This is a genomic window from Pseudoalteromonas sp. 2CM37A, from assembly GCF_023161885.1.
Lineage (GTDB): Bacteria > Pseudomonadota > Gammaproteobacteria > Enterobacterales > Alteromonadaceae > Pseudoalteromonas > Pseudoalteromonas atlantica.
Genome location: NZ_JALNTJ010000001.1, coordinates 505,450 through 736,135, shown reverse-complemented (window position 1 = coordinate 736,135; position 230,686 = coordinate 505,450). Strand labels below are relative to the sequence as shown.

Below are 230,686 nucleotides of genomic sequence, written 5' to 3'. Positions count from 1 at the left end.
GCCTCGCGACCTGAGCTTGAGCAAGCGTGTTTAGATAAATTGGCCGAATTTTGTCATGTATCGGTTGAAAATAACTTAACCTTAGTGGCGCTTATAGGGTCTGAAATACAGCTACGCCAGCACGAAATGAACTTAATGAACGTATTAAAAGAGTTTAATATTCGATTAATTTGTCATGGTGCAAGTAAGCACAACTTATGCTTTTTAGTAGAGCAAAGCGAATCAGATACCGTGGTACAAGCAATACACAGCCGCTTATTAGAAAGCGCTGCTTAAGCTTTTAAAGCCAAGTTATTAAGTATCCAAGTTATTAAGTATAAAGCACCGCCAGTCGGTGCTTTTTTTATGCGCCACGCTTATATCAAACTCCTCATTGGCAACCGTTATGGTGTTACTCGATGCTGTAAGGTTTAACAAAGAAAATTCATCAAATACATTTGGGTTAAGCAACTGCGCTATTGGGCGGCTAGTTGCTTTAGCGAGTGCCTCTTTTAAGGTCCAAATTCTAAAAAAGCGGTTGGCTTGCTCTTTTATAGCCAAAGGCGCGGTAATTAAGGCAATTTCAGCCTTATGATAAAAATGCTTAGCGAGCTTTTCGAATGGGCGTTTTAAGTTTATTTTTTCAATATCAAAGCCAAACTCCGCCTTAGTAACATTAAGTGCTACACCAACTAAGCCATGCGAGTGCGAAATACAGGTATTAATAACGGTGTGGTTTATATGGAGCTGTAGTTTTGAGCATTCTTCATTAAAGTGGGTGCTCATTTTATTAAGCGGTATGTGTGCGTATTGGGGCTGAGTATGCTTTGCAAGTTGCTTTAGTAATATACGCGATGCTACATATTCTTGCTTTGCTTGCATGCGTTTACGACGATTTATAACGCTTAGCTCAAATGGGCTTAGGTATTGGGTTAAATCAAGGTGTTCTACATTAAGTGTGTTGGCATTAAACACTAAAATAGTATTGTTGCTAGGGGGTAAATCGCTATAAAAAGAGGGAGCAATACTTAGGGTGTTTTTAAAAAAGTGGTTAGTCATACGCGCTTAAAATAAGTGAGTGCTGTAATTATGAGCGGTTAACAGCGCTTATTTATGCCAAAAGCAATTTTATTACTCAGTTGGCATTAAATATGGTTTAATTCACAATAATCAAAGAATAACAGAATTTGTAGATGTATGGCACAAGTGCGTGATGGATTTCAAAGCCGTTTTGGTTTTGTTTTAGCCGCTGCAGGCGCAGCAGTGGGTTTAGGTAATATTTGGGGTTTTCCTACGCAGGCGGCCAACCATGGTGGCGGTGCATTTTTATTGGTTTACTTTGTAGTTATATTTTTACTTGCGCTACCTGCGCTTTATACCGAACTTTATTTAGGCCACCAAGCGCAAGCAAACCCAGTAAAAGCATTGGGTAATGCGTGGCAAAATACCAACAAAAAAGTAGGGGCTGCCGCAGGATATATTGGCCTTGCGGGCGCTGTGGTTATGCTTAGCTTTTATTCTATTGTAGCTGGGTGGATGCTCTCTTACGCGATAGAGCCTATTACTACATTTTTTGGTTTTACCGCCGCAAGCGAATTTTTACACAGCGACTCTATGGTGCGTAATTTTATATTTACGCCGCTTATGCTTATTTTAACCGCCAGTATTATTTTAAAAGGGGTTAAATCAGGGATTGAAACCTGGTCACGTCGTTTAATGCCATTGTTATTGGTGCTACTAATAGGCTTAATTTTTTATATAGCCAGTTTAGAAGGCGCCAGCGAAGGGTTTGCTGCTTATTTAATTCCTAATTTTAGCCAAGTGCTTGACCCAAATTTAATTATTGCTGCAATGGGGCAGGCGTTTTTTTCGCTCTCATTAGGGGTTGGCTGCATGATGATTTATGGCTCGTACCTGCAGCCAGATGCAAATCTGCCAAAACTAACTGCAAGCGTTGCACTACTTGATACCAGTGTGGCATTTTTAGCAGGTTTACTGATAGTGCCTGCAATTTATGTAGCGCAGCATAACGGAGTAGAGGTGTTTAGCGGCGGAAAACTTATAGGTGAAGGGCAGCTTATATTTGCTATTTTGCCTGAGCTTTTTAGTACCATGGGCGAAATTGGCTTACTAATTGGGTTACTGTTTTTTGTACTTATGTCGATTGCATCGGTTACATCGACTATTTCTACCACAGAAATACCGGTAGCGTTTTTAGTAGAAAACCACCGCGTAGATCGTACTAAAGCAACGTGGGCCGTTAGCCTAGTGGTGTTAATATGCGCTAGTGCAATAATATTAAACTTTGAGTGGTTATTTGGTTTAGTCATCATGCTATTTACTCAGTACCAACTTCCACTTATGGGGCTATTTTATTTCATAACCGCAGGTTGGATGTGGAAACGCGGTAATAAGCTTCATAAAGCCAGCACGGGCACGCATTACTGGTTTGCTCAATACATTCGTTTTGTGTGCCCAGTATTAATGACTCTTGTTTTTGCAAACGTTGCGTTTGGCTAAAGTATTTTAAGCTTTACCCGTTATGTAAATAGCAAAACGGATAAAGCTAAATTAATGGGCCGCGGCTTTATAAAACCTCATTGGTTAAAGGTCTTTGTTCATTAATTTCTATTGCGTTTTGTATGGTGGTATTGGCAATTTCGCTAAGGGCTTCTTGAGTAAAAAAGCCTTGGTGGCCAGTTATTAATACGTTTTTAAAACTAACTAAGCGCGAGAATATATCGTCTTGGTTTATCTCGTCGCTATGGTTTTTAAAAAATAGCTCCGACTCCTGCTCGTACACATCAAGCCCTAAATACCCTAGCTTTTTAGTTTTAAGCGCATTTATACACGCTTTGCTATTAAGTAGCGCACCGCGCGAAGTGTTAATTAGCATTACCCCAGGTTTCATTTTATTAAATGCATCGTCATTTATTAAATGGTGTGTTTGCTCATTCAGTGGGCAGTGCAGTGAAATTATATCGCTTTGAGTAAGCAGCGAATCTAAATCGGTGATGGTGTAATTGCCAGGTGTTGCATAAGGGTCGCACACTAAAACATGCGCGCCAAAGCCATTTAAAATATTACAAAGGGCAAGGCCAATTTTACCACAGCCTATAATGCCAACTGTTTTGTCGTGTAAGTTAAAGCCTAATAAACCGTTTAAATCAAAGTTGTCTTCGCGTACGCGGTTATAGGCTTTATGTGTTTTACGGCTAAGGGTAAGCATAAGTGCAACACAGTGCTCAGCTACGGCTTCTGGGCTGTAGGCGGGTACTCGTAATACCTTAATGTTGTGTGCTTTGGCAGCCACTAAATCAACATTATTAAACCCTGCGCAGCGAAGTAAAATAGTATTAATTCCATGCTCAGCAAGGTGCTCAATAACGAGGGCGTTAACCGTGTCGTTTACAAATACACACACAGCATCAAACCCTTCAGCAAGCAGGGCTGTTTGCTCATTCAGTGCTTGCTCAAAGTAACAAATCTCTATTTGAGGGTGTTTGTTAATACTGCGCTTAAAAAAAGGCTGCTCGTATTTTTGCGTACTAAAAAAAGCAATGTTCATGTTATTTACTCCAAAGCCTAGCTGTTATAGCAATCCGTATAATCAAGTGATCTATTTTGAGGATGTAAAAACGCGTTGATAGCAAGGCAAAAAATTCGCTATTTAGTTGTTCTCGGCAATTGCTCCTGCATTGCTCTACCTTCTGCATCCATGCAGTCGTAAATGAGAGTTTTTTAACACAGATAGCGACACGTTTAGCCCCTAAAAATGATTAAGTATTATTGCCGATTGGTATTGTACATAACCTTAAACTAGTTTAATAAAGCATGCTTGAGTAACCACCCGTTTATTGATTTAGAATAATTAAGCGCCTTTTAATGCATTAAAGTTAGGTATTATTTTTGCGTTATTTAAATTATTAGCGTTTAGTGCGCTAGGTAAATTTGCCTCAATGACCTGTTTAAGCGTTTCGGGCTTGGTGCGCGGCGCATAACGTGCAACGAGCTGACCTTGTGGGTTAATTAAAAACTTGGTGAAGTTCCACTTTACTGCGCGGTTTTGCGAAATACCGCGGGTATGCGACTTTAAATAATTAAACAGCGGGTGCGCCTCGGGCCCATTTACCATTACCTTACCAAACACTTTGAACGACACGTCAAATTGCCCTTGATAAAAGTCTTTAATCGCGAGGTTATCAAGCGGCTCGTTTTGGCCAAATTGATGACAAGGAAACGCTAAAATAGTGAAGCCGCTATTTTTATATTCTTGATAGAGCTTTTCTAGCGAACTTAATTGCACCGAAAAATTACATTTACTTGCTGTATTAACAATAAGTACTGTTTTGCCTTTTAGCTGGCTAAGCGCAAAGCTTTCGCTGTTGTACAAAGGGGCACTAAATTGATAAATACTATCCATGGTTACCTACTTATTTCCTTACGTTGGAAATTTATAAAGACTTAATTCGCTTTTTAAGCAGCCGATTGACATAATCGGGCATAGTTTCTAAGTTAGCAGGAAAATAAGGCACTTTTATGTCAATCAATGTTGCATTTATAGGTTTAGGGGTAATGGGTTACCCAATGGCAGGGCATTTAGCAAAAGCGGGCTTTAATGTGTGTGTATATAACCGCACTCAGGCAAAGGCGCAAAGCTGGGTAGATGAGTATGCAGGAAGCTTTGCTACCACGCCGCGAGACGCTGCAAATAATGCTGATATTGTATTTATGTGTGTAGGTAATGATGATGACTTACGTGCGGTTGTTTACGGCGAAAATGGTGTTTTAGCGGGGATGGCCGTTAATAGCATTTTGGTTGACCATACTACTACATCGGCCGAAGTAGCCCGTGAAGTAGCAGAAAAAGCAGCCCTGCAAAATATAGATTTTATAGACGCGCCCGTATCAGGCGGACAAGCAGGTGCTGAAAACGGCGTGCTTACAGTCATGGCAGGCGGTAACGAAGCTGTTTTCACTAAAGTGCAACCCGTAATGGCAGCATATAGCCGTTTTAGCCAGTTATTAGGCGATGTGGGCGCAGGGCAGTTATGTAAAATGGTTAATCAAATTTGTATTGCCGGCGTAGTGCAAGGCTTAGCCGAGGGCTTACACTTTGCTAAACAAGCAGGGCTTGATGGTGAAAAGGTAATTGAAACCATTTCAAAAGGGGCTGCGGGTTCGTGGCAAATGGAAAACCGCTACAAAACAATGTGGGCAGGTGAGTACGAGTTTGGTTTTGCCGTAGATTGGATGCGTAAAGACTTAGGCATCGCGCTTGATGAAGCTAAAAACAACGGCGCTACGTTACCTATGACTGCAACGGTTGATCAATATTACGCCGACGTACAAGCGCTTGGCGGGGGGCGATACGATACATCAAGCTTACTAGCACGCATTGAAGCACTGCATAAAAAATAACGTTTTGAGTATATCAATGTAAACGCCAAACTTGCGTGATGGGCAAAGCCCGTAAAGTGATTTATTCACAAAGAGGATAAGAGGCGCTTCGCTTTTAGAGGAAGAGATAGTTCTAAAAAGGTTTATGTTTTTATGTCTTCTCATTTATTCCTCATTCGCTTCTCTTTGTGGATTATTTTTTATTTAAAAAGCTGCGCTTTTCACGTGAGCAAGCTTTACGTCTACAGCGAAGGTGTAGATATGGGTTTTACTTGATGCGCAGCTTGCTGGCGTGATGGGCAAAGCCCGTAAAGTGATTTATTCACAAAGAGGGTAAGAGGCGCTGCGCTTTAGAGGAATAGATAGTTCCAAAAAGGTTTATGTTTTATGTCTTCTCATTTACTCCTCATTCGTTTCTCTTTGTGAGTAGTGTTTTATTTGAGCATTTAAAAGCTGCGCTTTTCACGTGAGCAAGCTCTGCCTCTACCACGCTGGTGTAGACATGGGTTTTACTTGTAGACGCGAAGCTTGCTTACGTGACGGGCAAAGCCCGTAAAGTAATTTATTCACAAAGAGGATAAGAGGCGCTTCGCTTTTAGAGGCAGTGATAGTTCTAAAAAGATTGTTGTTGGCCTTTATGTTTTCTCATTTACTTCTCATTCGTTTCTCTTTGTGCAAAAAATTTTGGCTTTGATTGTAGTAGTAAAGTTATATAAAACAAAAAACGCGACACTTTATTGCTAAAGTGTCGCGTTTTAAAAGTGTTCTACACAAACTTAAACTAAATTACATGCTTTGCGCGTAGTTATACAAAGCCTTTAAAATGGTTAGGTTTTTTTCGCTGTCGTCGTGCTCATGGGCCAAGTTTTCAAGGGTGATCATAAAATCTTGTGCACTAATTGAGGGTTGATCTTCTCCGTGCATTAACTTGTTTTGGCAATACTGACGCCATTGGTCAAGCTCTTGCTGGTTGAGCGTTTCAGGCCAGTTTCGCGCGCGGTATCTAAACAGTAATGTATTGAACTTTTTATCTTCAAAATCTAAATTTAAGCCCGCTAGCTCGTCTGGTTTAGCATCGCGAATAATCGCAAATTTAGCTTTGTCGGCATGGCTTGTAAAGCCATCGTAAAGTAAGTAATCAACGTTAGTGGTTGCGCTGTAATCGCCTTTTTCATTAAACACTTCGGTTACTTTATCGCGAAGCTCGGTATTGGCTTTTAAAATAGCTAAATTAGCGAGGCATTGCTCGCGGTCAATGCCTAAACGGGCTGCGTTTTCAGGCAATAACGTTTTAGCAGGCGCTAAAATAGGGCACTTGTTTAAATGCACCAATTTTAAACCAACAGGTAAATCGCCCTCGGCTAAATCAACGCGTTTGGTGTATAAACGTTTACGTAACTCTTCTACGTTTAAGTCAAGCAATACTTGCGGGTTTTGGGTTAAATCAAAACATATAACGGCGTTTTTATTTACCGGATGAAAGCTCATAGGCGCTACCCACGTAGTACAGCCCTGCGTTGCAGGAATACGCGATGATGTGTGTACCAGCGGCGTCATGTTAAATACATCAACTAACTCACCAAGCGCTTTTTTATTACGCAGCCCAAAAAAGAAGTTATAAAGCTTTGGTTGTTTTTCTTTTATAAGTTTAGCCAGTGCAATAGTGGCAGTTACATCGCTTAGCGCATCGTGAGCAGCGGCGTGTTCAATGCCATTAGCTACCGTTAAATGTTCAAGCTTAAAGCTCGGGCTGCCGTCTTCTTTTAACGGCCATTCAATCCCCTCAGGGCGCAGCGCATAACACGCACGTACTAAATCAATAATATCCCAGCGGCTGTTATTGTTTTTATATTCGCGCTCGTACGGGTCGTAAAAGTTACGATAAAAGCTATAACGGCTTACTTCGTCATCAAAGCGAATACTGTTATAACCAGCCACACAGGTGTTTGGCGCACTAAATTCAGCGTGAATTTTGGCTATAAACTCAGCCTCAACCAAACCTTTTTGCATCGCCACTTGTGGCGTAATACCCGTAATTAAACATGCCTCAGGGTGAGGCAAGTAATCCGCTTGCGGCTTACAATATTCAATAAGCGGCTCGCCTATTATATTTAAATCAAGATCGGTACGAATTCCCGCAAACTGGCTCGGCTTATCTTTTTGAGGGCTCGCCCCCCAGGTCTCATAATCGTGCCAGTAGATTGTTGCTTGATTTTGCTCTTGATATGCCATGCTAAAAACCCTGAGAAGTTAACTTAAAAACGCCTAAATGCACGCCAAGTTACTAAAATAATGAATTATTTAGATTATGGCATATGGGCGAGGGAGTTTATAGGTTTGGGTGATAAATGATGTTATGGAACTTTGTAGTAATACGTCAAGTTTGAGTTTTGTTCCAATCCACAATCACGAATTAAAAGTAAGGGCGCGCGCCGTTATAGCCCATGGCTTGCTAACCTTTTTGCAAATAATTATTACCGGTCCAAAGTAAATCAAACGCAAATTTGCTAAGCACTTGGTGCTTTAACAGCTGGTTTGGTGGATAAATGATGCTGCAGACATAGGCTTTAAGTTTGAAGCTGTTATGGAAAAGTTAAGCCACTTGAACGGACTAAGTAAAGAGCGGGTTCGGTTACTGATTGTATAAATACCAATTACCGTAAATTAGTAATTTGGCATTAGACTAAAGTCTATAAGTTAATTTTCTTCACTTATTGGTTTTGTTTTAATCGTTTGTCGGTTTTGTGTTAATTCTCTAAAGTTGAATTGTCGGCAACAAGCACGACTAACTCAACAGGAACATAATCATGAAAAGCTCACTTATCAAAACCATCGCTCTTGGCTCTTTATTAACTTGCTCAGCTGCTGTAATGGCTGATACAAGTGACTACAAATTAATGGTTATCGAACAAGCGACTGCACCGCAGCCAATTGAGCAGTCATTTAATAGTTGCGCACTTAATGTTAAGTCAAAAAACTATGCTGAAGCTGAAGCAATTTGTACAAAAGCAATTGCACTTTTAAAAGATGCAGACGGCCCTAAATTTAAAGTACGCCAACTTACGTCATTCGCGTTAAGTAACCGAGGTGTTGCACGCTTAAAATCAAATAATGACACAGCAGCCATTGCTGATTTGTACGAGGCAGCGCAAATGTCTAACAGTACAATGGTATCGCATAATTTAACACTTGCTAAAGAAGAGCTTGCGCTATAAAAAAGCACTAAACATGCTTTAATTAAGCCAGTGTATAAAAAGCCCATGTTAGGTTTATTCTTAACATGGGCTTTTTGCGTTGCACGGTTAAAAACTGCAAATCATAAAAGTGGAAACTACTTATTAGGCTTTAAATTTAAGAGAGCTAGATTATGGATGTCACCAGTACGTTGAGCATATTTGAAATTAGCGCGATTTTTTTATCTATAACCGCATTACTTGCTTATATAAATCATCGGTTTATTGGCCTGCCAACCACCATTGGGGTGATGGTTATTTCGCTTTTAGTGTCTATTGCGGCCATATTTTTGGGCTTTTTAGGGTTTGATGAACTTATTGATTACGAAGTAAGCCTACTTGATCAACTCAATTTTACTCATGTATTGCTCGACGGCATGCTCTCAATGCTGCTTTTTGCTGGGGCGCTGCACGTTAATGTAAGTGACTTAAGACGTTATAAATTACCCATAGGTATTTTAGCGTGTGTGGGTACGCTAGTTTCAACAGTGATTATTGCTGCAGCGTTATATGTAGTAGTGCCTTTATTGGGATTTAATTTATCGTTTATATGGTGTTTATTATTTGGTGCGTTGATTTCGCCAACCGATCCGATAGCGGTGATGGGTATTTTACGCTCTGCTGGTGCGCCTAAAAGTATTGAAACCGTAATAGCGGGGGAGTCGCTATTTAATGATGGTATAGGCGTGGTGGTATTTGCGCTTTTATTAGGAATTTTAACCAGTGGTGATATGCCAACTACATACTCAGTGGCTCATACACTCGCTGTTGAAGCGGGGGGCGGTATAATATTTGGTTTAATATTAGGCGCTGCTTTAAATTATTTATTAAAAGCAATAGATAGCTACCAAGAAGAAGTATTACTTACGCTAGCGGGTGTTATAGGCGGTTATGCATTGGCGAGTCACTGGCACTTATCGGGGCCACTTGCGATGGTTATGGTGGGATTAATGGTGGGTAATCATGGCCGTAATTTAGCCATGAGTGATAAAACACGCCACTATGTTGATTTGTTTTGGGAGCTAATTGATGAAATTTTAAATGCCATTTTATTTGTGCTAATTGGCCTTGAAGTGGTAATGATTGTGTACTCAGCTAATTTGCTGGTGGCGGGCGTTTTAACCATTTTAATTGCGCTATGCGCACGTCTTATTGTGGTTGGCCTAACAACAACTATTTTTAATAAACAGCTCGAGCTGCCCAGCGGTGCATGGAAAGTGTTAACCTGGGGAGGGTTACGTGGCGGTATTTCGGTGGCACTGGTGTTGCAGCTACCTGATGGATCGCAGCGTAATATATTATTGGCCTTAACTTATGCAGTGGTGGTTTTTTCAATTTTAGTGCAAGGCTTGAGCGTAGGAAAAGTCGCCAAAAGCATAAAAACAAAATAAATTTTAAAGATTGATTTTTGTACAGTTTGCTGGCTTTTATGCGTAACTACTGCATAACACTCGTTTTAAAACCTTTTTCAAAACAAGCAGTAATTACGCTGGTTTACACGCTGTTAAACATTTAAATTTGTACGTATATTAGACTAAAGTCTATAGGTTAATTTTCTTCACTTATTGAGTTTGTTTTTCTCGTTTGTCGGCGCTGAGCTATTACTCTAAAGTTCAGTTGTCGGCAACAAGCACGACTAACTTAATTAGGATAGGCAAACCATGAAACGTACACTTTTAAAAACCATCGCTCTTGGCTCATTACTAACTTGCTCAGCAGCTGTAATGGCTGATTCAAGTGACTACAAACTAATGGTTATCAAAACCGCTACTGCGCCATTGCCACTTGAAGAGTCATTCAATAGCTGCGCACTTAACGTTAAATCTAAAAATTACGCTCAAGCTGAAGAAATTTGTACTAAAGCCATTGCACTATTACAAGATGCACAAGGCCCTAAATTTAAAGTACGCCAGCTTACATCGTACGCTTTAAGCAACCGTGGCGTTGCACGTTTAAAAGCGCATAACGATACAGCAGCATTAGCTGATTTATACGAAGCAGTACAAATCTCTGAAAACACATTAGTGTCTCATAACTTAACTCGCGCTAAAGAAGAGCTTGCCTTATAAAGCAATTTAATTAGCGAGAGTCACAAAAAAGCCCCTACCGATTTATATTAGGTAGGGGCTTTTTTGTGCGTGTAATAAAATTTTTTTATAAAACTCACATGTAAATTTAAAAGCGAGAAAGCCCGTTTTAGAAAGCTTTATTTTTGGAATTATTACTTTTACCTGTTTTTTATACGAGGTTTCTGTAAAATTAATGAGTTAACATTTGTTATTGATTTATAACACCTGTTATTGACGTAATCATTCAACTAAATATAAGCAGGTTATATGATTTTCTATATTGTTGGGTTGAGTACATTGGTTATTATTTTGTGTTTAGCTATTTATGTTATTTATAGCAATATACGCAAAAACCGAGTAAGAAAAACTAAGGAATACAATGTGCTGTTTGATAAAGACACCATTGTAGATGAGCTTATTACTCAACTTACGGATAAAAACCAAGCCCAAGTAGATAAACATAAAAAAATAAAAGGCAAAGAAGAGATCCTTGCAACATTTATAGAATTGCATCGCTCAGGTAGTTTTTGTGCGCATTTAAGCGAGCAAGAAATTATTTACTTTGTTAAGAAAAAACTAAACATGGAGAGTAAGGAAAATGGATAGCGATAAAAAAGCGGTTCCAGAAGAAAAGTCACAATCATTTATAGGTCGTTTTGGCCGACGAAATGTCATTTTAGTAACATCAATAGTGGTTGTGTTGGCTGTTATAGCAACGCTTACTTCACAAGTTATTTCTTGGAACGAAGCTGACGAGCGTTTAGTTCATCAATCGGCGTTTACCGGAAAGTTAACGGTTATTAACCAAGCTGGCCCATATTTAAAAGCATTTGGCACTACATCTGCTTATAAAAAGGTTATATCGATTAACTTTACGGGTGACGAAAACGCGACTGCGAGTGCAATTGTACCTCTTATTCCAATACGCTTTTTGGATACAACAACCGGTGGTGCACGTGGTGTATCGCGCTTTAGGTTGCCAGGCAATGTACCAGCCACTGAAAAAGGTGAATTACGTGGATTACTAAAAATACACGAAGAGTTTGGTTCGCAAGATACGCTTATATCTAATTTACTTATGCGTGCTACTACAGAAAACGTTAAAGCGTCGGCGCGTATGATGTCGGTTGAGCAGCATTATTCTGGTGGAAACGGGCAACTTAGCCAAGACTTCTCTGATCAACTTACTAATGGTATTTTTGTTACTGAACAAATAATCAGCAGCGGTGAGCGGGATAAAAGCGATGAACTAGGTAGCTTAAGTAAACAGCAGCGTGTAACGGTAAATATTAAATCTGATAAAGAGGGTAAACCGCTGCGTAATGCGCCGATTTTAGGTGCGTATGGTATTACTGTTGTAGATGCAAGTATTATTGATATTGACTACGAAAGTAAAGTAAACGCGCGCTTAGAAGCGCAAAAGCAAGCGGCTGCAGATGAAGCCTTGGCACGTCAAAACCTTAAAAAAGCAGAGCAACAAGCGCGTACAGAAGTTGCCTTAGGCGAACAAGCAATAGCAAAGCAACGGGCAGAGTCTGAAAAGCTTAAAATTAAAGAGCAAATCGATGCCGAGCGTATTAAAGCGAATGCTATTATTTCTGCGCAGCAACGTGTAGCTGTAAAAGCTGAGTTGGCTAAAGAGCAAGAAGAGATATTAAAGCAACAACGTTTAGAAGCACTAGGCATGGATGTGTTAGCTGAGGCACGCTTACGTGCTAAATCAGCAGCGCTTGATCCTAAATATGTGTTTGATGAAACATTAAAAGCTGAGGTGAAAATTCAAACTGCTTTATTCAATAGTTTAGGAAAAAGCCGTTTAGTGCCTGAAATTGTAATAGGTGCAGGACAGGGCGAACAAAGCAATGGTTCTGAATTTATGCGATTATTAGCGGCAGATGCGGCTTTAAGTCTTAAAAAACGTTTAGAAAAAGACCAAAAATAAACAATTAAATATACAAGCAATAGTGAGTTTTTAGTTATAAAGACTCTACACCAATAAAAACGCTGGCTGATATATCAGGCAGCGTTTTTTATTGTGTGTTTTTTGCTATTGTATTATGCAGATAAGCCTATACCAATTCGCAATAATACTTAATTAAGCGAATTGGTATTAGATGCTAGTGAAAACAGTTTTTTTAATTACACAGTAAAAAGAGTGAGTAGTATTGATGGGCTCCAGCAAAAATCAGCTTAATTTAGACTTAGGACAAGAGCATATTACTATCCAACGCCGTTATGAAGCATTAGGCGCAGTTAACGATTTTTTAATTGCGGTGTGGTTTTTAATTGGTAGCTTTTTCTTTTTAAATGAGTCATTAGTTGAAAGCGGTACCTGGCTTTTTATAGCTGGCAGTGCGCAATTAATAATAAAACCTGTATTAAAATTAATGAGTTTAGTTCACGTTAAAAAAGTGTTTCGTTCTAACAATACTCACTAGGCGTTCAGGTATTGTAATTAATAATTTAATGACTATTCACAGCAAAGGTAATGCATTGAAACTACTAAAGTGGACTTTGGGCGCAGTTATAATTTTATTAATAGTGGGTTTACTCATTCCTGAGAAGCTAGTAATTCCTGTGCAAGGCGCTACAAGTAAAGATTGGAACCACAATACGTTTTGGTATGAGCCGTGGGGGCGCTCGGGTGTGCATAAAGGAATTGATATTTTTGGCGCTAAAAACACCCCTGTGGTTGCTGCAACAAGCGGTATTGTTATTTTTTCAGGTGAACTAAACCGAGGTGGCAAAGTGGTTGCGGTATTAGGTGCAAAATGGCGAGTGCATTATTTTGCACATTTAAATGACTACAATGTAAGTGCAGGGGATGTAGTTAGCATACACAGTCAAATTGGTTTGCTGGGTGATACCGGTAATGCTGCAGGAAAGCAACCCCATGTGCATTATTCTATATTATCGCTTATGCCTATGCCGTGGCTTTTTACAACACAAAGCCAAGGGTGGAAAAAAATGTTTTTTTTAAACCCACATAAAAAGTTGACTGCTAACTAACTCAGTCTTACTTATAAGTGGGCCGTTACAAATTAACTGCCAACGTAGTTAACTCGCCTGTTTTTGCTGTATTTTTTGAAAGTGAAAGAAACGCTATTTAAAGCAGGTGTTAGACTAAAGTCTATAGGTTAGATTTTCTCACTTATTAGGTTTGTTTTTATCGTTTGTCGGGGCAAGAGGATTTATCTAAAGTTAAGTTGTCGGCAACAAGCACGACTAACCAAACAGGAAGATAATCATGAAACGTACACTTTTAAAAACCATCGCTCTTGGCTCATTATTAACTTGCTCAGCTGCTGCAATGGCTGATCAAAGTGACTACAAATTAATGGTTATTGAAGATTCTGTAACAGCCGCACCAGAGTTTGAACAGCCATTCAATAGCTGTGCACTTAATGTAGAATCTAAAAACTACACAGAAGCTGAAGCCATTTGTACACAAGCAATTGCCTTATTAAAAGAAAGCCGTGGCCCACGTTTAAAAGTACGCGAACTTACATCGTTTGCATTAAGTAACCGTGGTGTAGCCCGCATGATGGCCAAAAAAGACACCGCAGGCCTTTCAGATTTATACGAAGCGTATCAAATTTCTAAAAACTCACTGGTATCTCATAATTTAACGCGTGCTAAAGAAGAGCTTTCTTTATAAGCGAAAATTATTAAAGCCCCAGTTTGGTAGCTACTTAACTGGGGTTTTTTGTATTATAAGTGAAAATATTGGCTATGCTTTTAAATTGTTTATTTGGCAGTAATCTTCACTTTATATGTTAATTAGTTGCGTTCCTTTATCTACCCGTTCTTACGGCCTCTTTATAACCCATTGAATAATAATACTTTAAGTCACTCATTAATATTGTTAATTCCACATCATTTTTTTAAAAATATCCAATCGCAATTTTGAACTGTCGATTATATCTAAAAACGGGATTATGCCATTTATAAGCTCTTGTAAAATAAACCTTATTATCATTATAAAGCTTTATGTTTAGGCCTTTTTTATTTAAAGTTGTAAGGATATTTCTGATTCAGTTAGTATTAATGTTTATTTAATCTACTCTTGATTAATTTGAGCAGGTTGTTTTTGCGCGTTAGTTACTATTTCTAATTAAAAAAATTATATAAGTAACAGCGCTTTTAGGGAGCTACGCAATTTTTGCGTAGGTAAAAGGATTTAAAATGAAATTCAAATTCAATAGCGTAGTTGCGACTTTTATTGTTGCAACTATTAGCCTTTCTGTTACCGCCGAAGATATAGAGCTTTACGTAAACCACAATGTAGAAACCGATGAAAAGCCTCGAGTTTTAATTGTATTTGATACATCTGGGAGTATGGGAAGTAAACTTCCTAATAATGGGCCAAGAAAAATTGATGCTGCTAAAGATGCAATGACCGACTTGGTTAATAATAATGAGTCTATTGATTTTGGGCTTATGCGCTTTCAAAATAACTACGGCGGTTATGTTATGGCTGAAATTGGCTCTTCAAGAGCTACGGTTAAAAATCAGATAAAGAGCCTACCTGCTAGTGGCAGTACACCAGTTACTGAAACATTATGGGAAGCTTATTTATACTTAACTGGGCAACAAGTTTTATATGGGTATGAAGAATATTCAGGAGATGAAGATTTTTTAAGTAAGACTGTTACTTATGTAAAAAATTATCATAACAAAAATAAAAAAGTAACTACTCTTACATATATTTCGCCATTCGAAACTGATTTAGATAGCGATGAGCGCTGTGATAATTCTATTAACCTTATTTTAATGACGGATGGCGATCCGCAAAGTGACACTGAAAGTAATAATGAAATATACCATCTTTATAAATCTAAGTTTGGTTCATACCCAGGTACAACAAGTGGGAGTTATTTGGCTGCACTAGCACAAATAATTCATGGAACAAGTGACGTAGAAATTGATTTGTACGATAGCACACCTGAAATTGCCGATACTGGACGAGTATTTACCATAGGTTTTGGCAGTGGAATGAGTCTTAACGGTAAGAATCTACTAGAACAAACAGCTCAAGTAGGTGGTGGAGAATATTTACATGCAAATACTTCTGCGGAGCTTTCAGAGAAATTAAATAGCACCATTTCTAAAATAAGAGAAGTAAACGATACTTTTTCCTCCCCAACTGTTGCCAGTAATAACGTTGATCAAACTCGTAGCCGTGAAGCTATTTACTTTACAATGTTTTACCCAGAAAGCGGTGCACGCTGGAAAGGGAACTTAAAAAAATTAGCTATGTCTGGTTCTTCCATCGTTGATTCTGATGGCAATCAAGCTATAGGTGCTGACGGTTTAATTAAAGAAGAGGCTCGCACGTTTTGGCTACCTTCAGATAAATCGGCGGACGGTAATTTAGTAGCACAAGGTGGAGTGAACTCTTTTCTTTCTACTTTAGATGGACAAGGTCGTAAACTATATATAGATTCAGGCGGTAAAATTGTTGATTTTACCTTCGATAAAGTAAAAGAAACTTTAAATATAGTGTCAGATACTATGGGTGGTTTGATCCCTGGTTCAGATGTGTCGATTTCGCTTAAAGATATTAATTGGGCAAGAGGCATAGACGTTGACGATGAGGATTCAGATGGCTCATATGTTGATCAGCGTTCTGATATTTTTGGAGACCCACTTCATTCTAAGCCGGTATCTATTGATTATGGTGATGGCAACATACGTATTTTAGTGGGCACTAATGCTGGCTTTTTGCACATGTTTAACGATAAAGGTGACAGCATTGAAGAGGAGTGGGCATTTATGCCTGCTGAGCTGTTACAAAACATACCTGCGCTTCGTACAAATCAAGCCAATACTAAAGTGTATGGTATGGATGGGCCTATTAGTGTGTTTTTTAACAATAAAAGTTTAAACAGTGACGGCTTAAATGACGGAGTAGTAGATGCCACTAAAGGTGATGAAGTATGGGCATTTGCTGGTATGCGCCGTGGGGGTAAAAACTATTACGCAATTGATATTAGCTCACCAGATAAGCCAAAACAGTTATGGAGTAAGCCTATTGTAGGCGGCTCGGATGGGTTTGAATACCTAGCTCAAACCTGGTCAAAACCACAAATAGCCTATATTAAAGCGTTTGGAGATGAGCCTTTACTGGTATTTGGTGGCGGATACGATACAAACAAAGACAACGCGATTCGTAGCGAGGATGAATCAGGCACGGGAATTTACATTGTTAAGGCTAAAACTGGCGAAAGAGTATGGGCGTTAACGCCTGATGATAATAATTTCCAAGGTAAGCACAGTATAGCTGCTGATATAGCAACGCTTGACTCAGATTATGATGGTTACATTGACCGTTTATATGCCACCGATACGGGGGGTAATATTTGGCGTGTGGATATGCCAGGCTCTGACAAAAATAGTTTTTCTCATTACAAATTAGCAGAGCTTGGCAGTTCATTAGCAACGCAAGACCGACGCTTTTTTTACAAGCCACTAGTGGCACGTACTATGTTTAGTAAAGTGAGCAAAACGAGCTATGGCGGTGAAGAAATAACCACACGATTAGATACGCCTTACGATGCCATCGTGATAGGCAGTGGTAATCGCTCAAATCCGCTTGCAACCAATGAGCAAGATCATCTTTACATGATTCGCGATGAACAAACCGTAACTAAAACCTTCGATTCACAAAATACGCCAGAGCCCATAGTGCCAAGTGATTTAATGCTTATGAATGACGACCCATTTGGCAATGCACTAGATAATGTAGATGAGTTTGTAGAACTTGAAGCTGATTTAGCAGGCTTTAAAGGGTGGCGATATGAGCTAAGTAATGGTGAAAAATCATTGGCTGCAGCCACCGTGGTAGGAGGCGTAGCTTATTATACATCGTTTACACCTGCACTAGAGTCTGATAAAAATCAGTGCTCTTTAACAGGGGGCGGTGGTGCAATGTATGCTTTTCATTTGCACTATGGCACAAAAGTGTACGACCAACTTAAATTTACTACCAGCTACGATGTACCCGACACCGCTCAGTTGTATTTTGGTGAAGGCGACTCATGTATAGATGCTAATAATAATGGGTTATGTGATGTGCCAACACCTGATGATGGTACCCCTGGTGATGGCTACGAGTACGAAGAAACAATACCTGTGAGCCAAGTAAGCCAGTTTTATTTAATCGGCCCGAGCCTTACTGGGGAAGGCGCAGTAAACCCTATCAAACCGCCTGAAATTAACGGACCAGGGCTAACTGTTGTTGATGGTAAAGTTAAACTTGTAAATGACAGCGACACATTAGGCTTTGGCTTTAAAACGCAGCAAACCTACATATATAAGCGTGAAGAAAACGATTCTTCATCTGATTAGGTTAGCCTTAGCTCAAGAGTCGCAGCGTTTATTATTTACCGCGCATGCCTTTAAAAGGCATGCGCTAACTTTTCTAGCTAATACTAAAGAGCCCAAAGCAAACCTTGCTACGTTAAAGTGTTCTGCTTAAGAAAGCTCAACAATGTAATTTTTGCCTAAAATTTAACGCGCCTCCTACCTAAAATAGATTACCTAACCAAGCGAATTTGTATTAATAAAAGCCCACATTGCTTTTCGCTAGCCAACATTTATCCGCAATTATTGTGTTTAAGTATTATAAAAAAGGGTTTATTGTCCCTATATTGAAAATAGACATACGGGTAATAATTGGTATATGAATTGTTCGTAAATAAACCAATTAATGTGTAAATAAATATTAAATAAGTCACTAAATAGTAAAGCAATATTTGCATAACATGGTTAAAAAAAAGAATTATAAAACTTACCATTTTAAATGGTTGCTAGTGCTTAATTTTGCCGCTATTTTAAGGTTAAGTTGTATTAGATGGAATTAGTATGAGTTTCAAATTGATCTCTTTTTGCTATTGTATTCCCGTACTCTTTTTAAATGGTTGCGATGAGGAAGTGAGTTTATTTAGTAGCAGTAAAACGCCATTAGTGGCTAAAAACGAAAACGCTAATTTACCGGCTACTGCTATTAAGCAAAAGCACCTTGTTGTAGAAGGCCTAATTGAGGGAATTGTACCAAGTCACTGTAAACGTGGTGAAACAGCATATATAAATGCAAAAATGCAAAAGGTTATACGCAACCCAACCGCAAAAGTGACTTATACACTAAAACCCACTGATAATATTTTGTCTGTGTGTGTGGCCAATGATAACTCAGCTATTACTTATCGTTATGGCACTGAGCAAAAAGTTGGCCTTGAGTATACGGCCACTGCGGCGCAGCCATTTGGTAGCTACTATCGTCAAATAGGGAAAGTAGGCGAAAGTATTTTGTTTTTTAACAAAGGCAATTACTATTACTACATTATTAATGCTGGTGGTATGGGCAGTGGTGTTTCAGTGAACGTATATAAAAATAAAACGCTTATTGCGGAGTTTTTCTCTGGTAATGAGGCGTATAACGACTTTGTTATTGCCAGTAATTTAGACTTGCCGAAGTCGTTGGCAATAGAGCTTCAACCACATATAAACACAATGCAATGAATGGATTAAGTAAAGCACATTGTAACATTATTGAACAAGGGCAGTGGTTTTCTAAGCGTGATGCACACTTAAAACAGTTTTTACTAAGCCACGCAAAAACTTTAAGCCTTAGCGCGCACCAATCTCTTTTTTTACGAGGTGATAAACACGACGGTATTTATGCTGTATTAAGTGGTGTGGTGCGTATTAGTGGGGTAAGTAATAATGGTAAAGAAGCTGTTTTAAGCTTTGTTGACGCCTCGCTGTGGTTTGGCGAAGTCACTTTATTTGACCGCGGAATGCGCACTCACGATGTTTATGCGCAAACCGATGTAACACTGTGTTTTATTGGGCAACGCGCACTTGAGCAGCTGTTAAAACAATACCCGCATTATTGGCAAGACTTTGGGTTACTTCTTGCCCAAAAATTGCGAGTTATGTTTACTAGCATGGAAGATCACGCACTATTAAGTGCCGAGCAGCGCGTTGCAAAACGCTTACTTATATTGTGCGCGCATTTAGCGCATAGTAATGGCCATACGTTTACTTTGTCTCAACAACAACTGGCTGATATGACTTACCTTACACGGCAAACCGCCAATCAAATTCTAAAAAAATTAGCAAAGCAGCAACTTATTGAGGTCGGCTATAACAAAGTGACCATTTTAAACCAATCTGCTTTGGAGCTACTTTGTAATCAGTAAATGTCGGCTCCCCGACAGAGTGATATTTTAAAAGCCTGATATAGTGTAAAAAAACACAATAAAAGGCACACACATGAAAACTCTACAGCAACAGCTTGGCACATACGGTTTGTACCATCGCTCTAAACGCAATGTTTTAACTCATTTTTTTGGCATTCCGCTTATTGTATTTGCGGTGCTGTGCTTGTTAGCGCGTATTCAAATCCCCATTGGCAGCCTGCTTATTGATGGCGCGCAGCTTTTTGTTTTTGCAAGCGTGGTGTATTACTTAATGCTGAGCGTGTCGCTTGGCTTAATAATGGGTGTACTGTTTACCTTATTGCTTTTAGCAGCACAGCCAATCGCTGCTATGGCTTTTTGGCCTTGGTTAAGTATTGGTGTGGGCGTGTTTGTATTTGGCTGGGTGCTGCAGTTTATTGGCCATTACTATGAGGGTAAAAAGCCTGCGTTTGTAGATGATTTAATTGGCTTAATTATTGGCCCATTGTATGTAACCGTTGAGTTTTTATTTTTAATGGGTTTTTATAAATCGCTAGAGCATGAAGTTAACGCCATAGCAGGCCCCACCAAGGCATAATGCTAAGCGGCTTAAATATTTAGTTATTTTAGCGTGCTAAATAAAGCGTTAACCACGTTATAAATCATATATCTGTCGTTATAAACGTTTAAAACTTAACACGATTGCTATTAGCAGCGGATAAAATAATAAAGGCAAATAACCCATGCAATACAACAATAAAACCGTGTGGATCACCGGCGCATCATCAGGTATTGGCAAAGAGCTCGCAATACAATTTGCAGCACTGGGTGCCAAGGTTATTTTATCAGCCAGAAGCGTTGATAAACTTAACGAACTAAAACAAAGCTTACATGGCGATGGCCACATTATTGTGCCTCTTGATTTGTCAGCGCCTGAAGCTGTATTGGCTCAAGTTACTGATTTAATTAGTACATTACCTGCTATCGATATTTTAATTAATAACGGTGGGGTATCGCAGCGCAGCTTATTTTTAGAAAACGAATTTAATGTTTACCGCCAATTAATGGAAGTTAACTATTTTGGCCTCATTGCACTTACCAAAGCGGTAGCGCCTACTATGGTTGCTAGGCGCAGAGGCTCAATAGTCTCAATTAGTAGCGTTGCGGGTAAAGTAGGCTCTAAATTTAGAACGGGCTATTCAGGCTCTAAATATGCAGTAGTGGGTTTTATGGATTGCCTGCGTGCAGAGCTTGCAGAGCATAATATTCATTGCTTAACTATTTGCCCCGGCTCTATTAAAACCGCCATTGCACATAATTCGTTAAACGAGCATGGCATAGCGCAAAACAAGCCAGAGCACTCAATAGAAAATGGCATGGATGTAAGCCTAGCTGCTAAAAAAATGATCCTCGCAATTCATAATAAAAAAGACGAAGTGATTGTTGGCAAAGGCTTAAGCGGCTGGGCACCGACCATTAAACGGTTTTTTCCTCGCTTATTTAATCGATTAACCGCTAAAACAAACTATCGGTAGCATCGGGCGATTTAGAGATATAAAATGCTGTAAATTCAATCAATTTAGACAAGGATTCTAAATGAAGTATTTATGGCTTGGCCTGTTTTTTATTGTATTAATTTGGTCCGGAATTAACCCAAAAGATCAGTTTACTTGGCTGCTTGAAGTTATCCCCGCAATCATTGGTTTAGTGCTTATGGCAAGCAGCTATAAGCATTTTAAACTCACCCCCATTTTATATGGCTTTATATTAGCGCATTGTATTGTGCTAATGGTTGGCGGGCATTACACCTACGCCGAAGTCCCTTGGTTTGATAACTTATTTGGCAGTGAGCGTAACAACTACGATAAAGTAGGGCACTTTTTTCAAGGGTTCGTGCCTGCATTATTAGCGCGTGAAATATTACTACGTAAAAACGTAGTAAATGGTAAAGGCTGGCTAAATGTGTTTGTTGTATCGATATGTTTAGCGTTTAGTGCTTTTTACGAACTAATAGAGTGGTGGGTTGCAGTATTAAGCGGTGAAAACGCAGAAGCATTTTTAGGTACGCAAGGGTACGTATGGGATACTCAATCTGATATGGGAATTGCCTTACTTGGGGCTATTTGCTCGATATTGCTGCTTTCAAAAGTACATGATAAACAGTTAAAAAATGTTAAAGATTATTGATTCAAATTTTATGATTAAAAGACAATAAATTATGACTGTAAATACCCACAATTTCACGATAAGCACAGATAAAAGCAAGCTTAACTTTAACGTTATTTATAACTTTATTGCTAATAGCTATTGGGCTAAAGGAATACCTAAAAGCATTATGCAAAAAGCGATTGATAACTCAATGTGCTTTGGTGTTTACAGCGCTGATAACGAGCAAGTGGGCTTTGCCCGCGTAGTAACCGACAACGCCACCTTTGCCTATTTGGCTGATGTATTTATTACCCCAGATTTGCAAGGTAATGGCTTGAGCAAGTTACTTATTAAAACGATAGTAGAGCACCCTGAGCTGCAAGGGCTCAGGCGCTTTTTATTAGCCACTTCTGATGCGCATGGCCTTTATGCGCAATACGGGTTTAAACCGATAGACAACCCAGCAATGCTAATGCAAATTAATACTGAAAATGTGTATGAGGGAAATACTAGAGAGGTATAGTAAAAGGGGAAGAGCATGTTCAATTTAAAGCTCTTGTTAGATTTCGATTGATTTCCCTAGCGCCATAAATTCCTTTGCCTTTTCATCAGATGGCTCTCTACCTGCAACCTTTTCTAATAATTGGCATATTGCGGATAAGTGCATGTGTGCAATATCCATTTGTTTTGATATGTCACTTAGTTCTTGACGCATTTTAACCTGTCCAGAGTCATCATAAATCGCAAAGTTGTGGGTTTTGAAAAAGCCATGAACTAGGTAATTCCGTTTACTTAAGGCATCAGAGATTACTTCTTCTGATGATGAGTCAAACTCTATAACCTTTCTAACTTGACGCAATAAATTTCCAAAAGTTTTACGGTCAACCTCGTCAACTAGTTTTTTATAAACAACTTTGTCAGCTGGTGAAATATTATTTGGGTCAACTGTTAGCGCAATAAATGACAAAACGACATTTCCCGCTTCTAACTCCAATACTTGAGCTTTCTCTGCTACCATACCAAAGTCGGCGTAGAGTTGATGTAAATTTTCAGATTGAATCATAAAAATCTCACGCCCTGTGTTTAGGCAAAAGTATCTTGGTTAAAATGTGAAGCGGAGCGAAATCAATACAACGTAATATAGTCCATTTTAAATAGTTTGTTATGTTAGGTATCGTCATCCTGCTCAGCATCAAAGGATCCTGGAATATGTTCGGCACATGTTTCATAAGCAAAAATATCTTCCGCATCCCAGATATCAAACTGTTCGATTACATCTAAATAGCTAGCAGATTTAAGAACATTGACAGTTAAATATGTTTCATCCCATCTTTCCAATGAACAATCCAAATTGCGTATTTTTTTGATATAAAAATCTTGTTTGTTTCTATCAATTGTTTTGTCAAAGATTATTCTGAGCGTGCGGTTACCGCTTCTTGCTATGACATTTTCAATTTCTAAAATGCCGTTATCGTCCTCAAAAGCTTGTACTTCATCCTTAAAATTTAACGAGTATGAAAAGAATGGAACATTTTCAAGCCGGTAAATATTATTCCCTAGAGGCTCTGCCCACATAGACTCGCCACCAATCATCCAGTGATTGGGTAAAGATACGTGAACCTTAACTAATCCTTCGTTGCTCATTTAAATGCCTAACAACTTTATCAAAGGACACTTTCCTCTTTTTATGAGCAATGTATGTCCTCTTAATTATTTTTAATATTAATAACAAATCTTGTAACACATTGCGAGTATTAAACTTTAAGGCGGGGTGTTCTTTTTATGGCAGGTGGAAAAGAGGAAATTGTCCTCATTTTCTGACTTAGGAGGAAAAACGCCAGCGCAGTAAGCAAATACAGCAGTTAAAGATTTAAAATGACATCCAAACCCCTTTTTTAATCATTTAACCGCCACTAAAAACTGCATCGAAAATATAAGTAACCGCTATAAGTACATTTGTTTATGCAAGCCTATTATAAAAGGTGGTTTTTGGCTGGTGGAGGCTATAAAACGAGGTGATGTATTATTTGCTAAACGCGTCTTGCTGCTTTTAAAACAGTATAGACACGATATTTATACCAATCGACTTAAATATTTAGCCTTTCTCGCGTGCTAAATAAAGCGTTAACTGCGTTATAAATTTCTCATGTAGAAAAGCTACATGTCGAAATTTATGCCTTGTTATCACTCTATTTATCCGTCGCTATAAATGTCTAATTACTTAACACGATTGGTATTATCTGGCTTTTTTAGCCTCAAGCGCTTCTATTTCACTCCAGATTTTTTCGGCTTCTGCGCTTAACATGGCGTAGCTTTTAATGTCGCCTTTACGCTGTGCTTGCATGCCTTGCTCAAGCTTTGCATCGTACTCTTTACGTAGTTTTTTTGTCGGGTCTGATTTAAATAGTGAAAACATGTGGCTCCTTAGTTTTATAAAAGTATTAGGGCGTGTTGATCTTTGCGGATTGAAATTTGTTCAATCTAGGGGCGATTAAATCGCGGCGCGAGGTTTGTAACCTAGTGGGCTAAGTAAAAACCGAGCAAAGCTTCCGCGTCCTGCTCACGCCCCTTACCTACATCCATGTAGGCAACAAAGAGTTTATCGCCCCTAGGCAGAACCCGAAGGGCAGCGCATGTTTGGCATTTATGCTGCGTTATCGCCTATTTATGGGGAGTAACCACACTTCATAGGCTCTGCCTTGCCTAAAAACCAAACATACTGCTGCAAATTCAACCATCAAAGTTCAACACGCCCTAGCATTACCATACGCTACAAAGAGCTAAATAGTTCTTTTAGCTGAAGGGCGTTTACCTTGCTATATAAAAACAAGGTAAACGCATTATTTGCTATGCTGCGGTTACTAACGGTTTTATTGCTCAGGCTCAAGGCGTTTAATTCCTTGTCCGTCAATGCCTAAGTAAATATAGCCATCACTGCCTTGTGCTAAGCTGCGAACGCGGCCTATTCCTTCTAAAATTTTATATTGCTTTGAAACACCTTTGTTAGATATTTCCAGTACACTTAAAAACGAAAATTTCATAGACGATAGCAAAAGCTTGCCTTTTAAATGCGGGTACTTATCGCTGCTAACCAATAACATGTCAGAAGGGGCAATGGAGGGGGTCCAATGCAGTACGGGCGATTGCATGCCGTCTTTTTCTTGTATGTCGGTAAACGACGTACCGCTGTAATTAACACCATAACTAACCACCGGCCAGCCATAATTAGAGCCCGCTTTAATTATGTTTAGCTCATCGCCGCCGCGTGGGCCGTGCTCATGAGACCATAACGTTTGTGTTGTTTTATCAAACCACATGCCTTGCGGGTTACGATGTCCGTAAGACCAAATAGCGTGTTTAGCGCTTTTTTGATTTACAAACGGGTTATCACTTGGTATACGGCCATCAGTGTGTAAGCGATAAATTTTACCGCCATCACGGGTTAAGTCTTGCGGGTTTTTATCGCGCGAGCCGCGATCGCCAATCGAAAAGTAAACATACCCTTGGTTATCAAACACAATACGGCTTCCGTAGTGCTGGCCTTTTGTGCTGTTATGCTCACCTTTGTATAGCAATTGTGTGCTTAAAAGCTCAGTGCGATCGTCACTAAGTTTGGCGCGCATTAGAGCTGTATTACTGCCACTTTTAGCGCCTTGGGTACTTGAGTAAGTTATGTAAAGCCATTGGTTATCGTTTGCGTCGCTATGTAGGGCTAAATCAAGTAAACCGCCTTGCCCGTTGGCATCAATTTGTGGCAAACCCGAGAGCTTAGTTAAGTTAGATGAGTTTTTAAGTAGTAAATAAAGTGTGCCGCTTCGCTCGGTTATAAGTAAATCACCGTTACTTAACGGCTCGATAGCCCAGGGGATAGTTACCCCTTTTGCCACACTGACGGCCTTTACATTGAGCGGTAATACATCAAGGGTTTTGTAATCTACAGCTGCCACTGGCATTGAAACGAGTACAGCTATAAACGCCGTTGATAATGTTTTAGCAATCGTTTTTGTTGGTAAAAACACAGTTGTTGTCCTGTCCAATAAATAAGCAAGTAATACCTACATTAGCATGCTGCTGATGATTTTGCTAAATGTAGCGCTTTAATAAAAACTATATATATTTCAATCATAAAGAGTTTTCCCGCAGTGCTGTATGGCTGGTTTTAATATTTTAAACAGCTATTTATTACACCTTAATTGAGGCTTTAGTGCAGCGCTTTAAATTAGGACGCTGCGTAAAAATTGCGCTAAAAAACTGAATGTTTACTCTAATACTATTGAAATTAATTTTTTTGGGCGTACACTTGTGCGCTGAAGTTTGAGCGTACACATGTAAGTTCAAATTTAATATTTAATATCCAAGAGATTAATAGTGATGATTACTAAAGTATTAGACCAATTTTCGAAGTGGTTTTTACACCATCAAAGCTTTGCAGGCTACATTGAGCCTATTATGCAAATGGTTAAGCCTGCGTGGCGTGCTGGTCTTTATAGAGCAAAAATAGAAGAGCTGACGCAGCACAATGGTGATTTTTTAAGTATTACCTTAAAGCCAACTCAGCACTGGCAGGCACACATTGCTGGCCAACATATTAGTTTAACGGTAGAAATAAACGGGCGTTTATTAACTCGTGTGTTTACAGTTGCCTCAAGCCCTGAGCAATTTAAAAAAACGGGGTTGGTGCGTTTATTAATTAAAACTAATGAGCAAGGGCGTTTTACAAGCCTTTTAAGCAGGGCTTTACGAGTCGGTGAGTGGTGCAATGTTTCAGCGCCTAGTGGCGACTTTGTTTATAAAAACACCCAAAACAATGCAACGTTTATAGCGGGCGGCTCGGGTATTACACCTATGCTTGCCATGATTAGTGAGCATTTAAAATATACCACACAAAAAGTATCGCTGATTTACTATGCCAAAGCTGCTGCACACCAATGTGTAGACGAGCTAAGCGCATTAGCAAACCAGTTTTCGCATTTTTCTTTTTTACTGCTCACACGCGAGCAATCAGATGATATTACTCGCCATGTAAATGTATGGGAAAACCCAGACATATACTGCTGTGGGCCTGCAAACTTTATGAAAACGGTGTGTGACTTTGCTAAAAAACACCATTTAAATTACTACCAAGAGGCATTTGGTTTAACGCTGCCAAGCCAAAATGACGACAGCCTGTTTAACGTACAGATTAATAGCAGCGCTCATGTTGTAAATGCTAACAACGCATTGTTAGCACAGTTTGAGGCAAAACAATTACCGGTTAAACGCGGGTGTGGCATTGGTATTTGCCACCAGTGCCAGTGCATTAAAAAGTCAGGCGTGGTGCGTAATTTAAAAACTGGTGAGTTGAGTGATAACGGCGAGCAGTTAATTCAACTGTGTGTAAGTCAACCTGTTAGCGACTTGGAGTTACAGCTATGAAAAACATAAACTTTGATCAGTTAGCCCACGATTTAGATAGCATAAAAATGGATACGCTAGGCAAAGTAGGGCAACAAGATGCAAACTACATTCGCTCGGTTGTTAAAAAGCAGCGGCTATGTGAGTGGAGTGGCCGTATTTTACTTATGCTGGGCTTTATTCAGCCACTTTTATGGGTTGTGGGTGTACTGTTATTAGCGCTGGCAAAAATTTTAGACAACATGGAAATTGGCCACAATGTTATGCACGGCCAATACGATTGGATGAACGACAAGCAGCTTAACTCGCAGCATTATGAATGGGATATTGCTTGCGATGGGCAAAGTTGGCATCGCGTTCATAACTTTGAACACCACACCTACACTAATATTATTGGTAAAGACCGCGACTTTGGTTATGGCTTATTGCGTTTAAGTAATGATTTTAAATGGCGTTTAAAAAATGTATGGCAGTTTATTACGTATATTAATTTGAGTGTGCTGTTTCAGTGGGGTGTGTCGTATCACGAGCTGGCAGCGGAACGTGTGTTTATAGGTAAAAAGAAAGAAAACCGCGAAGGGGGTGTATCGCATTCTACCCTAAAACAGCGCTTTTTTAGTAAAGGTGCGCGCCAATTAATAAAAGATTATGTGATATTTCCTTTATTGGCAGGCCCTTTGTTTTTATGGGTATTAGCAGGCAACTTACTGGCAAATTTAATCCGTAATTTATGGACCTCAACCATTATTTTTTGTGGCCACTTTACCGAGGACACAGAAACCTTTAAACAAGAAGACTGCATTAACGAAACGCAAGGGCAGTGGTACTATCGCCAAGTTTTAGGCTCATCAAATATTAAAGGCCCGCATTGGTTTCATGTTTTAACTGGGCATTTAAGTTGCCAAATTGAGCATCACTTATTTCCTGATATGCCGTCCTCACGCTATCAAGAAGTGGCCCCGCAAGTGCAAGCCGTTATGCAAAAGCACGGTATTGATTATCATACCGGTGGTTTTTTTAAACAGTATAGCTCGGTATTAAAACGTATTATTAGGTACTCGTTTAAATAAATAATGTGCCTTTAAAAAGCCGATTAATGAAGATGCATTAATCGGCTTTTTTGTATGTGCTTAACAATATGGCTAATTTATAAACAGCAGTTGCAAAAAATTCTTTTTGATAATTAAAAAAGCCTCAGTTTTGCTATGGTTAAATGATGCATGAATGTCATACAATGGAGAAAAATAGACCACACAAGAGAGATTAAAATGGCCGCATTCGGTACCGTGTTTATGCCGCAGATGATTCAAGCTCGTTTTTCTGATAACCAATGGAGCGAAAGCTCAATCGTCCCTTCCGATAAACTTGAACTTCATGCGGGCGCGCACGTCCTTCATTATTCAAGCACGTGTTTTGAAGGCTTAAAAGCTTTTCGCCACGAAGATGGCTCTATTTATATTTTTAGAATAGATGCAAACATTGCGCGTATGCAGCAAAGCTCTGCGTTATTAAGCTTACCAAGCTTTGACGGTCAAATGCTAAAAGAGATGATTATCGAGATTGTTAAAGAGTATGCTGATGAAACGCCATTGCCACCGGGCTCTATGTACATTCGCCCAACTCACATAGGAACAGAAGCTGCCATTGGTAAAGCGGCTGCACCGTCAATGAGCTCGTTGTTATATACACTTTTATCGCCAGTTGGCGATTACTTTACCGGCGGCGCTACTGCGCTGCGTGTATTACTTGAAGAAGATGGCATGCGCTGTGCCCCGCACATGGGCATGGTAAAAAGTGGCGGTAACTACGCCAGTGCACTTGCACCAATTAGCGCAGCACGCGAAAAATACCAAGCCGATCAAATCTTGTTTTGCCCTGGCGGCGACGTACAAGAAACAGGTGCTGCTAACTTTATTCTTATTGATGGTAACGAAATTATTACCAAAGCGCTCGATAGCACGTTTTTACATGGCGTAACCCGTAATAGCATTTTAACCATTGCAAAAGATTTAGGTATGACGGTAAGCGAGCGTAACTTTAGCGTTACCGAGCTTTTAGAGCGTGCTGCAAAGCCAGGCACAGAAGCTGCACTTTCAGGCACTGCTGCGGTATTAACACCGGTAGGCACGTTTATTCATAACGATAAAGAATACAAAGTAGGCAGTGGCGAGCCAGGCCCTACAACAGCGCGATTACGCCAAGCATTGAACGATATTCAATGGGGTAAAAGTGAAGACAAACACGGCTGGTTAACTAAAATCTAATTGATTTGAGCAGTTCGCAGTAAAAAGCCACCGACTAGGTGGCTTTTGTGTTTTTGAGTACATTCTGAAATGGTTAGCGCTTAAAACTTCATTTCTATTTTGCCGTACACGTAACGGCCATTAAATCCGTAGGGCGAAAAGCTCGAATACGTAAACAAGCGAGAAAAAGTAGAGACTTCTTCTACATTTTCGCGGGTAGGATCTGGGTATACATCAAAAATGTTATTGGCACCTAAACTAAGCGTTAGGTTATCAGTAGCGGCATAAGCCACATCTAAATCAGTGATCCACTTAGGTTTTAATACCTCGTTTAGTCCAGGCGTTGATGAAGGGTCTTGGGTTTCACCATAACGCGTAGTTCTAAGTGTGGTACGCAGCGCATCATGGGTCCATGTAGCACTTAAATTGTATTTATTGCGCGGGGTGCTTACTTCAAAGCGGCGCAGCTCTGTACCTGAGAACAAGTTGTCTTGATCAAACCCAGCACCTTGCAGTTCAGCGGGCGGGTCAATAATATCAGTGACTTCATTTTTGCCGTAGTTATAGCCTAAGTTAAAGGCAATATCGCCATAGCCATCGGTGATTAAGTTGTACGAGGCAACCACATCAACACCGCGCGTTTTACTATCTATAGCGTTTAAGAAAAAGCGGCCTTGGTTAGCGCCCGTGCCTGCTAGCAACTCTTCTATTGCTGCGCCCGATAAATTGTTAGATAAAACAATACGGTCATCAATTAGTATTTGATAGTAATCAACCGATAAGCTGAAATTAAAGTCGGTAGACCAAGTAAAGCCAACCCCGTAGTTAGTGGCTTCTTCGGCATCAAGGCCCGGTGATCCAAGCGCTTTGGCTACATCGCTGCTTGGTGCAAAGGTGCCGGTTTCGGTCGGAACGCTATCAACAAATACGGTAGCAACCGAAGTAAAATATTGCTGTTGTAATGAAGGCGCTCTAAACCCTGTTGAGGCTGAAGCGCGTATGGCTAAATCTTCGGTTAACGAATAGCGCGTTGCAATTTTGCCGTTAAGTGTATCGCCAAAATCTGAGTAATCCTCATAACGGGCTGCCACAGCAATATTCCAATCATCTGTCAGGTAGGTTTCTAAGTCTATGTAAAAGCTTACATTGTGGCGGCTGTTGTCACCTTCTGATTCAGGTGTAAAGCCTGGAAATACCTGCGCACCTGCTGCACCAAATGGGCCATCCTCGCCTGTGACTACGCCACCTGGGCCAAATGAGCCTTGTGCGTATGAGGCTTCTTCGCCAGCTTCTATTTGATAGCCTTCTGTACGGTACTCAGCCCCAATGGCAACACTTACTGCGCTTTCTAAAAAGCTGACGTCAACTTCGCGGCTTAAATCAACATTTAAAGTAAGTTGATCGTATGTCAGCGTACCGGCATCAAAGCGTGTTTGGCTAGTGGGGCCGTATGACGTATTTAAACTATTGGTTACACCAAATTCGAACGCATCTTCACCATACACAGCCGATACATCGTAGTTCCAATCACTTATAAAGCCTTTAACACCTAACGCGAGTGAGTAGTCGTTTATATCTGAGGTGATCACAGGTAAAAAACCGTCAGGGTATATTTCTTCTATATTACGGCTATCGCTTGCGCGTCTATAAAAACCAGCGCCTTCACCTTCACGTTTGCTGTAAGAGCCAAACGAATATAAATCGATATCGTTTGTTAATTGATAACCTGCATTATAAAAAACCGATAGGTCTTCTACATCCCCATTACCAAAGTTATGGTTATAACGGTTAACTGTAAACTCGCGGGGGTCGAGCGAGCCATCTTCTAATCGGTCGTAGTTTTCGCGTTGATCGTAATCGGCACGGTTAGTTGAGTGGCGGTCGCGGTATTCAGTCGAAATGTTTAAAAAGCCATTATCACCAAGCTCTAAACCAATATTGCCTTGCAAAGTGAGCGTTTGCCCATCGGTTAAAGAGCGATCGCCGCCTTCGGTAAATGCTAGGTTGCCATCGCTACCCTCAGATACCGATTCAAGCTGAGGTACACCATCCATTTCGGTGATATTAGCCCCATAAATAGCCGCAAGGGAGCCGCCGCTGCTTGCGCTTTTAAGTACAATATTAATCACACCCGCTATAGCATCAGAGCCGTATTGCGCCGCAGCGCCATCGCGTAAAACTTCAATGCGTTCAATTGCATTAGCTGGTATTGCATTTAAATCTACAGAAGATGAGCCACGCCCCGTTGAACCATTTAAATTAAGCAGTGCGCTACTATGACGACGCTTCCCATTAACCAGCACTAAGGTATGATCGGGTGCTAAACCACGAAGTTGTGCAGGGCGTACATGATCACTGCCATCGGTAAGCGATGCCTGTGGAAAGTTAAAACTTGGTAACAAATTGCTCAGTAGTGCGTTTGTTTCCGTAAAGGCCTGAACTGGTAAGCGCCTCAGCGCCAATAATATCAATAGGTACGGCGCTGTCTTCAACTGTGCGACCTAAACGGCGTGAGCCAATAACGCTTATTTGCTCTATATCTTCTTGTACTTGAGGTGTTTGCTGTGCCGCGTGTGCAGTAAACGCACCAAATAGCGAAAGCGATGCACCCACAGCCACTGCTGTACTCACTTTTAAGTTATTTAACCTAAACGGAAGGCTTTTATTCATGTTGTTAATCCTCATCTGATCACCCATTGATTTAAAGTTTTTGTTTTTATAGCTGCTACTTTTTAGTGGAGCTGCTTTGAGAACATAAACCGCATTAACAAAATGAGTCAATTGAATAACATTCAATTAAAATTAAAGGGTATATAGTTACAAGGTTTAATTAATAAAACTAAATGAGGTAAAAGCTATAAATAGGCTAGGATTTGTAAGTAACTGATGGGGCTTAAAATAATTGTCAACCATGAGGTTTACTTTTGATTAACAGGTAAGAGCAGTGTGCACGCCTTTAATAATGGCTATTGCTAAGCCTTTTTTAAATTAAGTGTATAACCCACCTTTTATATGTTAAATAAATTAACATATAAAGAGCAGATTATTTAAGCTGAAATTTGTATAGCGTTTAAAAAGGTTGCCAGTGATTTTTATAATAAAATAATATAAAAATTAAAATTTTATTTTACCGATAAGTATATCTTTAAACATGACCCAATCTCCCCATAAGCTATAAAGGGGGTGCTTAAATGTAGCGGGGCGGTTTTTTTCAAAAAAGAAATGCCCAATCCAAGCAAATCCGTAGCCAATAACCGGTAATAACCACAGCAAGCTATATTGCTGCTTGATCAATGCAATAAAGATGACTGCAAGTACTAGCGTGCTGCCAATAAAGTGAAGCCTTCTGCAGGTTACATTGCGGTGCTCTTTTAAGTAATACGGGTAAAACGCTTTAAAGGAGTTAAAAGTGTGTGGTGTGTTCATAGTCAATGCTCTTATTTTTATAGTTTATTAAATATACAAGGGCCTGCTAAATTTTGCAGGAAAAATTTTTGCAAACAAGGGGCTATTTAATCGCGGCGCAAGGTTTGTAACCGAGTGGACTCGATAACGCCTCCTGCGCACGCCTTTTATTTGCAATAACCCTTACACAGGCTCTTCCTTTAACTAAACGCTTAACAAGATGTGCTCGTGGCTTTTATTGTACTGGTGAGAATAACCGCTGATAGGTTTTATAGGCGTATTCATCGCTCATGCCGCTTAGGTAGTCGCATATTATGCGCATCCCTTGGTTTTGTTTTTCAGCGTCTAGATAGAGCGCTTGCGTTGTTTCGGGTAATAAACGCAGAGGGTCACTGGCAAAAGCGGTAAATAATTCAATCAGTAAGTTTTGACCTTTAAACTCTATTTGCTGCATTTCTGGGTCGCGTATTAAGCGATTAAATACAAAATGTTTGAGTATTTGTAAAACGCGCTCGTACTGTGGGTCTAGCTTTGCAGTGTACTTTAAAATAGGGCACTCAAAATCACCATGCTGAACATCTAAATGAATATGAATAATAAACATATTTACCAGCTCGCCAATGGCGTCTTTACGCTCAAAATCGTTTTTTGAAAATAAGCGTTGGGTAAGCGAGTCTAATTTAGTGTTTAACCAATCGTAATTAAGCGCGTTTAAGTGGGGTAATGCGTGTGTTTGCCAATCATCTAATGTGAGTACTTTAGTGGCTATGGCATCTTCTAGGTCGTGCACTGCATATGCTATATCATCGGCATGTTCCATTATGGCGCTATCTAACGATTTATAACGGGTTTTTGCACGGTACTGATCTATTGGTGTATGGCTAGTTAATAGCGCTTTGTCGTTGTCGCTTAAAGGGGCAATGATCCATTTAAATATTTGTGCATCGTCTTTGTATAAGCCTTTAGCGGGGCGCCAATCATCTGCTTTTATAAATGAGCGTGTGTTATTTACCTTCGGAATGGTGTGCCATAAATCGTCTATAAATGCGGGATATTTAATAAAGCCAAGCAACGTGCGGCGCGTTAGGTTCATGCCGTGGCCGTTAGAGTAAGGCTCAAGTTTAGCGACTATACGCAATGTTTGTGCGTTGCCTTCAAATCCACCGTGCTCACGCATCATATAATTTAAGGCAATTTCGCCGCCATGGCCAAACGGGGGATGGCCTATATCGTGGGCTAAACATAAGGTTTCTAATAAACCGGTAGAGGGGAAGTGTTCAAAATCGCTGTGTTGTGCTTTTAAATGCCGCAATATGCCGGTACCAATTTGCGATACCTCCAAAGAATGCGTTAAGCGTGTGCGATAAAAGTCGTTTAAGCCTATCCCCATAATTTGGGTTTTTGCTTGTAAGCGCCTAAAAGCTGCGGCATGAATTATACGAGAGCGGTCTACCTGCCAAGGGGAGCGATTATCGTTAGGGCGATTCTTATACTGTTCTATTATTCGGCTTTGCCATTGCTTATCCATACTGCTTACTCACAAAACATTGTTATACACGGTATAAGCTCAGTATACCCATGCCCTAATAAATTGCGAATGAACAAGTACATAACCTGAGCTGGTGGATAATATATTTATCGCAAGCAGCCACTTTAGCATTTTTTAGCAAAGCGCGGCCCTTAAAGAGTTACACACAGGGTGTTATTCGCGTTTATATAGTGGCTTAGGTATAATGGGGTTTCGTATGTGTGTGTATTACCCATGCATAATTGTTGTTTGAAAGAGAGACTACATGCTAAAAACCATTTTAAAGCTGTTACTAAGCGTATTTTTTTTATGGGCGCTTGCATACCCGTTTATGCAAAGTAATGAGCAAGAGGTTGAAGAACAAACCACAGGTGAACAACCTAAAAAAGTAAAGAAAAAAGAAAAACCCCTGCACAATGTTACCTTACCTAAATTTTCTGAATTTGCTGATGTAAAAGAGAAAAAACAGGCATTTTTTGATTTTATTCGCCCACATGTTGAGGCTGAAAATAAAAAAATATTACAGCAACGCGCTAAGTTAGAAATTGCGCGTATGATGCTTGAATACAACGAACCGCTCGAGAAAAAACAACAGCGCGACATCGTTAATATTTTAAAAGCCTATGGCTTACCTGAAACAGTAAACACCCTAATTTTAAGCCAAGCGCTGCGCCGTGTTGATATTATTCCTAAAGAGCTTGCGCTAATGCAAGCGGCGAATGAGTCGGCGTGGGGTACATCGCGCTTTGCACGCATAGGGCTTAACTTTTTTGGCCAATGGTGTTATTCAAAAGGGTGCGGTATGGTGCCAAGACGCCGCAATAGTGGAGCGGCGCACGAAGTTGCTGCATTTAAGTCGGTACGCGCAGCAGTAAGCTCGTATTTTAGAAATATAAACACGCATAATGCCTACAAAGATTTACGCCTAATACGCGAAGATTTACGACAACAGCAAAAGCCCATTGCGGCAACGGCACTAACGCATGGTTTAATGTCGTACTCAGAGCGCGGCGAGGCCTACATAGAAGAGCTAAACACCATGATTAACCAAAACAGAGCTTACTTTGATGAATAAAAAACGACTCATAAATATTAACGCCATACTCATTTTATTAAGTTTGGCGGCAAGTACCGTCAATGCCAAAGAGTTTGTTATGTCGTACGATGGCTTTTACGATAGATTAAAAGTGGTTAACAAGGGCGACTTTCAATATGCAAGGGTTAACTTTTACATTAGCGATATTGCCACAAACGAGGCATGTGCAATTAAAAGCGGCACAATTTTAACTGAAAATAACGAATACCCGCTTAATTTTACCGATAAAGCACAGTTACTTTTACCGTTTGATAAGCAGCTCGATACGGATAAAGCCGTTATTGTTGTAGAGCCACAAAATCCTGATCACGATTGTCAGTTAAAATTGCAAATTGAGGCCAGCGAATTTGAAGGGCTTAGCTTAACTAAAGATTCGTTGTACACAATTAATAACGAGTTAGATGAACTTTTAACAGATTTATCGGGCTTTTTTGTTAGTAAGCTTATGTGGTTTTTATTGCCTGAGCAAAAAGGCGTTGCTGTAACGTTTAAAGAGCCTGTGACCTTTAATAACCCATATATACAGTGCGAAAAATCAATCTGCTACTTTGCTGTACAGGATAACTGGGAAGATGACGTAAATCTGCTTGGTGATATAGAAAACGTAGTTAAAGTAACCCCGTGGATAGCAAAATAAGTTACTGGGGTTTTATAAAAAACGGCGCTTAATATAGCGCCGTTTTTTTATGCGTTATTTTGGCAGTGTTTGGGTTGAATCACGTTTTATAAGGGTGGGTTCAAACACGCGGTTTATGTGTAAGTTTTTATACTGATACACATCTTGTAGCACCATTTTTGCAGCCATTTCTCCCATTTCTTCTACTGGGTTATCTATGGTGGTAAGTGTAGGGTAAAGATAATTGGCAAATATAACGTTATCAAAGCCAATAACCGACAAATCGTTTGGTAAATTAAAGCCATGCTCACGGGCGTATTTCATAGCACCTGATGCCATTTCATCGTTGGCACACACTAAAGCACTAAACGGAATACGCGTGTTGAGTAGTTTTTCAAGGCCTTTGCTGCCGCCAATTTCGTTAAAATCACCTTCGTAAAATAGCGCCTCATTAAAGGGAATGTTTTTTTCGTGCAGCGCTTTTTTATGGCCTTTTAAACGGTTTCTGGCATCGGCTTTAACTTGCGGCCCCGCGATATAAGCTATATTTGTGTGGCCTTGTTCAACAATAGATTTACTGGCTAAGTAGCCGCCGAGTTCGTTATCTAGGCTAATGCAGTTACTTTCAAGTGAATGTACGTATCGGTTAATAAGGTAAATAGGGGTTTTACCTTTACTTAGCTCAATTAGGTAGTCATCACTGACTGACTCTACATGTAAAATTAGCGCATCGCATTTGCGGCTAATTAAAAATTCAATGCCGTCTTTTTCTTTATCGTCTTCACTGTGACCGGTGGTAATAATAACGTGCTTACCCGCGGCGCGCAGGGCTGACTCTATGCCTGCCATCATTTGAGCAAAGAAAGGACCATGAAGCTCTGATACCAAAATACCCACGCTGTTGGTTCTGTTTGAGGCAAGCGATTGCGCAATAGAGTTGGGCTTATAGCCCAGCTGCTGCATTGCATCGAGTACTTTTTTAGTGGTTTTTTCACTTACGCGGGTGTTTTTATTCATTACCCGTGACACTGTAGCTAACGATACGCCAGCAAGCTCCGACACTTCATAAATTGTGGCCATGTTATTGTTAACTCACTTATATCCTTTATTTTGGCGGGCAAATAATACCGTACCCACCAAATGTTAACTAGCACTAGTTTTTAGCGATGCCTGTATAGAGGCTAACTGTGCGTTATTGAGCGTGTATTTACGCATAATAAATGCAACAAACAAAGAACCAAACGCCGGTATAATAGTAAACGATAATAAAATACCCTGCTGCGTATCAAGGCTCTGCATTGTTTGCGCCTGATAATTATAAAAAGACAGCAGCCAGCCTGCAATTGCACCGCCTAACGCCACACCCATTTTTATAAAAAATATAACGCCCGAATACACAAGGCCAGTAATTCTTACCCCAGTTTTGTGGTGCCCGTAGTCTATGGTGTCGGCCATTTTTGCCCATAGTAGCGGGGTGGCCATATCTAAAAAAAACTTCCACAAAATAAAGGCAGCAAATGCCAAGGTAATGTTATCAGGGGAGATAAAATAGCTCGCAATACATATGCCCGCAGCGATTAACTGCAAACTAATATAGGCTTTTATTTTACAAAATCGCTTAGCCAACGGCTGAGCACACGCACACCCAACCATACTGGCAACCACTCCTAGGGTCATAAAGGAGGTAATTAAATCTTCTTGCCCTAAATAGTATTTAACGTAATAAACCCCTAAGGTTAAACGTAATACTTGGCCAGTGAGTAAAAATAGCGCGGCAGCGCACAGGACTCGCCATTGATCGTTTTTAATCAAGGTTTTTAAACTTTTAAACAACGACAGGTTTTGCTCAGGCGGTTGCTCTACGCGCTCTTTGGTACCAAAAAAACACAGTAAAAATAACACTAAGCCAAGCAAGCTCATTGCCGTCATGGTGTATTGGTAGCCTTTGGCATTATCGCCTTGGCCAAAGTATTCAACCATTGGCATTGTACAGCCCGCAACAATAACGCCGCCTAACATACCAAACACAAAACGATAAGATTGCACGCTAACACGCTCTTTTACATCGTTAGTGAGCACGCCACCTAATGCGCAATAAGGAATATTTATGGCGGTATACGCCACCATAAGCATGGTGTAGGTAGTAAAGGCGTAAATAATTTTATCAGTGCCTTCAAGCTCTGGCGTGGTAAAAGCTAAAATACTAATAAGCGCAAAGGGCAGGGCAAGCCACAATAAATAGGGCCTAAAATGGCCAAAGCGCGACTGGGTTTTATCGGCTAAGTTGCCCATAACTGGGTCGGTGATGGCATCAAACAACCTAACCACTAAAAACATGGTGCCTACCACCGCTGGAGAAAGCCCTACTACATCTGTGTAGTACAGCATTAAAAACATCATAACTGTTTGAAAAATAATATTACTTGCCGTATCGCCAAGGCCATAGGCTATTTTTTCTTTTACACTTATCATGATGTTAGGTTCTCGCTTTTTGATTTTTATTTATGCGATTAATCGAATAGCTTTTATTGGCTATTTACGGCTTTGTATCAAGCTTTTATAAGCTTGGCCACTGGCTTTTATAGTACGTTGCTGAGTTTTATAATCAACGTAAACAATACCAAAGCGTTTTAAGTAGCCCTCAGCCCATTCAAAATTATCCATTAAGCTCCACGCAAAGTAACCAATAATATTAACCCCTTGCGCTGTGGCATCGTGCACGGCATTTAAGTGGCTATGATAATAGTTTAGGCGTTCTACATCGTTTACCTCGCCATTTTTAATGGTGTCGGGCATAGCCGCGCCGTTCTCGGTAATATAAATAGGCGGTAAGGTGTAGGTGTTATTAAGCGTTACAAGTAAGTCGGTAAACGACTGCGGGTAAATTTCCCAGCCCATGTCAGTTAAAGGCCCTTGTGGTGCAAGTGGCTCGTATATATCGCTAGGGTGCGCTTTGTATACTTGGCGCGTATAAAAATTAATGCCTAAGTAATCAATAGATTGTGAAATTATGTCCATATCGCCAGGGTGGATTTCAGGCTGCTGATTGCTAGGAAGCTGTTTTATAATTTCGGGGTATTGGCCATCCATTATTGGTTTCATATACCATTGATTTAAATAATCATCGGCGTAGCGAGCTGCATTTATATCCTCTGCTGACTGCGTTAATGGGTAGCAAGGTGTAAAATTAAGCACAATACCATTTTGAGTATTAGGCGAGGTTTGCTTTAATACATCCATTGCCAAACCATGGGCAAGCAATAAATGGTGCGCCGCTTTTTTACCGTACTCTTTGCCCACTAAACCTGGGGCATGTATGCCTACTTCGTAGCCTAAAAAGGCACTGCAAAATGGCTCATTTAGGGTCGCGTACGAAAATACCCGCTTGCCAAATGCTTGGCTAATAAGCTTTACATACCGAGCAAATTCATAAGCTGTATCGCGATTTAACCAGCCGCCTTTATCTTCTAAATGTTGAGGTAAATCCCAGTGATATAGCGTTACAAACGCTTTAATGTTGCGCTTATTAAGCTCATTAAGAATATTAGTATAAAACTTTACGCCCTCAGGGTTTAGCTCGCCCGATAAGGTAATAACGCGCGGCCAAGAGATAGAAAGTCGATACGCATCTACGCCAAGCGAGTCTATTAATTCAATATCATTTTGCCACTGGTTGTAATGATCGCAGGCAACATGCCCATTTGAGCTGTCGGCTATTTTGTTGGGTGTATCGCAAAAGGTATCCCATATACAGGGTAGGCGATGCTCATACCCGCCTTCAATTTGAAATGATGCCGTAGCCACACCATAAACAAAGTTTTTTGTTAATAGAGGTGAATGAGATGGTAACGATAATTTTGTCATTAGTAACAAACCTTTTTAAACCTTAAATGCATAAATAGCCACTGTATTTACTGCGATGAAGCGTAAGGGCGCGTTTATAAAAAAATAAAACTTGTTGAAATATGTTACATGTTCGTATTTAATTACACGTGAAAGCGCTTACATTTTTAGATTAGTGTTAATTGATACGAAGGTCAACTCTTTAATGTTGCTGGGTTACACGGCAATTTTTAATAACGACTTTTGCATTAATTTATAATAATAAATTGCGGAGAGCCCATGGCCAGTTCAGCACCACTGACGACACACACACAGTCGCAAAACTACCAAGATAAAAACTATGGTTTTGCATTAACATCTTTAACTACTTTATTTTTTATGTGGGGATTTATTACCTGCTTAAATGATATTTTAATCCCGCATTTAAAAGCGGTGTTTAACCTAACTTATGTTCAGGCAATGCTGGTTCAGTTTTGTTTTTTCGGCGCTTATTTTTTAATGTCACTGCCAAGTGGCTATATAGTTAAAAAATTAGGGTATAAAAAAGGCATTGTAGTGGGGTTACTTATAGCGGCATGTGGTTGTGTACTTTTTTACCCAGCCGCGGCGCTACATAATTACCCAGTATTTCTGTTTGCTTTATTTGTTCTGGCAAGCGGTATTACCTTATTGCAGGTTTCTGCGAACCCTTATGTAAGTTTATTGGGCGCCCCTAAAACAGCGTCTTCTCGCCTTACCTTAACGCAAGCATTTAATGCGCTAGGCACAACGGTTGCCCCTACATTTGGTGCATTTTTGATTCTTGACTCTGCCTCTGAAGCGTTTTTAACACCGGCACAAAATGCAGAGTCGGTACAACTTCCTTATTTACTATTAGCAGGCATGCTTATTTTACTAGCCGGTATTTTTGCATGGCTTAAATTGCCAGACATAATGAATGAGCAAAAAGAAGCCGCTGAAAAGTCAGAGACAATTGAAGGTAGTGCATGGCAATACCGCCACCTAACACTCGGTGCTGTGGGTATATTTATGTATGTAGGTGCAGAGGTTGCGATTGGCAGTTTTTTAGTTAGCTTTTTAGCCCAAGAAAATATTGCTGGATTAAAAGAGCATGTTGCCGCTCACTACATCACATATTATTTTGGCGGAGCTATGGTGGGGCGTTTTATTGGTGCAGCGGTAATGCAAAAATTACCCGCAGGTAAAGTACTTGGCTTTAACGCAAGTATGGCTATTATTTTGGTGGTTATTGCCATGAGCACGTCGGGTCAATTAGCAATGTGGTCAATACTACTGGTTGGTTTATTCAATTCTATTATGTTCCCAACTATTTTTAGTTTAGCGTTAAATGGCCTGGGTAAGCATACCGCGCAGGGTTCTGGTATTTTGTGCTTGGCGATTGTAGGGGGTGCAATAGTGCCTCTTTTACAAGGTGCACTTGCTGATAGTGTGGGTGTTCAACTTTCGTATGTTTTACCTATTTTTTGTTACTTATTTATCGCGTTTTATGGTTTAAGCGGAAGCAAACCAGTTCAAGCTCAGGAGACTCTATAATGAAAACCCTTTTTTCACTTAATAAAATAGCACGTGCCTCATTAATTGCATCACTAGGCATTTTAGCGGCTTGTTCAAATGACGGGACCACCACTCCTGAAGCTAATAATGCGCTGTCTAAAACAGAGAAAATTTGGCCAAAACTTAATATTGCCGTAAAACAAGACCCAAAAATTGAAGCTAAAATAGCTGATTATTTAAAAACGATGACACTTGAGCAAAAAGTAGCTCAAATGATTCAACCAGAAATTCGTGATATTACCGTTGAAGACATGCGCAAATATGGCTTTGGCTCATACCTAAACGGGGGCGGTGCGTTTCCTAATGGTGATAAACACGCAACACCAATGGACTGGGTAAAATTGGCTGAAGATTTTTATCAGGCGTCGGTAGATGACTCTATCGATGGCAGTAAAATACCCACAATGTGGGGCACCGATGCGGTGCATGGTCACAATAATGTAATTGGTGCGACCTTATTTCCGCATAATATTGGTTTAGGTGCGGCAAACAACCCTGCATTGATTGAGCAAATAGCAGCTATCACTGCGGTTGAAGTAATGGCAACGGGTATTGATTGGGTATTTGCACCTACAGTGGCAGTTGTGCGTGACGACCGCTGGGGCAGAACCTATGAAGGTTATTCAGAAGATCCTCAAATAGTACGTGATTATTCAGCCGCAATTGTAAATGGTTTACAGGGCAAGGCCGATGGCGACTTTTTAAGTGATAAACGTGTTATTAGTACCGTTAAGCACTTTTTAGGTGATGGCGGCACAGTCGATGGCGATGACCAAGGTAATAATATCGACAGTGAGCAAGATTTGTTTGATATACATGCCCAAGGTTATGTAGGTGGCTTATCGGCGGGAAGTCAGTCGGTTATGGCATCGTTTAATAGCTGGCATGGGGTTAAAAACCACGGCAATAAATACCTGTTAACCGATGTGCTTAAAACCCGCATGGGCTTTGATGGTTTTGTGGTAGGGGATTGGAACGGCCACGGCCAAATTGAAGGCTGTACAAACGAAAGCTGTGCACAGGCTGTTAACGCGGGACTTGATATTTTTATGGTGCCAACGGGCGCTTGGAAGCCGCTGTACGAAAACACCATAGCGCAAGTGAAAGCTGGCGAAATTAGCATGTCGCGCATTGATGATGCAGTAAGTAGAATTTTACGCGTTAAATTGCGTGCTGGTTTATTTGATAAACCAAGCCCGGCTAAGCGTCAGTTTTCGGGTAAAACTGAGCTAATTGGTGCCCAGCAGCACCGCGAAGTTGCGCGTCAAGCAGTACGTGAATCACTTGTTTTACTTAAAAACAAAAACAATATTTTGCCTCTTGATGCAAACCAAACTGTACTTATTGCCGGCGATGGAGCCGATAACATAGGTAAGCAGTCGGGTGGTTGGAGTATTACTTGGCAAGGGACAAATAACAAAAATACTGATTTTCCTGGTGCCACGTCTATTTACGCAGGCCTTGAAAAACAAATTACTGAGGCGGGTGGACGTGCCATTTTAAGTGTGGATGGCTCATATGAGCAGCGCCCAGATGTAGCCGTTGTGGTATTTGGTGAAGAGCCTTATGCAGAAGGCCATGGCGATAGAGACAACCTTGAATTTGAGCGCGGTAATAAAAAATCGCACGCGTTATTAAAGTCGTTAAAAGAGCAGGGTATTGCGGTTGTATCGGTATTTATTTCGGGTCGCCCTATGTGGGTTAACAGTGAATTAAATGCCTCAGATGCATTTGTTGCAGCATGGCTGCCAGGTACAGAGGGCGGCGGTATTGCCGATGTTATTTTAAAAGGCAAAGATGGCAGCATTCAACATGACTTTAGCGGCAAGCTTTCGTTTTCATGGCCTAAAACAGCAGTACAAGCAACGGTTAATAAAGGCGATGACGATTACAGCCCATTATTACCGTACGGCTTTGGTTTAACTTATGGCGATAAAAATGTATTGGCTGATAATTTAGATGAAGACTCTAAATTAGATAGCTCAGCACTCACTAGTATGGATATTTTAGTTGGCGCACCGGTTGCTCCGTGGCGTTTATTACTTAAATCTGGCGATGAGCTATTAGATGTATCAAGCAGTACTCACCAACTGGGTGCACTTAAATACCGTACTGAGGATAAAACTGTTCAAGAAGACGCGCGCCAATTTAATTTTAGTGGCGAGCAAAAGGCAAGTGCTGAAATAGTCACAAGCTTTGCAGAAGATACCATTACGTATTTAGAGGCTAATGGCGTTATTAGTTTTGATATTAAACTCAATGAGCCACTAACCGATGACGTAAACCTTGCTATGACTTGTTCAGGTGAGTGTGGTGGTGCGATTGCCTTGAGTAAAATGGTTGATCAATCCATCAAAAATAAATGGCAGTCGGTGTCGGTAGACTTACGTTGTTTTGCGAACCAAGGCGTAGACTTTGCAAGCCTTACAAGCCCGTTTAGTTTACATGCAAGCAGCAAAACCTCAGTGTCGGTAGCAAACATTCAGTTTGTGCCTAATAAGGCAGATTCTGCTGGGCTTAAATGTCAGTAATCATTTTGTTTTAGTGTGTGTATGTCAAAGCCCTTCAATTGAAGGGCTTTTTTTATGTGCAAACCGGTTTGTTATTTATAAAAGGGTTTTGTGCAGATTCATATATAACTTTGTCGCGTCCTGTGGTTTTAGCAATATACAAGCGCTTATCTGCCGCACTAAGTAGCGATTTAAAAGAGCTTGTTTGAGTATCGCTGCATGCCACTCCAGCGCTTATTCTTAAATAAATGGTGTTGCCGTAATAGCTAAAGGGCTTGTTTTTAATGTTTTTTCTGAGGGTGTTTGCCGCGCACTGTGCCTCATTTAAAGTGCAGTGGTTAAGTAAAATTGCAAACTCTTCGCCGCCAACACGCGCGGTTACTGCGCTGTTAGAAAAAAGCGCGGCAATATGTTGCGAAACCCATTTAATTGCCTCATCACCTGCATCGTGTCCATATTCATCGTTAACGCGCTTAAAAAAGTCTATATCGACCATAATAATGCTAAGGGGATGCTCGGCATTATTTTTATTAAATAACGTATTGGCCACTGCATTTAAACCGCGTTTATTTAATAGTTGGGTTAATGGGTCGCGATTAGCAAGGGAGTTGAGCGTATGCTCTGTATTGGCAAACACTAAAAAAGGCAGCAATAGGGCGGCGCTAGTGGCAAGTATTAAGTGTACAGCCAAGGTAAATTGCAAAACAGAGGCAAAATTAAAGTTGAGCGCGGTAAAAAACGGCAACAGTAATAAAACTCCCTGTATTAGCATAACGAGTGCATGCAGTAATAGGCAAAGCAATAGCATACGTTGCTGTAATTTTGCTATAAAGCGGGTGCTTAAAACAATATACGAGGCATACAAAAATAACCCTGCCACAGTTAAACTAACCAATATTTGCTCTACAGCGGTGTTGTAAACTATGAGTAAAAAAACCGCAGCCACGATGAGTAAATAGCTAACTTGCCTGCATATGCTTTTATTTAAAGGACTGAGTGCTTTTAATCCCATAATTAAAAAAAGTGGGCAAGCAATAATAAATAGACTGGCAAAGTAATGGGTAATAAACGGCCATGCAATGATCACGCGTAAGCTTGCGCATAGTATGGCGAATGTAAAGGTGGTACAAGCTAGGCCAAAATATAAAAAACTAGTTTGTTTTTTATATTGATAAATAGAGATAAAATACAGCCCAATTATAAGGTTTAAAATAAAAGAAAGGCTTATAACGGTTGGTAAGTGCAGCATAGAAAGGTTCTTTTATTATAAAACGACTATTTTAATGGAGATTAGATACTAAAGCTTATGTTAATTACAGCAACCTAGCTTAAAGTAGTATTTTTATAACCTTTAGTAGGTGTATCTATGCTGAATACACCTACTTTATTAAACTTCTCAGAGCTGAATCTATATCCGTAAAATGAAAACGGTAATTGTGCGCTAACGCTTTTTTGGGTATTACATATTGCCCAGTAGTGAGCAAATCAGACATTTCACCCATTAACACTTTTAACACAGGGCTTGGCATGGTTAGGGCCGCAGGGCGAGACAATGCTTTACCTAAACTTTTGCTAAATACTTTATTACTAACAGGGCTGGGTGCAGTGGCGTTAATTGGCCCGCAAAGCGACGTGTGTTTTATAATAAATAAAATCAGTTGAATCATATCGTCAATATGAATCCACGACATACCTTGCTCCCCATCACCAATGGGGCCACCTGCAAAAAATTTAAACGCAGGAAGCATTTTACTTAAAGCGCCGCCGTTTTTGCTAAGTACAATTCCCGTGCGTAATAAGCACACCCGTGTTTTATCACTTTGCGCTTTTAGTGCCGCGTGCTCCCACTCTTTACATAGCTGATGGCTAAATTCATCATTTACATCGTCGGTGTCCTCATCTACGGGGGTATCGTCTTGGCGGCCATAATAGCCAATGGCACTACCAGATATAAATGTAGCAGGGGGCGTGCTGCAATTTAAAATAGCATCGCTGATTTGCGTGGTAAGGTTTATTCTGCTGTTTTTAATTGTTTGTTTTTGTGCTTGCGTCCAGCGTTTGTTGACGATAGGTTCGCCGGCTAAATTAATCACAGTATCTACATGGTTAAAATTAACCTCATCAACCGTGCTTACTACATCAATATTATGACCAAGCAATACATGGGCTTTGGTTTTATTTCGGCTCAGTACGGTTACTTTATGATGATGCAGCAAAAAAGGCGTTAAGTGTTTACCTATTAGGCCTGTAGCGCCTGTAAAAAAAATATGCATAAAAATCTTACCAATTTTAAGTGTACGATTTGTTTAAAATGTATACTATTTAAACTATCTTAATGCAAATTATTACGTTAACTAAAAAACAACGATCACTTTGTAAATATTTCATTTAATTAGTTTTTGCCTTACACTAAAGCGAATTTCATAAGAAAAGGATTGGCGCGTTGGCAAGTTTAACTGGCGTAAATAAAAGCTTAATAATATTTGCAGCCCTGGTGGTTGTATTAGCCGGTATTAAGGCCGCAAGTGTTATTATTATTCCCTTTATTTTGGCGGCGTTTATTGCCATTGTATGCAACCCGCTGATCACATTTTTTGGCCGCTATCGGATCCCTAAAGGGGTTTCTGTTGTTATTGTGGTGCTTATCATTGTGGGCTTAGGTGTAAGCTTAGGCGGCCTTGTAGGACAATCAGTTAACGACTTTTCTCAGCAACTTCCTGAATATAAAGCCCAGTTACAAGAAGAGTTTGTTTGGCTGGTCGATCTTGCATCGCAATACAATATCTTAATCGATAGAGATCAGATTCTCTCTATGTTTGACCCAGGTAAAATGGTTGATGTAGCCACGAATATGCTTACCGGCTTAGGTGGCGTAATGGCAAACATGTTTTTAATAATTTTAACTGTGGTGTTTATGCTTTTTGAAGGGCCTGCATTAAGCAAAAAAATTCATATGGCACTTGCCGACCCAGATAGAAAAATGGAGCAAATTGACCGCTTTTTGGTTTCTATTAATTCGTATTTAGCAATTAAAACATTAGTGAGTTTAGCCACCGGTATTATTGCAGCATTTTATTTATGGATTTTAGATGTTGACTACTTTGTGCTGTGGGGCGTGTTGGCCTTTATGTTTAATTATATTCCTAATATAGGTTCTATTATTGCCGCAGTACCAGCTGTATTGTTAGCACTCATTACACAAGGACCATTAACAGCCGGGCTTGTAGGTGCAGGGTATTTAATTATTAATACGGTAATGGGTAACATTGTAGAGCCTAAATTTATGGGTAAAGGGCTTGGGCTTTCTACCTTGGTGGTGTTTTTGTCGTTAATATTTTGGGGTTGGTTATTAGGCACTGTAGGCATGTTGCTATCGGTACCTCTTACCATGATTGTTAAAATAGCCCTAGAGGCAAGTGATGAAGGGCGCTGGGTTGCCACGCTACTTGGTACTGGAGAATCGATAGACGATAAATAATATCAATTGGTTTTCATAGCTTAAAATTGCGTATTTGATTAAATATTTGATACAAAAAAGCGATTAATACACAGTATTAATCGCTTTTTTTGTAGGGGTTAATCCCCGTTTAAAGTGGCTTTTTAAGCACTTGAGTAAACTGTTCAATAAGTGCAAGTTCACATAATTTGTAATCAATAGCGGCTTGGCTGGCATTTGGCAGTTTTAATATGTAGCGCCATTGGCAGCTTGCTTCAATATACTTTTGGTGGTTGTCGACGCTGCGCTTAAACAACATCAGTATTTGCGTATTTCCGCTTTGCTCTTCTAATTTAGTGAGTTCATATTTACGTTTTTGAACCCAAGTACCCTGATTGTACTTAGCCTGATTTATTTGGGTGTCTAAACACTGCGTATAGCGTTTAGTTTGGCTTGGCGTTGCGTTTTGCTCAAGCGTACACTGTGCTTGCGCACTGACATTAGTACTTAGTGCTAATAGGCTCGCAAGTGTGATTAAAAGGCTATTTTTTATCATTGTAATTAAACTCTAAAATAAACTGTGCGCCGCCTAAGGTGTCCGACTTATTAATCGTTAAGTGACCGTTATAAGATTTAACCAAGTCAGAGACTATCGCCATACCAACACCGTGGCCGCTTTCGTAAGTATCAAGGCGGGTACCACGGGTTAATAAAGACTCGCGTTTATCCTCGGGTACACCGGGTCCATCGTCACTAATGCCTATGCACAGTGTTTTACTTTGAATGACTTGTATTTCTACTTGCGAGCGACACGCTTTACAAGCGTTATCAATTAAATTACCCAGTAACTCCATTAAATCTGTTTGGTCACCTAAAAAGTAATCTTTATCGGTCACGGTACAATTAAATATAATGTCTTTATCGCGGTATACTTTGGCCATTGCACTTAAAATAGAATCAACCACAGGTTTAACTGGAGTTTGCTTTTTCCAGGTGTCTGAGGCGCCAGTAGCTGCACGCTTTAACTGATGCTCGATCATCACATTTATTCTATCAAGTTGCTCTTGGGCATCGGCATCATTAGCAAGCGGGCTTGATTTTAATACCGCAAGGGGCGTTTTTAATGCATGTGCTAGGTCACTTAAAGAGGCTCTGTAGCGCTCTTTTTGACGTTGCTGCGACTCTAGTAATAAGTTTAGGTCTGATTTAATTGTTTGCAGCTCTACAGGGTATAAGCCTTTAATTTCTTGAATATCGCCCGACTCAATGGCTTTTATTTCTTTATCAAGACGTTGTAACGGCCGGCCGCTCCAAATAAATCCAATTGCCATTAAACCGGCAATCGCAATACCCATTATAAACATCCAATCGACTAAGGTTTGTTTAAAGCCATCCATTAACCTTAGCAATGCATCGTTTCGTTTGAGTAATATAAAACGTGCCTGCTCAGATTGGTCAATATTATTTAAAATAACCGTTAGGCTTAATTGCCAGTAAACCGCATTGTTGTAAACCACACGTCTAAAGTCGGCCGCACCGGCTTTAGGCTCTATGTACTCGGGTTTAAAGTTTACGTTTACTGCCGACTCTGAGTGCCAAACAGGTACATCATCGCGGTAAATCATGGCGTAGGTATCTGAATTTAAGTTATTAAGCTCAGGCGTTAAAATTGTGCTGGGCATAATAATGCCGCGCTCAGTAAAGTCGACTTCAGAAATAAGGGAGTATAAGTGGGCTTCTAGATTTTTTTCGGTGGTTTCGACTAATGAGGCGTAATACGCTTTACCAATCGAGTAAAACAAAATAGGCAGTGCCACCAATAAAACAAAGACAAGGATAAATCCTTGCCTTATTTTAAGCGATATTTGCGATGCTACCACTGACTTTTAAGCCTGTAACCACGCCCACGTAGTGTTTCTACTGGGTTTAATGTGCCTTCAGGGTCTAATTTTTTACGCAGACGAAGTACAAATACTTCGATAACGTTAGAATCAAGATCGAAATCTTGGTCGTAAATGTGCTCAGTAAGTTCTGATTTAGAAATTACTTTTTGCGGGTTAACCATTAAATACTCAAGTACTTTGTACTCATAAGCCGTAAGGCTAAGTTCTTTGTCGTTAACCCAAACTTGTTGTGAGCGAGTATGAATTTTAATTGGACCCGCTGTCATTTCAGGGTTTGCTTTACCCGCACTGCGGCGAATAAGTGCGTTACAACGCGCAATTAATTCTTCAACATGAAACGGCTTGGTTAAGTAGTCGTCGGCACCAGCATCTAGGCCTTCAACTTTGTCTTGCCAGCGGTCGCGCGCCGTTAAGATTAAAATAGGGATCGTCACGCCTTGTGCACGTGCTTTATTGATTAGCTCAATACCGTCAATTTTTGGTAAGCCTAAATCAACCACCGCCATATCTAGCGGGTATTCTGTAATATGGAATAGGCCAGCTTCGCCATCGTGACATAAATCAACACTGTAACGTTCTTTCTCTAAAGCATTACGTAGGTTGTCTGCTAAGTGTAAATCATCTTCTATAACTAAAATTCGCATTTGCTAATCCTTTTTCACTTCGCCGGTTTTTTTATTTATATGTAAATCAACGACGTGGCCGTCAGATTTGAGTATACGTACAGTATAAAATTTTGCTTGTTCTGTAATTTTTAAGGTTTTACCGTCAGTTTCTTCTTTTGCAAGTATTACGGCTTTCTTTTTGCTGATCTCAGTTTTTTTAACTGCTTTGGTAACAGTCGAACTTGCGTGTACGGCGCCACTGACGCTAATACAGGCAATTAAACCAAGGGTTAATAATACACGCATGACGGGAACTCCTAGATCAAACCCAGCTATTCTAATTAACTAAGCTACTAAAACTCAAGTAAAAACGTCCAATATGCGCTTTTACGTTCGCCAGCTTAATTAATTAGCAGTGAACCAACCCTGAATTAAATAACGTTTTAAATTCAGGGTGTTCGTTACGCTGGTAATACTTTTTTATATGGTTTTACAACGGTGTTTGCGTAAACGCCGGCTGCAACGTATGGATCAGAGGCTGCCCATTCACGTGCTTTTTCAAGTGAATCAAATTCTGCAATGACTAATGAACCTGTAAATCCAGCATCTTGCGGGTCTTCACTGTCGATTGCTGGCAGTGGGCCGGCAACAAATAAACGGTTTTGAGAGTCGAGTTCGCTTAAACGTGCTAAATGGGCGGGGCGGGCTTCTTTTCTAAGCGGTAAGCTGTTTTCAACGTCGGTTGAATAAATCATGTACAACATAGTAATTCTCAAAAAAATGTTAAGTTTAATAACGCAAATACTAGCACAACGTTGATAGTTGGTGAACAAATTACCGTTAAAGCTAGGTTTACAGTTATTAATTATTTTTAGTGTGTAATTGCTTGAAAAGCGCGGCACAACACTGGTAGAGTCGCTTGAATAACTTAAAAATAACAAGGTTAATACATGAGCAATAATAGAGAGCATTTTAGCTCCCGTCTTGGCTTTATACTGGCTGCAGCAGGTTCGGCAGTGGGTATTGGCAACTTAGTAGGTTTTCCTGTGTCGGCAACTAAAAATGGTGGTGGTGCATTTTTACTTGTATACGCTTTGTTTGTTGCTTTTATTTGTTTACCAGTAATGATGGCTGAAATGGCCATGGGTCGTAACGCGCAAAAAGATCCACTTGGTTCGTACAAAGCGCTGGCAAATAACGACAAAAAATGGAAGTTTGCAGGCTTTTTGGCTGTATTAACGCCGTTTATGATTGCCGTATTTTACATGGTTATTACCGTGTGGATTTTTGGTTACTTAAGCCAAACCGCCATGGGTAATTTAGATGCATTGGCAGATCCTAGCCATTTTGGCAGCTTTATAAATAGCTACACTGTTTTTGGCTACATGGCTGTGGTCGTTATTATTGTTAACCTTATTTTATTGGGTGGGGTTAAACAAGGCATAGAAAAAGCCGCTAAGTTTTTAATGCCGGCTTTATTTGTTATGTTGCTTGCCCTTGTAGCGTATGTATTAACGCTTGATAACGCCATGGCTGGTGTTAAATATTATGTTATTCCTGATTTTTCTAAAATGAGCGCCAGCGTGCTTAATGGTGCACTAAGCCAAGCGTTTTTCTCATTATCGCTAGGTATGGGTATTTTAATGACGTACGCCTCTTACATATCTAAAAAAGATGACATTGTTGGCAGTGCTAAAATGGTAGCTATTACCGACTCATTAGTGGCATTTGTTGCTGGTTTAATGGTGTTACCGGCAATATTTAGTTTTGATCCTAATACCGACCCAGCCGCACTTTCTGACTCGTCTGTATCGATGATATTTGTATACTTACCTAAAATTTTATTAGCACTACAAAATGACATTGGTTATTTTGGTGCGTCTGCAGTGGCGTTTTCGTTCTTTTTGTTAGTGTTTTTTGCAGCGATTACTTCACTTGTATCAATTGTAGAAGTACCTACAGCCACCCTTAGCGACCGCAAAGGGATCAGCCGTAAAAAAGCCTTAGGTATTTTAACGCTAGCCACAGGTGTGTTAACTATATTATGTACTATGTCGTTTGGTATGGTTGATAGCCTAACGTCGTTTACTAGTTACGGCAGCGGTAATAAAAGCTTTTTTGATATTGTTTATGATGTATTTTACGACACTATATTGCCACTGAATGGTTTAATGGTGTGTTTATTTGTTATGTACCGCTGGAAAAAAGCGCGCCTAACAGATGAGCTAAGCCAAGGCTCACCAAATTACGCCGGTAGCTTTATGGAGAAATACGTTAACTTTTCGCTTTCTACGTTTATTCCGGTTATTTTATTAGCCATATTTATAAACACAGTAGCGACTAAGTTTTTTGCCTTTAAGCTATTTGGTTTTTAGGCTAAAAAAATTGCCAAAAGCCGCGTATTAACGCGGCTTTTTTGTGTTTAGAATAGCGGCTTAGCTTATAGCTCCTGAGTCTAATGAACTGCCAATCCCCAGTGTAAACATCCACAATCCCCATAAGCTATGCTCAATTACACACACTATGGTTGAGCGGCTTTGCGCGTAGGTAAACGAAAATAATAACCCGCCTAAAAATGCTAAGCCTACAGCCACCCAATTGGCATACACAATATGGGCAAGGGCAAACACCGTTGCGCTTACCACTATACGGACTCTTTTTTTGGGCATAATGCGTTTATAGCGATGAAAAAAGTAGGTTCTGAAAATTAGCTCTTGTGGTAATACCGACAGCAGCGGGTATAGAAGCAGTAAAAGTAACCAGTTATAAAATGAGTGCAGCGGCATACTAAACCAATTTTCTTGGTGAATAATGCCGTAAAACACGCCTGAAAAAAGCGCTCCTAAAAAAAAGAAACTAAATAAACGGCGCTTTACTGCAGAAAACTGCCCCAGGCTTGTGAGTCTAAATCGCTTAAAGTGAGGGTCGTTCAGTAATAACATGCAGCACACACTCATTAAAACAATCAGTGCGGGTATTAACCAGTTAGCTAGGTAACTACGAAGGGTAAAGCCTATTAAAGGCAATAAAACAAATATTAGGGTAAATTCAAACCAGCGGTATTGATTGGCGTTCAAGGTCGTCTCTGATTGATTTTTTTTACACGCTATCAAGCAAAGACGACATTTTTATGACGAAGGTGTTTTACTTTGCGGGTTCTTCTTCATCAGGGAAGTACTTATACAAAGCAAATATAGTGATCAAAATACTCACAAAAGTAATGGCCATTAAACCAAACACTTTAAAGTTAACCCAAAAATCGAGTGAGAAATTATACGCAATGTAAATATTCAGCACTGCAATACCTGCGGTAATGGCAACCCACATTAAGTTAAGCTTATTCCACACCGGCTCAGGTACTTCAATCGCCTGTTTAGAGTCGTTGGCGTTTTCGAGGATTGAGCTAAGGGCTTTTTTAACAAGATTTTTATTCAGTACGTAACGGCTAATTAATAAGGTAAGGCTTAAGCCGGCGTAAATTAACGTGGCTTTCCATTTTATATACTGCTCATCGTGGAGTACTAAGGTTAATGTGCCAAACACCGCTGCAATAGCAAAAAATAGCCATTGGCGGGCAGGTACATGGCCGTGCTTAAAGTAGCTATACGCAACTTGAATAAGCGTAGTGACCATTAAAAGGCCTGTTGCCCAGTAAATATCAACTAATTTAAATACCGCAAAAAATAATATTAGCGGGATGTATTCAATCAATGCGTGCATATACTACCTAAATTATACAAAAAGAAGTCAGGGAAGTTTTTACCACATAACACTAGGCAACTACAAGGTTGACTTGTTGCCCTGTAAGCCTTAGCCTGCGTGGCTTTAATTATCCATCATCATATTCCCACGCTTAACCAACACTGATTAAGTGTGCATTTAGGAGCCTACAATGAACAAAGCACAACTTGTTGCCCAAATAGCAAAACGCAGTGAACTAACAAAAAAAGACACACAAGCAGCCCTTACTAGCTTACAAAAAGTAATTACTAAATCGCTGTCTGAAGGCGACCAAGTGCAAATTAATGGATTTGGTACATTCGCTTTAAGCTACTACCCAGCGCGCACTGGCCGTAACCCACAAACAGGCGAAAGCATTGAAATAGAAGGCGCTAACAAACCCGTATTTAAATCTGCCAAAGCATTAAAAGATCTCCTTTAAATAGCAACTTGTATTGACCGGTACTAGTGATCAGTACCAGCGACTAGTTCCTGCAACCAATACTTGCTAAGCCCGGTTACCTTTTTAGGTTTAGTTAGCGCTATTAATCATAACATTACAGTTCGGCGCACCCCGCTAATAGGGTGCGTCTAGAAAATAAATCCCCAGCTTTTAGTTAATGCCTAACTACTTCATCTTGTAAGCAAAGCTTGTGTGCTGGTTTTTAATACGCACTTTAAATTAAGCTATGTAGATTGTTCAAACCCTCTAAATGATTTACATAGCTTTGATAGCTTTAATTTATATTCATCTTTATTTTCAATAGGTTAAATTTGGCATCGCTTATGCTTTTAATAGGGTGATTGAAACATTTTATTAAACGCAATAAGGAGATCTATATGTCTACATTACAAACAAGCACTCGTTTACAAGGCAAAAAAATTGCTATTTTAGCTACCGATGGCTTTGAGCAAAGTGAGCTATTATCTCCACGTGATGCTTTACTTAATGCCGGCGCCGATATCGATATTGTGTCGGTAAAAGAGGGTGAAATCACCGGCTGGGATGAAGATAAATGGGGCGACAAAGTAAGCGTAGATAAACTTGTTACAAATGCCAGTGCCAGCGATTACGATGCGCTTATGCTGCCAGGTGGCTTATTTAACCCAGATACGTTACGCCAAGATAAGCACGCAAAAGCGTTTATAGATGGCTTTTTTGGCGCCGAGAAAAACAAACCCGTCGCAGCTATTTGCCATGCCCCTTGGTTACTTGCCGAAATTAATAAATTACGCGACCGTACCGTTACATCATTCCCGAGCATTAAAAGTGATTTAATCAATGCTGGTGCAAACTGGGTTGATGAAGAGGTGAGTGTAGACCAAGGTTTAGTAACAAGCCGCAGTCCTGCAGATTTAGAAGCATTTAATGCAAAATTTATTGAAGAAATTTTAGAAGGTAAGCATCAAGCTCATTAAGTGTAGAGCTTAATAAAAAAGGGCATTTTAAATGCCCTTTTTTATTGCGTAAATTTTAAGCTTTTATAACGCGGTGGCCGCTTTCATATCAGCTACAAACGCTTTTAATTGCGTTGTCATCGCGTCTAAATCATTAAGGTTAGCTTCAATAATTTTAACAACGGCTGAGCCTGAAATAGCACCAGCTGCGCCGGCATTTAGGGCGGCTTTTACATCATCGGGCGTAGAAATACCAAAGCCTAATAAAGCAGGGGCTGCATGGTATTCTTTTAGCTTAGTTACTATGTTACCCGCTGGCATTTGTGCTTTAGTATCGGTGCCGGTAACACCCGCACGCGATAATAAATACGTGTAGCCACGGCCGTAAGATGCACATTGGCGTAGAGTATCGTCATCGGCATTGGGTGTGGCGATAAATATTGGATCTACACCGTTTGCCATGGCTGCTTTTCTAAACATTTTAGATTCATGCAGTGGTACATCAGCAACTAAAATAGAGTCTACGCCCGCTGATTTAGCATCTTTATAAAATGTTTCTAAACCGCGTTTAAACACAAGGTTAGAATACAATAATAAGCCAATTGGAATATCTGCATTGTAATCGCGTATTTCTTTAATAATATCAAAGCAATCTTGGGTGTTAATGTTTACATCGAGAGCACGAATATTCGCCGCTTGAATAACGGGGCCATCAGCGATTGGGTCCGAAAACGGAATACCTAGCTCCAGTGCATCCGCGCCGCCATCAATTAAGCTTTTAATAATGGCAATACTTTGCTCTTTACCTGGGTCACCAATGGTAACAAATGGTACAAATGCACCTTGTTTTTGCTCATTAAGTGCAGCAAAGGTTTTACCGTAACGATCTGTATTTAACTGGCTCATAGTTGACCTCCTTGTGATAAAACGCTGTGTACGTGGGTTAAGTCTTTATCGCCACGGCCACTTAAGTTAACCACTAAAATGCTTTCTTCTGTTTGCTCTTCGGCGTATTTAAGCGCATAAGCAAGGGCATGGCTTGATTCAAGAGCTGGAATAATGCCTTCGTTTTTAGCCAGTGCTTGGAACGCGTCAAGGGCTTCTGTATCGGTAATCCCCACATATTGAGCACGGCCTGTTTCGTGTAAAAACGCGTGCTGTGGTCCAACTGCAGGGTAATCAAGGCCGGCAGATACTGAGTATGACTCTTCAATTTGGCCATCGTCATTTTGCATAATGTACGTATAGGTACCGTGCAATATACCTTTTGTACCTTTACAAATTGTAGCGCCGTGCTCGTGGGTATCTAGACCTTTACCAGCAGGCTCCACACCAATAAGTTTTACACTTGGCTCGTCAATAAAGTCAGTAAACATACCAATTGCATTAGAGCCACCGCCAACACAGGCTAGTACGGCATCCGGTAAGCGTCCTTCTGCTTTTAGTACTTGTTGTTTAGCTTCTTCACCAATGATTTTTTGATACTCTCGTACAATTGTTGGGAATGGATGAGGACCCGCAGCGGTACCAAGTAAGTAATGAGCGTCTTGGTAGTTTGCAGACCAGTCGCGGAGCGCTTCGTTTACCGCATCTTTTAATGTGCCAGAGCCGGCTGTTACCGGAATAACCTCTGCGCCCATTAATTTCATTCTAAATACGTTAGGCTGTTGGCGCTCAACGTCTTTAGCACCCATATAAATGCGGCATTTTAAGCCAAGTAATGCACAGGCTAGGGCTGTTGCCACGCCGTGTTGGCCCGCACCAGTTTCGGCAATAACTTCTTTTTTACCCATACGTTTAGTTAGCAACGCTTGACCAAGTACTTGGTTGGTTTTGTGTGCGCCGCCGTGCAGTAAATCTTCACGTTTTAGGTAAAGTTTTACTTTAGGGTTTTTAATTAAATTACGCGTTAATGTAAGCGGCGTAGGGCGACCGGCATACTCGTTTAATAATTTTGTAAACTCAGCCTGAAACTCAGGGTCTTTTTGTGCTTTGTTAAATTCGTTCTCTAACTGCTTAAGCGCAGGGACAAGTAGCTCAGGTACAAACATACCGCCAAATTCGCCAAAATAAGCTGGATTTTGCATTATAACCTCAATAATTTCTGATGCTTGTAAAAGCATTTTGTAATTTGATAGGGCACTTTTTACCCGCAGATTCTTCAACGCCTGAATTTAAATCAAGGCCTAGGGCACCTTGAGAAAGCGCGTCTTTTATATTGTCTGGATTTAAGCCACCCGCTAGCATAAAGGGGGTTGTTGCGTCGCGCAGTACTGCCCAATCAAATGCTTTACCTGTACCACCTGCTTGTGTATCGCTGTGGGTATCATAAAGATGGCGGTCTACGCCCGTAGCTGGGGTTGGCAATGTATCTTTAATTGCCTGTGCTTTCCAAATTTCACAACCTTTAGGTAACTGTGTACGTAATGCGGCAATGTAATCGTCACTTTCTTGACCGTGTAATTGTACTGCGGCAAGTTTTAGTTCGTGCGCGTATTGTACCACTTGCTGCGGGCTTGCATTAACAAAAACACCGACAAATTTAAGTGGCGCACTTTGGCTCAGCTCAATCGCACAATCTAAATCAACATAACGAGGCGATTTAGGGTAAAAAATGAGTCCACCGTACACTGCGCCGTTGTTGTAAGCGGCCTGTACGTCTTGTGCTCGGGTTAAACCGCACACTTTGTTATCACCTAAAATCACTTTTTTGCAGGCTTGTTCTAAATCGCGCTCAGCCATTAAAGAGCTGCCAACTAAAAAGCCATCACATAATGGCGCTAGGCGTTTAACATCTTGATGAGTGTAAATACCTGACTCTGAGATAACCACTTTATCTTGTGGGATGAGTTTACGTAGCTTTTCGGTGGTTGCTAAATCAGTGCTTAAATCGCGTAGGTCACGGTTATTAATACCAATAATTTGCGCATCAAGTGCAAGGGCACGGTGCACTTCTTCTTCGTTACTGACTTCGGTTAATACCGACATGTTAAGCGAGTCGGCAACTGCATGTAGCGCTTTATATTGTTCATCATCAAGTACTGAAAGCATTAGTAATATAGCATCGCCGCCATAAATACGTGCCATGTACACTTGGTACTCATCAATAAAAAAGTCTTTACAAATAAGTGGTTGCTCTACTTGGCTACGTACAAACTCTAAATAATCAAAGCTACCTTGAAAGTATTTAGTATCTGTAAGTACGCTCATGCAGCTAGCATATTTTTTATAAACAGAGGTGATCTCGGTTAAATCAAACGGCTCTCTTATTAGCCCTTTTGAAGGAGATGCTTTTTTACATTCTAAAATAAACTGCGTACCCGGCTTTGCTAACGCTTTATAAAAGCTGCGGCTAGTTGGCACTGCTAAATCTTTAAAGCTCTCTAGTGGGCGCGCGGCTTTACGCTCTATTAGCTCTTGTTTTTTATCAGCAACAATTTTGTCTAATACATTAGCCATGACTTACCTCAATAATTGCATTTAATGTGTTCATGGCTTTGCCTGAACTTAGTAATGTTTGTACCTGTTGTGCGCCTTCTTTTAATGACTGTACTTTACCGCTTAGGTATAAAAGTGCAGCCACATTGACCACGATTGCAGCATTGTGCGCATCACTGCCTTTACCTTGTAAAATAGCAAGGCTTGCATTTGCGTTATATTGTGGGCCTTCACCGGCTAGTTGTTCAAGTGAATAGTTTGCAAGGTCAAAGTCGCTTGGGTTCAATGTGTACTGCGTTATTTCGCCATTGTTTAGCTCAACTACGTTAGTTGGGCCGTGCAGGGCTATTTCATCAGTGCCAGAACCATGCACTATCATCGCGCGCTTAGTGCCTAATGTTTTAAGTGTTTGCGCCATTGGCATACATAAAGACTCATCGTAAACACCCAGTAATTGCACGTGTGGTGCAGCAGGGTTAGCAAGCGGGCCTAAAATATTAAAAATGGTACGTGTCTTAAGCGCAGTACGTACGCCCATCGCGTGGCGTACACCACTGTGATAATGCGGTGCAAACAAAAAGGTAAAATGGGTTTTCTCAAGGCACTGTGCAGCCTGTGCTGGACTCATATCAATATTAATGCCCAGTGCTTTTAATAAATCAGCAGAGCCCGAATTACTCGATACACTGCGATTACCATGTTTTACCATATTAATACCCGCGGCAGCTGCAACAATCGCAGCGGTAGTACTAATATTAATCGTGTTTGAGCCATCGCCCCCGGTGCCGCAGCTATCGGCAAGTTGCGTGCTAGCGGTTGTAAAGGCAACGGCGTTTTCTCGCATTGACGCTGCAGCGCCGGCAATTTCATCGCTTACTTCGCCTTTTATTTTAAGGCTGATTAGCAATGCAGTGAGCTCTATTTCGCTCATGTTACCTTGCATTATTTGGTTAAATAATGCGTTTGATTGGGCATAGTTTAACGACTTGCCTTGAATAAGTTGCTCAATAGCGTATTGAACATTTATGGTCTCTTGTGCTTGGGTACTCATAATGTCCTCTATTAGTTGGTGCGCGTTAAGTACGCAACACTTTGTTGAAGTAGCATTGCACCATTTGGCGTAAGTATTGACTCAGGATGAAATTGATAACCTAACGCTTTATCGTCGTGGTGATATATGGCCATAGGAATATCGTCAAATTGTGCAATTACCTCAATATTTTCAGGTACCTTGGTTGCCATTAATGAATGGTAACGGGCTACGGGCATGGTGTAGCCCATTCCTTCAAACACCGGATGCGGGTTTAAATTAATGATTGATGACTTACCATGTACGGTTTCGCCCGCGTGGCCGATTACTCCGCCATAACTTTGTGTAAGTGCTTGTTGCCCTAGGCAAATGCCCAGCATGGGAAAGTGGCCTTTAGCCAGTTCGATTAATTCCATTAAGCAACCTGCATCACTGGGGGCACCAGGGCCTGGCGAAAGCACTAATAATACTTGCCCAGGCTCTTGGCGCATTTTATTAAAAATAACCTCTGCGCTTATGTTATTTCTGTATACCACAAGCTCACAGCCCAGCATGGTTAGTTCATCAACAAGGTTGTAGCTAAACGAATCAAAGTTATCTAAAAAGTATATTTTCATTGGGTTTGCTGTGCTCATTTTATACCGCCTCATAAGTCGATTTTATGGCGGTGATCACCGCTTGGGCTTTAGCGCGGGTTTCGTTAGCTTCGGCTTGTGGATCAGAATCGTAAACGACACCTGCACCTGCTTGCACATACGCGGTATTATTTTTTACAAACGCTGAGCGAATAACAATGCAGCTATCCATTGCACCATCGCCTGTTAAATAGCCCACTGCGCCACCGTAGCTGCCACGGCGTTTGCCTTCGGTTAGGCGTACAAGTTCGGCGGCACGTACTTTAGGAGCGCCTACCAGCGTGCCCATGTTCATACACGCTTGGTAGGCGTGTAGTGCATCAAGCTCAGGCTTTAATGTGCCCACCACGCGAGAAACCAAGTGCATTACTTGCGAGTAGCGGTCTACTTTTAATAGCTCTTTTGCATGGCGCGTGCCGGCTACACTAATGCGTGCCACATCGTTACGGGCTAAATCAACCAGCATTAAATGCTCGGCACGCTCTTTTTGATCGTTTCTTAGTTCAAGCTCAATACGGCTGTCTAAATCTGGGTTGATTGCGCCATTGGCAAATTTTCCACGTGGGCGAGTACCGGCAATAGGGTAAACTTCAACTTGTTTGCTTTGCACTTCGTATTTAAGTGCAGACTCAGGTGAGGCGCCAAATAAAGCAAATTCTTCATCGCGCATATAAAACATATAAGGGCTTGGGTTTTGCTTTTTAAGCTGGCTATATGCGTGCAACGAATCAGGGCAGGGCAGTGAAAACGTGCGCGAAGGCACAACCTGAAAAATATCACCATCAACGATGTTCTTTTTAAGCTTAACCACTTGCTCGCAGTAAGTTTCATCGCTTATATCAACACTTACATCGCAGGTGCCTGTTTGCATAGGCGCACTAAACTCTTCTGCTTTATCACATAGGGCATTTAATCGTTCTAGCTCTTTACCTACCTCAAAACAATTAGCGTGTACGTCTGGGCCATTAAACACATTACCAATAAGCTCGGTGGTTTGTTTTTGATGGTCGATAACCACTAAGGTTTCGGCTAAGTAAAACACGTAGTCTGGGCAGGTATTTTCGCCATCGGGTACGTCGCTTAGCTGCTCAAAATTAGCCACCATGTCGTAGGCAAATACACCGCCTAAAAATACCGAAAACGGGTTTTCGGTGGTGCTTTTGATACTGTTTATACAGGTACGTAGTGCGCTAAATGCATTATCGGCAACCAGTTTACTTGCCTCGTCAATGTCATTAGAGCCGCCTTTATAAACAAGGGTTAGGCTTGTGTCGGTTAAGGTTGCATCGCAGCTTTGCACATTGGCTCTTAAATACGGCAGTAACTGTTTACCGTTATTAGATTGAGCACTTACCGTGACGGTTTTACCTTGGCAAACAATGCGCAGCGCGCAGTCAACTAAAATTAAACTTTTAACACTGTCTTTAGAATCAATTTCGGCTGATTCAAGCAGTAGCGAATTAGGCTTATCAAGTGCTGCATAAAGTGCAAGTGGGCTACTAATGTAGTCGCGCACTTGCGTTATGCTAGTAACTTCGCCTGGTGTGGTAGTTATATGACTAAAAATCAAACCTCATTCCCTCAAAAAATAAAACCCCGCAATGCTTTTGCAATGCGGGGTTTGAATAACGATATCTAAATTACAAACAGATCATTACCGTCCCGCTATATCAGGCGCCACCACCAACGATGTGTAAGAGTAAGACCGTTATTCATGTTTTTTTGCCTCAAAATAAAAAATTAAATACGTAAAATTTAGTTATAAAAAAACCCGCATAGTTGCGGGTTTTGAATATTTGCTAGACACGACAATTCATCACCCAAAAATTATGAGTGCCACCACCAAATAGTGTGTTGAATTGAATTGATCATTTTTATTAATTCTTAATGTGTCTTAAAGTGGCTACAGTAAAACGTATTTAGCGCTTTTGTGTCAAGTGTTTATTTAAAACAATTTAGTCAAAAAAGTTGTTATACTTATATAAACATCTATTACCCTTAAATTTAAGCAGTTTTCTTTTGATAAAATACGATTTACACAGCCATACAACACATTCAGACGGACATTTAACAGTTGAGCAATTATTAAACCGCGCCGTAGAAAAAAACATTGATGTGTTTGCGATAACCGATCACGACACTGTGGCTGCTATTACGCCGGCAAAAGCGTTTATCGAAACAGAAAACCTACCGCTTAAGCTTATATCTGGCGTAGAAATTTCTACTAAGTGGGAAAGCTTTGAAATACATATTGTTGGGCTAAATATTGATATAAATAACAATGCCCTTACATCATTGTTATCGGCGCAGCAGCAAAAGCGTGACGAACGCGCCATTGAAATTGGCAAAAGGCTGGCAAAAAACGGTTTTGATGGCATTTACGAGCAAGCCAAGGCGCTGGCAGAAAACGCCCAAATTACCCGTGCCCATTTTGCGCGTGCATTGATTGAAAGAGGCGTTGCTAAAAATTTTCCTGGGGTATTTAAAAAATACTTAGGGCGCAGCAAAACAGGTTATGTTCCAAGCAATTGGTGTGATATGCAAACAGCTATTAGCGCGATTCATGCTGCGGGCGGGGTTGCGGTGCTTGCACACCCAGGGCGTTATCAAATGTCTAATAAATGGTTACGTAAGTTACTTGTGCAATATAAAAGTGACGGGGGCGATGCCATGGAAGTTGCGCAGCCGCAACAAGCGCCTACTGAACGCCAATTTTTAGGGCAATTGAGCCAAGAGTACGGTTTACTGTGCTCGCAAGGTTCTGACTTTCATTTTCCAACTAGTTATTTAGAGCTAGGTAAAAACCTATACTTACCCAAAGACTGCCAAGGGGTTTGGCAAGTGTGGGAAGGGCAAGAAGGAGCATTATCATGAGTCAATTAATTCATATTCACCCAGCAAACCCACAGCCACGACTTATTAGCCAAGCGGTTGATATTATTAAACAGGGCGGGGTTGTTGTATACCCAACAGATTCGGGCTACGCGATAGGGTGTAACCTCGGTAATAAGCAAGCAAAAGAGCGCATTGAGCGTATTCGTGGAATAGAAAAACACCATAACTTTACGCTGGTATGCCGTGATTTATCTGAGCTGGCAACTTATGCCCGTGTAGATAACCAAATGTTTAGGCTTATTAAAAATAATACGCCAGGGCCATACACCTTTATTTTTAAAGGCACAAAAGAGGTGCCAAAGCGGTTATTAAACGATAAGAAAAAAACCATTGGTATGCGCGTTATAGAGCATCCAATTGCATGTGCATTACTTGCAGAGCTTGGCGAGCCGTTAATGTCGTGTTCGTTAATTTTACCTGGAGAAGAGTTCACAGAATCAGACCCAGATGAAATCTTAACGCGTTTAGATAAACACGTAGATTTAATTATTGACGGCGGACACCTTGCAGAGCAAGCAACCACGGTTATTGACCTATCAGAAGATGATATTCACATTTTGCGTGTAGGGTGTGGCGATACCAGCCCGTTTGAGTAACCTTGGTGAGTGATACAACACAGGGCGAAAAAAAGACTCAAAGTGAGCCAGTGCAGCAAAAGCTGCCACTGGCTTTTTTGCATGGCAAAGCCGTTGTAGATAAACCTGAAGATTTATACATTCCGCCCGATGCACTTGAAATTATTTTGGAAACCTTTGAAGGCCCGCTTGATTTACTGCTGTATTTAATAAAAAAGCACAAGTTAGATGTGCTCGAACTCTCTATTTTTAGCATTACTGAGCAATATGTCAGTTATGTAGAAATGATGAGTGAGTTTCAGTTAGAGCTTGCCGGTGAGTACTTAGTAATGGCAGCGTTATTGGCACAAATAAAATCGCGTCTGTTATTGCCTGTGCACGAGGAGCTCGAAGAAGAGGAAGACCCCCGCGCAGAACTGATCAAGCGTTTACAAGAATACGAGCAGTTTAAAAAAGCAGCCGAAAATATAGATGCCATCCCCCGTGTAGGCCGTGATATTTTTGTCGCACATGCAACTATGCCGGTTATTGAAAATACCGCTCAAAACCTGCCAGAGCTTGAGTTAAAAGATTTAATGTTAGCACTGAGCGACGTGATGGCGCGCGCCAAAACATTTGAGCATCACCAAGTGACCGCAGAAATCCTCTCTACCCGTGAGCGGATGAGCCAAATTTTAGCCCAGCTGAGTAACGCAAAAAAAGCGCTGCCGTTTAGCGATTTATTCACCCTTAGTGAAGGGCGAAGCGGTGTAGTGGTTAGCTTTATTGCTATGCTTGAGCTTATAAAAGAAGGCTTAATTAGCTGTTTGCAAGTCTCACCTGATAGCCTAATTTACATAAACCTTACTGACACGCCAAATAGCTAATTAGTAAAACTGTAGCTCAAGTTGTATGTGCGTATATGCACAGATGCTGTTTGTATACGCTATTTTAGTTTTTCTTCACCCTCTATATTCTTAAATTATTGAATTTAGAGGAACCCACATGTTTAAAAATACGCCCACATCTTATGGCCTTATTGCCATTATTTTACACTGGTTGATGGCTTTGACCGTGTTTGGTTTATTTGGCTTGGGCTTATACATGGTTGAGCTAACCTATTACGATAGCTGGTATAAAGGCTCATTGGATTTACATAAAAGTATAGGTATAACGCTCGCCGCAGTGCTTATTTTTAGAATTTTGTGGCGCGTATTCAGCCCCAAACCTCGCCCCCTTAGTCAAAATAAAACAGTAAACCACATTGCACATACCGCGCATATTGTTATGTACCTAATTTTAGCAGTAATTGTAGTGGCGGGTTATTTGATTTCTACCGCTGATGGCAGAGCAATCGCCGTTTTTTCGATATTTAATGTACCAGCTCTGGATTATAACTTCGATGGACAAGCCGATATTGCCGGAAAAATTCATTACTACGGTGCGTGTACATTAATTGGCTTGGCTGTTTTGCATGCACTGGGGGCATTAAAGCACCACTTTATTGATAAAGATAAAACCTTAACAAGAATGATCAAACCAAAGGAATACTAACATGAAAAAACGACTAGTAAGTGCAGCTCTATCGGGTGTAATGATGTTATCGGCCACTGCAAATGCAGCAGATTATGTAATTGATACGCAAGGGGCGCATGCATTTGTTACCTTTAAAATTAAGCATTTAGGCTACAGCTGGCTGCACGGGCGATTTAACCGTTTTGATGGCAGCTTCAGTTACGACGCTAAAGCGCAAACAGGGTCTAATATTTTAGTAAATATAGATACAGCAAGTTTAGACTCTAACCATGCTGAGCGTGATAAACACTTACGCGGTAAAGACTTTTTAAATGTAGATAAATACCCAACAGCAACATTTAAAAGCACCAATGTGAAATTTACCGATGATGATACAGCCACAGTAACGGGTGACTTTACTTTACATGGCGTAACTAAACGCATTACGTTTAAAATGGATAAAGTAGGTGAAGGGCAAGACCCTTGGGGTGGCTACCGTGCTGGTTTTGAGGGCGAAACCAGTTTAAAACTGACTGATTACGGCATTGATTATAATTTAGGCCCAGCGTCTACCCATGTTGATATTGGGCTGTCTATTGAAGGTGTGCGTAAATAATAAAGCGTAGATTAAATTAAAATGCCACTTTAGTTAGTGGCGTTTTTGTTTTTTGTAGCGTGAATTCTTGATTCTAATAAGGGTTTTAAATGTGGGGGCAACCAGCGTAACATTACTTGGTGGTATTGCTCGGTTTGCTTAATTTTTTTTAATTGCTCATCTAATAGTTGAATATTTTTAGCACCTTGTTCATTTTTAGTGCAGCCAATATAGCCATAACTTAACGGTGGCGCTTCAACAATCGCTCGCTGAGTTAGGTTTTCTTCAAAGTACATCGATTTAGCTAAGTAATGGTGCTCACTTGGGTAACCTAATAAAATATCTAAGCGCTTCAAATTGAGCATATAGGTAAGGCTGGCTAAACTATTTCGCGTTGGGCGAATAACAATATCAACATCGGGGGTGTTATTTATTACGCTGTCGAGTTGCTCGCCGTATGAGCGGTTCATAGATACACCTAATGTGAGCTTTTTTTCTGCTAGTAAATCCTGCAACGACACTGGCTCTGAGTTAGGCACTTCTAGTGAATGCGCCAAACCTTTATGCATAGCAATGGAAGGTGAAAGGCCCGTGGTTGAGCTTTGCTCGCTAAAGTGAATAAACTTTTCTCTAAATGCATTTTTATAAAGTGATAGGGCGCAATGTGTGGCTGATTTATTGGCTAGTTCTTGCGTTACTTTGCCAGAGGGGATAACAAGGCGATTAAACGTGATGTGCTCAAGTTGTTGCTCGAGTAAGGTTATAACGCTTTCATCACGCCCCTGGTGTTGGTATTTTCCATTTAAAATGTAATAGGGCGCAAAGTCGTGCGTTAGCCAGTTAATCGTGTGGGCGTAACTGACTGAAGAAATGCTTAAATATAAGGTGATACACAAAAATGCACGGAGCATTACTACAACTACCTAAAACAATGAAAGTATCGCTATTGTAGTCAATTAAGTGCAACAAAGTAAAATGCCAGCTACAAAGCTGGCACATTTTATTAACATTAACTGCTTAATCAGTTAATTGCTCGCAATGTTTAGTTGGCTTTTAACCATTTTACAAATTCGCGCGCTTCGCTTGCTTTTTGGAACATTGCGTTTTTCAAACCTTGTGTATCACTAAAAATAACACGTTGTTTGTTTACAGAAATTGATTGCACCGGATGGGCAATTTGGATCATAGATCCATTGTATTTATAAGACATAATAAAACTCACTTTATTCTTGTTATTTACTCTGCGCTATTTTTTATAGCCAAATGCAGTTAATAAATTAACGATGTTGTGTTTAGCTTCATTACAGTGTTGACGATCTTTATGACACTTTTGCGATGATATTAAAAAAATCATCAAGGTATTAATAGGGGTTCTCGCCGTACAATAACTTAGCTTTAAAATATACGTTTTGCGGGGCTTACTGGATCAGGGTAAAAAGGTTAACCGCGGTGGTTTTTAAGACCAGAGAAGAAAGGTAACCTAAATAAAAAATGTGTGCAAGCTATTTATTTAAAAATTATTTATACTTAATTTTATCAACTGCTTAAACGCATGGATTTTGACCTTAAAAAGGTAAGTATGAATTACATTATAGTCAGCGATATTTATGGTTTAACAGCCCCTTTAACGAGGTTGTTAGATATTATGCAAGCCAATACAGAGGTTATAGACCCCTACAAAGGAGAACTGCAACCCCTTGATAGTGAAAAGTATTATTATAATAAATTTATAAATTACTGTGGCCATGACAATTACGTAGCTAAGCTCTTAAATGTATTTAATAACCTTACAGAGCCAACAGCCTGTATAGGGTTTAGTGCAGGCGCAAGTTCCGCGTGGCGCGCGCAGTTATTAACAGGCAATCCACACCTAAAAAAGCTGATTGGCTTTTACCCTTCACAAATTAGAAATCATTTAGATATTGCGGCAAAAGTACCTTGTACGTTTATTTTTCCACATACCGAAATGCATTTTAATGTAGATGAAGTAATAAGTGCTTTAGCCAGTAAAAGCCAAGTTACGTGTAACAAAACACCGTTTTTACATGGTTTTATGAATGCTTACTCAACTAATTACAATGTAAAAGCATATAATGAGTATTGCGCACTTATTAAAAGCACTTAAAGTGTATTTAACTGCGTTTTAGTAATAACAGGAAAGTCGGTACGCGTATTATATTGCGCGTACAAGGTAGTAAAAATACTACTGCGTGAGAGCTTATCTAACTCTTTTATGAGCGTTTTAGCACTTGTGCGCGCAGCTCTGCAGCATAGTTGGTATTGTTTTATTATAGCGGCAACGCTTTTACCTTGTTTTTGAAGGGCTAAATCGGCTTCTACAAAAAATGCTGCCCCTGTCCAATAAACCCGCTGTTGTGCACGTTGCTTCCACATATCACTTGAAAGTTTATTAAGTGGCTGCTGCTTTGTTTTAGTTTGTAAGCGTGCTCGCTCAAACCCTGCGTTTAGGCGCTGAACAAATTGCGCTTGGCTAATTACACCGCTGTTGCGCATTATTACGTTTTGCATGTAACTGGCAAACCCCTCGCTTAACCAAAAGCCAGAGTAAGGCAGTAGTGGCAAATATAAATGTGAAAGCTCATGGTAAAGCGTCCAATCTTTTGTAAATGCATTTAAACTTGCGTAGCGGTCAATATGCAGCTCTAATCCATCGGGGTTATTTCGTTTTACGCTAGCCCATGGCACGGGTTCAAAAGCAAAATATTGTGGCTTTAAATTAATAGGGAGGATGCTTTGTTGCAATGGCCCTAAAGTATTTTGTGTTTTTTCAAGGCTTTGATTTACCCATGTAGCTACCGTTTTTTGACCCTTAGTCGTCAGTGCGTCTAAATTATGAATAACCACATCAACAGCTGAGGCTTTTAAAGAGCACATTAATAGCAATAACAGCCAAAATAACTTCATTTATACCTCCTAAATACGCGCTTAATACTAGACCCACTATTTACGTAATTAAGCACACGTAGTTCGTTATTTTTTTAACTAATATCAATTATAAAAAGCAAATTGCATACATGCTCAATCAAGCATGATTTAATCAGGTAACACTATTTTTAGTATAGGTATTAACCATGGCTTATCAGCATATTAAAATCCCTGAGCACGGACAAAATATTACTATTGATGCTAAAGGCCAATGGCATGTGCCTGTAAACCCTATTATTGCTTATATTAATGGTGACGGGGTTGGGCAAGAGGTCACACCTGCCATGCAGCATGTGGTGAATAATGCTATTACACACTGTTATGCAAAGGAGCGAAAAATTCACTGGATGCAAGTATATAACGGCGAGCAAGCAGCAAAATTATATGATGGTGATTGGTTCCCAGAGGAGACTATTAACGCAGTACGTGCGTGCAAAATAGCAATTAAAGGGCCATTAACTACACCTCTTGGCGGCGGTTTTCGCTCATTAAATGTGGCGCTAAGACACGAAATGGATTTATTTGTAAATATGCGCACTGTTAAAGGGCTAAGTGCGTTGCCATCGCCGTTAAAAAATCCATTTTTAACTAACATAACAGTGCTGCGTGATAGCAGCGAAGATGTATATTCAGGAATAGAGTGGCAAGCTGGCAGCGTAGAGAGCGAGAAAATGCTCGACTTTTTATGTGAAGAAATGGGAGTAACGCGCCTAAGGTTTTCTCAAGAGTGTGGCATAGGTATAAAAAATATATCTAAAGAAGGCTCCGAGCGCCTAGTACGCTATGCAATTAATTATGCCCTTAAAAATAACAGCGAATCGTTAACGCTTGTGCATAAAGGAAATGTACTTAAATTTACCGATGGTGCCTTTAAACGTTGGGGGTTTGCCTTAGCCCAAAATGAGTTTAACGCTACCCCACACGAAAACGGACGCTGGCTTGAAATAGCACGCGCTAATAAATCGCCTTTAATTATTAAAGAAGTGATAGCCGATAACATGCTGCAACAATGTTTAATGAACCCAGATCAATTTGATGTGGTGGCAACCACAAACCAAAATGGCGATTTTTTAGCTGATATGCTCAGCGCACAAGTTGGCGGAGTGGGCATTATGCCGGCTGCTAATTTAAATAACGATGTGGCATTTTTTGAACCAACCCATGGCACGTTTGAGAGAATAGCAGGGCAAAACAAAGCAAACCCAAGTAGCAGTATTTTAAGTGCCGTTTTAATGCTTAAATTTATGGGCTGGGATGAGGCGGCAACGCTGATTGAACAAGCGCTCGAACAAGCACTCAAAAGCGGTAATGTAACCTTTGATTTAGCGCAAAATATTAATAACTCGACAACCCTAAGCTGCAGTGATTTTGCACAAAAGGTTATCGAGTATTTTTAAGCAACTCCATTACTAGGCCGCTGTGGCTGTTTTTGCCTTGTGTACACATGGGCGATTAGTAAGCTGTGCAGCGCGGTGGTAAATATCGTGTGCATTAGGTTCATCGCACTGAGTACCGCTAAGCGTATCCATTAATGCAACTACAATAATAGCCGGTACTTGGCAGCAGTATTCATCAAGTACTGCCTCGGTTGTTTGTGCATCTACATGGCAAAGCGGGTGGTTTTTACGCTGGTACGCATGCAGTAGCGTATCTACTTCTAAAATGTCATCCGGTTGGTGCTTTGTTTTACGGCATTTACAACCAAACTCATCAACCAAGGTAGCAAGTGCTTGGTATGTCTCAGCGGCATTGGTTTTAGTGCATAACTGCTGGGTAATAAACTGATGTAAATTAGCGTCAATAAATAACCCGTCTTGTTGTGTGAAGCTTGATGTTGTCATAATCATTACTCTTAGTTTGTTGGCTTAACTTCACTTTAGCGCTAAGTGTATTATTAATGAAATTGTTGTTTTCAATAACTGACATTGATTTTATCAATAGTAAATAACAACTAACCAAAAACCACCTAGCATGCTTATTTAAAGTGGTGCAAAAACCTATAAAAATGCACAAAACTGGGACACACTAAATAATAATCAAAAGCATAGTTTAATTAAGTATTTGATTTTAATTGTTTTTTATTTTTGTGGTGGGTTGGCATCAAGGTTGCTAAATATAAAGGGTAGGGTTCACTCCTATTTCTACGATTTCAAAAGCGCCATGGTATTTTCCCAAAGTTGAATACCCTGGCGCTTTTTTATTTGAGCATTCATTTTATTTAACTGCAGTAATATTAAACTTTAATAAAGTAGAGAATGGTTCTCAAAATAGCGCTGACAATAAGCTGCAAATACCTATACCGCCAAACATAACACTCCTCGCAATTATCGATGCACTATCCATTTGTATAAATCTGTTTCTTTAATAATGCTTTAAGTGGCAACCGACATAGCTAGCTTTTCTATACCATGTGACGGTGTCCATCTTTTAAACTCTACAAAGCCATGCTTTTTATATAAATTTATTGCAGGAGTATTAGCAACCGCAGTCTCAACTCTTGCATAAGATAAATCACTCATTTTTAAAACATAATTTATTAGCTTACTTGCGATACCTTTTTTAAAATAACTAGGGTCAACAGTTAAGCTGCATATATCTAAACACTGGCTGTTTGTATCTACTTCAATAACCGCTGCTAAACATTGATTTTCGATGAAGCCATAAAAGGTTGTTTCTGACTTTTTAATATCTTCAGTATTACGTGCCAAAGGAGGAAAGTTAAGTGCCTCTATCAAACTAGCTTCGATAGCATAGGACTTTTGAAAGACAGTAAAAATTATATTTGCTATCTCGGTATTCTTATTATTAAGTTTGTTGATCATTGTATTCTTCTGCAAAAAGTTGAGCGAAAACATCATGCCAATTTTTGAAAACGCTAGCGCCTGATGAGCTGGGAATAACAAACTACCTATCAGCAATTGTTTTAGCAAACTCAAGCAACTCACGGCGTAACCACTGGTGTGCGGGAGCATGGTGAAGTAGTGGGCTCCATATCATTTTTACCTCAATAGGGACTATTTGAAACGGTACTGGGCTAATGACTAAATCGGTATGCGTGGTTAATAATTTAGCCTGCCTGCGCGGTAAGGTGGCAATAAGTTGCTCTGATTGGCATAGCAAACTTGCAATCATGTAGTGGCGTGTAAACACCCGTATTTTACGCGTTTGTTCTAGCTGCCAAAGTGCTTCATCTACCCAGCCTAGTTTTTGCTTGCCTGACTTATTGGTAACGGCGGCTTCTGGCCCCCAGCCTGCACGGTTTACCCAAACATGTTCTTTTTGCAGATAATCTTCAAGGCTTGAATGCTGTAAAAAGGTATTTTTAGGGTGGGTTAAACAGCAGTAATTATCGCGCCAAACACTGGCTTGATGAAACGAGCGAGGCAAGCCATTAAAACGGTTTATGGCTAAATCAATAGTCCCTTTTTCCATATCTTGTAGGTTTACATCGCTTGGACTCAGTACATCAAAATTAACCCCCGGGTTTTTAGTTAACTGCTCAGTAATAAAGGGGGCAATTAAGGTCGACTCCATGTAGTCGTTTGCCATTATTCTAAAAGTCACCTCTGCCGTTGCTGGGTTAAATTGCTCACTGGGCTGAGTAATCGCCTCTGCCATTTTTAAAAGAGACTCTATTTCAGGCTTTAAGCTAAGTGCTTTGCTGGTGGGGGTCATAGAGCCTGCGGCACGCACAAGTAGTGGGTCGTCAAATAAATCACGTAATCGTTTAAGTGCGTTACTCATCGCAGGTTGTGTTAGTGCGAGTTTATTAGCCGCTTTTGAAACACTTTTTTCATCAATGAGCACATTTAAGTACACTAATAAGTTGAGATCGACGTTACGTATATTCATATGATCAATTTTATTTATATGCTTTATTAATTACCTAAATTAAAGCCTGCTTGCTAAGGTGTAAACAATTAATAAAAAATAACCGCTATAAGTGGTAAAAATAAAAGTGTTGTAACCATGTCAAAATCGTTAACTAATCAGACCAATAATGCGCTACAGCAAGTTATTGCTACTAAGTTGGCCCGCGCTGTTTTTGCAGGCTTTGAAGCAATGTTTGCGCAGTTTTTAAATATTACCCTAGGTGCGCAAAGCCGGTTTGAACAACAAAAATATCACGATGTGCAAACTGCCATGCGCGAACGCTTACAAGTGTACGAACGTGAAGTAAAAAATGTCAGTGAAGCTGTGAGAGTTATTGCTTACGCTGAACTGACTTGTCCGCAAACATGGCAACTAGCTAAAAATATATACGGCGATATGGTGCAAAATCATGAAAACAAACCTATAGCACATACCTTTTTTAATTCTACCTTTGGTGCAATTTGGGACGATAAAAAAATTCGTACCGTACATTTGTTTGTATTAAAAGCAAAATACAGAAGCGAGCCGCGTTCGTATGAAAATTTAGTAAGCAGAATATCGTTTAAAGATGGGTTTAACCACGCTGTAAAAACGCTCATTACCCGCCAACCATTTAGAGTGCCTTTTAGTCATTTAGACGCCGATTTACAGGCATTGCAAACAACGTTAATGGCCGGTGCAAAGCAACAATGCAAACAAGTGTATGAGCTTATAAATTTAAACGACGGGTTTATAGAATACGCAAATTCATTATTTTTTAGAAACAAAGCCTGCTACTTAATAGGGCGCTGTATCGCTAAAAATGGCGATAATATGCCTTTTGCTATCGCCATATTAAATACTAATAAAGGGTTAAAGCTTGATGCCGTAATGATGGGCGCCGATCAGTTAAGTTTACTGTTTGGTTTTGCTCGTACCTATTTTATGGTTGATACCGACCAACCCGCGCGTTACGTAGATTACTTAAGCGTGCTGATGCCTCATAAAAAACGCTTTGAGTTATTTAACGCCATTGGCTTTATTAAGCACGCTAAAACAGAGTTTTATCGTTACAAAGTTGATACCACTAAGAATAGCCCTACTAATTTTAAATACGTGACAGCACCAGGTACTCCCGGCATGGTTATGCTGGTATTTACCATTGAAGGGCTAGACTACGTTTATAAAGTAATAAAAGATAAATTTAGTGCACCAAAAACAGCCACCAAAGCGCAAGTAAAAGCCAAGTACAACTTTGTAAAGCAAGCCGACCGAGTAGGGCGCTTAGTAGATACACACGAATTTAGGTATTTAGCGTTCGACCTCAGCCGCTTTAGCGACGAGTTACTTAAGCAAATGAAATCACAAATTGGCAGCAGCATGGTTATATCGGGTAAGGCGCTTATTTTAAAGCATGTGTATGTTGAGCGAAAAATGACGCCGCTTAATTTATACATTAATCACTGCTCTAACAAAGCATTACAACAGGTTATGACCGACTACGGTAAAGCGATTAAAGACTTAGCCGGCGCAAATATATTCCCAGGCGATATGCTAATGAAAAACTTTGGCGTAACCCGTTGGGGGCGCGTTGTTTTTTACGACTTTGATGAAATTTGCCCATTGACTGATTGCCACTTTAGAGATGTACCTAGCGCACAAAACGACCTAGAGGAGCTAAGCGCCAACAGTTATTTTGATATAGCAGAAAACGATATTTTCCCCAGTCAGTTTAAGGTGTTTTTTAGTGCAAACGAAACGGCATTTAACTATTTTAACTGCGAACATAACGATCTGTTTTTAGCCGATTTTTGGCAAGCTTGCCAACAACAAATTAAATCAGGCTTTTTACCTGACGTATACCCGTATAAACAAAGCTGGCGGTTTAAATAAAAATAACTAACCCCATGTCTAGCTAGGGCCTGTTTATCTTTCGAGGTTAAATTTGCAGCCGTCTGTTTGGTAATTAGGCAAGGCAGAGCCTATGTAGTGTGGTTGTTCCCCATAAACAGGCGATAACGTAGCATAAATGCTAAACAGGCGCTGCCCGAAGGGTTTCTGCCTAGGGGCCATTTACTCTTTGTTGCCTACATGGATGTAGGTAAGGGGCGTGAGCAGGACGCGGAAGCTTTGCTCGGTTTTTACTTAGCCCACTAGGTTACAAACCTCGCGCCGCGATTAAATGGCCCTAGATTGAACAAATTTTAATCCTGAAAGGTTAACAGGCCCTAATTAAAAGGCTAAATACGGAGCATTAATGAAATATATTTCTCATAAGGGTGGCACCCTTGCATTTAGTGAAACCGATAAACCGGTTTTAAAAAGCCACGAAGTGCTAGTAAAAGTGTCTGCTATAGGTGTAAATCGCGCTGATTGCATGCAGCGCCAAGGTAAATACCCAGCGCCAGCTGGGGATAGCCCCATTTTAGGTTTAGAGTGCGCAGGCACAGTGGTTGAGCTTGGTTTTGATGTTGATAAAAGTTGGCTTAATAAACGTATTTTTAGCTTGTGCGCAGGCGGGGCTTACAGCGAATACGTTGCCGTAGATGCTAAACAATTAATGGTATTGCCAGATGATTTAACCATGGTTGAAGGTGCAGCTATTAGCGAAGTGTACCTAACAGCATTTGGTGCGCTTTTTGAACTGGGTAAATTACAACAAGGCCAAACAGCGCTTATTCATGCAGGGGCAAGTGGTGTAGGCGGTGCGGCTATTCAAATGGCTAAAAGTGCAGGTGCAACGGTGGTTATTACTGCCGGCTCAGATGAAAAATGCGAGCATGCAAAAGCCCTTGGCGCCGATCATGCCATTAATTACAAAACAACTGACTTTGTAGAATATATGCAAGCAAATGAGCTTTTAGCAAATGCAATTGTAGACCCTGTTTCGGGCAGTTATTTAAATAAAAATGCGGCTATTGCAGCCATGGATTGCCAAATTATTATGCTCGCTTTTTTAGATGGGCGTTTTGCTGAGGTTGATTTTGCAGCGCTATTACGCAAACGTATTTCGTTTCATGCATCAACACTTAGAAACCGTAGCATTGAGTTTAAACGTCAATTACGCGATGACTTAGTTGCGCGTTTTTACAATGATATTGCTACTAAAAAGTACGACTTTAACGTTTATAAAACATTACCGTGGAGCGATGCAAACGAAGCGCATGCTATTTTAGAGCGTAATGAAAATGCCGGTAAAGTGGTATTACTTGTAGAATAACCACCCAATGTAACACTGAGGCGTGTGTTGGCGTTGTTAATGCATGGCTCAGCTAATATAATTTAGTAAATATAAAATACGTACAAAACACACAAGGTTAAAAATGAACCCAATACTAGCAATACTTAAAGAGCACAATGTAAGCGACGAAAAAGTAAAAGCATTGTTCGAAGCCTTTACACAAAACCCAATGATGGCAATGGCATTAGTACAAGAGCTTGGTATTCCGCCTGAAAAACTACAGCAGTTAATGGCCGTGGTGATGACTCAGCCGCACTTAATTAAAGAAGCCACCGACGAACTAGGCCTAGACTTTGAAAAAGTAAAAGAAGCGAAAGACAAGCTAAACCAGCAATAAGCTTCACAAATTACTCCTTACCAAGGCATAAGCCTTGGTAATTCTACCTAAAATCACCACACTTTTTGTTACATTATTCATTGAACTGCTTGGTATTAAGCTAGTCATACTATTACTTATGATAGGTAGGGACTAGGTATGAAGCCACTTTATAAATTTTGGAAAAATAACCGTTCGTTAATTTTATTTATTGCGCTGATGAGCGTGTTTAGAAGCGCAGTTGCCGATTGGTATGAAGTACCGACAGGCTCGATGAAACCCACCATCTTAGAAGGCGACAGAATCTTAACCGATAAAATGGCTTATGATATACGCATCCCTTTTACGCATATTCCTTTAGTTAAATTAGCCGACCCACAAACAGGCGATATTATTGTATTTGACTCACAAGCTGCTGATAACCGGTTAATTAAACGCGTAATTGGTGTGCCAGGCGATACGGTAGCGCTTTATAACAACGAGCTAGAAATTAATGGCGTTAAACTTAAATACAATAACTTGCAAAGCAATATTGACTCTTTAGATAAAATAGAAGATTTAAATGGCCACAAACACACGATTCGTGTTGCGCATACGCCTTCGCAGCTATCGGGTTTTAATAAAATAACTATTCCTGAAGATTATTATTTAGCAATGGGTGATAACCGCGACCACAGTGCTGACTCGCGTGTTATTGGTTTAATCCCCCGCAGCGAACTACTTGGCAAAGCAGAGCGCATTATTGTGTCGCTTGATTACGACGATTATTACTTACCTCGTAAAAACCGCTTTTTAAAACCCTTACTTTAAGGCGGTTTTGGGCGCTAACCACACGCCCGATGTTAATCGCTTAGCTCTACAATTTTTTGCGCAATATTATAAAGCGAGCAGTGCGAGTCCATTGCTTGCTTTTGCAACTTTTTATGAGCTTGCTCTTCGCTAAGGCTTAGCTGCTCTATTAAAATATACTTTGCCTGATGTATTATTTTTTGTTCTGTTATTACCCGTTTAGCATCAACTAAAGCCTGGTTTATTTGCTTAATATGTTGGCTTTGCTCCATGATTAGGTCGTACATGCTTTTATTACTATTGAGTTTATTAGCAGCGGTATTTTGGGGGGTATTTTGTTTAAACGCGAGTTGGCCGTCGGTCATTGGCATGTATTGTTCTTCAAGGCTGCTTATAACCTGTTTATTTGAATTTAAAGTGCGCTGCGCCTGAGCAATTTGCATTGCTGCAGAGTCAATAAGGTAGTCACTGAGGTTTTGCTCAATTTTGTGCATAATATCGATACGCGTTGTTGTTACCTCGTACCACACCTCACTAAGCTGAGAAAGCGGCTGCGCATTTTCGTCATCTAAATTTTGTAAAAGCCCGCGTAGCTGATCCACTTGCTTATTTACGGGGTGATCAGTTAACGAGCGATAGCATTTTAATACGTGTTCGTCGGCGTATTCGTTAAAAAACGTAAAGCTGTGGTGCTGTTGTTGAACAAAATGAGCAAGCTGTTGTTTTTGCTCCATGGTAAACTTACTTGATGCAAACGCTTGCGCGCCACAGGCACGTTCTTGTCCGGCGTATTCTTTACCTTGCATAAAATTAAAATAAGCCACTAGCAATCGTGTAACGCGCGGGTCGCTTGCGCCATCGGCGGCTTCTAAAATTATATTTAGCAAACACGAAATAAGCTGCGTATACGATTGAGTTGCATGCACAGGGGTAATTTTTTGATTTGCTATTTGTTGTCGCAGCTCTGGCAGCGCCTCTAACGATTGCAAACTATGGGTAATTAAATTGTACAAACGGGTGTGGCCCGTATCGGCGTTATCGGTAATAAAGGTCGTTTTAATTGAGTGGTAAAACTGCGTTTGCGTTTGCTCTGTTAAGCTAATTTGTTGTTTTAACTGCGAAGCAAAACGTTTGCGATTAGAGGCTAAGTAAATATTGCTCATGCCACGCTCTTTTTGTAACTGGTGTATAAAATCGCCCAGTTTAGTAAGCGATGCACAGCTTTTTTGAAGCTGTTTTAAGGCATGAATTTCTTGGTATTTTGCTGCTAATAAAAACTGTTTTGTGAGAGGATTGCTCGATAACATAGGACTTGTTCCACACTTTTTTGTATATAAAGTGCAACCACTGTTCCAATCATTTAAAAAATTTTCGATTGAATTTAAAATTAAATTAAAACAGCTGCTTAAAGCCATACTTGTTATTTGTTCCCATTTTAGCTTATCTGTCCTTATTACAGGAATAAACCTTTTTGGTGCAAAAATAGTTGTTTTTGCACTCGATTGCGCCCTTCATGAATTAGGGGAAAAAAGTGTTTACTCTGTAAACTGCACAGAGCAAACACCAGAGGGGGAATTTATGCGTTACTACATTGCAGCAACGCTGGGCTGATAGCCATTTGATGATTTATTACCTCGCCAACCATAATTAGCGTAGGGCCTGTTAATGTATGCACCGCACTTTCGCTAATAATTTGCCCAAGCGTGCTGGTTATTATTTTTTGCTGGTTGGTGGTGGCATTTTCTATCAATGCGATAGGGGTTGTTTTAGGCCAGCCAACCGATTGCAAACCAGTACTTAATGCGTTTAAACGTCCTAAACCCATATAGACGACTAGCGTGGGGTTGTTAGAGCCTTGTACATAGGTGTAGTTGTGCCAATTAGGGAGTTTATTAGGATCGGCAAATTGCGCCGTTAAAAATGTAACACTTCGGGCCACATCACGAGCAGTAAGCGGTATGCCGGTATAAGCCGAGGCTGCACACGCGGTGGTAACGCCCGGGACAATAGCAAAATTAATATTATGCTCTGATAGGGCGTTGGCTTCTTCATTAATACGCGCAAAAATACTCGGATCGCCACCTTTTAAACGAACAACTTTAAACCCTTGTTGTGCGTATTTTACTAATAGGTCACTAATGGCAGCTTGTGGCATAGAGTGCTTGCTTGCGCGTTTACCTACATACACTCGCTGCGCATGTTTAGGCAGTGTATTTAAAAGCGCTTCACTAACTAGGCTGTCGTACAATACCACGTCGGCTGCTGCAATCAGGCGCTGCGCTTTTACAGTTATAAGCTCAGCATCGCCCGGGCCTGCCCCTATTAAATACACGTGGCCGTTTTTTTGATGTTTAGCTTTGTGCTTTGCATCTTGAGTGAGTTTATTAACAAACTTGTTTAGCCATGGGCTTTCAATACCCGAAAAATACGAAAGAACACTCATTTTATTGCTCCTTATGCTAACGCTGTAATGGCTTTTGGCTCAGCGCTAACAAAGACATTGCCATTGTCTATTTTGGCTTCAAATACGGGGAGCTGTATTGCCTCTGCTTCTAGGCACTCGCCGGTATTTAAACAAAAATGTTGCTTATACAAAGGGGAGGCCACTACTAATTTTCCATCAATAGAGCCAATAATGCCGCGCGATAGTACATTGGCTTTGCCTATCGGGTCGTAGTTGCTAATGGCTAACACAGGCTCACTATTTTGTGGAACATAAAATATGGCCACTTGCTGGTTGTTTACTAATGCGCATACGCCACTATTAGCAACTAGGTCGTCGGTTGTTCCAATTTTATGCCAATACATCAGCTTGCTCCTGCTCAATTTCCATTACGGGGATACGGTTTGTCGAATTTTGCTGGTTACGTTTTTCAGACTCAGTTGCAGGGCGAATTTGGTTGCGCTCTTGTACAAATAAAATATTGCTATCGGCATCTGGGCTATTAATAAATTGGCGGAACCGCTTTGAGGCCTCTGGACTTTCGACTGCTTTTTTCCATTCGCAGGCGTAAGTTTTAGTTATAAGCGCCATTTGCGTTTCAAGCTCATGGCAAATACTTAGGCTGTCGTCTATTACTACGCTTTTTAAATAATCTAACCCGCCTTCTAAATTTTCCATCCACACTGAGGTGCGCTGCAGTTTATCGGCGGTTTTAATGTAAAACATGATCACGCGGTCAATGTATTTAATGAGTGTTTCGGTATCTAAATCGGTAGCAAATAAATCAGCATGGCGCGGGCGCATACCGCCATTTCCACATACGTATAAGTTCCAGCCATTTTCGGTTGCTATTACGCCTATATCTTTGCTTTGTGCCTCAGCGCATTCGCGAGTACAACCCGATACGGCCATTTTAAATTTATGCGGGGCGCGTAAACCTTTGTAGCGGTTTTCAATCGCAATCGCGTGGCCAACACTGTCTTGTACGCCATAGCGACACCACGTACTGCCAACACACGATTTAACGGTTCTGAGCGATTTACCATAAGCGTGACCGGTTTCAAAACCGGCTGCAATAAGTCTTTCCCAAATAATAGGGAGCTCTTCAAGGCGTGCGCCAAATAAGTCGATACGCTGCCCACCTGTGACTTTACAATAGAGGTTAAAGTCTTTGGCAACTTGGCCAATAACAATAAGTTTGTCGGGGGTAATTTCACCACCCGCTATACGGGGCACGACAGAGTAAGAGCCATCTTTTTGCATATTTGCAAGGTAAGTGTCGTTGGTATCTTGCAGGCCAACATGAGCGGGTTCTAAAATAAACTCATTCCACGTTGAAGCTAAAATAGAGGCCACTGCAGGTTTGCATATTTCACAGCCGTGATGACCGCTGCCATGTTTAGCGAGCAAATCATCAAAAGTTTTAATGCTTTCTACTTTTACTAAATGCAGTAACTCTTGGCGCGAAAAAGCAAAGTGTTCACACACATGGTTGTTAACTTCAACCCCACGGCTTTGAAGTTCACTGTCGACTACCGATTTTAATAATGCGGCACAACCACCACAGCCGCTGGCGGCTTTGGTACAAGCTTTAACTGCAGATAAATCGCATGAGCCGCCATCAATTGCACCCACAATGTCGCCTTTGCTTACATTGTGACACGAACAAATAGTAGCAGTATCGGGCAGGGCATTTCCCGCTAAAACAGGTGCTCCTTCGCTATCAGGTAAAATGAGGCACTCAGGGTGTGCGGGTAATACCATGTCGTTTAACATGTACTGCAACAGTGTGTCGTAATCGCTAGTATCGCCAACAAGCACTGCGCCTAATAACTTGTTGCCTGCCTCATTTAAAATAATTTTTTTATAACAATCACGAATAGGATCTTGATAAATTAGCTCTTTGCAATCGGGGGTTTTAGCGTGGGCATCGCCAATTGAGCCTACCTCTACCCCGAGTAGTTTTAATTTTGTGCTCATATCGGCACCTAAAAACTCAAGTTCGCCGCCTGTAAGTTGGCTTGCAACCACGCGAGCCATGTTATAACCCGGAGCGACTAGGCCAAAAAGCTTTTTGTCCCACAAGGCACATTCGCCAATAGCATATATATCTGGGTTTGATGTCTGGCATTGGTTATTTATTACAATGCCGCCACGTTGCCCTAATTCAAGTTCGGCCACTTTGCCAAGCTCATCGTATGGGCGAATACCGGCCGAGAACAAAATTAAGTCGGTTTCTAAAAACGTGTCATCTGAAAAATTTAGTCTGTAACGGCTCGTTTCGCCTTTTACTATTTCGCTGGTGGCTTTAGCGGTATGCACGCTTACGCCCAATTTTTCAATTTTGTTTTTTAACAGCGTGCCACCTTGTTCATCAAGTTGTACCGCCATGAGTTGGGGTGCAAACTCAACTACATGAGTATCAAGCCCAAGTTGCTTAATTGCATTAGCTGCTTCAAGCCCTAATAAGCCGCCACCTATCACTACGCCACTTTTACTTTGTGCAGCGCTTGCTTTTATTTGCTCTAAATCTTCTAGGGTACGGTAAACCAAGCAATGGGGTTGGTCATTCCCTTTAATTGGCGGCACAAACGGGTACGAGCCTGTTGCTAAAATAAGTTTATCGTAATTAAATTTATCACCGGTTTGAGTGCTAACTACCTTGTTTGTTTTATCTATTTCATTAACCCACTGGTTAGTATGCACATTTATATTTAACTGCTGATAATTATCAAAGGTGGTTAGGGCTAAATCGGCGGCTGTTTTACCATCAAACACGCTGGATAAGTAAACACGGTCATAAGCTAAATTTGCTTCTCCACACAGTACGGTAATGTGCGCGTTAGCGTCGCTTTGGCGCATTTGCTCTACAAAATGGTGCCCAACCATCCCATTCCCAATAATGAGTATTTTTGTTGGTGTTTGCATTGGTATCCCCTCAATGACGGTTTAATTTAAAAACAAAAAAACCCGCCACAGTTACAAATTAATGCAACTGCGAGCGGGCTTCTTTGCCTGTGGTCATAACAACCTAAATGTGTGTCGTTTTAATAACGAACGGTATGGTTATCATATAAGCAAAAACACGGCCATTTTTATAAGTGTTTGTTTTTTAATAGCTACATTACTTTTAAATGGTTTTACTTACACATATTTGAGTTGTTTTGGTGCGGTGCTAGCACTATGGGAGTGCACATAATGAGGCTACAATGTGGTGTTTAGTCAACAAAAGTGCATTTTGTGCCGTTAACTAATAACGAGGGGTAAGCGTTTAGGCTCTAAATAAAAAATGCGCTCTGTTATTTTGAGATAAAAATAACAGTAAGCGCATTAATTCTGTAAAGCGGCTTTACTTGCTTTGCTTCGCCAGGGTTTCTACATCGGTATCTTCAACAGGTTTAAAGCTGCCCGTTGCTTCATCGTAGGTTTTAATTTCTGCAGATTCTATATCATATACCCAACCGTGTAGCTTAACTTGACCGGTTGCAATTTTTGCAGCCACAGCAGGGTGTGTTTTTATATGCTGTAGTTGTTGTACTACGTTTTCTTCAATTACTAAGCCTAGGTGGTCGTTATTGTTTAGCTCTGCGCAACCGCATTTTTCTTTTACAACTTCAGTTGCTACGCGGCTGTGGCCAAGCCACTCTTTAACGTGCGGTAAGCTTGATAAACCTTCAGTATTTATAGCGCCTTTCATTGCGCCACAATCCGAGTGTCCACAAATAATAATGTGCGATACGCCCAGTGCAGCCACCGCAAATTCAATTGAGGCTGTCATACCGCCGGTTTGATTACTATGTGGCGGGATAATATTGCCCGCGTTACGACAAATAAATAATTCACCGGGTTCAGTTTGAGTCACTAAGTTAGGATCAATACGCGAGTCGGCACAGGTGATAAATAACACTTCTGGGTTTTGACCATTGGCTAGTTTTTGAAACGCTGCTTTTTTTGATGGGTAAACTTCTTTTTGAAACTTAGCCACGCCCGAAATAATATGTTCCATGTACAACTCCTATTGGTGTAATTTAATCGTGTTATTTATAGCTTTATTCGCCTGACAAATTAGCGCCATTATAACTTTGTTCTTGTTTGTTTTGTACTATTACACTGTTTAATAAATTTCATACTCGCGAACAAAGGGCGACACACGTGCATGAAGTTATTGGCGTATACATGATCGTACCTAGCAGAGGCTTCGAGTAAAATAAAAGGCGGTAAGTGGCGAAAAAGGTGGTTGAGAAGGTTATTAGCTTAACTTGCTTTAAGTTTATGGGCTGATTTTAAGTTATACATGCGCTGATCCGCTAAGATTAAACACTCAGTATGGCTTTGGCACTCATCGCTAGATGCTATGCCATAACTAATACCTGATTGCGGCCATTGCTGTTGAATAGTGCGATGTAATGCGGTGAGCTTCTGGGTAAGTGTGGTTTTTAGTTGGGGAAGGTGTGATTTGTTTTTGACTTTACATAACCAAATAAATTCATCGCCCCCGGTTCTAAATACGGTGCCGTCTTGCGCTAGATGCTGTGTCATTAATTTTGCAGCATTAATTAAAAACGCATCACCTTTGGCGTGCCCAAGCGCATCGTTTATTTTTTTTATTCCATCACAATCTATAAACACAATGATGTAAGCACTATGTGCAAGTTTAATCAGCTCATCATTTAATAGTAGTCGATTGCCAACTTGGGTTAGAGGATCAAAGCGAGATTCATGTAACAAGGTACTAAATTCGTGCTGTTTTAACTTTAGCCACTCAGACAAAGAGAGCACAATACACACACAATCTATTGCTAAGGCTAACAGTACAAGTATTTCTGAAGAGGTCGCATTTATTAAATCAAAATGAAACGCAACGTATACTACTAATGACAGGCTATAGAGCATATTTCCAAATAAAAAATACTTGGCTCTAAAATCGTTCAGGCTAAGCATAGCAAACCCGGTGGTTAAGCTAAGCATAACCCATACGGCTGCTAAAAAGTGCGCGATATAAAACACTAAATAAAAAGGCATAAATAGACTGCAGATACCACATACAAATGCACTAACGGTAAAGTATTTTAAAGCACTCCCAAGCTTATTGGCTTTTTCTTTATCGAAGTTAAACAGGTAGTAGGTAAATGCTGCTGCGCAACTCACAGCAAAGGCAAATAAATAAATCCCTAAGTAATGTTTATTAAAAGAGGGGCTGGCATAAATTGTATTTACAGCGCCCGAAGCAAACGCCCAGCCAAGACCGTGCAAACCGACATACCCAGCACAAAACAAGGCCACTTTTTGCTTTACTCTTAAAAACATTACAAAGGCCATCATTGCTAAAGTGAGCATGACAGAAATAGTAATAAGGCTTAATGAGTTTATATAAAACTGATGATGCAAAAATACACCTTCGCTTAAAATACTTAAATCAACCGGCGTTGGATAGTGTTTGGCTTCTAAATATATCCATAAATAGCCACTGCTTGGCGCATAGAAGGGCAGTTTAAATGCTTGTCCATGCATTAAAATTGCCGGTTGATTAACGTGAGACTGCGAAAAATCAGCAAGCTTAACTATATCCCCCTGTTCGGTTTGCCAATAGGCTAAACCAACGTCGATAAAATTGGCTTGCGGCAGCACATACCAAGCTCCAGTGGTGGGGTTATTTAACGCAATTTTTGTTATTACAGCGCCACTTTTACCGAGCAGGTTACTCGTTTCACTAGCGTTTTTATAAGATGTAATTACTTGCTGTGCAGAAGGAGGCGCATTGAATGCTATGACAGGGCGCCACAGGTTATCATCCTCTAGGGTAATGTTGTTATTAAGTGTATAAGCAGGTGTTAGCGGGCTAAACAAAGCACAGAAAAAGAATACTGTTAATATACCAACCCGCACCATACCTAAACTCACTTTAAAAACCCACTAAGCGATTATAATCAAATTGTAAACAAATAGTATATAAATCAAACAAAATTATCGCCTTTAAGTAATGGCTTAATTTGGCTTTAAATAACAAACTGCATTAATAAATAAGTAATAGGAGGGCGTTTTTGTTTAAACGAATTTATAAACACTGCGGGTGTTTGCAGTATTAGTTAGGATTTAAAGTAGGTAGTGCTCTAACCAACTGAGCTATGATTGAACTATTAATTGCTTAATTAAATTGATTCAGTGGAATGAATAAATTTGATACGACAGAGTGGATTCGAACCACCGATTTCGGCGTGGGCATAGAGAGTAGGTAGCGCACTAACCAACTGAGCTACAGTCGTACAAGTAGTATCTTAATTATATTTATTCGGAGGGGTAGGATAATTTTGGTACGACTGAGTGGATTCGAACCACCGACCTCTACCATGTCAAGGTAGCGCTCTAACCAACTGAGCTACAGTCGTACAAATAGTATCTTAATTATATTTATTCAGAGGGAAGAATAAATTTGGTACGACCGAGTGGATTCGAACCACCGACCTCTACCATGTCAAGGTAGCGCTCTAACCAACTGAGCTACGGTCGTATTACCTAATTAAGATGCGATAAATTTAATTATCAGCGGCCGCTAATATATAGCGTGGTGAGTGGTGAATCAAGCAAGTTTGTTGCTTTTACGTTTATTTGCCGTTTTTTTATTCATATTGGGCTGATTTCACACGTTTTATAAAAGTTTTGCCACCAGGTAACGTGTTTTTTGGCTGAGCCTTTAAGCTGGTTTAGTAGATTGTTTTGTGAATCCAGCGCTATTAAAGTATTTATTTGCTTATTTGTTATGGCTTGGTCAAACCACAGTTGGTTATACAAAGGTAAAAGTGTTTCAAGGTAGCCTGCTAAATTAGCCTGATAAGGCTGTATTTCTTTAAGGAAATACTTTTGAAACACGTTACTGACGATAGTGGCTATTTTTTTATTTTTTCCTGCTGGGCATATTTCATCAATGGATTGCGATTCGATAAATCGCGTGGCTGAATTATTAAACGCTATTTGCAGGCGTGCAGAGTAAATGAGTAATTGGTTAAAACGGTACTTATTCAGCTGCTCTAACGCGTTAAAAATGTCTGCGGAGTTAATTTTTAAGTAGTGTTTATTGAGTATGTGTTGTTTTATGAGTGCAAGCTGCTGCATGGCCGCTACCGTGTCGCTAAACCCTGCAGGGGAAGCAGAAAGCTCTGAGCTGCTAGCTTGCCACGTGTTTTTTAGCTCAAATTCGTTATACAACATTAAATTAAAGTAGTGGTTTAGTGTTTGCTCTTTATGTGTTTTTGCTTTTAACAAGGTTTTATAAACTGCTGAGTCAGGCTTAAGCGTGCTTAAGCACTGCTGTGCATTTTGCACAAACTCTATTTGATACTTTAAAACACCGGCATGTCCGGCCGTTTTACCTAGCTGATTGTTGTGTTCACTAATAAGTAAGCTGAGCTTACAATGGCTTAAGCTGGCAAGTTCAATCAAGCTAATGGTGGTGGTGTTTAAAAGCGTGTTAGGGGGTAAAAGCGGGCTAATTGCTTCAGGTTTACTTAAACCAGGGGCTTGGGCTTCAAGGGTATTACTTAAGCGTGCTATGTATGTTTGATAAGTGTTGCTAGGCGCTTTTGAACACCCAGCAAGCACGGCGCAACACACCGCTAATATATAGCTTAACCATGTTTTGCTTGGTATTAATGTAAGTGCTTTTTTATACAAATGGCGCCTGCTTTAATCGCTTATTAACGGTGAACATAAGCCATACAGCAGCAACGGTTAAACCAAAAATAATACCTATCCAAAAACCGTGCGGCCCCATGGCGGGCACAATTAAATCTGTTCTTCCCAATACGTAGCCTAAAGCAAAACCGATTAACCAGTAAGATATAAACGTTATATACGATATAGGCTGCGTATGTTTTAAACCTCTTAAAATGCCGTTCGCAGCGACTTGAAGTGCATCAGGTATTTGATAAATACATGCCAAAATCATAATTGAGGTCGCTAATGCAATAACGGCTGGGCTGTCGGTGTATAGTTGGCTTATTAAATCGCGGCCAATAAAGGTTATAAAAGCTAAAAATAACGCAATAGCAATGGCTAATATGTAGCTGGTTGATATAGCAGTTTTTAATTGGCTTAAATGGTTTTGACCAAATAAATTACCAATACGAATACTAATGGCGATAGATAAGCTCAGTGGCATCATAAATAATAACGCGGTCACGCTTCCCGCAATTTGATGGCCCGACACTGCAACAGCACCTAAGTGTGCAATAAATAAAGGTATACACGCAAATAGCGTAATTTCAAAAAAGGTAGCCAACGAAATGGGTATACCTAATTTAGTAATAATCCCAATGGTTTTAATATTGGGCTTTTCAAAATTTGCCAGCAGGGCTTTTGCATCGATTTTTTTACTAAACTGGCAATACGTTACTTGTGCAACAGCCATTACAGTTAGTACCAATGCCGTAGCAATGCCACAACCAGCGCCGCCGAAGGCTGGTAAGCCAAATAAACCATTTATAAAAATATAGTTAGCCGGAATATTAACGCCAAGGCCCAGTAAACTGATATAAAAAGCGGGTTTTGTCATCCCCATGCCTTCGGTCATATTGCGATAAACGGTAAAAATTAAAAAGCCAAAGGCTCCCCATTTCACAAAATGGATATAGTCGTACGCAAGGCTTGCGATAGCGGGGGTTGTATCGAGTTTTAAAATCACTATATCGGCTAGGTTGGCTATACCAAAACCAATTGCGCTTAAAATAGCGGTTAAATACAGAGCTTGCTGAAAATAATGGCTAATGCCTTTTTTATCATTAGCGCCCGCAAATTGGGCAATAATACCGGTTAACGCGAGCAAAATACCTTGCAGTGCCAGTAATAACGGGTTCCATATACCGGTTGCAATCGACAGCGCAGCCAAATCTGTTGGGCTTACTTGGCCTGCCATAATGGTGTCGACCACCGACATTAAAACGAGTGTTACTTGTGCTAAAAATACAGGTACGGCAAGGGTGATTAAACGTTTGGCTTCCCAGCTACTAAAGGTCATAAAAACAGCTATTTGATAAAACAGGGCGCAATTGTAATCGATTGTGTTTCAAATAAAAATCACTGTAGTGAATGATTTTACGAGTTGATACGTTAAACTAGCACTTTGTAATAATTTTAAGTGATTTTATGTTTACAGGAATCGTTCAAACTCAAGCTACTGTTGTATCTACCACGCACACCGAAGGGGTTTTACGTTTGGTTGTATCGGTAGGTGATGAATACGTTAAACATTTAGATTTAGGTGCGAGCATTGCAATTAATGGCTGTTGTTTAACAGTGGTTAAAGTTGAATTAAGTAACCACGATGTAGTGGCACAAGTACATTTTGATGTAATTGATGAAACACTATTACTAACTAATTTAGGCAAGCTTGCACTAGGTAGCTTAGTTAATTATGAGCGCTCAGTAACCTTTGGTACTGAATTAGGTGGGCATATTGTGTCGGGGCACATACACTGCTCTGCCCATATCGGGCAAATAGTTAAGCAACAAAATAACTGTAAAATTCAGTTAAGCTTACCTACTAAATGGCAAAAGTATGTTCTGTATAAAGGCTTTGTAGCAATAAATGGCGCAAGTTTAACCGTGGGCGAAATTGACGAGCAGGGGTTTTGGTTACACCTGATCCCCGAAACGCTGGCCATTACAAATTTAGGTAACGCACAAGTGGGTGATGAACTAAATATAGAAGTCGATCAGCAAACTTATACCATTATTAACACGGTAGAAAATTACTTACGCCACCAGGGCTAAAAAATTTGTTCATCGTCGCTGTCTATGTGTAACTCTAATTTTTTATGAGCATGGTCTATGTGCATGTTTAAATGAATAGGGTTACAACAGGCACTGCATTCTTCTACGTAGTCTTGATCCCCCATACTTGCGTCAATGTCTAGGTGTATGTGGTTGCCACAGTGTGGACACGTGATACGTTGTGATAAAAAATCTTTCATAATCACTCCAATAGTACCAAGGTAAGAATTAACTTGTTGATACGCATTAATTAAGTTGTGCAGTTATACTAGCAACAACTTGATGGCTCAAAACTGAACTAAACAACAAGGTATTGAGCCTAAATAACATCCTTTTTAAATATAGTGCTGAAGCAACGATTATGACAGTTATTTTACGCCTTATAAGGCGTTATTATTTAAAGCGATAGCAGCTCATCAATATGCTGCTTAGCCTGAGTAAGATAGTGCCCTGCAAATATATTTGCGTGATTTAAAATAGGGTAAAGTTGGTATATAGCTTTGCGCTTTTTATAGTTTTCGCTTAATGGGTATTGCGCGTTATAGGCGTTATAAAAATCATCAGGTAAGGGGGCAAATAGCTCGCTCATTGCAATATCTACCTCTCGGTCTCCGTAATAACATGCGGGGTTAAATAAGGTCGGTACATTTTTAATAAAGCCCATATTTCCTCGCCAAAAGTCGCCATGTACTAAAGAGGGCTCCACAATATGGCTGTGCAATTGCTCTTTTACCAAATTAATTAATAGCTCAGGCTCTACAAGCTGAATGCCTTTTTCGGCTAATAGTTGCAGTTGCCAGCCTATGCGCTCTTCTGCGTAAAATAAGTCCCATTTTTTATGCCACTGGTTTGGTTGCACGGTGGTGGCTAGGTAATTATCTACATCAAAGCCAAACATTGCTTGGTCGTGCTTTTGGTGCAGCATAGCCAGTTGTTTACCCATATCGTGCCAATGCGTGTGGGGCTGTTTATCAAGTACTAACCATTCAAGTACAATAAACGAAAATTCAATATTAGCACCTGTTACAATGCAGTCGGGCACCATAAAAACACTATTTTGGGTGAGCTGCTTAAGTCCTATCGCTTCACTTTCTAGACGATCTAGTTCGCTTTTAAGGGCAATTTTAACCAGGTAATTGTGCTTTCCATCGGTGAGTTGATAGAGTTTATCGGTATTTGTACTTTGCAGCTGACGTTTGTAAGTATGTTTAAAGTCATAATGAATGGCTTGGCTAATGTGCTCGTTTACTGTTTTCCACATATCAATTGCTCGCCTTTTAAACAGATACTTAAACTATGGCAAAAAAGTATTAATTTAACAAACTAATCGTTGTAAAATTAACGATATAAAAAATGCTAATGGAGTAACAATGAACAAAAGTTTTATCACCAATCTGCTTGCTGTCTTGTGCGTAGTTATAGGCTACTTTTTTAACCACGCTATTGTGTTATCGGTGGGGTTATTTGCGCTATCTGGTGCTGTCACAAACTTATTGGCTGTTCATATGTTATTTGAAAAAGTACCTTTACTATACGGCTCGGGTGTTATTGCTCTAAAATTTGAAAGTTTTAAAGTGGCTATTCGTAATTTAATTTTGACTGAGTTTTTCTCTGAGCAAAAAATTAATAACCTACTTAGCAAAGCACAACCTAATATCGACTTTGAGGGCATTATTACTAAGGTTGATTTAAACCCTGCATTCGACAACCTACTTCAAGTAATAGAGCAATCTCAGTTTGGCAGTATGTTAGGTATGTTTGGTGGCACAGCGGCTATAGAGCCAATGCGAGAAAAGTTTATTGAAAAAATGCAGCTATCACTTGCGCAAATTAGCCAAACAGACGATTTTAAAGCGCTAGTAAACGATACGTTATCGCAAGGGAATAGCGCACAAAGCTTACATGCTACGGTACTTAAATTAGTTGATGAGCGTTTAAATGAACTCACCCCAAAAATGGTTAAAGACATTATTCAAACTATGATACGTGAGCATTTAGGTTGGCTAGTAGTATGGGGCGGTGTGTTTGGCGGTTTATTTGGCTTAATTGCGGCCATTATTTAATAACTAAGCCTGCTTACAAAGCAGGCTTAATTTTGTGTTAACGCCATACTATTTTGGCCCTGTGATGATTACTTTTTCTGGGTTGTACGATTTAGCTAAATCTTTAATTGATGTGCGAGTACTGGTATCAATATTTAAATAATTTGCGCTTTTATCAAGGTTATACAAAGTAACAAAGTCTCCCATTGATAAGTTATTACAGTGCAGCTTTTTGCTCATTACCGCTTTGCTTATATTTAAATCCCGTGACGCTTTACGTACTACGTACGATTTATTAGCTGCAACAGCCATACAAGCCTGTGTACCTGGCGATGAATCGGCCGCGACAAATTGGGTGGCTAATGCTGGTTTTGCAATTAGTAAAGTAGCGCCTAGTACCATAGTTGTGCATAAAGTAGCTTTTAACGTGTTCATAATTAGTCCTCATTGTTTGTGGTTCAGCTTTATTATTGAGCGATTTAAACTAAAAAGCTGTTAACCAAACGCAACAAGGTGTAAGCAGGTATGTTTAAAAATACACACTTAAGCTAGGTGACTGAATTTAAGCCCTAATAAATGTGTTTTTTGACACACTTAGGCAAAATTATTTTATAGCTACTGACATATTTTCTCAGCCTGCTATTATCGCCCCCATTATTTACGCGCTTAATTTTTAGGAGAACAAGTGAGCAAAACGTTAGCCAGCTATTACCAGCAAGCGTATGCCTGCGAACACAAGCATTTTAACCAATGTTTTTATTGTGGATGCGAAGCCACAGAGCGCGATCATTGCCCGCCGTTACATATGCTACAGAGCATTATTGATTTAGGCGAAGAGGCCGACTTTGTCTCTATTGCCGCGTGTTATGAGTGCCATGCCTTATTACATAATGAAAGGCTAATGACGATAGATGAGCGTTTTACAAAACTTAAAAAAAAGCTCTCTAATAAGTACGCTAAGGCGCTGCGTGTTTATAACATGTGGGAAGAAAACGAATTAAGCGAAATGAGTGACGAATTTGCGCACAGCATTCAAGCGGGTATGAAATTAGGTAAAGAGGCATCTGAGCGTTTAGCGTTTACAGGCTTTACATATGCCACCGAAGAAGCCCGCGTGACCGTTCGCGAAAAAACCAAAGAGTTTGATGTAGAAGGCACCGTTTTTACCGACTTTAAAGAGGCATTAAATTACTGTATTAACGTACTTAAAGTTCAAAAAAGTGACTTTTATAAAATATTGGTAGAGGATTATAACGGCGACTTTAATAGGGCACTTAGCCAGTATCGTCATCGCCATGATAAAGTAACAGCAGCAAGCGATGGCAATACATTAATTAAGGATTTTGCTAAGCAACATAAGCAAAACTCAGACTTTGTAACTCGTACCGTAAAACACTTTATAAACAAAGACCCATCGCTTACAACCGAAGGCGCACTTGAAAAGCTGTATAACAATTATATAAAAAAATAATTACAGCCGTTTAACTCATTTAATCGCTTTTTTACCTGTTTTTTTAGCTTTATTACGCCGCTTTAGCTAAAGTAGCAAAAAAACAGGAGAACCTAACAACATGCAAAAATTTGCTCCCTCATTGTTAGCAGTTGGTTTAGCTGCTGCCCTTGTTGGCTGCCAAGAAAACGGCCCACAAGATGCAAAAATCACCATCAATAAAAACCCATACCCAAGCACCTACACACCGCTTGCAAGTAAAAGCACATTAATTACCAATGCAACAGTACTTACTGGCACTGGCGAGCGCTTAGATGACGCCGATGTGTTACTTGTTGATGGTAAAGTACAACAAGTAGGTAAAGACTTATCGGCTAATGCAGATGCAACCATTGATGCACAGGGAAAATGGGTTACCCCAGGTATTATTGACGTACATTCTCATTTAGGTGCTTACCCAAGCCCATCAGTTGAGTCTCATCAAGACGGAAACGAAATGACCAGCCCAAATACTGCTGAGGTGTGGGTAGAGCATTCGGTATGGCCTCAAGATCCTGGCTTTAACCGCGCGCGCGAAGGCGGTATTACTTCACTACAAATTTTACCAGGCTCAGCTAACTTATTTGGTGGCCGTGGCGTAACACTTAAAAACATTCCTGCGCATACCATGCAAGCAATGAAATTCCCTGATGCGCCTAATGGCTTAAAAATGGCCTGTGGTGAAAACCCAAAACGCGTATATGGTCGCCAAGGTACTTTGCCTTCAACCCGTATGGGTAACATGGCTGGTTACCGTATGGCATGGGCAGAAGCACAAGAGTACAAACGTGCATGGGATAAGTACGACGCCGATTACGAAGCAGGTTTAAACCCAGAAGCACCAGTTCGCGATATTAAGCACGATACTCTTCGCGCGGTAATTGAAGGTGAAGTGTTAATTCATAACCACTGTTATAAAGCTGAAGAAATGGCGATGATGATCGACCTTTCAAAAGAATTTGGCTATCACGCAGGTACGTTCCATCACGGTGTAGAAGCTTATAAAATTGCAGATTTATTGGCTGAAAATGGCTCGTGTGCTGCACTTTGGCCAGATTGGTGGGGCTTTAAAATGGAAGCCTACGACATGGTTCAAGAAAACGTAGCTATTGTTGATGCGGTAAAAAATTCGTGCGCCATTGTACATTCTGACTCAGACACCACTATTCAGCGCTTAAACCAAGAAGCGGGTAAAGTAATGTACCGTGCAAACGAAAATGGGTTTGATATTTCGGAGCAGCACGCGATTAAGTGGATCACCTCAAACGCGGCTAAATCATTAGGTATTGAAGATAAAACTGGTTCGCTTGAAGCAGGTAAGCAAGGCGATGTGGTTATTTGGAACCAAAACCCATTTAGCGTTTACGCAAAAGCTGAACAAGTATTTATTGATGGCGCAAAAGTTTACGATAGAAACGATAGCGCATTTCAAGCACAAAGTGATTTTATGTTAGGTCAACAATAAGGAGCCCAGAATGAAAAATTTATCACGTTCGTTTTCGCTATCTCTGGTTGCTGCCGGACTATTAGCCTCAGGTGCAGCCAATGCACAATCGCTTGCTATTATTAATGCCACGCTGCATACCGCAACCGAGCAAGGTGTTTTAGAAAACGCCAGCATTGTTATGGATAACGGTAAAATTACCGCTATTAATCCACAGCAAGTACAAGCAGATAAAGTTATTGATGCGAATGGGCAAATTGTAACCCCAGGTTTTATTGCTAGCATTAATCAACTTGGCTTAGTGGAAGTAAGTGCAGTTGCAGGCTCACGCGATGCAGGCGAAGAAAAAGCAGGCATTGATTTTGATGTAAGCCTTGCTTATAACGCTCACTCAAGCCTTATCCCGTATGCACGTAAAGGCGGTGTAACCCGCGATGTAATTACCCCGCATGGTGGCGATAGTATTTTTTCGGGCTTAGCAAGCGTTGTTGATTTAAGCGGTGATTTACAAGGCGACATACAAAAACAAGCTGCATTAGTGGTTTATTTAGGTGAGCGCAGTAAGGGCTCGCGCGCATTTACATTGCAAACGCTAATTAATAAGCTTGAAGAGCACCAAACAAAAGCAGCTAAAAAGCCTAAAAAAGACGACGACAGCACCCCAAGTACTGAAGATAAAGTAATGGTTAAAGTACTTAGCGGCGATATGCCACTTGTAGTGGGTGTATCTCGTGCGGCTGATATTATTGAGCTACTTAAAGTTAAAGAGCAATTTGGTATTAATTTAGTGCTCAATGGTGCACAAGATGCTGTTGTTGTTAAAGAGCAGATTGCTAAAGCGCAAGTACCAGTAATTATGAGTGCTATGGATAGCTTACCTTCAAGCTTTGACTCTTTACATGCCAGTTTAGATAACGCAGCCGCGCTTGAAAAAGCTGGGGTAAAAGTTATTTTAACTGTGGGCGGCGATGCCAGCCATAATATTTACCAGCTTCGATTTGATGCCGGTAATGCAGTTTCGTACGGCATGAGCCAGCAAGGTGCACTTAATGCTGTTACATCCAATGTAGCCGACGTATTTGGCATAAATGCAGGTAGCCTTGAAGTAGGTAAAGCTGCCGATGTGGTTGTATGGAGTAACGATCCATTTGAGCTAAGTAGCCATGTAAGTAAAATGATTATTAACGGTGAAGAAGTATCTACGCAGTCGCGCCAAGATAAACTGCGTGAGCGCTATACCACTGAGTCATCTATGCCGCGAGCATATACAAAATAATTAATATAGCTTTAATTATCCAAAATTCAGGTTAATTATTAAAGGCCGCTACTTTAAAGTTAAAGTAGCGGCCTTTTTATATAAAATAAAGACACAAAAAAACCGCTTACTTTAAACGTAAGCGGTTTTTTTATTTAATCTAAAATTATACTAATTTAGATAAAATTTCGTTAAACGTTGCACTTGGGCGCATTGCTTTAAACGCTGCATCATCATTTGGTTGGAAGTAACCACCAATATCCATTGAAGGACCTTGTGCATCGTTAAGCTCGCTTACGATTTGCTCTTTTTGCGTTTCTAAATCGCTCGCAATTTGTGTAAATTGCGCTTTAAGCTCGCTGTCTTCGTCTTGCTTAGCCAGCTCTTGTGCCCAGAATAAAGATAAGAAGAAGTGAGAACCACGGTTATCAATTTCTTTTACTTTACGTGAAGGCGACTTGTTTTCAGCTAAGAACGTACCTGTTGCTTTATCTAGTGTGTCAGCAAGTACTTGTGCTTTTTTGTTGCCTGTATTCACGCTTAGGTGCTCAAGCGAAGCCGCTAGTGCTAAAAACTCGCCTAACGAATCCCAACGTAAGTGGTTTTCTTTTTCGAACTGTTGAACATGCTTAGGTGCTGAACCACCTGCGCCAGTTTCAAATAAGCCACCACCGTTCATTAGTGGCACAATAGAAAGCATTTTAGCACTGGTACCCAGCTCTAAAATTGGGAATAAATCTGTTAGGTAGTCACGTAATACGTTACCCGTTACAGAGATAGTGTCTTTACCTTCTTTAATACGCGCTAATGAGAATAAAGTTGCTTCAAGCGGTGCTAAAATTTGAATGTCTAGGCCATCAGTATCGTGATCTGGTAAGTATTTGTTTACCTTTTTAATAAGCTCTGCATCGTGAGCACGGTTTTCATCTAACCAGAAAATAGCTGGTACGCCCGTCGCACGTGCGCGGTTTACAGCAAGCTTAACCCAATCTTGGATTGGTGCGTCTTTAACCTGACACATTCTCCAAATATCGCCTTGCTCAACAGTGTGCTCAAGTAATGTTGTGCCATTTGCATCAACAACACGAATAGAACCATCCGCTTTTGCTTCAAACGTTTTATCGTGAGAACCGTATTCTTCTGCTTTTTGAGCCATTAGGCCTACGTTTGGTACGCTACCCATAGTGGTAGGATCGAACGCGCCGTTTTCTTTACAAAAATCAATTGTAGCTTGGTAAACGCTTGAGTAGCTACGATCTGGGATCACAAAGCTAGTGTCTTGTAGTTTACCGTCGTTGTTCCACATTTGACCGCTTGAACGAATAGCAGCAGGCATAGACGCATCAATGATCACATCGCTTGGAACGTGTAAGTTAGTAATGCCACGGTCAGAATCAACCATTGCAATAGCAGGACGCTCAGCGTAAACCGCTTGAATGTCTGCTTCAATTTCTTCGCGCTTAGCATCATCTAATGTTTGAATTTTAGAATAAACGTCGCCTAAACCGTTATTTACATCAACACCTAGCTCTTCAAAAAGCTCGCCGTGTTTAGCAAATACGTCTTTGTAGAAAACTTTTACCGCATGACCAAAAATAATAGGGTCAGATACTTTCATCATTGTCGCTTTCATGTGAAGCGAAAATAATACGCCTTTTTCTTTAGCTGCATCAATTTCTGCTGCTAAAAACGCTTGTAGTTTAGCTGCGCTAATGCGCGATGCATCAATTACTTCGCCAGCAATTAGCGGCGTGCTTTGTTTAAGTACAGTCACATCGCCATTAGTCGCTACGTGCTCAATACGTACATCAGTTGCTGCATCAACAGTTACAGATTGCTCAGAACCAAAGAAGTCACCTTCGCTCATGCTTGCAACGTATGATTGTGAGTCTTTGCTCCACGCACCCATTGAATGAGGGTTATTGCGTGCATACTCTTTAACAGAACCTGGTGCACGACGATCTGAATTACCTTCACGCAATACTGGGTTTACAGCACTGCCTTTAATTTTGTCGTAAGTTGCTTTAATTTTAGCTTCTTCATCATTTTTAGGCTCAGCCGGGTACTCTGGTAGTGCGTAGCCTTTTTCTTGAAGCTCTTTAATGACAGCGCGTAATTGCGGTACAGACGCACTGATGTTTGGTAATTTGATGATGTTTGCTTCTGGTGTTTTTGCAAGTTCGCCAAGCTCTGCAAGCGCATCGCCAATGCGTTGCTCTTCAGTAAGGTAATCAGCGAAGTTTGCAATTACACGACCTGCTAATGAGATATCGCGAGTTTCAACTTCAACACCTGCCGCATTTGTATAGGCTTGGATAATTGGTAGCAACGAGTAGGTTGCTAGCGCCGGAGCTTCGTCCGTTTTAGTGTAGATAATTTTTGATGTCATCATCATTCCTAGATAGTAGGCCGCAGTGGCCGTATTCAACAATGCAAAGAAACTCATTAGCGCATGGTTGCGTTAACAAGCAGTTTGTTAGGTGTCGGTACTCTTAATATGCCAAAAGGCAGAATAGTCACACCTGACTAACTGATTTTTATAGGTTGCAAAGTACACGTATTTTAGCCGCGTAAAAGCATAAGCTAAAATGTAACCGCGTAATTTAGCAACAAGAGTGTAACAAGCTTGTTTAAAAAGGGCTAGCGCTTGCGCTTTTGAACAGCCTTAATTAGCAGGTAACAGTTAGAACATTGGGGTATATAAAATAAAATCAAGGAAAAGGGTTGAATTTAGCATGTACAGGAGCAATTTAGTAATAAGAAGAGAGTTGAATGGTAAGTGGGGAATTAAGCGAGGATCTAAATTAGGTCGCTCGCTTTAGTCGAACAAATTTTTGATCACTCTAAAATGTCGCCGTTAGGCGCAATGTTTTTAGCGTGTAAGCCCTTAGGGCCTTGTTCTAGCTCGAATGTTACATCCTGACCAGCTTTAAGTGTCTTATAACCGTCCATTACAATCGTTGAGTAATGAGCGAAAATATCATTCTCGCAGCCGTCTTCTACGATGAAACCAAAACCTTTGGCGTTGTTGAACCATTTGACTTTACCACAAGCCATACTTCTACATCCTTCTATAAGTTGACTAATTTAGTTATTCTAAACCGTATAATTTGCTAGACTGACTAAGGATTAATCAATCTACTTCTGACTGTAGTTTATTTGGCCAGTCAGTCAAGTGTTTTGTGGTATTTTTTTAACATTTAATTTATTTTTTATTCAAGTTTGCTTGAGTTCTAAAGACAAGACTATATTTAATTATGAGTGGTATGAAAGATTCAGGTGTCATCGACACAGTTCGCGATAGTGAAAAGCAAAAGCTGCAGCCACCGCGAAAATACAAAGTTGTTTTAAATAACGACGACTACACGCCAATGGACTTTGTAATAGAAGTTTTAATGACGTTTTTCAATATGGATAGCGATAGAGCAACTGATGTGATGCTACAAGTTCACGAAAAAGGTAAAGGGATATGCGGTGTATTTAGCGCCGATGTAGCCCATACCAAAGCGGAACAAGTTAACCGTTATGCACGGGATAACGAGCATCCACTGCTTTGTAGTTGTGAGCAGGAATAAATACCAATTAGGTGATCAATCATCTCATTGTTGTGGTATAAAATAATTATCTCAGTAAGGGGTTGCCAATGCTAAACAAAGACTTAGAACTAACGTTAAATGCCGCGTTTCGTGAAGCGCGTACACGCCGCCATGAGTTTATGACGGTAGAACACCTTTTACTTGCGCTTTTAGATAACCCTTCAGCAGGCGAAGCGCTAAACGCCTGCGGTGTTGATATTTCTGGTTTAAAAACCGAACTATTAGAATTCATAGACGAAACCACACCGGTTATTCCCGATTTAGAAGAAGAACGCGAAACCCAACCAACACTGGGCTTTCAACGCGTGCTTCAACGTGCGGTTTTTCATGTTCAATCATCTGGTAAAAACGAAGTTACAGGCGTTAACGTGCTCGTTGCTATTTTTTCTGAACAAGAAAGCCAAGCGGTTTATTTACTCAAGAAAAGCGATATTTCTCGCTTAGATATAGTGAATTTTATTTCTCATGGTATTTCTAAAACGGATGATGAGTTAGGAGATGACACTGACGATATTCATGAAGAAGTACAAGAGGTTCAAAACGAAGAGGCAAGTAAGTTAGATAGCTTTACCACTAATTTAAATGCCCAAGCCAAAGACGGTAACATTGACCCATTAGTAGGGCGCGACAGCGAAGTAGAGCGCACCGTGCAAGTTTTATGTCGCCGTAAAAAGAATAACCCACTACTTGTTGGTGAAGCAGGGGTAGGTAAAACAGCCATTGCAGAGGGTCTTGCGTACCGCATTGTTAATGAACAAGTGCCTGAAGTAATTGCCGATGCTGTTGTTTACTCGCTTGATATGGGCGCATTGCTTGCCGGTACTAAGTACCGCGGCGACTTTGAAAAACGCTTTAAGAGCTTATTAAAAGAGTTACAAGCAAAACCTAACTCAATTTTATTTATTGATGAAATACACACTATTATTGGTGCAGGCGCTGCATCGGGTGGTGTTATGGATGCCTCTAACTTACTTAAACCGCTGCTTTCAAGCGGGCAGTTACGTTGTATGGGCTCAACCACTTACAATGAGTATAAAAATATTTTTGAAAAAGACCGTGCGTTAGTACGCCGATTCCAAAAAATTGATGTACTTGAACCAAGTGTGGCCGATACCACTAAAATTTTAAATGGTTTAAAAGAGCGTTACGAAGAACACCATGGTATTCGTTACACGCAAAAAGCATTAAAAGCAGCTGCTGAGCTAAGTGCTAAATACATTAATGAGCGTCATTTACCTGATAAAGCCATTGATGTAATAGATGAAGCCGGTGCCAACCAGCGATTGCAGCCAAGCTCTAAACGCAAAAAAACCATTGGTGTATCAGATATTGAATCAATTATTGCTAAAATGGCGCGTATCCCAGCTCAAAGTGTGTCATCGACCGATAAAGAAACGCTTAAAAATCTTGATCGTAATCTTAAAATGTTAGTGTTTGGGCAAGATCAGTCTATCGACGCGCTAACATCTGCGATTCGTTTATCTCGCTCTGGGCTTGCAAACGAAGATAAGCCAGTGGGCTCGTTCTTATTTGCGGGGCCAACGGGTGTAGGTAAAACCGAGGTTACTAAACAGCTCGCTAAATGTATGGGCGTTGAGTTTATCCGCTTTGATATGTCAGAGTACGTTGAGCGCCATGCAGTAAGCCGTTTAATTGGTGCGCCTCCTGGGTATGTTGGTTTTGAACAAGGCGGCTTACTTACCGAAGCCGTTATTAAAAACCCGCATGCAGTTGTATTATTGGATGAAATTGAAAAAGCCCATCCAGATATTTACAACATACTACTGCAAGTAATGGATCACGGTACATTAACCGATAACAATGGTCGTAAAGCTGACTTTAGAAACGTGGTGGTGGTTATGACAACCAATGCCGGCGTGCAAGAAACCACACGTAAATCGATTGGCTTTACCGAGCAAGATCATACGCACGATGCAATGAGTGAAATTAACAAGGTATTTTCACCTGAGTTTAGAAACCGCTTAGATAATATTATTTGGTTTAACCACCTTGAAAAAGACGTTATCTTGCAAGTGGTCGATAAATTTGTAGTTGAGCTGCAAGCACAATTAGATAAGAAGTCAGTTAACCTTGAGTTGACCTCTAAGGCCCGAGAGTGGTTAGCAGATAAAGGCTACGATAAAGCAATGGGTGCACGTCCAATGGCTCGTGTTATTCAAGATGAGCTTAAAAAGCCATTGGCTAACGAAATACTCTTTGGTGAACTGGTTGATGGCGGTACTGTTAAAGTATCAGTTAAAGATAAGAAAATTAACTTTGACTATGAAAGTAATTTAACACCCGCTTAAATAAGTGTATTCACTTATAGTACCCATCCGCAAAATAAATACCTTAATTATGCGGATGGGTATATAAACTAGCCTACGTGATATGCGTGGGCTTTTTTGTGCTTTTTTATAGGCAACAAAAAACCCAGCAAAAGCTGGGTTTTTTGTTTATTAAATGTAATTGCTAGTCAGTACCATCAATTACATTTAATAAACGCTTTAAGCTAGTTATTCACTAGCCAAAAACTAAATCTCGTTTACGCACTTAGCGAGCACGGAATACGATACGTCCTTTCGATAAATCGTAAGGAGTCATTTCTACCGTTACTTTATCGCCGGTTAAAATACGGATATAGTTTTTGCGCATTTTACCTGAAATATGAGCCACAACTACGTGACCATTTTCTAGCTCAACTCGGAACATTGTATTTGGTAAAGTATCAAGGACTGTCCCTTGCATTTCGATTACGTCTTCTTTCGCCATGTTTAGCGTAACACCTCTTTAATAGTTAAACGCTGCAGATTTTGCCCAAAATACGCCAATAAGTAAAGGCGCAGCGGGCATTTTTGCAAATTAAATAGCCAACCACTGGTCATTAACGTGTTTTTGCGCGGGTAAAAACTGAGTTTTGTATTTCATTTTGGTGCATTCATCGATTTGGTAGCCCAAATACACAAATTCTTTATTTTGCTGTTTGGCAAATTCGAGCTGCTGTAAAATCATCACAGTCCCTAAACTGTAGTGTTCAAAGTCGGGATCGAAAAACGTATAAATAGCCGAAACAGCGTTATCCATGCAATCTGTTACGGCCACTGCAACTAAAGTGTCTTGGTGCCAAAGCTCAATAAACGTTATTTCTAACCAGCTACAAAATAAAAAGCTTTGAAACTGTTCTAAATTAGGCGGAAACATAGTGCCATCGCTGTGGCGCATTGAAATGTATTTACTATAAAGTGGATAATATTCTTCGCGCTTAGCGTGTGTGTATTTTACTTCAAAGTTTGCTTTTACTTTATTTAGTTTTCTTTTTTGTGACTTTGAAGGGGTAAACTCTTGGGCTAACACGCGCACCGAGTTACAGGCGCTACACGAAGGGCAGTGCGGTCGATAAATTTGGTTACCACTGCGCCTAAAACCGAGCGATAGAAGCATCTCAAATTTATGCGTGCTGTAACAGGTTGGGTCAAGTATTACCAATAATTGCTCTTGCCTGTCAGGTAAATAGCTACAAGCAAACTCTTGGCTAAGACCAACGCGTGCAGGAATATGTTCACTCATAAATTGCTGTTAACTCCTGTGGTTGCCACATGGTTGAGTTGAGGGTGTAAGCATTTGCTTGTTTAAGTTTAGTCAAAAATTCTGAGCGAGGGATCACTTTTGCGCCTAAAGAGGTTAAATATGGGTTTTCTAGTTGGCAGTCAATAAAATGTGCGTTATGGCGTTTTAACCAATTAACTAACGCCCACATGGCCAGTTTTGAGCAATTAGTTTGATGATGAAACATCGACTCGCCACAAAAAACGCCATTCTGCATAATGCCATACAGCCCACCGGCAAGTTCGCCGTTTTGCCATACCTCAACACTATGTGCAATATTAGCGTCATGTGCAGCAATATAAGCGCTTAACATGTCGTTTGTTATCCATGTGCCTTCGGTGTCTATACGTTGCTCACAGCACGCTTCTATCACCTCCGCAAATGCATTGTTAACAGTTACTTTAACAGGGTGTTTTTTTAAATGTTTACGCAAGCTTTTACTTATATGAAAGTCATTTAGCTCTACAATGCCGCGTTCACTTGGCGACCACCACATAATGGGCTCACCTTCGCTAAACCACGGGAAAATACCCATTTTATAGGCATTACTTAAGCGCTTTACAGATAAATCGCCGCCTATGGCAAGCAGTCCATCGGGGGAGGTAAGTGCATATTCGGGGTTTGGAAATGCTATATCGGTTTCACTTAGTTGGTATAGCTGGTTTCTCATAGAGGGCTTAACTTATTAATTATCATAAAAGTGTAACTATATTTTAGGCATAAAAAAAGGCTGAACTAACAGCCTTTATTAATTTTGTAGCGTTTATAGGTTATCTAAGAAACGCTCTGCATCTAGGGCTGCCATACAGCCTGTACCTGCAGACGTAATTGCTTGACGGTAAATGTGATCAGACACATCACCTGCGGCAAATACGCCAGGTACGCTTGTTTGTGTAGCGTTACCGTTAAGACCAGACTCAACCACTAAATAGCCGTCTTTCATTTCTAGTTGGCCTTCAAACATGTCGGTGTTTGGCTTATGGCCGATAGCAATAAACACACCCGCTAAATCAAGCTCTTCGGTAGCATCAGATTGCGTATCTTTAATGCGTACGCCAGTTACGCCCATGTCATCGCCAAGTACTTCGTCTAGCGTACGGTTGTAGTGCATTACTACGTTACCATTTTGCGCTTTTTCGTTAAGGCGATCAGCAAGAATTTTTTCACTGCGGAAGCTATCACGACGGTGAATAACGTGTACTTCATCCGCAATGTTAGATAAGTAAAGCGCTTCTTCTACAGCTGTGTTACCACCACCTACAACGGCAACTTTACGCCCTTTATAGAAAAAACCATCACACGTAGCACATGCAGATACACCACGACCTTGAAAATTAGTTTCAGACTCTAAGCCTAAGTATTTAGCCGATGCACCAGTGGCAATAATTAATGCATCACATGTGTAAGTACCTTGGTCGCCAGTTAGCGTGAAAGGGCGCTTAGACACATCTACTTTATTAATGTGGTCAAACACAATTTCCGTTTCAAAGCGCTCAGCGTGCTCTTTCATACGGTCCATTAATGCAGGGCCTGTTAAACCGTGCGCATCGCCTGGCCAGTTTTCAACTTCAGTTGTGGTCGTTAATTGGCCACCTTGTTGAATGCCGGTAATTAAAACGGGGTTTAAATTTGCACGTGCGGCGTATACTGCGGCAGTGTAACCCGCAGGGCCAGAGCCTAAAATTAGTAACTTAGAGTGTTTTGCTTCAGTCATGATCTTTTCCTAAACGTTTAATACTGAACTTAATGGCTTCGATTCTAAGAAAAACAAGGCACAAGTAAACAAATTATGTGAATATTTTTTTCTGACAAAATTAAAAGCTGTGCAATATTATGTACTGACTTTGCCTGGAACGATAAAAAAGCCCGTGTAAAGGCTAAAAAACAAACAGATGAGCAACAAAGCTTCGTTAATTCATGACCCGTTAGTATTTTTTTGATATGTTTTACCTAATTTTATTTGTCACTGATAGATTATGTGACCTTAGTGAATAGGCAACTATGTTATTTTGGCAGGAAAAACCCGCATTTGGGTTGACTTCAAAAGACGTTAACGTCTTAACCAACGCACAAGAGTACCGTACGCAATTGCTACGTTTAATTAGCAATGCAAAAAAAAGAATCTACATTACGGCACTTTACTTACAAGATGACGAAGCAGGGCGCGAAATACTTGAAGCGCTGCATCGTGTGTCGTTGGCAAACCCCAACCTTGAAATAAAAGTGTTGGTTGATTTTCATCGTGCTCAACGTGGTCTTATTGGTGCAAAAAAATCAGACGGTAACGCAAGTTTATATTGTGACTATTTAGAAAAATTTAAATCAAACGTACAAGTTTACGGTGTACCGGTTAAAGCCAAAGAGTTGTTTGGTGTGTTACACCTTAAAGGTTTTGTTGTAGATGATACTTTATTATACAGCGGCGCCAGCTTAAATAACGTGTACTTACAATACAACGAACGCTACAGGCTCGACCGTTACTTTTTAGTTGACCAAGCAGCACTGTGCGACTCTGTGGTTGATTTTATTGAGTCTAAGCTAATTGGCTCGCAAGCCGTGCCACGTATTGATACACGCCCGCTTAAGCGCTTAATAGACTTTAAATTTGAACAAAAGCAATTAATGCGCGAGCTAAAGTCGGCCAGTTATGCAAACCCAACTACGCCCAATACCGACCCACTCGGTGTGCGTTTGTTTTTAGGTTTAGGGCGTCGTAATAATAGCCTTAACCGATTAATTAAAAACTTGTTTGATACCACAGAGCAAGAGCTTGTACTTTACACACCGTATTTTAATTTTCCGGCGCCGCTTATGCGCTCACTACGTCGATTATTAAAACAAGGTAAGCAAGTAACCATTGTAGTAGGTGATAAAACCGCAAACGATTTTTATCTGCCGCCAAGTGAGCCGTTTAGTAAAATTGGTGCACTCCCGTATTTATACGAAACTATTTTGCATAAATTTGTAAAATCGCAAAAGCGCCATATAGATAACGGCAATTTAAACGTGTATTTATGGAAGCACGAGAGTAACTCGTTTCACTTAAAAGGTATTTGCGCCGACCGACAACGCCACTTATTAAGCGGGCATAACCTTAATCCGCGAGCGTGGGGGCTTGATATCGAAAACGGTATTTTAATTGAAGACCCACAGCAAAGTATTATGCAAGCCATAGATAACGAAAAGCAGGAAATTTTAAAACACTGCCGCCGTTTAACTGGGCCAAATGATTTAGAAACAGTAGAAAATTACCCGCAACCGGTTAAAAAGCTACTTGGTCAGGCTAAACGCGTAAAAGTAGATTTTATAATTAAGCGTTTTATATAAATTAATTTATATAGTCAAAATTTAGATACAAAAAAAGCAGCTAATTAGCTGCTTTTTTATTGCTTGTAGTTAGGTAACTATTTAATTAAATAACACCTAACAACTAAACGCAAAATTACGCGTTTTCTACTGCAGTGCGAGGGTCAACATATTCCATGTTGAACGCTTCAGCTACTTCTTTGTAAGTTACTTGGCCTTTAATTACATTTAAGCCTTTTAAGAAGTGCGCGTCATCTAGTAGTGCCTTTTTGTAACCTTTGTTTGCAAGGTTAATAATAAACGGCAATGTTGCATTGTTAAGTGCAAAGGTAGAAGTACGCGGTACTGCACCTGGCATGTTAGCAACACAGTAGTGAACAACTTCATCAACAATGTATGTAGGATCAGCGTGTGTTGTTGCTTTAGAAGTTGCAATACAACCACCTTGGTCAATAGCAACATCAACAATTGCAGAGCCTGGCTTCATTGCTTTAATATGATCGGCTGTTACTAGTTTAGGTGCTGCAGCACCTGGAATTAGTACGCCACCAATTACTAAGTCAGCTTCTAGTACGTGTTTTTCTAGTGCGTCAGCCGTTGAGTAAATCGCTTTAACTTTGTTACCAAATTGCGCGTCTAGTGCACGAAGTACATCAATGTTGCGGTCAAGTACTACAACGTCTGCGCCCATGCCAACAGCCATTTGCGCTGCGCTACGACCCACCATGCCGCCGCCAATAACAACTACTTTAGCTGCTTCAACGCCTGGTACGCCACCAAGTAACATGCCACGGCCGTGGTTAGATTTTTCAAGCGCTTGTGCACCGGCCTGAATAGACATACGACCTGCTACTTCACTCATTGGTGCAAGAAGCGGCAAGCCGCCACGTGCATCAGTCACTGTTTCGTAAGCAATACAAATCGCTTTGCTTTTAACAAGGTCTTCAGTTTGTGGAAGATCAGGTGCAAGGTGAAGGTAAGTAAATAAAATTTGATCTTCGCGTAGCATTGCACGCTCAACAGCTTGTGGCTCTTTTACTTTTACGATCATGTCTGCTTTTGCAAAAACATCAGCTGCAGTTGCTAAAATTTCAGCGCCAGCTTGTGTGTAATCTTCGTTAGTAAAACCAATGCCCATACCTGCATCTGTTTCAACAATCACTTGGTGGCCGTGATTTACTAATTCACGAACACTCGCAGGAACCATACCTACACGGTATTCATGGTTTTTAATTTCTTTAGGTACACCAATAATCATAAAATTTGCCTTATTAAGAACGGATTAACATTTTTCACTATTATATTAATCATAAGGCAGTGTGTCTCACCTTTTTTAAAAGGCTAGGCAGTGTTATTATCTAAATAATAAAAATAAACAGAATATTAAACTAGTTGGGTGTATGCATCAGTTATTAGATAGAATTGACCGTAAAATTTTAATGGAATTACAGCACGATGGACGCCTTTCTAATGTAGAACTGGCCCGACGAGTTGGCCTGAGCGCCACGCCCTGTCTAGAGCGCGTAAAAAAGTTAGAACGTGAAGGTTATATACTTGGCTACAAAGCGGTGGTTGATCCAGCAAAGCTTGGCCAAGGCTTATCTGTATATGTTGAGGTAACTATTACCAAAACATCGCCCGACGTATTTGATGAGTTTAGTGCGGCGGTTAAACAGCACGAAGAGATAATAGAGTGTCACTTGGTATCGGGCAATTTTGATTTTTTATTAAAAACACGCGTAAACGATATGTCAGAATACCGCGGTGTACTAGGCGACATTCTTTTAAAGCTGCCAAACGTGAGTGAAAGCCGCACCTATGTAGTAATGGAAGAAGTAAAAGGTGAAGACGGCGTAATTATTCGCCCTTACATTGCCTAAATTTAACCGCCAAAGATAAACACACTCTAATTTATAAAAACTTGTTCATAATCAGGCCATACACATTAAGATAAAGTGCATCAAATTGCATTTCCTGCTAAGGTATTTGATTGCAAGCAAGTGCCAATAGAACAATAAAGAGGGATAGGAAGTTATGCGCCTAAACGGTGTGCAAAGACTATTAGAAACAGGGCTGATCATCAGTACCTTTGCGGCAATATTCATTTTATGTGCTTTAATCAGCTTTGATCCCGCTGACCCTGCGTGGTCGCAAACGGGTGAATTTAGAAACGTAAAAAATATTACAGGCACTGCCGGTGCTTGGGTAGCCGATATATTATTACTGTCATTTGGTTGGCTTGCTTATTTAGTGCCGGCCGCTATTCAGCTGTTTGGCTATTTATTATTTAAACAACCTCATCGTATTTTACAGCTCGACTACACCACACTTGCTTTGCGTGTTATTGGCTTTGCTTTATTTATTACCTCAGCAACGGCAATCAGCAGCATTAACTTTGATGATATTTATAACTTTTCATCCGGTGGGGTAGTGGGCGATGTGATTGCATCGGCCATGATGCCAGCATTTAACTTTACCGGTACCTCTATACTATTATTGTGCTTCTTTTTTGCTGGGCTTACTTTATTAACCGGTGTGTCGTGGGTTGAATTTGTAGACTACCTCGGCGATTTAGTGGTTAGAGGCTACCGTTACATTGCTAATTACGCCCAAGGTTGGATGCAACGAGAGCGTATTGCGGCAAATCCGGTGCAAGCCGATGCGCAATTTAATGATGAGCCTGACGATTATGAGCAAAGCGATGCCACACTCGAGCAATCATCAGAATTTGAACAAGAGCCTGCAAAAAGTAAAAAAACAGCTAAACAAAAAGCCATTACTAAAGAGCAGCCTACCTTTAGCGAGCCGCAAATTAGTGATGACTACAGCCCATTTGATGAGCTTGACGATATACTCGACCAAGAAATTGGCTTTAGCGCCATAGACGATGAGCCAATGGATACAGCGGCTGCACTTAATGCGCTTGATCAAAGCCAAGTTGTTGAGCCTGAAAAACCGGTTACCACGGTGGTATCGCCAGCAAGGCCTATGCCTAAACCAAAACCTGCATATCAGCCACCGCCAACAGCAAAAGAAAAGTTTGAAGAGTTACTAGATAAAGAGCCACCGCCAGGGCCATTACCGTCGCTTGATTTACTCGACAGACCGGATAAAGCAAAAAACCCGATATCGGAAGAAGAGCTTGAAAGCGTGTCGCGTCTTGTTGAAACAAAATTACTCGACTTTAACGTACAAGCAAAAGTGGTTGGCGTATACCCAGGCCCAGTTGTAACACGTTTTGAGCTTGATTTAGCACCGGGTATAAAGGTGTCTAAAATTACTGGTTTATCAAAAGATTTAGCCCGTTCGTTATCGGCAATTAGTGTACGTGTGGTTGAGGTGATCCCAGGTAAAACTTACATAGGGATAGAGCTGCCTAATAAGTACCGTGAAATTGTACGTTTATCTGAGGTAATTAACGCCCCTAAATTTGAGCAAAATCCATCGCCACTAACCATGGTGTTAGGTAAAGATATTGCAGGGCAACCTGTGTGTGCCGATTTAGGTAAAATGCCCCATTTACTGGTAGCGGGTACCACGGGTTCGGGTAAGTCAGTGGGCGTTAATGTAATGATATTAAGCTTACTGTACAAATCGGGCCCTGATGATGTTCGTATGATCATGATTGACCCGAAAATGCTTGAGCTTTCGGTTTACGAAGGTATTCCGCACCTATTGTGTGAAGTAGTTACCGACATGAAAGAAGCCGCTAACGGACTACGTTGGTGTGTAGGCGAAATGGAACGCCGTTATAAATTAATGTCGGCGTTGGGTGTACGTAACTTAAAAGGTTACAACCAAAAAGTACTTGAGGCCAAAGAAGCGGGTTACCCAATTCTTGACCCATTATTTAAAGACACCGACGGCATGAAAGAAGGCCCAGACGAGTTAGATAAACTACCGAGCATTGTGGTAGTAATAGACGAATTTGCCGACATGATGATGATTGTAGGTAAAAAAGTTGAAGAGCTAATTGCCCGTATTGCGCAAAAAGCACGTGCCGCAGGTATACATTTAGTACTTGCAACACAGCGCCCATCGGTAGATGTAATTACCGGCTTAATTAAAGCCAATATACCTACGCGTATGGCGTTTCAGGTGTCGAGCAAAATAGACTCGCGTACCATATTGGATCAACAAGGCGCCGAAAACTTACTCGGTATGGGTGATATGCTTTACTTACCGCCAGGCACAAGCGTACCAGAGCGTGTGCATGGCGCATTTGTAGACGACCATGAAGTACATGCGGTAGTAAACGATTGGAAAGCACGCGGTAAACCTAATTACATTGATGAAATTTTAAATGGTGATGCCACAGAAGATGTTTTATTACCAGGTGAAACCAGTGAAAACGCAGATGAAGAGTCAGATCCGCTATACGACGAAGCCGTTGCGTTTGTAATCGAAACCGGCAAAGTATCGGTATCGTCAGTACAACGTAAATTACGTGTTGGCTATAACCGCGCAGCACGACTAGTAGAACAAATGGAAACATCGGGTATCGTGAGTTCACCAGGCCATAACGGCGCTCGCGATGTATTAGTACCTAATGGAGCAAATTAATGAAAAAATTAAACAGTTTATTATTAGTGCTTGGCAGTTTAATTGCCACGCCTAGCTTTGCTGATGACAGCCAAGCACTGCAAGACAAACTCGCAACCCTTAAAAGTTTTAAAGCGCAGTTTTCTCAAAACGTAACCGATCCGCAAGGCCAAGCGGTTATGCAAGGCGAGGGCACAATTGCCCTTAAACAACCTATGATGATCCGCTGGCAGCAAACAAACCCAGACGATACCTTATTTGTATCAAATGGTGACAAAACCTATTACTTCGACAGCTTTGCTGAGCAAGTAACTATTATGGATACCCATAGCCTTATAGATTCAACACCGTTTGTACTGCTTACTTCAAAAGATCCCGCACAGTGGGAAAAATACAGCGTACAAGCTACAGACTCTGGCTTTAGTGTAACGCCAAATAAAGGCGTAGAAAGCCAAGTAGAGCAACTTGATATTACCTTTGCAGGTAACGAGCAAGGTCTTGCTAAGTTAGTTGTGACTGATAATTCTGGTCAGCTTTCATCGTTTAGTTTTAACAATGCACAAGTAAATACCGCGCTTGATACAAGCACCTTTGAATTTACCCCACCAGAGGGTGTAGAAATAGACGATCAGAGTAACGGTGAATAATTTAGGCTTTAATTTTGGGCCCGATGTACGCCCACTTGCTGCGCGCATGCGCCCAACAACGCTTGACGAATACATAGGTCAGCAGCATTTATTAAGTGTTGATAAACCCTTGCACCAAGCCATTGTTGCAGGGCGTTGCCACAGCTTAATTTTATGGGGGCCGCCTGGGGTAGGTAAAACCACTCTTGCGCAAATTATTGCAAATCACGCCGATGCCGAACTTATACAAATGTCGGCTGTGACCGCGGGCGTAAAAGATATTCGCGACAGCGTAACGCAAGCGCACGATAACCTACAAAGCCGCGGGCAACGCACTTTAATGTTTGTGGATGAAGTACACCGTTTTAATAAATCGCAGCAAGATGCATTTTTACCTCACATAGAAGACGGCACTTTTATATTTGTAGGCGCGACAACCGAAAACCCCTCATTTGCACTTAATAATGCGATTTTGTCGCGGGCGCGTGTGTATGTTTTAAAGTCGCTAGCCGATACCGACCTATACACAGTGATAGAGCGCGCACTTAAGCAAGATGAGCAACTAAACCAAAAAAATATTGTTATTGCCGATAACGCCAAACAGGCGCTTTGCCAAGCAAGCGGCGGCGATGCCCGTAAAGTATTAAACCTACTTGAGCAAGCGGTTGATTTAACGAGTGAGCAAAACGGTAAATACAACGTAGATGAGCACGTATTAAGCCAAGTACTGCCAACCCATTTAGCTAAATACGATAAAGGCGGCGACGAATTTTACGATTTAATATCGGCTTTTCATAAATCAGTACGAGGCAGCTCACCTGATGGCGCGCTGTATTGGTATTGCCGTATTTTAGCCGGCGGCGGCGACCCACTTTATGTAGCAAGGCGTTTACTTGCCATTGCCACAGAAGACATAGGTAACGCAGACCCACGGGCGATGGAAGTGGCGTTAAACGCATGGGATATATTTCAGCGTGTAGGCCCAAGCGAGGGCGAACGCGCCATTGCACAAGCCACTTTATATTTAGCCAGCGCACCTAAAAGTAATGCCGTTTATATGGCATTTAACCAAGCAAAAGCTGATGCCAAAAACGAGCCAAGCTACCCAGTGCCAGAGCATTTACGAAACGCGCCTACAAACTTAATGAAAGATTTAGGCTATGGCGCCGAGTATCGCTACGCACATAACGAAGAGGGCGCCTTTGCCGCCGGTGAAAAATATTTACCGCCAGAAATTCAAGACAAACACTATTATTTACCGAGCGATCGCGGCCTTGAGCAAAAAATTAAGCAAAAGCTTGATTACTTAAAAGAACGCGACGCGCAAAGCCCGCTTAAACGATACGAAAATGATTAAACTTTATATGATGATCGCCCTTGGCGGAGCCTCAGGAGCCTGTTTACGATTTTTTATTAGCGAAACCATGCTAAAACTCCTTGGTAGGGGATTCCCTTTTGGCACGTTGACGGTTAATATTCTGGGTTCATTGTTAATGGGCATTTTGTACGGTTTGATAGAGAAAGAAATTATCGCCACAAGCCCCGCTAAAACCCTTATTGGTATTGGCTTTTTAGGTGCGTTAACCACCTTTTCAACATTCTCAATGGACTCGTTGTTGTTATTACAACAAGGTCACTTTATTAAAATGGCCCTTAATATCATCTTAAATGTGATGATCTGTATTTTTATGGCTTGGCTGGGCCTTCAGCTGGTAATGCAAAAAGGTTAAAAAACTAACATGTTAGATTCTAAATATTTACGACAAGACGTTGAGCAAACTGCAGCACGCTTAGCGGCTCGTGGCTACGAGCTTGATGTTGCAAAAGTGACAGAACTTGAAGAACAACGCAAAACATTACAAGTAAAAACGCAAGAGCTTCAAAGTCAACGTAACGCCAGTGCTAAAGCCATTGGCCAAGCAAAAGCAAAAGGCGAAGACGCACAACCACTACTAGACGCTGTGGCAAATTTAGGCAGCGAATTAGACGCAACTAAAAAAGCGCAAGACGAAGTACTCAACGCCATTAACGACATTGCATTAGCAATTCCAAACTTGCCAGACGAATCAGTACCAGAAGGCGCTGATGAAGACGACAACGTTGAAATACTTACCTGGGGCACGCCTAAAAAGTACGACTTTGAAGTAAAAGATCACGTAGACGTAGGCCAAGACCTAAACGGCCTAGACTTTGAAATGGGCGTTAAAATTAGTGGCGCACGTTTTACAGTAATGCGCGGCCAAGTAGCGCGTATGCACCGTGCACTTACGCAATACATGCTAGATACCCACACAGATAAAAACGGCTATACAGAAATGTATGTACCGTACTTAGTAAATAGCGCAAGCCTTTACGGTACAAGCCAATTACCTAAGTTTGCAGGCGATTTATTCCATACATTAGGCCTAGTAAACGACGACGGTGAACAACAAGCTGGCTTTAGCTTAATCCCAACAGCAGAAGTACCGCTGACTAATAGCGCACGCGACGAAATTTACGAAGAAAGCGATTTACCGATTCGCTTAACTGCGCACACGCCGTGTTTTAGAAGTGAAGCGGGCAGCTACGGTCGCGATACACGCGGCTTAATTCGTCAGCACCAGTTTGATAAAGTTGAACTAGTTCAACTAGTAAAACCAGAAGATTCAATGCAAGCGCTTGAAGAGTTAACAGGCCACGCAGAGCAAATTCTACAAGCACTAGAACTACCATACCGTAAAGTAATTTTATGTATGGGCGATATGGGCTTTGGTGCAGCTAAAACATACGACTTAGAAGTATGGTTACCGGCACAAGATACCTACCGCGAAATTTCGTCTTGTTCAAATATGGTCGATTTCCAAGCGCGCCGTATGCAAGCACGCTTTCGCCGTGAAGGTGCTAAAAAGCCAGAGTTATTACATACATTAAATGGCTCAGGTTTAGCCGTTGGCCGTACACTCGTAGCCATACTAGAAAACTACCAACAAGCCGATGGCTCAGTTGTAGTACCAGAAGTATTACGCCCATACATGGGTGGGCTTGAAGTGATTGGGAAAGTTTAGGGTTAGCTATAAGCTATAAGTAGAAAAGCCGCTGTTTTAAATGAACGGCGGCTTTTTTGTGGGTAAAAACTTAAAGGTAAAAGGTTCAAGGCGAAAGAAAAAAGTCTAAGTTTTGTTATTTATTAGTGTATTACTCTTTTGTCCAATATTACTGTTTTCTACCATTCTGGTGTTTTCTCGCATCCAGTATATTTAGATGTTAGCTAACTAGTTGTTTACATGTGTCTATTCGCTGGTTAAATTAGATGATTCGAAATATTTGGACATTCGTAGGTTTATAAAGCGACAAATATCTGATACAAAGTTATTAAGTGGCTAGGCAAAGCTTGGTTATCAAATTTATACCCTTAAAGGAATCTATCTAAATGGATAAAAGTTTATCTCTATTTATAACCTCGCTTAAGTCTCTGAATGATACTATTGATAAAGCTTCTATAAATGAATGTAGCGGCATAGTTAATTTGTTTTTGAGATAGGTACTCTTGACACTAAAATCTTTGAAAAGTATATTGGACTATTTAGAGGAACTAATAGAATTGTTAAACGAAAAACATCTTAGCAATGATTACTAACTATAATGGAATATAAAATGGATTCAACAGCTGCGAACCTTCAAAAACACTCTCTTACGCTCGATATTTTTGAAGAGCATCTTCATAAAGCAATTGATAAACCCACTGTTAATTATCGTATGGTACGGGTAGGACCCTCCCGAAATGGGCGAGGTAGCAAGCTAAAAGTTCACAACGGGGCTCATAAGGCAACTTGGGCTAAAACGACCATTAATAGCCGCTTAAGAACCATCAATATTGATGTTTACCTTAATTTTAAACAAAACAGTTTGCAACAAGGCGATTACCTTAAATTAAAAACGTTGGCTATAGCTGGTATTAAACAATATTGGTCAAATACAATTACAGTGGCGGGTGTGCGTTTTAATGTAATAGTTAATCCTTTACATAAAAGTAGTTCTGATGCCATTCCTGTAGACCTAGAGATAGAAGAAAGTGAAAGTTATGGTCGTTCAATGAATCCAGCTATATTAGGTATTGATGCGAGTTTTATTTATCAAAGAGGATCTGTAACAGCTGGAATACCATCAAAATTGATCGATGATGAATTTAAGTTGGTTTCAGCGCATGAGTTTGGCCATTCTGTACTTATTTATGTAGGAGGTATTAATTTATCTTGGGGTCATAAAGGTAGTACAAATATTCTCCTTCAAAATGTTAAAGCGTCTTCTCCAGGTTATCCAAATCAAGGAAAGATTGATCTTATGAAGTACTACAATGACACAAAAAATACGGCTAATCTAAAGCAACGCATTACACGCAGTGAAGCGCTTGAAGTTGATATAAAAAGATTAATTTGGAGTTCTGAGGTCTTATGGAAAGATTAAAGGTATTAATTTTTGGATTACTAATAACTTTTGTATTGAGCTCATGTTCAAGCATTTACTGGGCTAGTGTTAAAAACTCTACAGCTGAAGAGTTAATGGTTAAATTGGTCTTTAAAACTGAGTACGGTACTCAGGTAATGGACATGCCATTAAAAGCAGGTGAAGTAAATGTTTGGCAATATGAGCAGTCATCAAGTGAATCAAAAATAATGGATAAATATTTATCTTCAATTGAGATAAGTGACGACAGTGGCTGTTACATAGCTTTTAATAGAGAAGAGGTAAAAAAGAAGGTTAAAAATACAACGCGGCAAATCGTAATTTCTCCTGATGATTTTCAAAAAGCATGCGAGAGGAAAGTTAATTTAAACACACCATAAAAATCTTTTGTAAAGCTCCCCAAAAGGTCTGAGTTAAGTATAAATTGTTTAGCCTTGTAAGATTTATTTTCAAAGTTAAACATTAAAATAAATCTTACAAGGCAATCATTATTCATTTAAGTGAGTATCACTTTGGCGTTACCATCATCAGCTTTGCATCTTTCCCATCCATTAATACTGCTACATTACCCTCAGTGGTGACATACACATCCCTTAATCGGCCTGTTGCTTCTGGAAATATGTGTGACTCGGTGAATTCGCCATTAGCCAGATTAACGCTGTAGAGCTTTTTATCTACAAGCGTCGTGATGAGCACATGTTGTGCAAGTGAAGGGAATGCGGCGTGTTTAGAGCCGTAATACGCCATGCCTGACGGGGCAATTGATGGCGTCCAATCTACGCTTGGCTTTTGCATACCGGGGTAGTCTCTAAATGGAGAAATACGTGCTTGTGAATAATCGTCACCGTAGGTTATCACCGGCCAGCCGTAGTTGGTAGCTGGCGTTAAGTAATTTAACTCATCTCCACCGGCGGGGCCGTGCTCGTGGCTAACAATTTGCTCGGTATCGTAATCATACACTAAGCCCTGTGGGTTTCGGTGACCGAGCGAGTAAACAGCGTGTGCATTGGGGTTTTTGTGATTAATAAATGGGTTATCTTTTGGGATAGTGCCATCTAGGTTTATACGTAATAGTTTGCCAAGTTGGCTGGTTATTACTTGTGCTTGCTCTCTAAAATCAAAGCCATCTCCGGTTGAAAACAGTAGAGTGTTGTCGGGTAAAAAGAGGGCGCGGCCAGCGTAGTGTTGTGGGGTATTTTTATCAGTCGCTACTGTGTAAATAATAACAGGCGTTGAAAAGCCGGTGCCATTAAAGGTAGCTTTTGCAATTACTAGGCGATTAGCCTCAGCTGTGCCTTGTGCGTAGGTAAATATAGCTTCTTTGTTGGTGTTAAAATTAGGCGAGAGCACTATATCAAGTAAGCCGCCTTGGCCTGCAACGTATAAACCTTCAAGGTTTAAATTTACTCTAGTTTGCTGATTGTTTTTTACAATAACAACGTGGCCGTCGTGCTCTGTAATTAGCCATGACCCGTTTGGCAGTTTAACCATGCTCCACGGCGAATTTAATTTTGTAGCAACTGTGTGGGTACTGTACTGCTCTTTAGGTAATGTAGCTGCACTGGCGGTAGACGCAAAAAGCCCTACAAACAGCCATAGCGCTAATTGAGAGAGTCGTTGTTTACATTGCAAGCCTTTGCTACTGTAAGAAAAAAGCTTTATTTTAAGTTGAGATAACCATGCCATTTTTAACACGTTTACTCCCTATATTTTTAGTTTCTTGGTTATTTACCTTTACGCTTGCTAGCTTGTTTCATAGCCAATACGTTGTCAATCAATTAGTTGATGTGGGCGTTGTGGTCAGCTTAAGCAACCGTATTAATTTAACGCTAGATGATTGGTTAGGGCTATTACCTACCTATGGCGCTATTATTGCCATTGCTTTAGCTATCGCTTTTTTTGCTGTTGTGTTACTTATTAAAAAGTATGAAAAATACAGCATGGTGTTATTTGTGGCATCGGGTATCACTGCTTTTGCCGTGGTGCTAGTGGCGATTGAGTCGATTATGAATATTCATATTATAGCGGGCGCACGTGGATGGGGATTTTATTTTCAGTTACTAGCAGGTGCTTTAGGTGGCTTGCTGTTTGCCTTATTAACCAAGGCGTTAGCCCCTAAACAGTAGGTTAAATAAAAAACTCAGTGGCTAACGCTAAGCGTTAACCACCTCGTTAAAATACGATGTAAAACGTTAATTAAAGCGCTACACAATAAGCGCTACACAATAAGCGCTACATAATAAGCGCTTTAATTGCCTCTAGGCCTTTTCTGAGAGTGGCTTCATCGTTGGCGTAGTTAATGCGTACGCACTGGTGTTTATGCTCCCAGCTATCTTCAATGCCAATAAAAAAGTTATGCCCAGGAATTATATATACATCTTGCTCTTTGAGTTTTTGATAAAGCATTTCGCTGGTTATTTTTGAGTCTTTAAACCATAGCCACATAAAAAACGCGCCTTCGAGTTTATGCAAATAGACAGGTAAGTCTGCAAAAATTTCATCAAACAGGTTTATGGCTATCTCTGCTTTATTTTTATAAAAAGGCAATACCGTATTTTTACACAAAGGCAGTAATTCGCCTTCGTTAATTAAGCGGGTTACTAAGCTTGGGCCAATAGCGTTAGGCGATAACACCATAGAGCCGTTAACACGGCCAATGGCTTTAATTATTTCGTTATTGGCAACCACAATACCAGTGCGCAGGCCTGGCAAGCCCAATTTTGAAAGCGACATACACAATATAATGTTTGAGTTCCACGTAAGGTTTGCATCGGTGTAAATACAGCCCGGGAAGGGGTCGCCGTAGGCGTTATCAATAATTAGGGGAATATTGTACTTGTGTGCAAGGGCGTCTAGATGGCGTACTTCCTTATCGGTAATGACATTACCAGTTGGGTTGGTAGGGCGCGATACGCACAGTGCACTAATACTGGTATCGTTGGCTAATACGTTTTCTACCGCGTCAAAATCAATGACATATTTAAACTGCTTAGAGCCATTGAAGGTATTTAAAATTTCGATATCGGGTTTTATTGCCACAAACATATCATTAGATAAACCTTGGTCGGCGTAACCTACGTATTCAGGCGCAAGCGGAAACAATATACGCTTATTAGTGCCATCGCTCATTTTGCCCGCAAGCATATTAAACAATACAAAAAAGTTAGCTTGGCTGCCGTTACCCAGTGCTATGTTTTGTGGTGTTAAGCCCCAGTCAAACTCGCTATTGAGCTGTTTAGCAAGAGCCGCTCTAAATTCGTCATTGCCAGTTGGCCCGTCGTACAAACCAAATACTTGCGATACTTTATTACTGGCTACTAGCTTTTGTAATTCATCTAAAAATACAGCATTAACCTGTGGTACGTGTGCAGGGTTACCGCCACCTAGCATAACAATATTTGGATTATTGCTTGCGTTAGCGCTGCCTAAATCTTCCATAAGCTGCGTTATTCCGTTGGGTTGTGTAAATTTAGTACCAAAATTTGAGTAGTTCATAATACCTATGTGTGCGCTAATAACGAGGAGGGCAGTATAGCGTAAATAAAGGGCTTTATTTGCATGTTGAGAATAATTCACGGTTTAGAACTTTAAACCCTTCAGGGTATAATTAACGCACTTTTATTCGCTAGGCTATTGTTATCAGTAATTTTGAATCGACTTTACATCACATTACGCTTGAGACTGAACCTGCCGCTGATTTAAACGCGCCTGTAGTCAAAGACACGCAATTTAAAATAGCCACGTTTAATTTATTTAACTACCTTGAGCCGCCTAATGCGTATTACGATTTTGAAAAAATTTATACCGCAGAGCAATGGGCGCGCAAACAGCGTTGGATTGTAGATTATTTAAATGAGTACGCGCCTGATGTAGTAGGTTTTCAAGAAGTATTTAGTATTGAATCGCTAAGGGCGTTAATGGCGCAGAAAGGCTATACATATTTTGCTGTGGTTGATACACCAGAGGTGATTGATGATTTTATTTTTAAACGCCCGGTCGTGGCTATAGCGTCTAAATTTGAGATTGTTGATATAGCTGCGGTTAAGCACAATACCGAGCTTGTTGAAATGCTTGGCCTTAATAGTAATTTTACGTTTAGCCGTAAGGTGTTAAGAGCAACCATTAAATTACCCCATGTAGGTAATACCGACTGTTATGTAGTGCATTTCAAGTCAAAACGAGCCATGATTGAAAGCGATGAAAGTACTACTAGCTCAGCCAAAACCGAGCCACCCTCAAGCGAAAAAAACATAATAGACGCTCTCAAAGCAAATGTGGCCGGCTCGTGGGGCTCAACCATTCAGCGCGGTAGTGAAGCTACTTTAGTAATGATAGAAATGATTGCCCGACGCGAAGCTACACAACAGCCTATGGTGTTAATGGGCGATTTTAATAACGACTTAGCCGATGGTGTGTTGAGCCATTTACTAACGAATACATTGAGATTTGCCCCAGCGTTTGATGTTAAAACATACCTTGCAAAATATTGTTTAAATGACGCGTGGCAGTTATTTAAAACACTAAAAATGAGCCAATTTACGGCGCACAACACCCAGCAAAACGCTGCCAGCCATCCAGATGCTCAACAAAGTAATGGCCCCTCTGCGCCGTTATTAAATCGCAGCCCTACCCATTACTATGGAACGAGTAGTACGGTACTTGATTATATTTTACTCTCGTGTGAATTTGACCCAAGTTACGATGATAGCTTTTATGAAGTGAGTGATTATCATACATACGACAGGCATTTAATAAACCCAGAATACGAACGAGACGATTTAACAACCGATCACGCAGTGGTATCAATTACGCTAACGTTAAGGAGTTAATACGTGGGTAACATTTATAAATAGGTTTGCAGCTTTTACATTATTATCGAACCTATAAATTATAAGTTATTAATTATAATGAACTTATTTTAGGCTTAAAACTTGCTGTAACTACTAAGTTAAAACAATTTTAAGGACATAAAAATGACTGAAGTTGCGCTTTCTGCCTATATGGCGTTTTACGTTTACTTAATAATGTTAGTGGTACAGTGGTCGGTAGCTACCTTTAGCAAAGCTAAACAACCTAATGCTGTACCGGGTAAAATTAGCGATGATTTATCGCACGACAGTTTTATATTTAGAGCCCATCGTACTTTTCATAACACACTAGAAAACAGCGCGTTATTTATTGGTACTGTGTTGTTTGCATTTGTTATAAATTACCAAAGCCCTATATTTGCCATGTGTGTTTGGGTGTATGTAATAGCGCGATTAATTCATATGGCGCTGTATTACGTTATAGCCACAGAGAAAAACCCAAGCCCACGCACGTACTTCTTTTTAATCAGTTTTATAGCAAATATTGTCATGCTAATTTTAATTGGCTTGAGATTAATGGCTTAAACAAGTTAAACGGAAAATAAAGTTAACAACCACTATTATTTTAGGCTTTTGGCTGGCGAGGGTATGTTAGTCAGTAGCTTATCATCTAACATAGAGATTGCGTATAGTATGTATAGTTCAAAAGAGCGAATGCTTTTGATTGAAGCGGCATTTTCATTTGTAAAGCAACAAGATGAAATTGATTACAATTTTCTGTATAGAAGTTTAGTTTTGACTGAAAGTGAAATAACCCATTTAGAAAATAACTATAATGATTAGTTGTTAGGTGAGGGAATTTAAAGCTTAGTGAGTGCATCAGCTTATAAGTACTTTCCTTTAAGTCTCAACGAATGTGTTTTAAAACTTATTAAATGCGGTGAGTATACCGCAAACATTAGAGGGTTTGTAAACACAAGTTCCGCAATTAATAAGTTAAGTTTTTTATATATTACTGGGCTTTATAAACTCGTATCCAATCTACCCAAAATATACTTTTCTTGGGATCTGCAAGCTCAGATGCATTAGGCTTAACCTCTCGCCATGGCTGATGTTCCATATCCAGTATTATGTGCATAGGCTTGTTTAAGCCTGTTCCGTTAGTATAGTTTTCAGGAACAATAATATTAGGGCCAGGGACACTTCGGACCAAAACACCATCTATATAGTAATCCAAATTCCACTCATCCTTCCAATGTACTCCATATCTACGAAATTTATTGCGGTATGTTTCTCCGTTGTTGTAAACCCAAGAGCCAGCGTCCTTAGGCTGATAGTCTTGAAATGGGTCTCGAATAAATTCGTGATGACTCACATGCATACGCTGGTCAAACCACTCTTGGCCAATTAGGTCGCTACCATATGACTCCATAGCATCAATTCTTGGGTAGAATCAGTACTAAGCATCCTTACAGCATTTGCCATAGTGTTGTTTGTTGGTTTTACCATCGCCTCTAGGTATAGGGGGTAAGTAAAGGTTGCTTTAGAAAAAATAATACCTGAGAGTACTTTGTTCGTTCTTGCTTTTTTGGTTGCTTGTAGACCAAGCGACAAACCTGTACAGAGAAAGAGAGTAGAAAGGATAAAGTGAAGGCCTAGTAAATTAAGACCTTCGTTCTGAGCTATTTGCTTGACGTATTTAACTATTTTTTATTCAATATTGATTTGTGTACCTGTTACTATCCCATCGTAATTGACAGAAACGATAACTGTACCGTTACTATTTGAATTACTCGTTAATCTATATCTAGCCTGATTGGTTCCAATATTAATTAATTCAGCATTTGCAATTGTGCTACCATTTACACTCCAACTCGCAAATTCTGAAACATTCAAGCTAGAAGAGGTATCACTATAGTTAGCGGTTAATGTTAAATCTAAAGTACCCAGAGGGCTCAAAGTTAATGGATTTTCAGCGTCATTAATTTGAATACTTTCTAGGGTTGCGTCGCCTTCAACTTGCACGGCTATTGTTTTATACACTCCACCACAGCTCGCAACAAGCTCTGTAACGCCTGGTTTTAATGCGAGTAAAGTACCTTTATTTTCGCCCTGTTTTGTAACACCGACAGTATATGAATCTAACGTAGACCACTTTATAGTATTGTCTATATCGAAAGGAGAAGGATTGTTTATTAGATTGGCTTGCGCAGCTACGCTTATACGAGAACCTAAGTTTAATTTGATAATATTTTTAGATGTATCATCAGAAAGAATATCAATACTCTCTAGGTTAACTGGGTTGGCTGTGACAATTAAGGTATCCGATATGTTACCTATATTCGCAGTAATTGAAGTGTTCTCAATTTCACTTGATGAGGTATATAGTGTACCGTTGTTATCGATTAACGCGCTTGTTTCATCATCAAGAGTAAAACTAATATCTTTTATTGTATTTAAAGATATATAGCCATCTGAATAAGTAATATCTGCACTAATACTTGCTTCTATACACGTATTAATGTCACCTATTTCTGGTGAGGCTTGTTTTAGTTCTATGTTCGAAACGGCTTCATCACTAATTGACATTTGTCCTTCACCGGATATTTCATTTATTGTAGTGCCAGTAACCGTAATCAAACCTCTATCCAGTGGAGAATTAGTAATGGCTGTCACTAAGCCACGACTATTGACAGTGGCTACTTCTGGGTCGCTTGTACTCCAAGTAAGCTCATCGGTTACATCTCTCGTTTCTCCGTTACTATCTATACCCATGGCTTTAAGCTGAAATTGTTCTCCAGGTCTAATGCGTGTTTGATTATTGATAATAGTAACGGATTCTATAATTGTACCTTCAGTGCGAAGCTCTTCGAGAGTTACTGCTTTTTTTAGGTCGGTTGACTCAGTATCAGAGCCACAGCCAGTAACTGCTATTAATAATATCGAAATAATAGAGAGTTTGTGAGAGGTGTGTTTTATTGCCATTTTAGGATTGTACCTTTTAAAATGAGAGAATGACTAAAATTGGTAAGTAAAACCAAGAGAAATAGCTGTTATCTCGATATCGTCTTTGTCATAAAGTGATTGATAGCCAAGCCTTACTTGGGTGTTGTTTAAGTATGGAATATCTTGGTGCATTGCCACACCCCAAGCAAAACCTTTATATTGAAATTCATCATTTATAGTTTCTTTAGGGCCATTAACTGTAATATCTGTTTGCGCATAGCCGACTGAAACATCTAAACCGAAACCATTAACAACATCAGACTGCATTACGAAAAATAACGCGGCACTTTTTTCTATATCGAATTCAATGCGATAAAGGTTATCTTTCTCATTTGCGGTTAGGTATTGGGCTTCAAAAGCCATATTATTGTTACTGACCCCTAAACGAAGTGCAGTTGATTTTGGCTTAACATCTTCGTTACTAATTGCCATTTCAGGTAATACATAGTCAACACCAATATATGCGGTGTCTGCAAAACATTGCGTTGAGGCACAGAATAGGAGTAGATAAAGAGTTTTTTCCATGTGAAAGTAAACTATCCGTAAATTATTATAAGTAAGGATGGTATATAATTGACTTAACTTAATCAAGGGAAGAGATTCGCTTGGATAAAATTAGGAACAAATTATAAATATTTGATTTAATAGCGTAATGCGCAATAAAAATCGCGCTATTTTCGGCTTATAATCTTATCTTGGCTAATCTACACCTATAAACCCACCGGTTTGATGCGCCCAAAGGCCAGCATAAATACCATTTTGCGCAATGAGCGCTTCGTGGCTGCCTTGCTCTACAACGCGTCCTTCATCAAGGACAATAAGTCTGTCCATTTGCGCAATGGTCGATAGCCTGTGAGCAATGGCAATCACAGTTTTACCTGTCATTAAATCATCTAGGCTTGCTTGTATTGCGGCTTCTACTTCTGAGTCGAGCGCGCTGGTGGCTTCATCGAGTATTAAAATAGGTGCATTTTTCAGTAATACCCGCGCTATAGCGATACGCTGGCGTTGCCCACCGGAGAGGGTTACACCGCGCTCGCCTACTTGAGCATCAAACCCTTTATTGCCTTTGCTATCTTCTAAATCGCTTATAAACTCGAGTGCTTTAGCTTGCTTGGCAGCGCTGAGCATTTCGGCTTCTGAGGCATCGGGCCGGCCGTATAAAATATTATCTTTTACAGAGCGGTGAAGCAGGGAAGTGTCTTGCGTAACCATGGCTATATAGCGGCGAAGGCTTTCTTGGCTTACATCGGTAATATTTTGGCCATCAATTTTAATCGTCCCCGAATCGGTATCGTAAAAGCGCAGGAGTAAATTAACTAACGTTGATTTACCAGCGCCAGAGCGACCCACTAAGCCAATTTTTTCACCGGGTTTGATATGGAGGTTTAGGCCGTTCATTACCGGTCCGCGATTGGTTTCGTTAGCGGCTTTGCCGTAGTTAAAGTGAACATTTGAAAACGCGATTTCGCCCTTAGAAACGTTAAGCGCTTTTGCATCGGGTTTGTCATCTACTTTAATGGGCGTAGATAAGGTTTTCATGCCATCGGTTGCGGTACCAATGTTTTCAAACAAGCTACTTATTTCCCACATGATCCACTGCGCCATACCATTTAATCTAAGCGATAAACTAACAGCAACAGCAATGGCGCCTGCGCTAATTGCACTTAGCGACCATAAATAAAGGGATAGTGCGGCCACACTAAATACTAATAAGTAATTTAGGCTATTAATGGCAAAGTTAAGGCTGGTTACTAAACGCATTTGCTTATAAACAGGCTGTAAAAATACATCCATACTTTGTTTAGCGTATTGCTCTTCACGTTGTGTGTACGAAAAAAGCTTAATGGTTGATATATTTGTATAGCTATCGACTATACGGCCGGTCATTTCAGAGCGCGCATCGGCCTGTGAGCTGGCAATTTTTTTAAGTTTTGGCACAAAATACATTTGAATGGCGGCATAAATAATTACCCAGACTAAAAGCGGTATCATTAAACGCCAGTCAGCTTCAGCAACTAAAAACACCATAGCGCCAAAATAAACCACAATATACATTAGTACATCGAGCAGTTTCATTACGGCTTCTCGTACCGCCAGTGATGTTTGCATTACTTTTGTGGCAATACGCCCTGCAAACTCGTTTTGATAAAAGCTAACACTTTGGCGTAATAAGTATCTATGCGCCGACCAACGAATCGACATAGGGTAATTACCCAGTAATGCTTGGTGTAAAATAGCCGAGTGAAAAAACACCACTATAGGCAATATCACTAAAAGCACTACCGCCATTTTTATAAGTTCGGTTTTTTGCTCTTCAAACAGGGTTTGCGGTGTGTAGGTGCCCAACCAATCAACTAATTGGCCCATATAGCTAAATAACGATACTTCTAAAATGGCAAGCAGGGCAGCACTAACAGACATTAAAACTAACGACAGCTCCATACCTTTAGTGTAATGACGACAAAACGCAAATAAGGTAGAGGGCGGCTGCGTTGGCTTTTGCTCAGGAAATGCGTTGGTCATTTTTTCGAATAATCGATACATTTTATAAACTTAAATGACAAAAAACAGAAAAGGATCATACCATTTAAGTGGCGCGCTGTAGATCTTTAGCGATTAATTTACACTGCTACTTTTATCGAATAGGGTTTGTGAGGTTTACGCCTTTAATCATATAAATGTCGTCATAGCGTAAACCGCCATTTCCGTAGGGTTTTTTATGTGGGCCCGTATTACAGTTAGCTAAAAAATAGCTAAGTGGGCGTTCGCGTTTCATTCTAAAGGTGGCATTTTTATACACTAAGGTTTGGTTTTTAAATTCGCCGCCTTGTACATATACATTGTATTGCTGGCCTTGCATTTTTACCGATGCATTATTAACAACGTACCAAATGTAGTACCAATTGTTTGTATCAAGTGGTTTAGCCGATTGCGCTTGTGCATAGTTTTGAATATTACTATAGCCCTTATCAGTTTTGACCATTAGCGCCCCGGTATTGACTAACCCATTTGATTCGGTTTTATCGGTAACTCGTAGAGTGGCTTCAAAGGCGTCGTAGCCATGAACGTTTATTTGCTCTGGCTCTAAGTTACTTAATCCAAAAGCATGGTTATTTGGAAAAGAGGCAACGTTAATACGGGTAAAAAAAGTGTAGGTTTCGCCAACGGGCACTGTTTTTGGAAGCTTTTTATAGCTGAGGGCCTTGCGGTTGCCGACAATACCATTTTCGGCAGGCTTTTTAATTAAAAAATGGTTAATCCCTATGGCTGTGTCCTCAACTTCTATTTTAGTTACTTGTGGGTTAGCGACATAAGGTTGAGTTTGGTTGTCTGTGTCAGCCTTTGTCCAGCCTTTTAGCGGTTGTTCAAAGTTATCTACTAATAGCCACTTTGCAGAGGGGGCATTTTGATTGTTTTGGCTACAGGCTAATAATCCTGAGCAGGCCACTAACAGTAAGCTGTATTTAACGCGCATAATCCCTCTTTTACTAATATAAGTGTAAGCATATAAATTGGTAAACCAATATATGACTTTTAGTTTTTCAAACTTAAAATTTATATAACCAATTTAGTGTAAATTAGTCAACCAATATTGTGTTTTATCTATTCTACTGACGTTTTTATTTTAAACGCGTAAAACACCTAACAACACGCAATTAAAAATAATAAAAGGGATTATATGTATACTGGAACGTGCTTATGTAAAGCGGTAAGTGTTGAAATTAAAGGGGCTATTTCTCAAATTATTCATTGTCACTGCTCACTATGCAGAAAAAACAGCGGAACTGCTTTTGTGAATAATGGTTTTGTAAACACTCACGAATTTACACTTACCAAAGGAGAAGATAATTTAACTGAATTTAATTTCAAACCTGGGCGTGCGCGCTTTTTTTGTAAAACATGTGGCTCACCTATTTACAGTGCTAATGCAGAGGATAAATCTCGCTTGCGAATACGCCTAGGGTTGATAGATGACGATATTGCTGAGCAGGTAATGTCGCATAATTTTGTTACCTCTAAAGCCAATTGGGAGCAATTAGAAACCCATTTGCCGTGCTATGAAAAACACGAACCAGGGCGCTAAATTACTCTATGTGATAAATGCTGTTTATGTCGTTGTGAAGGGTGGGCGCCCACGTTTTAAATAATGGCGAATGGGCTATTTCTTCTTTATTAATGTGCACTAAGCTTTGCTGAGAAAGCATCACGACAATATTTTTGTATTCGTTAAACTCTATAAGGGCAATACAGCTAAAGTGTTGCCTAAACAGGACGAGTAAAGCTTGGAGCTCTTTTCCTGTTTTAGGGTTTAAATTTATAATAATTTGCGCATTTTGCTCGCTGCAGCGACGTATGTTTTGCCAAAATACGCTGCTAGATAAAAAGTCTTGATGTACATCGCCACTAAAAATATCAATTGTAATGACATTGTATGTGCGCGTGCACGTTGCAACAAACTGCTCTGCATTTTGTAAGCGCACTGTATGATTAGCGGGCAAGTTAAAATGGTGCTTAGCAACGCTTATCATCGCGGGGTTTATTTCTACACTGTCAAACAGAGCTAAGTTATTTATATAAGCCGTTTTGTTATGTAAATAATGAATGGCTCGCTCAATACCCGCAGTGCCTAAACCTAAATTTAAAACACTTAGAGGCTCAGCTGCTTTAAGTAAAAATAACAGCATACATTGATTAACCGCAATCAGTAATTGTTCATTCTTATTAAGGCTCATCACCCCTTGAATAGTGATATCGCTTTGCGCATTTTGGGCAAGTGTTAACCAGCGATAGGCCGTATTTTGATAAACACAAATAGGCCCATATTGGTTGTTACTAGTGGCTATTAAATTGGCAGAGACAGTGTCGGCTTTAAGCTGGCGCATAGGTTACAAATACAAATAAAACACCCCATTAGTTTGCCACGAAAACACGCTATGTATATAGCGTATTTATGTAACAAGGTTTGTAATACGCTTTTTTGCTTAAAAGAGGGGAGTACTTAAGTGTGGTTAATTTTTACAGTTGAGCTTACTTGTATAAAGCTTTAACTCAAAATAGTTGCACTATATAAGTTGTTGAGTAATGGTAAGGAAAAAAATAAGGAGCTTATAATGCGCAAAACCCCTTCTTCTATTACCACTAAACTTATTAAATTGAGTACGTTAGCCTTTGCTTGTACAGCAGGATTATCAGCACAGGCTCATGCCAGCATAAAATATGAAGAACAACAAAAGCTACATGATATTGCTGCGCAGGTATCAGCTAAGCGTATTGGGAGCGACATACAAACGCTGGTGGATTTTGGTACCCGCCATACGCTTTCTGAAACTAAGTCAGATACACGGGGCATAGGTGCTGCACGGCGTTGGATCAAAAAAGAGTTTGAAAAAATATCAGCGCAATGTGGTGGTTGCCTAGAAGTTATTGAAGTTAAAGACACTATATCAGGTGAAAAACGAATTCCTAATCCTGTTGAAGTGTTGAATATAGTGGCTATTCAGCGTGGTAGTACTGAGCCAAACCGAATGGTTATTATGTCGGGCGATATTGATTCGCGGGTGAGCGATGTAATGGACTTTACCAGTGATTCACCGGGTGCTAATGATAACGCTTCAGGCGTGGCAGGGGTTATTGAAGCTGCACGTGTACTAAGCAAGCATAAATTTAATGGCTCAGTAGTGTATGCAGCGTTGTCTGGCGAAGAGCAGGGTTTATTTGGCGGTAAAATACTCACAGCGTATGCGCAAGAGCACAATTGGCAAGTACATGGCGTTTTAAATAACGACATGATTGGCAATATTACCGGTATTAATGGCGTTACCGACAATACAACGGCGCGTATTTTCTCAGAAGGCACGCGTGTAGTAGAAACGAAACAACAAGCAAGAACGCGCCGTTTTACAGGTGGTGAAGTCGATTCGGCGAGTCGTAATTTAGCGCGCTATATAGATACAATTGCCGATAGGTACATTCCAAATTTAGATACAATGTTAGTTTACAGGTTAGATAGATTTGGCCGGGGCGGGCACCATAGACCGTTTAACGATGCAGGTTTTGCAGCAGTCAGAATTATGGAAACTAATGAGCATTACGACCGACAACATCAAGATTTACGTACAGAAAATGGCGTGGTTTATGGCGATACCATAGATGGCGTTGATTTTGACTACACAGCAAAGCTTACATCATTGAACGCAGTAACAATGGCTTCAATGGCTTGGGCGCCAGCTCCCCCTAAACAGGTAAAAATTGAAGGCGCGGTTAAGGCCGACACTACGCTTTCGTGGCAAAGTTCAGATGATGATAATATTGCCGGTTATCGTATTTATTGGCGCTATACCAGTGAGCCGCAATGGCAATTTAGCCAAGATGTGGGCAATGTAAGTAAAGCTACACTTAAAAACGTTGTTATAGATAATTACTATTTCGGTGTTGCAGCGATAAGCAAAGACGGGATTGAATCGCCAGTGGTGTTCCCAGGTGATGTAGGCTCGTTTGATCACAATATAAAATAACAGCGATTTACTATTGCTTAAGTGCAATTGTGATTAAAAACAAATCAAATGGTGTATTTAAGGTGCAAAGCAGGTGTTTTATGCTTGCACCTTATTTGTTATGCACTTAGAGTGTAGAAAAAAAGCAGTAAAGGTTAATAAAATGCAGCAAGAAGAAAAAAAACCATTAACAGCGCAAGAGCAAGCACAAATAGAGCAACAACGGGTTGCTTGGCAACGCGAGTGTTTTCAAAACGCCCAAAAATACTTAGCAGAAAAAGGCATTATGCCTAAATCAGTAATAGACAAAGATAGCCGCTTTTTAGCGCCATTGTGTGCTATGTGGAAATTTAAAGCGCAAAACGGTAAGAGCTACTGGGTAATAACAGGGCGCTTACCTACTGATCATGCAGAAGTAAGTGCAGCAAAAGATGCGCGCGACGCTATGCGTTATTTTTCATTACAATGGCAGTTAAAAGCAGATCAAATAATGAGTGTTGGCGCGCGTGATAAAACCCAGGTCGACTTTGCTAACTTACTTATAAACCGTGCACACGGCTTATACGAAATGCATGAAAACGAGCAACTTTGGGCTAATGAACCAAAATAAGGTATTGCTTGTATAAACGTAAAAAAGGGCTATTAATGGCCCTTTTTTAATGTACTAATGTAAATGGTTTAGTGACAAACTCAGACACTTGGCATTGCATTCGCTGCCTAGGTATACCTGCTTCCATAAAAACACCGCCTTGTTGTATAAAGCCGTTTCGTTTAAAACGTTCAACTTCGTTTAAAATACAATTAATACTAATAACTTGGTGTCCATCGTTAGCGGCAAGATTAACAATAAAAGTAAGTAATGAAGTATAAACATGGCGATTACGATGTGCGGGTAAAACGGCTATTCGGCCTATTAAGCCATCTGTACACAGCCTACCTGTGGCTACGGGGGCGTTACTGTTGTGAGTAACTAGCACATGGTGTGCTAGTTTGTCTTGGCTATCAAATTCTATTCGTTTGGGTATGTGTAACTCATACACAAATACTTTTTCACGTATTTGTTGTAGCTGGTCTTTTTGCCTATCCCACTCGACCTTATTAATTTGATAGCCCATAGCGCACCTCTAATTAAACCACAACCCCTCATTAACTAGTGTAGTAAAGGTTTGAATAAAAACTAGGCTGGGCTGCGCTGCGTTTAAATCGTCGGTATTAACATAATCATGATCTGTTAATAGTTTAACGGCATTTAAGTCGCAAAGTGGTAACGGGTAGTTTTCGCCATTAATACTTAATAATAGGGTGTCTTCTAGCTGCTGATAGATAGCACGTACGCCGCCTAAACGCTCAAATTCTTCTGCATTGTTTGCTATTAACTCACTCATTTGCTCGCAGGTTATAGGCTCTTCAAGCGGTGCTAAGTCCATTTCGTGCTTGGCTTGACTTAAGGTATTACCAAGCCAATGCTTAAATAGCTCATCGTTATTAAGTAGCGCTTGCATAAGGGTTTTAACTTTATCGGTTTCGCTCTGTAAAAGCTCACCTTTAGAGTCCCTAAGGGCTAAAGTATGATCGGTATAGCGTTTTTGGCCGCTGTCGGTATCAATAACAAGATCGGCAAAACTAGAAAATAAGTCTTGCTGATTAGGCGCTCTAAATCCAACCGAGTAGTTAAGGGCGTTTTCTATTGCATAGCCTTCGTGAGGGCACCCAGGTGGTATATATAAAATATCGCCGGGTTCTAAAATACAATCTATAACGGCTTCAAATTGCTCAACTTGCAGTAGTTTTTTATTTTGCGCAAATTGTTTAAGTGTTGGATCAGGCAGGCCAACACGCCAATGACGCTTACCCTCGCCCTGTATAATAAATACATCGTACTGATCTAGGTGCGGACCTACGCCACCTTTAGGGGTTGAGTAGCTGATCATTAAATCATCTATTCGCCAGTTAGGTATAAACCTAAATGGGTGAAGCAGTTGTGCTGCATCGCTATGCCAATGATCAACCGCTTGTACCAATAAAGTAGCGTGTTGCTCAGTTAATTTTTCAAAGTCTTCAAATGGGCCTTGGTATGCTTGCCAATCGTTATTGTGGTTGGTAACAATTCGCGACTCTATACTTTCTTCCATAGCAAGACCGGCAAGCTCTTCTGCCTCTATTGGGTCTTGAAAGTCTGTAAAGCCTTGTTTAATTAATAGCGGTTTTTTTTGCCAGTATTGGTTTAAAAATTCTTGCTCACAGAGGTTGTTTATTTTTAATTGGTACATAGAGTTGGCCTATAATTTTTAGTACAAAAAAAGCGAAAGGAATTATCCTTTCGCTTTTTATATGCGCAATTTAGTATTTAAATTAAATCGTCAATAAACTCAACAGCGCGGCCAATGTAGTTGGCAGGTGTTAGTTTTTTCATTTCTACTTTAGCGTGCTCTGGCAGGTCTAAACCATCGATAAAGTCGGCCATAATCTCTTGATTTACACGTTTACCACGCGTTAAATCTTTAAGTTTTTCGTATGGTTTTTCAATACCGTATTTACGCATAACCGTTTGAATTGGCTCAGCAAGTAATTCCCAGTTTTGATCAAGTTCATCAAGTAAACGTTGCTCATTTACTTCAAGTTTGCTTACGCCTTTAAGTGTAGATTGATACGCAATAAGCGTGTAGCCCATACCCACACCTAAGTTACGTAAAACGGTTGAGTCGGTAAGGTCACGCTGCCAACGAGAAACAGGCAGTTTTTGTGCAAGGTGAGCAAATATAGCATTTGCTAAACCTAGGTTACCTTCTGAGTTTTCAAAGTCGATAGGGTTTACTTTATGCGGCATTGTTGAAGAGCCGATTTCGCCAGCAATTGTTTTTTGCTTAAAGTGGTTAAGGGCAATGTAACCCCAAACGTCACGATCAAAATCAAGTAAAATAGTGTTAAAGCGAGCAATAGCATCAAATAGCTCGGCAATGTAGTCATGCGGCTCTATTTGTGTGGTGAACGGGTTAAGGGTTAAACCAAGGCTAGTTACAAAGTTGCTTGCGTGGGTATGCCAATCGTAATCTGGGTAAGCACTCAGGTGAGCATTGTAGTTACCTACAGCACCGTTGATTTTACCTAGCATTTCTACCTGTGCGATTTGGTCGCGTTGGCGTTTTAAACGCATGTATACGTTAGCAAACTCTTTACCCATTGTTGAAGGCGTAGCTGGTTGGCCGTGGGTACGCGTCATCATAGGTACTGCTTTGTACTCAATGGCTTTTTCTTTTATAGCGTTAAGTAGTTGGTCGCAGTATGGAAGGAGCACATTATCACGAGCTTCGCTTAGCATTAAACCATGAGATAGGTTATTAATATCTTCTGATGTACAGGCAAAATGAATGAACTCGTTAATAGCGTTAATTTCGCTGTTATCGGCTACTTTTTCTTTTAGTAAATATTCTACCGCTTTAACATCGTGATTTGTGGTGCGTTCAATGTCTTTAACACGCTGTGCGTCTGCTTCGCTGAAATTATCAACTATGGCATTTAAAAGTGCATTGGCTTGTTCGCTAAATGCAGGTACTTCTTTAATATCGCTTGCTGCAGCTAAGGCTTGCAACCAACGCACTTCAACGGTTACGCGGTATTTGATTAAGCCAAATTCGCTGAAAATACTGCGTAGTTCAGTGGTTTTGCTGCCGTAGCGACCATCCACTGGAGAGATAGCGGTTAACGCTGAAAGCTCCATAATAACTCCTAAATTTTAGTTTTGAACGATAATTAAATGTTTGTTTTTGCAATAGCGAGAATTTTTCTTTTTGCAAAGAAAAAGTGACGGCGTTTACCGCCCATTTGTCGCCATAATACAGCACTGCGAATTCCTGCTAATAAAAGGGCACGAATTTTATTTTGCGTTTGCTGCTGTTTTAATAACTCGGGTTTACCATAAACCTGGATTCGGTGCCCAAGGGGGCTCAGCACCGACGAGTATATATCTGCTAAACCGGCAACTACTGTGTCATCGGTTATGGCAAAGTGATCTAAGCGACGATGAATGTCGTCGATACGACGGCCAAGTTCAGCTAAACTTTTTGGCTCGTTATTTAAAATACGTTCAAGCTGCATTAAACCACCTACGTACTTAACTATTTCAACATCTTTTTGAGCGCCAGCAGTAAGCTGCGCCATTAATGTTTTATAGCCGTCGCGCAAGTTATGCGTACCTTGATAAACATCAACCGGCGATGCGGGTGATGTTTGTACAATACTTGTAAATAGCACGTCTAAGTCTGAATCGTTTGCGCTGCCGTATTGCGCAATTTTTTGTACTTGTTTAGCCACTTGGCACATGGCGGCAAGCGCCATGACTTGGTGTTGATTCATTACTTAATCACCGAATCTATAATACCGCCACCTAAACACACATCATCGGCATAAAATACAGCTGATTGACCCGGTGTAACGGCTTTTTGTGGTTCATCAAATAATACGCGTGCCATACCATCTTCCCCAACGAGAAGGGTACAATTAATATCTTCTTGGCGGTAACGGGTTTTAACGGTGCAGCGCGTTGTACCTTGAGGACCAACACGGTCTACCCAATGTAATTGATTGGCGTTTAGGCCATTGCTGTACAGGCGAGGGTGGTCTTTACCTTGTCCGACAACGAGCACATTGCGCTCAACGTCTTTATCTACAACGTACCATGGCTCGCCAGAACCTTCTTTCATGCCACCAATTAACAAGCCTTTACGCTGGCCAAGTGTATGATACATAAGCCCTTCGTGCTCACCTACGTTGTTGCCGTCAGTATCTTCAATCACACCTGGTTGAGCAGGTAAAAACTTTTGTAAAAAGTCTTTAAATTTACGCTCACCAATAAAACAAATACCGGTGCTGTCTTTTTTATCGTGAGTGATTAAGTCTTGTTCTTCTGCAATACGGCGTACGTCTGGTTTAGCTATATCGCCTACTGGGAAAAGCGTTTGACCTATGTGTTCATGGCTTAAGGTATATAAGAAATAGCTTTGATCTTTGTTATCGTCTAAGCCTCGGCACATAACGTATTTGTCGTCTCGTAGTTCACGACGAACATAATGGCCTGTTGCAATATAATCGGCGCCAAGTGCTTGTGCTGCAAATTCTAAAAATGCTTTAAATTTAATTTCTTTGTTACACATAATATCTGGGTTTGGCGTACGGCCCGCTTTGTACTCTTCTAAAAAGTACTCAAAAACGTTATCCCAGTATTCGGCTGCAAAGTTAACGGTATGAAGCTCGATGCCTAATTTGTCACACACTGCTTGTGCATCTTTTAAATCTTCAGCGGCTGCACAGTATTCGTCATTGTCGTCTTCTTCCCAGTTCTTCATAAACAGGCCTTCTACTTGGTAGCCCTGTTGTTGTAATAAATATGCAGATACAGAAGAATCAACACCGCCGGACATACCAACGATGACTTTAATGTGACTATTTTCGCTCATGAATAATTTCGCTTATACAGATTGCTGTTAACTTGGAAAGGCCGCGATTATAGCACGCATTTTGTTTTTGCTTAAAGGGAGGAGTGGCGCAAACACACGATTTTGTAGTTATTTTATTCATATAATAAATAGCAAATAAGACTGAATCGCATTTAACATAAAAAATGATGAAAAATTTAAATAATCGATTGTAAAAAGATATTTCGGTGCCATTCTTACGCTATTAAATGATAATAATGCTTTTATTGCCTTGTTCTTGCTTGTAAATTCAGCTGCCAGTAAGATTTTGCGTATTAGACTCACTTTTTTATAAAAATATTTTCAACGGAATGAATATATGAATTACGCCTTCCAGGTAAAAAAGCTTTCAACGTTAATACAATATTATGCTGCAAACTCACGCGATGAACTAAATGAGTTACTCATAATGCCTACAAGTGACTTAAAACGTGATACGTATACGCTTTTTCATGAAATTTTTGAGTACACTTTACCCTCAGATGCCAAGCAAAACAGTCCTATTGATGAAATTTTCAATGCTGTCTCAAGTTCTATTGAATTAGTTGACGAGCCAGAAACTGCCTTGTTTGAGACTATGAAACGCTGGTGGGATGAATGGTATTTTGCATTAAGTATGGATAATTCGCTTTCTCATGAAAAAGAAGATGTGCCATACAGTTTCCTATCTAAAAAAATGCATCATCCTATGAAGCGCCACGAGATGAGCCACTACGCCCATTTATTTACTATTTTGCCTATGCCTATCTCTAATGTGTGTGCTAAAACCGGTGATATTATTAGAGTTAATCAGCGCTTTATAGATGTATTTGGTTATACCGTTGATGACTTACCTAACTTAGAGCAGTGGTGGGTTAATGCATACCCAGATCCTCACTATCGAGAGTCCGTGAAAAAAACGTGGCAATCGGCGTTAGAAATTGGCAATGAAACAGGGCAAGACATCCCCGCGCATGATTACCATGTTACTTGTAAAAACGGTAATACAATTACTATGGAAGTATCTGGAATCAATTTGGGCGATGAATATATTGCTGTATTTAATGATGCGACAAAGCGTTTAGAAGATCAAAATATTTTACGCGACATGGCATTTTTAGATTCGCTAACACAAATAGCAAATAGACGTCGTTTTGATGAAAAGCTAAGTAAAGAGTTCGAAAAAGCCGTTGAGTGTGGTGACGATTTGGCAATTATTTTAATCGATATTGATCACTTTAAACTCTTTAACGACCGCTACGGGCATGTTGAAGGTGATTTATGTTTGTATAACGTGGCGCAAGCAATAGCGTGTACGGTAAGCCGCACCGAGGACTTTGTGGCGCGTTATGGCGGAGAAGAATTTGTTGTATTGCTGCCTCAAACCGATAAGCAAGGGGCCTTATTTATTGCTGAGCATATTCAAAAGGCAATTGAAGAGCTGCACATCCCTCATGAAGATAGCTTTACCGGCTACTTAACCCTGAGCATGGGGATTCACGCAATTAATAAAGAGGATAGTTGCGATCAAAAAGAGTTTATTAAGGCTGCCGACAGCGCACTTTATTATTCAAAAAGGCAAGGACGAAATTGTTTAGCATTAAGTTAATTTATAGCCTTGGACTATTTATATAGCTTTGAGAATTATATAAAGCGCAGATGTTTAATTATCGTCGTAAATAAAGTCTACGTCTTGAATAGGGCGGTTTAGGCTGTCTTCAATACATTTTAAAACTAAATGGCTTCTTAGAGGCAGTGCTTTTATGTCTTCTAAACTGTGCCAGTTGGCACTAATTATATCTGCATCTTTTGGGCAGGGCTCAGTGGTGACTTGAGTGCCATCAAACATAAAACAAAAGCGTAAGTAATGCACCCCATTAGCCGCATGTAAGTTATAAATACCGATTAAACCAGTGGGCGTTAGGGACAAACCTGTTTCTTCAAAAAGCTCTCTGCTGGCTGCTTGAGCCAGTGTTTCGTTTACTTCTAAATGGCCAGCAGGTTGGTTATAACAAATATTAGAAGTAAATTTATCTCGCTCTTTTACCAGTAAAAAATGCTCTCCTTTTTTTATTACAGCAGCCACCGTTACATGGGGTTTATGCATTTACCTCACCTTTTATAACACTGTACTGTGCGCTGTTTATGCCATCTAACGTGTAATTGCCAATACTGTAGCGAATAAGCCTTAATGTAGGGTGCCCAACATGGGCGGTCATACGGCGAACTTGCCTATTACGTCCTTCATTAATTGTAATACTTAACCACGTTGTAGGAATCGATTTTCGCTCTCTTACCGGCGGCACGCGAGGCCAAAGTTTTGGCTCGTCAATAATTTTTACGTTTGCGGGTAAGGTCATCCCATCTTTTAGTTCAACACCTTTACACAGGGCATTAATGGCCTCTTCACTAGGCTCGCCTTCAACTTGCACCCAATAGGTTTTATTGGTTTTTTTATTCGGTGCGGTAAGGGTATTTTGAAGCTTTCCGCAGTTTGTTAAAAGTAACAAGCCTTCACTGTCACGGTCGAGTCTGCCTGCAGCGTATACATCTTTAATGGGAATAAATTCAGCCAAGGTTTTTCTATTGGCATCGTCTGTAAATTGGCAAAGCACATCGTAAGGCTTGTTAAATAAAACAATTTTTCTATCTTTAGGCGCTATAGCGGGTTTAATTTCACGCGAAGTTGTACTTTTTTTAGTGAGCGCACTGCGTGAGTAAGTTCTACCCGTGGTTCGTTTAGTGGTACTTTTACTTGCGCGATTATGCATTGGTTTGCTCGCCATTAAATACACCTAGCGGGCTTGGGTAAGCCGGCAATTTTTGTGGCTTGTTTTGCAGGCCCCTTGGGAAATAATTTATACAAATAAATACTATTGCCTTTGTCCTCGCCAAGCGCTTTAGCCATGGCTTTAACAAGCATTCTTATTGCTGGGCTGGTGTTATATTCTAAGTAAAAATTGCGCACAAAATTAATCACTTCCCAGTGTTGTTCACTTAAGATAATGTTTTCTTGCGCGGCGATAATGGGGGCTAACTCTTTTGTCCACAAGGTGTAATCTAGCAAGTAGCCTTGTTTATCAGTGTCGATTTGTTGATTATTAAATTCAAGCATGGATTACCAGGTAATAGATTGGTTAGTAGATAGAGTAAGGGCAACAAACTCATCGTAATTAATAAGTGTTTGGCCTGGGCTTAGTTTAACTGCGCGTGCCTGCGCATCCTCTAAAAGCAACAATAGCGAATCGTTTAATTGAAAATACTGCTTAGGGGCATAACAGGCATCACCAACAAGGAGTACTTTATCGGCGTCTTTAATTAAGTTTTCAAGCTGAGTAGAGTCGTAATAAGCCAGTGGCTTTGAAAAAATGTGTAATGTACTCATAGGTTCACCACGAAATCTTGCTGGCCGATCAGCTGCTGTTGCTCAGTGTAATTGAGGCTGGTTGAATCAATAATTAATTGAGATTTGTTTAAGTTATAATCGAGTAACGATTTTTCACATACATATATGTTTTCTACTTCATAGATTTCAAGCGTTTTGATGTTTTTAAAAAAATCTTTTACACCAAGTTGCTGTGTTGATTGATTATGTTTTAAAGCAAGCACTGCAGGGCCGCTAAATAGCCAGCTAATATTTTGATCAACTGCGGCAAATATCAGTGACATGTCTAGGGCATCACGGGTATTAAGCTCATCAAAAGGGCTGGATTGGCTCATTACTAAAACGTTTTTCATTTAAACTGTATCCATTTATCTGCATCACTCACTAGCATGGCAAATTCTGCAAGCCCGGCTACAGTAAACACACCTGTTTGGCTTGTGTTTAAGCCGCGTTTTTCTGCTGCGGTAATACATAGCATTAAGTTAACGTTTTTATCTGCAAGTTGTTGCCATTGCGTAGGAATTTGCAGCTCGTCAGAGGCTAGCTCAAAGTGAGCTGATGCGTGATAAATACCATTTTGATACAAAAATATCGCATCTATGGTGTGGCCTTGTGCTAAACATGCATTCGCAAACTTTATAATACGTTGCGTAGAGTCATGATCTGAAGGAGGAGTATGTAAAGAAAGAACAAATCGCGCCAAAACAATTCCAATAAAAAAGCCCCAATAAAGGGGCTATTTTAACAGAACTATTTAATTAGTCATCACTTGCGCCAAGAAGGTGCAGTAAAGAAGTAAATAGGTTATATACGTTTAAGTATAGAGCGACCGTCGCGCGAATGTAGTTAGTTTCGCCGCCATTAATAATACGGCTAGTATCAAATAAGATTAAGCCAGACATAATTAACACAACAGCAGCGTTAAGCACCATAAACATTAGCGAGCTGCCTATGAAGATGTTAACTATGCTTGCAACAATAACCACTAGTAAGCCTACTGTTAAAAAACCACCCATAAATGAGAAGTCTTTTTTAGTGTTTAATGCATAAGCCGATAGACCAAAAAATATTAATGCAGTAGAACCAAGCGCCTGCATAATAAGCATAGGGCCATTAGGCATAGCTGCATAATAGTTAAGTAGTGGGCCAAGGCCTGCGCCCATACAGCCTGTAAAAGCAAACACCCAAAACACGCCTGAGGCTGAGTCTGCTTTTTTGTTTACAACAAATAATAAACCAAACGAAACCAGTGTGAACACAATTCCCATAAAGTAAGGTAATTGTAATGCCATTGAAATACCCGCCGTAACAGCACTAAATGCTAATGTCATGGCCAGTAAGAAATAGGTGTTTTTAAGTACCTTGTTTGTTTCAATGGTCGACATTACCGGTTTAGCGGTATTGTACGAATGATTAAATGCCATTGTAGAGCTCCTTTAAGTGAAACATGTTTGTTTCGATAATTTAACTAAAATTAGATTACCAACTCTTATATGTTTGGGCAAACCTTTGTAGATCAATAGAGTGTTATTTTTTAATTAAAGTTCATTAAAGCATCAAAAAGAAATTATTTGTTTCATCTTTAAACAAATTAATTGTTTTTTAAGCACTTAAACAATTTTTTTAAAAAAAAGCTTCACAAAGCCAATGGGTTTCCCTATTATGCAGGCCGTGCGGAGAGATGGCAGAGTGGTCGAATGCACCGGTCTTGAAAACCGGCATAGGTTTGTAGCCTATCTAGGGTTCAAATCCCTATCTCTCCACCACCTTATTACAATAATTATGAGTACACTCTTACTTGTAATTTATAGCACTTTCGGAGAGATGGCAGAGTGGTCGAATGCACCGGTCTTGAAAACCGGCATGGGTTTGTAGCCCATCTAGGGTTCAAATCCCTATCTCTCCACCATTATATTAAAGCCCGCTTTTAGCGGGCTTTTTTGTTTTTACGCTTTATTATCAAGCCACTTTAGGTTTCCTCGCTTATTTGCCCATTTCGGTTTGCTATTAGCCGCTATTGATAGATTATCAACATATTGATGTATTACTTTTATTTTTTAGATTTTAAAATTGGTAATTAAAATAGTATGTTGTGGCTCAAGGATGATTTACCTTCAAAAAAACTTATTATTTATCGTGCAATGATTCTCATTGATAACGGTGTTTGTTTTATTTGTATTCCAACCTTTTGACACAATTAACGATACATCATCACTTTTGCAGCTTTGCTGTGCTGTATACCTACGACGCTGGCTATGCGTAAATCAGTCATTAATTGAAAAACGTATTTAATATTGAAATCTAAAGGTTAGGTTTTATTGACGATAGCGCCTATAAAGGTAGTGAACTTTGTCTGATAGGCGACTAAGCAGCTCAAAGTAAGCGTGGGCTGGCAGCACAATGCGTGTTTGTTTTTTGTTAGCAAAACCATTTATTAAAATCATTTGCAAAACATTATTAAACCCACCCACTAAACAGCCCAACATAAATTAAATCTTCAAATTATCAACCTTGCAAAGGGGGTTAAAGACCTTTGCTAGAAACGCTAAGATATACTTTTATAAAATTAAAATGCCTAGTTACAGCAGTTTAAAGAGTGCTTGTTTTCCCATCATAAATTACGACCATAGTCTCTGTTTCTAACCTTAAGAACTTGGTGCATGCTTAATATAATGTTTGTAGTGTGTATTTAGGAACTTATATGAAACATCAACTAGCCAAAAGTGTCGCGCTTTCTTTATTATCCCCTGTGATTGTTGGTAGTTTACTTGGCCTTTATTATGGGCTCACTATGAATGGCGATGCGGCTACCATTTTTTTACAACTACTGATGAGTGCAATCGCGAACGCACATATTGTTGGACTGACTATGGCCGCTTTTGTCGTACCGGGTTATTTGCTTATGTTTAAGTATGCAAAAGTGAATTATTCAGGTGTACTGACTCTTGGGCTGCTCGGTGGCGCAATATTTAGTTATTTACTCAGTGCTACAACAGGCGAGATATTTTTAATTAATAGTGTAATGGCCGCTTTTGCCGCAGGACTATTTTTATTTGGCCTGCGTAAAACATCAAAAAAATAATTGCAGAAATATTAATCAAGCATGCTGAAAAACGGCGCTATTTCTGTTTTTTTGCCTGTAAAAGGTTTCAATTTTTCACGACAAAGAGTACCTTTAGCTACTGTCTGTTTAATAAGAAGTAGTTTGGTATGCAAAAGCACGATTTTTACCAGTCATTAGTTAAGCAAACTGAATCACTAATTGCTGGTGAATCTAATGTCATTGCTAATATGGCTAACGTAAGTGCGCTATTATTTACCTCTTTAGAAGATGTAAATTGGGCGGGCTTTTACTTTATGGATTCGCCAAGTGAATTAGTGCTTGGGCCTTTTCAAGGTAATCCAGCGTGTATTCGTATCCCTGTTGGTAAAGGGGTGTGTGGTACGGCTGCAGCAACGTTAGAAACTCAACTAATTGAAGATGTACATGCGTTTGATGGCCACATAGCCTGCGATGCAGCGTCTAACTCTGAGATTGTTGTACCTATCATGAAAAATGATAAAATAGTTGCTGTTCTTGATATCGATAGTCCAACTATTGGTCGATTTGATACTGATGACCAAGCAGGTCTTGAAGCATTAGTTAAATGCTTAGAGGCAAGCTTATAATGAAAGACTTGCTAAATGTTCAAGACTACCTATTCGCAGTACAAGATGTAGGCGATTGGGAAGGGGAAGAAGAACATGTAGCGGAAACGCTCAATGATTTGATTCACATAGCCTGGGATAAACTTCCAGATGATTTAGATTGTGAATCAATCGATGAAATAATAAATGGTATTTGGGAACACCTTCGAGGTGATTTGGCTGTACTTGAAGCCGACTTCGAAGAGTTAATCGACTGGGTAATACACTACGTTGACTCGTCCCTTGATGAAAAGATGTGAAAAATAGGTTCTAAAATGGAAACCACAAACAAGCTAAAAGATATTAATGAAGTGCTGGAATTTCTTTATCAAGAATTTCCACAATGTTTTAAACAAAAAGACGGTATTAAACCGCTTAAAGTCGGTATTTTTAAAGATATTGCCGAGCGTATAGAAGGGTCTGAAAAAGTAAGTAAGACTCAAGTACGTCAAGCGCTTAGAAAATACACGTCTAACTGGCGTTATTTAGAAGCTGTGACTAAGTCAGAGTTTCGTATTGATCTTGATGGCAATCAAGGTGAAAAAGTTGAGCAAGAGCACATTGACCACGCTCAAAAAGCACTAGAAGAAAGCCGTGCTAAAATGGCAAAACGCAAAAAACAACAGCGTCCACGCCAAGATTCAGATTCTAAATCTTTCAAGAAAAAACCAGCCCACGCTAGCAAAAGCAATGCACAAGCTAACAAACCAGCTAAAGCAGCCCCTGCTAAACGTTCAGGAAAAGTTGAACCTTTACCTGCAAGTGAGGTCAAGGTTAATAACAAGGTTAAGGTTAAACTTGGCCAAGCACTTGTAAATGCGGTAATTACTGAAGTAAACAAAGACGAAGTTCATGTTGAATTAGTAACTGGCATGCAAGTTAAAACCAAAGCTGACAGCTTATACATTATTTAAGTTCTAAATAAATTAAGGAGTTGTGTATGAGTAAAAAGTTTACGCTCATTCCGTTAGTTGCTGCCCTGTTTTCGGGTTCTTTATTCGCTTCCGTAGAAGCGGCAAAACTTGAAGACTTGCCTGTACTTAAACAAGAAAGTCAACATGGCACTGCCAGCAAACGAGTGGCTAACTTATTTGCTCGTTCACACTATACACCGGTTCGATTTAACGATGCGCTTTCTAGCAAAGTGTACGATCGTTATATCGAATCCCTTGATTTTAACAAAAGTGTGTTTTTAGCAAGCGACATTGCTGCGTTTGAAAAATACCGCAACGATTTTGATAATGCTATTACCACCGGTAAGCTTGGCTTTACGTTTGATATTTTTAACTTAAGCTTAAAGCGCCGTTTTGAACGTTATGATTACTCTTTATCATTACTAGATAAAAAAATGACGTTTGATAAAGACGATGAATACTTTTTTGACCGTGAAGATTCAGCGTGGCCTGCATCGCAAGCTGAACTTGATGAAATTTGGCGTGAACGCGTTAAATACGATGCCTTACGTTTAAAAATGACAGGCAAAGATTGGGAAGGGATCAAAGAGGTCCTTACTAAGCGTTATAAAAATGCACAAAAACGTTTAGTGCAAACAAATTCAGAAGATGCATTTCAAATTGTAATGAACTCGCTAGCGCGAAGCATTGAGGCGCATACGTCGTACTTATCGCCGCGCCGCGCAGAACAATTTAAAATGGATATGGACCTAGAGCTTGAAGGCATTGGCGCCGTTTTAAGCCCAGATGAAGATTACACCGTTATTCGTAGCTTAGTACCAGGTGGACCTGCCGATAAAACAGAGCAGCTAAAAGCTGACGACAAAATTATTGGTGTTGCCCAAGATCAAAAAGAGTTTGTTGATGTTATTGGCTGGCGTTTAGATGATGTAGTTGATTTAATTAAAGGCCCTAAAGGCACTAAGGTACGTTTACAGTATCTTAAAGGCTCTGATGCACATGGCACGCCTAAAGTAGTTGAAATCACCCGTGATAAAATTCGCTTAGAAGATAGGGCTGCTAAATCTGAAGTATTTGAAGCGAGTTATTCAAATTTAACTTCAAAAATTGGTGTTATTGAGATCCCAGGCTTTTACAACAATCTTTCAAAAGACGTTAAAGTTGAATTAGCTAAACTAAAAGAAGAAAACGTAGACGGTATTATTATTGATTTGCGCCAGAATGGCGGTGGATCATTATATGAAGCCACACAGCTATCAGGCTTGTTTTTTGACCAAGGTCCGGTTGTACAAATTCATACACTAAATAACCGTATCGAAGAGCAAAAAGACCGTGACGGAATTACCTACTACGATGGCCCATTAACTGTTTTAGTTGACCGTTACAGTGCTTCAGCCTCTGAAATTTTTGCCGCCGCAATGCAAGACTATGGCCGCGCAGTAATTATAGGCGAGCAAACCTTTGGTAAGGGAACGGTTCAGCAGCACAAAGGCTTAGGACGTGCGTACGATTTATACGACAATGACTTAGGTAGTGTACAATACACTATTGCTAAATTTTACCGTATAAACGGCGGCAGTACTCAGCATAAAGGGGTTATTCCTGATATTTCATTCCCTTCGGCGATAGACCCAGCAGAATGGGGCGAGAGCAAGCAAGATAATGCATTGCCATGGGATAGCATAGTACGGGCTAAGTATAATAGGCAGGGTAATTTAACGCCTGTAATCACTTATCTTGAAAAACAGCACGAAGTACGTATTAAGTCAGAGCCAGAGTTTGGTTATGTATTTGATGATATTGCCCGTTACAATGAAGAGAAAGACCGCAAAACTATTTCTTTAGTTGAAGCAGACCGTATTAAAGAAAAAGATGAAAATGAAGCACGTACTCTAGCGCGCACTAATGAGCGTTTAAAGCGTTTAGGTAAGGAGCCAATAGAAAACCTAGATGATGTACCTGAGGTAATTGAAGAGCTTGACCCTTTCTTAGAAGAGGCAGCACTGATCACTCAAGATTACATTAACTTTGGCCGTATCGCTAAAAAATAAACACGTGTTTACCCCGTTTAAAAGGCGCTTTTTGCGCCTTTTTTGTTACCTAAATTTCGCTAAATTGCTATAATCGCGAATTACTAAATTGAGTTACATTACTGTGGCTTAAAAAAAGCACTGATACGCTAAAAATAATAAATAACCACGCCACGATATGTGGTGTGCAGGAGTCACTATTTTGAAGCCTTTAGAAAAACCGATTAAACCCGCCTCGTTTTTTGATGCACTTGTTCCTATCACTGTTTTAATTTGCCTTTTAGGCGCAGCGGTATATTTATTTGGCGATAATTCGTCATCAGGTCCTAACCAAATAGCGTTATTATTTGCCACCTTTGCTGCGGCACTAATAGGGCTAAAAAATGGCTATACGTGGAAAAAGCTTGAAGAAGCCATGATTGAAGGTATTACCTTATCATTGGGGGCTATTTTAATTTTATTAATGGTGGGTGCCTTAATTGGTACTTGGCTGTTGTCGGGCACCGTGCCAACGCTTATTTATTATGGCTTACAGGTTATTAACCCAAGCTGGTTTTACGCTGCAAGCTGCTTAATTTGTGGCATTGTTGCAATGAGTATAGGTAGCTCTTGGACCACAGCTGCCACCATAGGTGTGGCGCTTTTAGGGGTGGCAACCGGGTTAGGGCTTGATCAAACTGTGACGGCAGGGGCGGTTATTTCGGGTGCTTACTTTGGTGACAAACTTAGTCCGCTTTCTGAAACTACTAACTTAGCACCGGCTGTTGTAGGAGCTGATTTATTTGAACATATCCATCACATGTTATGGACTACTGTTCCTAGCTTTGTCATTGCATTAATCATTTTTATATTTATGGGCTTTAATGCAACTGCCTCGAATGAAGCCGGCAGGATTGACGAAATAACAGCGATTTTAGAGCAAAACTTTAATATTGGCCTTGAAATGTTAATTCCATTAATTGTGCTGCTAGTTTTAGCTATTAAAAAAATGCCAGCTTTTCCGGCAATTTCAATTGGCGCTGTAATTGGTGCTGTGTGGGCAATGTTGTTTCAGTCTGATTTAATTGCGACACAAATTGACCTTTCTCAGGGTGAGTTGGTTGGTGATTTTAAAATTATTTGGACAACTTTTTTCGATGGTTTTAGCATCGACACGGGTGATGACAAAATGGATTCATTGCTCAGTGGTGGCGGAATGGCAGGTATGTTAACTACAACATGGCTGATCATGACGGCTCTTATGTTTGGTGCCATTATGGAAAAAACCGGCTTATTAGATATTTTTGTTAAGAGCATTTTAAAAATTGCAAAAAGCACGGGCTCGCTTATTACATCAACCATTGCTACTTGTGTGGGCACCAACTTAATAGCGGCTGATCAATACATTGCTATTGTAGTGCCAGGTCGTATGTTTAAAGAAGAATATAAAAAGCGTGGTTTAAAGCCCGTTAATTTATCGCGTACTTTAGAAGATGGCGGCACAATAACAAGCCCGCTAATTCCGTGGAATACCTGTGGTGCGTACATGCAAAGCGTTTTATTAATAAACCCATTTGACTATGCCTTGTATGCTTTCTTTAATTTAATTAACCCTTTCTTAGCCATTATTTATGCGTACGTAGGCATTAAAATTTTACGCATTGAACCCAAGCAACCTGCTTAAATCTAAATAGCTCCTTTTTAAGGAGCTTTAGTTGGAGTAACTATGACTGTTTCAGCAAAGCCAAAAGCGCAATACTTAAAAGACTACACTGCGCCTAATTTTTCTATAGAGCACACTGAACTCACTTTTGACTTACAACCACTAAATACAAAAGTGACGGCGCTACTAACGCTTAAAAGAACAACAAATCAAAACTCAGCGCTTGTGTTAGATGGCATAGACTTACAATTAGTGGAGCTGCAAGTAGATAATGTTGCTTATACTAATTATAAGATTGAAGGTGAGCACCTATTCATTAATGATTTACCTCACACATGCCAGCTCAAAATTGTTACTGAAATTTCTCCTGATACAAATACCTCTTTAGAAGGCTTGTATTTATCTGGTGGAGCGTATTGCACGCAATGTGAAGCGCAAGGTTTTAGAAAAATAACCTACTTTTTAGACCGCCCTGACGTGCTAAGCACGTACGATGTGACGATTATTGCTGATAAAAGCTTTAAGCATTTACTGTCAAATGGTAACCAAATTGACAGTGGTGAAACAGCAGATGGCCGCCATTTTGCTAAATGGCAAGACCCATTTAAAAAGCCAAGTTACTTATTTGCATTAGTAGCGGGTGATTTTGATGTACTAAAAGACACTTACACAACCAAAAGTGGGCGCGAAATTGAGCTTGCGTTATTTGTTGATAAAGGCAATTTATCGAAAACACCGCATGCAATCAACTCATTAAAAAAAGCCATGGATTGGGATGAAACGCGCTTTAACCTAGAATACGACTTAGATATTTACATGATTGTTGCCGTAGACTTTTTCAATATGGGAGCAATGGAAAACAAAGGGCTAAATGTATTTAATAGTAAATGCGTATTGGCTAACCAAGAAACCGCCACCGATAAAGATTATCACACGATAGAGTCGATTGTTGGTCATGAGTATTTTCATAACTGGACGGGTAACCGTGTTACCTGTAGAGACTGGTTTCAGCTATCGTTAAAAGAAGGGCTCACAGTATTTAGAGACCAAGAATTTAGTAGCGATTTAGGCTCACGCGCACTTAACCGCATTGATGCTGTTAAAGTAATGCGCACACATCAGTTTAGTGAAGATGCGGGGCCAATGGCGCACCCAATTCGCCCTGAAAAAGTTATCGAAATGAATAACTTTTATACCGTAACGGTGTACGATAAAGGGGCTGAAGTTATCAGAATGATGCACACCCTGTTAGGTGAGGTTAACTTTCAAAAAGGGATGCAGCTTTACTTTGAACGCCATGATGGTCAAGCGGTTACCTGTGACGATTTTGTTGCTGCAATGAGTGATGCTTCAGGCATAGATTTAACGCAATTTAAGCGTTGGTATAGCCAATCAGGTACACCACGATTAAATGCAACACAGCACTATGATCACGATAAGCAACTTTATACTTTAACAATTGAGCAATCTGCTCCGCTAAATCAGCCAGATAATAAGAGCCTTCACATTCCATTTGCCATCGAATTATTAGATGAAAAAGGGCAAAGTATTGCACTTACTTATCAAGGTGAAAAACGCGACCACGTGCTTGACGTTACTGCGCCAACGCAAACGTTTTACTTTGATCAAATACCAGCTCGTCCAGTGGCGGTGTTACTTGAAGATTTTTCAGCGCCCTGTATTTTAAGCCAGCAAAATTCAGAACCTGATTTACTGCATATTATGCGTTTTGCGCGCAGCGATTTTTCGCGTTGGGATGCGCAGCAGCAGTTATTTATTAATGCAGTTAAGCAAGCAGTCAATGCACCTGAACACGCAACATTAAGTGAAAACGTTATTAATGCACTACGTGTGTTAATAAGCGCACAAAGTGGCGATTTAGCACTGGTAGCAGAGCTTATAAAACTGCCAAGCTTTGACACCTTTGCCGCTGAGTTTGACATAATTCCTGTTGACGAAATCATTACGATCACAAGGTTGTTTGAGCAACAGATTGCCGAGCAATTATCTGATGAGCTTTTACATTGTTACAGCTCGTTAGTAGATGATGGCAGCATAAATGCAGATGCAGTGGCTATAAGAGCGCTTAAAGGTGTTTGTCTACATTACTTAGCTAAAATACCTTCTGAGCAAGTTGACCGCTTTATTAAAGAATCGGCAGATTCACCGAATATGACCAATGTTTTAGCCTCATTAAGTGCGGTAGTAAAAGCATCACACCCGTTAAGAACAACGTTGTTAGATCATTTTGATAGCCAGTGGCGTCATGATGTTTTAGTTATGGACAAATGGTTTGCGCTGCAGGCTATGCAATCTGGTGATGATGCTATTGAGAATATAAAAGCGTTGTACGCACATCCTAGCTTTGATTTTTCAAACCCAAATCGTGTACGCGCATTAGTGGGCAGCTTTAGTCATTTTAATACCGCACAATTTCACCGAAAAGATGGTGAAGGTTACGCATTATTAGGTGATTTACTTATTAAGCTAAACGCGATTAATCCGCAAAATGCCTCTAGAATGTTAACGCCTTTCATGTCGTGGAAACGCTTTGACACAACCCGCGCTCAAGCAATGAAAGCACAGTTGCAACGCTTAGCAAACCTTGAAGGATTAAGTGCTGATTTATTTGAAAAGGTTGAAAAAGCGCTTAATTAAATGATTGAGTATTACTTTTCTTTACACCTGAGCTATAACAAATGCATGGACTACTACCATGGTCGTTTTAGCTCAGTACAAGTGGTTGAGGATAGCGGTAAAACAATACGTTTTGCCGCCTCGCACTTACGCCCTTACATTTCATCTATAGGAATAAGAGGGCGTTTTAGACTTTTACTTACCCCCGAGAATAAATTTATTCGCCTCGAACGTATCGCCTAACCTGCTGTTTTTATGTTATAGATACATAAAAATATTATCTTTTTGTTAATTTCAATTTGTTCTATTGTTAATTTACGTGTATAAATTATCTGGTATGACGTCTTACCAATACGTAAACGTCAGCTCAAAAAATATAATAATTGATTGAACGCGACCATTTGTAATTTTTTATAATCGCTTCTATCGTTAAGATTACACTAAAAACAATAACTTGATCACACATAATTACCCACGACAGGGGGGATACACAATGATAAGAAGATCGCTTTTTGTTAAAAACAAAATAGCTATAGGTTTAGCAGCCGCAAGCTTAGGTTTATCTGCAGCAGCGAATGCAGCAAATTTTGAGGTAGGGGGCTTTGATGTCACCTTCGACTCAACTTTTTCCTATGGTCAAAGCGTCCGTGTTGAAGACAGAGATTTCGACATTATTGGTAAAAGCAATAATCCTGCATTTGATTGGACTGGGTATAATCCTTCATTAAATACAATTTATTCTTCTCAAGATGTTTGGGCCCAACCAGGCTCTTACTCTAATAATGGCGATGCAGGTAATCTTAATTTTGATAGCGGTGATTCGTTTTCAAAATTATTGAAAGGAACACACGACCTTTCAATTAGCAAAGATAACTACGGCTTATTCACACGTTTTATGTACTTTTACGATTTTGAGTTAATGGATGGTGATAGAGCCTACGTTAACCCAACCTCAGGACAAGGCGTAGATCCATGTGATGATGACGACACAAAAGAGCAAAGCTGTGCCGACATCCGTTTATTAGATGCTTACGTTTGGGCAAATTTTGACTTAAACGATGGCAACAACCCGCTGTCAATTCGCCTTGGTCAACAAGTAGTTAACTGGGGTGAGAGTACACTTATCTCTCATGGTATTAACGTAAACCCGGTCGATATTGACCGCTTAAAAGCGCCAGGTGCTGAGCTTAAAGAAGCATTTATTCCTGTAGGTATGCTTTGGGCGTCATTAGGGATCACTGAAAATATTACTTTAGAAGGTTTTTATCAGTACCAATGGCATGAAACACGCCTACCGGCTGCAGGTACTTATTTTTCTACCAATGACTTTGCAGCAGAAAACGGCTATCAGCAAAATGTACAGTTAGGTTTTACTTCAAACCCTGACATTGATATGGCCTTTTTAACCGACAGCCTTAATAACCTTTATACTAATTTTGCTCAGGTAGCCGCTGCACAGGGTATCGACCCAACAAGTGCTGAAGGCCAAGCCCTGCTTGCAAACATGTATTTAGCTCATCCAACTAAAGTTGCGCTTAAAGGTAAAGGCGATAACGGTAAAACAGAGCCAGATGACGGCGGCCAATATGGTTTACGTTTAGGTGTATTTTTACCAGAGTGGAACGACACAGAAGTGGCGTTATACCACGTTAACTACCATAGTCGACGTCCGCTAATTTCTGGTCGTGTATCTAACTTTTCTCAAGCTGCCATCGCACAAGATTTAGCGATGATTGCAACAACAGAAATTACAGATGACAACGTAGCAGATTTAGTTGCGTTTTCAAAAGCAGAAAATGATTACCCAGAAGATATTAAACTTTACGGTTTAAGCTTTAACACCACAATTGGTGAAACCGCGTTTGCTGGTGAGTTTGCATTTCGTAAAGATGAACCATTACAAATAGACGATGTAGAGCTACTTTATACCGCCATGCCTGAACAATTGGCGCTTGCTGGTATTCGCCCAGACTTTGCGGGTATTTCGCAAATGAGTTTTGGTGATGCGATTAGCTCTGTAGCGGCAGGTGAAGTTGCGCAAGGTTACATTGAACGCGACACATCACAGATTCAGTTTACTGCAACACATTTATTTGGCCCGTCATTAGGTGCTGATAGCTGGGCTGTAGTAGGTGAAGTAGGTGCTGTGAAAATTCATGATATGCCTGATTATGACGAAATGCGTTTAAATGTGTCGGGTACAGGTCGAAGCGGTGTGATCACAGGCCCAGGCACTACTGACTACACAACATTACAACTAGGCCTTTCTAATGGCCCAGAAGAAAAGTCGTTTGCAACGGCCTCATCTTGGGGTTACCGCTTAATAGCTAAAGGTGATTACTTTAACCTTTACAATGGTATTAACTTCTCTCCACGATTTGTATTTTCTCATGATGTAAACGGTAACACACCTGATCCTATGTTCTTGTTTATTGAAGACCGTAAATCGTTGGGTGTAACGATGAACTTTAATTACCAAAATGCATGGTCACTTGATGTGAGCTACAACTCATTTTGGGGTGGTGGCGATATCAATACTTTCTCAGATCGTGACTACGTTTCTTTCAATTTAAAATATTCAATTTAGGGGTAATATTAGTATGATTAAAAAACCTACCCTCATCGCTACCGCTTTGTGTAGCATGTTTTTAAGTTCAGCGGCAATGGCAAAAATGAGCGCTGAAGAAGTTGCACGTTTAGGACAAGACTTAACGCCATTTGGCGCAGAAAAAGCAGCCAATGCTGATGGGTCAATTCCAGCGTGGAATGGCGGTATTACATCTGCACCAGAAGGTTATGAACCAGGGATGCACCATTTAGACCCGTATTCTGCGGACAAAGTGTTGTTTACCATTGATAAAACAAACCTTGATAAGTACAAAGCTAATTTAAGCCCTGGTCAAATTGCTTTGTTTGAAGCATACCCAGATACGTTTAAAATGCCTGTTTATGAAACGCGCCGCTCTGCGTCTTACCCACAGTTTGTATACGATGCAACAAAAGAGTTTGCTGCAACGGCTGAGCTTATTGAAGGTGGCAACGGAATAAAAAATACCGCAATTGGTATTCCATTTCCTATTCCTAAATCTGGCTTAGAAGCTATTTGGAATCACTTATTACGCTATCGTGGACAATCAATAGAGCGTTTTGGTGGACAAGCTGCACCCACCGCATCGGGTTCGTACAATTATGTAGGCTTTGATGAACAACTATTGGTTAAATATTCAGATCCTAAAGCGACTCCTGCAGAGCTTCAAGACTCAAACATTTTGTTTAAATTTAAGCAAAAGGTGACAGAGCCAGCACGCCTTGCCGGTACAGCGCTACTTGTACACGAAACCATGGACCAAATTTTAACGCCTCGCCAAGCGTGGACATATAACTCAGGTCAGCGTCGTGTTCGTCGTGCACCAAATGTTGCATATGACGCTCCAGGTACAGCCGCAGATAGCTTACGTACTACCGATGATTTTGATATGTTTAATGGCTCACCTAACCGTTACAACTGGACGTTAAAAGGTAAGCAAGAGCTATATATTCCGTACAATAGCTACAAGTTACACAGTGATAAACTAGAGTACGATGATATTTTAAAACCAGGCCACATTAACCCAGAGCATACGCGTTATGAAAAGCACCGTGTATGGGTTGTTGAAGCTAACTTAAAAGATGATACACGCCATATTTATAAAAAACGCGTGTTTTATATTGATGAAGATAGCTGGCAAGTACAAGTGACCGATATTTATGATAATCGCGACCAGCTTTATCGTGTAGCAATGGCATATGGCTTAAACTACTACGAAGTACCTACGCAGTGGAGTACCTTAGAAGTGTATCATGATTTAAATTCGCGCCGTTACTTAGCTATTGGTTTAGATAACCAAGAAAAAATGTACGACTTTTCAGAGTCGTTTAACGATAACGAATTTACTTCAAGCGCTTTACGCCGTGAAGGTAGATAACAACGTAATATGCAGCTAACAGCCCGTTAGCTGCTTTTTTCTTTCTCATCGCGTTTGTCTATACGACACGCAGGATTTTCCTCAGCAAACAGACAAACAATTCTTCAGTTCAAGGCGATTAAAATTTATGAAGTATTTGGTATATGCCAGCCTGATCATAAGCGGTGCGAGTATTGCACAAGATGCACCTCAGTATGCTATTAGCGCAATCAACGCAAATAAAACCCTACTAACTGATATTACTAATACAGGTGCTGCTTTAGTGGCTGTAGGTAAGCACGGTACGGTAATAACAAGCAAAAACGCTGAGCAATGGCAGCAAGCGCAAAGCGTCCCTACACAGGTATTGCTAACGGCTGTCGATTTTTCTAATGAAACTCATGGGTGGGCGTGCGGGCACGATGCCACAATAATTAATACCACCGATGGTGGTTTAAATTGGCAATTACAACAAGCAAAGCCAGAGCTTGATAAGCCGTGTTTAGATATTTACTTTGAAGATGACTCAAATGGTTTTGCTGTTGGCGCTTATGGCATGTTTTATCAAACCAGTGATGGCGGCAAGCACTGGCATAAACGCTTTTTAGACTCTTTACTGTTTAGTGAAGACAGAGAGTATTTGAATGATTTAAAAGAAAATGATCCTCAAGGCTACGAGGCTGAAACAGCATCTATACTGCCTCATTTTAACCGTATTGAAAAAACAGACAGTGGTTTGATGTTAGTCGGTGAAATGGGGTTAATGGCCAAAAGCAGTGATAATGGCCAAACATGGCAACGCCTTGATGAAATTTACCCAGGTTCTTTTTTTGCGGTAGCATCAGATCCGCAGCAAGAGATTGTGGCAGGGCTCAGAGGAAATGTATTTGCTAAAAATAAAAATGAACAACAATGGCAGCATTTTGAAAATGTTAAAACGGCCACGGTTAATAACATTATAAATTATAATAATGAGCATTGGTTACTGCTGGCAAATAGTGGTGTGATCTTTCATTTAAAAGACGGCTTACTTACACATGAACAACGCCCCGATGGTAAAGCTATTCTTGATGGCGTAATAATTAATAATAAATTAGTCATGGCAACAGAAGATGGCATTAAAGTGAAGGAGTTGAACCCTTAATGCATACGTTTTTAGATTTTTTAGAAAAGGCGGTGTTTAGACACCGTACTATCATGTTGATCGCTTTTACGCTAATCACATGCTTTTTAGGCTATAAAGCCACTCATATTGAATTAGACGCCTCGTTTAACAAAAATATTCCGCTAAATCACGAATACATGAAAGTGTACACCAAACACGAAAAACAATTTGGTGGCGCAAATAGCATTTTAATTTCGGTGTGTGATGACAGTGGCAATATTTTTAACCCCGAATTTTTCACCCAGTTAAAAGCAGTACACGATCAACTGTATTTTATTCCTGGTGTAAACCGCCCATTAGTTAACTCTATTTTTGCGCCCAGTGCGCGCTTTGTCGAAGTGGTTGAAGATGGTTTTGCTGGCGGCCCGATTATTCCTGCAAACTTTAAAGCTGACCAAAAAGGTTTAGCGGTAGTTAAAGAAAACATTGAAAAAGCAAAAGTAGTAGGGCGAATGATTGCCAGCGATTACTCATGTGCCATGGTGACCGCGCAACTACTAGAAACCGACCCGCAAACTCAGCAAAAGCTAGATACACTCGCATTTGCAGATAAGTTAGAAACGCAAGTAAGAAAACCTTTAAGTACAGATAAAGTCAGTATTCATATTATTGGATTTGCCAAAATGGCCGGCGATATCGCTCAAGGGGCAAAAGGCGTTGTGCTATTTTTTGCTATTGCCATAGGTTTTACCTTTATTATGGTATGGCTATTTTGTGGCAGTTTAAAGCTCACCATTTTACCTATAGCGTGTTCAATTATTGCCGTAATCTGGCAAATGGGTTTATTGTCGAGTCTAGGTTTTGGTCTCGACCCTATGTCTATATTGGTGCCGTTTTTAGTATTTGCGATTGGTGTAAGCCACGGCGTGCAGATGATCAACGCCATTGGTAAAAAAGTAGGTGAGGGCAAAAGTACCCGCATTTGTTGTCAATCAAGCTTTAGAGCATTACTTGTACCTGGTGGTATAGCGCTGCTTTCAGACACGGTGGGCTTTTTAACCCTGCTGACTATTGATATAGGTATTATTCGTGAACTTGCAATCACAGCAAGTTTAGGTGTTGCGGTTATTATATTTACTAATTTAATTTTATTACCAGTGTGGGCCTCGTATATGAATTTTGCCAACACTGTGCATATTCAATCAGGCGATGCGCAAAAGCCAAATATGCTAGATGCGATACGCGATTTATTAGTAAAAGCCACAGACCCTAAAACCGCAAAAATGATTATTGGTTTTACGCTGGTGTTATTTGCCTTAGGTTACTGGCAAGCAGATAAAATGCGAATTGGTGATTTACATGCAGGTGCGCCTTCGCTGCATCAAGATGCGCGCTACAATCAAGATACTTTTTTAATATCGGACAAATACACTATTTCGTCGGATATTTTAAAAGTGATTGTTGAGGCTTACCCAGCGGCGTGTACAGAGCACGATGTGATGGCGCGCATTAGCCGTTTTCAGTACAAGGTAGAAAACGTGCCAGGCGTACAATCGGCGGTTAGTTTAAGCTCTGTGGCGCAGTCGGTTAACGCAGGTTACAACGAAGGTAACTTAAAATGGCAAAGCTTACCGCGTAATTCAGCCAGTTTAGTGCAATCAACAGCCCGGGTAGAAACAAGCACAGGGTTACTCAATGGTGATTGTTCAGTCATGCCGGTGATTATATTTTTAGATGATCACAAAGCAAATACAATCGATACCGTTATTCAACGTGTTAAGCAATTTGCACAAGAAGAAGGCACAGACAAGTTAGCCTTTAAGTTAGCGTCTGGGCCTGTAGGGGTGATGGCGGCAACAAACGAGTCTGTTTCTGCGGCGCAAATTCCGATGATGCTATACGTTTACGGCGCAGTTATTATTTTGTGTTTGTTAAGCTTTAAGAGCGTAAAAGCGACAATCGCAGTGGTATTACCTCTGTATATTGTATCAACTCTTGCACAAGCACTTATGGTGCAATTAGAAATTGGCTTAACGGTATCTACTTTACCTGTTATAGCCTTAGGTGTAGGTATTGGTGTGGATTACGGTATTTATATACTTTCTTCAATGATGGGCCAACTTAAGCAAAACGTACCGCTGAGCGTGGCGTACCGTAATGCCCTTGTTGAGCGTGGCAGTGCTGTATTGTTTACCGGTATTACCCTTGCGATAGGTGTGAGTACGTGGATATTCTCTGATCTTAAGTTTCAAGTAGATATGGGAATACTGCTTACCTTCATGTTTTTAGTAAATATGTTAGGTGCGGTACTGCTATTACCCGCAATTGGTAGTCTGCTGTGGACCGACCAGAAAAAATAAAGTGAATAATTGTGCTCCTAAATGACCTGTAATGGTCATTTATATCTATATTTTGTGAATAGATGACCAAATAGCTGAAATGCTTAAAATGTTTTCATCGAAAAGGCTGTTTATTAGCGCTAAAAGGGTTAGAATTTAACTGACTCCACGCTAATAAATGGCTGTACAAATATTCTGCTTAACTAAAAGCAGTAATAGATTAAGGAACATACAATGACACGAAATGAAGGCCAAGCCTCGGTTATCCTAGATAATGTCTGTAAGCTTATCCAGAAAAAAGTTCACGCTGATAATGTGTTACTCGTTGAGAAATTCGCCAAAGCCTTGTACAGCAATATGTCTAAAGAGGATTTGGCAAATCGCAATGATAGTGACCTATACGGTGCTGCACTCAGCCTTTGGAATGCACTAGAAAAAAACACCACGGACGACGCAGTAATTCGCGTTTTCAACCCTGAAGTAGCAAAAGATGGCTGGCAGTCATCACATACAATTGTAGAAATTATTGCTAAAGATATGCCATTTTTAGTAGATTCTGTTCGTATGGCTATGACCCGTGAAAATATAGCTTCTCACTTATTACTTCACTGCCCACTAAAAATTCAGCGTGACAATAACGCTAAAATTTCTGGTTTATCAAATTTAAAAGCAGAGCAAGAATCGAGCTCTACTAAAACAGTGTTCTTTATTGAGATTGACCGCCAAACCGATGCATCTGTTATTGCGTCTTTCAAAAAAGAGCTCGAATCAGTATTGGTTGATGTTTCTATTGCGGTAGATGATTGGCAGCCAATTCGCGAAAAATTAGTCTCTGTTACTAAAGAAGTACCAAAACGTAAGCACAATAAAAATAAAAACGAAGTATCTGAAGCCGTAGAGTTTTTAGATTGGCTGGCTAAAGATAACTTTACTTTAATGGGCTATCGCGAGTACGAGCTTACCCCTGTACAAGGTGATTACCAGTTAAAAGGTAAAATGGACACAAGCCTCGGCCTGATGAAAAATTCAACCGATGAGCACACACGTTTATTATCTGAATTACCAGAATTTGCTCGCCAAGAAGCCCTTAGTAGTAACTTATTAGTATTAACAAAAACGAACTCTGTATCGCGTGTTCATCGCCCAGCCTACATAGATTACGTTGGTATTAAACGCTTTGATGATGAAGGCAATGTGGTTGGTGAAGACCGTTTTATCGGCCTATTTTCATCAAGCTTTTACAACAACAGCGCAGCAGATGTGCCTGTTCTAAAAACTAAAATTAACCGTATTATGGATATGTGTGACTTTGCAAAAGGTACCCATGCATACAAAGCGGTACTTAATATTTTAGAAACGTACCCACGTGATGAATTAGTTCAAGCTCGCGAGAGCGAGTTACTCGAAGTAGCAATGGGTGTTTTACAAATTCAAGAGCGTGACATGTGTCGCTTGTTTGTTCGTAAAGACGCCTACGGACGTTTCTTCTCTTGTATGGTGTACGTCCCGCGTGAGCGATATAACACAGCGCTGCGCCGAGAAACACAAGACATTTTAGCTAACGCCTTTAATTCTGACGAAAAAGTCGAATTTACTACCTATTTCTCTGAGTCAACACTGGCGCGTACACATTACACCGTTCGTGTGACCGATAACAATATCGAATATAACGTGAAAGACATCGAAAACAACCTAGTAGAAGCTGCTCGTACATGGGAAGATAAATTACAATCTGCACTGTTAGAGTCAGCAGGGGAAGCCCGCGGTAATGAGCTAAATCGTAAATATTGCAACGCGTTTGCACGCTCGTACAAAGATGAAGTACTACCGAGTGCTGCGGTTGTAGATATTGAAAAGCTAGAATTGTTAAACGACGAGAACAAGCTAGAAATGTTGTTCTACCGTCCGCAAGAAGAAGCTAACAGCAATATTGTACGCCTAAGCTTGTTCCATAAAGATGAGCCCATTCACTTATCTGATGTTATGCCAATGCTAGAAAACTTTGGTTTACGCGTTGTAGGTGAAACGCCATATTCTGTTAAAACAAGTGATGGTCGTATCAATTGGATCATGGACTTCTCTATGCTGATTGACAGCAAAGGAATGGCCGACTTTGATAAGATTTCTGCTCGTTTTCGCGCTGCATTAACTAATGTATGGGGCAACCGCCTTGAAAACGACGGCTTTAACCGCTTAGTATTAATGGGTGGTTTAACAGGTCGTGAAGCCTCTATATTACGTGCCTATGCAAAATACATGCGCCAAATTGGGGTTACTTTCTCACAGACCTACATTGAGAGCACGTTTGCAAACTACCCGCATATTGCTGCGCAAATAGTTAACTTATTTGCTAAAAAATTCTCAGTAAAAAGCCCTGCAAGCCCTAAAACACTTGAGAAATTAAGTGCACAAATTTACTTAGAGCTTGAAAACGTAGCGAACCTTGATGATGACCGTATTATACGTTTATATGTAGATATGATTGTCGCAACACTGCGAACTAACTACTTCCAAAAAGATGAAACAGGTCAGTTTAAATCTTACGTGTCGTTTAAAGTACAGCCTAGCTTAATTCCTGATATGCCGCTTCCGCTGCCAGCATTTGAGATTTTTGTATACTCTCCGCGTGTAGAAGGTGTGCATTTACGTGGTGGTAAAGTTGCTCGTGGTGGCCTTCGTTGGTCAGACCGTCGTGAAGATTTCCGTACTGAGGTACTGGGCTTAGTAAAAGCACAACAAGTTAAAAACACCGTAATTGTTCCGGTAGGTTCTAAAGGTGGTTTTGTATGTAAGCAGCTACCGAGTGAACGCGAAGCCTTTATTAAAGAAGGTCAAGAGTGTTACAAAATTTTCATCCGTGGTTTATTAGACATTACCGATAACATTGAGCGTGGTGAAATTGTACCGCCAGCTAATGTAACGCGTCACGATGAAGACGACCCATACCTAGTAGTAGCAGCCGATAAAGGCACAGCTACTTTCTCTGATATTGCTAACGGTATTGCTAACGAATACAACTTCTGGCTAGGTGATGCGTTTGCATCAGGTGGTTCAGTAGGGTATGACCATAAGAAAATGGGCATAACAGCAAAAGGTGCATGGGAGTCTGTTAAACGTCATTTCCGTGAAATGGATATTGACTGTCAAACTACCGATTTCACAGTGGTTGCTATTGGTGATATGGCCGGCGACGTGTTTGGTAACGGCATGTTATTGTCTAAGCACATTCGCTTACAAGTCGCGTTTAACCATATGCACATATTTGTAGACCCTACACCAGATGCAGCGACCTCTTACCCAGAGCGTGAGCGCTTGTTTAACCTGCCTCGTTCATCATGGGAAGATTACAATAAAGATCTGATTTCAGCGGGTGGTGGGATTTTCTCGCGCGCAGCTAAATCGATTTCTTTAAGCCCAGAAATGAAAAAAATGCTTGGCACTAAAAAAGCAAGCATGACACCGAATGAGTTAATCAAAGCCTCATTAATGATGGAATTTGATTTACTATGGAACGGTGGTATTGGTACTTACATTAAAAACAGCCACGAAACAGACGCTGATGTAGGGGATCGTGCAAACGATGCGCTGCGCATAAACGGTAAAGACCTAGGCGCTAAAATATTAGGTGAGGGGGGTAACTTAGGTGCAACCCAATTAGGGCGTATCGAATTTGCTGCCAAAGGCGGGCGTGTAAATACCGACTTTATTGATAACGTAGGCGGTGTTGCGTGTTCAGATAACGAAGTAAATATTAAAATTTTACTTAACGGCTTAGTTTCAGAAGGGGATTTAACACGTAAACAACGTGATGAGTTACTTTACTCTATGACCGACGAAGTGTCTGAGCTTGTACTTAAAGATTGTTACCGTCAAACACATACATTGTCGATTACACAGTCTAAAGGTGCATCAACTCTTAAAGAGAAGATCCGCTTTATTCATGCCCTTGAAAAAGAAGGCAAGCTAAACCGTGCAATCGAGTTTTTACCAACTGATGAAGAGTTGGCAGAGCGCGCTGCAGCAGGTAAAGACCTAACACGTCCAGAGCTTTCAGTATTAGTTTCGTACGCTAAAATGGTGCTTAAAGAGTCGTTAGTAACAGATGAAATTACTGAAAACCCGTACTACCGACAGCTACTAGTTAAGTCTTTCCCGCGTCCACTGCGTGAAAAATTTAATGACGCGATGGATAATCACCCACTGCGCAAAGAAATTATTGCAACAAAACTGGCGAACAATATCGTTAATGACATGGGCTTAAACTTCATGGTACGCATGAACGAAGAGACCGGTGCTAACGAAGCTGAAATCGCAATGTGCTATTCAATTGCGAGTGAGATTTTTGAAATGCGTGAAACCTGGTCATCAATCAGCGCGCTAGATAATAAAATCCCAGCAGCAGTTCAAACCGAAATGCTGTACCAATTACGTCGTACTGTTCGCCGTGCAACACGCTGGTTCTTACGTCATCGTAATAAGTCACAAACAATTGAACAAGCTATCGAGTTCTTTGCACCAACGTTTAAAGATTTAAGCGAAAACTTAAATACGTACATGCAAGACAAAGAACACGAATGTTTAACTGGCAAAGCAAATGAGCTAGTTGAAAAAGGTGTACCTAAGCAAATTGCTAAGCGTATTATTGACCTTTCTAGCCTGTTCTCTGTAATGGATATTGCTGAAATAGCGCATAATTCAGGCCGCAGTGTGGCGATGGTATCTAATACCTACTTTAAACTTGGCTCGCGTATGGGCTTACACTGGTTCTTAGATCAAATTACTAACCAGCCTGTTTCTAATCATTGGCAAGCACTTGCCCGTGCGTCGTATCGTGAAGAGCTTGATTGGCAACAACGTACGCTTTCTCATGTTGTGCTAAACAGCTTTGAAGGTGACGAAAACGATGTTGATAATCAAATCGATCAGTGGATGGCCAGCCAAGATCTGCTGCTACAGCGTTGGAAGCAAATGTTAGCTGAATTTAAAACCTCGCAAAGTCACGACTTTGCTAAGTTCTCAGTTGCACTGCGCGAATTAATGTTGTTAAGCCATAACTGTGATACATCAGGAAAATAATTTAGCTTTAATTGGTTATTTATTCAGTAAATAATCAGTTAATTGTTAAAATTGTTATACAATACCTCAGCCTAGTCTGAGGTATTTTTTTGTCTGTAATTTAAAGAGGAACAATTCATGTTTTACGATTTAGCCCGCCGTTTTATGTTCACCCGAGATGCTGAATGGGCACATGAGTTTGCGCTTAATAATTTACGCCGTTTTGCACACACCCCTTTAAACGCAGCTTGGTCACAACAACTACAAAACAAACCCGTTAATTTTTTAGGCCTTGAGTTTAAAAACCCTGTGGGTTTGGCTGCAGGTTTAGATAAAAACGCTGAGTGTATTGATGCCTTTAGCCAAATGGGCTTTGGTTTTGTAGAAGTTGGCACAGTTACCCCGCGCCCGCAAGCAGGTAATGATAAGCCGCGCATTTTTAGATTACCGCAGTCAAATGCCATTATTAACCGAATGGGCTTTAATAATAAAGGGGTCGATAATTTAGTTAATAACGTAAAAAATGCCAAGTACACCGGTATTTTAGGTATTAATATTGGTAAAAATAAAGATACCCCAAATGAGCAAGGTAAAGACGATTACATTCATTGTATGCGTAAAGTGTTTGAGCATGCTTCGTATATTACGGTCAATATTTCATCTCCAAATACCCCAGGGCTGCGCGATTTACAATATGGCGCCGCGTTAGATGATTTACTGCAAAGTTTAAAGAATGAACAGCTTGATTTAATTGCCAAGCATAATAAGCAAGTACCTATGCTGGTTAAAATAGCGCCAGATCTTGATCAAATCCAAATTGAGCAGGTTAGCGAGTCACTATTAACGAATCAAATTGATGGCGTAATCGCAACAAATACTACGCTTGAACGTAGTGCAGTAATGGGTCAGCAATACGCCGATGAGGCGGGTGGTTTATCTGGCAGCCCTGTAAGAGAGCGCTCTACACACGTTGTTAGTGAACTTAAACGTTTAACACAAGGTAAATTACCAATTATTGGTGTAGGCGGTATTGATGATGCGCAATCTGCTCAAGAAAAGCTAAATGCAGGCGCAAATTTAGTGCAGGTTTATACTGGGTTCATCTACAAAGGGCCACAATTGGTAAAATCGATCGTTGATTCCTTATAAGGATCAGTTATGTAAGCTTTTGATCGTTCAATAAATGTTCTAAACAAATGTTTTAAAAATGGTCAAAAGCCGTTATAATCTAATATTAATGTCTTAATTAAAAATAAATTTTTAAACAAGGAGGAGGCAAATGTTACAAGCAACAAAACAATGGCAGTGGATTGCATGTGCAAATAAAAACCGCTTACTACTTGATTTAAATGACGATATGCAACTATGCACACCGTATAAATTAAGACAACTCACCGACTGTGTATTTGAAAACCCGCGTTTTAGCTTAGAAGATGCTGCTTTTTATGAACAGGTATATAACTACTTAGATGGTTTTGAGCTGTATAAGCCTGCACAAATTTGCCAAATTGCGCTCAATGCCACCGCTGTAAAATTTCATTTAAAACCGGTACTGGCTAAAAGTTGGTTTTTTGAAGAGTACACAGGCACCCAGCCAAGTACAGAAGCCATCGTTAAACTTACCTCAAAAGCACAAACCGGTGAGTTTTTAATTGTTGAACATTGCCCTGATGCTTCAATTTGCTTAAACCTTAACGAAACATTCAAACTTGATGATAATTTGTCTCTTGAACAGTTTGAAGTTATCCGCGTTTTAAACAATCGTGTTCACCCTCTATTACTTGAGCAATATCACACTAAATCAGCTTAGCAAATTTACAAATCGAGCTGCGTTTATCAAGTGTTTGTCAGCCAACCTATGTTATAATCCTGCGCAATTAGCTATTAAGGGTTATTACTTTGCAATTTATCGCACTTACTTCTATCGGAATCGAAAATTTACTTGTTGATGAACTAACAGAATTAGGCGCCGTCGTGTCTAAACAAACTGTGGGTTCTGTTCGCTTTGAGGCAGATTCAACATTGGCGCAAAAGGTTTGTCTATCAACTCGTTATGCAACACGTGTGCTGATGCTTATTGAAGAAAAAGAAGGCGTTAATGATAAAGATAGCCTGTATAAATTTGCTCGTTTTCAGCCATGGCAAGAATGGTTTGGCCCTACACAAACATTTGCCGTTGATTTTAATGGTACCAACGACTCTTTAAAAAATACCCAGTTTTCAGGCTTGGTAATTAAAGATGCTATTGTTGACTACTTTAACGATTTATACGAACAGCGCCCAAATGTAGATAAGCAAGATGCCAATGTGCGTGTTGTGGCGCGTTTAAACCGCCATGGTGTGGCATTGTACATTGATTACTCGGGTCCTCGTTTATCTGAGCGCGGTTATCGCCAAGGCCAAGGTAAAGCCCCTATTAAAGAGCACTTAGCGGCCGCGATTATTAAACGCAGTGGTTGGCTTGAAAATGTAAATCAACCTTTATTTGACCCATGTTGTGGTGCCGGCACTATTTTAATAGAAGCGGCGGGCATGGCGCGTAACGAAGCACCTGGTTTATTTAGAGAAGGGTTTGCTTTTGAGCGTTTACCTAGTTTTAGAGCGGCCAAATTTAAGCAACTGCGTGAAGAATTAATTGAGCAAATTACCGATCCTAAATTGTGGTTAATTGGCCACGATTACGATGCGCAAGTTCTTGATAAAGCCATTGCCAATGCCGAGCGAGCAGAGCTGGGTAATGTTATTAAGTTTAAGCAAAGTGATGCAACTAAGCTTACCTCTGTAGCTAAATTACCCGGGGTGGTTATTTCTAACTTACCGTACGGCGAACGTATTGGCTCTATGGCTGAGCTGGTAAATCTACACCGCAGCATGGGCGTGGGTTTTAAAAAGCACTTTAATCATTGGAAGCTTGCGTTACTAGGCATGGATGAAAGCCTATTTAAGCTGTTAAAACTGGTTAAACAAAAGCGTTATAAATTTAAAAACGGCCCATTAGATGTAGAGCTAAATTTATACCAGTTAGATGATAAACAGGTAAGCCTGACAAGCGATGACAAACCGGCTCTTAATTTTGAAGGCTCAATGTCGTTTGCTAATCGTTTGAAAAAGAACAAACAGGGCCTGAAAAATTGGCTTAAACAAAACGAAGTACAAGCTTATCGCGTATACGATGCTGATATTCCTGAGTACAATGTAGCGGTTGATATTTACGGCGACTCTGCTGTTATTTTTGAATACGCAGCACCTAAAGAAATTGACGAAAAAACTTCTGAAAAGCGTCTTCAAGACGTGATTAGCTTAACTGCACAGCAGCTAAGCATAGCGCCTGAAAACATTGCCGTTAAAGTGCGTAAAAAACAAAAAGGGGAAGAGCAGTACACCCCAATGGCTAAACAAAACCGCACTATGGTGGTGGAAGAATTTGGCGCTAAGTTTAAAGTAAACTTGTTTGATTACCTCGATACAGGGCTGTTTTTAGATCATCGTTTAGCACGTCGTTATATTCAGCAAAATGCAAAAGACAAACGCTTTTTAAACTTATTTGCCTACACAGGTACAGCCTCTGTGCACGCGGCATTAGGGGGGGCAAAAGCAATTACCACCGTTGATTTATCAAAAACCTACCTTAAGTGGGGCCAAGATAACTTTGCGTTAAATGATATTAGCAATACTCGCTACCGTTTTGAGCAAGCTGATTGTTTAAAATGGCTAGAATACGCACAAGGCCAATACGATTTAATCTTTTTAGACCCGCCTACGTTTTCTAATTCTAAACGAATGAAAGACGCGTTTGATGTGCAAACCGATCATATAAAATTACTTACTTGGGTTAAAAAAATCTTGAGTCCGTCGGGTACATTAATTTTTTCTAATAACAAACGTGGTTTTGTAATGGATGAAGTAGGTTTAATGGGCTTAGGCTTAAAAGCTGAAAATATTTCAGAAAAAACGTTATCACCTGATTTCAAACGTAATAAAAAAATACACAACAGTTGGTTAATTACCCATGGCTAATTATGTTTTATACCACACCGATGGCTGTCATTTATGTGAGCAAGCCGAGCAGGTTTTATTATCGGTTTTGGATAAAAATAGTGAGTTTAAATTAATTGATATACTCACTGATGAGCAGCTAATAGCGCGTTTTCAGTTAAGTATTCCCGTATTTGAGAGCAAAAGCGGCCACCATTTGTATTGGCCGTTTGATGCACAAACAGTGCATGAATTTTTAGCGCAAGAATAAAAGAGCAGTATTTATGGATTTAATTAGAATACAAAAAGCGCAGTTAGCTTATGGTACGCACCCATTACTTGATGATGCTGATGCAGTGATAGAAAGCGGTGAGCGCGTCTGTATTGTAGGGCGAAATGGGGCGGGTAAATCTACACTTTTAAAAGTACTAGATGGCCAAGTTATTTTAGATGATGGTGAAATTAACCAGCTTGGCGGGATCAAAATATCTCGCTTAGAGCAAGATCCTCCTAAAGGAGCAAATGGCTCAGTATTCGACTATGTAGCACAGGGTATGCCTGATATTGCTAATTTGCTGATTGATTATCATCATGTAAGCACACAGTTACAAACCGATTGTACCGACAAACTGCTAAATAAGCTTGAGCGTTTATCTAACGATTTAGAAGCGTGTGACGGTTGGCGTTTTGATTCGCGTATTCAATTAGTACTCACGCGTTTAGAGCTTAGCCCTGATGCTAAGTTAGAATCGCTCTCAGGTGGTTGGTTGCGTAAAGTTGCCTTAGCACGTGCACTTGTGAGTGAGCCTGACTTATTGTTACTTGATGAGCCAACAAACCATTTAGACGTAGACAGTGTTAAATGGCTAGAGCAGTTTTTAAAAGAATTTAAAGGCGGTATTGTATTTATATCTCATGACCGTGCTTTTATCCGTGCTGTTGCAACGCGTATTTTAGATCTAGACCGCGGTAAACTTATCTCTTACCCTGGTGATTACGCGACCTACCTTGAACAAAAAGCGCATGACTTAAAAGTAGAAGAATCACAAAATGCACTCTTTGATAAGCGTTTAGCAGAGGAAGAAGCCTGGATACGCCAAGGTGTTAAAGCACGTCGTACCCGCAACGAAGGCCGTGTACGTGAACTTAAACAGCTACGTGTTGAGCGCAAAGCCCGTGTAGAGCAAGTAGGTAAAACCGATTTTAATATTGAAACGGCTGACAGATCGGGCAAGCTAGTGTTTGAGGCAAAACACCTTAGCCATGCATTTAAAGATAAAGTGATTGCTAATGATTTTTCTACCCTTGTTATGCGCGGAGACCGCATTGGCTTAGTAGGCCCAAATGGTATTGGTAAAACTACCTTACTTAAACTGTTGTTTGGTGATTTAGAAGCCGATAGCGGCCATGTTAAACAAGGCGTTAATTTAGAATTTGCTTACTTTGACCAATATAGGCAAAAGCTTGATGAAGAGGCCACTGTTCAAGATAACGTTGCCGAGGGTAAACAAGAGGTAATGATGGGCGGGCGTTCTCGTCATGTACTTGGTTACCTGCAAGACTTTTTGTTTCCACCGGCACGTGCGCGTACACCTGTAAAAGCACTCTCTGGTGGTGAGAAAAACAGGCTTTTACTTGCAAAATTATTTTTGAAACCCTCAAATATTTTAGTACTCGATGAGCCAACTAATGACTTGGATATTGAAACATTAGAGTTACTCGAAGAAATTATTAATCAGTATCAGGGTACTGTGCTTATAGTAAGCCATGACCGTGAATTTATTGATAATACGTGTAGTAGTGTATGGGCGTTTGAAGGTGATGGCAAAATAACCGATATGGTAGGGGGTTACACCGATTACCAAGCTTATTTAAGCTATTTAGCCGAGCAGGAAAAACAGCAACAAGCACCAAAAAAAGACGTTAAACCTGCGCCTGTAGCCGCGACAAAGCCTGAAAACAAAAGCACTAAGCTTTCTTACAAATTAAAACTTGAATTAGAGCAACTACCCAATAAAATGGAACAACTTGAAGCCGCTGTAGAAGCGCAGCAAGCTGTAGTGAGCGATCCTGACTTTTTCAAACAAGATAGCGACGTAACCACTAATGCATTGAACCATTTAGCAAAACTTGAGTCTGACCTTGAAGCCGCGTTTGAGCGCTGGGAAGAACTTGAAGAATTACAGAATCAGTAGTAAGGATTAAAATGAAATATAAATTACTCGCTGCCAGTATTTTAGCGACATTGAGTACATCTGCATTAAGTGCAACCTATGAATTAACAGAACTAGGTACTCTTGACGGCGCTAAACATTCTTACGTGACTGACGTAAGCGAAAGCGGGCACATTATTGGTACTGCCAACGGATTGTATAATTTACCAATCGATATTAGCTATATCGACTTTACCGAAAGCGTTATTGAAAATGCGTACGATAGTGAAGAGTACAACTTTGAGCTAAGTGATAAAGAAATTACTTTTACACTTGATGATATAGAAAATAACGATGCGGTTTTTAATAACGCCGATGCGCATTCATTTATGGTTAGCTTTTTAGCTGGCAGACCAACGGATTACGAGTACCAAAAGTTAAGCTCGGTAGTTGGTATTAAGTTTGACGATGGCATAGTGACTGAGCAAATACTGTTTGATGAAGAGTCGGTAGATTACGATGGTTTAACGCGTTCGGTTAGTAACTTTTATAATGCGGTAAGCGAAGATGGCGTGAGCGTTGGTTGGAGTGCAGCTCCATATGATAAAGTTTTATTTACGCCAGATGATGAAGATGAAGAAGAAACATGGTTTACCCATGACTTTATTGAGCGCGGAATAGTTATTTCTGAAGATGGAACGCAAAAGGTTGAGTTAGTTCCAGACTTTGACGATTACGGCGGTACTAGCCGAGCTAACGATATTGTTAAAACAAATGACGGATACACTGTCGTTGGTTATGTTTCAACAGGTATTCCTGAAGACAGACTTGATAATATTGAAGATAACTGTGATAACGAAGACGAGCCAACCAATACCTGTGTGGAATTATTAAATTCAAGTGTAACCACTGGCGTATTTGATGAGCGCGCGGTAAAATGGGAGCTTGATGAAGCATTTAATATCACTTCTACTGAAATACTAGGCCTTGCCTTAACGCCAGAAGAAGATGATGACTTTGCATTTACAAGTACCGCTCTTGCACTAAATAATAATGGCACAGTGGTGGGCTCTTCAAATGCTCGTTACTATAAAAATGACGACACTATTTTAACAATGCCTGTTTATTTTAAAAATGGTGACGTGTTTAATTTTATAGACCAAGAAGATGATTGGCTTTCTGGCAAAGCGCTTGCTGTCAATGACAACGATGTAATTGTTGGTTATGCATCAAAGCGTATTGAAACCACGATCCGTGATCAGTTTTTCTATCATGATATAAGTACTGGCAATACCGTTTTCCCTACCGGTTACTTTAATAGCTCAAGCGCTTATGGTAATGATATTAATAACCAAGGTTATGTTGTTGGTGAAGGCGAGGTAGGTACATCTGAAAACAGCCGTCGTAAAGAAGCGTTTATATATAAAATTGGTGACGATAAAATTACCAATTTAAACGATTTACTACCTTGTTATGAAACAGATGGTGAAACAGACTACGCCTACACAATGGCTGAAGCGAAAGTCATTAATGAAGACAATGAGATTTTTGGTGTAGCTACCAAAACCGTTGAAAAGCGCGATACCTTTGGTAATGTAGAAACCGATATTGAAGGTAATATTGAGTACGAAAGTGTTGCTGTTGCAGTAAAACTAACACCTATTGATGGTGAAGTAGAAGACTGTACACCTATAGAAGAAGAGCTTTATGAAAGAAGCTCAGCAAGCTTCCCTTGGTACACACTGTTATTATTGCCGCTAGTGGGCTTACGCAGAGTATTTAGATTTTAAGCTTTACGCTATTCATAAAAAACCAACTTATAAAAGTTGGTTTTTTTTCGTCTATAATAAAGTGCTTGGCGTTAATTAGTTATCTCAATTTGCTTCATTAAGTCATTCTATTTACGCACTTGAATAGTTGGCTTTATTACGTATTGGTATTTCGCGCTAACCAGGCTTTGCGCACAGAGCGTCGCCAAATAATATCAATACCTAAATAAGCAATAATAGCGGCAACAGAAGCGCACACCAGTGAGCCAATTAAAAATGCAGGACCGATGGTAGAAATGCTTTCTAAGAACCATGCCCAACTGGCTTCAAATGCAAAATGCTGCTCTGGTTGATTTAAAACAAGCGTACCTACAAGGTATGAGCCGTAAAATATTGGCGGCATAGTCAGTGGGTTGGTAAGCCACACCAATGCAACAGAAATAGGTAAGTTAACTCTAAATACAATAGCTGCCGCAGCGGCTAAAACCATTTGAAAAGGAACAGGGATGAACGCAAAAAATAAACCAACTGCAAATGCGCCCCTTGCAGAGCGTCTGTTTAAATGCCATAGGTTGGCGTCTTGTAATAGGCGGCCGAATATTCTAAGTGTTTTATGATGCCTAATTTTATTAGGATCAGGTAAAAATCGTTGGATCGTTTTCTTAGGCATTTCAAGCAACCATTTACTTCAGTGTGGATTAGTCTTGGATTTGTAATAGGTTGTATTTCAACCGTATTTTATTATCAAACCCATGAATTTACAGTCATCACAATATCTGTCCTTATTGCGAGCGCCTATTTTAAGCCGTTTTTGAATGTTTTGTTAGGGTTTATTTTAGCTATTTGCTGCATTATTGTGCACTTTTACCTGTTTTATAGCTATACATTGCCAAATGATGAAAATAACTATGCTTACCCTGCCACAATTCTCGTTGATGAGGTTATCTCTGCAAAGCAACCACAGTATATAAAAGCAACGTTATTAAAGTTAAATGGGGATGAAATACACAAATTTAAAGCACCTAAAGCCATGTTAAGTGTCGATTCTGCACAGCTTATTAAGCAGGGCGATACTTTTGAGGCAATAATAGCGCTGAAAAAATTCAGAACAATTAAAAATATCGGTGTGTTTGATAATAATGTGCATGCCTTTAAACAACGCATACTATTTAAAGGCAAAGTACTTAATAAGCAATTGCGCATTACTAACGCGGCTTCACCTTCAATAATTTATAAATACAGAGCCTTTTTAAAACACACTTATCAAAAAACAACGCTTAATTGGCTTTATTATGCATTGCTTAGTGGTGATAAATCGCTGATGTCGTTTGAAAATAAACAAACAATGCAAAGTTTAGGGCTCAGCCATTTATTAGCCATTTCAGGGTTGCACATAGGGCTTATATACAGCTGTTTTTATTTACTGAGTAAGTACACAGCATACATCTTTAAAATTAATGTATTGCAGTCTATTAATTTAACTATTATTTATAGTTTTATCGGCTGGTTAGCGGCATTTATATATGTTTATTTAAGTGAATTTTTACTCTCAGCGACTCGCGCATTTATTATGTTAAGTTGCGTATTAGGTCTTTACTTTATTGCCAAACAGCCACTGCGCTGGCGAAGCATTCTATATGCTTTAGTCGCTGTATTACTCATCAATCCTTTTAATGTTTTAAACCCAGGTTTATATTTTTCTTTTATTGCGGTTGCAATTATTTTCATTGTTATAAAGCACCTTCCTAAAACTAAATATAGTTGGCTTAGCGTGTTTATAGCGCTGTGTATTATTCAGCTTGCTTTATTTATTGGGCTTTTGCCTATTACCCTTATTTATTTTTATGGGGTAAGTATTGCTGGGTTGGTTATTAATTTATTGGCAATTCCATTATTAAGCGTGGCAATCATGCCACTTTTGCTGCTATTTACGATAATAAGTGCTGTGGCAGATATAACGTCCGTCATTTTATTATTCGATAGTGTACTTATAACATTGTTTAATTATATGGATGCAATCCCTTGGCATTACAGATGGTTAGATATAGCTAAACCGCCTACATTGTACTTAGTTGCAGCTTATCTATGCATATTAATCGCCTGGTTTAGCCCCTTTAAACGTTTAGCACTCATTCCTCTATGCGTTACATTAATAGATTATCTGTATTTACCAAAGCCTCTTTGGCAATTGCATGTGTTTGATGTTGGGCACGGATTAATGACGTTACTCGAAAAAGACAATCAAGCGCTGGTTTACGATTTTGGCCCGAGTTATTTTAACCGTTTTAGCCGTACATACAGTGTGTTAATTCCTTATTTGAAAACACATAACTTAACCGTTAGTGATGCAATAATAAGCCATCAAGACAACGACCATGCAGGGGGCGCAGCACATTTTATTAATGCAGGATTTGGTGAAAGTTTTAAGCGTTTTCACCCACACGGCACAACCACACAGTGTATGTCTTTAGATTATAACTTTAATGGATTGCGCATTAGCAGCTTTGCTGATAGCACATTTAATAACGAAAACGATAATTCGTGTGTGCTTTTAATCAAATCACCCCAACTTACTATGTTATTAACGGGTGATATTTCTAAAGCACGTGAGCTGAGCCTTATTAAAACTCACTCATTACAAGCCGATGTGATTTTAAGCCCTCATCATGGCAGCGATACGTCTTCAAGCACGGAATTTATCAACCATGTAAATCCGCATACGGTTATTCACTCAACAGCTTTTCAAGGCCAATGGCAATTTCCCAGTGAAAAAGTGGTTTCGCGCTACAAAGCTATAAATGCTAAACAATATGTTACGGCACTTGATGGGCAAATTACGGTAAGTATTTATCAAGATAGCTTTAAAGTGACAACGGCGCGCAAACACGAAAGTTATTGGTTTATAGAAGATTGACGTTTAGTTTTAACGGTTTGAAGGATACAATAAGGGCTGTAATTGTATAACGAGAGTAATATGAGTCAAAGTACTACACAAATTTATAAACGGTTGATTTCTTACGTTGGTGATTATAAAAGCGTTGCCTTCGTCGCTATTATTGGAATGATCGGCTATTCGGGTATGGATGCTTTATTTATTCAATTAATGAAACCCTTTATTGATGAAGGTCTAAACCAACGTAATAACGAAGTGCTAGCTTATGCCCCTTTTGTTGTAATTGCGCTGGTAATAGGGCGTGGCCTGTTTAATTTTATGTCTTCGTATTGCCTAAGCTATGTAGGCTCGCAAGTAGTTCGTTCGTTACGCCAGCAGTTATTTGAACACATATTGCATTTGCCTGTTTCGTTTCATGATAAAAACTCAACAGGTGATTTAATTTCAAAAATTACTTTTGATACAGAGCAAGTTCAGCAAGCAATCACCAAAGCACTGTTAATTGTTGTAAGAGAAGGCGCTTTTGTCGTTTTTCTACTTGCCCTTATGTTTTATACCAGCTGGCAGCTTTCGCTGATTTTTTTAGTGATCATTCCATTAGTGGCAATTATTGTAACGTTTGTGTCTAAACGCTTTCGCCATATTTCAAAAAATATACAGTCTGCAATGGGGCAGGTCACCCGTAGCTCTGAGCAAATGCTAAGTGGACACAAAGTTATTCATGGCTTTGGTGGGCAAAAACAAGAAATCGAACAGTTTTCAAAAATCAATAATCATAATCGCCAGCAACGTATTAAAATGGATGCCACTAAAGCGCTAAGCGTGTCGGTAATTCAAGTGCTTGCAGCAAGTGCAATGGCTGTTATTTTGTGGGTTGTATCTATGCCTTCAATGATAAATACGATCAGCTCTGGCGATTTTATGGTACTCATCTCTTCTATGATGATGCTCTTACGCCCGCTTAAACAATTAGCAAACGTGAACAGTGATATGCAGCGCGGTATTTCTGCAGCGCAAAGTATTTTTTTAGTTTTAGATGAAGAAATTGAAAAAGACAAAGGTACTTACACCGTAGATAAAGTGAAGGGCGAAATTGAGGTTAAAAATGTTACCTTTAAATACCCAACTAAAGATGAAGCTGTTTTAAATAACCTATCAATAAGTATAAAAGCCGGTGAAAGCATCGCGCTTGTAGGGCGTTCAGGCTCGGGTAAATCGACTATTTCTAATTTATTACCGCGTTATTATGATTTAGAAGCACCAAGTGAAATTTTATTAGATGGCGTTGCGCTTGAGAAATATAAACTGGCTGATTTACGCCGCCAGTTTGCCTTAGTATCTCAGCAAGTTGTGTTATTTAACGACACAATTGCCAATAATATTTGTTATGGCATAAGCCGCGAAATAACACAGCAGCAATTAGAAGAGGTGGTTAAACAAGCCCACGTGTGGGAATTTGTTAAAGACCTACCTGAGCAACTCAATACCATGGTCGGTGAAAACGGGGTGATGCTCTCAGGTGGTCAACGTCAACGTATAGCAATTGCTCGCGCTATTTTAAAAGATGCACCTATTTTAATCTTAGATGAAGCAACTTCAGCCTTAGACACAGAGTCTGAAAAACTAATTCAGCAAGCTCTTGATACCCTAATGCAAGACAAAACGTCTATAGTAATCGCCCATCGCCTTTCAACCATTGAGAACAGCGACAAAATATACGTTATTGATGGTGGTCGGGTGATTGAAAATGGCGATCATCAGAGTTTATTAGCTAAAGATGGTACTTATTCAGCTCTATGTAAAATGCAGTTTGGTGAGCACGGGTGAGTAAAATAGAGCAAAGCTGGTATAAACCATTTAGTTTTATAACGTTACTTTTACTGCCATTAGCTGCGCTTTTTTGGTTAATTTCAAGTATTAGGAAATGGTTTTTTAAGGTTGGCTTTGCCACGCCTTTTAAAGCTAAATCTAAAGTGATTGTGGTGGGCAATATAAGTGTAGGTGGAAATGGCAAAACGCCATTTGTGTTATGGCTTTACGAATACTTGTCAGAGCAAGGCCTAAAAGTGGGCATTATCAGCCGAGGCTACGGCGGTAAAGCCAACAGCTACCCGCTGGTGGTAGAGCGCGGCGTAACAAGTGCACAAGCTGGTGATGAGCCAATACTTTTATTTAATCGCTTAAAATGTCCGCTTGTTGTTGGACCCGATAGAAAAGCCAACATTACATTATTAGAGCAGCAATTTTGTGTGGATGTCATAATCTCAGATGATGGTATGCAGCATTATAAAATGGCGCGCGATATAGAGTGCTGCATTGTTGATAGCCAAAGGCGATTTGGTAATGGCTTTGTTATGCCTGCAGGGCCATTACGCGAAACCACAAACAGATTAAATAGCGTTGATTTAGTGATTGAAAACGGGGGAGATGCATCCCACAGCTACGTTTTGCAAACTGGTGTACTTAAACACGTTGCTAACAATACCCCTGTTAATAAAACAATTGAAAAAGGCCATGCGGTAAGTGCCATTGGTAACCCACAACGTTTTGAAGATTCATTAAAGGGTCAAAATATTCAGCTGCTTTCAACTCATCATTACCGAGATCACTATGCTTATAGCATGGCTGATTTTACTCAATTTAATGATGACAACATATTAATGACAGAAAAAGATGCAGTAAAATGTAGAGACTTTGCAAAAGATACTTGGTATTACCTACCCGTAAATGCAAAACCTACAGACGCTGTAATACATAAATTAGATTTATTATTAAAACAAAAAGGGATCCTCAATGGCCTTTGATACAAAATTACTTGAAATAATTGCTTGTCCTGTGTGTAAAGGAAAGCTTCTTTTTGATAAAGAAAATGCAGAACTTATTAGTACTGCAGCTAAACTTGCATACCCAGTACGCGATGATATACCGGTACTTTTAGAAAATGAGGCGCGTGAGCTATCTCAAGATGAGGTTGATAAGTGGAATTCGTAGTTGTTATACCTGCACGTTACGCGTCTACCCGTTTGCCTGGCAAACCATTAGCTGACATATGCGGTAAACCTATGATTCAACACGTGTATGAAAAAGCGTGTTTGTCAGGCGCAAGTAAAGTGGTTATTGCAACCGATCATCAAAAAGTTTTTGATGCTGTTAAATTGTTCACAAACGATGTACTGATGACGCGAGAAGATCATCAATCGGGTACCGAACGTTTAGCAGAAGTTGTTGACTTACTTAAGCTAGACGCAGAAACCCTGGTGGTCAATGTACAAGGCGATGAGCCATTACTTGCCAGCGAAAACGTATCGCAAGTTGCCACTTTACTAAATAATTCAAGCGCGCCAATGGCAACATTAAGTGTAGCCATTGAAGAGCAAGACGAAGTATTTAATCCTAATGCCGTGAAGGTTGTTAGTGATATTAATAAAAATGCGTTGTACTTTTCACGTGCCAGTATTCCGTTTGACAGAAGCGCGATGTTAAATAACGACAGTGTGTTAGATATAACGCCTTTTCAGCGCCATGTGGGTATATATGCTTATCGTGCGGGCTTCATCAAGCAGTATATTGAGCTAAGTGTATCGCCGCTTGAAGTACTTGAGTCGCTAGAGCAACTTAGGGTGTTGTACCATGGTTACGCTATTAAAATTGAGCAGGCCAAAGTAACACCACATGCTGGGGTTGATACGGCCGAGGATTTAGAAAAAGTGATTGCCTACCTAAAAGCTAAGCAAGCCTAATAATGGTTAAAAGTGAATTACCCATAGTATTTAGCCACGCTGATTTTTATATATTTGAAAAACCAGCGGGGCTTAATTTTCACTCAGAAGGTGAAAAAGGGTTTGTGGTATTAGCTGAGCAGCAAACTGGCGAAAAATTATTTGCTGTTCACCGCCTTGATAAAGTGACATCTGGCCTTATTATTCTTAGTCGCAATAAAGAAGCCGCTGCTAAATTTACGTCTCTTTTCACTGAGCATGCAATAAACAAGTTTTACTTAGCGATAAGCAATGCTAAACCTAAAAAAAAGCAAGGGTGGATAAAAGGTGATATGGCTAAGTCTCGCAGGGGCATGTTTAAGCTTTTACCTACCCTGCAAAACCCGGCCATTACCCGCTTTTATTCTTTTAGTTATAAGCCGGGGTTTAGGGCGTATGTTTTAAAGCCGTATTCGGGTAAAACCCACCAACTTAGAGTGGCATTAAAAAGTTTAGGGGCGCCAATTTTAGGCGATACACTTTATAGTGGCACCGCAGCTGAGCGGGCGTATCTTCATGCGTATGCGTTAAGTTTTTTATGGCATGGGGAGCAAATTAATTGCTCTTTGCTACCTACTACGGGTGATGAGTACCAGCAATTAATTAATCATCAAGAATTTCAAGCATGGCAATCGCCATGGCAACTGGATTGGTAAATGAGCGAAATAGTAACAGATATTCGTTTTGGCGGGATCAAACGCCTATACGGTAACCAACAATTTGACTGGCTACAACAAGCCCATTTTTGTGTAGTGGGAATAGGCGGTGTAGGAAGTTGGGCCGCCGAAGCTTTAGCACGTACAGGCGTGGGTAAAATCACTTTAATTGACTTAGATGATATTTGCGCGACGAACGTAAATAGGCAAATTCATGCACTTAGCGGCAGTATTGGCCAAGCCAAAGTAGATGCAATGAAAAGTCGCTGCGAACTGATAAACCCAGAGTGTAAAGTAACTGTGATAGATGACTTTATTACTCTTGAAAATATTCGTGAGCATATTCAAGGTTTTGATTACGTCATTGACTGTATTGATGCAGTTAAAGAAAAAGCAGCGCTTATTGCTCATTGTAAGCGCAATAAAATGCCTATTATTACTACTGGTGGGGCGGGTGGGCAAACTGATCCTAGCCAAATAACATTTGGTGATGTGGCTAAAACCACGCAAGATCCGCTACTTGCTAAAGTGCGTTATATTTTACGCAAACAATATAATTTTAGTAACAACCCTAAACGCAAATTTAATATTGATTGTGTGTACTCAACTGAGCAACTTGTTTACCCAGGCAGTGATGGCAGTGTATGCCATGCTAAACAAAATGCTGATGGTACAATGAATATGGATTGTAATAACGGGTTTGGCTCGGTAACTATGATCACCGGAAGTTTTGGCTTTTTTGTAGCGGCTAAAGCGGTACGTAAATATTTAGATAAAAAACAACGTTTACAACAAGCTCAATAGTTTAATTGAGCTTGTTAGTTGCCATGCTTTGAATTGCCTCGACCATGGCTTTAATTCCGTTCCCTCGAGATGCACTAAGGTGTTTAATTAAGCCTAACTTTTCAAATTCGTCATACGCATTAATATTCACGACTTCTTCAGGTGTTAAGCCATTATAAAGCGCTAAAATTATCGCTAATAAGCCTTTTACAATGCGGGTGTCTGAGTCGCCAATAACCACTAAACGATTCTCGCTATCGTCAAACTCCATAAACATCCACACTTTGCTCTCACACCCTGGCACCAGTGCGTCATCGGTTTTAAGTACATCCGCTAAAGCGGGAAGTGTTTTGCCCAGAAGCATTATTTCGCGATATTTTTGCTGCCAAGATTGCGCCTGTTGTATAGGTTTTACTACGTTTTTAAACGTATTTGTCATGAGTTATCCTAAATTAGTCTAATAATTCAATCGTTTCTTTCAAGGCGTTGATGAAATTATCAACATCTTGATGGGTATTATAAAATGCAAAGCTTGCTCGAACAGTGCCTTTTACCCCTAAATGGTGCATTAATGGTTGCGTACAATGGTGTCCACTGCGTACTGCAATACCAAATCCGTCAAGCAAAGTTGCCAAATCGTAGGGGTGTTCACTTTTATAATTAAAACTGAGGGTGCCAATATTGTTGTTTAGGTCGCTATAAATAGTAATACCGTCAATTTTACTCAATTGTGTGGCTGCATAATTAAAAATAGCCTGCTCATGGCGCTGTAACTGTTCTATGTTTAGGGCTGATAAATAATCAATTGCTGCACTAAAGCCAATGACGCCAGCTATATTTGGGGTGCCGGTCTCAAATTTAGCAGGAGCGTCTCTGTAGGTGGTTTTTTCAAGGGTTACAGTATCTATCATCTCACCACCCGTTTGATACGGGGTAAGCGCATTAAGTAATTCATAGCGACCATATAAGCCCCCTACACCCGTAGGGCCAAGCATTTTATGCGCTGAGAATACATAAAAATCACATCCAAGCTGCTTTAAATTAGGGCGTAAATGCATGGCTCCTTGTGCGCCATCAACAACAACTAACGTGCCGACTGCTTTCGCTGCAGCTATTAATGGCGCTAAATTGGTAATATTACCTAATGCGTTAGACGCTTGGCTGATACACAGCATCTTTGCTTTAGTGTGCGTGATCATGTCTATACAGCGCGCTATATTAAACGTTGCGTTTTGCTCAAGGGGGAGTGCAGATAGCGTAGCCCCGGTATTTTGCGTTAATACCTGCCAAGGAACAATATTAGCGTGGTGCTCAAGGGGTGTAATTAATACCGTATCTTCACGAGTAATTTGCCTTTGTAGACCATGAGCAAGTAAATTTAGCGCCTCTGTTGCGCCTTTAGTCCAGACGATTTCTTTAGCATTTACGTTAAAGTAATCCGCTGTTTTTAATCTTGCCTCTTCATATTGCTCTGTAGCGCGCTCGCTTAAGGTGTGGCGGCCTCTGTGAACGTTTGCGTTGCCTAAATTATAAAAACGAGTGGTTGCATCAATAACGCTTTGTGGCTTTTGCGACGTTGCGCCAGAGTCTAAATAAACTAAAGGGTTGCCATTAAGGATTTGGTTTAAAGTAGGGAAGTCGTTGCGGATTTTTGTTATATCAAACTCTTGAGAAGGCATGGCTATTCAACATCTATAAATTTAGGCAGAAATTGTAATCGGTTTCATAAAATTGACAAGCAAAGCGCACAAAAAAGGCCGCAAAAGCGGCCTTTTTTAACTAACTAAGCTTAGCGCTTGTCAGTTGATACGAAGTCACGTTGAGTGTAACCAGTATACATTTGACGAGGGCGGCTGATCTTATGACCAGGTTGAGATAGCATCTCATCCCAGTGAGTGATCCAACCAACAGTACGTGCCATTGCAAAAATTACAGTGAACATGCTTGTTGGAATACCAATCGCTTTTAAGATAATACCTGAGTAGAAATCAACGTTAGGGTAAAGTTTCTTCTCTACAAAGTATGGGTCTTCAAGGGCAATTTGTTCAAGCTTCATTGCAATATCAAGAAGCGGATCTTGAATGTTAAGCTCTTCTAATACTTCGTGACACGTTTGACGCATTACTGTAGCGCGTGGGTCGAAGTTTTTGTAAACACGGTGACCAAAGCCCATAAGACGGAACGGATCAGACTTATCTTTCGCTTTTGCTACGTACTCATCAATACGATCAACAGAACCAATCTCTTCTAACATGTTTAAACATGCTTCGTTAGCACCGCCGTGAGCAGGGCCCCAAAGAGATGCGATACCCGCTGCAATACATGCATATGGGTTAGCGCCTGAAGAGCCCGCTAAACGTACTGTTGACGTTGAAGCGTTTTGCTCATGATCAGCATGAAGCATGAAGATTTTATCCATTGCTTTAGCTGTCACAGGGTTAACTTTGTATTCTTCAGCCGGTACAGAGAACATCATGTGTAAGAAGTTTTCTGCGTAGCTTAAATCGTTACGTGGGTAAACAAACGGTTGACCAATGTTTGTTTTGTACGCCATAGCTGCAATAGTCGGTAATTTAGCCACAAGTTTAATAGCGCTTGTTTTACGTTGGCTTGCATCAGTAATATCAAGATCTTCGTGGTAAAAAGAAGATAATGCGCCTACTACACCACATAGCATTGCCATTGGGTGAGCATCGAAGCGGAAACCTTGGAAAAAGTTAGCAATTTTCTCATCAAGCATGGTGTTATGCGTGATTTCTTTTGCAAATGCATCGTATTGCTCTTTAGTTGGTAACTCACCGTTTAATAGTAAGTAACAAAGCTCGATGTAGTTAGAGTCTTCAGCTAATTGCTCAATTGGGTAACCACGGTGAAGTAATACACCTTTACCACCATCAATGTAGGTGATTGCAGATTCACAAGAGCCAGTCGACATGAAACCTGGGTCATAAGTAAAGTGACCGTGTGAACCTAACGTACGTACGTCGATCACATCTTGGCCAGCAGTGCCTTGATAAATTGGAAGTTCGATTGGATCTAGTCCATCAATATGGACTGTGGCTTTTTTATCTGCCATCTATGTATCTCCTATTAAGATATCTATTCTGATTTTTAGATTTTTAAAGTTCTGAAATCTTGTTTTAAGCACATCTTCGCATTTTAACGTGAAAGAGGGGGTTAAAGTCAATTTTTATAAACATTATGCATATATGTATAATAAATATTCGGTATTAATTAAATATTATACTATCGGCTAATTCGCAAACGTCTCTAACTAAACAAGAATTGTAAAACAACCTTTGGGTATATATACTATCGGAGGTTTTAAACCGCTTTGTATTTAGGTAAACATATTTTTACAGCGTAATTTTTGCAGATTTGTGAACTTTTGCTGTATTGACACGTTTACTTTGATAGTTCCACCAGAAATTTTGGTGGGTTTTAGAAAAACAAGTAGATGAGCTCCAATGTGAGCAAGATGGGCAAGTAACTGTGAAAAAGCAAAGACCTGTAAATCTAGATCTAACAACTATATCTATGCCGGCAACGGCTAAAGCATCAATCTTTCACCGCGTCACCGGTGTTGCATTATTTTTTGCTTTAACGTTTGTCATTTGGGCTTGGTCTGAGTCTCTTTCTTCAGCTGAAGGTTTTGAATTCGTCAAGGGTCTGTTTAGCGGATTCATTGCCAAATTCATAGCTTGGGGCACACTTTCTGTATTGGGTTATCACCTTATTGGTGGTATCCGTCACATCATTATGGATATGGGCCACTGGGAAGAACTTGAATCAGGTAACCTTAGCGCTAAAATTGCAATGGCACTTGGCGTTGTATTTGCCGTACTGGCAGGGGTGTGGATATGGTCTTAAATCAAGCAACTCTTAAACGTGATGGTGTACAAGATTTCGTATCTTTACGTACCACGGCACTAGTAATCACCGCATACGCGATTTTTATTATCGGCTATTTTTTAGCAACGCCAGAAGTCACTTTCGAAGCCTGGACAGGCCTATTCTCTAATCTAGCAATGAAGGGTTTTACACTTATTACTCTTGTATGCATGATGGTTCATACCCGCATTGGCCTTTGGCAAGTTTTAACGGATTACGTTAAAAACGCTAAACTACGCGCTGTTTTAGGCTTTGTATTAAACCTGATGGCCGTTGCTTACGTAGCTATTGGTCTAATCGTTTTATGGGGTGTTTAAGTGAAATATTCTGTTCGTGAATTTGACGCCGTAGTAATTGGTGCAGGTGGTGCTGGTATGCGCGCCGCTCTTGCCATTACCGAATCTGGCAAAACGTGTGCATTAATATCTAAAGTATTCCCAACACGCTCACACACTGTATCTGCACAGGGTGGTATTACAGTAGCGCTAGGTAATTCACACGAAGACAACTGGGAATGGCATATGTACGATACCGTTAAAGGTTCCGATTTTATCGGTGACCAAGACGCTATCGAATACATGTGTCAAACAGGCCCAGAAGCTATTACTGAATTAGAAAACATGGGTTTACCATTTTCTCGTTTTGAAAATGGCCGTGTTTACCAACGTCCTTTCGGTGGTCAATCGAAAAACTTTGGTGGTGAACAAGCTGCACGTACTGCAGCAGCAGCTGACCGTACTGGTCACGCTTTATTACACCTTCTATACCAACAAAACGTTAAAAACCAAACTAATGTATTCTCTGAGTGGTATGCACTAGATTTAGTTAAAAACGACAATGGCGATGTAGTAGGCTGTACAGCAATTGAGATTGAAACAGGTGAAATCACTTTCTTCAAATCAAAAGCTGTTGTACTTGCAACCGGCGGTGCTGGTCGTATTTTCGCATCAACAACCAATGCTCACATTAATACGGGTGATGGTGTTGGTATGGCAGCCCGTGCAGGCGTTGCTATGCAAGATATGGAAATGTGGCAATTCCACCCAACCGGTATTGCAGGCGCTGGTACACTTGTAACGGAGGGTTGTCGTGGTGAAGGTGGTTATCTTTTAAATAAAGATGGCGAACGCTTCATGGAACGTTATGCACCAAACGCTAAAGACTTAGCGTCTCGTGACGTTGTAGCACGTTCAATGATGACTGAAATCCGTGAAGGCCGTGGCTGTGATGGTCCTTGGGGTCCACACCTTAAGCTGAAACTTGACCACTTAGGTGAAGAAACGCTTAACTTACGTCTACCAGGCGTATGTGACCTTGCTAAAACTTTCGCACACGTTGACCCTGCTAAAGAGCCAATTCCAGTAATACCAACTTGTCACTACATGATGGGTGGTGTTCCAACTAACGTAAATGGTCAAGCGCTACAAATCGATGCTAACGGCAACGAAAAAGTAGTAGAAGGCTTATTTGCAGTAGGTGAAATTGCCTGTGTATCTGTACATGGTGCAAACCGCCTAGGTGGTAACTCATTACTTGATTTAGTTGTATTTGGCCGTGCTGCGGGTAACTTCCTAGGTAAATACCTAAACGAAGTTGAAATTACTAAAGCACCGACAGCATCTGATATTGACGCGTCTCTTGCACGCTTTAACCGTTGGGAAAATTCAACGGCTGGCCAAGGTGAAGACCCAGTTCAAATCAAAAAAGACCTACAACAATGTATGCAGCTTAACTTCTCGGTATTCCGTGAAGGTGAGTCTATGGCGACAGGTCTTAAAGAGCTTAAAGAAATTCGTGAACGTCTGCAGCATGCACGTCTTGATGATAAATCATCAGACTTCAACACGCAGCGTATCGAATGTCTTGAACTAGACAACTTAATGGAAACAGCTTACTCAACTGCAGTAGCTGCAAACTTCCGTACTGAAAGCCGTGGTGCACACTCTCGCTTTGACTACCCAGATCGTGATGACGAAAACTGGTTATGTCACTCAGTATTCAATCCGGTAACGGATGAAATGAGCAAGCGTGACGTAAACTACGCGCCTAAGACGCGTGAAGCGTTCCCACCTAAAGCACGTACCTACTAGGAGCGAGACGATGGCACAAGTACAATTTTCAGTTTATCGTTACAATCCGGATGTTGATAACGCACCTCGTATGCAAGAATATACTTTGCAAACAGAGGAAGGTCAGGACATGATGGTATTGGATGCACTTTTATTATTAAAAGAGCAAGATCCAACATTATCATTCCGTCGCTCATGTCGTGAAGGCGTGTGTGGCTCTGATGGCGTTAACATGAATGGTAAAAATGGTTTAGCATGTATTACACCATTATCTACGCTGCAAAAAGGCGGCAAAGGTACTATTGTAATTCGTCCTTTACCTGGCTTACCTGTGGTACGTGACCTTGTTATTGACATGAGTCAGTTCTACACTCAGTACGAAAAAGTTAAACCATACCTAATTAACGATCAGCCAGCGGCTGGTGAGCGTCTTCAATCTATTGAAGAACGTGATAAATTAGATGGACTTTACGAGTGTATTTTATGTGCATGTTGTTCTACATCGTGTCCTTCGTTCTGGTGGAATCCAGACAAGTTCATTGGTCCAGCAGGCCTTCTTCATGCTTACCGTTTCTTGGCAGATAGCCGCGATACGGCAACTGAAGAACGTTTAGCAGACTTAGACGATGCGTTCAGTGTGTTCCGTTGCCACAGTATCATGAACTGTGTTAGCGTTTGTCCTAAAGGTCTTAACCCGACCAAAGCAATTGGACAAATTAAATCTATGTTATTAAACCGCGCGGTTTAATCACTTAGTAACGTAAGATGGCTAATATTTTTATTAGCCATCTTGTTATGACAACTATTAATTTCTGCGCTAAAGAAAAGGGCTTATAAATGCACGAAGGTGTGATGAAGGCATGGCTAGAATCTTCACATTTAAACGGCGGCAACGTTGCTTATGTAGAAGAGCTTTATGAAGCGTATTTAGATGATGCGACTTCTGTGCCAGAAGAATGGCGAGAAGTGTTCGAACAATTACCAAAAGTAGATGGTGTGGATGTTGAAGTAAAGCATTCAGAAGTTCGTTCACAGTTTGCGGCGCTTGCTAAAAACAAGCATAGAGAGGTAGTGGTAGCAGAGGGTAGTGGCGGTGACCTTAAACAGGTTAAAGTACTACAACTTATTAATGCTTTCCGCTTTCGAGGACACCAAAATGCTAACCTAGATCCATTAGGCATTTGGCAACGAGAGCGTGTTCGAGATTTAGAGCTAGAATACCACGACTTATCTAAAGCTGATTTTGACCGCGAATTTAACGTAGGATCGTTTGCCGTAGGCCGCGATACTATGCCTTTAGGTGAACTATACCAGGCACTTAAAACCACCTATTGTGGTTCTATTGGTGCTGAGTATATGCACATCACATCAACAGAAGAAAAGCGTTGGTTACAACAGCGTTTAGAATCTGTTCAATCACGACCTACTTTTTCCAAAGAAGAAAAACTGCGTATCCTTAAAGGATTAACCGCAGCAGATGGTCTTGAAAAATATTTAGGTGCAAAGTTCCCTGGTGCTAAGCGTTTCTCACTTGAAGGTGGTGATGCGTTAGTTCCTATGCTTAAAGAACTTATTCACCGTGCCGGCGAAAGCGGGCAAAAAGAAGCAGTTATTGGTATGGCCCACCGTGGTCGCTTAAACGTACTAGTTAATGTGTTAGGTAAAAACCCGTCTGAGTTATTCGATGAGTTTGCTGGTAAACACAAAGACACGTTAAGCTCTGGTGACGTTAAATACCATATGGGTTATTCATCTGACTTTGCGACCAAAGGTGGCAATGTTCATATGGCACTTGCGTTTAACCCTTCTCACCTAGAAATTGTTAACCCTGTGGTTATGGGATCGGTAAGAGCGCGTTTAGACCGTTTAGGTGACAGTTCAGGTAGCAAAGCATTACCTATTACTATCCACGGTGACTCTGCGATTACAGGCCAAGGTGTTGTACAAGAAACATTTAACTTGTCGCAAACAAATGCCTTCTCATGTGGTGGTAGTATCCGTATTGTTGTAAATAACCAAGTTGGTTTTACAACCTCAAAACAAGACGACGTACGTTCTACAGATTACTGTACTGACATTGCTAAAATGGTTCAGTCACCAATCTTCCACGTTAACTCTGATGACCCTGAAGCCGTTGCATTTGTTACACAACTTGCACTTGATTTTAGAAACCAGTTTAAACGTGACGTAGTAATCGATTTAGTATGTTATCGCCGCCATGGTCATAACGAAGCTGATGAGCCTAATGCAACACAGCCTCTTATGTACCAAAAAATTAAAAAGCATGCGGTTCCGCGTTTAATTTACGCTGATCAACTTATGTCTGAAGGCTCATTCACTGAGAGTGAAATTAAAGCATTAGCTGATGAATACCGTAACGGCTTAGATGAAGGTAACTGTGTTGTTGAAGAAATTCAGCCAGAAACTTCGCACTCATCTGATTGGGCAAAATATGTCGGCCATGAGTGGAATGTTGAGTACGACGCAAGCGTACCGGTAGATAAGCTAAAAGCACTTGGCGAACAAGTTGCGCAGTTCCCTGAGCAATATAAAGCACAGTCTCGTGTTAAAAAGATTTACGATGACCGTAAGCTTATGGCAAGTGGCGAAAAACCACTAGATTGGGGTATGGCAGAAACACTTGCTTATGCAACAATTGCCTCTGAAGGCACAGATATACGTTTAACTGGCCAAGACTCAGGGCGTGGTACTTTCTTCCACCGCCATGCTGTAGTACATAGCCAGTCAGATGGTTCAACTTACCTCCCTCTTCAAAATTTAAGTGAAGACCAAGGTACCTTTGAAGTATTTGATTCCGTTTTATCAGAAGAAGCGGTACTTGCTTTTGAATATGGTTATGCAACAGCTGAACCTACATCATTAGTCCTTTGGGAAGCCCAGTTTGGTGACTTCGCAAATGGTGCACAAGTCGTATTTGATCAGTTCTTAAGCTCTGGTGAGCAAAAGTGGGGCCGTTTATGTGGCTTAACATGTTTGCTTCCGCATGGTTATGAAGGTCAAGGTCCAGAGCATAGTTCTGCACGTTTAGAGCGTTTTTTACAGCTTTGTGCCGATCACAACATGCAAGTGTGTGTTCCTTCAACACCTGCACAAGTTTACGCTATGCTACGTCGTCAATCAGTTAGACCACTTCGTCGTCCATTGATTGTAATGACACCAAAATCACTACTTCGTCACCCACTTGCGGTATCTTCACTTGAAGAACTTTCACAAGGTGTATTCCATAATATGATCGATGAAATCGATGATATTAACCCTGAGAAAGTAGAACGTGTAGTATTTTGTAGTGGTAAAGTTTATTACGAACTATTACAAGAGCGTCGTAAGCTTGAGCAAGACAACATTGCTATTGTACGTGTGGAGCAGTTATACCCGTTCCCACATGCAGAAATGGACACGATTATGGAACGTTACCAGCACGTTACTGATTTTGTTTGGTGTCAAGAAGAGCCACAAAATCAAGGTGCTTGGTACTGTTCGCAACATCACTTTATTGATGCAATCCCACAGGGTGCTAAATTGACTTACGCAGGGCGTAAGGCGTCGGCATCTCCAGCGTGTGGTTACATGTCAGTACATACTAAAGAACAACAAGCGCTCGTTGCAGACGCGCTTACTATACAAAAGAAAGGATAAGCAATGAGCACAGAAATTAAAGTTCCTGTTCTTCCTGAGTCGGTTGCAGATGCTACCGTTGCTACATGGCATGTAAGTGTAGGCGACAAAGTAAGCCGTGACCAAAACTTAGTAGACATTGAAACAGATAAAGTGGTTTTAGAAGTGGTTGCACAAAATGACGGTGTAATTACTGAAATATCACAAGAAGAAGGTGCAACGGTACTTGGCGACCAAGTTATCGGTTTACTTGGTGATGCTGATGCAGCACCAGCAAGTGACAGTGCTCCGGCTAAAGAAGAAGCCGCACCTGAAAAATCAGAAGACGCGCCTGCGGCGCAATCAGCTCCAGCATCAGAAGGTAAAGAAGTGGACATTAAAGTACCTGTACTTCCAGAATCAGTTGCAGACGCAACAATTGCTACATGGCATGTACAACCAGGTGAAGCGGTAACTCGCGACCAAAACTTGGTAGATATTGAAACTGATAAAGTTGTTCTTGAAGTAGTAGCTCAAGAAGACGGTATCATGGGCGAGCAACTAAACGCAGAAGGCGATACTGTACTTGGCGAACAAGTTATTGGTAACGTTAAAGCGGGCGGCGCTCCAGCGGCACCTGCAGCTAAAGCAGAGGAAGCGCCTGCTGCAAATGAGTCTAACGATAGCTCAGATGTGTTAACGCCGTCTGTACGTCGTTTAATCGCTGAAAAAGGGCTTGATGCGTCTAAAATTAAAGGCACAGGTAAAAACGGCCGTGTAACTAAAGAAGACGTTGATACTTTCTTAAAAGCACCTGCTCCAGCTGCTAAAAAAGAAGCCGCTTCAGCACCTGCTACACCTATGGGTGACCGTACACAAAAACGTGTACCAATGACGCGCTTACGTAAAACCATTGCTAATCGTTTATTAGAAGCGAAAAACTCAACAGCAATGTTAACTACATTTAACGAAGTAAACATGAAACCTATCATGGACCTTCGTAAGCAATACCAAGAAGTATTCGAGAAGCGTCACGGTATTCGTTTAGGCTTTATGTCTTTCTACGTGAAAGCAGTAACTGAAGCACTTAAGCGTTTCCCTGACGTAAATGCATCAATTGATGGTGACGATATTGTTTACCACAATTACTTTGATATCAGCATCGCTGTATCTACACCACGTGGTTTAGTTACACCAGTACTTAAAGATTGCGACAAACTATCTGTTGCTGAAATCGAGAAAGGTATTCGTGAATTAGCCCTTAAAGGCCGTGACGGTAAACTAACACTTGACGATATGACAGGTGGTAACTTTACCATTACTAACGGTGGTGTATTTGGTTCGTTACTTTCTACGCCTATTATTAACTTACCACAGTCATCAATCTTGGGTATGCACAAAATCCAAGAGCGTCCTATGGCTGTAAATGGTAAAGTTGAAATTCTTCCTATGATGTATTTGGCACTATCTTACGATCACCGCCAAATCGATGGTAAAGAATCTGTTGGTTTCTTAGTGACTATTAAAGAGTTACTTGAAGATCCAACTCGCTTATTACTGGATGTTTAATCGAGTAGTATGAAATATAAGCTGTGAATGACAATTCACAGCTTTTTTTTTGCGCCTTTGGTGTTACTGGGGTTTTCATGTTAAGCCTTGGGATCTATACTAGGTGCGCAATTTGGGATAGCTGTTTATTTGCATAAATATTCAGCTCTTTTAGTATAAAAAATTGGATAAAGCATCATGAATTTGCATGAGTATCAGGCAAAACAACTTTTTGCCGAATATGGTTTACCAGTTTCTCAAGGTTTCGCTTGCGATACACCTGAAGAAGCTGCAGCAGCTGCCGAAAAAATTGGCGGTGATATGTGGGTTGTTAAAACTCAGGTTCACGCAGGTGGCCGTGGTAAAGCTGGCGGTGTTAAGCTAGTTAAAACAATCGAAGAAGTAAAAGAATTCGCTGCAAACTGGTTAGGTAAAAACTTAGTTACTTACCAAACAGACGAAAATGGTCAGCCTGTTGCTAAAATTTTAGTAGAAAGCTGTACAGATATCGCTAACGAATTGTACTTAGGTGCAGTTGTTGACCGTGCTTCTCGCAAAGTTGTTTTCATGGCGTCTACTGAAGGCGGTGTTGAAATTGAAACTGTTGCTGAAGAAACTCCAGAGCTTATCCACAAAGCAGAGATCGATCCATTAGTGGGTCCTCAAGCTTACCAAGCACGTGAGTTAGGTTTTAAACTGGGTCTTAACCCTACACAAATGAAGCAGTTCGTTAAGATCTTTATGGGTCTTGGCAACATGTTCAACGATTTTGATTTCGCTCTTCTTGAAATCAACCCGTTAGTAATCACAGACGAAGGTAACCTTCACTGTCTTGACGGCAAAATCGGTATCGATGGTAATGCACTTTACCGTCAACCAAAAATCCGTGAAATGCACGATCCATCTCAAGAAGATGCACGTGAAGCTCACGCAGCAAGCTTCGAGCTTAACTACGTAGCACTAGATGGTAATGTAGGTTGTATGGTTAACGGTGCAGGCCTAGCGATGGGTACTATGGACATCGTAAACCTACACGGCGGCAAGCCAGCTAACTTCTTAGATGTTGGTGGCGGCGCGACTAAAGAGCGTGTTTCTGAAGCATTCAAAATCATCCTTTCTGACGATAACGTAAAAGCTGTTTTAGTTAACATCTTTGGTGGTATCGTACGTTGTGACATGATTGCTGAAGGTATCATTGGCGCAGTTAAAGAAGTAGGTGTAAACGTGCCTGTAGTTGTACGTTTAGAAGGTACTAACGCTGAATTAGGTCGTGACGTTCTTAAGAACTCTGGCCTAGATATCATCGCTGCTGAATCACTAACAGACGCTGCTGAGAAAGTTGTAGCTGCTGCGGAGGGCAAATAATGTCTGTATTAATCAATAAAGATACAAAAGTTATCTGTCAAGGTTTCACTGGTGGCCAAGGTACTTTCCACTCTGAGCAAGCGCTTGAGTACGGTACACAAATGGTTGGTGGTGTAAGCCCAGGTAAAGGCGGTCAAACGCACCTTGGTCTTCCAGTATTCAACACAGTACGCGATGCAGTTAAAGAAACAGGCGCAACAGCGTCAGTTATCTACGTACCAGCACCGTTCTGTAAAGATGCAATCTTAGAAGCTATCGATGCGGGCATCGAGCTAATTGTTTGTATCACTGAAGGTATCCCAACACTAGACATGGTTGACGTTAAAGTTAAGCTTGATAACTCTGGTGTTCGTATGATCGGTCCTAACTGTCCAGGTGTTATCACTCCTGGTGAGACTAAGATTGGTATCATGCCTGGTCACATCCACAAGCCTGGTAAAGTAGGTATTGTTTCTCGCTCTGGTACTTTAACGTACGAAGCAGTTAAACAAACTACAGACGCTGGTTTTGGTCAGTCTACGTGTGTTGGTATTGGTGGCGACCCAATCCCAGGTACTAACTTTATCGACGTGCTAGAAATGTTCGAAAAAGATCCACAAACTGAAGCAATCGTAATGATTGGTGAAATTGGTGGTACTGCAGAAGAAGAAGCTGCAGAGTACATTAAAGCTAACGTAACTAAGCCTGTTGTTTCTTACATTGCTGGTGTAACTGCACCAGAAGGTAAGCGTATGGGTCACGCTGGCGCAATCATCGCAGGCGGTAAAGGTACTGCTGATGAGAAATTTGCTGCACTAGAAGCTGCTGGCGTACAAACTGTACGTTCACTTGCTGATATCGGTAAAGCACTTAAAGAGAAAACAGGCTGGTAATCAGTTTGCTTAATCTTTAAAAAGGCTCGCATTTGCGAGCCTTTTTGTTATTGGCTTAAAAATTAGTATGGGTAACTAATGTGTTGAAAAAACCGTACTGATAAATCTTGTCGTTCTTTATTTATTGCCAGCTCTGAGCACATATCGTGTATTGTTTTCTCTACTTGATTCATAAAGCGGCCATAGCCCATTTCATGTTTATCTTTATGGGTGGCAACAATCACAAAATGTAGTGACTCAACTAATTTTTCAGCATTGAAAAAAATATGTATTTGCGTGGCTGTGCCATTCACATCAAAACTTATTTTTTGTAATTCTGCATTCCCATCATTTTTATCTGTTTGGCTATTACGCACTATGGGCCTTGCACCATTAGCAACCATAGCGCCGTGAGATAATTCGTATCGCTCGCAGCACCCTTTAAATGATTGGGCAAAGTAGTTATAAAACTCAGTGTAATTATTTTTATTTATTAAGCTTTGAAATTGCGTTTTAATGCCGCGTGAAACCGGTATAGAAAACGTTGCATAGGTCATTTCTGCATGCTCGGCGGGTATTTTACATTGGCGAGCTAAATAACGAGGGTATAGGCTTCTAAGTTTGTAGCCGTAACTTTGGTTACAGCCTTTGCTCTTGGCAAATAAGTCATAGGTTAAATGCTGATGATCGCGAAGCTTAAACTGGGGTTGTTCAATAAATAATTGTGTTTGTAAATTATCTAACACTTTTTGCACCCTGCTGTGAAATTGTGCCGAGCTTGCGCGTAAATCATCACCGGTAGCTAAAAATAACAAGCGAATTTTTTTACTTTTAAAAGTAGGTGTGTAGTGTAGTTTGTGCGCTTCGTGGTAACGCGGGTTGTAAAAAAACAACATTTGCTTTGCTGTTTCTAATTGATACGACTCATCATGAAATCTGACCACGGGTAATTTGTCGTTAGCGAGTAGGTGTACATTATGTAGCTCGTATTCATCACAGCTTGCAAATAGTTGCTTGGCAATGCGGGTATAGCAACTATCGATATCGCTAAAACTAGTGTAAAAGTCATCAGTGGGTGTAATTTCAGCGAGTAAATAGTGATTAGCTCGCGCATTTGTTGGAATATAAACTCTGTGTTGTGTAGAACTGGCCATCTTTGAATCCTTTTAAGGAGCTTAAGTTTAGGTACTATAAATGCCTTTCATGACTCAAATATTGCGCTAAAACAAATTTAAGTAATAAACTAATGCACCATTGCCATAATAACTAGAATAAACCCGCATCTAGTGCTGTATGTTAGTGTTTGTTTTTGTAATAATGCATTAGTTTTGTTATCACGAATATTCAGAGGATCGCACTCCTATGGCGGAAATTGAGAATCGCCCAAGTAACTTTATAAGAACTCGAATTGATGAAGATTTAGCAAGTGGCAAACATGCAACTACGCATACACGTTTTCCACCTGAACCAAATGGCTTTTTACATATTGGCCATGCAAAATCAATTTGTTTGAATTTTGGCATTGCAAAAGATTACGATGGTTTATGTAACCTACGTTTTGATGATACAAACCCAGAAAAAGAAGATATTAACTACGTTAATTCAATCAAAGAAGACGTGCAGTGGTTAGGCTTCAACTGGAGTGGTGAGATAAAATATTCGTCAAACTATTTTGATACCCTATACGGCTATGCAGTAGAGCTTATTGAAAAAGGCTTAGCGTACGTTTGTTTTTTAACGGCCGATCAAGCACGCGAGTATCGCGGTACGTTAAAAGAGCCGGGTAAAAACAGCCCATACAGAGACATCTCAGTAGAAGAAAACCTCGCATTGTTTGAAAAAATGCGCGCGGGTGAATTCAAAGAAGGTGAGTGTGTGCTACGCGCTAAAATTGATATGGCAAGCTCATTTATGGTGCTTCGCGATCCAATTATTTACCGCGTTCGTTTTGCTCATCACCATCAAACAGGTGACAAGTGGTGCATTTACCCAATGTATGACTTCACACATTGTATTTCTGATGCGCTTGAGGGCATAACCCATTCATTGTGTACACTTGAGTTTCAAGATAACCGTCGTTTATACGACTGGGTACTTGATAACATCAGCCTTGAATGCCACCCACAGCAAATTGAGTTTTCGCGCTTAAATCTTGAATACACAATTATGTCTAAGCGTAAGCTAAACGACTTAGTTGTAAATAACTATGTAGAAGGGTGGGATGACCCACGTATGCCAACTATTGCTGGTTTACGTCGTCGTGGTTATACACCGGCTTCAATACGTGAGTTCTGTTTACGTATCGGTGTGACTAAGCAAGAAAACATGGTTGAAATGGGCATGCTTGAAGCGTGTATCCGTGAAGACTTAAATGAAAACGCACCACGTGCAATGGCAGTACTCGATCCAGTTAAAGTGGTAATAGAAAACTTTGATGCAGATAAAGTAGAAACATTGTCGGTAGCTAATCACCCTAATAAAGAAGAAATGGGGCGTCGTGAAGTACCGTTTACTCGTGAGCTTTTCATTGAGCGTGAAGATTTCCGCGAAGAAGCGAATAATAAATTTAAACGCTTAGTACTTGATAAAGAAGTACGCTTACGTGGTGCTTATGTAATTAAAGCACAGCGTGTAGAAAAAGATGAAAATGGTGAAATTACCACTATTTACTGTACTTACGACAACGAGACACTAGGTAAAAACCCAAGTGACGGTCGTAAAGTAAAAGGGGTTATTCATTGGGTTTCTGCGCCTGAGTCGGTTAATGCAGAAGTTAGATTGTATGACCGTTTATTTAATGTACCAAACCCAGGTGCAGCTGAAGAGTTCGAATCGACACTTAACCCTGATTCGTTAGTTGTATTAGAAAATGCAAAACTAGAAGCATCGCTTGCTAAAGCCGAACCGGCTCAAGGCTTCCAGTTTGAGCGTACTGGCTATTTCTCACGTGATACAAAGTCAGAAAATTTAGTATTCAACCAAACGGTTGGTCTTAGAGATTCATGGGCTAAAATCGAGAAGCAGTAACGCTTTTAAAATACCAATTTGCATAATATCTCATTATTGCAAATTGGTATTAAACACAGTTTAAATGCTTAATTTTAAACACAAAAAAACCTGCAAAAGCAGGTTTTTTTATTACCATAGCGCGTTATTAGCTATTTGAATCGCTAAATGCTTTACACGCTGCTTTGTCTTGACACTCACCGTATAGGTATAAAGAGTGATTTGTTAGTGTAATACCGTTTTCTTCGGCTATTTCTAACTGGCGACGTTCAATTAAGTCATCTTCAAATTCAACAACTTTGCCACATTTTAAACACACTAGGTGGTCGTGGTGAGTGCTGCCAGAAAGTTCAAATACTGACTTTCCGCCTTCAAAATGGTGACGGCTTACAATACCTGCGTCATCAAATTGGTTTAATACACGGTAAACAGTCGCAAGACCAATTTCTTCACCTAAATCTAAAAGAATTTTGTATACATCTTCAGCGCTGATGTGTTGGTTATCTGGAGATTGTAGAATTTCTAAGATTTTAATACGCGGTAAAGTTACTTTTAAACCGGCTTTTTTAAGTTCCAAGTTATGATCAGTCATTAAATCTGTCTCAAATTTGTTTGGTTATACTAGACATCTCTTACAGATGCACACGACACATTAGCAATAACAAGGATAACGCGCCTAAGCACTGAGTGCAAAGAACAATTGATCAATTTTGCTATTAATTCTAAAGTCGCTAACTGTTTGATAATTATTTAAACAGTTAGCGATAAAAGGGGGGGAGGTTAGTCTGCTAGTTCGCTTAAGCACATTTCATCATATACTTGTGCGCACCATGCTTTAACACGTTGTTCTGTTAATTCAGGTTGGCGGTCTTCATCAATACCTAAGCCTACAAAGTGCGTGTCATCAGCCATACCTTTAGATGCTTCAAAGTCGTAGCCTTCACTAGACCAATGACCAACCACAATAGCACCGCGCTCGGTAACGATATCGTTGATCATACCCATAGCGTCTAAAAAGTATTCTGCGTAGTCTTCTTGGTCGCCACAACCAAAAATAGCCACTAGCTTACCTTCAAAGTCTACTTCTTCAAGCTCAGGGAAAAAGTCATCCCAATCACATTGTGCTTCACCGTAGTACCAAGTAGGAATACCGAATAAGATTAAATCGAACTCTGCAATCTCTTCTTTAGAGCTTTTTGCAATGTCGTGTACAGCCACAAGCTTTTTACCCAATTCTTTTTGGATCATTTTTGCTACGTGTTCTGTATTACCTGTGTCACTTCCGAAAAAAATGCCTACACTTGCCATGGACTTCAAACCTTTTATCTATCAATAGCCAATCTTTCTTGTAAAATTGTTTCAATCAGCGCACTACGGCTAATATTTTGTGCATCTGCCATATCACTCAGTGCCTGATATAACTGTGATGAAACTTTAAATTCTACACGCTTTAAACCGCGTGCTTTATCTCGTTTTATTTGATTACGTTTATTAACCTTTAACTGCATATCCCTTGGTAAAGGGTTCGTTTTAGGCCTGCCTGGGCGCTTTTCGTATTCAAATAAATCGGGAGTTGTTCTATCTGTTTCTGACTTCGCCATGCCTAACCTACACCTGCACCTTGCCAAAAAACTTGTATAAGTCCTTTCGCAATAAAGCCAGAACACCCTAAAAAGAGGACGCCCCACACAATGTAGCGACCAAACTTAGGTACGTTACCACTATTAAGTACGTCTTTAATTGCCAGGCCGATGAATACAAAAATACCGGCTAAGCCAAAGTACAACCCTAGGGTATCAAATTCGTTAATAAACTGACTGACCATCAACGTATAACCTTTAAATTAAACGGCGCGTACTATAGCATATAAATATGCATTAATTTAGTACGGATAACCAAAAACACATGATTAAAATTGCATTAAAACCCTGTTAAAAAGTCATTTATTGCTTTATTAACTGCAGCGGGTTTTTGCGCATGAAGCCAATGTCCTGCACCGTGTATAATTTTTGCTCGCGTATTTTTAAAGCGCTTTGTTATTTCATCGCGGTATTCTGGCAGTATGTAATCAGAATCGTTGCCTTTGATAAACAAAGTATCGCACAAACAAGAATTGTTTTCATTAACATTGGCTGTGATTGTCGAATATTTTTCATCAAGTACATCTAAATTAAATCGCCATTTGTACTGTCCATCGTCGTTTTTAGCTAAGCTTTTTAGTAAAAACTGCCTAACACCTAGCTCATTAATGTACTCGCTCATAATAGCATCAGCTTGTTTTCTATCAGTAACCTGGCTAGTTGCCACTTTTTTTAGTGCATTAATAATTTGTGTGTGGCGGGCAGGGTAACTCACAGGGGCAATATCAAGTACCACCAGCTTATTTACTTTTTGGCTATGCATTAGCGCCACTTCCATCGCCACTTTACCGCCCATTGAATGGCCAATCAGGTGCGCATTGTTAATATTTAACGCGTTCATTAGCTCAACAATATCTGCGGCCATTGCAGGGTAGTTCATTTCATTACTGTGCGGTGAAGCTCCATGGTTACGCAAATCTACATTCGTTACCCTAAAGTGCTCGCTCAATGGTTTTGCAATAACATTTAGGTTTTCTAAAGAGCCAAATAAACCATGAATGATCACTACATCCGGACCTTCACCGTATTGTTTATAGTTTAATAGCATGAGCGCCTCCTAAAATTTTGGCTTAGTTTGCCGAGCATTGCCCTAAAAAGCAAAAGATATAACGGTTAACTGCTCTGCACGCGCCATTTATGGGGTAACACCGTTTGTTTTTACGCCAGTTGTGGGCTATTTGGTGTTACCAGCCTAATGGAGATAAAAATATGGGTAGTATTTTTAAAAGCTGTTAATTACTACATTGGGTTTATAAGCAAATAATCAACACACCTTTATTAGCGCGTTTATAGGTTATGTTTGTGCGAGTGCTTGTTGTAACTCGCATTTATATTTGGTTTGGGTATAATCACGGGGAAAGAAAAAATGTGGCCCGTAATGACAGGAACAACATGAAACAAATCGACATAGACGACGAGTTATATCAGTATATTGCTAGCAATACACAAAGTATTGGCGAAAGCGCATCCACTATTTTACGTCGTTTATTAAATCTAAACGGTGATGACAACACTCCCGTTGCTAAGAACAATCAAAACAACCAAACAGCTACTCAAGCCCCACTTGACGACACGCCAGCTACTAACGACAGCCAAGAGCAAGAGGTTGTCACACCCGTGAAGCAAACAAACGCTAATGTATTTAATATTCTAAATAAAGAAGAACTAGCAATGCAAAAAGGGGTGGTAGGCAGGTTTTTATTTATTTTAAGTGCTTTTTATAGAACGCATAAAAAAGAGTTTAGTGCTGTGCTTGATATAAAAGGGCGCGACCGCGTTTACTTTGCAACCAGCAAAGAAGACTTAGTTAATAGCGGCAGTAGTATGAACCCTAAAAACATTACCGACAGTGAGTACTGGGTAATGACAAATTCAAACACGACACGTAAAAAAATGATGCTACACGAGGTTGCGCTGTGCTTAGGTTATTCAGCAGAGCAAGCAGAAGAAATTCGCGATTACTTGTAAGGAAATAAACATGGCTATTCATTCAGGTGCTGGGAAAACTGCGCCACATTCAACTTTAGTTAACGTACCAAAACTGGTATCGGCTTATTACTTAAATGAGCCAGACTTAGAGCAAAACCCAGAGCATTGTGTTGCTTTTGGTACGTCGGGTCACCGTGGTTGCTCTTACGATGTTAAGTTTAACGAATCTCATATTTTAGCCATTACACAAGCTATTTGTGATTACAGAAAGCAAAACGACATTTTTGGTCCGCTTTTTTTAGGTAAAGATACGCATGCATTAAGTGAAGCTGCTTTTAACTCTGCCATAGAAGTATTAGTGGCTAATGAGGTGCAAGTAATTACCCAGCAAAATCACGATTACACGCCAACCCCTATCATTAGCCATGCTATTGTTTGCCATAACAAATTAAATCCTAACGAATTAGCCGACGGTATTGTGGTAACGCCTTCACATAACCCGCCAGAAGACGGTGGCTTTAAATACAATCCACCTAACGGCGGCCCAGCAGACACCGACGTAACTAAATGGATTGAAGACAGAGCAAATCAATTACTATTAGAAGATTTAGTAGAAGTTGAGCTGTTTCCATTTGCTAAAGCATCGCGTTCAGGGTTTATTAAATACGAAGACCTAATGACGCCATACATTAACGACTTAGAAAATATCGTTAATTTAAAAGCCGTTAGCGATGCGGGTATTAAAGTAGGTATTGACCCGCTAGGTGGCTCTGGTATTAACTTTTGGCCATTAATAGCGCAAAAATATAATTTAGATTTAACCGTAGTAAACGACAGTGTTGATCCGCGTTTTGCATTTATGCCACTTGATAAAGATGGCAAAATCCGTATGGATTGTTCATCACCTTACTCAATGGCTAATTTAATTAAATTAAAAGACGACTTTGATATTGCTATTGGCAACGACCCAGATTACGACCGCCATGGTATTGTTACCCCAGATGGATTAATGAATCCTAATCACTTTTTAGCGGTAGCGATTGATTATTTATTAAAACACCGCGACTGGGACAGCAGTGTAGAAATTGGCAAAACGCTGGTTTCTAGCTCAATGATTGACCGCGTAGTAGCTCGTAATGAGCGTAAAGTTAAAGAAGTGCCGGTTGGCTTTAAATGGTTTGTAGATGGCTTAAACAAAGGCAAGCTTGCCTTTGGTGGCGAAGAAAGTGCGGGTGCTGCGTTTTTACGATTTGATGGCAGCGTATGGTGTACCGACAAAGACGGCTTTATTATGGGGTTACTTGCAGCTGAAATACTCGCAGTAACAGGTAAAACACCATCAGCGCTTTATAAAGAGCTAGAGCAAGAATTCGGCTCTCCACTATATAAGCGTTTAGATGCCCCTACTAGCAGTGCGCAAAAGTCACGTCTAAAAGCACTTAGTGCAAGCGATGTTAAAGCCGATACATTAGCTGGCGAACCTATTTTACAAAAACTGACTCATGCCCCTGGCAATGATGCGGCTATTGGCGGCTTAAAAGTAGTGACTGAAAACGGCTGGTTTGCAGCGCGTCCTTCTGGTACTGAAGATATTTATAAAATTTATCTTGAGTCTTTCAAAGGTGAAGAGCATTTAGCACTACTAGAAAAAGAAGCAAAGCAATTAGTTGACTCTGTGATCAGCTAACACGGCTTACACTATTTAAAAACGGCTGATTTATTCAGCCGTTTTTGTTTGTATCTCTCACACTATAAAAGGGCTTATCATGTTAGCCAAACCAGATTATTTAAATGAACTAATAAATAGCGGCGATTTTTTAACACTTAGTCGCGACAATGAATGGCATTTAGAGGCAAGTGAATTTGCTTTAGAAAATGGCACGCACGTAACCGTTCACGATACAGGTGTTATTGAATTTCAACCACAGGGTACAACAACAAAAGATGTTGTGCTGTCAAGCGCTGTACACGGTAACGAAACCGCACCTATAGAAATATGTGACGAGCTAATAAAAACCATAATAAAAGGTGAGCTTGCATTAAATCAGCGTGTGCTCTTTATATTTGGTAATCCAAAATCAATAAATATTGGCCTGCGCTTTGTAGAAGAAAACCTAAACCGTTTATTTAACGGCCACCACACTGTTGAGGGTGTGCCAATGAATGATGAGCGTAAACGCGCAGCAAAACTAGAAGAGTATGTAACTGACTTTTTTGCACGGGGCGAGCAAGGCAGTACACGTTATCATTATGATTTACATACTGCTATACGTGGCTCAAAAAATGAAAAATTTGCTGTGTATCCTTATCTTCATGGTAAACCATGGAAAAAATCGCAGTTACAATTTTTACTTAGCTGCGGTGTAAATACCGTATTGATGATGAAATCACCGGCAACCACTTTCAGTTACTATTCTTCGTTTGTTCATGGCGCTGATTCATTTACCGTTGAACTGGGTCAAGTTAAACCGTTTGGTGAAAACGACATGGCTCGCTTTGCAAAAACCAAGCAAACGCTAACTGCATTAATTAGCCAAAAAGAAGTGCAATACCCTCAATTTAATGCAAGTGATTTTGAGCTGTTTGCCGTGCATCGCACAATTAATAGAACGCAGCAGGATTTTAGCTTTCCGTTTTCTGATGATGCAGAAAATTTCACAGGGTTTGCTAAAGGTGAGTTGCTAGCAACAGACGGCGATACCCCTTATTATGCCGATGTGGAAGGGGAAGCTATTATTTTTCCAAATGCGCACGTTGCACTTGGGCAAAGGGCATTGCTTACCGTTATTCCTATGCAAGTAGATAGTAATTTCGTCTAACAAAACTCATCAGACCACCCACCTTAAATATTTAACTGTATGTTTTTATTGGTTTAATAAGCGCGTACAGTTAACTTTCCATATTTTTAATCGTATTTTACTTTTGTTTCGTCTTACACTTGTTGAATAACATCTTACGTTAACGTAAGGTGGTGGCAGCTTTAATTAAATACAGCGCAGATGCTGCAAAGTTTATTCGCAAGCCTCACCCATAATAAAAACTTAAAAGGGGTGCTGTATCACAGACAACAAGAGAAGGTAGGTTATGAGTAATCCAAATAACGTATCGCTGAATATTAACCACGACCTCGAGTTTATAGACGGTCATGCGCTAACTATTCCAACCCTTAGTATTTTAACTGAGGACGGCGACATTCATCCTAGTGCTACCGCACCGACTATTTCTAAACACACAGCGATTAAACTATACGAAACAATGCGTTTTATTCGCCTACTCGATGAGCGGATGCAAGGGGCGCAGCGCCAAGGCCGCGTAAGCTTTTATATGCAATGTTTAGGTGAAGAAGCCGCTGTTACTGCTTCTGCTGCTGCACTTGATCAAGATGATATGATTATGGCGCAATACCGCGAGCAAGCCGCTTTGCATTACCGCGGATTTACGCTTGACCAATTTATGAATCAAATGTTTTCTAATGAGTTAGATTTAGGAAAAGGGCGCCAAATGCCGATTCATTATGGTTCAAAAGAATTAAATTATATGACCATATCATCGCCACTCGGTACGCAAATTCCTCAAGCTACGGGTTATGCCTACGGGCAAAAAGTAAAACACATTGACGCAAAAACCGGCGAGCTTGCAAGCACCATAGATAATGTGACGATTTGTTACTTTGGTGAGGGAGCAGCATCTGAAGGTGACTTTCATGCGGGTTTAAATATGGCTGCGGTACACAAAGCCCCTGTTATATTTTTTGCACGTAATAACGGGTATGCAATATCAACGCCTGCAGATGAGCAATTTAAAGGAGATGGTATAGCGTCGCGAGGCGTAGGGTATGGCATTAAAACCATACGTGTTGATGGCTCAGATGCATTAGCCGTGTTTGCAGCAACACAAAAGGCCCGCGAAATTGCAGCAACGCAGGGCGAGCCGGTATTAATTGAGTCAATAGCGTACAGATTAGGTGCTCACTCAACCTCAGATGATCCAAGTGGTTACCGCTCAAAAGATGAAGAGGCCACGCATAAAGTTTGCCCAATTGATAAATTTAAAAAATGGTTGATCAAACAAGAGTGGTTAAACGAAGAGGACGATGCTAAAGCGAAAGACACTATTCGTGAAGATATTTTAGCCGCCCTTAAACGTGCTGAAAAAGTGCAAAAACCAGCGCTTGAAGAGCTCATATCAGATGTTTACGATACGCCAATTCCCTCACTTGAGCGCCAATATAACGATTTAAAAGCACATATAAAGCAGCACCCAGATGCGTACCCAATCACAGCAGGGAGAATTAAGTAATGGCTAAAATGAACATGCTACACGCAATTAATTCTGCGCTCGATATCACCATGAATGAGCACTCTCAGGCGTGTATTTTTGGGGAAGATGTTGGCTATTTTGGTGGTGTTTTTAGAGCGACCTCAGGTTTGCAAGAAAAGTACGGTAAACACCGCGTATTTAACACACCGCTTACAGAGCAAGGTATTTTAGGTTTTGCCAATGGCTTAGCCGCGTTTGGCGCACCTGCACTTGCTGAAATACAATTTGCTGATTATATTTTTCCGGCATTTGACCAAATAGTTAATGAGTCTGCCAAGTTTAGATACCGCAGTGGTAATGAATTTAACGTAGGCAATTTAACGATACGAACACCGTATGGTGGCGGTATTGCGGGGGGCTTATATCACTCACAATCCCCAGAGGCATATTTTGCCCATACGCCAGGGCTAAAAATAGTGGTACCGCGTAACCCTTACCAAGCAAAAGGGTTACTAAGAGCAAGTATTAAAGACGATAACCCCGTTATTTTCTTCGAGCCTAAACGTTTATACCGCGCTTCTACCGGCGAAGTACCAGAGGATGATTACACCATTGAGCTGGGTAAAGCAGAAGTAGTACAAGAAGGTACAGATATCACTGTACTTGCGTGGGGCGCGCAAATGGAAATTGTTGAAAACGCAGCAAAACAAGCCAATGAACAAGGCATTAGTTGTGAGGTGATTGACCTTAGAAGCATATTACCTTGGGATGTTGAGACAATTGCTAAGTCGGTCACTAAAACAGGACGTTTAGTGATAAGCCACGAAGCGCCTATTACCAATGGCTTTGGTGCCGAAATTGCGGCGACTATTCAGCAAGAGTGCTTTTTACACCTTGAGTCACCTATTATGCGAGTATGTGGGTTAGATACACCTTACCCATTAGCACTTGAAAAAGAATATGTGCCTGATGCGCTAAAAGTAATGGCCGCAATTAAACAATCAATGGATTTTTAGGGGATACCATGGCTAAAGATTTTATATTACCCGATATTGGTGAAGGCATTGTTGAGTGCGAAGTGGTTGAATGGCTAATACAAGAGGGTGACACAGTAAAAGAAGATCAACCCATTTGTGACGTGATGACCGATAAAGCCCTGGTGCAAATTCCGGCTGTGCACGATGGCGTAATCACTAAATTGTATTATCAAAAAGGGGAGATAGCCCAGGTTCATGCACCCTTGTTTGCTATGAATGTAGCCGATGAGCAAAACCAAAGCGATGAAACACACACAGAGCAAGTGCAAAATACACAAAGCGACAACGCATCGTCAGAGCATTTAGAAGATTTTATTCTTCCAGATATTGGTGAGGGGATTGTTGAGTGTGAGATAGTTGATTGGCTAGTGGCCGAAGGCGATGAAATACAAGAAGATCAGGCTGTGTGTGATGTAATGACCGACAAAGCACTGGTACAAATTCCGGCTAAATACACAGGGACAGTGCAAAAGCTTTACTATCAAAAAGGTGAAATTGCTCAGGTACATAGCCCGTTATTTCAAATGAGCATAGCCGGCAGTACAGCTAAACCCAATATAGATGTAAACGACGCCGTTGTAAAAGCACAAAGTAAAGCGGCAGATAAATCTGTAGCAACGCAGCAAACAACAGCAAATAAAGTTGTTAATAAAAAAGCGGTTGCCTCTCCAGCTGTAAGGCGCAAAGCGCGAGAGCTTGATGTTGATTTAACGTGCGTACCGGGCAGCGGTAAAAATGGCCGCATTTATAAACAAGACATAGAAGAATTTATTAAAGGTGAGGTACCTAACACAATAGATACATCACCACTTAGTAGTGCTACTACTAAAAACAGCGTTACTCAAAATAAAGAGCCACAATCGCCACAAACACAAAACGGTGGTATGCGAGCAGAGCCAATTAAAGGCATTAAAGCGGCTATGGCAAAGCAAATGATGGCCTCGGTCTCTACAATCCCTCACTTTACCTTTAGTGACGAGATAGACTTAACGCAATTAATTGCCCTGCGAGCGAGTTTAAAAGAGCAGTATAAAGCGCAAGGTGTAAAGCTCACTATGATGCCATTTTTTATCAAAGCGTTATCGCTTGCGATGAAAGAGTACCCAGTGCTTAATTCTAAAGTAAATGATGATTGCACTGAGCTTACCTACTTTGACGATCATAATATTGGGGTAGCAGTGGATTCAAAAGTGGGTTTGCTAGTGCCTAATATTAAATCGTGCCAATCTAAGAGTATTGTTGAAGTTGCAAACAGTTTAACAAGCCTAACTGATGCAGCACGCGAGGGACGAGTAGCGCCAGATGACTTAAAAGGGGGCACCATTAGCATTTCAAATATTGGTGCAATTGGCGGCACTATTGCGACCCCGATTATTAATAAGCCAGAAGTTGCTATTGTAGCATTAGGGAAGTTACAACACTTACCGCGCTTTGATGAAAGCGGGCAAGTTGTGAGTAAAGCTATTATGCAAGTGAGTTGGTCTGGCGATCACCGTGTTATTGATGGCGGTACAATTGCGCGCTTTAATAACTTGTGGAAATCATATTTAGAAAACCCATCGGCAATGATGATGGCTATGAGTTAATAATTAAACTTATAAAAAAACCAGCAATTTGCTGGTTTTTTGTTTTAAAGCGCGGTGTTTTTAATTAAGATACAAATGTTACTAAAAGGTAATAAAACAAACCCGCTAGGGAATATAAAAACTAACACTAAGGAATTGTAATGGAACATTATATGAACGCGCTGCGTAGCTACGCAGATTTTTCAGGACGTAATCGCCGTAAAGCATTTTGGATGTTTTACTTAATAAATTTATTAATCAGCATAGTACTAGGTGTTGTTGATGAGCTAATGGGCGTAGCTGTAATTGGTACTATCTATAGCTTGGCACTGTTAATTCCTCAATTAAGCGCAGGTGCACGCCGTTTACACGATACTGGCCGTTCTGGCTGGTGGCAGCTACTTTGGTTAGTGCCAATCATTGGCTGGATTGTTATAATTGTATTCCTTGCGCAAGACTCACATGAAGGTGAGAACGATTATGGCCCAAATCCAAAAGAGTTAGCGGCTGAACCTGTTTCTGTATAAATAATACGCTAACATTAAAAAAGCTCAGCAATTGCTGAGCTTTTTTGTACTTATGATTTTTTAAACTGTTAACTTAAAAAGTAAAGCCCGTAACCAACAACTAAAGCAGGTATAGAGGTATACAAGGTAGCAATTACAGCCGCTTTTGGCGCCATTGCAATAGCAGGAAACAACGCATCGCCATCATTTGAAATCGCATTAGCAGCTAATGCACTAAAAGGAATAATGCCCTGTATATAAAGCGTGGTTACAATTATTTGTGGCCCACAGCCAGGTAAAAAACCAATGACGACTGCAATTAACGGTGCTAAATAGGCGTAGTGCATAAACCAGGTTTTTAAATCAAGGCCTACCACACTGACTAATATTTCAAACAACATAAACGATGCCACAACCCAAGCAGTTACAAAGTGTGTGTCTTGAAGTACTTTTATAAGCTTTGAAGGCGGATTACATTCTTCCTCTTCTGAAGTAATTTCTTTATAGGTTTCGCCTTTAGAAGAGTAGGCCCAGATAACAACCGTAAACAGTGCCATTGCTGCACCAAATAAGCTAATACCGGTGCTGGTATATTGACCAAATTTATCAAAGTTGACATTAAAGGCAATTAAAAACGCAATGATTAAACTTGGAATAATGGCAAACATCCACACAGGTTTGCTAATTTTTATTATTTTAGTGGGCAAAACTTTAACTTGGTGTTTTTGCTCTTGTGCGCTGGGGCGTAAAAAGTCAGGTTTGTGAATTGCATTAACTATTAATCCACACAGTGTGCCTACCACTAAACCTATAGCCATTATTGTTAAGCCTTCTGTAGGGCGCGTAGCAAGCAGTAAAAAAGCAGCATCGCCCATTGTGGCGGTAAGTACAGCAACAATAGCCCCAAAGCTTGCTTGGCCTTTAGTGTATTGAGTAACCACAATAATTGCACCACCACAGCCGGGTAAAGCGCCAAGAACGGATGCAAACAGCACTTCAAGCGACTTAGATTTAGCGCTTAAGTAGCTCATTTCTAATTGAGGGATATGTTCTATTGCGTAGTAGTAAATAAGTAACGTAGCCGCTACAAATACACTAACCTGAAAAAACGCATCACTGAGAGCAGTAATGGTTATTTCGCGAAGACTAGGAACAGCTAAACATACCAATAAAAAAAGTGGTAGGAGTAAGCGTTTATTTTGGCTAACAAACCGTTTGGAAGCTGGCGTAATAAATCCTATTTGAGAGAGTAAAATCATAAGTGTGCCCCAGTTTTAGTTTAACTAGGACACACTGTATATAATTTGCAAATGATAATCAATATCATTTGCATCTATTTAAATCGATAGCTCAGTTTGAGTTTTTCGATGGTAAATAACCTACGCTCAGGCGCTCAGGCGAATTACATTATTTGCGTTGAAACTCTGAGTTTTCGTACCATGCTGGCCATTGTGCTTGCTCAGAAATATCAAAGCCTACTTTATAAAACAATTGTAGGTCTTGCACCGCACCCGATAAATCCCACTCATCGCGGTATCTGTCACAGGGTTGATGGTAACAACCACGTAGCACTAAGCTCATACGTTTACGGTAATTTGCTGTATCCTCATCAGCGGCAACAGTACCGCCGCCTGCATACATAGCCGGAATACCCATGTTTGCAAATGCAAAGTGATCAGAGCGGTAATAACCACCTGAAGATGGTTTAGGGTCGCCCGCTATTGTTCTACCTTGCTCTTTTGCTGCTTTGGCTAGTAGGTCGTCCATTTGCGACTTACCTAAACCTACTACGTTCATGTCTTTTACTTTACCTAATAAGTTTAGGCTATCCATGTTTATATTAGCGACTGTTTTATCAGCAGCAATAACCGGGTTAGCAGCGTAGTATTTAGATCCAAGTAAGCCTTGCTCTTCAGCCGTAACAGCTAAAAATGTCATTGAGCGAGTAGGGTGCTTTGGCAGCTTAGTAAATGCCTCTGCAACCTCAATTAGCCCCGCAGTGCCTGTGGCGTTATCGTGTGCCCCATTATAAATTTGGTCGCCCTTACGGGTTGTATCTGTACCTAGGTGATCCCAATGCGCTGAATAAATAACATGTTCATCCGCTTTTTCGCTACCCGGCAACGTGGCAATAAAGTTATACGACACCGATTTTTTAATTGTATTTTTAACATTAACCGATGCAGTTAAATCGCCCATGTCAACGTTATACGCACCTTTAGCTGCATTGGCTTTTGCAGTCTCAAAATCAAGACCCGCCTTAGCAAATAACTCTTTAGCTACATCAGTGGTCACCCAGCCTTCAACCGCAACGCGGTCCATATTGTTGTTCTCTTTTTGAAAACCAAACTGCTCACCGCTCCATGAGTTTTCAACAACTGACCACGGGTATGACGCAGGGGCGGTTTCGTGAATGATAATAGCACCGGCTGCACCTTGACGACTCGCTTCTTCATATTTATAAGTCCAACGGCCGTAGTAGGTCATTGCATCGCCGGTAAATAACGCAGGATCTTTTGTAGCAAAACCCGGATCGTTAACAAGCATTACAACAGTTTTGCCTTTTACGTCTAGGCCTTCGTAATCGTTCCAGTTATATTCAGGGGCATTTACACCGTAACCTACGAAGACAAGCTCTGAATTTTCAATCCCTTCTTGTGCGCTAATGCGGCTACTGCCCATAACCATATCTTTTTTGTATTGATAATCTTTACCACCAATACTTAATACCATATTTGAATCAGCTTCTAATGAAACAAGCGGCACTTCTTGTAAAAAGCTATCACCATTACCAGGTTCAAACCCTAATGCTTTAAATTGAGTGGTCAGATAATCAAGCGTTAACTTTTCACCTTCAGATGAAGGTGCTCTACCGCCAAATTCATCAGAGGCAAGCACTTTAATGTGCGCTGCAAGTTCATCTGCTTTAATACTGTTGTAACCATTTGTTACATCGGTAGGTGTAATACTTGTTGTTGCACAGCCAGCTAACACAGCGCCAGCAATCAGTGTGAGAGAGAAATATCGTTTCATAGTAGCTCTATTCTTGTTCTAAGATCTGATTAGTATATTAACTTCTATTAATTAGAACCAGTTTTTGCGGTAAACTGCCCGCAAATTAACAGCATAAATTGTTAAAGGTATAAATGAAGCGCTTTACTCCGCCCGAGCAATGGCAAGTTAGTAGTTTGAAAAGCGGTGCGTTTGAGCACTTACGAGCACTGTTTAATATTGATAAACAAACTGATTGGCCAACCCCCGATTGGTTCACTGTGTATTTGAATGCCATTAATGCTAATAACCTCCCCATAACGTTTGAAGACGATGCAAGCGTTGATTTTGGTGAGCGCTATTATGAGCAAGTCATTTTTGAAACTGGCGTAGTGCCTACACGCAGTAAAAATTGGCACGATTTATTTGGTGGCTTTATTTGGTGTTTGTTTCCAAAAACCAAGGCGCTTATTAATCAGCGCCACGTACAAGAAATAGCGCAGCATGGCTTAAAGCAACGTACTAAACATCGTAATGCACTCACATTATTTGACGAGTGCGGCGTGGTGCTTGCCATTAGTGATACTAAGTGGCAAACACTTTTAACAGAGCACCAATGGAAAACGGCATTTATAACTCACCGAGAAGAGTGGGGCAAAACAATACAACCTTTTATGTTTGGCCACGCTAATTATGAAATGCTCACAAAACCCTATATTGGTTTAACGGGTAAAGCGTTATTTGTAAGTGTACCGGATGAAATATTTTGTAAAGATTTAGTTACTCAATATCAGTACCTAGACCAAGTACTTTATGAGAAGATAAAAATAGAGCATTGCTTAGCCGATAACAAACAGCTTTCTCCATTGCCATTGTTAGGTGTACCAGGATGGCATGACGCAAATGAGAATGAATCGTTCTATGATAATACCGATTACTTTAGAGCTAAACGAAGGATACGAAAATGATAGAAGTCGCAGGGCTTAAAAAAAAGTTTAAGTTAACCAAGGATCATAAAAAAAATAAAGTTGATGATATAGACCCGCGTGAAGATAAAGATTTTTTTCATTCAGTAAGAGATGTCAGCTTTCAATGTGCAAAAGGTGAAGTGTTAGGGTTACTTGGCCCTAATGGCGCGGGTAAAACTACTACATTGCGTATGCTCTCAACTGCACTTAAGCCCGATGAAGGCACAATAACTATTGCCGGCAACGACATAATTAAAAAGCCGTTAGTAGGGCGCAAGTCTATTGGTTTTTTATCCGGTTCAACTGGTTTGTATGGTCGCCTGACCGTTAAAGAAAATATTGAATACTTTGCAAAGCTTCATGGAATGAACAAAGAGCAAATAGCGGCTCGTTGTGAAGAACTTTTTACTTTGCTCGACATGCATAAATTTATTGATAAACGTGCAGAAAACCTATCTACCGGCATGAAGCAAAAAGCCAATATTGCCCGTGCTGTGGTACATCACCCAGAAGTGGTGGTACTCGATGAGCCAACCACAGGCCTTGATATAATGACCACACAAACGGTTATAAACTTTATAAAAGGCTTAAAGGCGCAAGGCACGCCTGTTATTTTTTCAACGCACCATTTAGATGAAGTCGCCCTTTTATGTGACCGTGTTGCGGTAATTAATGAAGGCGTAAGCTGCTTTGATGGCACGCTTGCTGAATTCAAACAGGCAGGTAATAGTGAAGAGCTAAACCAAGCGTTTATGAATATTTTAACGGAGAAACACGATGTTTGAAGTTTTTAAAAAGGAATTAACAGAACTCTTACGCGATAAAAAAACCTTGTTGTTTGTAGTCGCTCTACCCGTTGCGGTGTTTCCCTTATTATTTGCCGTTATGGCGTTTATTAGCTCTCAAGCGGCACTCGAAGCTGAACAAAAGGTACATACCTACGCCATTATTAATGGCGACTACGCGCCAGAGTTTACCGAAAAAGTGTTTTATCATAAAAGCTTTGAACTTTATAAAGGTGCTAAAACCTTTAATAGCATTGAAGAGCTAAAAGAAGGAGTAATCGCAGGTGATATAGACATGGGTATATATTTACCCACTAACGCTAAACAAGCCTTAAATGATGCCCAGCAAAGTAAGTGGGAAGTGGTATTTAATGATGCTAAATCTATCAACTTTTTATTTCAGCGTGTAAAAGAGCTCGCCAAAGAATATAGCGATGCATTACAAACAGAAAAATTAATCAGTTTTGGTATTGAAAAAGAAGCCCATTTAGCACTTTTAACCCCTATTGAAGTAGTAAAGGTTGATACCGCCGATAAACGTGAAAACTTAGGTGAAAAACTAGGAGGCTTTTTGCCCTACCTACTTATTCCCATAGTTCTTATGGGCGCTACGTACCCAGCAATAGATTTAGGTGCAGGTGAAAAAGAGCGCGGTACATTAGAAACCTTATTGCTTACACCTATTACGCGTACCGAGCTGGTACTAGGCAAATTTATAACCTTACTGACAACCTCAATTGCATCAACAACTATAACTGTACTCAGTATGGGCGGGTGGATAGCCGTAGCCCTTGCATTTGCAGACCTAGAAGTAATTAAAACAGCATTTAGCACATTAGCGGTAAGTGATTTATTAATGATTTTTGTATTGTTATTACCTATTGCCGCGATATTCTCAGCATTGGCGTTAGCAATATCTATTTATGCTCGTACATTTAAAGAAGCGCAAAACTACATGGCACCATTAAGTATGGGGGTGTTTTTTCCCATCATTGTATCCATTATGCCTAATGTAGAGCTAACAGCTAAAACTGCTTTTATTCCTGTTACTAATGTTGCGCTCGCAATTAAAGAAATTGTTAAAGGCACGGTAGATTACACCCTTGTAGGCTTAATATTTTTAGCAACAGCTATTATAGCTGGGGCGTTACTTGCCTTTTGTGTTAAGTGGTTTAACCGCGAAGACGTTCTTTTCAGATAATATTTTTAATTATAAAAAGCATCACTTAAGTGGTGCTTTTTTGTTTCTTAAGCTACTTCTTTCAAAGCAGTTTGTATTAAGTCGTTAAATAGTTTAAGTTTATGGGCTGAATTATGGAACACAAAACAAGGATGGATTCTTGAAAATACCCCTCATTTACTTTTCACTATTGAGCGTAAGCAGTGCTTTTAGTTTGCTAAGTTATACAATTCCCGCTCAAGCAAAAACAATTCAATCGCCACCACCTGTAGGCACGTGGCAAAATAATGATGAAGACGCTGACGATGTGCCTGATGAGCAGGACGATTATCCGTTTGATGTAAACTTAGTTAAAGCAAAGTACTATCAAGAAACGGAATTAAACGACAATTTAGCCAAAGCAGAAAACTTGACTTCAGAGATCCCATACTTTGTTTCAGGTGTAGTGCAGCATACAGCTGATTTAGATTTATTTAAATTTACAACAAATAAAGCAGAACGTGTATCTGTTGTACTAAACACGACAAACACAATTTTCAGACCAAACATTTTTATACTCAATTCAGATGGTTCGTCGGTAGAAAAAATAAAATCAAACTTTACTGCTATTGGAAATATTGGTGCCGCTGCTAATTTTACGCTTCCTGCTGCAGATACTTATTACTTAGCTATTACTGATGTTGATGCGCGAGGGAATACTGATTTTACATATAAAGCAAAACTCTTTTTTGATGTAGATATAGATTACATAGATGATGGTCTAGAGTCAGCTTTTGGATTAATTGTTAACGATATAGATTCAGATAGAGATAGAATTTTTGACGGTACAGAATTTTATGTTTATTTAGATGGTAATACATATTCACACGATGTTGACTTGGATGGTATTCCTAATTGGTTGGATGACGATAGTGATGCAGACGGTATACCAGATAAAATTGAAGGCATTTCAGATCAAGATCAAGATGGTTTGGGTAACTTTGTAGACGTTGACTCAGATGGCGATGGCAATCTCGATAAAAATGAAGTTAAGGATATTCTTACTTCTTTTCCAGCCGATACTGATGGTGACAGAGTACCAAATTACGCCGATGTTGATGACGATAACGACGGGTTACTTGATGGAAATGACGCTGAACCATTAAAAATAGTTGATTCAACTTTCCCTGGCGAAGCTGATTATAAAGATATAAGTACTGTAGATTATATTTTTAAGGGCGATTCGTATAATGGGCTTTTTGTAGAGAATGGGACGCACAAAATAAAGGGTAGAGGACTTGAAACCGAGGGCATACTCGTATTCAAACGAACTAATAATTTACCACCTATCAATAAAAAAGTATCATCATTGCTAGATGTTCCCTTTATGCTGCCTGAGCATACCCAATCTATGTATTTTTTTGCTAAGGGTAAACGTTCCAACTCAATTAATGTGATTAAATCAAACCGTAACCTTCCATTAATATTAAAACCAGAACTTGATTACTATTCGGTGGGTGACACCTTAAGTCTATCGGGACAACATTTTTCTGATGATACGCTTGTTTTTATTGATAATATAAAAACTAAACCTTCAATTATAAATACCGAAAAGTTGACCTTTGTTGTTCCTGACGGCGTCAGATCTCAAGCTAAATTAACAGCCAAAACAACTTATGGTACAAGTAATACAGTCACAGTTAAAATTGGTGATGAAGTACTTTTAGATTACAGCCAATTGAGCATACCCAATAAGGTATTAGCACCATTATTAGTTACTTCTTTAAAATCACCGATAAATCAAGAAGAGCAGCTTGGTGATGATTTAAACGTTAATTATATTTTTGGCGGTGATAGTGATGTTGTTATGGCGCTTTATATTGACGAGAACAAAGAGCCCTATGAATTTATTAATACTATGGTTTTTCAATCAGATAAAAATATTTTGATTACGCCAATTCATATAGCAGCATCTTCTGTATGGTATAGCGGTGCTTTAGGTAACAATATAGAACAAATTAATTGGAAAGAAGAGTTTAACGCGCTTAGTTCTAACGAAGACGTTAAAGTATTTGCAAACTTTATTGAAGCAAATTTAAGTAACCCTCGTTATATTGATGATAATTCAGCCAAGTACCACTCACTTTTAAATAAAGCAATAGCGAGTTCAAAAGACTCAATATCAAACTGATAAGCAGAATCAATAAGTTATTTATTTTCAAACAGTAAAAACCAAAACTTAGTTAAGGATAATTATGAAACTCTATAAATTTTTAACATTACCATTATTATTATCTAACCTTGCTTATGCTGAGTCGGAGAAAGACTTAATTACTAAAATGTGCCACGACAATGCTATAAAGATCGTAAATAAGGATTTCGATTCCTATATACAAGATTTTCATCCTAAGGTTGAATCTATAAAAAAATCTAAACAGTTTCTTCATAAAAAGTTTTTAAAGAAAGCGGCAAGGTATGAAGATTCTATTAAAACAGCAGACTATAACAGAATATCCTTTTCAACAGAGGAAGGTAAGAAAAATACATTTTTTGATGTTGAAAAGTCCGTCATTGTAGAGATAGAGTTTTTAAATATAAAAAAGGGAAGTAATCATTTCCTTTGCCAGTATGGTTTAGATAAAGACTCTCAGAAATGGTTTAAAACAAGTCTTTAACCATTTTTTTGTAAAGCACCTAGCTTATAGTATAAAAATAATTAAGCCAGGTGCTTTCTACTTATTTAAAGAAATAACTTTAAAAGGAATAATGTGCAAAATATTTTTATTACAGCCAGCTTAGTTTTATTAACAGGTTGCACCAATGGCGAAATTAAAATGACCTCGTTTAAAAAGTTTAAACCAGCTGATGATAAAGGTCACCCTTTCCATAGCGTGTTCTTTAATCTAGAGGGAAATAACAAACAAGAATACTGTGAAATAAGTTTCCCCGGTAAAATCCTTGAAAACAAAGCGGAGATCGATGGCCCAGGTATTAACAACTTAATGATTGGGTGTTCGTTTGATGGCTATAAAAATGTAGGCATGCCAATAACATCAGAGTACTTTAATACAACACTTAAATTTATTGGTGGAAATAAAGCCACGCTTAATTTTCATGGTGAATTAGTGGCGGATCATGGTGTAAGTTATGAAGCAAGAACTGTTGGCCCTGTAGAGTTTGAATATTCATTGTAAATTGGTTAGCTAAATAGTTTTTACTGCATCGCAATACGCTAGAAGAAGGAACCTTTAAAACGTGAAAGATTCACTCTCGCACTATATATATAACAATGTAAAAAACATGCCTGTTTTTGCACATAATGATAATTATAAACTAAAAAATACGGGGCGCTGGCCACAAAAAACAACAAAACAGTGGTTGATGTTTTTTGTAATAAATACACTTGTTGCCGTTATTTTTGGATTAATCGGCATAGACCTTACCCCCAATAAATATCCTACCTATTCAGATCCACAACTAATCCAATCAATAGTTTTAAATTTATTACTCATAAATACAATCCGCTTTGTTATATGGGTTAACCATAGTATTAAATGTGCCAAAGATTTAACCGTTGATAAACATACAGGCTGTGTAGAACCCATTGAATCAACTAAGCCGGTTAAAGTAACGGGAAAAGCATTTCCGACTAAAAGTACTGAGTTTAAAATTATTACCGGAGCGGTAATTGAATACCAGAACAATAAAAAACAGGTTTTTAATCGCTTATCAATATTACAGCTTCCTGAATTTATAGACTGGTTAAAAGAAAAGCATGATGTAAGTATTGAATTCAAAACATCATTAATTACAAAGCTTCCGCTTTATTTTTTATTTTTAATCATTTTTTGCTTGATGATTTTGTTATTTTTTATCTAACCCTTTGAAGGGAATATTCGATTTATAAAAAGAGGTTGTATGGACTTTTTGTGTAAGAAATTTAGGCACTTTACTAACTCGTATAGCACGGATGAACGCCTTGAGAAAGAGTGTCAAGCCGATTTAACAACATATCCTTTATTAAAAAACTTCACTAAAAAGCAACTCTACCTACACAGTGTAATAGCTTATATTGTTGGACTTTTATTAACCTGTTTTTTTATAAGTGAAGGTAGGGTGTACGATACTAATAATAGGCCTGAATATGTTGTACTTTATTTTATCGGCTTTTACTTTGCTATTTTAATTGCAGTTTTGTTTTTTAAACGTGGCAACAAACAATCAATTACTCTGTATCAAGACTATTTTGAATTTAAAGGCACTGGTAGTGTAAATAAAAAGTTTTACTATCGGGATATTGAAGAGGTAACCGTGGGTAAGTTTGATTACACCATAGTAAAGCGTATTCGCGGAACGGTTAGACGCCATGAAAATATTAAACTCCCATTTTTTACTCATGCTACATTTTTATTTACTAATAAAGACACGCTGACAATTAATCGAATAAACCTTTTTATGCTGCCTGAAATAATAGAAGTAATGGTCAAAAGAACAGCTGTTGAAGTATCTTATTTATTTCCACCAGTCATTAAGGCTATAGCAATTATGTTTGCAGCACTTTTTGTAACTGTACTTACAAGTATTGTTATTGTTCAAACATACTTAATTTGATAGCTGTTAATTGATATTTTAACTTTGTTAAATTGGCGTAGCGGTTAAAAATAATGAAACACAAGGAATAAATGTGAAAAATAAAACATTAATAACGGCCATAGTAGGGTGCTTATTTAGTGCATCAACTGTTGCAATGGAGCGTTTTCATGGAGTTGAAGATGGTTCAGATGAAAATTTAAAATCAGTATGTAAAGATTATATGGTAAACAGTTATTTAAAAAATGATCCCACACTGTTTTTTTATTTATTACCTGAATCAGTAAAAAATATGGAAGATAAAATTGAGAAAAGCTGGTTTGATGACCATACCAAAAAGTTTGGTGACGAGCCAATCACTGAGTATGAATTTTTAGAGATCAGTAATAATATAGAAAAAGGAGCTTACAAAGGAAAAGCCACAAAAACTATTAGGCTTGAATTTAAAGCTGGGAAAATGGATAAAACTAAAAGAAGCCTCTGTTATTTTAAGCAATCAGAAAATGGCCGTTGGTATTTAGGTCAAAAACCTTAAACTCAATAAGGAAGGCTTAGCCTTCCTTTTTCATCATTAAAAATTCATTTGTCGTGTTGGTGTATCAATGAGTTATAAATTACAAAAACAAAGTAATGAGCAGCTAATATTTACAGATAATGGCGGAGTCTCAGGGGTTATATTTCACTTTTTGTTAATGTGCTTAGGCGCATGGCTAATTTATATTAGTGTTATAGGTATATATGAAACAGGCGAGCTAGTTTGGTCCAGTATAATAATTTTATTGGGTTTGGTGCTGTGCACGCCGGTATTAAAAGTCAATAAAGTAATACTAAGCGCTAAAAATAAAGATATTGTCAGTACACGCTCTTGGCTTGGCTTTGTTACTAAAAAAAAGCATATTATTAATTCACAGTTATCCCTTGTTGAAGTAAGTGGCTTTACAACCGGTGAGTTTGAAAAATTCTTTGATCCAGAAAAGCCAGTACTAGAACATTTTTCAATGAAGTTTTTTAGTTATCCAGAGCTCACAATGAACGTTGCGACACTTTCAGATATTTTAAAATCAGTTGCTTTTTTAGAGGCGCATTTTGATACTGATTTGGCGTTGGTTGCTGGTAATCGTAGGCATAAATTAAGTATTGATGGATTAAAAACTAAAAGCACAGAGTCAGCTGATATTCCTAATGACCGTTACTTTAAACAAAGTAACGGTGGTGAGTTAATAATAACTGCCAGACCCGTTACATCACCGCAATTTTGCTCGCTCTTAATGCTAATTTGGTTGTTTACATTATTTACTATTTGGTTTTTATTTAACCATGCAGACCTTGTAGGAGCTCAATATTTACCAGCCGCTCTACAGTCAGTTTTATCGGTAGTACTCATTGTGTTAGGGGGTTATTTAAGTATGTTAGTTATGGGCCGTAAGCGGTTTAGCGTAAGCAATGGCGATTTAATAGTTAAAGCTACTGGGGTCAAAAACAAAGTTATAAAGCTAGACGATGTTTGGGGCGCTGCCAAAGTCGCGCGAAGGACTTACCTGCTAACTAAATCTGGCACGATTTGTTTAGGTTATAACTTACCAAGAAAATACAGTATCGCCATACATGATTGGTTTGCAAAATCTATCAATAACTAGGTGCCTATAGATATGTAAGTTTGAATGGTTGTATTAAATTAGGTACGATGACATCATAAACTAAAAAAGAATAAATTTTAGGCAAATAATTGTTACTTTAGCGGACTAATCAACAAGGATGGATTCTTGAAAATACCTCTATTTTATATCTCATTACTAAGCGTAAGCTGTGCTTTTATAACACCATTACACGCAAAAACTATTCAGCCAACTACCCATATAGGCACGTGGCAAAATAAAGACGAAGACGGCGATGGGGTGGTTGATGAGCTTGATGCTTATCCGTTTGATACGAGTAAAAGTGAATACGAATTTGTTAAAGAAGAAGAGTTTAATAACAATAATGATGTGGCGACTGTCGCACCTGAAGAGTTACCATTTAAGCTTTCTGGCCGAATTCAGCAAGCGAACGACTTAGATTACTACAAAATCCAGTTAGAAAAGGATGTTGCAGTGACCGTACTTTTATCGTCTTCAAGTAATGAATTTGACCCTGGTATGGCAGTAATGGACAGCTCTGTAGTGGCTATTCAATCATGGGGACCAAATTTTACTGCTGTTGGTAAGTATAAGCGGGCTATTCAAGTAAAGCCGAGCGAGTCTGGCACTTATTATATTGTTATTAATGATAAAGAGTTTAGAGGTAAGCAATCTTACGATTACCAATTACATGTATTTGTAGATGAGGATGTAGATGCAATTGATGACTCTTTAGAGCCTGCTTTTGGCTTTAAAGGTTATGCGCAGGATACGGATGGCGATGGCATTTATGATGGTACTGAGTTTTACGTGTTTAATTTAGGTTCAGCGTATGCCCTTGATGTTGATAATGACGGTACACCAAACTGGCTTGATGAAGACTCGGATAATGACGGCATTAAAGATGTACTAGAAGGTGCATTTGATTTAGACGAAGATGGCTTGGGTAATTTTGTAGACTTAGATTCCGATGCAAACACAATTATAGATGGTAAAGATTCGGGAAATCCTCAAAGACCTTTAAATCATGATAAAGACGAATTAGCTAACTTTATTGATTTAGATGACGATAACGATTTAATTTTAGATGTAAATGATCCTGAACCACTAAACTCAGCATCAAATGGCGCGTATGGGACCGATAATTATTTAGAGATTAGTAACATTTACTATTTATTGAATGGCAGCCAAGAAGTTGAAAGTGTTATTTTAGCAAATAAAAAACACCGAATTTACGGTGAAAACTTATCAAATGGATTTTTAAACTTCAACATAAAGGGCAGTCTTTCTCCCGTTAACCTTCCTGTTAATGCCAATGGCAAGGATTATATTGACTTTGTTATGCCGCGCAATGCTACAAGTATTAGTTATAGTGCAGCAAATATACGTACAGCACCTATTGAACTTTCGTTTAATCAACAATTCTCGCCCTTGATAGTGAACCAAGGGGTTATAGAATCTTCAGCGAATCAGGAAGTTACTTTATCTGGAATAAACTTTTCAGACGATACTTTAGTGTATTTAAACGAGGTAGAGCTTACCCCTTTAGCAACTTCTCCTACTAGCTTAAGTTTCACAGTTCCTACAAATGCTGAATCAGGCAAATTATATTTAAAAAACAGTTATGGGAAAAGTAACGCATCTAAAATTGCTGTATTTAGTGAAACAACACTAACAATAGATGACTCCTTGTCGTTTGCTAATTCTAAAGTGGTTGCAAGTACATTTATATCTGGCATAGAAAAAACGGTCGATTTTAACAACAGCGTTGCCGTCGTGCCTGTTTCTAGCAATAACGCCACAACGATTACCTTATACTTTGGTGATGAGCAAAAGTATTACTTAAATGTACTTTATTTAGGGCAAGCAGATTTACAAATTACACCACGATTTCTTGCTGCATCTACTGCATGGGGTTTAAGTGGCGTGAACCGAACACAGCAACCCGCAAAATTAAGAGCTTTATTCACACAAGTACTTAAGCTAAATGAAGTAATTGAATTTGCGGATTATATTAAAGAAAATAATAACCAATTGCCTAAATATAAAAGCAAAAAATTTATGACTTTAAAATGGGCGGCTGCGGATGCAATTACAGCTCATCTTAAAAAATAAAAGGACATTTTAATGAAAAATAAATTAATCACACTTTTAATTGCGGGGCCTTTAGTCAGCTCATCTTTTTTGTTAATGGCTAGCGAAGTGCCAGCTAAAGAGTATTTTAACAAACGCTGTATGGACGCATGGCAAAGCATAAAAGCCGGAGACCGAGAGGCTTTATTTGCAGAGTTACCGCCAAAATTACAAAACTGGAATGAAGGTAAAACAGCATGGAAGCAAGTTGATAAAGCAATAAAAGACTACAAAGAGGATTGGGAGCAACTAAATTTAAATAATTTGGTTATTACGATGTTAGATTATGGAGGCGTAAGTGAAGATGGCAATATGTTACCAGTAGGCTTACAGAGCTCAGTAGATAAACGAATGGCTCGCTTTTACCCTGAGGCCACTCGAGAATATACCTTAAATTATACTTTTAAAAATGATGAACGTGATGAAGGTAAATCATGCTCATTTTTAGAGTTTGATAACGAATGGTTTATGTATCATAGACTACTTTGATTATTATGAATTTAATATCTGAAAAGCTTAAGAATACATTTCAAGTCTGTTTTGCACACAAGCGCTGGGTGCCTTATACCCGAGTAAAATCGTTTTTAGGTATGCTACTGGGCGCTTTTGTCGCCTCCTTTTTTATTGATGGTCAACCGAGTTACTCAAACGCTGACCAAACATTGAATACTATGTTTGTGGTTACCCCGTTTTTGTTTTTTGGGTTGGTGCTATTGCAATCCTCGTTACAAAAAACATTTTACAACGCCGATGTATTTATCACGCGCAAAGGTTTAACCATGCCAGATTTTAAAGGTGAGCGTGAGGTATTTATTGCCTTTAAAGATATAGAGGCGATGTATATCAAATATTTTCCGTTAACGCCGCTGCTGTGGTTTGGTCCTTACATAAGTACGCATTTAGCGATTAAAACAGTCAATGGAGAGCGTTATGGAGTACATACGTTTAATTTAAGTGACTATAGAGCAATTGTTAATTATTTAGCGAAAGTGCATAACGTAAAAACTAAACACCGTTTTTCATGGTGGACATTAACCTACTTATCTCTTTTCCCAATCGGGTTTTTATTGGGCTTTATTGTTTAATTTACTTAAAAAACTAAGGAAAGACATGAGATTAAAATATCTATCAATCCCACTACTTGCAAGTGTGTTAACTGGGTGTGGCACACAAGATGTTGTTATAACAAAAGCGATTAGCTTTGAGCCATCAAGATTTATGCGTGAGAATGCTAAAACACAGCCTTTTTTGGTTGTTGAAATAGAAGGTGATGGAAAAGCGGGTACCTGTAAGATTGATTTTCCTATAGGTATGCTAAAAAGTAAAAGAGCGATTAAAGGCACCGGCTCTGAACTGCGAATGCGTTGTAGCTATGATGATGTAAAAGGTTATGGCACGGGTTATACACATGAATATAAACACGCCGAGTTACACCATTTAGGTGACAACAAAGCAACGTTATCGTTAAATGTAGTGCTATATACACGCAAAGAAGATTTATCGATTGAAGTGAAAACACTAAAGCCACTTGAGTTTGAATACACGCTTTAAATAATAAATACCTTAATGGATAACCAAACAAGGATGGATTCTTGAAAATATCACTATTTTATCTCTCTTTATTAAGCACCAGCTGCGCTTTTAGCTCGCTAACCTATACAACAAATTTACACGCAAAAACCATCCAGCCAACAACTCATGTAGGCACCTGGCAAAATAAAGACGAAGACGGCGATGGCGTTCCTGATAAACAGGATGACTATCCGTTTGATAATTCGCGCTCTAAATTTTTTGAAGTTCAAGACAGCGAACCTAATAATAATCCCAGTGTTGCTGAACCTTTAGCTGCTGGGATCCCTTTTAGGGTAAAAGGTGCTATTTCAAACAAAGGAGACAATGGCGATCTATATCGTTTTAGAGGCAAAGAAGGTGATTTTGTTTCCGCATTAGTTACCTATGAGTCTGAAAGTTTTGCTCCTAAAGCTTACTTTTCGGATGAAAATGGTTTAGCTATTAACTCTTCTTTAATACATTTTAGTAAAGAAAATAAAACCTTTTTTGTGACAGTTATCATCCCTAAAGATGGTTTATTTCATTTGGGGGTAATTGATAGTCGTTCAGGCGGAAATCCAAGTTTCAAATATCAAGTAGATGTTTTTTATGACGAAGATATTGATGGTATCCCAGATAATAAAGAGAGGGCATTAGGGATACTTCCTAATAGTCAAGATACCGATAAAGATGGGATCCCCGATTTTTATGGATACTATGTAGATGCATCTATTGGAATAGACTTCGATAGTGACGGCATTCTAAATATGCTCGACGAAGACAGTGATGGCGATGAAATTAGTGATAAGCTCGAAGGGTACACTGATCCAGACGAAGACGGCCTGTACAATTTTATTGACCTAGATAGCGATAGTGATTCAACTCCCGACAGTCAAGAAAAGGTAAACGATAAAGGCTTACCATTAGATTCGGATTACGATGATATAGCTGATTTTTTAGACTTAGATAATGATGGTGACTACATATTAGATATTCATGACTCTGATCCTTATGCAAAAGTTGAAAGTGTTTCAATGGATTCAACCCCATTTATCCAAATTAGTAGTGTGAGTTCTTTAATTAATGGGGTAACGACTAAGGAAGTATTGAGAGGGAATGATATCGTTGTTGTAAACGGTATGAATATGGAAAGTGCAAAAACACCAATTTTAGTTATTTATTCACAAGACAATATTTATAATTTTATACCCACCTATAGCAAGGCTAAGTATAGATTCAAGCTTAATATTCCTGAAGGAAAACATAGAGCATTTTTATATGTTGATGATTTAAAAACAAATGACATATACATTTCATCTTATAGCAATGATGTACCACTTATTTTAGGACCGTCTTTCGTTATGCTTAAACGAGGTACTAATTTCACATTAAACGTAACGGGGGCAACACAAGGCACTAAGGTTATATTTGGTGGCAAAACTATTGTTCCAAATAATATATCGGCAACATCAATAACTTTTAACGTACCAAATAAAGCGGTAAAGGGAACTCTTCATCTCTTAAATTACTCGGGTAAAAGTAATTCAATATTCTATAACTTTTAGAAAGATTTGCGTAAATACCTAATATGAATTACTAGCCTAAGATCTGTTCGTATCTGATACCTAGTTAGAATAAGTATTGGAGTAAGAGTTTATAAAACACGTTAACAGTGCACAGAGTACTGTTATTAAATAAAATTATTGGGAGTGCGGGCCTTTATTGCTCGCTTACTATAAGGACTATACAGATGAAAAAACTACCATTAGCGATTGTACTTGGCTTAGCCAGCGCTATAGCATCGCTTGAACTACAAGCAGATACCGATAAATCGCTATACGCAACGGTTTCAACCGAAGAGCAGCGCAATGTTGACATACAGCTTGGCAAAGCAAAACAAGGAGATGCTGAAGCGATGGCGAGAGTAGGTCGGCTTTATGCACAAAGCTCTGGTAGGGAGTACCCTCAAGACTTTGATAAGGCACGCTACTGGTTAGACAAAGCTATTGAACAGGGTAATACTAGCGCTTTTTACTATTACGCAAAGTTATATGAAAAGGGAACGTTTGGTAAAAAAGACCCTGTTAAAGCGTTTGAGTATTATCAACAAGGTGCCGAGGCTGGAAACATGACTGCTATGTACTTTGTATATGAGGGCTACCGAGATGGAAAAGGAGTTACGGCAGACCAAGAAAAAGCTCAACACGTGTTGGATGAGTGCGCAGAAAAGGGCGGGTCACTGTGTTCTGACTTGAAAAGGGTTTTAGGTAACTTAAATAAAAACAAATAATATTATGCTATTGAATAATGAAAAACTTAAACAGAGTTTGGCTGCTTACTCCCACATATTTGATAAGGTAAGCGATAAGAATCACATAGCATTTAAAACCAAAGCAACGGGTCTCGCTAGTAACTTAGGGGTTATATTTGCTGTGTTGGCGCTAGGTGCAAGTACACAAAGTTTATCTTTAACATTTTACGCATGGGCAACGGCGGTGTTTGTATGTTTATCACTTTTATTGCTTAGTGCCAAAGTGTTACTGGTATTTACAACTGCAAGCAAAGGTTGTTATTACAGTATTTCAATACTCGGTATAAAGCACAAACAACATGCTTATTTACATAGTAAAGGGTTTACCGTTGAGCCCGATACTGATTTACAAAATAAGTGGCGGTTAGTAGTTGCCAATCAACGCTATTTATTAAATAGCCGAAGCGATGCTGAGTCACTGGCTTTAATGTTAGCTTTAATTTTAAACACAAATGCTTTCATTAAAACGCACAGTGGTGCAAACCCTGAGCTAATAACTAAATAAAACTATCAAAATAATAAGGACATTTTTAAGATGAAACCATTTCTAAACGACCCTGCGCCAGTTTTATGGCGAATAAAAGATTACGCCAAGCTTACACTGCCTTTTTTTGCGCTGTTTTTATTTGCAAATATACTGAGGTTATTATGAAGCCAAAGTCCCGTAAATCAGCAGATGGCACCTTTTATATTTACAAAGATATGGGGATGTTTAGAGTTACAGGTTTTGTTATTGGACTTATTTGTATTGCTCAATTTGCATTTTCTTACGATAAAGCCGATTTTAACCTATTTGCGTGGGTATGTGTTTCTACATTGTGTTGGCATTTGCTTTTTTTAAAGTCGCGCTTAAGTGTGCCACCAAATAATAGTGTGCTTGAATTTAAATCCAGTTCACTTTACCCAATTAGGACTGTTCATTATCAATTGAAGGATATCACAAGTGTAATAGCCACTCGCCACCCTATAAAAAAAGAGTTTTTTCAATATCAAGTTGAGTTTGAAAATTTATCTAGGGTTACTTTAGGTTACAGTCGCGCACATAAAAATGTTAGAAATATCGCAAAAGAGCTAGCTGAGCATATTAATAAGCCTTTTGTAGATGATATTAGAAATTTTTTTGATTGATACGCTAAAAATTTATAAACAGATAACCTATTAAACAGAAAAGTGCACAGTGCCTATGGTGTACTTATAAACTCAGCAAATGAGTAAAATGCATACAAATCGAAAGTTAAAGGAGAAAACTATGAAAAAAATCGCTTTTATTACACTGGCTCAATCATTACTTTTATCATTTACGGCAAGTGCCGTTGACTACAGCATCCCAATCGAAAATTGTAAAAAATCAGTAGATATCGTTTTAAATCAAGATTATGAGCTTTTCAAGCTGGTTTATGCACCGCTATCTAAAGATATGGACCAAAGTATTGTAAAAGGTATGTTAGCTCGTAAGCATGCTAATTACACAAAAAAACAGTATTTGGGTATCCATAACTTTACAATCGTTGGTACTGAGGTGCTTGAGGATGCTAAAAATAGTATAATTAAAAGAACACAAAGGAATGCATTGAAGTATGGTTATACTGACGAGCTGTGGGTTAATTATACATTTAAGACATCAAAGGTTTTTGGTAAAAAGGAAGACAACGTAACAATAAAAGGGAAATGTAAGTTTGGGCAAGTCGATGGTAAGTGGCTCATGGTCAACTTATTAAGAAGCTAAATATGACTAATAAAGAACAACCAACCAGTCTAGACGATAAAAAATGGTTTAAAAATGTTCACTTTAAAGAGCAAGATACCTTATGCCCAACGAGTGAAATTAAACTTCCTTTATTGCGTTTATTATGTCATTTGTCTTTTCCAATAGAGTTATTATTTAGCGCAACTTTAATTACGCTTTCATTGTTAGCCGGACTTTGGTTAGTTGACAGCTATAGCTTAGCTAGCTTAGTTGTTTATTTACCGCTTCTTATTGGTACCCTATTTTTAAAACGTATTCTTATATGGCGCAAGTTTGGGTTTAGTTCAAAACACGTGATGACCATAAGTAAAGATAAAATTAAAGTTAACCCATTTATAAATGATTCATTAAAACAAAGCAGACTATTCAAAAGGGATGAAATCGAGTCGGTATTATTTAATTACAGTTTTATTACTCATGTGTCTGATACACAAATTCAAGTAAATGCTGCGCTAAATAGGGCTTTTATAAACCTTAAAACAGGCGAAAACATTGAGTTGAACGTTAACCGAGTGGGGTTGTTTAATGTTTTGTATTTGTTGTATTACTTTGATTACCCATTAATTTATAAAAAATCATTTGAAGGAGGGGGCTCTAGTATCGGCTATATATTCTTACGCGTTTCTGGCATTGTAGCTAACTTTCCTATAATAGCGATGTATTTCTTTGAGTTTTAAGTAAGTAACTAATATTGGAGCGCTTCAAAATCGCTGTGGAAACTAGTTAAATAGGCTAGGTAACTTAACAGGTTTCATGCCGTGTTAAAACCTAGCTCTAATTAAGTTAATATGAGAACTTAATTAAAAAATGGCTAGCGGATATGAGTGGCTTTTCAAAGCCAATTGCATTGGCTTTGTAATATAAAAAAATACCCATGCATACTAATATGTTAAGTTTTAATTTACGAGTTAAAGTATTAGAATATTTAACGTTTTCTAAATAAACTAATTTTTAGAGCCGAACCTATAAAAAAAGGAATTTTAATGAACAATAAAGTTATAAAAATACTCCAAATATTTATAATTTATCTAATTGGTGTATCAAGTGTACAAGCAAAGCCATTATTGTCACCGTATCCAAAAGCAAAGCTAGATAATTCAGTTACTCTAGCGGGTGAAGAAACTCAGTTAATGACAAAGTTTGATCCTAATGCAGAAAAATCTAAGCAGTTTGAGTTTACAAAATTGATTGGTGATACAGCTCATTACGCATATGAGATAAAAAATGTAGCTTCGTTAAAGGTTACAAAAAACTATGAAAACGCCTTAAAAGATGCGGGCTTTGAGGTAATTTACAGATGCTCTTTAAACGAGTGTAATTCAGGCGACAGTCGAAGAGATAGACAGCGATTAGGTAACCGAGCTGGCTATTTCAACCCAGGTAACCATTTCCACAAACCTCATTATATTTTTGCTACAAAAGGAGGTGACGAACTTAAAGCCGCAATTTCATTATTCGTAGGACAACATGAAAATAAAACAAGAGTGCTATTAACCTCTGTGGATATAAAAGACATTGAAACAGGCCTTATCTCAGCTGATTTTAATGCATTCAAAAAACAAAATGACACAAAAACAACAAAACCCCCTCGCAAAGATAAAGGTGGGTCGGCTGACCACCCGTTAATCAGTCGTTACCCTAGCAGTTACATTGAAGATTACAAACAAGTAGATTATGAAGAATTTAGCATTCCTATTGGTATTGCTGATAAAAAGACCAGAAAGCTTCCAATGCTTGATGTAGTAGGCGATTTAACACAAATTACTTATGTTGTGAAAAATGTGTCAACTATTAAAATTTATCACAATTATTTAAGCGCGCTAATAAAGGAAGGATTTGAAACTGTTTTCACTTGCCAGAAAAGTGCCTGTAGTAATAATACACGAAGTAGATTAATTCGTGAGGACTTAATCAAATTGGGCGATATCCTTGCATTAAAAGGTGTTAACAATTATTGGCGTCAACCTCGTTACCAAGTTATGAAAAGCACATTTGAGGGGCAGACTACTTACGTAGCGTTTTTCATAGGCAACTTTGAAGGTGACTCTCGTATTCAGCTTTTTGTTATGAGAACCGAGCCACTAATAACGGGGTTAATAGAAACAAATAGCGATAAAGTACTAGAACAACTAAAGCAAAAGGGCAAAGCGTCTATTTATGGTGTACTGTTTGACTATGATAAAGCAGTTATAAAACCTGAATCTAAGCAATCTTTAGATGTGATTGCCCAGGTTCTTGAAAAAAATAAAAAATTGAGTTTATATGTTGTTGGGCATACAGACGACAAAGGATCTGCAGAATATAATCTAGACCTTTCTAAACGCAGAGCTAATGCGGTAGTTAAAACGTTAATCGCTGATTATGGCATTGCCAAAACAAGGTTAATCCCTCAAGGTGTTGGGCCTTATTCTCCGGCAGCGACTAATAAAAATGAGCTAGGGCGCGAGCTTAACCGTCGTGTTGAGTTAGTTGAAAGGCTGTCTGATGCAAATTAATGTATTTTAAAAATATAATATAACCAACTTAGTTAATGCTAAAAAGCTAAGTTGGTAATTTTTCAATGCTAAAAATAAAGATAGATAACATTTTCGCTAGTTGGAAAACAGCCACGCGCACTATGCTAATCTTAAGGATGTGTAAAGTAAGTATTTATTATATAAGTACTTAATACACATCTTTTTTAGCTTTTAGCGTTATCAGCACTAAATTATAAAAATTGGATAATTAAACAAGGATGGACTCTTGAAAACACCACTAATATATCTTTCGCTTTTAAGTGTTAGCTGTGCTTTTTGCACGCTAACCTATACACCAAATTCACATGCAAAAAATATTCAGCCAACCACCCATATAGGTACATGGCAAAATAAAGATGAAGACGGTGATGGTGTGCCTGATGAGCAAGATGACTATCCGTTTGATGCGGATAAAACCCAATACCCTGTTTATTTTGAAAAAGAACCTAACGATAACCCATCTGTTGCAACTGCAGTAAAGCTTGGTAAAGGTTTTAAAGTTAAGGGCGTTATTTCATCAAGAACAGACAAAGGTGATTTATATGGTTTTAACGTTGATGATGGAACTATGGTCACTGCTGTATTTGAAAGTGCAGCTAAACGATTTGACCCGCAAGTTTATGTTTCAGACTCAGAAGGCAGAGTAATTAGTAAGTATGTTATTAGTGAATATAAGAAATTGGGAAAACATATTGTTAATTTTCATATGTTTGAGGCGGGTCGTTATCAACTAAGTGTAATGGATAATAATTACGGTGGTGGCCCTGATTTAACCTACAGTATGGTTTTATTTTATGACGAAGATGTAGATGCTTTTGATGATGAGAAGGAACGTGCATTTGGCAGTAACCTTATTAAGAATGACCAAGATCAAGATGGTATTTTAGATGGTTTAGAGCACGTTTTATTAAATAGTAGTACTGACATAGACTTTGATGGTGATGGAATACCGAATTGGCAAGATGTCGACTCTGACGATGACTCCTTCACTGATAAAATAGAAGGCATTGAAGATTTAGATAAAGATGGCTTCCCAAATTATATAGACCGTGATGCTGATGGTAATACCATAGATGATGAACTGGAAATTGGTGATTTTAACCATTCACTTGATTTTGATGATGATGGAAAATTAGATCACTTAGATTTAGATGATGACGACGATTTAATATTAGATATTTACGATACGCAACGTCGTAAAAAATCTAAAACTGTTAAATTAACAGGGCCTAATCAAAATCGTTTACTTGTGCGCTGGGTTTATAATATGTCCTTTGAGGGGCACTCTATTCGAGATTTTATTAGAGCTGGGGATAAAGTAGAGTTTGAAGTAGATGGCTTACCAGCAGATGCAAAAAATTTGGTCCTTGTTTTTCAATATCCTGATGAACTTATTAACTTAAAACCTACCATAGCTAGAATTGAAGGGAGCAAAACATATATAAGTATAGAGCTGCCAAGTAAGATAGGCGAGGCTTATGTATATTTAGCTCATGATGAGGTTATTAGTGATGCCCAACCAATTGAAGTTAATAAGAGCAAATCCCCACTTTTAAAACCTGAAAAGCGAAGTATCAGTGCTGGAGAAACAATTACTTTTATAGGTGAAAATTTTAATGAGCAGACGGTTGTTCATTTTAAAAATGTGACTGTTAATAGCATTTATATAGATGAAAAAACCATTAAAGTTAAAACGCCACGTCAACTAAGTGGCTGGCGTTACTGGGCAAGTAATCAGTTTGGAAAAAGTAACGCGGTTAGCTTTTCAATCGAATAGGTCAGGCCCTAATGTTTTAAGGATAAATAATGAATAAATACCTAATTCCATTGTCGTTATTAGCAAGCTTTACATGCCACGCAAAGCTTGATTTAACAATCCCAAAAGAAAACTGTTTTAAAGCAGTAGAAATAGTAAAAAATAAAGATGAGCAGCTATTTAAGCAGCTGTTTACACCCGTTGACCATATCCCTAATGCTGATAAGGAAATTACAAAACTCGTTGACAGTACACATAAAAAATACTATGAAAAAGAGTACGATGGTATTAGAAACTTTCGTCTTGTCGAATCAAAGCTTGTTAACTACTCTGAGGACACTAAGTATAGTGTTGTAGAAGAAACGTATGAAAGATGGGGATATACAGAGCAAGCATTTATATATTACAAATTTGATGCCTATGATAAAAGACTTAAAGAGCAGCGCACAGTGTATAATAAATGCCGTTTTGGTCTTAAAGACGGTAAGTGGTATATGGTAAATTTACTGCAAGATTAGTTCGTGCTTGTTAAAACTAGAAGAGCATGTAATTGATATTACATGCTCTTTTTTATAATTTACTGTTGAGATTATTAATGCAAAGCGAAAAGTTAGATATACAATTAGATGACAAGTTTTGGTTTAAGCTCGTAAATTTACCAGAAAAAGACGCCCTGACCCCCACGAGTAAAATCACTATGCCGGTAGTGACTAAATTATTTAGGCTAAATTTAGGCATTGAGTTTTTATTTGCAATCGCATTGTTAGCGCTTGCATTGTATAGCCATGTTTGGGTTGAAGAGGACTGGGTTAGCGGGTTGTTTTATATATATATTCCTTTATTCCTAGGACTATGTTTTTTACGAAAGGTGTTAATTTGGCAAAGGTATGGCTTTAATTACAAAGCCGCGTTTGAAGTAAGTAAAGATGAATTAACCATCGTTACCGAGCCATTATCTAAACAGCAACACATAACTATGGCTAAAGCCGATATAGATTACATACAATTTAGCTACGGGTATATGCGCTCAAACGGGCAAGGCTATCAAGAAAAACGATCGCACATTTCCCAAGCGGTTGTGGTTTTAAAAAACAATGAACGCTATACAATTAAGCCAAATACCATCGCAACATTAAACTTGCTTT

Annotated in this window: 213 protein-coding genes, 4 tRNA genes and 1 pseudogene (2 of these 218 running past the window's edge); 131 read left to right on the top strand and 87 right to left on the bottom strand. The window is 39.8% G+C overall.

What is annotated here, in order from left to right; all coding sequences use genetic code 11:
• A protein-coding gene (gene lysC / locus MTF68_RS03300; RefSeq protein ID WP_248461654.1) for a lysine-sensitive aspartokinase 3 crosses the window boundary here: on the top strand, positions 1-276 show its 3' portion. The gene continues 1,110 nt to the left of window position 1, outside the view; only the last 276 of its 1,386 coding nucleotides appear in the window; its start codon lies off the left edge, out of view; its stop codon occupies positions 274-276.
• Positions 277-294: 18 nt separating this feature from the next.
• Here lysC and MTF68_RS03295 read toward each other — a convergent pair whose 3' ends face one another.
• Entirely contained in the window at positions 295-1,038 is a 744-nt protein-coding gene (locus MTF68_RS03295; protein WP_248461653.1) for a 4'-phosphopantetheinyl transferase superfamily protein, read from the bottom strand.
• Between the two features lie 138 nt (positions 1,039-1,176).
• On the opposite strand from MTF68_RS03295, the gene MTF68_RS03290 reads away from it, so the two are divergent.
• Positions 1,177-2,499 carry a sodium-dependent transporter gene (locus MTF68_RS03290; RefSeq protein ID WP_004587706.1) on the top strand — a complete coding sequence of 441 codons (1,323 nt, stop codon included), beginning with the start codon at positions 1,177-1,179 and terminating at the stop codon, positions 2,497-2,499.
• A gap of 67 nt (positions 2,500-2,566) precedes the next feature.
• On the opposite strand, the gene MTF68_RS03285 is transcribed toward MTF68_RS03290, so the two are convergent.
• Entirely contained in the window at positions 2,567-3,547 is a 981-nt protein-coding gene (locus tag MTF68_RS03285) for a 2-hydroxyacid dehydrogenase (RefSeq protein ID WP_248461652.1), read from the bottom strand.
• A gap of 303 nt (positions 3,548-3,850) precedes the next feature.
• Complete coding sequence (locus tag MTF68_RS03280; RefSeq protein WP_004587708.1) at positions 3,851-4,402, bottom strand: glutathione peroxidase; 552 nt, start codon at positions 4,400-4,402, stop codon at positions 3,851-3,853.
• A gap of 116 nt (positions 4,403-4,518) precedes the next feature.
• Between MTF68_RS03280 and MTF68_RS03275 the strand changes: the two genes are divergently transcribed.
• The gene (locus tag MTF68_RS03275; RefSeq protein WP_248461651.1) at positions 4,519-5,400 is read left to right on the top strand and encodes an NAD(P)-dependent oxidoreductase; all 882 of its coding nucleotides are present in this window, start codon (positions 4,519-4,521) and stop codon (positions 5,398-5,400) included.
• 765 nt (positions 5,401-6,165) lie between these two features.
• Here the strand turns inward: MTF68_RS03275 and sbcB are convergent.
• A complete protein-coding gene (gene sbcB, locus MTF68_RS03270) occupies positions 6,166-7,611 on the bottom strand; it encodes an exodeoxyribonuclease I (RefSeq protein ID WP_096041538.1) in 1,446 nt (481 codons plus the stop codon).
• A gap of 575 nt (positions 7,612-8,186) precedes the next feature.
• On the opposite strand from sbcB, the gene MTF68_RS03265 reads away from it, so the two are divergent.
• The 15 genes from MTF68_RS03265 to MTF68_RS03195 all read left to right on the top strand — a co-directional run bounded on the left by MTF68_RS03265 (position 8,187) and on the right by MTF68_RS03195 (position 22,537).
• Positions 8,187-8,594, top strand: coding sequence for a hypothetical protein (locus tag MTF68_RS03265; RefSeq protein WP_004587201.1), 408 nt, complete (start codon positions 8,187-8,189; stop codon positions 8,592-8,594).
• Positions 8,595-8,746: 152 nt separating this feature from the next.
• On the top strand, positions 8,747-10,003 hold the full coding sequence (locus MTF68_RS03260) for a sodium:proton antiporter (RefSeq protein WP_248461650.1): 1,257 nt from the start codon (positions 8,747-8,749) through the stop codon (positions 10,001-10,003).
• A gap of 270 nt (positions 10,004-10,273) precedes the next feature.
• Positions 10,274-10,681, top strand: a complete 408-nt coding sequence (locus tag MTF68_RS03255; RefSeq protein WP_096739465.1) for a hypothetical protein — start codon at positions 10,274-10,276, stop codon at positions 10,679-10,681.
• 267 nt (positions 10,682-10,948) lie between these two features.
• Entirely contained in the window at positions 10,949-11,287 is a 339-nt protein-coding gene (locus MTF68_RS03250; protein ID WP_248461649.1) for a methanolan biosynthesis protein EpsI, read from the top strand.
• The gene (locus tag MTF68_RS03245; RefSeq protein ID WP_004587205.1) at positions 11,280-12,623 is read left to right on the top strand and encodes an SPFH domain-containing protein; all 1,344 of its coding nucleotides are present in this window, start codon (positions 11,280-11,282) and stop codon (positions 12,621-12,623) included. Before MTF68_RS03250 ends, MTF68_RS03245 begins: the two co-directional genes overlap by 8 nt.
• 226 nt (positions 12,624-12,849) lie before the next feature.
• On the top strand, positions 12,850-13,119 hold the full coding sequence (locus tag MTF68_RS03240) for a YrhK family protein (protein WP_004587206.1): 270 nt from the start codon (positions 12,850-12,852) through the stop codon (positions 13,117-13,119).
• A gap of 28 nt (positions 13,120-13,147) precedes the next feature.
• Positions 13,148-13,690, top strand: coding sequence for a M23 family metallopeptidase (locus tag MTF68_RS03235; RefSeq protein ID WP_248461648.1), 543 nt, complete (start codon positions 13,148-13,150; stop codon positions 13,688-13,690).
• Positions 13,691-13,928: 238 nt separating this feature from the next.
• Complete coding sequence (locus MTF68_RS03230; protein WP_096041541.1) at positions 13,929-14,339, top strand: hypothetical protein; 411 nt, start codon at positions 13,929-13,931, stop codon at positions 14,337-14,339.
• A gap of 527 nt (positions 14,340-14,866) precedes the next feature.
• Entirely contained in the window at positions 14,867-18,031 is a 3,165-nt protein-coding gene (locus MTF68_RS03225) for a PilC/PilY family type IV pilus protein (protein ID WP_248461647.1), read from the top strand.
• 516 nt (positions 18,032-18,547) lie between these two features.
• Complete coding sequence (locus MTF68_RS03220; protein WP_248461646.1) at positions 18,548-19,204, top strand: hypothetical protein; 657 nt, start codon at positions 18,548-18,550, stop codon at positions 19,202-19,204.
• Positions 19,201-19,887 (top strand): Crp/Fnr family transcriptional regulator, encoded by a 687-nt coding sequence (locus MTF68_RS03215; RefSeq protein ID WP_024033419.1) that lies wholly within the window; start codon positions 19,201-19,203, stop codon positions 19,885-19,887. Before MTF68_RS03220 ends, MTF68_RS03215 begins: the two co-directional genes overlap by 4 nt.
• Positions 19,888-19,960: 73 nt before the next feature.
• Positions 19,961-20,464: an Mpo1-like protein gene (locus MTF68_RS03210; RefSeq protein ID WP_064384970.1), complete on the top strand. Its 504-nt coding sequence runs from the start codon at positions 19,961-19,963 to the stop codon at positions 20,462-20,464.
• Between the two features lie 145 nt (positions 20,465-20,609).
• Positions 20,610-21,401 (top strand): SDR family oxidoreductase, encoded by a 792-nt coding sequence (locus MTF68_RS03205; protein WP_248461645.1) that lies wholly within the window; start codon positions 20,610-20,612, stop codon positions 21,399-21,401.
• A gap of 61 nt (positions 21,402-21,462) precedes the next feature.
• On the top strand, positions 21,463-22,053 hold the full coding sequence (locus MTF68_RS03200) for a DUF2238 domain-containing protein (protein ID WP_029772243.1): 591 nt from the start codon (positions 21,463-21,465) through the stop codon (positions 22,051-22,053).
• A gap of 31 nt (positions 22,054-22,084) precedes the next feature.
• Positions 22,085-22,537, top strand: a complete 453-nt coding sequence (locus MTF68_RS03195; protein ID WP_248461644.1) for a GNAT family N-acetyltransferase — start codon at positions 22,085-22,087, stop codon at positions 22,535-22,537.
• A gap of 36 nt (positions 22,538-22,573) precedes the next feature.
• On the opposite strand, the gene MTF68_RS03190 is transcribed toward MTF68_RS03195, so the two are convergent.
• The 4 genes from MTF68_RS03190 to MTF68_RS03175 all read right to left on the bottom strand — a co-directional run bounded on the left by MTF68_RS03190 (position 22,574) and on the right by MTF68_RS03175 (position 25,967).
• Complete coding sequence (locus MTF68_RS03190; RefSeq protein WP_024033424.1) at positions 22,574-23,077, bottom strand: hypothetical protein; 504 nt, start codon at positions 23,075-23,077, stop codon at positions 22,574-22,576.
• A 104-nt stretch (positions 23,078-23,181) separates the two neighbouring features.
• Positions 23,182-23,658, bottom strand: a complete 477-nt coding sequence (locus tag MTF68_RS03185; protein ID WP_248461643.1) for a DUF4265 domain-containing protein — start codon at positions 23,656-23,658, stop codon at positions 23,182-23,184.
• Positions 23,659-24,250: 592 nt separating this feature from the next.
• A complete protein-coding gene (locus MTF68_RS03180; protein ID WP_029772742.1) occupies positions 24,251-24,430 on the bottom strand; it encodes a DUF6435 family protein in 180 nt (59 codons plus the stop codon).
• 454 nt (positions 24,431-24,884) lie between these two features.
• Positions 24,885-25,967 (bottom strand): PQQ-dependent sugar dehydrogenase, encoded by a 1,083-nt coding sequence (locus MTF68_RS03175; RefSeq protein WP_248461701.1) that lies wholly within the window; start codon positions 25,965-25,967, stop codon positions 24,885-24,887.
• A 418-nt stretch (positions 25,968-26,385) separates the two neighbouring features.
• Here MTF68_RS03175 and MTF68_RS03170 point away from each other — a divergent pair, with 418 nt between their 5' ends.
• The 3 genes from MTF68_RS03170 to MTF68_RS03160 all read left to right on the top strand — a co-directional run bounded on the left by MTF68_RS03170 (position 26,386) and on the right by MTF68_RS03160 (position 29,672).
• Positions 26,386-27,429, top strand: a complete 1,044-nt coding sequence (locus MTF68_RS03170; protein ID WP_248461642.1) for an FAD-binding oxidoreductase — start codon at positions 26,386-26,388, stop codon at positions 27,427-27,429.
• Entirely contained in the window at positions 27,426-28,478 is a 1,053-nt protein-coding gene (locus MTF68_RS03165; protein ID WP_096041549.1) for an acyl-CoA desaturase, read from the top strand. Before MTF68_RS03170 ends, MTF68_RS03165 begins: the two co-directional genes overlap by 4 nt.
• A gap of 150 nt (positions 28,479-28,628) precedes the next feature.
• Positions 28,629-29,672 (top strand): branched-chain amino acid aminotransferase, encoded by a 1,044-nt coding sequence (locus tag MTF68_RS03160; protein ID WP_282448180.1) that lies wholly within the window; start codon positions 28,629-28,631, stop codon positions 29,670-29,672.
• An 80-nt stretch (positions 29,673-29,752) separates the two neighbouring features.
• Here the strand turns inward: MTF68_RS03160 and MTF68_RS03155 are convergent.
• From MTF68_RS03155 to MTF68_RS03145, 3 genes and pseudogenes are all read right to left on the bottom strand, one after another.
• Positions 29,753-32,321, bottom strand: a pseudogene (locus MTF68_RS03155) (TonB-dependent receptor).
• Positions 32,322-32,765: 444 nt separating this feature from the next.
• Positions 32,766-33,077 (bottom strand): Mpo1-like protein, encoded by a 312-nt coding sequence (locus tag MTF68_RS03150; RefSeq protein ID WP_024033431.1) that lies wholly within the window; start codon positions 33,075-33,077, stop codon positions 32,766-32,768.
• 214 nt (positions 33,078-33,291) lie between these two features.
• Entirely contained in the window at positions 33,292-34,584 is a 1,293-nt protein-coding gene (locus MTF68_RS03145) for an anti-phage deoxyguanosine triphosphatase (protein WP_029772710.1), read from the bottom strand.
• A gap of 265 nt (positions 34,585-34,849) precedes the next feature.
• Between MTF68_RS03145 and MTF68_RS03140 the strand changes: the two genes are divergently transcribed.
• Positions 34,850-35,659, top strand: coding sequence for a glucosaminidase domain-containing protein (locus tag MTF68_RS03140; RefSeq protein WP_029772709.1), 810 nt, complete (start codon positions 34,850-34,852; stop codon positions 35,657-35,659).
• Complete coding sequence (locus MTF68_RS03135) at positions 35,652-36,317, top strand: DUF2987 domain-containing protein (RefSeq protein ID WP_282448179.1); 666 nt, start codon at positions 35,652-35,654, stop codon at positions 36,315-36,317. Before MTF68_RS03140 ends, MTF68_RS03135 begins: the two co-directional genes overlap by 8 nt.
• 54 nt (positions 36,318-36,371) lie before the next feature.
• Here MTF68_RS03135 and MTF68_RS03130 read toward each other — a convergent pair whose 3' ends face one another.
• The 3 genes from MTF68_RS03130 to MTF68_RS03120 all read right to left on the bottom strand — a co-directional run bounded on the left by MTF68_RS03130 (position 36,372) and on the right by MTF68_RS03120 (position 40,160).
• Entirely contained in the window at positions 36,372-37,376 is a 1,005-nt protein-coding gene (locus MTF68_RS03130) for a LacI family DNA-binding transcriptional regulator (protein ID WP_024033435.1), read from the bottom strand.
• 63 nt (positions 37,377-37,439) lie between these two features.
• Positions 37,440-38,768: an MFS transporter gene (locus MTF68_RS03125; RefSeq protein WP_248461640.1), complete on the bottom strand. Its 1,329-nt coding sequence runs from the start codon at positions 38,766-38,768 to the stop codon at positions 37,440-37,442.
• A 60-nt stretch (positions 38,769-38,828) separates the two neighbouring features.
• Entirely contained in the window at positions 38,829-40,160 is a 1,332-nt protein-coding gene (locus tag MTF68_RS03120) for a GH1 family beta-glucosidase (protein ID WP_248461638.1), read from the bottom strand.
• Between the two features lie 258 nt (positions 40,161-40,418).
• Here MTF68_RS03120 and MTF68_RS03115 point away from each other — a divergent pair, with 258 nt between their 5' ends.
• A complete protein-coding gene (locus MTF68_RS03115; protein ID WP_024033438.1) occupies positions 40,419-41,693 on the top strand; it encodes a sugar MFS transporter in 1,275 nt (424 codons plus the stop codon).
• Entirely contained in the window at positions 41,693-44,245 is a 2,553-nt protein-coding gene (locus MTF68_RS03110; RefSeq protein WP_248461637.1) for a glycoside hydrolase family 3 N-terminal domain-containing protein, read from the top strand. The genes MTF68_RS03115 and MTF68_RS03110 overlap by 1 nt, the downstream gene beginning before the upstream one ends.
• A gap of 52 nt (positions 44,246-44,297) precedes the next feature.
• On the opposite strand, the gene MTF68_RS03105 is transcribed toward MTF68_RS03110, so the two are convergent.
• Positions 44,298-45,473: a GGDEF domain-containing protein gene (locus tag MTF68_RS03105; RefSeq protein WP_248461636.1), complete on the bottom strand. Its 1,176-nt coding sequence runs from the start codon at positions 45,471-45,473 to the stop codon at positions 44,298-44,300.
• 130 nt (positions 45,474-45,603) lie between these two features.
• Complete coding sequence (locus tag MTF68_RS03100; protein WP_248461635.1) at positions 45,604-46,497, bottom strand: TIGR01777 family oxidoreductase; 894 nt, start codon at positions 46,495-46,497, stop codon at positions 45,604-45,606.
• A gap of 170 nt (positions 46,498-46,667) precedes the next feature.
• Here MTF68_RS03100 and MTF68_RS03095 point away from each other — a divergent pair, with 170 nt between their 5' ends.
• Positions 46,668-47,702, top strand: a complete 1,035-nt coding sequence (locus MTF68_RS03095) for an AI-2E family transporter (RefSeq protein WP_024033443.1) — start codon at positions 46,668-46,670, stop codon at positions 47,700-47,702.
• A gap of 109 nt (positions 47,703-47,811) precedes the next feature.
• On the opposite strand, the gene MTF68_RS03090 is transcribed toward MTF68_RS03095, so the two are convergent.
• The 5 genes from MTF68_RS03090 to MTF68_RS03070 all read right to left on the bottom strand — a co-directional run bounded on the left by MTF68_RS03090 (position 47,812) and on the right by MTF68_RS03070 (position 50,933).
• Positions 47,812-48,216: a hypothetical protein gene (locus MTF68_RS03090; RefSeq protein ID WP_126007379.1), complete on the bottom strand. Its 405-nt coding sequence runs from the start codon at positions 48,214-48,216 to the stop codon at positions 47,812-47,814.
• Positions 48,203-49,540, bottom strand: coding sequence for an ATP-binding protein (locus MTF68_RS03085; RefSeq protein ID WP_004586805.1), 1,338 nt, complete (start codon positions 49,538-49,540; stop codon positions 48,203-48,205). The genes MTF68_RS03090 and MTF68_RS03085 overlap by 14 nt, the downstream gene beginning before the upstream one ends.
• Positions 49,534-50,208 carry a response regulator transcription factor gene (locus tag MTF68_RS03080; protein ID WP_004586804.1) on the bottom strand — a complete coding sequence of 225 codons (675 nt, stop codon included), beginning with the start codon at positions 50,206-50,208 and terminating at the stop codon, positions 49,534-49,536. The genes MTF68_RS03085 and MTF68_RS03080 overlap by 7 nt, the downstream gene beginning before the upstream one ends.
• A 3-nt stretch (positions 50,209-50,211) precedes the next feature.
• Positions 50,212-50,475 carry a PepSY domain-containing protein gene (locus MTF68_RS03075; RefSeq protein ID WP_024033445.1) on the bottom strand — a complete coding sequence of 88 codons (264 nt, stop codon included), beginning with the start codon at positions 50,473-50,475 and terminating at the stop codon, positions 50,212-50,214.
• Positions 50,476-50,630: 155 nt separating this feature from the next.
• Positions 50,631-50,933 carry a YciI family protein gene (locus MTF68_RS03070; protein WP_024033446.1) on the bottom strand — a complete coding sequence of 101 codons (303 nt, stop codon included), beginning with the start codon at positions 50,931-50,933 and terminating at the stop codon, positions 50,631-50,633.
• 186 nt (positions 50,934-51,119) lie between these two features.
• Here MTF68_RS03070 and MTF68_RS03065 point away from each other — a divergent pair, with 186 nt between their 5' ends.
• A complete protein-coding gene (locus MTF68_RS03065; protein WP_054982639.1) occupies positions 51,120-52,544 on the top strand; it encodes a sodium-dependent transporter in 1,425 nt (474 codons plus the stop codon).
• Positions 52,545-52,604: 60 nt separating this feature from the next.
• Here the strand turns inward: MTF68_RS03065 and MTF68_RS03060 are convergent, their stop codons facing one another.
• Positions 52,605-53,246 (bottom strand): CPBP family intramembrane glutamic endopeptidase, encoded by a 642-nt coding sequence (locus MTF68_RS03060; protein WP_024033448.1) that lies wholly within the window; start codon positions 53,244-53,246, stop codon positions 52,605-52,607.
• Between the two features lie 67 nt (positions 53,247-53,313).
• On the bottom strand, positions 53,314-53,889 hold the full coding sequence (locus tag MTF68_RS03055; RefSeq protein WP_004586799.1) for an inner membrane-spanning protein YciB: 576 nt from the start codon (positions 53,887-53,889) through the stop codon (positions 53,314-53,316).
• Between the two features lie 172 nt (positions 53,890-54,061).
• Here MTF68_RS03055 and MTF68_RS03050 point away from each other — a divergent pair, with 172 nt between their 5' ends.
• Together MTF68_RS03050 and MTF68_RS03045 are read left to right on the top strand one after the other, a co-directional pair.
• Positions 54,062-54,331 (top strand): HU family DNA-binding protein, encoded by a 270-nt coding sequence (locus MTF68_RS03050; protein WP_248461634.1) that lies wholly within the window; start codon positions 54,062-54,064, stop codon positions 54,329-54,331.
• A 398-nt stretch (positions 54,332-54,729) separates the two neighbouring features.
• Positions 54,730-55,308 (top strand): type 1 glutamine amidotransferase domain-containing protein, encoded by a 579-nt coding sequence (locus MTF68_RS03045; protein ID WP_004586797.1) that lies wholly within the window; start codon positions 54,730-54,732, stop codon positions 55,306-55,308.
• A gap of 63 nt (positions 55,309-55,371) precedes the next feature.
• Here the strand turns inward: MTF68_RS03045 and trpA are convergent, their stop codons facing one another.
• The 6 genes from trpA to MTF68_RS03015 are packed head-to-tail and all read right to left on the bottom strand — an operon-like array spanning position 55,372 to position 61,960.
• Complete coding sequence (gene trpA / locus MTF68_RS03040) at positions 55,372-56,193, bottom strand: tryptophan synthase subunit alpha (RefSeq protein ID WP_248461633.1); 822 nt, start codon at positions 56,191-56,193, stop codon at positions 55,372-55,374.
• The gene (trpB, locus tag MTF68_RS03035) at positions 56,190-57,374 is read right to left on the bottom strand and encodes a tryptophan synthase subunit beta (RefSeq protein WP_004586795.1); all 1,185 of its coding nucleotides are present in this window, start codon (positions 57,372-57,374) and stop codon (positions 56,190-56,192) included. The genes trpA and trpB overlap by 4 nt, the downstream gene beginning before the upstream one ends.
• A gap of 7 nt (positions 57,375-57,381) precedes the next feature.
• Positions 57,382-58,746: a bifunctional indole-3-glycerol-phosphate synthase TrpC/phosphoribosylanthranilate isomerase TrpF gene (gene trpCF, locus MTF68_RS03030; protein ID WP_248461632.1), complete on the bottom strand. Its 1,365-nt coding sequence runs from the start codon at positions 58,744-58,746 to the stop codon at positions 57,382-57,384.
• On the bottom strand, positions 58,739-59,776 hold the full coding sequence (gene trpD, locus MTF68_RS03025; RefSeq protein WP_096739490.1) for an anthranilate phosphoribosyltransferase: 1,038 nt from the start codon (positions 59,774-59,776) through the stop codon (positions 58,739-58,741). Before trpD ends, trpCF begins: the two co-directional genes overlap by 8 nt.
• Before the next feature lie 11 nt (positions 59,777-59,787).
• Positions 59,788-60,390, bottom strand: coding sequence for an aminodeoxychorismate/anthranilate synthase component II (locus MTF68_RS03020; protein WP_248461630.1), 603 nt, complete (start codon positions 60,388-60,390; stop codon positions 59,788-59,790).
• A gap of 1 nt (position 60,391) precedes the next feature.
• A complete protein-coding gene (locus tag MTF68_RS03015; RefSeq protein WP_248461629.1) occupies positions 60,392-61,960 on the bottom strand; it encodes an anthranilate synthase component 1 in 1,569 nt (522 codons plus the stop codon).
• A 449-nt stretch (positions 61,961-62,409) separates the two neighbouring features.
• Here MTF68_RS03015 and MTF68_RS03010 point away from each other — a divergent pair, with 449 nt between their 5' ends.
• From MTF68_RS03010 to MTF68_RS02990, 5 genes are all read left to right on the top strand, one after another.
• A complete protein-coding gene (locus MTF68_RS03010) occupies positions 62,410-63,264 on the top strand; it encodes a PHP domain-containing protein (RefSeq protein WP_004586790.1) in 855 nt (284 codons plus the stop codon).
• Entirely contained in the window at positions 63,261-63,881 is a 621-nt protein-coding gene (locus tag MTF68_RS03005; RefSeq protein ID WP_004586789.1) for an L-threonylcarbamoyladenylate synthase, read from the top strand. The genes MTF68_RS03010 and MTF68_RS03005 overlap by 4 nt, the downstream gene beginning before the upstream one ends.
• Before the next feature lie 5 nt (positions 63,882-63,886).
• Positions 63,887-64,726 carry a ScpA family protein gene (locus MTF68_RS03000; RefSeq protein ID WP_248461628.1) on the top strand — a complete coding sequence of 280 codons (840 nt, stop codon included), beginning with the start codon at positions 63,887-63,889 and terminating at the stop codon, positions 64,724-64,726.
• A 118-nt stretch (positions 64,727-64,844) separates the two neighbouring features.
• Positions 64,845-65,393 carry a cytochrome b gene (locus tag MTF68_RS02995; RefSeq protein WP_055255702.1) on the top strand — a complete coding sequence of 183 codons (549 nt, stop codon included), beginning with the start codon at positions 64,845-64,847 and terminating at the stop codon, positions 65,391-65,393.
• 1 nt (position 65,394) lies between these two features.
• Positions 65,395-65,970 carry a YceI family protein gene (locus MTF68_RS02990; RefSeq protein WP_248461627.1) on the top strand — a complete coding sequence of 192 codons (576 nt, stop codon included), beginning with the start codon at positions 65,395-65,397 and terminating at the stop codon, positions 65,968-65,970.
• Between the two features lie 29 nt (positions 65,971-65,999).
• On the opposite strand, the gene MTF68_RS02985 is transcribed toward MTF68_RS02990, so the two are convergent.
• Entirely contained in the window at positions 66,000-66,860 is an 861-nt protein-coding gene (locus MTF68_RS02985) for a transporter substrate-binding domain-containing protein (RefSeq protein ID WP_029772692.1), read from the bottom strand.
• A 131-nt stretch (positions 66,861-66,991) separates the two neighbouring features.
• Positions 66,992-67,159 (bottom strand): hypothetical protein, encoded by a 168-nt coding sequence (locus MTF68_RS02980; RefSeq protein WP_024033460.1) that lies wholly within the window; start codon positions 67,157-67,159, stop codon positions 66,992-66,994.
• Between the two features lie 369 nt (positions 67,160-67,528).
• Here MTF68_RS02980 and MTF68_RS02975 point away from each other — a divergent pair, with 369 nt between their 5' ends.
• A complete protein-coding gene (locus MTF68_RS02975; protein WP_248461626.1) occupies positions 67,529-68,074 on the top strand; it encodes a dienelactone hydrolase family protein in 546 nt (181 codons plus the stop codon).
• Here MTF68_RS02975 and MTF68_RS02970 read toward each other — a convergent pair.
• A complete protein-coding gene (locus MTF68_RS02970; protein WP_064385014.1) occupies positions 68,071-68,874 on the bottom strand; it encodes a hypothetical protein in 804 nt (267 codons plus the stop codon). The two genes, MTF68_RS02975 and MTF68_RS02970, sit on opposite strands and share 4 nt — an antisense overlap.
• A 167-nt stretch (positions 68,875-69,041) precedes the next feature.
• On the opposite strand from MTF68_RS02970, the gene icd reads away from it, so the two are divergent.
• Positions 69,042-70,292, top strand: coding sequence for an NADP-dependent isocitrate dehydrogenase (gene icd / locus MTF68_RS02965; protein WP_248461625.1), 1,251 nt, complete (start codon positions 69,042-69,044; stop codon positions 70,290-70,292).
• 12 nt (positions 70,293-70,304) lie between these two features.
• On the opposite strand, the gene MTF68_RS02960 is transcribed toward icd, so the two are convergent.
• The 3 genes from MTF68_RS02960 to MTF68_RS02950 all read right to left on the bottom strand — a co-directional run bounded on the left by MTF68_RS02960 (position 70,305) and on the right by MTF68_RS02950 (position 72,747).
• The gene (locus tag MTF68_RS02960) at positions 70,305-70,736 is read right to left on the bottom strand and encodes a hypothetical protein (protein ID WP_004586781.1); all 432 of its coding nucleotides are present in this window, start codon (positions 70,734-70,736) and stop codon (positions 70,305-70,307) included.
• Positions 70,737-71,267: 531 nt separating this feature from the next.
• Complete coding sequence (locus MTF68_RS02955; protein WP_248461624.1) at positions 71,268-71,717, bottom strand: N-acetyltransferase; 450 nt, start codon at positions 71,715-71,717, stop codon at positions 71,268-71,270.
• 82 nt (positions 71,718-71,799) lie between these two features.
• Positions 71,800-72,747 (bottom strand): LysR family transcriptional regulator, encoded by a 948-nt coding sequence (locus MTF68_RS02950; protein WP_055255714.1) that lies wholly within the window; start codon positions 72,745-72,747, stop codon positions 71,800-71,802.
• Positions 72,748-72,864: 117 nt separating this feature from the next.
• On the opposite strand from MTF68_RS02950, the gene aceK reads away from it, so the two are divergent.
• The 4 genes from aceK (at position 72,865) to lepB (ending at position 77,114) form a co-directional block, all read left to right on the top strand.
• Positions 72,865-74,640 carry a bifunctional isocitrate dehydrogenase kinase/phosphatase gene (aceK, locus tag MTF68_RS02945; RefSeq protein WP_248461623.1) on the top strand — a complete coding sequence of 592 codons (1,776 nt, stop codon included), beginning with the start codon at positions 72,865-72,867 and terminating at the stop codon, positions 74,638-74,640.
• Between the two features lie 364 nt (positions 74,641-75,004).
• Positions 75,005-75,967 carry a zinc-binding dehydrogenase gene (locus MTF68_RS02940; protein WP_121637576.1) on the top strand — a complete coding sequence of 321 codons (963 nt, stop codon included), beginning with the start codon at positions 75,005-75,007 and terminating at the stop codon, positions 75,965-75,967.
• Between the two features lie 103 nt (positions 75,968-76,070).
• Positions 76,071-76,325, top strand: coding sequence for a DUF2999 family protein (locus MTF68_RS02935; RefSeq protein ID WP_004586776.1), 255 nt, complete (start codon positions 76,071-76,073; stop codon positions 76,323-76,325).
• Positions 76,326-76,463: 138 nt separating this feature from the next.
• Positions 76,464-77,114, top strand: coding sequence for a signal peptidase I (gene lepB / locus MTF68_RS02930; RefSeq protein WP_004586775.1), 651 nt, complete (start codon positions 76,464-76,466; stop codon positions 77,112-77,114).
• 32 nt (positions 77,115-77,146) lie between these two features.
• On the opposite strand, the gene MTF68_RS02925 is transcribed toward lepB, so the two are convergent.
• The 10 genes from MTF68_RS02925 to MTF68_RS02880 all read right to left on the bottom strand — a co-directional run bounded on the left by MTF68_RS02925 (position 77,147) and on the right by MTF68_RS02880 (position 88,546).
• On the bottom strand, positions 77,147-78,400 hold the full coding sequence (locus MTF68_RS02925; RefSeq protein WP_121638210.1) for a nitrate regulatory protein: 1,254 nt from the start codon (positions 78,398-78,400) through the stop codon (positions 77,147-77,149).
• Positions 78,401-78,669: 269 nt separating this feature from the next.
• On the bottom strand, positions 78,670-79,536 hold the full coding sequence (cobA, locus tag MTF68_RS02920) for a uroporphyrinogen-III C-methyltransferase (RefSeq protein ID WP_248461622.1): 867 nt from the start codon (positions 79,534-79,536) through the stop codon (positions 78,670-78,672).
• 11 nt (positions 79,537-79,547) lie between these two features.
• Positions 79,548-79,901, bottom strand: coding sequence for a nitrite reductase small subunit NirD (gene nirD / locus MTF68_RS02915; protein WP_024033472.1), 354 nt, complete (start codon positions 79,899-79,901; stop codon positions 79,548-79,550).
• Positions 79,888-82,464 (bottom strand): nitrite reductase large subunit NirB, encoded by a 2,577-nt coding sequence (nirB, locus tag MTF68_RS02910; RefSeq protein ID WP_121637573.1) that lies wholly within the window; start codon positions 82,462-82,464, stop codon positions 79,888-79,890. The genes nirD and nirB overlap by 14 nt, the downstream gene beginning before the upstream one ends.
• A gap of 421 nt (positions 82,465-82,885) precedes the next feature.
• Positions 82,886-83,542: a carbonic anhydrase gene (locus MTF68_RS02905; RefSeq protein ID WP_055255729.1), complete on the bottom strand. Its 657-nt coding sequence runs from the start codon at positions 83,540-83,542 to the stop codon at positions 82,886-82,888.
• Between the two features lie 248 nt (positions 83,543-83,790).
• A complete protein-coding gene (locus MTF68_RS02900) occupies positions 83,791-85,437 on the bottom strand; it encodes a diguanylate cyclase (protein WP_248461621.1) in 1,647 nt (548 codons plus the stop codon).
• A gap of 408 nt (positions 85,438-85,845) precedes the next feature.
• Positions 85,846-85,922 (bottom strand) — tRNA-Val (locus MTF68_RS02895).
• 45 nt (positions 85,923-85,967) lie between these two features.
• A tRNA-Val gene (locus MTF68_RS02890) sits at positions 85,968-86,044 on the bottom strand.
• 113 nt (positions 86,045-86,157) lie between these two features.
• A complete protein-coding gene (locus MTF68_RS02885) occupies positions 86,158-87,204 on the bottom strand; it encodes a DUF3080 family protein (protein ID WP_248461620.1) in 1,047 nt (348 codons plus the stop codon).
• The gene (locus MTF68_RS02880; protein ID WP_248461619.1) at positions 87,197-88,546 is read right to left on the bottom strand and encodes an MATE family efflux transporter; all 1,350 of its coding nucleotides are present in this window, start codon (positions 88,544-88,546) and stop codon (positions 87,197-87,199) included. The genes MTF68_RS02885 and MTF68_RS02880 overlap by 8 nt, the downstream gene beginning before the upstream one ends.
• A gap of 128 nt (positions 88,547-88,674) precedes the next feature.
• Here MTF68_RS02880 and MTF68_RS02875 point away from each other — a divergent pair, with 128 nt between their 5' ends.
• Positions 88,675-89,301 carry a riboflavin synthase subunit alpha gene (locus MTF68_RS02875; protein ID WP_248461618.1) on the top strand — a complete coding sequence of 209 codons (627 nt, stop codon included), beginning with the start codon at positions 88,675-88,677 and terminating at the stop codon, positions 89,299-89,301.
• Here MTF68_RS02875 and MTF68_RS02870 read toward each other — a convergent pair.
• Positions 89,298-89,501: a CPXCG motif-containing cysteine-rich protein gene (locus MTF68_RS02870; RefSeq protein ID WP_004586763.1), complete on the bottom strand. Its 204-nt coding sequence runs from the start codon at positions 89,499-89,501 to the stop codon at positions 89,298-89,300. The two genes, MTF68_RS02875 and MTF68_RS02870, sit on opposite strands and share 4 nt — an antisense overlap.
• Positions 89,502-89,698: 197 nt before the next feature.
• Entirely contained in the window at positions 89,699-90,562 is an 864-nt protein-coding gene (locus MTF68_RS02865) for a fructosamine kinase family protein (RefSeq protein WP_004586762.1), read from the bottom strand.
• A gap of 109 nt (positions 90,563-90,671) precedes the next feature.
• On the opposite strand from MTF68_RS02865, the gene MTF68_RS02860 reads away from it, so the two are divergent.
• A complete protein-coding gene (locus tag MTF68_RS02860) occupies positions 90,672-91,364 on the top strand; it encodes a DUF445 domain-containing protein (RefSeq protein ID WP_096739530.1) in 693 nt (230 codons plus the stop codon).
• A gap of 48 nt (positions 91,365-91,412) precedes the next feature.
• Here MTF68_RS02860 and MTF68_RS02855 read toward each other — a convergent pair whose 3' ends face one another.
• The gene (locus MTF68_RS02855; RefSeq protein WP_054982616.1) at positions 91,413-91,778 is read right to left on the bottom strand and encodes a DUF3718 domain-containing protein; all 366 of its coding nucleotides are present in this window, start codon (positions 91,776-91,778) and stop codon (positions 91,413-91,415) included.
• A 250-nt stretch (positions 91,779-92,028) separates the two neighbouring features.
• On the opposite strand from MTF68_RS02855, the gene MTF68_RS02850 reads away from it, so the two are divergent.
• The 3 genes from MTF68_RS02850 to MTF68_RS02840 all read left to right on the top strand — a co-directional run bounded on the left by MTF68_RS02850 (position 92,029) and on the right by MTF68_RS02840 (position 95,552).
• Positions 92,029-92,814: a hypothetical protein gene (locus MTF68_RS02850; RefSeq protein WP_055253785.1), complete on the top strand. Its 786-nt coding sequence runs from the start codon at positions 92,029-92,031 to the stop codon at positions 92,812-92,814.
• Between the two features lie 100 nt (positions 92,815-92,914).
• Positions 92,915-94,297: an amidohydrolase gene (locus MTF68_RS02845; protein WP_004586758.1), complete on the top strand. Its 1,383-nt coding sequence runs from the start codon at positions 92,915-92,917 to the stop codon at positions 94,295-94,297.
• A 10-nt stretch (positions 94,298-94,307) separates the two neighbouring features.
• Positions 94,308-95,552 (top strand): amidohydrolase family protein, encoded by a 1,245-nt coding sequence (locus tag MTF68_RS02840; protein WP_024033483.1) that lies wholly within the window; start codon positions 94,308-94,310, stop codon positions 95,550-95,552.
• Positions 95,553-95,697: 145 nt separating this feature from the next.
• Here MTF68_RS02840 and MTF68_RS02835 read toward each other — a convergent pair whose 3' ends face one another.
• Together MTF68_RS02835 and cspD are read right to left on the bottom strand one after the other, a co-directional pair.
• Positions 95,698-97,920 carry an NADP-dependent isocitrate dehydrogenase gene (locus MTF68_RS02835; RefSeq protein WP_055253781.1) on the bottom strand — a complete coding sequence of 741 codons (2,223 nt, stop codon included), beginning with the start codon at positions 97,918-97,920 and terminating at the stop codon, positions 95,698-95,700.
• A gap of 449 nt (positions 97,921-98,369) precedes the next feature.
• Positions 98,370-98,588: a cold shock domain-containing protein CspD gene (cspD, locus tag MTF68_RS02830; protein ID WP_004586755.1), complete on the bottom strand. Its 219-nt coding sequence runs from the start codon at positions 98,586-98,588 to the stop codon at positions 98,370-98,372.
• Positions 98,589-98,797: 209 nt separating this feature from the next.
• Between cspD and clpS the strand changes: the two genes are divergently transcribed.
• Together clpS and clpA are read left to right on the top strand one after the other, a co-directional pair.
• Positions 98,798-99,106 (top strand): ATP-dependent Clp protease adapter ClpS, encoded by a 309-nt coding sequence (clpS, locus tag MTF68_RS02825; RefSeq protein ID WP_004586754.1) that lies wholly within the window; start codon positions 98,798-98,800, stop codon positions 99,104-99,106.
• A 68-nt stretch (positions 99,107-99,174) separates the two neighbouring features.
• On the top strand, positions 99,175-101,436 hold the full coding sequence (gene clpA, locus MTF68_RS02820; protein WP_004586753.1) for an ATP-dependent Clp protease ATP-binding subunit ClpA: 2,262 nt from the start codon (positions 99,175-99,177) through the stop codon (positions 101,434-101,436).
• A 244-nt stretch (positions 101,437-101,680) separates the two neighbouring features.
• Here clpA and infA read toward each other — a convergent pair whose 3' ends face one another.
• The 4 genes from infA to trxB form a co-directional block, all read right to left on the bottom strand.
• Complete coding sequence (gene infA, locus MTF68_RS02815) at positions 101,681-101,899, bottom strand: translation initiation factor IF-1 (protein ID WP_002962494.1); 219 nt, start codon at positions 101,897-101,899, stop codon at positions 101,681-101,683.
• A 90-nt stretch (positions 101,900-101,989) separates the two neighbouring features.
• Positions 101,990-102,694, bottom strand: coding sequence for an arginyltransferase (locus MTF68_RS02810; protein ID WP_064385091.1), 705 nt, complete (start codon positions 102,692-102,694; stop codon positions 101,990-101,992).
• Positions 102,687-103,403, bottom strand: a complete 717-nt coding sequence (gene aat / locus MTF68_RS02805; protein WP_248461617.1) for a leucyl/phenylalanyl-tRNA--protein transferase — start codon at positions 103,401-103,403, stop codon at positions 102,687-102,689. Before aat ends, MTF68_RS02810 begins: the two co-directional genes overlap by 8 nt.
• A 93-nt stretch (positions 103,404-103,496) precedes the next feature.
• The gene (gene trxB / locus MTF68_RS02800; RefSeq protein ID WP_024033489.1) at positions 103,497-104,447 is read right to left on the bottom strand and encodes a thioredoxin-disulfide reductase; all 951 of its coding nucleotides are present in this window, start codon (positions 104,445-104,447) and stop codon (positions 103,497-103,499) included.
• A 287-nt stretch (positions 104,448-104,734) separates the two neighbouring features.
• On the opposite strand from trxB, the gene pssA reads away from it, so the two are divergent.
• On the top strand, positions 104,735-106,060 hold the full coding sequence (gene pssA, locus MTF68_RS02795) for a CDP-diacylglycerol--serine O-phosphatidyltransferase (protein ID WP_029772425.1): 1,326 nt from the start codon (positions 104,735-104,737) through the stop codon (positions 106,058-106,060).
• 115 nt (positions 106,061-106,175) lie between these two features.
• On the opposite strand, the gene ald is transcribed toward pssA, so the two are convergent.
• Positions 106,176-107,297 carry an alanine dehydrogenase gene (gene ald, locus MTF68_RS02790; RefSeq protein ID WP_004586748.1) on the bottom strand — a complete coding sequence of 374 codons (1,122 nt, stop codon included), beginning with the start codon at positions 107,295-107,297 and terminating at the stop codon, positions 106,176-106,178.
• Positions 107,298-107,439: 142 nt separating this feature from the next.
• On the opposite strand from ald, the gene lrp reads away from it, so the two are divergent.
• The 8 genes from lrp (at position 107,440) to MTF68_RS02750 (ending at position 116,030) form a co-directional block, all read left to right on the top strand.
• Complete coding sequence (gene lrp / locus MTF68_RS02785; RefSeq protein WP_004586747.1) at positions 107,440-107,919, top strand: leucine-responsive transcriptional regulator Lrp; 480 nt, start codon at positions 107,440-107,442, stop codon at positions 107,917-107,919.
• A gap of 154 nt (positions 107,920-108,073) precedes the next feature.
• Complete coding sequence (locus MTF68_RS02780) at positions 108,074-110,602, top strand: DNA translocase FtsK 4TM domain-containing protein (RefSeq protein WP_248461615.1); 2,529 nt, start codon at positions 108,074-108,076, stop codon at positions 110,600-110,602.
• A complete protein-coding gene (gene lolA / locus MTF68_RS02775; RefSeq protein ID WP_004586745.1) occupies positions 110,602-111,228 on the top strand; it encodes an outer membrane lipoprotein chaperone LolA in 627 nt (208 codons plus the stop codon). Before MTF68_RS02780 ends, lolA begins: the two co-directional genes overlap by 1 nt.
• Positions 111,221-112,564: a replication-associated recombination protein A gene (locus MTF68_RS02770; protein ID WP_248461614.1), complete on the top strand. Its 1,344-nt coding sequence runs from the start codon at positions 111,221-111,223 to the stop codon at positions 112,562-112,564. The genes lolA and MTF68_RS02770 overlap by 8 nt, the downstream gene beginning before the upstream one ends.
• Positions 112,557-112,937: a fluoride efflux transporter CrcB gene (crcB, locus tag MTF68_RS02765; RefSeq protein ID WP_004586743.1), complete on the top strand. Its 381-nt coding sequence runs from the start codon at positions 112,557-112,559 to the stop codon at positions 112,935-112,937. The genes MTF68_RS02770 and crcB overlap by 8 nt, the downstream gene beginning before the upstream one ends.
• A 9-nt stretch (positions 112,938-112,946) precedes the next feature.
• Complete coding sequence (gene serS, locus MTF68_RS02760; protein ID WP_055018482.1) at positions 112,947-114,251, top strand: serine--tRNA ligase; 1,305 nt, start codon at positions 112,947-112,949, stop codon at positions 114,249-114,251.
• 589 nt (positions 114,252-114,840) lie between these two features.
• Positions 114,841-115,650, top strand: a complete 810-nt coding sequence (locus MTF68_RS02755) for a hypothetical protein (protein WP_248461613.1) — start codon at positions 114,841-114,843, stop codon at positions 115,648-115,650.
• Positions 115,638-116,030 carry a hypothetical protein gene (locus MTF68_RS02750; RefSeq protein ID WP_055014303.1) on the top strand — a complete coding sequence of 131 codons (393 nt, stop codon included), beginning with the start codon at positions 115,638-115,640 and terminating at the stop codon, positions 116,028-116,030. The genes MTF68_RS02755 and MTF68_RS02750 overlap by 13 nt, the downstream gene beginning before the upstream one ends.
• Before the next feature lie 127 nt (positions 116,031-116,157).
• Here the strand turns inward: MTF68_RS02750 and MTF68_RS02745 are convergent, their stop codons facing one another.
• Positions 116,158-117,345, bottom strand: coding sequence for a PQQ-dependent sugar dehydrogenase (locus MTF68_RS02745; protein WP_248461612.1), 1,188 nt, complete (start codon positions 117,343-117,345; stop codon positions 116,158-116,160).
• Here MTF68_RS02745 and MTF68_RS02740 point away from each other — a divergent pair.
• The gene (locus tag MTF68_RS02740; RefSeq protein ID WP_248461611.1) at positions 117,330-117,776 is read left to right on the top strand and encodes a hypothetical protein; all 447 of its coding nucleotides are present in this window, start codon (positions 117,330-117,332) and stop codon (positions 117,774-117,776) included. The genes MTF68_RS02745 and MTF68_RS02740 overlap by 16 nt on opposite strands.
• A gap of 106 nt (positions 117,777-117,882) precedes the next feature.
• Here the strand turns inward: MTF68_RS02740 and MTF68_RS02735 are convergent, their stop codons facing one another.
• On the bottom strand, positions 117,883-119,145 hold the full coding sequence (locus MTF68_RS02735; RefSeq protein ID WP_248461610.1) for a valine--pyruvate transaminase: 1,263 nt from the start codon (positions 119,143-119,145) through the stop codon (positions 117,883-117,885).
• Between the two features lie 239 nt (positions 119,146-119,384).
• On the opposite strand from MTF68_RS02735, the gene MTF68_RS02730 reads away from it, so the two are divergent.
• The gene (locus MTF68_RS02730) at positions 119,385-120,479 is read left to right on the top strand and encodes an endonuclease/exonuclease/phosphatase family protein (RefSeq protein WP_248461699.1); all 1,095 of its coding nucleotides are present in this window, start codon (positions 119,385-119,387) and stop codon (positions 120,477-120,479) included.
• A gap of 144 nt (positions 120,480-120,623) precedes the next feature.
• The gene (locus tag MTF68_RS02725) at positions 120,624-121,043 is read left to right on the top strand and encodes an MAPEG family protein (RefSeq protein ID WP_029772660.1); all 420 of its coding nucleotides are present in this window, start codon (positions 120,624-120,626) and stop codon (positions 121,041-121,043) included.
• A gap of 427 nt (positions 121,044-121,470) precedes the next feature.
• Here MTF68_RS02725 and MTF68_RS02720 read toward each other — a convergent pair whose 3' ends face one another.
• The 5 genes from MTF68_RS02720 to MTF68_RS02700 all read right to left on the bottom strand — a co-directional run bounded on the left by MTF68_RS02720 (position 121,471) and on the right by MTF68_RS02700 (position 126,942).
• Entirely contained in the window at positions 121,471-121,890 is a 420-nt protein-coding gene (locus tag MTF68_RS02720; RefSeq protein WP_248461608.1) for a hypothetical protein, read from the bottom strand.
• A 278-nt stretch (positions 121,891-122,168) separates the two neighbouring features.
• The gene (locus tag MTF68_RS02715) at positions 122,169-123,443 is read right to left on the bottom strand and encodes an Ig-like domain-containing protein (protein WP_248461607.1); all 1,275 of its coding nucleotides are present in this window, start codon (positions 123,441-123,443) and stop codon (positions 122,169-122,171) included.
• A gap of 33 nt (positions 123,444-123,476) precedes the next feature.
• Positions 123,477-123,989, bottom strand: coding sequence for a porin family protein (locus tag MTF68_RS02710; protein WP_248461606.1), 513 nt, complete (start codon positions 123,987-123,989; stop codon positions 123,477-123,479).
• 174 nt (positions 123,990-124,163) lie between these two features.
• Positions 124,164-126,011, bottom strand: coding sequence for an ABC transporter ATP-binding protein (locus MTF68_RS02705; protein ID WP_248461605.1), 1,848 nt, complete (start codon positions 126,009-126,011; stop codon positions 124,164-124,166).
• A 91-nt stretch (positions 126,012-126,102) separates the two neighbouring features.
• Positions 126,103-126,942 carry a hypothetical protein gene (locus tag MTF68_RS02700; RefSeq protein ID WP_248461604.1) on the bottom strand — a complete coding sequence of 280 codons (840 nt, stop codon included), beginning with the start codon at positions 126,940-126,942 and terminating at the stop codon, positions 126,103-126,105.
• Between the two features lie 204 nt (positions 126,943-127,146).
• Between MTF68_RS02700 and MTF68_RS02695 the strand changes: the two genes are divergently transcribed.
• A complete protein-coding gene (locus MTF68_RS02695) occupies positions 127,147-127,551 on the top strand; it encodes a GFA family protein (RefSeq protein WP_248461603.1) in 405 nt (134 codons plus the stop codon).
• 1 nt (position 127,552) lies between these two features.
• Here MTF68_RS02695 and MTF68_RS02690 read toward each other — a convergent pair whose 3' ends face one another.
• On the bottom strand, positions 127,553-128,350 hold the full coding sequence (locus tag MTF68_RS02690) for a hypothetical protein (protein ID WP_248461602.1): 798 nt from the start codon (positions 128,348-128,350) through the stop codon (positions 127,553-127,555).
• 228 nt (positions 128,351-128,578) lie between these two features.
• On the opposite strand from MTF68_RS02690, the gene MTF68_RS02685 reads away from it, so the two are divergent.
• Positions 128,579-129,982, top strand: a complete 1,404-nt coding sequence (locus tag MTF68_RS02685; RefSeq protein WP_248461601.1) for a M28 family metallopeptidase — start codon at positions 128,579-128,581, stop codon at positions 129,980-129,982.
• Positions 129,983-130,124: 142 nt separating this feature from the next.
• Positions 130,125-130,571 carry a DUF4826 family protein gene (locus MTF68_RS02680; RefSeq protein WP_029772653.1) on the top strand — a complete coding sequence of 149 codons (447 nt, stop codon included), beginning with the start codon at positions 130,125-130,127 and terminating at the stop codon, positions 130,569-130,571.
• Between the two features lie 46 nt (positions 130,572-130,617).
• On the opposite strand, the gene MTF68_RS02675 is transcribed toward MTF68_RS02680, so the two are convergent.
• The 5 genes from MTF68_RS02675 to mnmA form a co-directional block, all read right to left on the bottom strand.
• Positions 130,618-131,076 carry a GNAT family N-acetyltransferase gene (locus MTF68_RS02675; protein ID WP_029772652.1) on the bottom strand — a complete coding sequence of 153 codons (459 nt, stop codon included), beginning with the start codon at positions 131,074-131,076 and terminating at the stop codon, positions 130,618-130,620.
• Between the two features lie 9 nt (positions 131,077-131,085).
• Entirely contained in the window at positions 131,086-132,231 is a 1,146-nt protein-coding gene (locus MTF68_RS02670; RefSeq protein WP_248461600.1) for a cupin domain-containing protein, read from the bottom strand.
• A 77-nt stretch (positions 132,232-132,308) separates the two neighbouring features.
• A complete protein-coding gene (gene purB / locus MTF68_RS02665) occupies positions 132,309-133,679 on the bottom strand; it encodes an adenylosuccinate lyase (protein ID WP_248461599.1) in 1,371 nt (456 codons plus the stop codon).
• 32 nt (positions 133,680-133,711) lie between these two features.
• Complete coding sequence (gene hflD, locus MTF68_RS02660; RefSeq protein ID WP_004586725.1) at positions 133,712-134,314, bottom strand: high frequency lysogenization protein HflD; 603 nt, start codon at positions 134,312-134,314, stop codon at positions 133,712-133,714.
• Positions 134,314-135,414 carry a tRNA 2-thiouridine(34) synthase MnmA gene (gene mnmA, locus MTF68_RS02655; protein WP_004586724.1) on the bottom strand — a complete coding sequence of 367 codons (1,101 nt, stop codon included), beginning with the start codon at positions 135,412-135,414 and terminating at the stop codon, positions 134,314-134,316. Before mnmA ends, hflD begins: the two co-directional genes overlap by 1 nt.
• Positions 135,415-135,751: 337 nt before the next feature.
• Between mnmA and MTF68_RS02650 the strand changes: the two genes are divergently transcribed.
• A complete protein-coding gene (locus MTF68_RS02650) occupies positions 135,752-137,020 on the top strand; it encodes a diguanylate cyclase (protein ID WP_248461598.1) in 1,269 nt (422 codons plus the stop codon).
• 54 nt (positions 137,021-137,074) lie between these two features.
• On the opposite strand, the gene MTF68_RS02645 is transcribed toward MTF68_RS02650, so the two are convergent.
• The 7 genes from MTF68_RS02645 to MTF68_RS02615 are packed head-to-tail and all read right to left on the bottom strand — an operon-like array spanning position 137,075 to position 140,220.
• Positions 137,075-137,518: an NUDIX domain-containing protein gene (locus tag MTF68_RS02645; protein ID WP_248461596.1), complete on the bottom strand. Its 444-nt coding sequence runs from the start codon at positions 137,516-137,518 to the stop codon at positions 137,075-137,077.
• Positions 137,511-138,197 carry a pseudouridine synthase gene (locus MTF68_RS02640; protein ID WP_248461594.1) on the bottom strand — a complete coding sequence of 229 codons (687 nt, stop codon included), beginning with the start codon at positions 138,195-138,197 and terminating at the stop codon, positions 137,511-137,513. Before MTF68_RS02640 ends, MTF68_RS02645 begins: the two co-directional genes overlap by 8 nt.
• Positions 138,197-138,526: a TusE/DsrC/DsvC family sulfur relay protein gene (locus tag MTF68_RS02635; protein WP_248461592.1), complete on the bottom strand. Its 330-nt coding sequence runs from the start codon at positions 138,524-138,526 to the stop codon at positions 138,197-138,199. The genes MTF68_RS02640 and MTF68_RS02635 overlap by 1 nt, the downstream gene beginning before the upstream one ends.
• A gap of 3 nt (positions 138,527-138,529) precedes the next feature.
• A complete protein-coding gene (locus tag MTF68_RS02630) occupies positions 138,530-138,796 on the bottom strand; it encodes a DsrH/TusB family sulfur metabolism protein (protein ID WP_248461591.1) in 267 nt (88 codons plus the stop codon).
• Positions 138,793-139,149 (bottom strand): sulfurtransferase complex subunit TusC, encoded by a 357-nt coding sequence (gene tusC, locus MTF68_RS02625; protein ID WP_064385132.1) that lies wholly within the window; start codon positions 139,147-139,149, stop codon positions 138,793-138,795. Before tusC ends, MTF68_RS02630 begins: the two co-directional genes overlap by 4 nt.
• Complete coding sequence (tusD, locus tag MTF68_RS02620) at positions 139,146-139,499, bottom strand: sulfurtransferase complex subunit TusD (protein ID WP_029772642.1); 354 nt, start codon at positions 139,497-139,499, stop codon at positions 139,146-139,148. The genes tusC and tusD overlap by 4 nt, the downstream gene beginning before the upstream one ends.
• Before the next feature lie 55 nt (positions 139,500-139,554).
• A complete protein-coding gene (locus MTF68_RS02615; RefSeq protein ID WP_004586716.1) occupies positions 139,555-140,220 on the bottom strand; it encodes a Bax inhibitor-1/YccA family protein in 666 nt (221 codons plus the stop codon).
• A 251-nt stretch (positions 140,221-140,471) separates the two neighbouring features.
• Here MTF68_RS02615 and MTF68_RS02610 point away from each other — a divergent pair.
• The 21 genes from MTF68_RS02610 to MTF68_RS02510 all read left to right on the top strand — a co-directional run bounded on the left by MTF68_RS02610 (position 140,472) and on the right by MTF68_RS02510 (position 170,067).
• Positions 140,472-140,562 (top strand) — tRNA-Ser (locus MTF68_RS02610).
• A 52-nt stretch (positions 140,563-140,614) separates the two neighbouring features.
• Positions 140,615-140,705, top strand: a tRNA-Ser gene (locus MTF68_RS02605).
• A 792-nt stretch (positions 140,706-141,497) separates the two neighbouring features.
• Complete coding sequence (locus MTF68_RS02600; RefSeq protein WP_004586715.1) at positions 141,498-141,878, top strand: hypothetical protein; 381 nt, start codon at positions 141,498-141,500, stop codon at positions 141,876-141,878.
• 128 nt (positions 141,879-142,006) lie between these two features.
• Positions 142,007-142,465: a GAF domain-containing protein gene (locus MTF68_RS02595; RefSeq protein WP_004586714.1), complete on the top strand. Its 459-nt coding sequence runs from the start codon at positions 142,007-142,009 to the stop codon at positions 142,463-142,465.
• Positions 142,465-142,743 (top strand): hypothetical protein, encoded by a 279-nt coding sequence (locus tag MTF68_RS02590; protein ID WP_004586713.1) that lies wholly within the window; start codon positions 142,465-142,467, stop codon positions 142,741-142,743. The genes MTF68_RS02595 and MTF68_RS02590 overlap by 1 nt, the downstream gene beginning before the upstream one ends.
• A gap of 15 nt (positions 142,744-142,758) precedes the next feature.
• A complete protein-coding gene (proQ, locus tag MTF68_RS02585) occupies positions 142,759-143,397 on the top strand; it encodes an RNA chaperone ProQ (protein WP_248461590.1) in 639 nt (212 codons plus the stop codon).
• A 26-nt stretch (positions 143,398-143,423) separates the two neighbouring features.
• Positions 143,424-145,448: a carboxy terminal-processing peptidase gene (gene prc, locus MTF68_RS02580; RefSeq protein ID WP_055253727.1), complete on the top strand. Its 2,025-nt coding sequence runs from the start codon at positions 143,424-143,426 to the stop codon at positions 145,446-145,448.
• A gap of 181 nt (positions 145,449-145,629) precedes the next feature.
• Positions 145,630-147,090, top strand: coding sequence for a Na+/H+ antiporter NhaC (gene nhaC, locus MTF68_RS02575; RefSeq protein WP_248461589.1), 1,461 nt, complete (start codon positions 145,630-145,632; stop codon positions 147,088-147,090).
• A gap of 42 nt (positions 147,091-147,132) precedes the next feature.
• Positions 147,133-149,727, top strand: a complete 2,595-nt coding sequence (pepN, locus tag MTF68_RS02570; protein WP_248461588.1) for an aminopeptidase N — start codon at positions 147,133-147,135, stop codon at positions 149,725-149,727.
• Positions 149,728-149,949, top strand: a complete 222-nt coding sequence (locus tag MTF68_RS02565) for a DUF2835 domain-containing protein (protein WP_004586708.1) — start codon at positions 149,728-149,730, stop codon at positions 149,947-149,949.
• 250 nt (positions 149,950-150,199) lie between these two features.
• The gene (locus MTF68_RS02560) at positions 150,200-152,293 is read left to right on the top strand and encodes a DUF1302 domain-containing protein (RefSeq protein WP_004586707.1); all 2,094 of its coding nucleotides are present in this window, start codon (positions 150,200-150,202) and stop codon (positions 152,291-152,293) included.
• Between the two features lie 13 nt (positions 152,294-152,306).
• Complete coding sequence (locus MTF68_RS02555; protein WP_024033529.1) at positions 152,307-153,671, top strand: DUF1329 domain-containing protein; 1,365 nt, start codon at positions 152,307-152,309, stop codon at positions 153,669-153,671.
• A 127-nt stretch (positions 153,672-153,798) separates the two neighbouring features.
• Positions 153,799-154,794: a YCF48-related protein gene (locus MTF68_RS02550; protein ID WP_096041645.1), complete on the top strand. Its 996-nt coding sequence runs from the start codon at positions 153,799-153,801 to the stop codon at positions 154,792-154,794.
• Positions 154,794-157,115: an MMPL family transporter gene (locus MTF68_RS02545; protein ID WP_248461587.1), complete on the top strand. Its 2,322-nt coding sequence runs from the start codon at positions 154,794-154,796 to the stop codon at positions 157,113-157,115. The genes MTF68_RS02550 and MTF68_RS02545 overlap by 1 nt, the downstream gene beginning before the upstream one ends.
• 213 nt (positions 157,116-157,328) lie before the next feature.
• Positions 157,329-162,170 (top strand): NAD-glutamate dehydrogenase, encoded by a 4,842-nt coding sequence (locus tag MTF68_RS02540; protein WP_248461586.1) that lies wholly within the window; start codon positions 157,329-157,331, stop codon positions 162,168-162,170.
• Positions 162,171-162,287: 117 nt separating this feature from the next.
• Positions 162,288-163,298 carry a quinone-dependent dihydroorotate dehydrogenase gene (gene pyrD / locus MTF68_RS02535; protein ID WP_004586702.1) on the top strand — a complete coding sequence of 337 codons (1,011 nt, stop codon included), beginning with the start codon at positions 162,288-162,290 and terminating at the stop codon, positions 163,296-163,298.
• A gap of 130 nt (positions 163,299-163,428) precedes the next feature.
• The gene (locus MTF68_RS02530) at positions 163,429-163,959 is read left to right on the top strand and encodes a cell division protein ZapC (RefSeq protein ID WP_024033533.1); all 531 of its coding nucleotides are present in this window, start codon (positions 163,429-163,431) and stop codon (positions 163,957-163,959) included.
• Positions 163,960-164,048: 89 nt separating this feature from the next.
• Positions 164,049-166,166: a bifunctional 23S rRNA (guanine(2069)-N(7))-methyltransferase RlmK/23S rRNA (guanine(2445)-N(2))-methyltransferase RlmL gene (rlmKL, locus tag MTF68_RS02525; protein WP_248461584.1), complete on the top strand. Its 2,118-nt coding sequence runs from the start codon at positions 164,049-164,051 to the stop codon at positions 166,164-166,166.
• Positions 166,159-166,395: a glutaredoxin family protein gene (locus MTF68_RS02520; protein ID WP_248461582.1), complete on the top strand. Its 237-nt coding sequence runs from the start codon at positions 166,159-166,161 to the stop codon at positions 166,393-166,395. The genes rlmKL and MTF68_RS02520 overlap by 8 nt, the downstream gene beginning before the upstream one ends.
• Positions 166,396-166,408: 13 nt before the next feature.
• Complete coding sequence (locus tag MTF68_RS02515; protein WP_029772627.1) at positions 166,409-168,319, top strand: ABC transporter ATP-binding protein; 1,911 nt, start codon at positions 166,409-166,411, stop codon at positions 168,317-168,319.
• 11 nt (positions 168,320-168,330) lie between these two features.
• Complete coding sequence (locus MTF68_RS02510) at positions 168,331-170,067, top strand: DUF3466 family protein (RefSeq protein WP_004586697.1); 1,737 nt, start codon at positions 168,331-168,333, stop codon at positions 170,065-170,067.
• Positions 170,068-170,203: 136 nt separating this feature from the next.
• Here the strand turns inward: MTF68_RS02510 and MTF68_RS02505 are convergent, their stop codons facing one another.
• Entirely contained in the window at positions 170,204-170,716 is a 513-nt protein-coding gene (locus MTF68_RS02505) for a DUF2062 domain-containing protein (RefSeq protein WP_004586696.1), read from the bottom strand.
• On the opposite strand from MTF68_RS02505, the gene MTF68_RS02500 reads away from it, so the two are divergent.
• Genes MTF68_RS02500 through tcdA form a run of 7 tightly spaced genes read left to right on the top strand, consistent with a single transcriptional unit; the run spans position 170,696 to position 178,157 of the window.
• Positions 170,696-172,960 (top strand): DNA internalization-related competence protein ComEC/Rec2, encoded by a 2,265-nt coding sequence (locus MTF68_RS02500; RefSeq protein WP_248461580.1) that lies wholly within the window; start codon positions 170,696-170,698, stop codon positions 172,958-172,960. The genes MTF68_RS02505 and MTF68_RS02500 overlap by 21 nt on opposite strands.
• Before the next feature lie 60 nt (positions 172,961-173,020).
• On the top strand, positions 173,021-174,766 hold the full coding sequence (gene msbA, locus MTF68_RS02495; RefSeq protein WP_248461579.1) for a lipid A export permease/ATP-binding protein MsbA: 1,746 nt from the start codon (positions 173,021-173,023) through the stop codon (positions 174,764-174,766).
• The gene (gene lpxK / locus MTF68_RS02490) at positions 174,763-175,743 is read left to right on the top strand and encodes a tetraacyldisaccharide 4'-kinase (protein WP_248461577.1); all 981 of its coding nucleotides are present in this window, start codon (positions 174,763-174,765) and stop codon (positions 175,741-175,743) included. Before msbA ends, lpxK begins: the two co-directional genes overlap by 4 nt.
• The gene (locus MTF68_RS02485; RefSeq protein WP_248461575.1) at positions 175,733-175,930 is read left to right on the top strand and encodes a Trm112 family protein; all 198 of its coding nucleotides are present in this window, start codon (positions 175,733-175,735) and stop codon (positions 175,928-175,930) included. Before lpxK ends, MTF68_RS02485 begins: the two co-directional genes overlap by 11 nt.
• Positions 175,918-176,679 carry a 3-deoxy-manno-octulosonate cytidylyltransferase gene (gene kdsB / locus MTF68_RS02480; protein WP_024033541.1) on the top strand — a complete coding sequence of 254 codons (762 nt, stop codon included), beginning with the start codon at positions 175,918-175,920 and terminating at the stop codon, positions 176,677-176,679. The genes MTF68_RS02485 and kdsB overlap by 13 nt, the downstream gene beginning before the upstream one ends.
• 2 nt (positions 176,680-176,681) lie before the next feature.
• Positions 176,682-177,353, top strand: a complete 672-nt coding sequence (locus MTF68_RS02475; protein WP_248461573.1) for a TIGR01621 family pseudouridine synthase — start codon at positions 176,682-176,684, stop codon at positions 177,351-177,353.
• Complete coding sequence (gene tcdA, locus MTF68_RS02470; RefSeq protein ID WP_248461571.1) at positions 177,354-178,157, top strand: tRNA cyclic N6-threonylcarbamoyladenosine(37) synthase TcdA; 804 nt, start codon at positions 177,354-177,356, stop codon at positions 178,155-178,157.
• A 1-nt stretch (position 178,158) separates the two neighbouring features.
• Here tcdA and MTF68_RS02465 read toward each other — a convergent pair whose 3' ends face one another.
• The 3 genes from MTF68_RS02465 to MTF68_RS02455 form a co-directional block, all read right to left on the bottom strand.
• Positions 178,159-178,575, bottom strand: coding sequence for a SufE family protein (locus tag MTF68_RS02465; RefSeq protein ID WP_004586688.1), 417 nt, complete (start codon positions 178,573-178,575; stop codon positions 178,159-178,161).
• Positions 178,576-178,588: 13 nt separating this feature from the next.
• On the bottom strand, positions 178,589-179,815 hold the full coding sequence (locus MTF68_RS02460; RefSeq protein WP_248461569.1) for a SufS family cysteine desulfurase: 1,227 nt from the start codon (positions 179,813-179,815) through the stop codon (positions 178,589-178,591).
• Positions 179,816-179,925: 110 nt separating this feature from the next.
• A complete protein-coding gene (locus MTF68_RS02455) occupies positions 179,926-181,212 on the bottom strand; it encodes a citrate synthase (protein ID WP_004586686.1) in 1,287 nt (428 codons plus the stop codon).
• Positions 181,213-181,628: 416 nt separating this feature from the next.
• Here MTF68_RS02455 and sdhC point away from each other — a divergent pair, with 416 nt between their 5' ends.
• The 8 genes from sdhC (at position 181,629) to sucD (ending at position 191,496) form a co-directional block, all read left to right on the top strand.
• A complete protein-coding gene (gene sdhC / locus MTF68_RS02450) occupies positions 181,629-182,006 on the top strand; it encodes a succinate dehydrogenase, cytochrome b556 subunit (protein ID WP_084554498.1) in 378 nt (125 codons plus the stop codon).
• Entirely contained in the window at positions 181,997-182,344 is a 348-nt protein-coding gene (sdhD, locus tag MTF68_RS02445; protein WP_004586684.1) for a succinate dehydrogenase, hydrophobic membrane anchor protein, read from the top strand. Before sdhC ends, sdhD begins: the two co-directional genes overlap by 10 nt.
• A complete protein-coding gene (gene sdhA / locus MTF68_RS02440; RefSeq protein ID WP_004586683.1) occupies positions 182,345-184,117 on the top strand; it encodes a succinate dehydrogenase flavoprotein subunit in 1,773 nt (590 codons plus the stop codon). It begins immediately after the preceding gene.
• Positions 184,118-184,127: 10 nt separating this feature from the next.
• Positions 184,128-184,844, top strand: a complete 717-nt coding sequence (locus MTF68_RS02435) for a succinate dehydrogenase iron-sulfur subunit (RefSeq protein WP_004586682.1) — start codon at positions 184,128-184,130, stop codon at positions 184,842-184,844.
• A gap of 89 nt (positions 184,845-184,933) precedes the next feature.
• Positions 184,934-187,753 carry a 2-oxoglutarate dehydrogenase E1 component gene (locus tag MTF68_RS02430; protein WP_004586681.1) on the top strand — a complete coding sequence of 940 codons (2,820 nt, stop codon included), beginning with the start codon at positions 184,934-184,936 and terminating at the stop codon, positions 187,751-187,753.
• A 3-nt stretch (positions 187,754-187,756) separates the two neighbouring features.
• Positions 187,757-189,280 carry a 2-oxoglutarate dehydrogenase complex dihydrolipoyllysine-residue succinyltransferase gene (odhB, locus tag MTF68_RS02425; protein WP_248461567.1) on the top strand — a complete coding sequence of 508 codons (1,524 nt, stop codon included), beginning with the start codon at positions 187,757-187,759 and terminating at the stop codon, positions 189,278-189,280.
• A 177-nt stretch (positions 189,281-189,457) separates the two neighbouring features.
• Complete coding sequence (gene sucC, locus MTF68_RS02420) at positions 189,458-190,624, top strand: ADP-forming succinate--CoA ligase subunit beta (RefSeq protein WP_004586679.1); 1,167 nt, start codon at positions 189,458-189,460, stop codon at positions 190,622-190,624.
• Positions 190,624-191,496: a succinate--CoA ligase subunit alpha gene (sucD, locus tag MTF68_RS02415; protein ID WP_004586678.1), complete on the top strand. Its 873-nt coding sequence runs from the start codon at positions 190,624-190,626 to the stop codon at positions 191,494-191,496. The genes sucC and sucD overlap by 1 nt, the downstream gene beginning before the upstream one ends.
• Positions 191,497-191,558: 62 nt before the next feature.
• On the opposite strand, the gene MTF68_RS02410 is transcribed toward sucD, so the two are convergent.
• Complete coding sequence (locus MTF68_RS02410; protein ID WP_248461565.1) at positions 191,559-192,629, bottom strand: DUF3083 family protein; 1,071 nt, start codon at positions 192,627-192,629, stop codon at positions 191,559-191,561.
• A 208-nt stretch (positions 192,630-192,837) separates the two neighbouring features.
• Here MTF68_RS02410 and glnS point away from each other — a divergent pair, with 208 nt between their 5' ends.
• The gene (glnS, locus tag MTF68_RS02405; protein WP_248461564.1) at positions 192,838-194,502 is read left to right on the top strand and encodes a glutamine--tRNA ligase; all 1,665 of its coding nucleotides are present in this window, start codon (positions 192,838-192,840) and stop codon (positions 194,500-194,502) included.
• Between the two features lie 127 nt (positions 194,503-194,629).
• Here glnS and fur read toward each other — a convergent pair whose 3' ends face one another.
• The 5 genes from fur to MTF68_RS02380 form a co-directional block, all read right to left on the bottom strand.
• On the bottom strand, positions 194,630-195,073 hold the full coding sequence (gene fur / locus MTF68_RS02400) for a ferric iron uptake transcriptional regulator (RefSeq protein ID WP_004586675.1): 444 nt from the start codon (positions 195,071-195,073) through the stop codon (positions 194,630-194,632).
• Positions 195,074-195,261: 188 nt separating this feature from the next.
• Positions 195,262-195,789 (bottom strand): flavodoxin FldA, encoded by a 528-nt coding sequence (gene fldA / locus MTF68_RS02395; RefSeq protein WP_004586674.1) that lies wholly within the window; start codon positions 195,787-195,789, stop codon positions 195,262-195,264.
• A 14-nt stretch (positions 195,790-195,803) separates the two neighbouring features.
• Positions 195,804-196,082, bottom strand: coding sequence for a LexA regulated protein (gene ybfE, locus MTF68_RS02390; RefSeq protein WP_004586673.1), 279 nt, complete (start codon positions 196,080-196,082; stop codon positions 195,804-195,806).
• Positions 196,083-196,084: 2 nt separating this feature from the next.
• On the bottom strand, positions 196,085-196,306 hold the full coding sequence (locus MTF68_RS02385; RefSeq protein ID WP_004586672.1) for a DUF2788 domain-containing protein: 222 nt from the start codon (positions 196,304-196,306) through the stop codon (positions 196,085-196,087).
• Between the two features lie 95 nt (positions 196,307-196,401).
• A complete protein-coding gene (locus MTF68_RS02380; protein ID WP_248461563.1) occupies positions 196,402-197,169 on the bottom strand; it encodes an alpha/beta fold hydrolase in 768 nt (255 codons plus the stop codon).
• Positions 197,170-197,513: 344 nt separating this feature from the next.
• Between MTF68_RS02380 and seqA the strand changes: the two genes are divergently transcribed.
• The 7 genes from seqA to MTF68_RS02345 all read left to right on the top strand — a co-directional run bounded on the left by seqA (position 197,514) and on the right by MTF68_RS02345 (position 205,439).
• Positions 197,514-198,089, top strand: a complete 576-nt coding sequence (gene seqA / locus MTF68_RS02375; RefSeq protein WP_024033550.1) for a replication initiation negative regulator SeqA — start codon at positions 197,514-197,516, stop codon at positions 198,087-198,089.
• A 10-nt stretch (positions 198,090-198,099) separates the two neighbouring features.
• The gene (gene pgm, locus MTF68_RS02370) at positions 198,100-199,737 is read left to right on the top strand and encodes a phosphoglucomutase (alpha-D-glucose-1,6-bisphosphate-dependent) (protein WP_248461562.1); all 1,638 of its coding nucleotides are present in this window, start codon (positions 198,100-198,102) and stop codon (positions 199,735-199,737) included.
• Positions 199,738-199,816: 79 nt separating this feature from the next.
• On the top strand, positions 199,817-200,869 hold the full coding sequence (gene astE / locus MTF68_RS02365) for a succinylglutamate desuccinylase (RefSeq protein WP_248461561.1): 1,053 nt from the start codon (positions 199,817-199,819) through the stop codon (positions 200,867-200,869).
• A 265-nt stretch (positions 200,870-201,134) separates the two neighbouring features.
• Positions 201,135-202,349, top strand: coding sequence for a thiamine pyrophosphate-dependent dehydrogenase E1 component subunit alpha (locus tag MTF68_RS02360; protein ID WP_004586667.1), 1,215 nt, complete (start codon positions 201,135-201,137; stop codon positions 202,347-202,349).
• Complete coding sequence (locus tag MTF68_RS02355; protein WP_096041665.1) at positions 202,349-203,326, top strand: alpha-ketoacid dehydrogenase subunit beta; 978 nt, start codon at positions 202,349-202,351, stop codon at positions 203,324-203,326. The genes MTF68_RS02360 and MTF68_RS02355 overlap by 1 nt, the downstream gene beginning before the upstream one ends.
• Positions 203,327-203,334: 8 nt before the next feature.
• Complete coding sequence (locus MTF68_RS02350; RefSeq protein WP_096041666.1) at positions 203,335-204,933, top strand: dihydrolipoyllysine-residue acetyltransferase; 1,599 nt, start codon at positions 203,335-203,337, stop codon at positions 204,931-204,933.
• A 140-nt stretch (positions 204,934-205,073) separates the two neighbouring features.
• Positions 205,074-205,439: a DUF805 domain-containing protein gene (locus MTF68_RS02345; protein WP_054982556.1), complete on the top strand. Its 366-nt coding sequence runs from the start codon at positions 205,074-205,076 to the stop codon at positions 205,437-205,439.
• 68 nt (positions 205,440-205,507) lie between these two features.
• Here the strand turns inward: MTF68_RS02345 and MTF68_RS02340 are convergent, their stop codons facing one another.
• Positions 205,508-206,677, bottom strand: coding sequence for a putative manganese transporter (locus MTF68_RS02340; protein ID WP_096041667.1), 1,170 nt, complete (start codon positions 206,675-206,677; stop codon positions 205,508-205,510).
• Positions 206,678-206,825: 148 nt separating this feature from the next.
• Entirely contained in the window at positions 206,826-208,451 is a 1,626-nt protein-coding gene (locus tag MTF68_RS02335; protein ID WP_096041668.1) for a M28 family metallopeptidase, read from the bottom strand.
• A gap of 113 nt (positions 208,452-208,564) precedes the next feature.
• Between MTF68_RS02335 and MTF68_RS02330 the strand changes: the two genes are divergently transcribed.
• The 24 genes from MTF68_RS02330 to MTF68_RS02215 form a co-directional block, all read left to right on the top strand.
• A complete protein-coding gene (locus MTF68_RS02330; RefSeq protein ID WP_096041669.1) occupies positions 208,565-209,377 on the top strand; it encodes a DUF3025 domain-containing protein in 813 nt (270 codons plus the stop codon).
• Positions 209,374-210,162 (top strand): ATP-binding cassette domain-containing protein, encoded by a 789-nt coding sequence (locus tag MTF68_RS02325; protein WP_024033559.1) that lies wholly within the window; start codon positions 209,374-209,376, stop codon positions 210,160-210,162. Before MTF68_RS02330 ends, MTF68_RS02325 begins: the two co-directional genes overlap by 4 nt.
• Positions 210,155-211,363 carry an ABC transporter permease gene (locus tag MTF68_RS02320; protein WP_096041670.1) on the top strand — a complete coding sequence of 403 codons (1,209 nt, stop codon included), beginning with the start codon at positions 210,155-210,157 and terminating at the stop codon, positions 211,361-211,363. Before MTF68_RS02325 ends, MTF68_RS02320 begins: the two co-directional genes overlap by 8 nt.
• 139 nt (positions 211,364-211,502) lie before the next feature.
• Positions 211,503-213,512 (top strand): IPT/TIG domain-containing protein, encoded by a 2,010-nt coding sequence (locus MTF68_RS02315; RefSeq protein WP_248461560.1) that lies wholly within the window; start codon positions 211,503-211,505, stop codon positions 213,510-213,512.
• A gap of 64 nt (positions 213,513-213,576) precedes the next feature.
• Positions 213,577-213,996, top strand: coding sequence for a hypothetical protein (locus MTF68_RS02310; RefSeq protein ID WP_096041672.1), 420 nt, complete (start codon positions 213,577-213,579; stop codon positions 213,994-213,996).
• 93 nt (positions 213,997-214,089) lie between these two features.
• Positions 214,090-214,515 carry a hypothetical protein gene (locus MTF68_RS02305; protein WP_248461559.1) on the top strand — a complete coding sequence of 142 codons (426 nt, stop codon included), beginning with the start codon at positions 214,090-214,092 and terminating at the stop codon, positions 214,513-214,515.
• Positions 214,516-214,576: 61 nt separating this feature from the next.
• Entirely contained in the window at positions 214,577-215,200 is a 624-nt protein-coding gene (locus MTF68_RS02300) for a hypothetical protein (protein ID WP_248461557.1), read from the top strand.
• A gap of 39 nt (positions 215,201-215,239) precedes the next feature.
• Entirely contained in the window at positions 215,240-215,932 is a 693-nt protein-coding gene (locus tag MTF68_RS02295) for a hypothetical protein (protein WP_248461555.1), read from the top strand.
• 73 nt (positions 215,933-216,005) lie between these two features.
• The gene (locus MTF68_RS02290; RefSeq protein ID WP_248461553.1) at positions 216,006-216,446 is read left to right on the top strand and encodes a hypothetical protein; all 441 of its coding nucleotides are present in this window, start codon (positions 216,006-216,008) and stop codon (positions 216,444-216,446) included.
• Between the two features lie 67 nt (positions 216,447-216,513).
• Entirely contained in the window at positions 216,514-217,548 is a 1,035-nt protein-coding gene (locus MTF68_RS02285; protein ID WP_248461551.1) for a hypothetical protein, read from the top strand.
• A 126-nt stretch (positions 217,549-217,674) separates the two neighbouring features.
• On the top strand, positions 217,675-219,642 hold the full coding sequence (locus MTF68_RS02280) for a hypothetical protein (RefSeq protein ID WP_248461550.1): 1,968 nt from the start codon (positions 217,675-217,677) through the stop codon (positions 219,640-219,642).
• A 12-nt stretch (positions 219,643-219,654) separates the two neighbouring features.
• Positions 219,655-220,149 carry a hypothetical protein gene (locus MTF68_RS02275; RefSeq protein ID WP_248461548.1) on the top strand — a complete coding sequence of 165 codons (495 nt, stop codon included), beginning with the start codon at positions 219,655-219,657 and terminating at the stop codon, positions 220,147-220,149.
• Between the two features lie 5 nt (positions 220,150-220,154).
• Positions 220,155-220,745 carry a hypothetical protein gene (locus MTF68_RS02270; protein WP_248461546.1) on the top strand — a complete coding sequence of 197 codons (591 nt, stop codon included), beginning with the start codon at positions 220,155-220,157 and terminating at the stop codon, positions 220,743-220,745.
• 25 nt (positions 220,746-220,770) lie between these two features.
• Positions 220,771-221,211: a hypothetical protein gene (locus MTF68_RS02265; protein WP_248461544.1), complete on the top strand. Its 441-nt coding sequence runs from the start codon at positions 220,771-220,773 to the stop codon at positions 221,209-221,211.
• Between the two features lie 41 nt (positions 221,212-221,252).
• A complete protein-coding gene (locus MTF68_RS02260) occupies positions 221,253-222,776 on the top strand; it encodes a cell surface receptor IPT/TIG domain-containing protein (protein WP_248461543.1) in 1,524 nt (507 codons plus the stop codon).
• Between the two features lie 185 nt (positions 222,777-222,961).
• On the top strand, positions 222,962-223,501 hold the full coding sequence (locus MTF68_RS02255) for a tetratricopeptide repeat protein (RefSeq protein WP_096041687.1): 540 nt from the start codon (positions 222,962-222,964) through the stop codon (positions 223,499-223,501).
• A 4-nt stretch (positions 223,502-223,505) separates the two neighbouring features.
• The gene (locus MTF68_RS02250; protein WP_096041688.1) at positions 223,506-224,027 is read left to right on the top strand and encodes a hypothetical protein; all 522 of its coding nucleotides are present in this window, start codon (positions 223,506-223,508) and stop codon (positions 224,025-224,027) included.
• A gap of 65 nt (positions 224,028-224,092) precedes the next feature.
• Positions 224,093-224,650 (top strand): hypothetical protein, encoded by a 558-nt coding sequence (locus MTF68_RS02245; RefSeq protein ID WP_248461541.1) that lies wholly within the window; start codon positions 224,093-224,095, stop codon positions 224,648-224,650.
• 121 nt (positions 224,651-224,771) lie between these two features.
• The gene (locus tag MTF68_RS02240; protein WP_248461539.1) at positions 224,772-225,248 is read left to right on the top strand and encodes a hypothetical protein; all 477 of its coding nucleotides are present in this window, start codon (positions 224,772-224,774) and stop codon (positions 225,246-225,248) included.
• A 2-nt stretch (positions 225,249-225,250) separates the two neighbouring features.
• Positions 225,251-225,946, top strand: a complete 696-nt coding sequence (locus tag MTF68_RS02235; protein ID WP_248461537.1) for a hypothetical protein — start codon at positions 225,251-225,253, stop codon at positions 225,944-225,946.
• Between the two features lie 306 nt (positions 225,947-226,252).
• Positions 226,253-227,764 carry an OmpA family protein gene (locus tag MTF68_RS02230; RefSeq protein ID WP_248461536.1) on the top strand — a complete coding sequence of 504 codons (1,512 nt, stop codon included), beginning with the start codon at positions 226,253-226,255 and terminating at the stop codon, positions 227,762-227,764.
• A gap of 247 nt (positions 227,765-228,011) precedes the next feature.
• Complete coding sequence (locus MTF68_RS02225; protein WP_248461534.1) at positions 228,012-229,562, top strand: IPT/TIG domain-containing protein; 1,551 nt, start codon at positions 228,012-228,014, stop codon at positions 229,560-229,562.
• Between the two features lie 29 nt (positions 229,563-229,591).
• Positions 229,592-230,059, top strand: a complete 468-nt coding sequence (locus MTF68_RS02220; protein ID WP_096041694.1) for a hypothetical protein — start codon at positions 229,592-229,594, stop codon at positions 230,057-230,059.
• Positions 230,060-230,136: 77 nt separating this feature from the next.
• Positions 230,137-230,686 carry the 5' portion of a hypothetical protein gene (locus MTF68_RS02215; protein ID WP_096041695.1) on the top strand. 170 nt of this gene lie beyond the right edge of the window, so the window shows 550 of its 720 coding nt (coding positions 1-550); it begins with the start codon at positions 230,137-230,139; its stop codon lies beyond the right edge, outside the window.

Bases quoted from the DNA above. Each gene is read 5' to 3' on its own strand.
- MTF68_RS02410 (WP_248461565.1), bottom strand. From the start codon at position 192,629: ATGGCCAGTTCTACACAACACAGAGTTTATATTCCAACAAATGCGCGA.
- mnmA (WP_004586724.1), bottom strand. From the start codon at position 135,414: ATGAGCGAAAATAGTCACATTAAAGTCATCGTTGGTATGTCCGGCGGT.
- MTF68_RS02750 (WP_055014303.1), top strand. From the start codon at position 115,638: ATGGAAAGATTAAAGGTATTAATTTTTGGATTACTAATAACTTTTGTA.
- MTF68_RS02705 (WP_248461605.1), bottom strand. From the start codon at position 126,011: ATGTATCGATTATTCGAAAAAATGACCAACGCATTTCCTGAGCAAAAG.
- pgm (WP_248461562.1), top strand. From the start codon at position 198,100: ATGGCTATTCATTCAGGTGCTGGGAAAACTGCGCCACATTCAACTTTA.
- MTF68_RS03115 (WP_024033438.1), top strand. From the start codon at position 40,419: ATGGCCAGTTCAGCACCACTGACGACACACACACAGTCGCAAAACTAC.
- MTF68_RS03135 (WP_282448179.1), top strand. From the start codon at position 35,652: ATGAATAAAAAACGACTCATAAATATTAACGCCATACTCATTTTATTA.
- MTF68_RS03280 (WP_004587708.1), bottom strand. From the start codon at position 4,402: ATGGATAGTATTTATCAATTTAGTGCCCCTTTGTACAACAGCGAAAGC.
- MTF68_RS02855 (WP_054982616.1), bottom strand. From the start codon at position 91,778: ATGAACACGTTAAAAGCTACTTTATGCACAACTATGGTACTAGGCGCT.
- cspD (WP_004586755.1), bottom strand. From the start codon at position 98,588: ATGGCTTGTGGTAAAGTCAAATGGTTCAACAACGCCAAAGGTTTTGGT.
- MTF68_RS02380 (WP_248461563.1), bottom strand. From the start codon at position 197,169: ATGCTATTAAACTATAAACAATACGGTGAAGGTCCGGATGTAGTGATC.
- MTF68_RS02270 (WP_248461546.1), top strand. From the start codon at position 220,155: ATGAATTTAATATCTGAAAAGCTTAAGAATACATTTCAAGTCTGTTTT.
- MTF68_RS02840 (WP_024033483.1), top strand. From the start codon at position 94,308: ATGAAAAATTTATCACGTTCGTTTTCGCTATCTCTGGTTGCTGCCGGA.
- MTF68_RS03290 (WP_004587706.1), top strand. From the start codon at position 1,177: ATGGCACAAGTGCGTGATGGATTTCAAAGCCGTTTTGGTTTTGTTTTA.
- MTF68_RS02520 (WP_248461582.1), top strand. From the start codon at position 166,159: ATGGCTAATTATGTTTTATACCACACCGATGGCTGTCATTTATGTGAG.
- aat (WP_248461617.1), bottom strand. From the start codon at position 103,403: ATGAGAAACCAGCTATACCAACTAAGTGAAACCGATATAGCATTTCCA.
- clpA (WP_004586753.1), top strand. From the start codon at position 99,175: ATGCTAAACAAAGACTTAGAACTAACGTTAAATGCCGCGTTTCGTGAA.
- MTF68_RS03130 (WP_024033435.1), bottom strand. From the start codon at position 37,376: ATGGCCACAATTTATGAAGTGTCGGAGCTTGCTGGCGTATCGTTAGCT.
- MTF68_RS02540 (WP_248461586.1), top strand. From the start codon at position 157,329: ATGACACGAAATGAAGGCCAAGCCTCGGTTATCCTAGATAATGTCTGT.
- aceK (WP_248461623.1), top strand. From the start codon at position 72,865: ATGTCAAAATCGTTAACTAATCAGACCAATAATGCGCTACAGCAAGTT.
- purB (WP_248461599.1), bottom strand. From the start codon at position 133,679: ATGGAGCTTTCAGCGTTAACCGCTATCTCTCCAGTGGATGGTCGCTAC.
- MTF68_RS02835 (WP_055253781.1), bottom strand. From the start codon at position 97,920: ATGACATCAAAAATTATCTACACTAAAACGGACGAAGCTCCGGCGCTA.
- infA (WP_002962494.1), bottom strand. From the start codon at position 101,899: ATGGCGAAAGAAGACGTAATCGAAATGCAAGGGACAGTCCTTGATACT.
- MTF68_RS02650 (WP_248461598.1), top strand. From the start codon at position 135,752: ATGAATTACGCCTTCCAGGTAAAAAAGCTTTCAACGTTAATACAATAT.
- trpD (WP_096739490.1), bottom strand. From the start codon at position 59,776: ATGAGTACCCAAGCACAAGAGACCATAAATGTTCAATACGCTATTGAG.
- MTF68_RS03045 (WP_004586797.1), top strand. From the start codon at position 54,730: ATGTCTACATTACAAACAAGCACTCGTTTACAAGGCAAAAAAATTGCT.
- MTF68_RS02465 (WP_004586688.1), bottom strand. From the start codon at position 178,575: ATGACAAATACGTTTAAAAACGTAGTAAAACCTATACAACAGGCGCAA.
- ald (WP_004586748.1), bottom strand. From the start codon at position 107,297: ATGATTATTGGTGTACCTAAAGAAATTAAAAACCATGAATACCGTGTA.
- lolA (WP_004586745.1), top strand. From the start codon at position 110,602: ATGAAAAAATTAAACAGTTTATTATTAGTGCTTGGCAGTTTAATTGCC.
- MTF68_RS02320 (WP_096041670.1), top strand. From the start codon at position 210,155: ATGTTTGAAGTTTTTAAAAAGGAATTAACAGAACTCTTACGCGATAAA.
- MTF68_RS02550 (WP_096041645.1), top strand. From the start codon at position 153,799: ATGAAGTATTTGGTATATGCCAGCCTGATCATAAGCGGTGCGAGTATT.
- MTF68_RS03295 (WP_248461653.1), bottom strand. From the start codon at position 1,038: ATGACTAACCACTTTTTTAAAAACACCCTAAGTATTGCTCCCTCTTTT.
- MTF68_RS03140 (WP_029772709.1), top strand. From the start codon at position 34,850: ATGCTAAAAACCATTTTAAAGCTGTTACTAAGCGTATTTTTTTTATGG.
- MTF68_RS03070 (WP_024033446.1), bottom strand. From the start codon at position 50,933: ATGTTGTACATGATTTATTCAACCGACGTTGAAAACAGCTTACCGCTT.
- MTF68_RS02630 (WP_248461591.1), bottom strand. From the start codon at position 138,796: ATGAGTACATTACACATTTTTTCAAAGCCACTGGCTTATTACGACTCT.
- MTF68_RS02905 (WP_055255729.1), bottom strand. From the start codon at position 83,542: ATGGAACATATTATTTCGGGCGTGGCTAAGTTTCAAAAAGAAGTTTAC.
- MTF68_RS02980 (WP_024033460.1), bottom strand. From the start codon at position 67,159: ATGTCTTATAAATACAATGGATCTATGATCCAAATTGCCCATCCGGTG.
- MTF68_RS02615 (WP_004586716.1), bottom strand. From the start codon at position 140,220: ATGGCATTTAATCATTCGTACAATACCGCTAAACCGGTAATGTCGACC.
- MTF68_RS02555 (WP_024033529.1), top strand. From the start codon at position 152,307: ATGATTAAAAAACCTACCCTCATCGCTACCGCTTTGTGTAGCATGTTT.
- MTF68_RS03020 (WP_248461630.1), bottom strand. From the start codon at position 60,390: ATGAGCACAGCAAACCCAATGAAAATATACTTTTTAGATAACTTTGAT.
- ybfE (WP_004586673.1), bottom strand. From the start codon at position 196,082: ATGGCGAAGTCAGAAACAGATAGAACAACTCCCGATTTATTTGAATAC.
- MTF68_RS02975 (WP_248461626.1), top strand. From the start codon at position 67,529: ATGAATTACATTATAGTCAGCGATATTTATGGTTTAACAGCCCCTTTA.
- MTF68_RS02515 (WP_029772627.1), top strand. From the start codon at position 166,409: ATGGATTTAATTAGAATACAAAAAGCGCAGTTAGCTTATGGTACGCAC.
- MTF68_RS02680 (WP_029772653.1), top strand. From the start codon at position 130,125: ATGCAGCAAGAAGAAAAAAAACCATTAACAGCGCAAGAGCAAGCACAA.
- MTF68_RS02645 (WP_248461596.1), bottom strand. From the start codon at position 137,518: ATGCATAAACCCCATGTAACGGTGGCTGCTGTAATAAAAAAAGGAGAG.
- MTF68_RS02735 (WP_248461610.1), bottom strand. From the start codon at position 119,145: ATGAACTACTCAAATTTTGGTACTAAATTTACACAACCCAACGGAATA.
- tcdA (WP_248461571.1), top strand. From the start codon at position 177,354: ATGAGCGAAATAGTAACAGATATTCGTTTTGGCGGGATCAAACGCCTA.
- clpS (WP_004586754.1), top strand. From the start codon at position 98,798: ATGAAAGATTCAGGTGTCATCGACACAGTTCGCGATAGTGAAAAGCAA.
- MTF68_RS03230 (WP_096041541.1), top strand. From the start codon at position 13,929: ATGAAACGTACACTTTTAAAAACCATCGCTCTTGGCTCATTATTAACT.
- MTF68_RS02865 (WP_004586762.1), bottom strand. From the start codon at position 90,562: ATGTGGAAAACAGTAAACGAGCACATTAGCCAAGCCATTCATTATGAC.
- MTF68_RS02275 (WP_248461548.1), top strand. From the start codon at position 219,655: ATGAAAAATAAATTAATCACACTTTTAATTGCGGGGCCTTTAGTCAGC.
- MTF68_RS03235 (WP_248461648.1), top strand. From the start codon at position 13,148: ATGACTATTCACAGCAAAGGTAATGCATTGAAACTACTAAAGTGGACT.
- MTF68_RS03125 (WP_248461640.1), bottom strand. From the start codon at position 38,768: ATGATAAGTGTAAAAGAAAAAATAGCCTATGGCCTTGGCGATACGGCA.
- MTF68_RS02640 (WP_248461594.1), bottom strand. From the start codon at position 138,197: ATGGCGAGCAAACCAATGCATAATCGCGCAAGTAAAAGTACCACTAAA.
- MTF68_RS03110 (WP_248461637.1), top strand. From the start codon at position 41,693: ATGAAAACCCTTTTTTCACTTAATAAAATAGCACGTGCCTCATTAATT.
- MTF68_RS02340 (WP_096041667.1), bottom strand. From the start codon at position 206,677: ATGATTTTACTCTCTCAAATAGGATTTATTACGCCAGCTTCCAAACGG.
- fur (WP_004586675.1), bottom strand. From the start codon at position 195,073: ATGACTGATCATAACTTGGAACTTAAAAAAGCCGGTTTAAAAGTAACT.
- MTF68_RS03050 (WP_248461634.1), top strand. From the start codon at position 54,062: ATGAACAAAGCACAACTTGTTGCCCAAATAGCAAAACGCAGTGAACTA.
- MTF68_RS02295 (WP_248461555.1), top strand. From the start codon at position 215,240: ATGGACTTTTTGTGTAAGAAATTTAGGCACTTTACTAACTCGTATAGC.
- MTF68_RS02845 (WP_004586758.1), top strand. From the start codon at position 92,915: ATGCAAAAATTTGCTCCCTCATTGTTAGCAGTTGGTTTAGCTGCTGCC.
- MTF68_RS03190 (WP_024033424.1), bottom strand. From the start codon at position 23,077: ATGATTCAATCTGAAAATTTACATCAACTCTACGCCGACTTTGGTATG.
- lepB (WP_004586775.1), top strand. From the start codon at position 76,464: ATGAAGCCACTTTATAAATTTTGGAAAAATAACCGTTCGTTAATTTTA.
- sucC (WP_004586679.1), top strand. From the start codon at position 189,458: ATGAATTTGCATGAGTATCAGGCAAAACAACTTTTTGCCGAATATGGT.
- nirB (WP_121637573.1), bottom strand. From the start codon at position 82,464: ATGCAAACACCAACAAAAATACTCATTATTGGGAATGGGATGGTTGGG.
- MTF68_RS02590 (WP_004586713.1), top strand. From the start codon at position 142,465: ATGAAAGACTTGCTAAATGTTCAAGACTACCTATTCGCAGTACAAGAT.
- MTF68_RS02690 (WP_248461602.1), bottom strand. From the start codon at position 128,350: ATGCGCCAGCTTAAAGCCGACACTGTCTCTGCCAATTTAATAGCCACT.
- MTF68_RS02700 (WP_248461604.1), bottom strand. From the start codon at position 126,942: ATGCGCGTTAAATACAGCTTACTGTTAGTGGCCTGCTCAGGATTATTA.
- MTF68_RS03215 (WP_024033419.1), top strand. From the start codon at position 19,201: ATGAATGGATTAAGTAAAGCACATTGTAACATTATTGAACAAGGGCAG.
- MTF68_RS03205 (WP_248461645.1), top strand. From the start codon at position 20,610: ATGCAATACAACAATAAAACCGTGTGGATCACCGGCGCATCATCAGGT.
- MTF68_RS02780 (WP_248461615.1), top strand. From the start codon at position 108,074: ATGCGCCTAAACGGTGTGCAAAGACTATTAGAAACAGGGCTGATCATC.
- MTF68_RS03145 (WP_029772710.1), bottom strand. From the start codon at position 34,584: ATGGATAAGCAATGGCAAAGCCGAATAATAGAACAGTATAAGAATCGC.
- MTF68_RS03285 (WP_248461652.1), bottom strand. From the start codon at position 3,547: ATGAACATTGCTTTTTTTAGTACGCAAAAATACGAGCAGCCTTTTTTT.
- MTF68_RS02880 (WP_248461619.1), bottom strand. From the start codon at position 88,546: ATGACCTTTAGTAGCTGGGAAGCCAAACGTTTAATCACCCTTGCCGTA.
- MTF68_RS02710 (WP_248461606.1), bottom strand. From the start codon at position 123,989: ATGGAAAAAACTCTTTATCTACTCCTATTCTGTGCCTCAACGCAATGT.
- seqA (WP_024033550.1), top strand. From the start codon at position 197,514: ATGAAACAAATCGACATAGACGACGAGTTATATCAGTATATTGCTAGC.
- MTF68_RS02935 (WP_004586776.1), top strand. From the start codon at position 76,071: ATGAACCCAATACTAGCAATACTTAAAGAGCACAATGTAAGCGACGAA.
- MTF68_RS03175 (WP_248461701.1), bottom strand. From the start codon at position 25,967: ATGCCAGTGGCAGCTGTAGATTACAAAACCCTTGATGTATTACCGCTC.
- MTF68_RS03185 (WP_248461643.1), bottom strand. From the start codon at position 23,658: ATGAGCAACGAAGGATTAGTTAAGGTTCACGTATCTTTACCCAATCAC.
- MTF68_RS03250 (WP_248461649.1), top strand. From the start codon at position 10,949: ATGATTTTCTATATTGTTGGGTTGAGTACATTGGTTATTATTTTGTGT.
- trxB (WP_024033489.1), bottom strand. From the start codon at position 104,447: ATGACTGAAGCAAAACACTCTAAGTTACTAATTTTAGGCTCTGGCCCT.
- lrp (WP_004586747.1), top strand. From the start codon at position 107,440: ATGCATCAGTTATTAGATAGAATTGACCGTAAAATTTTAATGGAATTA.
- MTF68_RS02970 (WP_064385014.1), bottom strand. From the start codon at position 68,874: ATGAAGTTATTTTGGCTGTTATTGCTATTAATGTGCTCTTTAAAAGCC.
- MTF68_RS03260 (WP_248461650.1), top strand. From the start codon at position 8,747: ATGGATGTCACCAGTACGTTGAGCATATTTGAAATTAGCGCGATTTTT.
- MTF68_RS02255 (WP_096041687.1), top strand. From the start codon at position 222,962: ATGAAAAAACTACCATTAGCGATTGTACTTGGCTTAGCCAGCGCTATA.
- sucD (WP_004586678.1), top strand. From the start codon at position 190,624: ATGTCTGTATTAATCAATAAAGATACAAAAGTTATCTGTCAAGGTTTC.
- astE (WP_248461561.1), top strand. From the start codon at position 199,817: ATGTTAGCCAAACCAGATTATTTAAATGAACTAATAAATAGCGGCGAT.
- MTF68_RS03255 (WP_096739465.1), top strand. From the start codon at position 10,274: ATGAAACGTACACTTTTAAAAACCATCGCTCTTGGCTCATTACTAACT.
- pssA (WP_029772425.1), top strand. From the start codon at position 104,735: ATGTTATTTTGGCAGGAAAAACCCGCATTTGGGTTGACTTCAAAAGAC.
- MTF68_RS03245 (WP_004587205.1), top strand. From the start codon at position 11,280: ATGGATAGCGATAAAAAAGCGGTTCCAGAAGAAAAGTCACAATCATTT.
- fldA (WP_004586674.1), bottom strand. From the start codon at position 195,789: ATGGCAAGTGTAGGCATTTTTTTCGGAAGTGACACAGGTAATACAGAA.
- MTF68_RS03275 (WP_248461651.1), top strand. From the start codon at position 4,519: ATGTCAATCAATGTTGCATTTATAGGTTTAGGGGTAATGGGTTACCCA.
- tusC (WP_064385132.1), bottom strand. From the start codon at position 139,149: ATGAAAAACGTTTTAGTAATGAGCCAATCCAGCCCTTTTGATGAGCTT.
- MTF68_RS02510 (WP_004586697.1), top strand. From the start codon at position 168,331: ATGAAATATAAATTACTCGCTGCCAGTATTTTAGCGACATTGAGTACA.
- MTF68_RS03180 (WP_029772742.1), bottom strand. From the start codon at position 24,430: ATGTTTTCACTATTTAAATCAGACCCGACAAAAAAACTACGTAAAGAG.
- MTF68_RS02505 (WP_004586696.1), bottom strand. From the start codon at position 170,716: ATGCCTAAGAAAACGATCCAACGATTTTTACCTGATCCTAATAAAATT.
- MTF68_RS03090 (WP_126007379.1), bottom strand. From the start codon at position 48,216: ATGATAAAAAATAGCCTTTTAATCACACTTGCGAGCCTATTAGCACTA.
- MTF68_RS03075 (WP_024033445.1), bottom strand. From the start codon at position 50,475: ATGCGTGTATTATTAACCCTTGGTTTAATTGCCTGTATTAGCGTCAGT.
- MTF68_RS03150 (WP_024033431.1), bottom strand. From the start codon at position 33,077: ATGAACACACCACACACTTTTAACTCCTTTAAAGCGTTTTACCCGTAT.
- trpB (WP_004586795.1), bottom strand. From the start codon at position 57,374: ATGCAAAATCCAGCTTATTTTGGCGAATTTGGCGGTATGTTTGTACCT.
- MTF68_RS02675 (WP_029772652.1), bottom strand. From the start codon at position 131,076: ATGGGCTATCAAATTAATAAGGTCGAGTGGGATAGGCAAAAAGACCAG.
- MTF68_RS02250 (WP_096041688.1), top strand. From the start codon at position 223,506: ATGCTATTGAATAATGAAAAACTTAAACAGAGTTTGGCTGCTTACTCC.
- sbcB (WP_096041538.1), bottom strand. From the start codon at position 7,611: ATGGCATATCAAGAGCAAAATCAAGCAACAATCTACTGGCACGATTAT.
- MTF68_RS03055 (WP_004586799.1), bottom strand. From the start codon at position 53,889: ATGCACGCATTGATTGAATACATCCCGCTAATATTATTTTTTGCGGTA.
- MTF68_RS02240 (WP_248461539.1), top strand. From the start codon at position 224,772: ATGAAAAAAATCGCTTTTATTACACTGGCTCAATCATTACTTTTATCA.
- MTF68_RS02485 (WP_248461575.1), top strand. From the start codon at position 175,733: ATGGCCTTTGATACAAAATTACTTGAAATAATTGCTTGTCCTGTGTGT.
- MTF68_RS03195 (WP_248461644.1), top strand. From the start codon at position 22,085: ATGACTGTAAATACCCACAATTTCACGATAAGCACAGATAAAAGCAAG.
- serS (WP_055018482.1), top strand. From the start codon at position 112,947: ATGTTAGATTCTAAATATTTACGACAAGACGTTGAGCAAACTGCAGCA.
- trpCF (WP_248461632.1), bottom strand. From the start codon at position 58,746: ATGGCTAATGTATTAGACAAAATTGTTGCTGATAAAAAACAAGAGCTA.
- MTF68_RS03100 (WP_248461635.1), bottom strand. From the start codon at position 46,497: ATGCATATTTTTTTTACAGGCGCTACAGGCCTAATAGGTAAACACTTA.
- MTF68_RS03120 (WP_248461638.1), bottom strand. From the start codon at position 40,160: ATGACAAAATTATCGTTACCATCTCATTCACCTCTATTAACAAAAAAC.
- MTF68_RS03080 (WP_004586804.1), bottom strand. From the start codon at position 50,208: ATGCGAATTTTAGTTATAGAAGATGATTTACACTTAGCAGACAACCTA.
- MTF68_RS02725 (WP_029772660.1), top strand. From the start codon at position 120,624: ATGACTGAAGTTGCGCTTTCTGCCTATATGGCGTTTTACGTTTACTTA.
- MTF68_RS03265 (WP_004587201.1), top strand. From the start codon at position 8,187: ATGAAAAGCTCACTTATCAAAACCATCGCTCTTGGCTCTTTATTAACT.
- msbA (WP_248461579.1), top strand. From the start codon at position 173,021: ATGAGTCAAAGTACTACACAAATTTATAAACGGTTGATTTCTTACGTT.
- MTF68_RS02810 (WP_064385091.1), bottom strand. From the start codon at position 102,694: ATGAGTGAACATATTCCTGCACGCGTTGGTCTTAGCCAAGAGTTTGCT.
- icd (WP_248461625.1), top strand. From the start codon at position 69,042: ATGGCTTATCAGCATATTAAAATCCCTGAGCACGGACAAAATATTACT.
- MTF68_RS02940 (WP_121637576.1), top strand. From the start codon at position 75,005: ATGAAATATATTTCTCATAAGGGTGGCACCCTTGCATTTAGTGAAACC.
- MTF68_RS02755 (WP_248461613.1), top strand. From the start codon at position 114,841: ATGGATTCAACAGCTGCGAACCTTCAAAAACACTCTCTTACGCTCGAT.
- MTF68_RS02430 (WP_004586681.1), top strand. From the start codon at position 184,934: ATGCACGAAGGTGTGATGAAGGCATGGCTAGAATCTTCACATTTAAAC.
- MTF68_RS02245 (WP_248461541.1), top strand. From the start codon at position 224,093: ATGGCGAATAAAAGATTACGCCAAGCTTACACTGCCTTTTTTTGCGCT.
- nirD (WP_024033472.1), bottom strand. From the start codon at position 79,901: ATGTATTGGCATAAAATTGGAACAACCGACGACCTAGTTGCTAATAGT.
- pyrD (WP_004586702.1), top strand. From the start codon at position 162,288: ATGTTTTACGATTTAGCCCGCCGTTTTATGTTCACCCGAGATGCTGAA.
- MTF68_RS02235 (WP_248461537.1), top strand. From the start codon at position 225,251: ATGACTAATAAAGAACAACCAACCAGTCTAGACGATAAAAAATGGTTT.
- MTF68_RS02990 (WP_248461627.1), top strand. From the start codon at position 65,395: ATGAAAAAACGACTAGTAAGTGCAGCTCTATCGGGTGTAATGATGTTA.
- MTF68_RS02310 (WP_096041672.1), top strand. From the start codon at position 213,577: ATGAAACTCTATAAATTTTTAACATTACCATTATTATTATCTAACCTT.
- MTF68_RS02995 (WP_055255702.1), top strand. From the start codon at position 64,845: ATGTTTAAAAATACGCCCACATCTTATGGCCTTATTGCCATTATTTTA.
- MTF68_RS02595 (WP_004586714.1), top strand. From the start codon at position 142,007: ATGCAAAAGCACGATTTTTACCAGTCATTAGTTAAGCAAACTGAATCA.
- MTF68_RS02955 (WP_248461624.1), bottom strand. From the start codon at position 71,717: ATGATCAACAAACTTAATAATAAGAATACCGAGATAGCAAATATAATT.
- hflD (WP_004586725.1), bottom strand. From the start codon at position 134,314: ATGAATCAACACCAAGTCATGGCGCTTGCCGCCATGTGCCAAGTGGCT.
- MTF68_RS02325 (WP_024033559.1), top strand. From the start codon at position 209,374: ATGATAGAAGTCGCAGGGCTTAAAAAAAAGTTTAAGTTAACCAAGGAT.
- MTF68_RS03210 (WP_064384970.1), top strand. From the start codon at position 19,961: ATGAAAACTCTACAGCAACAGCTTGGCACATACGGTTTGTACCATCGC.
- MTF68_RS02435 (WP_004586682.1), top strand. From the start codon at position 184,128: ATGGCACAAGTACAATTTTCAGTTTATCGTTACAATCCGGATGTTGAT.
- MTF68_RS02870 (WP_004586763.1), bottom strand. From the start codon at position 89,501: ATGAAAGATTTTTTATCACAACGTATCACGTGTCCACACTGTGGCAAC.
- MTF68_RS03065 (WP_054982639.1), top strand. From the start codon at position 51,120: ATGAGCAATAATAGAGAGCATTTTAGCTCCCGTCTTGGCTTTATACTG.
- sdhD (WP_004586684.1), top strand. From the start codon at position 181,997: ATGGTCTTAAATCAAGCAACTCTTAAACGTGATGGTGTACAAGATTTC.
- MTF68_RS02265 (WP_248461544.1), top strand. From the start codon at position 220,771: ATGAGATTAAAATATCTATCAATCCCACTACTTGCAAGTGTGTTAACT.
- MTF68_RS02950 (WP_055255714.1), bottom strand. From the start codon at position 72,747: ATGAATATACGTAACGTCGATCTCAACTTATTAGTGTACTTAAATGTG.
- MTF68_RS02860 (WP_096739530.1), top strand. From the start codon at position 90,672: ATGAACAAAAGTTTTATCACCAATCTGCTTGCTGTCTTGTGCGTAGTT.
- MTF68_RS02460 (WP_248461569.1), bottom strand. From the start codon at position 179,815: ATGCCTTCTCAAGAGTTTGATATAACAAAAATCCGCAACGACTTCCCT.
- glnS (WP_248461564.1), top strand. From the start codon at position 192,838: ATGGCGGAAATTGAGAATCGCCCAAGTAACTTTATAAGAACTCGAATT.
- MTF68_RS02925 (WP_121638210.1), bottom strand. From the start codon at position 78,400: ATGTTATCGAGCAATCCTCTCACAAAACAGTTTTTATTAGCAGCAAAA.
- MTF68_RS02335 (WP_096041668.1), bottom strand. From the start codon at position 208,451: ATGAAACGATATTTCTCTCTCACACTGATTGCTGGCGCTGTGTTAGCT.
- MTF68_RS02685 (WP_248461601.1), top strand. From the start codon at position 128,579: ATGCGCAAAACCCCTTCTTCTATTACCACTAAACTTATTAAATTGAGT.
- MTF68_RS03160 (WP_282448180.1), top strand. From the start codon at position 28,629: ATGAATGTCATACAATGGAGAAAAATAGACCACACAAGAGAGATTAAA.
- MTF68_RS02230 (WP_248461536.1), top strand. From the start codon at position 226,253: ATGAACAATAAAGTTATAAAAATACTCCAAATATTTATAATTTATCTA.
- MTF68_RS02385 (WP_004586672.1), bottom strand. From the start codon at position 196,306: ATGGTCAGTCAGTTTATTAACGAATTTGATACCCTAGGGTTGTACTTT.
- trpA (WP_248461633.1), bottom strand. From the start codon at position 56,193: ATGAGCCAGTTAAATACAGATCGTTACGGTAAAACCTTTGCTGCACTT.
- MTF68_RS02355 (WP_096041665.1), top strand. From the start codon at position 202,349: ATGGCTAAAATGAACATGCTACACGCAATTAATTCTGCGCTCGATATC.
- MTF68_RS02350 (WP_096041666.1), top strand. From the start codon at position 203,335: ATGGCTAAAGATTTTATATTACCCGATATTGGTGAAGGCATTGTTGAG.
- odhB (WP_248461567.1), top strand. From the start codon at position 187,757: ATGAGCACAGAAATTAAAGTTCCTGTTCTTCCTGAGTCGGTTGCAGAT.
- MTF68_RS02960 (WP_004586781.1), bottom strand. From the start codon at position 70,736: ATGACAACATCAAGCTTCACACAACAAGACGGGTTATTTATTGACGCT.
- MTF68_RS03105 (WP_248461636.1), bottom strand. From the start codon at position 45,473: ATGCTGCACTTACCAACCGTTATAAGCCTTTCTTTTATTTTAAACCTT.
- MTF68_RS02560 (WP_004586707.1), top strand. From the start codon at position 150,200: ATGATAAGAAGATCGCTTTTTGTTAAAAACAAAATAGCTATAGGTTTA.
- MTF68_RS02720 (WP_248461608.1), bottom strand. From the start codon at position 121,890: ATGGAGTCATATGGTAGCGACCTAATTGGCCAAGAGTGGTTTGACCAG.
- MTF68_RS02565 (WP_004586708.1), top strand. From the start codon at position 149,728: ATGATTGAGTATTACTTTTCTTTACACCTGAGCTATAACAAATGCATG.
- proQ (WP_248461590.1), top strand. From the start codon at position 142,759: ATGGAAACCACAAACAAGCTAAAAGATATTAATGAAGTGCTGGAATTT.
- MTF68_RS02875 (WP_248461618.1), top strand. From the start codon at position 88,675: ATGTTTACAGGAATCGTTCAAACTCAAGCTACTGTTGTATCTACCACG.
- MTF68_RS02330 (WP_096041669.1), top strand. From the start codon at position 208,565: ATGAAGCGCTTTACTCCGCCCGAGCAATGGCAAGTTAGTAGTTTGAAA.
- MTF68_RS02600 (WP_004586715.1), top strand. From the start codon at position 141,498: ATGAAACATCAACTAGCCAAAAGTGTCGCGCTTTCTTTATTATCCCCT.
- MTF68_RS03225 (WP_248461647.1), top strand. From the start codon at position 14,867: ATGAAATTCAAATTCAATAGCGTAGTTGCGACTTTTATTGTTGCAACT.
- MTF68_RS03220 (WP_248461646.1), top strand. From the start codon at position 18,548: ATGAGTTTCAAATTGATCTCTTTTTGCTATTGTATTCCCGTACTCTTT.
- MTF68_RS02285 (WP_248461551.1), top strand. From the start codon at position 216,514: ATGAGTTATAAATTACAAAAACAAAGTAATGAGCAGCTAATATTTACA.
- MTF68_RS02670 (WP_248461600.1), bottom strand. From the start codon at position 132,231: ATGTACCAATTAAAAATAAACAACCTCTGTGAGCAAGAATTTTTAAAC.
- MTF68_RS03170 (WP_248461642.1), top strand. From the start codon at position 26,386: ATGATTACTAAAGTATTAGACCAATTTTCGAAGTGGTTTTTACACCAT.
- MTF68_RS02455 (WP_004586686.1), bottom strand. From the start codon at position 181,212: ATGGCAGATAAAAAAGCCACAGTCCATATTGATGGACTAGATCCAATC.
- MTF68_RS02360 (WP_004586667.1), top strand. From the start codon at position 201,135: ATGAGTAATCCAAATAACGTATCGCTGAATATTAACCACGACCTCGAG.
- prc (WP_055253727.1), top strand. From the start codon at position 143,424: ATGAGTAAAAAGTTTACGCTCATTCCGTTAGTTGCTGCCCTGTTTTCG.
- MTF68_RS02985 (WP_029772692.1), bottom strand. From the start codon at position 66,860: ATGCTCCGTGCATTTTTGTGTATCACCTTATATTTAAGCATTTCTTCA.
- MTF68_RS03165 (WP_096041549.1), top strand. From the start codon at position 27,426: ATGAAAAACATAAACTTTGATCAGTTAGCCCACGATTTAGATAGCATA.
- pepN (WP_248461588.1), top strand. From the start codon at position 147,133: ATGACTGTTTCAGCAAAGCCAAAAGCGCAATACTTAAAAGACTACACT.
- MTF68_RS02635 (WP_248461592.1), bottom strand. From the start codon at position 138,526: ATGCTTGAATTTAATAATCAACAAATCGACACTGATAAACAAGGCTAC.
- crcB (WP_004586743.1), top strand. From the start codon at position 112,557: ATGATTAAACTTTATATGATGATCGCCCTTGGCGGAGCCTCAGGAGCC.
- MTF68_RS02545 (WP_248461587.1), top strand. From the start codon at position 154,794: ATGCATACGTTTTTAGATTTTTTAGAAAAGGCGGTGTTTAGACACCGT.
- cobA (WP_248461622.1), bottom strand. From the start codon at position 79,536: ATGAGTGTTCTTTCGTATTTTTCGGGTATTGAAAGCCCATGGCTAAAC.
- MTF68_RS02695 (WP_248461603.1), top strand. From the start codon at position 127,147: ATGTATACTGGAACGTGCTTATGTAAAGCGGTAAGTGTTGAAATTAAA.
- MTF68_RS03200 (WP_029772243.1), top strand. From the start codon at position 21,463: ATGAAGTATTTATGGCTTGGCCTGTTTTTTATTGTATTAATTTGGTCC.
- MTF68_RS02530 (WP_024033533.1), top strand. From the start codon at position 163,429: ATGTTACAAGCAACAAAACAATGGCAGTGGATTGCATGTGCAAATAAA.
- MTF68_RS03005 (WP_004586789.1), top strand. From the start codon at position 63,261: ATGAGTCAATTAATTCATATTCACCCAGCAAACCCACAGCCACGACTT.
- MTF68_RS02220 (WP_096041694.1), top strand. From the start codon at position 229,592: ATGAATAAATACCTAATTCCATTGTCGTTATTAGCAAGCTTTACATGC.
- MTF68_RS02715 (WP_248461607.1), bottom strand. From the start codon at position 123,443: ATGGCAATAAAACACACCTCTCACAAACTCTCTATTATTTCGATATTA.
- MTF68_RS02345 (WP_054982556.1), top strand. From the start codon at position 205,074: ATGGAACATTATATGAACGCGCTGCGTAGCTACGCAGATTTTTCAGGA.
- MTF68_RS03240 (WP_004587206.1), top strand. From the start codon at position 12,850: ATGGGCTCCAGCAAAAATCAGCTTAATTTAGACTTAGGACAAGAGCAT.
- MTF68_RS02475 (WP_248461573.1), top strand. From the start codon at position 176,682: ATGGTTAAAAGTGAATTACCCATAGTATTTAGCCACGCTGATTTTTAT.
- MTF68_RS02740 (WP_248461611.1), top strand. From the start codon at position 117,330: ATGCCATTTTTAACACGTTTACTCCCTATATTTTTAGTTTCTTGGTTA.